This window comes from Methanospirillum lacunae (genome assembly GCF_003173355.1).
Lineage (GTDB): Archaea > Halobacteriota > Methanomicrobia > Methanomicrobiales > Methanospirillaceae > Methanospirillum > Methanospirillum lacunae.
The window spans coordinates 403,700-634,385 of sequence record NZ_QGMY01000002.1; the positions used below are offsets into that span (position 1 = coordinate 403,700).

232 protein-coding genes, 5 tRNA genes, 1 other RNA gene and 1 pseudogene (2 of these 239 cut by a window edge) are annotated in these 230,686 nt (G+C 43.0%); 117 read left to right on the top strand and 122 right to left on the bottom strand.

Going from position 1 to position 230,686, the window contains the following annotated elements; genetic code table 11:
• The 3 genes in view from DK846_RS02245 to DK846_RS02255 are tightly spaced (each overlapping or abutting the next) and all read right to left on the bottom strand, a layout consistent with a single transcriptional unit that may run on beyond the window.
• Window positions 1-707: the 5' portion of an FprA family A-type flavoprotein gene (locus DK846_RS02245; RefSeq protein WP_342769638.1), read on the bottom strand. It extends 601 nt beyond the left edge of the window; only the first 707 of its 1,308 coding nucleotides appear in the window; it begins with the start codon at window positions 705-707; its stop codon lies beyond the left edge, outside the window.
• Window positions 661-1,740: a histone deacetylase family protein gene (locus DK846_RS02250; protein ID WP_109967285.1), complete on the bottom strand. Its 1,080-nt coding sequence runs from the start codon at window positions 1,738-1,740 to the stop codon at window positions 661-663. The genes DK846_RS02245 and DK846_RS02250 overlap by 47 nt, the downstream gene beginning before the upstream one ends.
• A complete protein-coding gene (locus tag DK846_RS02255; RefSeq protein ID WP_109967286.1) occupies window positions 1,737-3,182 on the bottom strand; it encodes a hydantoinase/oxoprolinase family protein in 1,446 nt (481 codons plus the stop codon). Before DK846_RS02255 ends, DK846_RS02250 begins: the two co-directional genes overlap by 4 nt.
• A 138-nt stretch (window positions 3,183-3,320) precedes the next feature.
• Here DK846_RS02255 and DK846_RS02260 point away from each other — a divergent pair, with 138 nt between their 5' ends.
• From DK846_RS02260 to DK846_RS02275, 4 genes are all read left to right on the top strand, one after another.
• Window positions 3,321-4,442: a hypothetical protein gene (locus DK846_RS02260; RefSeq protein WP_109967287.1), complete on the top strand. Its 1,122-nt coding sequence runs from the start codon at window positions 3,321-3,323 to the stop codon at window positions 4,440-4,442.
• Window positions 4,443-4,519: 77 nt separating this feature from the next.
• Window positions 4,520-5,062: a ferredoxin domain-containing protein gene (locus tag DK846_RS02265; protein WP_109967288.1), complete on the top strand. Its 543-nt coding sequence runs from the start codon at window positions 4,520-4,522 to the stop codon at window positions 5,060-5,062.
• Between the two features lie 8 nt (window positions 5,063-5,070).
• Entirely contained in the window at window positions 5,071-6,138 is a 1,068-nt protein-coding gene (locus tag DK846_RS02270; RefSeq protein WP_109967289.1) for a GHMP kinase, read from the top strand.
• An 88-nt stretch (window positions 6,139-6,226) separates the two neighbouring features.
• Window positions 6,227-6,922 (top strand): small multi-drug export protein, encoded by a 696-nt coding sequence (locus DK846_RS02275; RefSeq protein ID WP_109967290.1) that lies wholly within the window; start codon window positions 6,227-6,229, stop codon window positions 6,920-6,922.
• 27 nt (window positions 6,923-6,949) lie between these two features.
• On the opposite strand, the gene DK846_RS02280 is transcribed toward DK846_RS02275, so the two are convergent.
• A complete protein-coding gene (locus tag DK846_RS02280; protein WP_181391577.1) occupies window positions 6,950-7,600 on the bottom strand; it encodes a DedA family protein in 651 nt (216 codons plus the stop codon).
• 121 nt (window positions 7,601-7,721) lie between these two features.
• Between DK846_RS02280 and DK846_RS02285 the strand changes: the two genes are divergently transcribed.
• The 4 genes from DK846_RS02285 (at window position 7,722) to DK846_RS02300 (ending at window position 11,106) form a co-directional block, all read left to right on the top strand.
• Window positions 7,722-8,063 (top strand): hydrogenase maturation nickel metallochaperone HypA/HybF, encoded by a 342-nt coding sequence (locus DK846_RS02285; RefSeq protein WP_109967292.1) that lies wholly within the window; start codon window positions 7,722-7,724, stop codon window positions 8,061-8,063.
• Window positions 8,060-9,055, top strand: coding sequence for a hydrogenase expression/formation protein HypE (hypE, locus tag DK846_RS02290; protein ID WP_109967293.1), 996 nt, complete (start codon window positions 8,060-8,062; stop codon window positions 9,053-9,055). Before DK846_RS02285 ends, hypE begins: the two co-directional genes overlap by 4 nt.
• A gap of 76 nt (window positions 9,056-9,131) precedes the next feature.
• Window positions 9,132-10,694 (top strand): hypothetical protein, encoded by a 1,563-nt coding sequence (locus tag DK846_RS02295; protein ID WP_109967294.1) that lies wholly within the window; start codon window positions 9,132-9,134, stop codon window positions 10,692-10,694.
• 43 nt (window positions 10,695-10,737) lie between these two features.
• A complete protein-coding gene (locus DK846_RS02300) occupies window positions 10,738-11,106 on the top strand; it encodes a hypothetical protein (RefSeq protein WP_109967295.1) in 369 nt (122 codons plus the stop codon).
• Between the two features lie 142 nt (window positions 11,107-11,248).
• Here the strand turns inward: DK846_RS02300 and DK846_RS02305 are convergent.
• Window positions 11,249-11,323: transfer RNA gene (locus DK846_RS02305), tRNA-Glu, on the bottom strand.
• A gap of 106 nt (window positions 11,324-11,429) precedes the next feature.
• On the opposite strand from DK846_RS02305, the gene DK846_RS02310 reads away from it, so the two are divergent.
• Window positions 11,430-12,542: an OBG GTPase family GTP-binding protein gene (locus DK846_RS02310; RefSeq protein ID WP_109967296.1), complete on the top strand. Its 1,113-nt coding sequence runs from the start codon at window positions 11,430-11,432 to the stop codon at window positions 12,540-12,542.
• On the opposite strand, the gene DK846_RS02315 is transcribed toward DK846_RS02310, so the two are convergent.
• Window positions 12,529-13,644, bottom strand: a complete 1,116-nt coding sequence (locus DK846_RS02315) for a tRNA (guanine(10)-N(2))-dimethyltransferase (RefSeq protein WP_109967297.1) — start codon at window positions 13,642-13,644, stop codon at window positions 12,529-12,531. The two genes, DK846_RS02310 and DK846_RS02315, sit on opposite strands and share 14 nt — an antisense overlap.
• Before the next feature lie 60 nt (window positions 13,645-13,704).
• Here DK846_RS02315 and DK846_RS02320 point away from each other — a divergent pair.
• Window positions 13,705-13,779 (top strand) — tRNA-Arg (locus tag DK846_RS02320).
• Window positions 13,780-13,797: 18 nt separating this feature from the next.
• A complete protein-coding gene (locus DK846_RS02325; RefSeq protein ID WP_109967781.1) occupies window positions 13,798-14,643 on the top strand; it encodes a geranylgeranylglycerol-phosphate geranylgeranyltransferase in 846 nt (281 codons plus the stop codon).
• Window positions 14,644-14,650: 7 nt separating this feature from the next.
• Here DK846_RS02325 and DK846_RS02330 read toward each other — a convergent pair whose 3' ends face one another.
• Genes DK846_RS02330 through DK846_RS02345 form a run of 4 tightly spaced genes read right to left on the bottom strand, consistent with a single transcriptional unit; the run spans window position 14,651 to window position 18,181 of the window.
• On the bottom strand, window positions 14,651-15,352 hold the full coding sequence (locus DK846_RS02330) for a DUF116 domain-containing protein (RefSeq protein ID WP_109967298.1): 702 nt from the start codon (window positions 15,350-15,352) through the stop codon (window positions 14,651-14,653).
• Window positions 15,336-16,418 carry an S-methyl-5-thioribose-1-phosphate isomerase gene (gene mtnA / locus DK846_RS02335; protein ID WP_109967299.1) on the bottom strand — a complete coding sequence of 361 codons (1,083 nt, stop codon included), beginning with the start codon at window positions 16,416-16,418 and terminating at the stop codon, window positions 15,336-15,338. Before mtnA ends, DK846_RS02330 begins: the two co-directional genes overlap by 17 nt.
• Window positions 16,405-17,697 (bottom strand): CoB--CoM heterodisulfide reductase iron-sulfur subunit A family protein, encoded by a 1,293-nt coding sequence (locus tag DK846_RS02340; RefSeq protein WP_109967782.1) that lies wholly within the window; start codon window positions 17,695-17,697, stop codon window positions 16,405-16,407. The genes mtnA and DK846_RS02340 overlap by 14 nt, the downstream gene beginning before the upstream one ends.
• Window positions 17,690-18,181 (bottom strand): gamma carbonic anhydrase family protein, encoded by a 492-nt coding sequence (locus tag DK846_RS02345; protein WP_109967300.1) that lies wholly within the window; start codon window positions 18,179-18,181, stop codon window positions 17,690-17,692. Before DK846_RS02345 ends, DK846_RS02340 begins: the two co-directional genes overlap by 8 nt.
• A 196-nt stretch (window positions 18,182-18,377) precedes the next feature.
• Here DK846_RS02345 and DK846_RS02350 point away from each other — a divergent pair, with 196 nt between their 5' ends.
• Window positions 18,378-18,872: a phosphopantetheine adenylyltransferase gene (locus DK846_RS02350; protein WP_109967301.1), complete on the top strand. Its 495-nt coding sequence runs from the start codon at window positions 18,378-18,380 to the stop codon at window positions 18,870-18,872.
• Here DK846_RS02350 and pyrI read toward each other — a convergent pair.
• From pyrI to DK846_RS02380, 6 genes are all read right to left on the bottom strand, one after another.
• Window positions 18,858-19,325, bottom strand: a complete 468-nt coding sequence (gene pyrI / locus DK846_RS02355; protein ID WP_109967302.1) for an aspartate carbamoyltransferase regulatory subunit — start codon at window positions 19,323-19,325, stop codon at window positions 18,858-18,860. The genes DK846_RS02350 and pyrI overlap by 15 nt on opposite strands.
• Window positions 19,322-20,218 (bottom strand): aspartate carbamoyltransferase, encoded by an 897-nt coding sequence (pyrB, locus tag DK846_RS02360; RefSeq protein WP_109967783.1) that lies wholly within the window; start codon window positions 20,216-20,218, stop codon window positions 19,322-19,324. The genes pyrI and pyrB overlap by 4 nt, the downstream gene beginning before the upstream one ends.
• 63 nt (window positions 20,219-20,281) lie before the next feature.
• Complete coding sequence (locus DK846_RS02365; RefSeq protein WP_109967303.1) at window positions 20,282-23,425, bottom strand: HEAT repeat domain-containing protein; 3,144 nt, start codon at window positions 23,423-23,425, stop codon at window positions 20,282-20,284.
• 85 nt (window positions 23,426-23,510) lie between these two features.
• Entirely contained in the window at window positions 23,511-23,699 is a 189-nt protein-coding gene (locus DK846_RS02370) for a hypothetical protein (protein ID WP_109967304.1), read from the bottom strand.
• Window positions 23,700-23,761: 62 nt separating this feature from the next.
• Window positions 23,762-23,834: transfer RNA gene (locus DK846_RS02375), tRNA-Lys, on the bottom strand.
• A gap of 131 nt (window positions 23,835-23,965) precedes the next feature.
• Window positions 23,966-24,038 (bottom strand) — tRNA-Lys (locus DK846_RS02380).
• Between the two features lie 84 nt (window positions 24,039-24,122).
• Here DK846_RS02380 and DK846_RS02385 point away from each other — a divergent pair.
• The 3 genes from DK846_RS02385 to DK846_RS02395 are packed head-to-tail and all read left to right on the top strand — an operon-like array spanning window position 24,123 to window position 27,862.
• Window positions 24,123-25,589 carry a DHH family phosphoesterase gene (locus DK846_RS02385; protein ID WP_109967305.1) on the top strand — a complete coding sequence of 489 codons (1,467 nt, stop codon included), beginning with the start codon at window positions 24,123-24,125 and terminating at the stop codon, window positions 25,587-25,589.
• On the top strand, window positions 25,579-26,205 hold the full coding sequence (locus DK846_RS02390) for a 6-hydroxymethylpterin diphosphokinase MptE-like protein (protein ID WP_109967306.1): 627 nt from the start codon (window positions 25,579-25,581) through the stop codon (window positions 26,203-26,205). The genes DK846_RS02385 and DK846_RS02390 overlap by 11 nt, the downstream gene beginning before the upstream one ends.
• Window positions 26,195-27,862 (top strand): radical SAM protein, encoded by a 1,668-nt coding sequence (locus tag DK846_RS02395; protein ID WP_109967307.1) that lies wholly within the window; start codon window positions 26,195-26,197, stop codon window positions 27,860-27,862. The genes DK846_RS02390 and DK846_RS02395 overlap by 11 nt, the downstream gene beginning before the upstream one ends.
• Here DK846_RS02395 and DK846_RS02400 read toward each other — a convergent pair.
• A complete protein-coding gene (locus DK846_RS02400; protein WP_109967308.1) occupies window positions 27,834-28,967 on the bottom strand; it encodes a CBS domain-containing protein in 1,134 nt (377 codons plus the stop codon). The genes DK846_RS02395 and DK846_RS02400 overlap by 29 nt on opposite strands.
• Before the next feature lie 184 nt (window positions 28,968-29,151).
• Here DK846_RS02400 and DK846_RS02405 point away from each other — a divergent pair, with 184 nt between their 5' ends.
• Window positions 29,152-29,412 (top strand): PRC-barrel domain-containing protein, encoded by a 261-nt coding sequence (locus DK846_RS02405; protein WP_109967309.1) that lies wholly within the window; start codon window positions 29,152-29,154, stop codon window positions 29,410-29,412.
• A gap of 88 nt (window positions 29,413-29,500) precedes the next feature.
• Window positions 29,501-30,229 carry a tRNA(His) guanylyltransferase Thg1 family protein gene (locus tag DK846_RS02410; protein ID WP_109967310.1) on the top strand — a complete coding sequence of 243 codons (729 nt, stop codon included), beginning with the start codon at window positions 29,501-29,503 and terminating at the stop codon, window positions 30,227-30,229.
• 37 nt (window positions 30,230-30,266) lie between these two features.
• Here the strand turns inward: DK846_RS02410 and DK846_RS02415 are convergent, their stop codons facing one another.
• The 4 genes from DK846_RS02415 to DK846_RS02430 are packed head-to-tail and all read right to left on the bottom strand — an operon-like array spanning window position 30,267 to window position 33,512.
• Entirely contained in the window at window positions 30,267-31,451 is a 1,185-nt protein-coding gene (locus DK846_RS02415; protein ID WP_109967311.1) for a M20 family metallopeptidase, read from the bottom strand.
• Window positions 31,448-31,954: a hypothetical protein gene (locus DK846_RS02420; protein WP_109967312.1), complete on the bottom strand. Its 507-nt coding sequence runs from the start codon at window positions 31,952-31,954 to the stop codon at window positions 31,448-31,450. Before DK846_RS02420 ends, DK846_RS02415 begins: the two co-directional genes overlap by 4 nt.
• Window positions 31,955-31,995: 41 nt before the next feature.
• Complete coding sequence (gene moaA / locus DK846_RS02425) at window positions 31,996-32,874, bottom strand: GTP 3',8-cyclase MoaA (RefSeq protein WP_109967313.1); 879 nt, start codon at window positions 32,872-32,874, stop codon at window positions 31,996-31,998.
• Window positions 32,874-33,512, bottom strand: coding sequence for an RlmE family RNA methyltransferase (locus DK846_RS02430; protein ID WP_109967314.1), 639 nt, complete (start codon window positions 33,510-33,512; stop codon window positions 32,874-32,876). Before DK846_RS02430 ends, moaA begins: the two co-directional genes overlap by 1 nt.
• A 93-nt stretch (window positions 33,513-33,605) precedes the next feature.
• Between DK846_RS02430 and DK846_RS02435 the strand changes: the two genes are divergently transcribed.
• The 11 genes from DK846_RS02435 (at window position 33,606) to DK846_RS02485 (ending at window position 40,864) form a co-directional block, all read left to right on the top strand.
• Window positions 33,606-34,349 carry a DNA polymerase sliding clamp gene (locus DK846_RS02435; protein WP_109967315.1) on the top strand — a complete coding sequence of 248 codons (744 nt, stop codon included), beginning with the start codon at window positions 33,606-33,608 and terminating at the stop codon, window positions 34,347-34,349.
• Between the two features lie 3 nt (window positions 34,350-34,352).
• On the top strand, window positions 34,353-35,534 hold the full coding sequence (gene priL / locus DK846_RS02440; protein ID WP_109967316.1) for a DNA primase regulatory subunit PriL: 1,182 nt from the start codon (window positions 34,353-34,355) through the stop codon (window positions 35,532-35,534).
• Between the two features lie 148 nt (window positions 35,535-35,682).
• Window positions 35,683-36,249, top strand: coding sequence for a thiamine-phosphate synthase family protein (locus DK846_RS02445; RefSeq protein ID WP_109967317.1), 567 nt, complete (start codon window positions 35,683-35,685; stop codon window positions 36,247-36,249).
• A gap of 3 nt (window positions 36,250-36,252) precedes the next feature.
• Entirely contained in the window at window positions 36,253-36,444 is a 192-nt protein-coding gene (locus DK846_RS02450) for a 30S ribosomal protein S17e (RefSeq protein WP_109967318.1), read from the top strand.
• Window positions 36,445-36,453: 9 nt separating this feature from the next.
• On the top strand, window positions 36,454-37,329 hold the full coding sequence (gene dapA / locus DK846_RS02455) for a 4-hydroxy-tetrahydrodipicolinate synthase (RefSeq protein WP_109967319.1): 876 nt from the start codon (window positions 36,454-36,456) through the stop codon (window positions 37,327-37,329).
• The gene (dapB, locus tag DK846_RS02460; protein WP_109967320.1) at window positions 37,322-38,083 is read left to right on the top strand and encodes a 4-hydroxy-tetrahydrodipicolinate reductase; all 762 of its coding nucleotides are present in this window, start codon (window positions 37,322-37,324) and stop codon (window positions 38,081-38,083) included. Before dapA ends, dapB begins: the two co-directional genes overlap by 8 nt.
• Window positions 38,084-38,146: 63 nt before the next feature.
• Window positions 38,147-38,320 carry an indolepyruvate ferredoxin oxidoreductase subunit alpha gene (locus DK846_RS02465; RefSeq protein ID WP_109967321.1) on the top strand — a complete coding sequence of 58 codons (174 nt, stop codon included), beginning with the start codon at window positions 38,147-38,149 and terminating at the stop codon, window positions 38,318-38,320.
• A 40-nt stretch (window positions 38,321-38,360) separates the two neighbouring features.
• Window positions 38,361-39,377 carry an aspartate-semialdehyde dehydrogenase gene (gene asd, locus DK846_RS02470; protein ID WP_109967784.1) on the top strand — a complete coding sequence of 339 codons (1,017 nt, stop codon included), beginning with the start codon at window positions 38,361-38,363 and terminating at the stop codon, window positions 39,375-39,377.
• Window positions 39,378-39,393: 16 nt separating this feature from the next.
• A complete protein-coding gene (gene albA, locus DK846_RS02475; RefSeq protein WP_394339593.1) occupies window positions 39,394-39,699 on the top strand; it encodes a DNA-binding protein Alba in 306 nt (101 codons plus the stop codon).
• A 49-nt stretch (window positions 39,700-39,748) separates the two neighbouring features.
• A complete protein-coding gene (locus DK846_RS02480) occupies window positions 39,749-40,192 on the top strand; it encodes a hypothetical protein (protein WP_146201101.1) in 444 nt (147 codons plus the stop codon).
• Between the two features lie 21 nt (window positions 40,193-40,213).
• On the top strand, window positions 40,214-40,864 hold the full coding sequence (locus DK846_RS02485; protein ID WP_109967323.1) for a MarC family protein: 651 nt from the start codon (window positions 40,214-40,216) through the stop codon (window positions 40,862-40,864).
• A gap of 27 nt (window positions 40,865-40,891) precedes the next feature.
• Here DK846_RS02485 and DK846_RS02490 read toward each other — a convergent pair whose 3' ends face one another.
• The 3 genes from DK846_RS02490 to DK846_RS02500 all read right to left on the bottom strand — a co-directional run bounded on the left by DK846_RS02490 (window position 40,892) and on the right by DK846_RS02500 (window position 43,173).
• Entirely contained in the window at window positions 40,892-41,131 is a 240-nt protein-coding gene (locus DK846_RS02490) for a HypC/HybG/HupF family hydrogenase formation chaperone (protein WP_109967324.1), read from the bottom strand.
• Window positions 41,132-41,304: 173 nt separating this feature from the next.
• Window positions 41,305-42,057 carry a hypothetical protein gene (locus DK846_RS02495; protein WP_109967325.1) on the bottom strand — a complete coding sequence of 251 codons (753 nt, stop codon included), beginning with the start codon at window positions 42,055-42,057 and terminating at the stop codon, window positions 41,305-41,307.
• A 72-nt stretch (window positions 42,058-42,129) separates the two neighbouring features.
• Window positions 42,130-43,173: a sugar ABC transporter substrate-binding protein gene (locus tag DK846_RS02500; protein ID WP_109967326.1), complete on the bottom strand. Its 1,044-nt coding sequence runs from the start codon at window positions 43,171-43,173 to the stop codon at window positions 42,130-42,132.
• 356 nt (window positions 43,174-43,529) lie between these two features.
• Here DK846_RS02500 and DK846_RS02505 point away from each other — a divergent pair, with 356 nt between their 5' ends.
• Window positions 43,530-44,036 (top strand): molybdopterin-binding protein, encoded by a 507-nt coding sequence (locus tag DK846_RS02505; protein ID WP_109967327.1) that lies wholly within the window; start codon window positions 43,530-43,532, stop codon window positions 44,034-44,036.
• Between the two features lie 9 nt (window positions 44,037-44,045).
• Here the strand turns inward: DK846_RS02505 and DK846_RS02510 are convergent, their stop codons facing one another.
• The 24 genes from DK846_RS02510 to DK846_RS02625 all read right to left on the bottom strand — a co-directional run bounded on the left by DK846_RS02510 (window position 44,046) and on the right by DK846_RS02625 (window position 72,775).
• A complete protein-coding gene (locus tag DK846_RS02510; RefSeq protein ID WP_109967328.1) occupies window positions 44,046-45,251 on the bottom strand; it encodes a M48 family metallopeptidase in 1,206 nt (401 codons plus the stop codon).
• A gap of 8 nt (window positions 45,252-45,259) precedes the next feature.
• On the bottom strand, window positions 45,260-45,997 hold the full coding sequence (locus tag DK846_RS02515) for a class I SAM-dependent methyltransferase (RefSeq protein ID WP_109967329.1): 738 nt from the start codon (window positions 45,995-45,997) through the stop codon (window positions 45,260-45,262).
• On the bottom strand, window positions 45,994-46,992 hold the full coding sequence (locus tag DK846_RS02520; RefSeq protein ID WP_109967330.1) for an AAA family ATPase: 999 nt from the start codon (window positions 46,990-46,992) through the stop codon (window positions 45,994-45,996). The genes DK846_RS02515 and DK846_RS02520 overlap by 4 nt, the downstream gene beginning before the upstream one ends.
• Window positions 46,976-47,707 carry a 4-phosphopantoate--beta-alanine ligase gene (locus DK846_RS02525; protein ID WP_109967331.1) on the bottom strand — a complete coding sequence of 244 codons (732 nt, stop codon included), beginning with the start codon at window positions 47,705-47,707 and terminating at the stop codon, window positions 46,976-46,978. The genes DK846_RS02520 and DK846_RS02525 overlap by 17 nt, the downstream gene beginning before the upstream one ends.
• The gene (locus tag DK846_RS02530; RefSeq protein WP_109967332.1) at window positions 47,704-48,564 is read right to left on the bottom strand and encodes a pantoate kinase; all 861 of its coding nucleotides are present in this window, start codon (window positions 48,562-48,564) and stop codon (window positions 47,704-47,706) included. Before DK846_RS02530 ends, DK846_RS02525 begins: the two co-directional genes overlap by 4 nt.
• Window positions 48,565-48,567: 3 nt before the next feature.
• Window positions 48,568-49,740 (bottom strand): bifunctional phosphopantothenoylcysteine decarboxylase/phosphopantothenate--cysteine ligase CoaBC, encoded by a 1,173-nt coding sequence (gene coaBC / locus DK846_RS02535; RefSeq protein WP_109967333.1) that lies wholly within the window; start codon window positions 49,738-49,740, stop codon window positions 48,568-48,570.
• The gene (locus DK846_RS02540; protein ID WP_245926433.1) at window positions 49,737-50,606 is read right to left on the bottom strand and encodes a class I SAM-dependent methyltransferase; all 870 of its coding nucleotides are present in this window, start codon (window positions 50,604-50,606) and stop codon (window positions 49,737-49,739) included. Before DK846_RS02540 ends, coaBC begins: the two co-directional genes overlap by 4 nt.
• Complete coding sequence (locus DK846_RS02545; protein WP_109967334.1) at window positions 50,603-51,700, bottom strand: 60S ribosomal export protein NMD3; 1,098 nt, start codon at window positions 51,698-51,700, stop codon at window positions 50,603-50,605. The genes DK846_RS02540 and DK846_RS02545 overlap by 4 nt, the downstream gene beginning before the upstream one ends.
• Window positions 51,658-51,981: a DUF424 domain-containing protein gene (locus DK846_RS02550; RefSeq protein ID WP_109967335.1), complete on the bottom strand. Its 324-nt coding sequence runs from the start codon at window positions 51,979-51,981 to the stop codon at window positions 51,658-51,660. The genes DK846_RS02545 and DK846_RS02550 overlap by 43 nt, the downstream gene beginning before the upstream one ends.
• A 92-nt stretch (window positions 51,982-52,073) precedes the next feature.
• Entirely contained in the window at window positions 52,074-52,901 is an 828-nt protein-coding gene (locus DK846_RS02555; RefSeq protein ID WP_109967336.1) for a TatD family hydrolase, read from the bottom strand.
• On the bottom strand, window positions 52,873-53,226 hold the full coding sequence (locus DK846_RS02560; protein ID WP_109967337.1) for a dihydroneopterin aldolase family protein: 354 nt from the start codon (window positions 53,224-53,226) through the stop codon (window positions 52,873-52,875). Before DK846_RS02560 ends, DK846_RS02555 begins: the two co-directional genes overlap by 29 nt.
• A 156-nt stretch (window positions 53,227-53,382) precedes the next feature.
• Window positions 53,383-55,503, bottom strand: a complete 2,121-nt coding sequence (locus DK846_RS02565) for a minichromosome maintenance protein MCM (protein ID WP_109967338.1) — start codon at window positions 55,501-55,503, stop codon at window positions 53,383-53,385.
• Between the two features lie 90 nt (window positions 55,504-55,593).
• Entirely contained in the window at window positions 55,594-56,898 is a 1,305-nt protein-coding gene (locus DK846_RS02570) for a hybrid sensor histidine kinase/response regulator (protein ID WP_181391578.1), read from the bottom strand.
• A 15-nt stretch (window positions 56,899-56,913) separates the two neighbouring features.
• Window positions 56,914-58,218: a hybrid sensor histidine kinase/response regulator gene (locus DK846_RS02575; RefSeq protein ID WP_109967340.1), complete on the bottom strand. Its 1,305-nt coding sequence runs from the start codon at window positions 58,216-58,218 to the stop codon at window positions 56,914-56,916.
• Between the two features lie 12 nt (window positions 58,219-58,230).
• The gene (cheB, locus tag DK846_RS02580) at window positions 58,231-59,262 is read right to left on the bottom strand and encodes a chemotaxis-specific protein-glutamate methyltransferase CheB (RefSeq protein WP_109967341.1); all 1,032 of its coding nucleotides are present in this window, start codon (window positions 59,260-59,262) and stop codon (window positions 58,231-58,233) included.
• 9 nt (window positions 59,263-59,271) lie between these two features.
• A complete protein-coding gene (locus tag DK846_RS02585) occupies window positions 59,272-61,686 on the bottom strand; it encodes a hybrid sensor histidine kinase/response regulator (RefSeq protein WP_109967342.1) in 2,415 nt (804 codons plus the stop codon).
• Window positions 61,687-61,698: 12 nt separating this feature from the next.
• Window positions 61,699-64,164 carry a methyl-accepting chemotaxis protein gene (locus tag DK846_RS02590; protein WP_109967343.1) on the bottom strand — a complete coding sequence of 822 codons (2,466 nt, stop codon included), beginning with the start codon at window positions 64,162-64,164 and terminating at the stop codon, window positions 61,699-61,701.
• Between the two features lie 40 nt (window positions 64,165-64,204).
• A complete protein-coding gene (locus tag DK846_RS02595) occupies window positions 64,205-64,768 on the bottom strand; it encodes a chemotaxis protein CheW (RefSeq protein ID WP_109967344.1) in 564 nt (187 codons plus the stop codon).
• Window positions 64,765-66,339 carry a CheR family methyltransferase gene (locus tag DK846_RS02600; protein WP_109967345.1) on the bottom strand — a complete coding sequence of 525 codons (1,575 nt, stop codon included), beginning with the start codon at window positions 66,337-66,339 and terminating at the stop codon, window positions 64,765-64,767. The genes DK846_RS02595 and DK846_RS02600 overlap by 4 nt, the downstream gene beginning before the upstream one ends.
• On the bottom strand, window positions 66,339-66,797 hold the full coding sequence (locus DK846_RS02605) for a chemotaxis protein CheW (RefSeq protein WP_181391579.1): 459 nt from the start codon (window positions 66,795-66,797) through the stop codon (window positions 66,339-66,341). Before DK846_RS02605 ends, DK846_RS02600 begins: the two co-directional genes overlap by 1 nt.
• A 58-nt stretch (window positions 66,798-66,855) precedes the next feature.
• Window positions 66,856-67,821 carry a replication factor C small subunit gene (locus DK846_RS02610; protein WP_109967347.1) on the bottom strand — a complete coding sequence of 322 codons (966 nt, stop codon included), beginning with the start codon at window positions 67,819-67,821 and terminating at the stop codon, window positions 66,856-66,858.
• Between the two features lie 21 nt (window positions 67,822-67,842).
• On the bottom strand, window positions 67,843-70,113 hold the full coding sequence (locus DK846_RS02615) for a tetratricopeptide repeat protein (RefSeq protein ID WP_109967348.1): 2,271 nt from the start codon (window positions 70,111-70,113) through the stop codon (window positions 67,843-67,845).
• Between the two features lie 136 nt (window positions 70,114-70,249).
• Complete coding sequence (locus tag DK846_RS02620) at window positions 70,250-72,202, bottom strand: tetratricopeptide repeat protein (protein WP_109967349.1); 1,953 nt, start codon at window positions 72,200-72,202, stop codon at window positions 70,250-70,252.
• A 78-nt stretch (window positions 72,203-72,280) separates the two neighbouring features.
• Window positions 72,281-72,775, bottom strand: coding sequence for a GIY-YIG nuclease family protein (locus tag DK846_RS02625; protein WP_109967350.1), 495 nt, complete (start codon window positions 72,773-72,775; stop codon window positions 72,281-72,283).
• Between the two features lie 286 nt (window positions 72,776-73,061).
• Between DK846_RS02625 and DK846_RS02630 the strand changes: the two genes are divergently transcribed.
• From DK846_RS02630 to purB, 4 genes are all read left to right on the top strand, one after another.
• Window positions 73,062-73,547 (top strand): alpha/beta hydrolase, encoded by a 486-nt coding sequence (locus tag DK846_RS02630; RefSeq protein WP_181391580.1) that lies wholly within the window; start codon window positions 73,062-73,064, stop codon window positions 73,545-73,547.
• A gap of 50 nt (window positions 73,548-73,597) precedes the next feature.
• A complete protein-coding gene (locus DK846_RS02635; protein ID WP_109967351.1) occupies window positions 73,598-74,131 on the top strand; it encodes a hypothetical protein in 534 nt (177 codons plus the stop codon).
• Window positions 74,132-74,431: 300 nt separating this feature from the next.
• Complete coding sequence (locus DK846_RS02640) at window positions 74,432-75,211, top strand: response regulator (protein ID WP_109967352.1); 780 nt, start codon at window positions 74,432-74,434, stop codon at window positions 75,209-75,211.
• A gap of 369 nt (window positions 75,212-75,580) precedes the next feature.
• Window positions 75,581-76,921 carry an adenylosuccinate lyase gene (gene purB / locus DK846_RS02645; protein ID WP_109967353.1) on the top strand — a complete coding sequence of 447 codons (1,341 nt, stop codon included), beginning with the start codon at window positions 75,581-75,583 and terminating at the stop codon, window positions 76,919-76,921.
• A gap of 56 nt (window positions 76,922-76,977) precedes the next feature.
• Here the strand turns inward: purB and DK846_RS02650 are convergent, their stop codons facing one another.
• From DK846_RS02650 to DK846_RS02680, 7 genes are all read right to left on the bottom strand, one after another.
• The gene (locus tag DK846_RS02650) at window positions 76,978-77,508 is read right to left on the bottom strand and encodes an FxLYD domain-containing protein (RefSeq protein ID WP_109967354.1); all 531 of its coding nucleotides are present in this window, start codon (window positions 77,506-77,508) and stop codon (window positions 76,978-76,980) included.
• Window positions 77,509-77,578: 70 nt separating this feature from the next.
• The gene (locus DK846_RS02655; RefSeq protein WP_109967355.1) at window positions 77,579-78,616 is read right to left on the bottom strand and encodes a M42 family metallopeptidase; all 1,038 of its coding nucleotides are present in this window, start codon (window positions 78,614-78,616) and stop codon (window positions 77,579-77,581) included.
• A 4-nt stretch (window positions 78,617-78,620) separates the two neighbouring features.
• Window positions 78,621-79,721, bottom strand: a complete 1,101-nt coding sequence (locus tag DK846_RS02660; RefSeq protein WP_109967356.1) for a pyridoxal phosphate-dependent aminotransferase — start codon at window positions 79,719-79,721, stop codon at window positions 78,621-78,623.
• Between the two features lie 4 nt (window positions 79,722-79,725).
• Window positions 79,726-80,325 carry a 6-phospho-3-hexuloisomerase gene (gene hxlB / locus DK846_RS02665; RefSeq protein ID WP_109967357.1) on the bottom strand — a complete coding sequence of 200 codons (600 nt, stop codon included), beginning with the start codon at window positions 80,323-80,325 and terminating at the stop codon, window positions 79,726-79,728.
• A 91-nt stretch (window positions 80,326-80,416) separates the two neighbouring features.
• Window positions 80,417-81,928 carry an MBL fold metallo-hydrolase gene (locus tag DK846_RS02670; protein ID WP_109967358.1) on the bottom strand — a complete coding sequence of 504 codons (1,512 nt, stop codon included), beginning with the start codon at window positions 81,926-81,928 and terminating at the stop codon, window positions 80,417-80,419.
• An 11-nt stretch (window positions 81,929-81,939) separates the two neighbouring features.
• A complete protein-coding gene (locus DK846_RS02675) occupies window positions 81,940-82,248 on the bottom strand; it encodes a hypothetical protein (protein ID WP_109967359.1) in 309 nt (102 codons plus the stop codon).
• A gap of 2 nt (window positions 82,249-82,250) precedes the next feature.
• Window positions 82,251-83,126, bottom strand: a complete 876-nt coding sequence (locus tag DK846_RS02680; protein ID WP_109967360.1) for an Mrp/NBP35 family ATP-binding protein — start codon at window positions 83,124-83,126, stop codon at window positions 82,251-82,253.
• A 178-nt stretch (window positions 83,127-83,304) separates the two neighbouring features.
• Between DK846_RS02680 and DK846_RS02685 the strand changes: the two genes are divergently transcribed.
• Both DK846_RS02685 and DK846_RS02690 read left to right on the top strand, forming a co-directional pair.
• Window positions 83,305-83,964: a hypothetical protein gene (locus tag DK846_RS02685; protein WP_109967361.1), complete on the top strand. Its 660-nt coding sequence runs from the start codon at window positions 83,305-83,307 to the stop codon at window positions 83,962-83,964.
• 32 nt (window positions 83,965-83,996) lie between these two features.
• Window positions 83,997-85,727, top strand: a complete 1,731-nt coding sequence (locus DK846_RS02690; RefSeq protein WP_109967362.1) for an IPT/TIG domain-containing protein — start codon at window positions 83,997-83,999, stop codon at window positions 85,725-85,727.
• Window positions 85,728-85,841: 114 nt separating this feature from the next.
• Here the strand turns inward: DK846_RS02690 and DK846_RS02695 are convergent, their stop codons facing one another.
• On the bottom strand, window positions 85,842-86,219 hold the full coding sequence (locus DK846_RS02695) for a translation initiation factor IF-5A (RefSeq protein WP_109967363.1): 378 nt from the start codon (window positions 86,217-86,219) through the stop codon (window positions 85,842-85,844).
• Between the two features lie 69 nt (window positions 86,220-86,288).
• Between DK846_RS02695 and DK846_RS02700 the strand changes: the two genes are divergently transcribed.
• From DK846_RS02700 to DK846_RS02720, 5 genes are all read left to right on the top strand, one after another.
• Window positions 86,289-87,080 carry a bifunctional fructose-bisphosphatase/inositol-phosphate phosphatase gene (locus DK846_RS02700; protein ID WP_342769639.1) on the top strand — a complete coding sequence of 264 codons (792 nt, stop codon included), beginning with the start codon at window positions 86,289-86,291 and terminating at the stop codon, window positions 87,078-87,080.
• A 5-nt stretch (window positions 87,081-87,085) separates the two neighbouring features.
• Complete coding sequence (locus DK846_RS02705; RefSeq protein ID WP_109967365.1) at window positions 87,086-87,895, top strand: NAD(+)/NADH kinase; 810 nt, start codon at window positions 87,086-87,088, stop codon at window positions 87,893-87,895.
• Between the two features lie 63 nt (window positions 87,896-87,958).
• On the top strand, window positions 87,959-88,474 hold the full coding sequence (locus tag DK846_RS02710; RefSeq protein WP_109967366.1) for a tetratricopeptide repeat protein: 516 nt from the start codon (window positions 87,959-87,961) through the stop codon (window positions 88,472-88,474).
• An 89-nt stretch (window positions 88,475-88,563) separates the two neighbouring features.
• Window positions 88,564-90,195: a CARDB domain-containing protein gene (locus DK846_RS02715; RefSeq protein WP_109967367.1), complete on the top strand. Its 1,632-nt coding sequence runs from the start codon at window positions 88,564-88,566 to the stop codon at window positions 90,193-90,195.
• 124 nt (window positions 90,196-90,319) lie between these two features.
• Window positions 90,320-90,853: a chemotaxis protein CheW gene (locus DK846_RS02720; protein WP_109967787.1), complete on the top strand. Its 534-nt coding sequence runs from the start codon at window positions 90,320-90,322 to the stop codon at window positions 90,851-90,853.
• A gap of 28 nt (window positions 90,854-90,881) precedes the next feature.
• Here the strand turns inward: DK846_RS02720 and DK846_RS02725 are convergent, their stop codons facing one another.
• Window positions 90,882-91,892, bottom strand: a complete 1,011-nt coding sequence (locus DK846_RS02725; protein ID WP_245926434.1) for a phosphate uptake regulator PhoU — start codon at window positions 91,890-91,892, stop codon at window positions 90,882-90,884.
• A gap of 136 nt (window positions 91,893-92,028) precedes the next feature.
• Between DK846_RS02725 and DK846_RS02730 the strand changes: the two genes are divergently transcribed.
• From DK846_RS02730 to DK846_RS02745, 4 genes are all read left to right on the top strand, one after another.
• Entirely contained in the window at window positions 92,029-92,466 is a 438-nt protein-coding gene (locus tag DK846_RS02730; protein WP_109967368.1) for a GNAT family N-acetyltransferase, read from the top strand.
• A complete protein-coding gene (locus tag DK846_RS02735) occupies window positions 92,456-93,352 on the top strand; it encodes a DUF2156 domain-containing protein (RefSeq protein WP_109967369.1) in 897 nt (298 codons plus the stop codon). The genes DK846_RS02730 and DK846_RS02735 overlap by 11 nt, the downstream gene beginning before the upstream one ends.
• A gap of 219 nt (window positions 93,353-93,571) precedes the next feature.
• Window positions 93,572-94,906 (top strand): hypothetical protein, encoded by a 1,335-nt coding sequence (locus DK846_RS02740; RefSeq protein ID WP_146201102.1) that lies wholly within the window; start codon window positions 93,572-93,574, stop codon window positions 94,904-94,906.
• 141 nt (window positions 94,907-95,047) lie between these two features.
• Complete coding sequence (locus DK846_RS02745; RefSeq protein ID WP_109967371.1) at window positions 95,048-96,292, top strand: BaiN/RdsA family NAD(P)/FAD-dependent oxidoreductase; 1,245 nt, start codon at window positions 95,048-95,050, stop codon at window positions 96,290-96,292.
• Window positions 96,293-96,325: 33 nt separating this feature from the next.
• Here DK846_RS02745 and DK846_RS02750 read toward each other — a convergent pair whose 3' ends face one another.
• The 3 genes from DK846_RS02750 to DK846_RS02760 are packed head-to-tail and all read right to left on the bottom strand — an operon-like array spanning window position 96,326 to window position 98,887.
• Window positions 96,326-96,817: a hypothetical protein gene (locus DK846_RS02750; RefSeq protein WP_109967372.1), complete on the bottom strand. Its 492-nt coding sequence runs from the start codon at window positions 96,815-96,817 to the stop codon at window positions 96,326-96,328.
• Window positions 96,818-96,832: 15 nt separating this feature from the next.
• Window positions 96,833-98,011, bottom strand: coding sequence for a proteasome-activating nucleotidase (locus DK846_RS02755; protein ID WP_109967373.1), 1,179 nt, complete (start codon window positions 98,009-98,011; stop codon window positions 96,833-96,835).
• A gap of 57 nt (window positions 98,012-98,068) precedes the next feature.
• Window positions 98,069-98,887, bottom strand: coding sequence for an ABC transporter ATP-binding protein (locus DK846_RS02760; RefSeq protein WP_109967374.1), 819 nt, complete (start codon window positions 98,885-98,887; stop codon window positions 98,069-98,071).
• A gap of 548 nt (window positions 98,888-99,435) precedes the next feature.
• Here DK846_RS02760 and DK846_RS02765 point away from each other — a divergent pair.
• The 4 genes from DK846_RS02765 to DK846_RS02780 all read left to right on the top strand — a co-directional run bounded on the left by DK846_RS02765 (window position 99,436) and on the right by DK846_RS02780 (window position 103,271).
• Entirely contained in the window at window positions 99,436-100,023 is a 588-nt protein-coding gene (locus DK846_RS02765) for a hypothetical protein (protein ID WP_146201103.1), read from the top strand.
• 72 nt (window positions 100,024-100,095) lie between these two features.
• Window positions 100,096-100,818: a DNA alkylation repair protein gene (locus tag DK846_RS02770; protein ID WP_342769640.1), complete on the top strand. Its 723-nt coding sequence runs from the start codon at window positions 100,096-100,098 to the stop codon at window positions 100,816-100,818.
• A 110-nt stretch (window positions 100,819-100,928) separates the two neighbouring features.
• On the top strand, window positions 100,929-102,524 hold the full coding sequence (locus DK846_RS02775) for a tetratricopeptide repeat protein (RefSeq protein ID WP_109967376.1): 1,596 nt from the start codon (window positions 100,929-100,931) through the stop codon (window positions 102,522-102,524).
• Window positions 102,525-102,542: 18 nt separating this feature from the next.
• On the top strand, window positions 102,543-103,271 hold the full coding sequence (locus DK846_RS02780) for an epoxyqueuosine reductase (protein ID WP_109967377.1): 729 nt from the start codon (window positions 102,543-102,545) through the stop codon (window positions 103,269-103,271).
• A gap of 24 nt (window positions 103,272-103,295) precedes the next feature.
• On the opposite strand, the gene DK846_RS02785 is transcribed toward DK846_RS02780, so the two are convergent.
• On the bottom strand, window positions 103,296-103,661 hold the full coding sequence (locus DK846_RS02785) for a winged helix-turn-helix transcriptional regulator (RefSeq protein WP_109967378.1): 366 nt from the start codon (window positions 103,659-103,661) through the stop codon (window positions 103,296-103,298).
• Between the two features lie 174 nt (window positions 103,662-103,835).
• Between DK846_RS02785 and dmpI the strand changes: the two genes are divergently transcribed.
• From dmpI to rpl12p, 11 genes are all read left to right on the top strand, one after another.
• Complete coding sequence (dmpI, locus tag DK846_RS02790) at window positions 103,836-104,018, top strand: 4-oxalocrotonate tautomerase DmpI (RefSeq protein ID WP_109967379.1); 183 nt, start codon at window positions 103,836-103,838, stop codon at window positions 104,016-104,018.
• Window positions 104,019-104,022: 4 nt separating this feature from the next.
• Complete coding sequence (locus DK846_RS02795) at window positions 104,023-104,589, top strand: flavodoxin family protein (RefSeq protein WP_181391581.1); 567 nt, start codon at window positions 104,023-104,025, stop codon at window positions 104,587-104,589.
• A gap of 31 nt (window positions 104,590-104,620) precedes the next feature.
• Window positions 104,621-105,442, top strand: a complete 822-nt coding sequence (locus DK846_RS02800; protein ID WP_181391582.1) for a nitroreductase family protein — start codon at window positions 104,621-104,623, stop codon at window positions 105,440-105,442.
• A 423-nt stretch (window positions 105,443-105,865) separates the two neighbouring features.
• The gene (locus tag DK846_RS02805) at window positions 105,866-107,167 is read left to right on the top strand and encodes a D-aminoacyl-tRNA deacylase (RefSeq protein ID WP_181391583.1); all 1,302 of its coding nucleotides are present in this window, start codon (window positions 105,866-105,868) and stop codon (window positions 107,165-107,167) included.
• A complete protein-coding gene (gene ftsZ, locus DK846_RS02810) occupies window positions 107,167-108,255 on the top strand; it encodes a cell division protein FtsZ (RefSeq protein WP_109967790.1) in 1,089 nt (362 codons plus the stop codon). The genes DK846_RS02805 and ftsZ overlap by 1 nt, the downstream gene beginning before the upstream one ends.
• A 6-nt stretch (window positions 108,256-108,261) precedes the next feature.
• On the top strand, window positions 108,262-108,453 hold the full coding sequence (locus DK846_RS02815) for a protein translocase SEC61 complex subunit gamma (protein ID WP_109967383.1): 192 nt from the start codon (window positions 108,262-108,264) through the stop codon (window positions 108,451-108,453).
• Window positions 108,454-108,455: 2 nt separating this feature from the next.
• The gene (locus tag DK846_RS02820) at window positions 108,456-108,935 is read left to right on the top strand and encodes a transcription elongation factor Spt5 (protein ID WP_109967384.1); all 480 of its coding nucleotides are present in this window, start codon (window positions 108,456-108,458) and stop codon (window positions 108,933-108,935) included.
• 100 nt (window positions 108,936-109,035) lie between these two features.
• Window positions 109,036-109,512 (top strand): 50S ribosomal protein L11, encoded by a 477-nt coding sequence (locus DK846_RS02825; protein WP_109967385.1) that lies wholly within the window; start codon window positions 109,036-109,038, stop codon window positions 109,510-109,512.
• A gap of 63 nt (window positions 109,513-109,575) precedes the next feature.
• Complete coding sequence (locus DK846_RS02830) at window positions 109,576-110,220, top strand: 50S ribosomal protein L1 (protein WP_109967386.1); 645 nt, start codon at window positions 109,576-109,578, stop codon at window positions 110,218-110,220.
• Between the two features lie 2 nt (window positions 110,221-110,222).
• Window positions 110,223-111,071 (top strand): 50S ribosomal protein L10, encoded by an 849-nt coding sequence (locus tag DK846_RS02835; protein ID WP_109967387.1) that lies wholly within the window; start codon window positions 110,223-110,225, stop codon window positions 111,069-111,071.
• A gap of 45 nt (window positions 111,072-111,116) precedes the next feature.
• The gene (gene rpl12p, locus DK846_RS02840) at window positions 111,117-111,428 is read left to right on the top strand and encodes a 50S ribosomal protein P1 (protein WP_109967388.1); all 312 of its coding nucleotides are present in this window, start codon (window positions 111,117-111,119) and stop codon (window positions 111,426-111,428) included.
• A gap of 132 nt (window positions 111,429-111,560) precedes the next feature.
• Here the strand turns inward: rpl12p and DK846_RS02845 are convergent, their stop codons facing one another.
• Together DK846_RS02845 and DK846_RS02850 are read right to left on the bottom strand one after the other, a co-directional pair.
• Window positions 111,561-113,498 carry a hypothetical protein gene (locus DK846_RS02845; RefSeq protein ID WP_109967389.1) on the bottom strand — a complete coding sequence of 646 codons (1,938 nt, stop codon included), beginning with the start codon at window positions 113,496-113,498 and terminating at the stop codon, window positions 111,561-111,563.
• Between the two features lie 119 nt (window positions 113,499-113,617).
• Entirely contained in the window at window positions 113,618-114,163 is a 546-nt protein-coding gene (locus DK846_RS02850) for an archaemetzincin family Zn-dependent metalloprotease (RefSeq protein ID WP_109967390.1), read from the bottom strand.
• Window positions 114,164-114,180: 17 nt separating this feature from the next.
• On the opposite strand from DK846_RS02850, the gene DK846_RS02855 reads away from it, so the two are divergent.
• Window positions 114,181-114,582 carry a UPF0146 family protein gene (locus DK846_RS02855; RefSeq protein ID WP_109967391.1) on the top strand — a complete coding sequence of 134 codons (402 nt, stop codon included), beginning with the start codon at window positions 114,181-114,183 and terminating at the stop codon, window positions 114,580-114,582.
• Here DK846_RS02855 and DK846_RS02860 read toward each other — a convergent pair.
• Window positions 114,566-116,050, bottom strand: coding sequence for a replication factor C large subunit (locus DK846_RS02860; RefSeq protein ID WP_245926435.1), 1,485 nt, complete (start codon window positions 116,048-116,050; stop codon window positions 114,566-114,568). The two genes, DK846_RS02855 and DK846_RS02860, sit on opposite strands and share 17 nt — an antisense overlap.
• A 151-nt stretch (window positions 116,051-116,201) precedes the next feature.
• Between DK846_RS02860 and DK846_RS02865 the strand changes: the two genes are divergently transcribed.
• The 3 genes from DK846_RS02865 (at window position 116,202) to DK846_RS02875 (ending at window position 118,352) form a co-directional block, all read left to right on the top strand.
• A complete protein-coding gene (locus DK846_RS02865) occupies window positions 116,202-117,218 on the top strand; it encodes a methanogenesis marker 2 protein (protein ID WP_109967392.1) in 1,017 nt (338 codons plus the stop codon).
• Window positions 117,200-117,964: a methanogenesis marker protein Mmp4/MtxX gene (gene mtxX, locus DK846_RS02870; protein ID WP_109967393.1), complete on the top strand. Its 765-nt coding sequence runs from the start codon at window positions 117,200-117,202 to the stop codon at window positions 117,962-117,964. The genes DK846_RS02865 and mtxX overlap by 19 nt, the downstream gene beginning before the upstream one ends.
• Window positions 117,965-118,145: 181 nt before the next feature.
• The gene (locus DK846_RS02875; RefSeq protein WP_109967394.1) at window positions 118,146-118,352 is read left to right on the top strand and encodes a histone family protein; all 207 of its coding nucleotides are present in this window, start codon (window positions 118,146-118,148) and stop codon (window positions 118,350-118,352) included.
• Between the two features lie 152 nt (window positions 118,353-118,504).
• Here DK846_RS02875 and hisB read toward each other — a convergent pair whose 3' ends face one another.
• The 8 genes from hisB to DK846_RS02915 form a co-directional block, all read right to left on the bottom strand.
• Complete coding sequence (gene hisB, locus DK846_RS02880) at window positions 118,505-119,086, bottom strand: imidazoleglycerol-phosphate dehydratase HisB (protein WP_109967395.1); 582 nt, start codon at window positions 119,084-119,086, stop codon at window positions 118,505-118,507.
• The gene (gene hisA, locus DK846_RS02885; RefSeq protein ID WP_109967396.1) at window positions 119,083-119,793 is read right to left on the bottom strand and encodes a 1-(5-phosphoribosyl)-5-[(5-phosphoribosylamino)methylideneamino]imidazole-4-carboxamide isomerase; all 711 of its coding nucleotides are present in this window, start codon (window positions 119,791-119,793) and stop codon (window positions 119,083-119,085) included. Before hisA ends, hisB begins: the two co-directional genes overlap by 4 nt.
• A gap of 2 nt (window positions 119,794-119,795) precedes the next feature.
• A complete protein-coding gene (hisG, locus tag DK846_RS02890; protein WP_109967397.1) occupies window positions 119,796-120,704 on the bottom strand; it encodes an ATP phosphoribosyltransferase in 909 nt (302 codons plus the stop codon).
• Entirely contained in the window at window positions 120,704-121,906 is a 1,203-nt protein-coding gene (locus DK846_RS02895) for a methionine adenosyltransferase (protein WP_109967398.1), read from the bottom strand. The genes hisG and DK846_RS02895 overlap by 1 nt, the downstream gene beginning before the upstream one ends.
• 227 nt (window positions 121,907-122,133) lie before the next feature.
• Window positions 122,134-123,138 carry an ATP-binding protein gene (locus DK846_RS02900; protein WP_109967399.1) on the bottom strand — a complete coding sequence of 335 codons (1,005 nt, stop codon included), beginning with the start codon at window positions 123,136-123,138 and terminating at the stop codon, window positions 122,134-122,136.
• Window positions 123,139-123,213: 75 nt separating this feature from the next.
• Entirely contained in the window at window positions 123,214-123,561 is a 348-nt protein-coding gene (locus DK846_RS02905) for a hypothetical protein (RefSeq protein WP_109967400.1), read from the bottom strand.
• Window positions 123,562-123,610: 49 nt separating this feature from the next.
• Window positions 123,611-124,117 (bottom strand): ferredoxin-thioredoxin reductase catalytic domain-containing protein, encoded by a 507-nt coding sequence (locus tag DK846_RS02910; RefSeq protein ID WP_109967401.1) that lies wholly within the window; start codon window positions 124,115-124,117, stop codon window positions 123,611-123,613.
• The gene (locus tag DK846_RS02915; protein ID WP_245926436.1) at window positions 124,117-124,401 is read right to left on the bottom strand and encodes a glutaredoxin family protein; all 285 of its coding nucleotides are present in this window, start codon (window positions 124,399-124,401) and stop codon (window positions 124,117-124,119) included. Before DK846_RS02915 ends, DK846_RS02910 begins: the two co-directional genes overlap by 1 nt.
• 82 nt (window positions 124,402-124,483) lie before the next feature.
• Between DK846_RS02915 and DK846_RS02920 the strand changes: the two genes are divergently transcribed.
• On the top strand, window positions 124,484-125,158 hold the full coding sequence (locus tag DK846_RS02920; RefSeq protein ID WP_109967402.1) for a 3'-5' exonuclease: 675 nt from the start codon (window positions 124,484-124,486) through the stop codon (window positions 125,156-125,158).
• Window positions 125,159-125,190: 32 nt separating this feature from the next.
• On the opposite strand, the gene DK846_RS02925 is transcribed toward DK846_RS02920, so the two are convergent.
• The gene (locus tag DK846_RS02925) at window positions 125,191-125,412 is read right to left on the bottom strand and encodes a hypothetical protein (protein WP_146201104.1); all 222 of its coding nucleotides are present in this window, start codon (window positions 125,410-125,412) and stop codon (window positions 125,191-125,193) included.
• 108 nt (window positions 125,413-125,520) lie between these two features.
• Here DK846_RS02925 and DK846_RS02930 point away from each other — a divergent pair, with 108 nt between their 5' ends.
• Both DK846_RS02930 and DK846_RS02935 read left to right on the top strand, forming a co-directional pair.
• Window positions 125,521-127,029, top strand: coding sequence for a methanogenesis marker 14 protein (locus tag DK846_RS02930; protein WP_109967404.1), 1,509 nt, complete (start codon window positions 125,521-125,523; stop codon window positions 127,027-127,029).
• A gap of 119 nt (window positions 127,030-127,148) precedes the next feature.
• Window positions 127,149-127,391, top strand: coding sequence for a hypothetical protein (locus DK846_RS02935; RefSeq protein WP_109967405.1), 243 nt, complete (start codon window positions 127,149-127,151; stop codon window positions 127,389-127,391).
• Window positions 127,392-127,456: 65 nt separating this feature from the next.
• Here DK846_RS02935 and DK846_RS02940 read toward each other — a convergent pair whose 3' ends face one another.
• Entirely contained in the window at window positions 127,457-127,954 is a 498-nt protein-coding gene (locus DK846_RS02940) for a hypothetical protein (RefSeq protein ID WP_109967406.1), read from the bottom strand.
• A gap of 83 nt (window positions 127,955-128,037) precedes the next feature.
• On the opposite strand from DK846_RS02940, the gene DK846_RS02945 reads away from it, so the two are divergent.
• The 9 genes from DK846_RS02945 to DK846_RS02990 all read left to right on the top strand — a co-directional run bounded on the left by DK846_RS02945 (window position 128,038) and on the right by DK846_RS02990 (window position 138,840).
• Complete coding sequence (locus tag DK846_RS02945) at window positions 128,038-128,754, top strand: type 1 glutamine amidotransferase (protein ID WP_181391584.1); 717 nt, start codon at window positions 128,038-128,040, stop codon at window positions 128,752-128,754.
• A gap of 175 nt (window positions 128,755-128,929) precedes the next feature.
• Window positions 128,930-130,840 (top strand): HAMP domain-containing sensor histidine kinase, encoded by a 1,911-nt coding sequence (locus tag DK846_RS02950; protein WP_109967408.1) that lies wholly within the window; start codon window positions 128,930-128,932, stop codon window positions 130,838-130,840.
• A gap of 139 nt (window positions 130,841-130,979) precedes the next feature.
• Window positions 130,980-132,605, top strand: coding sequence for a PKD domain-containing protein (locus DK846_RS02955; RefSeq protein ID WP_146201105.1), 1,626 nt, complete (start codon window positions 130,980-130,982; stop codon window positions 132,603-132,605).
• A gap of 2 nt (window positions 132,606-132,607) precedes the next feature.
• A complete protein-coding gene (locus DK846_RS02960) occupies window positions 132,608-133,129 on the top strand; it encodes a hypothetical protein (protein ID WP_109967410.1) in 522 nt (173 codons plus the stop codon).
• 125 nt (window positions 133,130-133,254) lie between these two features.
• The gene (locus DK846_RS02965) at window positions 133,255-134,637 is read left to right on the top strand and encodes a hypothetical protein (protein WP_109967411.1); all 1,383 of its coding nucleotides are present in this window, start codon (window positions 133,255-133,257) and stop codon (window positions 134,635-134,637) included.
• Window positions 134,630-135,289, top strand: coding sequence for a tetratricopeptide repeat protein (locus tag DK846_RS02970; protein WP_181391585.1), 660 nt, complete (start codon window positions 134,630-134,632; stop codon window positions 135,287-135,289). The genes DK846_RS02965 and DK846_RS02970 overlap by 8 nt, the downstream gene beginning before the upstream one ends.
• 8 nt (window positions 135,290-135,297) lie before the next feature.
• Window positions 135,298-136,062 carry a response regulator gene (locus DK846_RS02975; RefSeq protein ID WP_109967413.1) on the top strand — a complete coding sequence of 255 codons (765 nt, stop codon included), beginning with the start codon at window positions 135,298-135,300 and terminating at the stop codon, window positions 136,060-136,062.
• Between the two features lie 431 nt (window positions 136,063-136,493).
• Entirely contained in the window at window positions 136,494-137,510 is a 1,017-nt protein-coding gene (locus DK846_RS02985; RefSeq protein WP_109967415.1) for a YeiH family protein, read from the top strand.
• Between the two features lie 934 nt (window positions 137,511-138,444).
• Window positions 138,445-138,840, top strand: a complete 396-nt coding sequence (locus tag DK846_RS02990) for a hypothetical protein (protein ID WP_109967416.1) — start codon at window positions 138,445-138,447, stop codon at window positions 138,838-138,840.
• 89 nt (window positions 138,841-138,929) lie between these two features.
• Here the strand turns inward: DK846_RS02990 and DK846_RS02995 are convergent, their stop codons facing one another.
• The 5 genes from DK846_RS02995 to DK846_RS03015 all read right to left on the bottom strand — a co-directional run bounded on the left by DK846_RS02995 (window position 138,930) and on the right by DK846_RS03015 (window position 142,206).
• Complete coding sequence (locus DK846_RS02995) at window positions 138,930-140,150, bottom strand: multidrug effflux MFS transporter (RefSeq protein ID WP_109967417.1); 1,221 nt, start codon at window positions 140,148-140,150, stop codon at window positions 138,930-138,932.
• A gap of 164 nt (window positions 140,151-140,314) precedes the next feature.
• Window positions 140,315-140,551 (bottom strand): hypothetical protein, encoded by a 237-nt coding sequence (locus DK846_RS03000; RefSeq protein ID WP_109967418.1) that lies wholly within the window; start codon window positions 140,549-140,551, stop codon window positions 140,315-140,317.
• 192 nt (window positions 140,552-140,743) lie between these two features.
• Window positions 140,744-141,526 carry a GNAT family N-acetyltransferase gene (locus DK846_RS03005; RefSeq protein ID WP_109967419.1) on the bottom strand — a complete coding sequence of 261 codons (783 nt, stop codon included), beginning with the start codon at window positions 141,524-141,526 and terminating at the stop codon, window positions 140,744-140,746.
• 265 nt (window positions 141,527-141,791) lie between these two features.
• A tRNA-Thr gene (locus tag DK846_RS03010) sits at window positions 141,792-141,863 on the bottom strand.
• Between the two features lie 52 nt (window positions 141,864-141,915).
• Entirely contained in the window at window positions 141,916-142,206 is a 291-nt protein-coding gene (locus DK846_RS03015) for a DUF3467 domain-containing protein (protein WP_109967420.1), read from the bottom strand.
• 30 nt (window positions 142,207-142,236) lie between these two features.
• On the opposite strand from DK846_RS03015, the gene DK846_RS03020 reads away from it, so the two are divergent.
• The gene (locus tag DK846_RS03020; RefSeq protein ID WP_109967421.1) at window positions 142,237-142,935 is read left to right on the top strand and encodes a CRISPR-associated protein Cas4; all 699 of its coding nucleotides are present in this window, start codon (window positions 142,237-142,239) and stop codon (window positions 142,933-142,935) included.
• Here the strand turns inward: DK846_RS03020 and DK846_RS03025 are convergent.
• The 4 genes from DK846_RS03025 to DK846_RS03040 form a co-directional block, all read right to left on the bottom strand.
• A complete protein-coding gene (locus DK846_RS03025) occupies window positions 142,912-143,847 on the bottom strand; it encodes a DNA polymerase subunit beta (RefSeq protein WP_109967422.1) in 936 nt (311 codons plus the stop codon). The genes DK846_RS03020 and DK846_RS03025 overlap by 24 nt on opposite strands.
• Window positions 143,844-144,425, bottom strand: coding sequence for an L-threonylcarbamoyladenylate synthase (locus tag DK846_RS03030; protein ID WP_181391586.1), 582 nt, complete (start codon window positions 144,423-144,425; stop codon window positions 143,844-143,846). Before DK846_RS03030 ends, DK846_RS03025 begins: the two co-directional genes overlap by 4 nt.
• Window positions 144,422-145,039: a DUF5612 domain-containing protein gene (locus DK846_RS03035; RefSeq protein WP_245926437.1), complete on the bottom strand. Its 618-nt coding sequence runs from the start codon at window positions 145,037-145,039 to the stop codon at window positions 144,422-144,424. Before DK846_RS03035 ends, DK846_RS03030 begins: the two co-directional genes overlap by 4 nt.
• A gap of 175 nt (window positions 145,040-145,214) precedes the next feature.
• The gene (locus DK846_RS03040) at window positions 145,215-145,871 is read right to left on the bottom strand and encodes a VTT domain-containing protein (protein ID WP_245926438.1); all 657 of its coding nucleotides are present in this window, start codon (window positions 145,869-145,871) and stop codon (window positions 145,215-145,217) included.
• Between the two features lie 200 nt (window positions 145,872-146,071).
• Between DK846_RS03040 and DK846_RS03045 the strand changes: the two genes are divergently transcribed.
• From DK846_RS03045 to DK846_RS03070, 6 genes are all read left to right on the top strand, one after another.
• On the top strand, window positions 146,072-146,518 hold the full coding sequence (locus DK846_RS03045; RefSeq protein ID WP_181391587.1) for a universal stress protein: 447 nt from the start codon (window positions 146,072-146,074) through the stop codon (window positions 146,516-146,518).
• A 72-nt stretch (window positions 146,519-146,590) separates the two neighbouring features.
• The gene (locus tag DK846_RS03050; protein ID WP_109967427.1) at window positions 146,591-147,463 is read left to right on the top strand and encodes a DUF4349 domain-containing protein; all 873 of its coding nucleotides are present in this window, start codon (window positions 146,591-146,593) and stop codon (window positions 147,461-147,463) included.
• A 53-nt stretch (window positions 147,464-147,516) separates the two neighbouring features.
• Window positions 147,517-148,794 (top strand): dihydroorotase, encoded by a 1,278-nt coding sequence (gene pyrC / locus DK846_RS03055; protein WP_109967428.1) that lies wholly within the window; start codon window positions 147,517-147,519, stop codon window positions 148,792-148,794.
• A 187-nt stretch (window positions 148,795-148,981) separates the two neighbouring features.
• Window positions 148,982-149,317, top strand: a complete 336-nt coding sequence (locus DK846_RS03060) for a DUF167 domain-containing protein (RefSeq protein WP_109967429.1) — start codon at window positions 148,982-148,984, stop codon at window positions 149,315-149,317.
• A 105-nt stretch (window positions 149,318-149,422) separates the two neighbouring features.
• On the top strand, window positions 149,423-150,712 hold the full coding sequence (dnaG, locus tag DK846_RS03065) for a DNA primase DnaG (RefSeq protein ID WP_109967793.1): 1,290 nt from the start codon (window positions 149,423-149,425) through the stop codon (window positions 150,710-150,712).
• A 58-nt stretch (window positions 150,713-150,770) separates the two neighbouring features.
• The gene (locus DK846_RS03070; RefSeq protein ID WP_109967430.1) at window positions 150,771-151,055 is read left to right on the top strand and encodes a UPF0058 family protein; all 285 of its coding nucleotides are present in this window, start codon (window positions 150,771-150,773) and stop codon (window positions 151,053-151,055) included.
• Window positions 151,056-151,080: 25 nt separating this feature from the next.
• Here the strand turns inward: DK846_RS03070 and DK846_RS03075 are convergent, their stop codons facing one another.
• Entirely contained in the window at window positions 151,081-151,875 is a 795-nt protein-coding gene (locus DK846_RS03075) for an ATP-grasp domain-containing protein (RefSeq protein WP_109967431.1), read from the bottom strand.
• 11 nt (window positions 151,876-151,886) lie between these two features.
• On the bottom strand, window positions 151,887-153,350 hold the full coding sequence (tes, locus tag DK846_RS03080) for a tetraether lipid synthase Tes (protein WP_109967794.1): 1,464 nt from the start codon (window positions 153,348-153,350) through the stop codon (window positions 151,887-151,889).
• Between the two features lie 144 nt (window positions 153,351-153,494).
• Between tes and DK846_RS03085 the strand changes: the two genes are divergently transcribed.
• The 4 genes from DK846_RS03085 (at window position 153,495) to argF (ending at window position 157,007) form a co-directional block, all read left to right on the top strand.
• Entirely contained in the window at window positions 153,495-153,995 is a 501-nt protein-coding gene (locus tag DK846_RS03085; protein ID WP_109967432.1) for a CDP-2,3-bis-(O-geranylgeranyl)-sn-glycerol synthase, read from the top strand.
• Window positions 153,989-154,507, top strand: a complete 519-nt coding sequence (pyrE, locus tag DK846_RS03090) for an orotate phosphoribosyltransferase (protein WP_109967433.1) — start codon at window positions 153,989-153,991, stop codon at window positions 154,505-154,507. The genes DK846_RS03085 and pyrE overlap by 7 nt, the downstream gene beginning before the upstream one ends.
• Before the next feature lie 272 nt (window positions 154,508-154,779).
• Window positions 154,780-156,102, top strand: coding sequence for a phosphoribosylamine--glycine ligase (gene purD, locus DK846_RS03095; protein ID WP_245926439.1), 1,323 nt, complete (start codon window positions 154,780-154,782; stop codon window positions 156,100-156,102).
• Window positions 156,099-157,007: an ornithine carbamoyltransferase gene (argF, locus tag DK846_RS03100; protein WP_109967434.1), complete on the top strand. Its 909-nt coding sequence runs from the start codon at window positions 156,099-156,101 to the stop codon at window positions 157,005-157,007. The genes purD and argF overlap by 4 nt, the downstream gene beginning before the upstream one ends.
• A gap of 60 nt (window positions 157,008-157,067) precedes the next feature.
• On the opposite strand, the gene DK846_RS03105 is transcribed toward argF, so the two are convergent.
• From DK846_RS03105 to DK846_RS03135, 7 genes are all read right to left on the bottom strand, one after another.
• Window positions 157,068-158,081, bottom strand: coding sequence for a lysylphosphatidylglycerol synthase transmembrane domain-containing protein (locus DK846_RS03105; RefSeq protein ID WP_109967435.1), 1,014 nt, complete (start codon window positions 158,079-158,081; stop codon window positions 157,068-157,070).
• Between the two features lie 89 nt (window positions 158,082-158,170).
• A complete protein-coding gene (locus tag DK846_RS03110; RefSeq protein ID WP_109967436.1) occupies window positions 158,171-158,626 on the bottom strand; it encodes a ribonuclease III domain-containing protein in 456 nt (151 codons plus the stop codon).
• Window positions 158,627-158,629: 3 nt separating this feature from the next.
• A complete protein-coding gene (gltA, locus tag DK846_RS03115; protein ID WP_109967437.1) occupies window positions 158,630-159,973 on the bottom strand; it encodes an NADPH-dependent glutamate synthase in 1,344 nt (447 codons plus the stop codon).
• Window positions 159,974-160,813 (bottom strand): sulfide/dihydroorotate dehydrogenase-like FAD/NAD-binding protein, encoded by an 840-nt coding sequence (locus DK846_RS03120; RefSeq protein ID WP_109967438.1) that lies wholly within the window; start codon window positions 160,811-160,813, stop codon window positions 159,974-159,976.
• Window positions 160,814-160,854: 41 nt separating this feature from the next.
• Window positions 160,855-162,489, bottom strand: coding sequence for an archaeosine synthase subunit alpha (arcS, locus tag DK846_RS03125; protein WP_245926440.1), 1,635 nt, complete (start codon window positions 162,487-162,489; stop codon window positions 160,855-160,857).
• Entirely contained in the window at window positions 162,476-163,933 is a 1,458-nt protein-coding gene (gene tgtA, locus DK846_RS03130) for a tRNA guanosine(15) transglycosylase TgtA (RefSeq protein WP_109967440.1), read from the bottom strand. The genes arcS and tgtA overlap by 14 nt, the downstream gene beginning before the upstream one ends.
• Window positions 163,933-164,499, bottom strand: a complete 567-nt coding sequence (locus tag DK846_RS03135; protein ID WP_109967441.1) for a TIGR00296 family protein — start codon at window positions 164,497-164,499, stop codon at window positions 163,933-163,935. Before DK846_RS03135 ends, tgtA begins: the two co-directional genes overlap by 1 nt.
• A gap of 208 nt (window positions 164,500-164,707) precedes the next feature.
• Here DK846_RS03135 and DK846_RS03140 point away from each other — a divergent pair, with 208 nt between their 5' ends.
• The 3 genes from DK846_RS03140 to DK846_RS03150 all read left to right on the top strand — a co-directional run bounded on the left by DK846_RS03140 (window position 164,708) and on the right by DK846_RS03150 (window position 167,417).
• Window positions 164,708-166,240 (top strand): hypothetical protein, encoded by a 1,533-nt coding sequence (locus DK846_RS03140; protein ID WP_109967442.1) that lies wholly within the window; start codon window positions 164,708-164,710, stop codon window positions 166,238-166,240.
• 61 nt (window positions 166,241-166,301) lie between these two features.
• Window positions 166,302-166,620: RNase P RNA component (rnpB, locus tag DK846_RS03145), an RNA gene on the top strand.
• Between the two features lie 50 nt (window positions 166,621-166,670).
• A complete protein-coding gene (locus DK846_RS03150) occupies window positions 166,671-167,417 on the top strand; it encodes a SagB/ThcOx family dehydrogenase (protein WP_109967443.1) in 747 nt (248 codons plus the stop codon).
• Between the two features lies 1 nt (window position 167,418).
• On the opposite strand, the gene hisF is transcribed toward DK846_RS03150, so the two are convergent.
• Window positions 167,419-168,237, bottom strand: a complete 819-nt coding sequence (hisF, locus tag DK846_RS03155; protein ID WP_109967444.1) for an imidazole glycerol phosphate synthase subunit HisF — start codon at window positions 168,235-168,237, stop codon at window positions 167,419-167,421.
• Between the two features lie 154 nt (window positions 168,238-168,391).
• Between hisF and DK846_RS03160 the strand changes: the two genes are divergently transcribed.
• Window positions 168,392-169,618, top strand: coding sequence for an adenosylhomocysteinase (locus tag DK846_RS03160; RefSeq protein ID WP_109967445.1), 1,227 nt, complete (start codon window positions 168,392-168,394; stop codon window positions 169,616-169,618).
• An 18-nt stretch (window positions 169,619-169,636) separates the two neighbouring features.
• On the opposite strand, the gene DK846_RS03165 is transcribed toward DK846_RS03160, so the two are convergent.
• Both DK846_RS03165 and DK846_RS03170 read right to left on the bottom strand, forming a co-directional pair.
• Window positions 169,637-171,574 (bottom strand): tetratricopeptide repeat protein, encoded by a 1,938-nt coding sequence (locus DK846_RS03165; RefSeq protein WP_109967446.1) that lies wholly within the window; start codon window positions 171,572-171,574, stop codon window positions 169,637-169,639.
• A 68-nt stretch (window positions 171,575-171,642) separates the two neighbouring features.
• On the bottom strand, window positions 171,643-173,295 hold the full coding sequence (locus DK846_RS03170; RefSeq protein WP_109967447.1) for a small ribosomal subunit Rsm22 family protein: 1,653 nt from the start codon (window positions 173,293-173,295) through the stop codon (window positions 171,643-171,645).
• A 1,127-nt stretch (window positions 173,296-174,422) separates the two neighbouring features.
• Here DK846_RS03170 and DK846_RS03175 point away from each other — a divergent pair.
• Both DK846_RS03175 and DK846_RS03180 read left to right on the top strand, forming a co-directional pair.
• Complete coding sequence (locus tag DK846_RS03175) at window positions 174,423-174,806, top strand: response regulator (RefSeq protein ID WP_109967796.1); 384 nt, start codon at window positions 174,423-174,425, stop codon at window positions 174,804-174,806.
• A gap of 19 nt (window positions 174,807-174,825) precedes the next feature.
• On the top strand, window positions 174,826-175,383 hold the full coding sequence (locus tag DK846_RS03180; protein WP_109967448.1) for a chemotaxis protein CheB: 558 nt from the start codon (window positions 174,826-174,828) through the stop codon (window positions 175,381-175,383).
• Here the strand turns inward: DK846_RS03180 and DK846_RS17535 are convergent.
• Complete coding sequence (locus DK846_RS17535; RefSeq protein WP_109967449.1) at window positions 175,378-180,741, bottom strand: methyl-accepting chemotaxis protein; 5,364 nt, start codon at window positions 180,739-180,741, stop codon at window positions 175,378-175,380. The genes DK846_RS03180 and DK846_RS17535 overlap by 6 nt on opposite strands.
• Window positions 180,742-180,970: 229 nt before the next feature.
• Here DK846_RS17535 and DK846_RS17540 point away from each other — a divergent pair, with 229 nt between their 5' ends.
• From DK846_RS17540 to DK846_RS03250, 14 genes are all read left to right on the top strand, one after another.
• Entirely contained in the window at window positions 180,971-181,147 is a 177-nt protein-coding gene (locus DK846_RS17540; protein ID WP_181391589.1) for a hypothetical protein, read from the top strand.
• Between the two features lie 174 nt (window positions 181,148-181,321).
• Entirely contained in the window at window positions 181,322-182,149 is an 828-nt protein-coding gene (gene nifH / locus DK846_RS03190; protein ID WP_109967450.1) for a nitrogenase iron protein, read from the top strand.
• Window positions 182,150-182,169: 20 nt separating this feature from the next.
• A complete protein-coding gene (locus DK846_RS03195) occupies window positions 182,170-182,496 on the top strand; it encodes a P-II family nitrogen regulator (protein ID WP_109967451.1) in 327 nt (108 codons plus the stop codon).
• A 29-nt stretch (window positions 182,497-182,525) separates the two neighbouring features.
• On the top strand, window positions 182,526-182,933 hold the full coding sequence (locus DK846_RS03200) for a P-II family nitrogen regulator (RefSeq protein WP_245926441.1): 408 nt from the start codon (window positions 182,526-182,528) through the stop codon (window positions 182,931-182,933).
• Between the two features lie 47 nt (window positions 182,934-182,980).
• Window positions 182,981-184,555, top strand: a complete 1,575-nt coding sequence (nifD, locus tag DK846_RS03205; RefSeq protein ID WP_245926442.1) for a nitrogenase molybdenum-iron protein alpha chain — start codon at window positions 182,981-182,983, stop codon at window positions 184,553-184,555.
• Window positions 184,556-184,581: 26 nt separating this feature from the next.
• Window positions 184,582-185,940 (top strand): nitrogenase component 1, encoded by a 1,359-nt coding sequence (locus DK846_RS03210; protein ID WP_245926443.1) that lies wholly within the window; start codon window positions 184,582-184,584, stop codon window positions 185,938-185,940.
• A 63-nt stretch (window positions 185,941-186,003) separates the two neighbouring features.
• The gene (nifE, locus tag DK846_RS03215; RefSeq protein WP_109967455.1) at window positions 186,004-187,386 is read left to right on the top strand and encodes a nitrogenase iron-molybdenum cofactor biosynthesis protein NifE; all 1,383 of its coding nucleotides are present in this window, start codon (window positions 186,004-186,006) and stop codon (window positions 187,384-187,386) included.
• A 2-nt stretch (window positions 187,387-187,388) separates the two neighbouring features.
• Entirely contained in the window at window positions 187,389-188,777 is a 1,389-nt protein-coding gene (locus DK846_RS03220) for a nitrogenase component 1 (protein ID WP_109967456.1), read from the top strand.
• A gap of 29 nt (window positions 188,778-188,806) precedes the next feature.
• Complete coding sequence (locus tag DK846_RS03225; RefSeq protein WP_109967457.1) at window positions 188,807-189,115, top strand: 2Fe-2S ferredoxin; 309 nt, start codon at window positions 188,807-188,809, stop codon at window positions 189,113-189,115.
• Window positions 189,116-189,125: 10 nt separating this feature from the next.
• On the top strand, window positions 189,126-189,764 hold the full coding sequence (locus tag DK846_RS03230; protein ID WP_245926444.1) for a Fe-only nitrogenase accessory AnfO family protein: 639 nt from the start codon (window positions 189,126-189,128) through the stop codon (window positions 189,762-189,764).
• A gap of 490 nt (window positions 189,765-190,254) precedes the next feature.
• Complete coding sequence (locus tag DK846_RS03235; protein ID WP_109967797.1) at window positions 190,255-191,007, top strand: class I SAM-dependent methyltransferase; 753 nt, start codon at window positions 190,255-190,257, stop codon at window positions 191,005-191,007.
• Between the two features lie 569 nt (window positions 191,008-191,576).
• Window positions 191,577-193,607 (top strand): beta-propeller domain-containing protein, encoded by a 2,031-nt coding sequence (locus tag DK846_RS03240; protein ID WP_181391590.1) that lies wholly within the window; start codon window positions 191,577-191,579, stop codon window positions 193,605-193,607.
• A 207-nt stretch (window positions 193,608-193,814) separates the two neighbouring features.
• Window positions 193,815-194,726 (top strand): IPT/TIG domain-containing protein, encoded by a 912-nt coding sequence (locus DK846_RS03245; protein WP_109967460.1) that lies wholly within the window; start codon window positions 193,815-193,817, stop codon window positions 194,724-194,726.
• A 261-nt stretch (window positions 194,727-194,987) separates the two neighbouring features.
• On the top strand, window positions 194,988-195,647 hold the full coding sequence (locus DK846_RS03250) for a nitroreductase family protein (protein WP_109967461.1): 660 nt from the start codon (window positions 194,988-194,990) through the stop codon (window positions 195,645-195,647).
• Window positions 195,648-195,699: 52 nt separating this feature from the next.
• Here DK846_RS03250 and DK846_RS03255 read toward each other — a convergent pair whose 3' ends face one another.
• On the bottom strand, window positions 195,700-197,391 hold the full coding sequence (locus DK846_RS03255) for a sensor histidine kinase (protein WP_109967462.1): 1,692 nt from the start codon (window positions 197,389-197,391) through the stop codon (window positions 195,700-195,702).
• A gap of 438 nt (window positions 197,392-197,829) precedes the next feature.
• On the opposite strand from DK846_RS03255, the gene DK846_RS03260 reads away from it, so the two are divergent.
• The gene (locus DK846_RS03260) at window positions 197,830-198,237 is read left to right on the top strand and encodes a hypothetical protein (protein WP_109967463.1); all 408 of its coding nucleotides are present in this window, start codon (window positions 197,830-197,832) and stop codon (window positions 198,235-198,237) included.
• 469 nt (window positions 198,238-198,706) lie between these two features.
• On the opposite strand, the gene DK846_RS03265 is transcribed toward DK846_RS03260, so the two are convergent.
• From DK846_RS03265 to DK846_RS03275, 3 genes are all read right to left on the bottom strand, one after another.
• On the bottom strand, window positions 198,707-199,408 hold the full coding sequence (locus tag DK846_RS03265) for a TetR/AcrR family transcriptional regulator (protein ID WP_109967464.1): 702 nt from the start codon (window positions 199,406-199,408) through the stop codon (window positions 198,707-198,709).
• Window positions 199,409-199,612: 204 nt separating this feature from the next.
• On the bottom strand, window positions 199,613-200,413 hold the full coding sequence (locus tag DK846_RS03270; RefSeq protein WP_109967465.1) for an EFR1 family ferrodoxin: 801 nt from the start codon (window positions 200,411-200,413) through the stop codon (window positions 199,613-199,615).
• Between the two features lie 317 nt (window positions 200,414-200,730).
• Window positions 200,731-201,252 (bottom strand): flavodoxin family protein, encoded by a 522-nt coding sequence (locus tag DK846_RS03275; protein ID WP_109967466.1) that lies wholly within the window; start codon window positions 201,250-201,252, stop codon window positions 200,731-200,733.
• A 173-nt stretch (window positions 201,253-201,425) separates the two neighbouring features.
• Here DK846_RS03275 and DK846_RS03280 point away from each other — a divergent pair, with 173 nt between their 5' ends.
• From DK846_RS03280 to DK846_RS18280, 5 genes are all read left to right on the top strand, one after another.
• A complete protein-coding gene (locus DK846_RS03280) occupies window positions 201,426-204,143 on the top strand; it encodes an ATP-dependent helicase (RefSeq protein WP_109967467.1) in 2,718 nt (905 codons plus the stop codon).
• A 131-nt stretch (window positions 204,144-204,274) separates the two neighbouring features.
• Complete coding sequence (locus DK846_RS03285; RefSeq protein ID WP_109967468.1) at window positions 204,275-204,586, top strand: nucleotidyltransferase family protein; 312 nt, start codon at window positions 204,275-204,277, stop codon at window positions 204,584-204,586.
• A 120-nt stretch (window positions 204,587-204,706) separates the two neighbouring features.
• The gene (locus DK846_RS03290; protein ID WP_281269814.1) at window positions 204,707-206,104 is read left to right on the top strand and encodes a helix-turn-helix domain-containing protein; all 1,398 of its coding nucleotides are present in this window, start codon (window positions 204,707-204,709) and stop codon (window positions 206,102-206,104) included.
• 333 nt (window positions 206,105-206,437) lie between these two features.
• Window positions 206,438-206,755, top strand: coding sequence for a nucleotidyltransferase family protein (locus tag DK846_RS03300; protein ID WP_109967471.1), 318 nt, complete (start codon window positions 206,438-206,440; stop codon window positions 206,753-206,755).
• A gap of 157 nt (window positions 206,756-206,912) precedes the next feature.
• Window positions 206,913-207,107 (top strand): HepT-like ribonuclease domain-containing protein, encoded by a 195-nt coding sequence (locus DK846_RS18280; protein ID WP_109967798.1) that lies wholly within the window; start codon window positions 206,913-206,915, stop codon window positions 207,105-207,107.
• Window positions 207,108-207,292: 185 nt separating this feature from the next.
• Here the strand turns inward: DK846_RS18280 and DK846_RS03310 are convergent, their stop codons facing one another.
• The 7 genes from DK846_RS03310 to DK846_RS03335 form a co-directional block, all read right to left on the bottom strand.
• Window positions 207,293-207,478 (bottom strand): type II toxin-antitoxin system HicA family toxin, encoded by a 186-nt coding sequence (locus DK846_RS03310; RefSeq protein WP_109967472.1) that lies wholly within the window; start codon window positions 207,476-207,478, stop codon window positions 207,293-207,295.
• Window positions 207,479-207,497: 19 nt separating this feature from the next.
• Entirely contained in the window at window positions 207,498-207,710 is a 213-nt protein-coding gene (locus DK846_RS03315; protein WP_109967473.1) for a type II toxin-antitoxin system HicB family antitoxin, read from the bottom strand.
• Window positions 207,711-208,106: 396 nt separating this feature from the next.
• A complete protein-coding gene (locus tag DK846_RS17970; RefSeq protein WP_245926445.1) occupies window positions 208,107-208,589 on the bottom strand; it encodes a Fic family protein in 483 nt (160 codons plus the stop codon).
• Between the two features lie 56 nt (window positions 208,590-208,645).
• Window positions 208,646-209,008 carry a Fic family protein gene (locus DK846_RS17980; RefSeq protein ID WP_245926446.1) on the bottom strand — a complete coding sequence of 121 codons (363 nt, stop codon included), beginning with the start codon at window positions 209,006-209,008 and terminating at the stop codon, window positions 208,646-208,648.
• Window positions 209,009-209,014: 6 nt separating this feature from the next.
• Entirely contained in the window at window positions 209,015-209,215 is a 201-nt protein-coding gene (locus DK846_RS17985) for a Fic/DOC family N-terminal domain-containing protein (protein ID WP_245926447.1), read from the bottom strand.
• 217 nt (window positions 209,216-209,432) lie between these two features.
• Complete coding sequence (locus DK846_RS03325; RefSeq protein ID WP_245926448.1) at window positions 209,433-209,735, bottom strand: nucleotidyltransferase family protein; 303 nt, start codon at window positions 209,733-209,735, stop codon at window positions 209,433-209,435.
• A gap of 415 nt (window positions 209,736-210,150) precedes the next feature.
• Window positions 210,151-210,906, bottom strand: coding sequence for a substrate-binding domain-containing protein (locus DK846_RS03335; RefSeq protein WP_181391591.1), 756 nt, complete (start codon window positions 210,904-210,906; stop codon window positions 210,151-210,153).
• Window positions 210,907-211,480: 574 nt separating this feature from the next.
• Here DK846_RS03335 and DK846_RS03340 point away from each other — a divergent pair.
• Window positions 211,481-212,410 carry a GrpB family protein gene (locus DK846_RS03340; RefSeq protein ID WP_109967475.1) on the top strand — a complete coding sequence of 310 codons (930 nt, stop codon included), beginning with the start codon at window positions 211,481-211,483 and terminating at the stop codon, window positions 212,408-212,410.
• 47 nt (window positions 212,411-212,457) lie between these two features.
• Here the strand turns inward: DK846_RS03340 and DK846_RS03345 are convergent.
• The 5 genes and pseudogenes from DK846_RS03345 to DK846_RS03365 all read right to left on the bottom strand — a co-directional run.
• Window positions 212,458-212,715, bottom strand: a pseudogene (locus DK846_RS03345) (DUF4277 domain-containing protein); the annotation flags it as partial.
• A gap of 144 nt (window positions 212,716-212,859) precedes the next feature.
• Window positions 212,860-214,683 (bottom strand): hypothetical protein, encoded by a 1,824-nt coding sequence (locus DK846_RS03350; protein ID WP_109967477.1) that lies wholly within the window; start codon window positions 214,681-214,683, stop codon window positions 212,860-212,862.
• Complete coding sequence (locus DK846_RS03355; RefSeq protein WP_109967478.1) at window positions 214,680-215,477, bottom strand: hypothetical protein; 798 nt, start codon at window positions 215,475-215,477, stop codon at window positions 214,680-214,682. The genes DK846_RS03350 and DK846_RS03355 overlap by 4 nt, the downstream gene beginning before the upstream one ends.
• Window positions 215,478-215,774: 297 nt before the next feature.
• On the bottom strand, window positions 215,775-216,128 hold the full coding sequence (locus tag DK846_RS03360; protein WP_146201106.1) for a hypothetical protein: 354 nt from the start codon (window positions 216,126-216,128) through the stop codon (window positions 215,775-215,777).
• An 18-nt stretch (window positions 216,129-216,146) separates the two neighbouring features.
• Complete coding sequence (locus DK846_RS03365) at window positions 216,147-216,407, bottom strand: hypothetical protein (protein WP_109967480.1); 261 nt, start codon at window positions 216,405-216,407, stop codon at window positions 216,147-216,149.
• Window positions 216,408-216,885: 478 nt separating this feature from the next.
• On the opposite strand from DK846_RS03365, the gene DK846_RS17545 reads away from it, so the two are divergent.
• Together DK846_RS17545 and DK846_RS03370 are read left to right on the top strand one after the other, a co-directional pair.
• Window positions 216,886-217,026 carry a hypothetical protein gene (locus DK846_RS17545; RefSeq protein ID WP_181391592.1) on the top strand — a complete coding sequence of 47 codons (141 nt, stop codon included), beginning with the start codon at window positions 216,886-216,888 and terminating at the stop codon, window positions 217,024-217,026.
• 357 nt (window positions 217,027-217,383) lie between these two features.
• On the top strand, window positions 217,384-217,905 hold the full coding sequence (locus tag DK846_RS03370) for a hypothetical protein (protein WP_146201107.1): 522 nt from the start codon (window positions 217,384-217,386) through the stop codon (window positions 217,903-217,905).
• Between the two features lie 177 nt (window positions 217,906-218,082).
• Here DK846_RS03370 and DK846_RS03375 read toward each other — a convergent pair whose 3' ends face one another.
• From DK846_RS03375 to DK846_RS03420, 10 genes are all read right to left on the bottom strand, one after another.
• Window positions 218,083-219,249 (bottom strand): TIR domain-containing protein, encoded by a 1,167-nt coding sequence (locus tag DK846_RS03375; protein WP_109967482.1) that lies wholly within the window; start codon window positions 219,247-219,249, stop codon window positions 218,083-218,085.
• Between the two features lie 180 nt (window positions 219,250-219,429).
• Window positions 219,430-219,780 (bottom strand): hypothetical protein, encoded by a 351-nt coding sequence (locus DK846_RS03380; RefSeq protein ID WP_146201108.1) that lies wholly within the window; start codon window positions 219,778-219,780, stop codon window positions 219,430-219,432.
• 18 nt (window positions 219,781-219,798) lie between these two features.
• Window positions 219,799-222,963 (bottom strand): hypothetical protein, encoded by a 3,165-nt coding sequence (locus tag DK846_RS03385; protein WP_245926449.1) that lies wholly within the window; start codon window positions 222,961-222,963, stop codon window positions 219,799-219,801.
• Window positions 222,929-223,111: a hypothetical protein gene (locus DK846_RS03390; RefSeq protein ID WP_109967485.1), complete on the bottom strand. Its 183-nt coding sequence runs from the start codon at window positions 223,109-223,111 to the stop codon at window positions 222,929-222,931. The genes DK846_RS03385 and DK846_RS03390 overlap by 35 nt, the downstream gene beginning before the upstream one ends.
• Window positions 223,098-223,439 carry a hypothetical protein gene (locus tag DK846_RS03395; RefSeq protein WP_109967486.1) on the bottom strand — a complete coding sequence of 114 codons (342 nt, stop codon included), beginning with the start codon at window positions 223,437-223,439 and terminating at the stop codon, window positions 223,098-223,100. Before DK846_RS03395 ends, DK846_RS03390 begins: the two co-directional genes overlap by 14 nt.
• A 249-nt stretch (window positions 223,440-223,688) precedes the next feature.
• Window positions 223,689-223,913, bottom strand: a complete 225-nt coding sequence (locus DK846_RS03400) for a hypothetical protein (RefSeq protein WP_109967487.1) — start codon at window positions 223,911-223,913, stop codon at window positions 223,689-223,691.
• A 186-nt stretch (window positions 223,914-224,099) separates the two neighbouring features.
• Window positions 224,100-224,630 carry a hypothetical protein gene (locus DK846_RS03405; protein ID WP_109967488.1) on the bottom strand — a complete coding sequence of 177 codons (531 nt, stop codon included), beginning with the start codon at window positions 224,628-224,630 and terminating at the stop codon, window positions 224,100-224,102.
• 16 nt (window positions 224,631-224,646) lie between these two features.
• Entirely contained in the window at window positions 224,647-225,150 is a 504-nt protein-coding gene (locus DK846_RS03410; RefSeq protein WP_109967489.1) for a hypothetical protein, read from the bottom strand.
• Between the two features lie 435 nt (window positions 225,151-225,585).
• Window positions 225,586-228,021, bottom strand: a complete 2,436-nt coding sequence (locus DK846_RS03415) for a beta strand repeat-containing protein (RefSeq protein ID WP_181391593.1) — start codon at window positions 228,019-228,021, stop codon at window positions 225,586-225,588.
• A gap of 88 nt (window positions 228,022-228,109) precedes the next feature.
• The gene (locus DK846_RS03420; protein ID WP_109967491.1) at window positions 228,110-228,886 is read right to left on the bottom strand and encodes a tetratricopeptide repeat protein; all 777 of its coding nucleotides are present in this window, start codon (window positions 228,884-228,886) and stop codon (window positions 228,110-228,112) included.
• A gap of 611 nt (window positions 228,887-229,497) precedes the next feature.
• Between DK846_RS03420 and DK846_RS03425 the strand changes: the two genes are divergently transcribed.
• Both DK846_RS03425 and DK846_RS03430 read left to right on the top strand, forming a co-directional pair.
• Window positions 229,498-229,869: a hypothetical protein gene (locus DK846_RS03425; protein WP_109967492.1), complete on the top strand. Its 372-nt coding sequence runs from the start codon at window positions 229,498-229,500 to the stop codon at window positions 229,867-229,869.
• Between the two features lie 264 nt (window positions 229,870-230,133).
• Window positions 230,134-230,686 carry the 5' portion of a hypothetical protein gene (locus tag DK846_RS03430; RefSeq protein WP_109967493.1) on the top strand. It continues 389 nt past the right edge of the window, so the window shows 553 of its 942 coding nt (coding positions 1-553); it begins with the start codon at window positions 230,134-230,136; the stop codon falls past the right edge of the window.

Genomic DNA, 230,686 nt, shown 5'->3' on the forward strand with positions numbered 1-230,686 from the left:
ATCATGATCTCACCATAATACCTCTTTGCCAGGATCTCCTCACGGGCCATGTCCTGCACAAACAGATCTGATGTAGCATAATGAGAGCCAAATAGGTCACATGAGAAGAGGATCTCCTCTTCAGGGCAGTAGGTCATCATCGTCTCTGGCCAGTGAACCCAGGGCGCTGATATGAATGAGAGTGTCCTATCTCCCAGATTGATAGAATCGCCAGAGTTTACAACCTGACATCGTCCTGCTGGGACATCAAGCAGAAGAGCGAGAAGTTCCTGACATTTCTGTGAACAACAGACTTTCGCTCCCGGAAAGAGTTCAAGCAGCATCGGCAGGCATCCTGCATGATCCTGTTCGGCGTGATTGATAACGATGTAATCAAGCCTGTTAATGCCGAGTCTTATTAGGTTTCCAATAAATTCTTCTTGTTTCGACGGATCTGACGTATCAATGAGCGCTGTCTTTTCGCTTCCTTTAACGTAATATGAGTTATATGATGTTCCTTCAGGAAGGGGAACCAGTTCATCAAATATCCGTCGGTTCCAGTCAATGACACCAACTGTATAGATCTGCTCACTTATTTGACGGACAGCCATGGTAATCCTCGGCCAGCATTGCTGGCTAATACATGTCAGATAGGATGGATAACTGGATAAAGGGATAAGATTATCTGAAACAACTCCAATAAGGAGCCAGGATATGCCTGAGTTCATCGGTTGTTTTCATTACATGAGATAGTGCCGTATCTGAAACTGACCGGTGAAGAAGCCCTAGGAACGTATCTGGTTCTCTGATATGAGAGATATCAAGTCCTGCCATGGCAGCGATGATACCAAGGTTAATATACGGAAGCCCTCCTTCAACGCTGTATCCGCCTTCCAGGATCACAACCAGTCGTCCCATACAGATGCTATCAGCAAGGATGCATATCTCCTGCATCATGGTAGCATAACCTCTGGCAGTTAGGGCGAGACCAGTAAGAGGATCAGTGAAATGGTTGTCCTGTCCGGCAGAGATGACGATACAATCAGGCTGAAATTCCTCGGCAAGGGGGATGATGATCTCACGAAGCAGGTAATGGTATACCTGATCTGAACTGCCACCAGGAACTGGCATGTTTACCGTGTACCCTGTTCCCTCTCCCGTTCCGATCTCATCAATCTGGCCGGAACCTGGATAAAACGGAAACTGGTGTATTGAACAGAAGAGAACTGAGGGATCGTCTTCAAAGATATCCTGGGTTCCGTTGCCATGATGAGCATCCCAGTCCAGAATCATAACCCGTCTCATCCCTCTTCGCTGGCACTGTCTTACTGCAATAGCCACATTGTTGAGATAACAAAAGCCACCTCCATGAGAACGCCCGGCATGGTGGCCCGGAGGACGAGAGAGGACAAAAGCATTTCTCACTTCCTGGTTAAGAACAGCGTTTACTGCAGTAACTGCTCCACCGGCTGCGAGCAGTGCATCACTAATAAGGCCCCTAGGGATCAGGGTATCATAATCGATCATACCCCTGGTAATGCTTGCTTCTTCAAGAAATTTCAAATAAATTTCATCATGAACTAAAAGCACCTCACTTCTCGTTGCTTTTCTGGGTTCTATCAGACGGATATCTGAAAGATCAAAGATCCCTTCCTCGGTTAACTGATCTATGGTATAGGCAAGGCGTTCACTTCTTTCCGGATGGGTTGGGCTCTGCTCATGGCGAAGATAGGCCTGGGCAAAGATGATCCCCGTGGTCATAGTGCCTCTGAAGTAATACCGGGTGCTATTCCAATCACAAAATCGGTTATTCTTGCCTGTATTCTTCCTCCCCGTACCACATTATATGCCGAATACTGACTGGTTACCAGTTCATCCAGGTCTTTTTGGGGTGCTCCTTCACTTTTCCCCATGGTCCTGACCAGTTCACCGGTATGGATAAGAAGTTCCTCGTCGCTGATGCCGGGTGGAAGCGGATGATCAATTCCGTTTAAGGTAAGGACACCGCGTTGGGAGTCTGCGTGAGCATGGATTTTTATACTGATTCGTGACACTGCTGCACCGACAGCGTTAGCTGATACGGCATGGTCGGGTACAAAAAATTTAACTCGTGCTTCATTTGCAAGATCTGGTATCATATAGGGGGCAAGAAACCCGGCACCCACGATCATTACGGGGTCCATTTTGTGAATAATGGCTCCAAGAGTCTCAAGATATTTGGTGTATGCATCTTTTGCTTTTATTTGATCCAGACAACATGAACGCGATGTGTCACCGATATCAGCACCGAGTACATTGAGGGCATCTGTCAGAGTTGGTTCAGTACCGCCGAATGCTCTGGCATTGCCGGATCTGAACTGCATCAGATCATCTCTGATGCACGAATCTCCTCCTAATGGAACTGTCTCTGCTGACACTGCCTGAACAAGGGTCCTCTTTCCCTGTACAAATAGTGTCTCCAGCATTGGTTTTCCCTCTTTTATGGGAACAAGATCAGTAGTAGTCCCTCCAATATCAACTACCAGGCAGTTCTTCTTTTGAGAAAGATAACCCGCCCCGATGGCTACTGTTGCAGGACTTGAATGATAAAGAAGGGAAGGATTTTCAATAGCCCGGTCATGACCGCAGAGCCCACCGTCTGATGTTACAAATAGTGAGTCTGGATGCGAAATCCTGATTTTTTTTGAGAGTGCAGCGACTTTGGCTTTTATTCCGGCATTGATCCTGGTGGTTGTGATACGGGCAGGGAAATTGAGACCGCCGAGGGGAGCACTTGTTGCGATCTGTTCATCATCAAAGAACATTCTTGCAATATCCCTGACAATCTCTTCCTGAATAGGATTTCTAACCGAAAATTTACCTGCAATCGCAATCCCTTCTGCGCGACACCCCTTGAGAAGTCTTTCGACCTCTTCTGTATCAACTGGTTCTAATATATTGCCACGTGGGCCAACCGCACCTTTCACTGCGCCCCCGTACACGAGTCCCGGACCAGGGATGGTTATGGTCCTGATTCTTCCGATATTGCCTGTAACCATCGCGTTCAGCGGTTGGGATGTACTTATTGCAAGTCTCCCGTCTTTTCCAGCGGCGTTGAGAGCGAATTCAAGACCTTTTGAATTTGGGACTTTTATTGTCCGGATTTCGCCATCAACCAGTGCAATATCAGTATTTGTCCCGCCAATGTCAATTCCGGTGAACATTGCCCCTCCTAAAACTCCTCTCTGAATAACTTCCCTGACTGTGAATTATTTGAAGATTACCGGGACCGGTTTTGATTCTGAATATATATGTCAGGAACCTGAAATACTTTGATCAATTGGTGTTGGTCTGCTGAAATCATGACGCTTCAGTGTGAGGATGGGGAAAGTGTCCTGAAGAAGACCATCGCAGCGGTGTTCTTCACTCTGAAAGTTCGTCACATCTCCAAGGTGTATGTGACTGATAGACGTATAGTCATCAAAAACCGCAAAAATGAATATATAAAGATTTCGTTTGATCATATACATGAAATAACTGTTGAAGACCAATACCGGCTCTGTATCAGATGCAATACTCCACAACGGTTTTTTACAGAACGTGAAGAATATACGCGTCTTTACTTGCATGGATTAAAGAAAAAAGAAGGAGGTGTTATTGCTCCTCTGGAAGATGCAAAGTGGCCGGATGCATGGAGACGGTACTTAAATTCCCTTGTAAAGAAATACCAGACCGCTGTGGCGAAGAAAAAGCGGGAGATGCAGAATCAAGAGGAGGAACTGCTTTTCATCGAAGGGATACAGCGAAGACCCAACGGGCTTGATCCATTCGCCATTGTAAAAACCAAGGAGAAGGTTCATGTCTGGTTCGATGACAACGAACTCAATGTATGCACCGTGTATGCCACGAGTGATCATCTCCTGGTCAAAATAAAGTCATCTGATTATCTTGTTGTTCCGTATTCTGTGATTTATAATTCCGGCCCTGAAGGAAAAGATCGTTTTTGTATCACCTTCTCCTTTTCACAAGAGATTGAGGGATTTTCATCACCGTTATTAAAGATGTATATTAAGCGTATTCCTGAGCCCGGTGAGGAATACCCTGCAAAAGTACAGGAACGGTGGATGGAAGGATGGCAGGAGTTCTTCAACCAGGTAACATCCGCGTTTAAGGCACATAAAGGGGCGATTAGCCACGATGAAATGCTTGAGATGCTTGTAGAAATGAAACACAGTCCCACCAAGTATTCTCTTAGTAATTATGCCAAACAGGGATGGGATCGTGCCTGTGGGCTTGCCGTGGATAGGTTCGGAGGAATGGATGACCTCTATCTGTTCCAGACATTTTTGCTCAAAGAATATGAGGATATGAAGAACCGAGGGGTTGCTGAACCGGATCCGGCACGCCAGGAGGCCTACATGGGTTCAGAAATGGCGTACAACGCAATTTTGGCTTACATTAACCAGCATACCCGCTCCCGTTAGGTTTAACTCCGGTTTATGTTTCACCTCTTCCCGATACAAATGACAGGATATTTACCTCATGCTCTGCACCAGAGAGTATGGATCCTGAAGAGGAGGCAGTGCGGACCATCGCTAACCTGATGGCCGCAAGCGTCCGTACTGCACCGAAAGGGAAAGGTACTGACACCATCGAGACAAAGGTTCTGTACGGGCAAGATCTTGTGGACCTTGCACGGGAGATGGAGAATGTTGGAACCAGAATTGGATTTCAATTCTTTATGCGTGATGCAAAAAATATCGCCGTTGCATCAGCATGTGTGCTCATCGGGTGTCACGGCGAACAACACCTGGGATTAAACTGCGGTGGGTGTGGGTTTGATACCTGTAAAGAGATGGCAGAAGCATTTGGAAAGAGAAAAGATGGTTCTCTTTATAAGGGCCCAGTCTGTGCCATACGGATGGCAGATCTTGGGATTGCCGTAGGTTCAGCAGTTAAAACTGCCCAGATTCATAACGCTGATAACCGCGTCTTTTTTTCGGCAGGAGTGGCAGCACTATCTCTTGGTCTTCTTCCCGGATGTACAACTGCATATGCGATCCCACTCTCGATAACTGGGAAGAATATTTTCTTTGATCGGTAACCCGGATTATGACAATATTGAAAATTCGTGGAGGAGATCTCGATCTTGTCGAGTATGAGTTCAACTCATTCAAGGCTGGTGAGAACCTGGATACTGCCGGGCTTCAGGGATCATATGAACTGAATATCAGAGATGAGCCAGTCAGCGTCAGAGCACCCGGGCGAATACATCTCACGGTTCTTGATATGAACCGGTTTGCACCAGGTCATCCGGGAGGAGGTGGAATTGGGTTTGCAATACAGGTGTATGCCCATGCAACTGCCAGGGCAATCCCTTCCGGGTACGAGATTACCTATAGCAGACCTGCCATCATCGAGCACTTTCTCATATTATTCTCCCGGGTTGTCGGATACACCGGCGGGTTTGCTGTGGAGGCTCGTGATCATGAGTACAAGCATGTAGGGCTTGGCTCCACCAGTACCATTTTGACAACCATCGCATCTGCAGTGAACAAAGTACTAGGAGAACCTCTGACGCTCGATCAATTGAGGACTCTGATCGGTCATAACTATGTGGAAGAGACTGAGGGAGGACTTGTGGCATTCGGTTTTGAGACCGGTGTAGGTCCTGCTGTCAGCACCTATGGTGGAATGGCTGTTATGGGAGATGACCTGGCCCTGGTTTATCGCCATGAGTTTGCTGCAGATAAACATGTGCATATTGTCATTCCTCCAAGTTCTATCTCTTCGGCTGGAGAGGAAGAGTTTGCTCTCCTTATGAACAAGGCACGAACCCTTGATTACCGGGACAGGGAACAGAAGGCATACTGCACATTAATGGACTTTATCCCAGCACTGGGATGCAGCGATCTCCAGCGGATGGGTGACGTGATGTGGGAGATCGAGTTCAGGGGATCGAAGCGTGCTGAGGTTGAGCACCACTCGTTTGAACTCTATCACTACATGAATCGACTCAGGAAAGCAGGTCTTGAATTTGTCGGGATGAGTTCTGTCGGACCGTCAATTGCTATCATTACTGCATTGTCTGCGGATGAAATCAAACACATCCTCAAGCCCATGGATCTAACTATTGCTATCAGTACTCTGGTTGATAACCACGGGCTTGTTTTTCAGTGAGGGATCAAATCCCGATCTCACCCCTTTGTTCAAAAGGCATAATCTCTGTGAAGGGTAACATGGTGAGAATGATTTTCGGAGCAGGGGAATGAAACCACTGGGATGTACCCTCTCCGGTGGGCTGGTTTTCTTTTCACCGGTAATCAATCGGGTGTTACGGCTCACAATTCCATTCCTCCTGGGAATCGGGATGATTCTGTTCTATTACTCGATATATGATTATAACACATTTCTACAACTAACCAGCCTGGCTTTTCTATATTTTATACCCCCTGCCGGGAAAGAAAGCCTGATTCCTGCTGCCATTGCAATGGGCCTCCCCTGGCTTACCATATGCGCCACACTTACATTCATTGATATTATTTCATGCCTATTTATGCTCTGGAATTTTGAGATCCTTGTATTAATTCCGTTCATTGGCCCCAAACTGATACAGTTCATGCGGAGGGGCAATGATGTTTTAGCAAAACATGCATGGCTTGAACGACTGTATCTTGTCGGTCTTGCACTGTTTGTCTTTCTTCCTCTCCAGGGGACCGGGGCTGTTTCAGGAACCGTGCTTGGGAAGATGGCAGGGATGCCTCCGCTTGAGATCTTTTGTGCAATCAGTATCGGTTCAGCCCTTCACAGTTTGGTCATCGGGTTATCAGCATATGCCCTGAATAAGTATCTTGGTCTCAATCTCTGGTACCTGGTGGTTTTTATCCTTGCGATTATTGTTGTAATATCGGTGGGCTCATATTTCTGGTATCGAAATGTTGAGACAACATGTTCTCAAGAATAAGTTGTTGATGATTGACACTCCAGATCTCTAATTTCTGTGGACGCGGGACTGGATCCAGGAATAGAAAATTAGGGCAAATGATCCAAGAATGCTTAAAAAAAAGAGTATTGAGACTCCGGCAAATATGATGCTTCGGTATGCAGCGAGCCAGGGAACGATAGCACAGAGATATCCAAACCCGCATACCAGTGGCGGCCAGAGAAATGCACCGAGAATATTATATGCGGTAAAATGGTTGGGTTTCATCCTGCTGATTCCGGCAAGAAACGGAATGACTGTCCTGAGGATTGGGATGAAACGTCCGATGGTGATAGCCGTGTTTCCCCATTTGCAGTAAAATTCACCACTGCGCTTCAGATCCTTCTCAGTGACAACTCGTGAGAAATGTCTGGTAACAAAAGGCAGACCAACGTGGTATCCGAGCCGGTAACTGAGTTCATATCCAAAGAATCCTGCGAGAGTATACACGATGAAGAGGTATGATATATCTAAAAACCCTCCTGCAGCTAGCATTCCTGTGAGAAAGAGCAGAGAATCTCCGGGAAGCCATATCATGGGGGGTACACCGTTCTCAAGCAGAATTACCAGGAACAGGATAAGGTAAAATGCAGGACCGGCAGTGTCAGCAGCATTGGTGATATCACCTGTCAAAAGCTGGGACAGAGTTTCGGTTAGCATCAGAGAAGATATATCGTGTTCCCCCATTTCTAGTATGCTGCAACACAGATCCAACGCTTTAACCATTTTAGAGTAGACTTTCCTCTACCTGAGCCGGCAGAACCGGACGGAGTCTCCTCCCATGCATGAATACGGGATAGCTTATGATATTGTTGAGACTGCACGGCGTGCGGCTATCGAGCACCATGCCAGGGCGGTCACGAAAGTCTGCGTGGATGTCGGTGAGATCTCGATGATCAACCCTGATCAGGTTGAGTTTCTCTTCAATACCCTCATTGAAGATGAACCACTCTTTGCCGGTGCCAAGATGGTCTGTTCGGTAATACCGCCTGAAACGCATTGTGAGTGCGGGTATGTGGGCAATGAGATCTATATCTGCCCAAAGTGTGGTGCACTTCCATCTATTGAGAAGGGGAGGGAGATCGTGGTTACTAATATTGAGATAGAGGCTGAAGGGGAATGAAAGTAACACTGATGCACGGAGCCGGCGGCGAAGTGATGGGTGAGGTGATAGACATCGTCTCAAAGATCACCAATAAGAACGCCGGAGGAATCGGTCTTGAATCACTTGATGACGGAGCTGTTATCCCGATAGGAAACTCCCAGGTCGTCTTCACAACAGATTCACACATTGTCCGTCCTCTCTTTTTCCCGGGAGGAGATATCGGCAGGATCTCGGTCTGTGGGACTATCAATGATATCGCTATGATGGGTGGAAAACCGATCGCAATTTCCTGTGGGTTGGTTCTTGAGGAAGGATTTGAGTTTGAGGATATCAACCGGATTGTTGCCTCAATGAATGATGCCCTCAATGAATCCGGTGTAGCCCTCGTTACCGGTGATACCAAGGTAATGGAGAAAGGCAGTCTTGATAAGGTCATGATCAACACTGCTGGTATCGGTGTGGTAGAAACTGTGGTCCGTGACTGTGGCCTGCAGGTCGGTGACGTGATCATTGTTTCCGGTACCCTGGGTGATCATGGGTTTGCGGTCCTTGCGAGCCGTGAGGGATTCGAGTTTGGCGATCAGATAATCTCAGATGTTGCCCCTCTTTCCGGGATGGTGCAGGAAGCAATGAAAGCAGGTTGTATTCATGCAATGAAGGATCCCACCCGTGGGGGATTTGCAAGTGCGATCAATGAGATGGCTCGAAAGTCAGATGTCCAGGTACGGATATCCGAAGAAGCCCTGCCGATCCGGTCTGCAGTGAAGAGTGCCTCAATGCTGCTTGGTATTGATCCACTCGAAGTTGCCAATGAAGGAAAGGTTGTTATGGGAGTTAAGGCTGAAGATGCTGAAAAGATCCTTGATGCCCTTAAGTCTCATAAATATGGAAAAGATGCTGCAATAGTTGGAAGAGTGGTTTCAGGAAAGGGAGTAATCATGGAGACCGCTGCTGGTGGTGAGAGGTTTATTGAGACCCCCCTTGGTGATCCGGTTCCGAGGGTGTGTTAGAACTGATTATTGTATTATTAAAAATAGTGATAATTTTTTGAATATTGATATATGGCATCTTGTCAGGTAATCCATAATGATTAAAAAAAGCATATATGGACATTTTTCTTTCTTTGATACAAAAGAGAAATTATTTCAATTGGGTCTTCTTTTTGCAATAATTATTGGATTTTATTATAAATTATTATCATACTCAAATATTATTTTAGATAGCGATTCTGCCCAATTCGGGCTATATAGTTATTCTATGGCTCACGGAAATATCTTGTTTCATGAAATGTATTTGTCAAGTTCTGGGAAATATTTCCTGGAATTACTAATCTTCCATCTTTTCCCACAATTTTTATCAAATTATGATCCAATAATTCTGAAATTATCATTATTTTTAATATTTGCTTTAACGGTATTCATTTTTTCATTTTTTGTGTATTATATCACAAAAAAAATTACAAGTGCTTTGATTTTTGCAGCCTTGTTTGTTTCCTTAAATTCTTCAGCATTTAGTTCATTTGCTGATATTTCTCATATGTTTTCAGTTTTATTCTGTGGTTTGGCTTTAATTTTCACCTGTTATTTTATATCAAAGAATCATGAACAAAACTATATCTTAAAATCCCTCATTTTGATAATTATCTTTAGTTTCTGCATTTCAATAGCATCCTATTCTGATCCCTATGTAATACTATGCTACACCATGCCAATAATCGGAGCATATCTTTTCTTTTTTAATAATAAAACAAAGATTACAAATTTATTTTTTATTTTTGTTGCAACTTTTTCACTTATTTGTTATTTGTTTGGAGATTGGATCATTCAAACGATAATTCCGGATCCACCACGGATTATTCCATATATGCCTTTAGAAATGCAGCCATTTACTCATATTATTCCCTATATATTGTTCTTTTTAGAAGGATTTTCACGTATACTTAATAACAATCTTTACCAGTTATGGGATGGGTTCACCATCGAAAATATTGGTGTTAGTATTGTAATAATTGCAATTTTTGTTTATCTTCTTTCCATATATCTGGTTCATCGAAATCTGATAATTTTTAAAAATAAGTTTTTTTCAGCCTATCTCATTCTTGCATTTATGGTTTTTTTTATTTTTTATGTTTTTACTAGTATGAGTGCAGAAGGATTATCGCATCAAAAATATTTACTATATCCAATCATTGTAGTTCTTTTGTTGATATCACTCTCTTACTCTTCAAAGAATCAAATATTTACGATACTCATATGCTTATTCATCTGTTTTGGATTAATTGGGAATTTTTATTCCAATCCAAAATTTGAAATTGATTCAAATCAGAATCAAACAGAACTCATAGATTTTCTAAAAAATAATTCATTGTATTATGGCTACAGTGATTATTGGGATTCTAATTTAATCACGTATCTTTCAAAATTTGATGTAACTGTAAGGGCATTAACAATTGATGGAAATGAGAGCGTCCAGACGTATCCGTATAATAATAATGATAATTGGTATAATTATCCAGATGGGGCAGATGTTTTCATTCTTACAAGAAAAGAAAACACATTATTGACTGATGAAAGCCTTGCCCACGTTTTAGATATTGATCCACCGAAAAAAGTGATGCATAGCAATGAATACACAATATATGTGTGGTAAAAATACTTTCTATTTTTATATTTATGTGAATCTTTTATAGAATATGACTCATTCAGATGATCAATCAGGTTATCATAGATCTGAGTGGCGAAAGATATCTCAGGATTTAACCGGCCGGGAAATAGTATATTTCATCTCTGGTTCTCCGGATGGAGTCAGGGAGACAAAGATCAAATCTTTTATGCACGATGTTTTCCGATTTTCATTTAGTGGGTCAATAGAACCGCATCTGGAGAAAATTGAGAAGGATGGCCTCATCTCAAAAGAAACGACCCGAAGTGGCGCCCGGATCTGGCATGCAAACCACGACAAGGTAATTGAGATGGTTACGAATGAACTTGATGAGATGAAATACCGGGAAAAGGAACTTCGTGAGCTCCATGCATTCCTGATTAATACCTATGGTGATTGACAGATAATTTTTATATCTGAATAAATAAGTAAAATTTTTCTGATTTGATAAATTAATCAAATATAGCCTATTATCTGATTGAATTATGAAATCTGGCGTTTCTATTATCTGTGTTTGTAAAAAAGAGACGGAAAATTTCAAATGCTGATATGGGGATTTGAACCCCAGTCGAAGGAGTGAGAGTCCCACATGATTGACCGAACTACACTATATCAGCAGGTGCCTACATATTTCAGTCATTTATCTATATGAACGTGTCTGTATTCAATTGCTCGTGTTCACCACAACTATATCTGGCTATTACTCCTATTAATTAGGAATATATGGCAGGAATTGAGGATCAAATAAAAGAAATAGAGGACGAGATCCAGAAAACTGTCTATAATAAAGCTACTTCCAAGCACATCGGGCGGCTGAAGGCCAAGCTTGCCAAGATGAAAGAGGATGCTGTCAACCGTGCAATGAAAGCCGGTGGCGGTGGCGAGGGATATTCAGTAAAAAAATCCGGAGATGCAACCGTCGTTCTCGTGGGTTTCCCGTCAACTGGTAAGTCCACTCTTTTAAATAAACTGACCGGGACCGAGAGTGAGACTGGCGCATATGCATTTACGACCCTGACAGTAGTACCTGGAGCTCTCGAACATAAGGGGGCAAAGATTCAGCTTCTTGATATTCCCGGTCTTATTGCCGGTGCTGCGATGGGCAAAGGGCGTGGGAAAGAAGTAATTGCTGTTGTCAGAACAGCAGATATGATCGTTATCCTCGTAGACGTTTTCAACGAGAAACACGTGGATGTTCTGATTCGTGAACTATACGATGCAGGGATCAGAATCAATGTGCCAGAGCCTGATATTACTATCAAAAAAACTTCACGCGGCGGTGTCAGGCTCAATGCTGTTGGTACACTTGATCTTGATATCGAGGAAGTACGATCAATTCTTACTGAGAACCGGATTGCAAGTGCTGACATCCTCATCCGTGGCAACGCAACCCAGGATGATCTTATTGATGCCTTGATGGGAAGCAGGGTGTATGTACCTGCTATCGTAGTCGTCAACAAGATCGATCTTATTGACGAAGCAGAACGTACACGGATTGAGGCTGACCTTACTGAACGGTTTGAGATGAGTCCGGTGATGATTTCAGCTGCTGCCGGATATCACATGGAAGAACTCAAGGATGCGATTTACGACAGCCTTGGATTCATGCGTCTGTATCTTAAACCGGTTGCCGGACCAGCTGATCTGGATGAACCCCTGATTATGAGACTCGGGGCAAAAGTGGAAGATGTCTGCCACAAACTTCATCGTGATTTCTACGATAAATTCAGGTATGCAAGGATATGGGGGGATTCAGTCAAGCACGAGGCTCAACGTGTCGGGCTTACCCATACTCTTGCAGATGAGGATATACTCCAGATTATCATTGAGCGGTAAGACAGTCACGAAGTGTTTCAAGAGGGGCATTGGTCTTAATGCAATATCCTGAGTAATGAACTCTTGAGGCAGAATATCCCATATTTTGTAATGATTCAAGGACTCCGGCGATAGGGCCTGGAGATACCCTGTATGCTTTTGCAAGTTTGTGGTAATCGTACGAGAACGAAATCACGGGTTCCTGCATGCAACAGGTCAGGATTTTTCCGAGTTCATCTGGTGAAGAAATCCCACTGCCTGGTAGACGTTCATTCATAACCGATAAAAATTCAGGATCCTGAATTGCTCCGGTCCAGAGCGGCCCGATAGTGTTTAATTGTTTGCCACAATGGGGGCAGACTTTAGGTTCGGGAAAAAAACCAGATCCTTCGGTCCGGTACGGGCATCCCGTACATTGGTATATATATCCCATCTGTGCCAGGGTTTGATCTGCTGCCTGGGTGCCACGGGCAAGTTTGAGGTGAAGCCTGACAAAGTGCTCGTGGGCAAAACAGAACTGTGGTATTATCCCGCGGTCATATCTAGCTGTCATCCGTGCAGCATATCCAAGTAGAATCCGCAAACCGACCTCTGCATGGTAGTCGGTATTCATGGGTCGTGCCATGTATCTCCTGATTCCTGCCTTGAGATGTGCTCCACAGAGAGGAGCTGTATCTGTTGCAGTAATGCCTATCATCCGTACCGAACTTCTGATACCGGCATCAATGAATGGTGCCGGTGTTCCGAAAGGATCAAGATCGACAAAATCGAATGGCTCTTCTGACATAAGCGCATTGGCATCCCGGCAGGTGGCACTGGCGTCAATACCCAGATGATCGATATTTTTTTTAATGAGAGTTGTTGCATCAGGGTCGCGGTCATTTATCGTCACTGTGGTCCCTGTTTCATACCCTACCCGGCAACCTCTGATACCACTAGCTCCCATTGCATCAAGATATGTTCTTGGCTCTGTGCAGGCTGCAACGATCACAGTAGCGTCACGATTCAGTGCCATTCTCGGATTGTAGAAGATAGGAGCGCTGCCTGGAGGAAACGTTGCAGTACTATCATGTATGGGAACCCACAGGGTGGTTTTCCCTTCTTCTATCAATTCCAGTTCCATTCGTTGAAAAAATGGCTGTTCGATAGACTTATACCTTCCCGTATGCCACCTAATAGGGCAGGACGTGTGGCCTAGTCAGGATATGGCGTCAGCCTCCTAAGCTGAATGTCGGGGGTTCAAATCCCTCCACGTCCGTACCTCTTTTGGAATTGTATGAAACCTGCAGCTTTTATCAGGATCATCAGGCCACTCAATGCTGTTATGGCCGGATTTGCTGGCGTTCTCGCCTTTGTCATTGCTACCGGCACGCTGCTACCATCAGTTTTGATCATTTTTTTTATGGTTCTCCTGATAACAGCGGCGGGAAATGTGATTAATGACTATCATGATGCGGCAATTGATGCGATTAACAGGCCGGATAGACCGATTCCCTCTGGTGAGATCAGCCAGAAGACAGCGCTTGTGTATGCGATACTGCTCTTTCTCATTGGGAATGCCATTGGCATCGCATTTGCTCCTCTACCCCTGATCATTATCGCGGTTGTAAATTCTGTATTACTCTGGGGATATGCGTCCCACCTCAAGGTTATGCCTCTACTTGGAAACCTTGCAGTCTCATACCTCTCGGCTAGTATCTTTCTCTTTGGAGGGGCCCTTGAAGGATGGGAAGGTGTGATTGCAAACCTCCCGGTTGCAGGTGCCAGTTTTGGTGTTATCCTGAGTCGTGAACTTATCAAAGATGCAGAAGATATGCAGGGCGATAGAGTTCACGGAGCACGAACACTGCCAATCTTATACGGACTTAAAAGCACTGTTCTGGTGGCAGTCGCATCTGCCACGCTCGGGGTTATCATATCGCTTTTCCTCTATTTCAGGTGGGGAAATTATTACCTGATCGGAATAATTCCTGTAGATATTGTAATCCTTTATGGAGCATTTCGTGCGTTCTGGTGCAGAACATCTGAAGAAATAAAAGAGTCACGTAGTTCATTGTTCATCAAAGTCGGGATGTTTGCCTCGCTGTTGATATTTCTGCTCTCAGCAGTGCTCTTTCGATAAAATAGTGTTAAGAGGAATATTTTTCAAGCTCCTGCGGTACGTCTGCACGACTGACACCAAGAAGAGCAATCTGGTATACCTCATCCCAATTGACAGCAGTTTCAACACATCCATCGCGGGTGGTAACAATTCCCATAGAAATAAGGTTAAGTTGTCCTGCCATCTCGGTTCCTTCTTTGATTTCTATCAGGCACCCAATACCGATGATTGCTTTGGGTTTGTATCGTTTCACCATTCTCTTGATAAATGAAGAACCAGGCACAATGAAGAACTTGTATCCCATTTTTTCAAGAAGGGGTTTTGCAACACCGATCTGACATAATCCACACGAACGACAGTTGAGCCCCTCTTCGTGTAAATGAGCAGGACACGCTCCAGAGCGGAGACATTGTGGAATAAAAACGGCACGCTCAGGAATAGGGATTACCATGAATGCCTTTCTGTTCAGTGTGTTCTGCAGAGTTACCATGATACGCAGAAACTCCTGGTCCTCAACACCAACAAGTTTAAAGAGGCCTCGCATCATGCCTTCGAGGAATATAAGGCCCGCTCGCATGAATCTCGGGAAGAGAAGGTTTCCTGTTCGTATTGCGTAAACTGTTAAAAAGAGAAGGATTAATCCACAAATCAGACAACCAAGGATAAAGAGGACGGTTACCTCGCCTATTAACGTAATCAGATGAGGGTAGAGATCAAAGACTGATGTCATGATCCTGTTGTAAGCTCCTCTTTCTGATTGCTCTGATCTCGGCTAGATCATCAGGCAGAGTGAATATACCATGTTCTGTGATGATCCCCGTTACCAGTGATACTGGTGTTGCATCAAATGCCGGGTTGTATACATTTACTGTATCTGGTATCGTTCTTCTCCCTCCAAAGTATGCGATTTCATCTCGGGATCGTTCTTCTACAATGATGTCTGCTTCAACAGACTCCTCATCAAAGGTTGAAAATGGAGCCGCAACATAGAACGGTATCTCATGGGCATGTGCACAGATGGCATGCATGTAGGTTCCGATCTTGTTAAAGACAGCATCACCCGTAATTCGATCAGCTCCCACAACCACGAGATCAATCATCCCTTTTCTCATGAGTGATGCAGCCATTGAATCGGTGATAACTGTGACATCGATCCCATCCTGTGCAAGTTCCCAGGCTGTCAGTCTGGCACCCTGAAGAAGTGGTCTGGTCTCGCAGGCATATACCTGAACTAATGTACCGGCCTGTACCGCTGACCTGATGACGCCGAGTGCAGTGCCCCATTCACTGCATGCTAATGCTCCTGCATTACAGTGGGTGAGAATCCTGCATGAAAGAGGAAGAACTTTTCGTCCATGTTCTCCAATCGCATGACAGGTTCTGCTGTCTTCATCAGCTACGTTTTCAGCTTCACTGACTGCCCGATCCCGGGCTGATGTTATTGTCTTTTCCTGCTTTACAACAGTGAGGACGCGATTAATCCCGTAAAACAGGTTAACTGCTGTAGGTCGGGTGGACCTGAGCAAATCTGCTGCAGCTGAAACTTCCTGTTGAAAAATTTCTGGATCAGATGTTGTGCTGGTCAGTGTTGCGAGGGCGACCCCATATGCTCCAGCTACTCCGAGCGCTGGTGCTCCCCTGATGTCGAGACATTTTATAGCATCAACCAGACTGTTGACTGTTGCTATAGAATCCACGCGGTATTCTTCTGGAAGTCGTGTCTGTACTATGTACCTGATCGCAGGAATCTCCGGGTGAAAGGTTACGGGTCTTAGTGGGGTATCAGAGGGCTGCATGCTCCCCCTTCATGCATCTGATGACCGCACGCATTGCTGCAGCTCCGCCTTCGGCAACAGTATCTGGTATATCCATCGGTTCCCGGCAGGTTCCTGCGAGGAATATGCCGGGTCTTATTGCTGAAATATGTTCAGATTTTTGATCAACGCTGGCATAGAATCCGGTGTCGTCCAGGCTGATATTTAACCGCTTGGCAATCTCCGCAGCATCGGTCTGGGGTCTGATTCCGACAGAAAGGACTACCAGATCCGCGTCAATTTTTATGATTTCCTGGTTTTCCGTGTTTTCAACATGAACTCTGATGTGAGCATTATTCTGATAAAGATCTCCGGGAAGACCTCTCACAAATCTCACTCCTGCACGAATTGCCCGCTCATAGAATTCTTCGTAACCCTTTCCATATGCCCTGATGTCCATGTAAAGCACGGTTACCTCGGTGTCTGGAGATTTTTCTTTGATGAGCAGGGCATTTTTAATGGCGTACATGCAGCACACGGCTGAACATGAAGGAGATCCGATTGCACAATCACGAGAGCCTACACACTGGATAAAAACAATCTTCTTTGGCTTGGTACCATCTGAACGTTTTTTTAAGGCTCCACTCGTTGGCCCGCTTGCGTTGATCATCCTCTCGAATTCGATACTGCTTATAACATCAGGAATTCTGAGGTAATGATACGCAGGCTTCTTTGTAGCATCAAATACTTCATACCCGGTTGAGACAATAACCGCTGAAGCTTTGATGAAGGCCTGCTCTTCTCCATCCTCATGATCTCTAAGAATTGCCTTCTTTCCACAGACACTATAACAGAGTCCGCAGTTGATACAGTGTTCTGCATCTCGGATTACAATATTTGGAACAACCTGTGGATGGGACTTGTAGATAGCTTTACGGACTCCAAGTCCTGCGTCAAATTTATTGTATACCTCAACAGGACATATCGCAACACAGTCGTCACATCCGGTACATTCAGACTCTTTTATGTAACGGGGATGCCTGGTGACATGTACTGTGAAATCTCCCACATCACCTTCAATACGTGTTACTTCAGTACACGTGTGGAGAGATATCTTTGGATGTCGGGCAGCATCCACCATTTTTGGACTGAGAATACACATGGAACAGTCATTGGTTGGGAAGGTCTTGTCCAGCATTGCCATGTGTCCGCCAATGGTCGGCTCACGCTCGATCAGGTGAACATGGATATTATGATTTGCCAGATCGAGAGCCGCAGTGATACCTGCAATACCGCCACCGATGACAACAACCTCACTCACCCGCATGCTCCCGTGCCAGTTTCACGTACGATGAGGCATTCTGTAATGTGGCAGCAACCTCTTCATCTGTCACCTGCCTTACTACTTTTCCCGGAACACCGAGTACTAATGATCTGGGAGGAATTTCCTTTCCTTCTGAAACCAGGGCCCCAGCTCCGATGATACTCTCCTCACCAACAATTGCACCGTTCAGAACGATGGCCCCCATCCCGACAAGAACTCTATCCTTGACTGTGCATCCATGTAAAATAGCGCCATGTCCAACAGAGACATCTTCACCGATAGAAACTGCATGGCCCGTAGATGTATGTACAACACAATTATCCTGAATATTGGAACGTGCACCGATGGATATCTGATCTTTATCTGCCCGTATCACCGCTCCATACCAGATCCCGATATCAGGGCCTGCAGCGACCTCTCCTATGACGGTAGCATTCGGTGCAACAAATGCAGCCTGTGGAATATGCTGATGGATATTCATACGTTGGTACGGAATTTCCCTACAAACCAGACCTGGCCGGGAATAAATCCGTTCACTCCTGTGTACATATCGGCGAAAGGGCATAAAAGGATCAACCACCGGTTCCGTGGTTCACGAATGAACCCGATGTTCTGAAACCAGATTTGACAATATTATGAATATCCATAAACGTAAGGGAACATAACCATGTTCAGACATGAAGGTGATGGTTGGGGGAACCTTTGACCCTCTGCATGACGGGCACCGGTTTCTTATCAGTCGTGCCTTTGATATTGCCGGTCCGGACGGAAAAGTAATTATTGGTTTGACCAGCGATGCTTTCGCAGATCGTAAATCTCATCCGATTCATCCTTATAAAGATCGGGAAGCAGACCTGCTGGCATTTCTAAAAGAAAAAAACGTACCCCCTATCTGGATGATAGAAGAACTTCATGACAGGTTCGGATCAACCCTCGATGCTGACTTTGATGCCCTTATTGTGAGTGAAGAGACATTTCCTGTAGCTAAAGAGATAAACCAGTTACGTAGGAATAAAAAACGTCCATGTGTTGAGATCCATCAAATCAGATGCGTGCTCGCAGAAGATGGAAAATGGATTTCCAGTACCAGAATCTGGCGTGGAGAGATCGATGTGCATGGCCATGTTATCGATCACCAGTCCCAGGCTTCCACCAAATCAGATGATGTGTGATGATATGTCAGACCCGATAACTGTGTCACAATAATCACAAATAAGTCGTTTTCCCTGAACTGAGAACCTGCTGCTCACCGGCTCATTGGTATTGGTAATACAGCACGGGTTTGGACACCTGAGAACTCCGATAAGGGTGTCCGGAATATCTACACCTTTCTTCTCAACAACCCTTCTTTCTCTGATAATATTGATTGTTGCCTTAGGAGCGATGAGGGCAATCCTGTCTACTTCCTCGTCCTTGAGCTCCCTGTTCTCTATCTTGACAACATCTTTTCTACCAAGAGCGCTACTCACCACATTGGTGGCAACACTGACACATTCATTTGTGCTCCCTGTAATTCCTAGGATCCGAAGAACAATCAGGGCTTCGCCACCAGTAATGTGATCGATCACAGTTCCGTTCTGAATTGCGCTTATCAGCAGCCCTTCCTGGTACTTGTCGCTGTTCATTGCATCACCTCCAGGAGCATTGCCATCCTGACCGGTACACCATTTCGTGCCTGCTGAAAGTACCGTGCATAGGGAAGTGAGTCAACAGCCGGATCTATTTCATCAACCCGGGGAAGGGGATGTAACAAGATCAGGTTGTCCTTCACGCCCTGAAGGAGAGATGGCGTTATCCGGTAGCTTGCCGCCACATCGAAAAATGAGGCAGGGTCAGGGAATCGTTCGCGCTGGAACCTCGTTACGTACAGTACGTCAAGGTCACGGATGATCTCCTCGATTGAATCATGTTCGATGACTTCACACCCTGCTTCTCTGAGATCATGCTTGAGTGACTCTGGCAATCCGAGCCCTTTTGGGGAGATTGCATGTATCTCGGCATTGTACCTGGTTAACGCATACGCAAGAGAATGAGTAGTCCGGCCGTACATCAGATCTCCGACGAGCCCTATCTTTATCCGGTCGAGGGGCATGGACTGGTGAATTGTATACAGATCAATGAGTGTTTGAGATGGGTGCTGACCAGCCCCGTCACCGCCGTTAATGACCGGTACATCTGCAAATTCACTTGCAAGTCTTGCGGCCCCGACTTTTGGATGCCTGAGGACGATTGTATCAGCATACCCGCTGACAACCCTGATAGTATCAGCAAGTGTCTCACCCTTTGCCATCGAACTGACCTCAACACCGCCAAGGTTCATGCATGATCCTCCAAGACGCAGCATTGCGGATTCAAACGACATTCGTGTCCTGGTACTTGGTTCAAAAAAGAGGAGCCCGAGAATTTTTCGTTTGAGCGGCTGTGCATCAGCACCGTAAACAGCGATTCTGGCTGCCCTGTCTATCAGGTGATCAATCTGATTACGATCCAGATCTCTGATTGAAATATAATGTCTCATGTGTGATGCCCTGCCGGTTGTCATAAACCGGTACGGTGGGATCTCACATCAATCTGATCAAGTTCAGACAGTTGGTAGTCTGCTTTTGATCTGTTTCAGGGCTTCACGACAGGCATTGCTCACTTCAGGATCCGGATCCTGAACTCCGCGGGCAAGAATATCCATGCTTGGTGGACCTATCTTGATTAGTGTATCCCAGTCTTCTCGTGCAAAGAGGTAACTCAACCGATCTGTGGTGTACTTTGGCTCCCACCCAAATCCCTGAAGCAGTCGGACAACATCCTGGCGCACTCTTCGATCCGTGTCAGTGAGCGCCTGGATAAGCATGAACATTGCAGGTTCTCCGATCTTTCCTATCCCATTGATAGCCGCCGCCCTGATGTCTCCGTCTTCATCTTTGAGAGCTGTTAGCAGTTGATCAAGAACGGGAAGACCAATATCGCCCATTGATTCAATGGCCGCAACCCTTACTTCACGATCTTCATCCTGCAATGCACTGGTAAGTGGGTCAAGCGCTTCTCGCCCAAACTTTCCAAGTTCATGAACAGCTGCAATCCTGATTCTGCGGTCTGAATCATGAAGTGATTTGAAGATGATAGGGGCAGATGAGGGATCCTTAAGATCCCCGAGGAGGTGAATGAGGGGTATCATTCTAAGATCCCGATCTTGCAGTTGTTCCATTACCTGGTGGACCCTTGTGATCACCTGCGCTTTCATACTTGCAAATGTCTGTAAAACCAGATGTGGTGTCGTCTGTTTGGTCCAGCTTAACAGAGCACTGATAATGGGATCTATTACCGTGGTTCCTTTACTCACCAGAATACCCGTGAGCATCCTTTGCATTTCTGGGTCCTTGAGACTGAAAAGATGGTGCATCTGTGGAGCATCATTCATTGAGATATCCAGGATCATAGACATCAATGAGATTCCGCGCTCACTTCCCTGCTGCCCTGTTGTCTCGAGTGCTTTAAACTCATCAAGCAGACGTGGTAATGCCACTCCTCCCATATTAGCAAATATACTGCTAATCAGCGGAACCATCGTCTTATCTTCGTTAAAGAGATTAAAGAGGGGAGGAATTGCAGGTTCCCCTATTCTGGCAAGTGATAGTCCTGCATAGTTGACGACCTCCTCATCCTGATCATTAAGCAAATCCATCAGAGAGGGAACTGCTGGCTCTCCAATTGATCCAAGTGCTGCGACAGCATAGACTACGAGTTCAGGATCCCTCAAAATCTCAATAAGAGCAGGAACAGCGGCAGGTCCCATTTTTACCAGAAACGAGGTGAGAACCAGTTTCTGTTCCTCATCTTCTTCGTGTTTCAAACTTTCTATCAATGGTTTTATCGCAGATTCTCCAAACTGTCCGAGGAGATCACCTGCAAACTGGACCTGATCAGCGTCACCAGTATTGATCAAATTGATGAGATGGGGAATTACCTGCTCTGGAGAGGACCTGATAATCTCACGTATTGTATCCAGGCTGACTCCTTTTCCCTGTTTCATCATCTGTTCTATGAAAACTCCGGGTTCCTTTTCAAATGATATTGCTAAAAGATCCTTAATTGCCCTGGTAAGATCAGGTCCTGCCGACCCAAGCGCATTGAGTAATTCTGGAACTGCTTTTGCTCCCTGATTTTTGATAATACTGTATGCATGAGTCTGTCCCGGGCTTCCCGGGACAATCATCGGGATGAGGTAGGGCACAGCATCACTCCCGATATCAGAAAGAATCGAACTAATCTTTGCCGGATCTGCTGATAATGCGTCACCAAGTGCGTCTGCCAGGTCAGGTGCTGCATCAGAACCCATCTGTCTGAGTGCTGTATCTGCAAGCATCGCAGCATTCTCATTACCTGAAGAGAGAACATGAATGAACCGGGGCGTCACCATGTCACCCATCTGCATCAATTCATCCATTGCCGCTTCACGAACCCTGTTGTCATGATTAGAGAGGGCTTCAATTAGAGGATCAATGGCCCTTACCGGATCGATCTCCCTCAGCATTCGAATGGCAAATGTGGCAGTCTTTCCTCCACGGGTTGGAATGGCATCTTCCAGGATCGGAAAAGCCAGTCTGCCCATTTCTCTGAACACCCGTGACACCGGACCGGTTGCTTCATCTCCTCTTTCTTCAATCTCCTGAAGTAACCAGGGAGCTGATACCGATCCCAGCCTTGGAAGAATGCCTGAAATTGTCTTGGCAATATCAGCTGAAGGATTGAATAGCGCCTGAGTAAGGTGAGGAATTCCCGGTTCACCGATTCGTATCAGGACTGAACTGATCTGTTCCCGGTCATTCTCTTTGTGAAGTGGAATCTCCCTGATAAGGTGTTCAACAACAGGTTCCCCTATCCTTATCAATGCGTTCTCTGAAACCGCTCTAATCTCCGGATCTTCATCGTATAATCCCCTGATAAGGGGCACGATAGCTGCATCACCGATCTCCATGAAGACCTTGAGTGCCATTGAGGAGGTAACCGGGTTGGGATCTTTTAGTGAATCATACAGAGGTTCAAGAGCAGGTCTGCCAATCTCCTGAATAATATAGAATTTAAGATCGCGGGTTTCATCCCGGTCCTGTGAGCATGAGGAGAGTAGATCAGCAACGACCTGATCACCAAGGAGAATAAGAAGTGCGGCCGAACGCGCCCTGACCTCCTCATCCTGATTATCAAGAGCCTGGATCAGGTATGGGACAGCTTCACGACCGGCTGTCTCGATCATGGCTTCTGCCATCCGTGCAGTACGACGCTCTTCAGAACCCAGGGCACTAACCAGGATTGGAAGAACTGGTTTGCCATAACTAAGAAGAGTATATGAAGCCCGTTCCTCTCCTGCTTCATTCAGGATTGGAGTACATGCCAGGATTTCCTGAACAACCGACGGGCCAAGTCTGAGCAATGTTCTGTGCAGCCAGCGTGTGACTGTTTCATCAGCGCTGTTGTAACTCTCTATCAAAGGGCGGACTGCTGGTTTTCCTATAAACTCAAGCGCTTCTGATGCTGCATCCACGACTCTGGGATCAGGGTCACTGAGAAGTGATATTAATTCAGGAACTGCACGCGGTGTCTGCATCCTCCCAAGAGCAAGTGCAGATTCTACCCTGAGGGGCGTATCAGAAGATGTTCTGACAATTTTTATTAGTCCGTCAAGATCCCCTTTCAGTCGCATCCGTTCAGGATCAGGTCTGAATACTGAGATCATACTTCAATGCCCCCCATTTTACCACCATCTGTTATATGGATTGATTTTTCAGGAAATTATTAATAGATTCTTAATCTGATCACGATCAGTCGTACTTACCACGCAGGCCAGACCATCCTGTGTATCCGCAGTACAGGCATCCAACTCCGTTACAATGTCTGCACATCCGTTCAGGGGATGTTACCTCTACTGTTCCTTTCTTGTCGCAAAAACAGCATCCTTCACCTGCACAGTGCTGGCAGGTGACTCCGATATATTCTGTTGTATCTGCCATACGGACTCAGGGGAAGTATGATCAGATAAAAGCAACGAAATTATAAGAACACTATAAAAGAGCGGGCCTGAAGGGACTCGAACCCCTGACCTACAGATTAAGAGTCTGTCGCTCTACCGACTAAGCTACAAGCCCTTGTGCCTTATCATATAGACTATGTGGGCATATGAATGTTTTGTATTCAGTGTTGTAAAAATATTGAATGGTCATGATGGGATATGATATCATGAGAAAAACTTTCATTCAAAAAAAGAAACATAAAAGAACGGGCCTGAAGGGACTCGAACCCCTGACCTACAGATTAAGAGTCTGTCGCTCTACCGACTAAGCTACAAGCCCTTGTGCCATAACATGTTAGTATATCTAGAATAAAAATATTTCGTGGCCTGGTTTAAACGTATAAACGCTTAATATAATAGTGTTATGCAGGATTATCGCCTCCCGGGAGTTCCCGGCAACAGAACCTATCTGATCTGCGGGTGCGGGAGTGTGGGGTATCTTATTCTGGAGGAGCTCAAAAAGGAGGGCGGAAGACTCCTCTGCATGGATAATAATCCCGAACGGGTTCAGGAGCTAAGAGAACAGAAGATAGAGGCATTCCTGCGTGATATGCTCGATGCCGATATGCTCCATGGTATCGCAGATTTTAATGTGGCTTTTGTTGTCAGCGATAGCCATGAAGCAAACAGTGTGGCCATGCGAACGATCAGGGAGAAGTACCCGCGAGTTCATGTGGTTGCACGTGCGGTAGATCCTATTAGTGAGAAAGATCTCATACAGGAAGGTGCTGACCTGGTCCTTTACCCACAACAGGTTGTCGCATCAGCTGCAATAGATCATCTTCAGAAATTTCAAAAACATCATCTCTCCAAGCAACTGTTTGATATTCTAAGTTCCTGGACCGGGACACTGGGAATCATTACCCATACTAATCCTGATCCTGATGCAATATCAAGTGCCATGGCTTTGGCCGCAATATCAAAAAAGGCTAATCCACAACTTGAAACTCATATCCTGTACGATGGAATCATCGGTCACCAGGAGAACAGAACTCTTGTAAACCTTCTTGATATCAAGATGGAGAAAGTACGACCTGAAACACTTGCAGAGTGCTCGCATCTCGCCCTTGTTGATAGTAAAGGGCCAGGCATCAACAACGGTCTGCTTTCAACAACTCCTGTTGATATCATCATCGATCATCATTATGAACCACAGGCAGGAACTGTCATCCGGGCTCCTTTTGTTGATGTCAGGCAGAGTGCGGGAGCCTGTGCAACGATTCTTACAGAATACCTGATAGAACTGGAGATTGAACCTGACCAGATGGTTGCAACCGCACTGCTTTATGGTATCAGGGCTGATACAAAGCAGTTCAGAAGGAATGTAACTCCCAGGGATCTTGAATACTCGGCATTTCTGCTCAAGTACAGTGATGAAGACCTGCTTGAGAAGATCATGTCACCCCAGTATGCTCATGAGACGATCGATATCATTGGGGATGCAATCAACAACCGCAAGACCAAGAATGGTTATCTCTTCTCAAATGTCGGGTATGTTCGCAACCGTGATGCCCTTCCACAGGCTGCTGATCTGCTCATCAACCTGGAGGGAATAAGCACGGCTCTTGTGTACGGGATTACTGATGATGCGATCATCATGTCTGGCCGCAACCGCGACCTTCGGTTGAACCTCGGGAATGTGATGAGCGAGGCCTTTTCTGATCTTGGTGATGCCGGTGGTCATGCAACAATGGCTGCTGCAAGTATTCCGCTCCATGTTTTCTCATCAGTGCGGGAGAAAAAAGGGCTTCTTGAAATGGTTATAGAGCCGATCCTGCAGAATTTTTACCGGCTCGTCGGGTTGCTGGAGGACGAGACCGGTGAGGTATGAAGACTGGGAACCACTCTACCACGAGATATGTGAGTACTTTTCTTTTGATCCTGATGACGATGAACGGGCAGCGCATGTAGCCGTCGATCTTTCATCATCAGATGCAACCAGTGACCTTGTAAACCTGATATCCGGACATCCGGTTACCGTATGTGGTAATGCCCCCTGTTTAAAGAGCCAGGTACAGGCAGATAACATAACTGGCGTGGTTATTGCTGCAGATGCCGCTGCCAGCGTCCTGCTCTCATGCGGAGTGAGACCAGTTGTCATTGTCACTGATCTCGATGGGATTGATGAGTATGCGATTGATCTCAACAATAAAGGGACGATTATGGTCGTTCATGCACATGGTGACAATATACCCCGGATTAAAACATGGGTCCCTAAATTTACAGGCCCTTTGATCCTTACGACTCAAGGGCGACCTTTTAAGAATATCCACAATTTTGGTGGTTTTTCAGACGGAGATCGAGCGGTATACATGGCCCGCGATTGTGGGGCGTCTGCAATACATCTTCTAGGGTTTGATTGTGATGATCAGTCTGTTACACCAGTAAAAAAGGGAAAATTAATCTGGGCACGCAGACTTCTCTCTGAAATTGGATATGACTGCTGAAGCCTGGATCATTGACGGTTATGTCGACGAACCAGCCTGTCTCGGCGTTCCGCCATATATCTCACCTTATATCAGAACTGTCGCCGGCGTGCTCATATCCCACGGGTTTTCTGTCAGATATTGTACCATTGATCAGGTAAGAGGAGATCATACCTTTCTCACACGGGCTGACAGATCTGATATTGTTGTGATGATTGCAGGAGTTACAGTCCCTGGCAAATACCTTGGTGGAACTCCTGCTGGATATACTGATATCAGGCAGATTGGATCGTCCCTTCGAAATCCGACTACATATCTTGGCGGCCCGGTTCTTTTTGGGTCCTCGCCTGGAGGTGGGATGAAAGCCATGCGCCAGGAGGAATTCGGATTTGATCAATTGTTACAAGGATCTCCTGCCACGGCTCTGGATTCAATCCTGAATGGATCAAACTCAGTTGCTTCCCATTCGTACTCTGTTGAGGATGAATGGGCAATTGCCGGTGCTGGTATTGTCAGAGATCATCCTCTCTTCCCATATGTCCTCTGCGAGCTGGAGACTTCACGCGGCTGTTCACATGCAGAATCCGGAGGATGCTCGTTCTGTACCGAGCCATTTTATGGTAAACCGGTATACCGGGATATTACCGGGATCCAGGCAGAAGTTCAAGCCCTCTCAGATCATGGGGTAAGGCATTTCAGGCTCGGCCGGCAACCGGATCTTCTCACGTATCAGGCTGGTCCTGGAGAGTTTCCAGTCCCAAGGCCTGAAATTCTTGAAGAATTATTTACGGGAATCCGAACTGCTGCACCTGAGATCCAGACCCTGCACATCGATAATATCAACCCGGGAACAATAGCACGACATCCGGATGCCTCAAGAGAGGCGCTTTCTGTTATAGTCAAAGGTCATACTCCCGGCGATGTTGCAGCATTTGGGATGGAGACCGCTGATCCTGCTGTTGTCAAAGCCAACAACCTCAAGGCTGATCCTGATATGGTGATGGAGGCTGTCAGGATTGTCAATGAAGTTGGTGTTTCTCGGGACAACGGAGTTCCTCACCTGCTCCCAGGCCTGAACTTCATTTGTGGACTAGCCGGTGAGACTTCTGACACGTACCGCTTGAACAGGGAGTTTCTAGAAAGAATCATGAGAGAGAACCTTCTTGTCAGAAGAGTAAACATCAGGCAACTGATGCCATTTGAGGGAACCCGTGCATGGTCAGAACATGCTCTTCCGGTAGATGAGCGACTCTTTCGTCAGTTCAAGGAGGATGTACGAAAACGGTTTGATCTTCCGATGCTCAAAATGGTTTACCCGGTAATGACTGTCTTACGAGATGTCATTATTGAAGAATCTGGTGATACCTCGTTTGGAAGACAACTGGGCTCTTATCCCATTCTGGTTGGTATACCTCTGAAGATCCCAGTTAAAGCAATCCTGAACGTAGTCATTGTGGATCATGGGATGCGTTCTGTGACTGGTCTGCCCTGGCCTGTCCCGATCAATGATCTTCCTGCAAAAGTCATCAAATGGATACCCGGGCTCCCCAAATCTGCTCAAGCCCGGATTCTTGCCAAACGTCCTTTCAATACATTGGAGTCACTTGAAAAGGCAACTGGAGTCAGGCTCCAGCCTGACCTTTTTGTATTTACATCTCCCGCAGTTCCATCACTGTGAAGATATCTGATTTTGTGATAATTCCGATAACTGAACCGTTCTCTATCACAGGTATTCTGCCGATGTTGTACTCTGTCATGATCCTGAGTGCATCAAAAACCGGGGCATCGGGCGTCAGGGTGATAACATCACTTGTCATGGTATCCTTCACCTGCATAGCATCACGGTCAATAGACGAGACGCGGGAGAGATCATCCAGGGTTATGATCCCTGCCAGATATCCGCGATCAATAACCGGAAACCCAAGATGTTTTGTCTGATACATCAGGGATATCACTTCTGTGAGTGGCATACCCGGTTGAACTGAAATGACCGGCCTTGACATGATCTCTTTTGTTGTGACATCCCTCAGCAGGAATTTATACCTGGTAACATCGGACTCCTGTCCTGCGCCAATGTAGATGAAGAAGGCAATAAGGATGAGAATTGGGGAGAAGATAACAAGTCCAATGAGACCAAATATGACTGCAAATCCTTTCCCTACTGTGGATGCGATACTGGTTGCCTTATGCAGGGGCATTCTGAGCGCAAGATATGCACGCAGAACTCGTCCCCCATCCATTGGAAAAGCCGGGAGAAGGTTGAAGATAAAGAGGAGGATGTTTAGAATTGCCAGATATCCACATGTATACATAACCATTCCAGCAATTGCCGGATCGTTGAAGAGGAAAGGGGTGGCATAAAGCAGTGCGGCACTAATTAATCCCAGGACCAGACTCATAGCCGGTCCGGCCAGGGCCATCCAGAACTCAACCCGGGGATCGGTTTCGCGATCATCAATTGATGCAACACCCCCGAAAAACAGGAGTGTGATGCTGTTGATTGTGATTCCTGCCCTGCGTGCGATGAGCGAGTGGGCAAGTTCATGGATAAAGACACCCAGAAACAGTCCGCACGCTATCACAAACCCAAGAAGATAGGGGATGTATCCCTGGGTGATCAACTGATCGTCTATCTGAATATGAAAGAGATCAGATACCATAGAGACTGTATACGAGATATCAGTCCCAATAAGCCAGGCAAATATTGGAATTATCAGGAGAAAGGTGAAATGTATCATTACCGGAATTCCAAAGAGCCGTCCGATCCTGAATGATCCATCCATAGTACAGTATTCGTAGAGATCAATAAACAGATGGTGATGGGATGATCCTGTCTACCTTTTTAAAAATCATATTAGGCAACAGTCCTGATATGTAGAGGTAGATACTGATCAGGTCAGTCTAAATCAGTTTGGGCGGAAAAAAATACCTACTTTTTTATGGATATGATATAAATGTCAATGGAGTATGAAGAATCAGATTACTGACCTTATCGGCCTTAAGATATACTCTGAGAACGGAATGTTCATCGGTGAGGTTGAAGACCTTGTTCTTGACATCGATTCAAAAAGAATCGATTCAATAGCGGCAGGAAAACTTAATCCTGAAGTCATTGAGGTCAAGACGCATAAAGGTATCAAGATCCCCTTCAGGCTGGTTAAGAGTATCTCTGATGTGGTCGTGATACGTCATATTCAGAATATGTTCAAAGAGGAAACAGATCTCTGATCTGTTCAATAATCTACAATATTCCATATTCTGAATCTGACTCTCCCGATATGTACAACTTTTCGCCTGGAACTGGGCAGGATTATTTGTGAAAGAACGGGAGATATATACCGGAATTAAGGCCCTTGCACCTGTCATTATCAGATTAGATGGAAGGGCTTTCCATCAGTTTCTTGCGCAACTGTCACTCAAACGCCCTTTTGATGAGGGGTTTTCGAAGGCGATGGTTTCTGTCTGCACTTCACTTCTGACTGAAAGTGGGCTGTCTCCTCTTTTTGCGTACACGTTCTCTGATGAGATCAGTATCTACCTTGATGAACTGCCATTTGAGGGGCGCGTTGAGAAACTTACATCAGTGATCGCTTCAATTGCGTCAAGTTGCCTGACCATGGCACTAAAACCTGCATCACCCATATCGTTTGATGCACGTATCATCCCCGTTGAGAAGAGTATGGTAGCAGACTACCTGAACTGGCGTCAGAAAGAGGCATGGCGTAACCACATCAACGGGTATACTCAGGTACTCCTTCTCCAGGACGGCCTAAACCGGACAGAAGTACAGCGTCAACTAAACGGTGTAGGTGCACGGGAACTTCATGAGATCTGTTTTCAGCATGGAGTCAATCTTGCACAGACTCCTTCCTGGGAACGGCGGGGGATTATGGTGTATCATACTCTAATCACGAAAGAAGGATACAACCCGGTAACTAAAGAAAAGACAATAGCGATCCGGAGAAAGGTGTATGTTGATCGTAACCCTCCAGTTTTTTCAACAGAAGAAGGGAAAAAATTTGTTGAAGAGATAACTGGATCATAATTTAAGAGAACTTTTTTCCAGCTTTTTTCGTAGGCGATTAAACCTGTGATACCCGTTTCAGTATGTACTCATAAACGTGCTGACAGTTCTCAAGCATTGATACCGGAACCCGTTCATTTACTGAATGAAGAAGATTCAGGTCACCTGGTCCATACATTACCACTTCTGCCCCATGAACCCGAAGATACCGGGCATCTGATCCAGCCTGACTCACACCCGGTTCTGCTGGTACATGAAGTACTGATTGTATCCCCTCACAAAGAAGTTTTGTAAGAGTCCCAGGCCTGCTGATTGATGGTTCTGATGACTCCAGGATCTCAATTACCGCATCAGGAGCTGCAGCCTGCATAAGTGGGATCACATCGCTGATTTTACATCCCCATGGGATTCGCATATCCAGCGAAAGATCACAGTGCTGTGCAACTACGTTCATTCTCTCTCCTCCTTCAATAAAACCTGGATTATACATAATTCGGGATAGAATCCGATCAGCATCAACTGCCATCAGACCTGTCAGGGTCTCAAGGGCTCTGCCAGTTGTTTTGATTGCATCTGCTGCCACAGGATCGATTGGCCAATCACGCTCATGTAATGTTTGACAGAAGTTGAGGTAACGGCAGGCCTGCATTATCGCAGAATTGCCCAGAACCGGGTGCATGGCCGCATGCCCTGATTTGCCTGAAAACCGGATACGTGTCCTGAGTACTCCTTTCTCTCCGATTATCGGGGATGCCGGGGGTGTTGGTTCAGCTATGATGGCATTGCATGGTTTTAGTATCCCCTCACCAACAAGTTGTTCCATCCCGAATTCGCCTTTTCCCTCTTCATCAGCGACGAATGCGATGTCAACACCGGGATCACCTTCTGTTTCGATAATATTGCTGAGTGCAACAAGCAGAGCTGCACATCCTCCCTTCATATCAGTTGAGCCACGACCATGAACAAATCCCTCTTTTATCAGACCGGTGTATGGTGGATATGTCCATCCGTCATCAAGAGCAGGAACAACATCAACATGCCCACAGAGGAGAAGTTTTCCTTTAGGTTCAGCAGACAGGAGGTTGTGCCGTCTCCCTCTGGTAACTGTTTGTGTTTTAAGGCCTATTTTATCACAGAATTCCCTGATGTATGCGATAACCTCATCAGTATAACCGGGTGGATTATCTGATCGTATCTGGACCAGATCTGAACATATCTTGGTAACGTCAGTAGTGTTTTTCATCTACAAGACCTGGTAAACTCATCCAGTTTTGTTGCAACAGAAGATTTTTTGTATAAAGCAGAAATGAACGATCGATCAAACATCTCGTCAATCATGATCTGAAGGGTTTCTGGTGGAACCGGTCTTCGTTCATCAGGGTTCAGGATTATCCGAAATGATCTGTACGAGGCAGGATCGGTGGATGAATAGATCTTCTGGACAAACAGAGGGAACTTTTCATAATCCTCCGGATGATTGGCTTCAAGCCAGATCATAAATTTGGGAAACACTCCCATCGGTTCGTCTTTTCCCTGGTCTGTCCGGTGTTTGAGATATTCACGGCTCATCAGGTTGCGGGGAGAGTCTGCATTGAATGCAAGGACTGATATTGAATAGTCAAGATGTGCCATTGCATCAAAATACCAGAAACTGAGAACCGGGTGAAAATCAGAGGGGTCTTCGAGGATAAGAGATTTGTTGTAAAGGGCTTGGAGTACACGGGCGTACTCGTTGACTTCCAGCATACACAAAAGTAGACGGGAGAAGATAAAAAGCGTCTCTGCCGTCAGGAGTTGTACGGTTCTCTGAGGCCTATTGCCTGCTTAAAGAGAGCGTCAAGTTCTTCCCCTTTCTTCCCTCTGATATCCACAAGGTTATCTGACCTGAGAAGGCAGGGTTTCAGTTTTCCGTCAGAAGTAACCCTGAGCCGATTACAATGTTTGCAGAATTCTGAATTGTGAAAAGGCCTGACAAACTCGATCTCTGCCCCGCTGTAACAGTATTTTTTCCTGTGATGCATCCTTCTGGTGATCACCCGTTTTGATGATGCAGCGATATGATCCTCGAGATCTGACAGATCTGCATGGTATGGACAGTCTCCAAGATCCATCAGTTCGATGATCTGCAGAATCATATGGCGATCGTTTGCCACAAGCCTGATGAAATCATCGATCTCATCCTCATTGATCCCTTTCAGGAGCACCATGTTGATCTTTATCGGAACCAGGCCTGCCGCCTTTGCAGCCTCAATTCCTGCCAGGGCATCATCCAGACTGTCAACACCAGTGATCTTTTTGTAGGTCTCATGCCGGAGACTGTCAAGACTGATGTTTACTCTGGAGAGGCCAGCCTTGTAAAGATCCATGGCCATTGGGCCAAGAAGTGTTCCGTTGGTCGTCATCGAAGATTCTATCCCTGCAGGAACACTTCTGAAAATATCAAGGATGTCCTTTCTGAGCAGTGGTTCTCCACCGGTAAATTTTACCGACCTGATACCAAGTCGCTCTGATGCCAGAAGAATTTCCCTGATATCATCGATTGACATCGGATTTTCTGGTTTGCATTCTCCTTCCCGATGACAGTAAATGCATTTAAGATTACACCCCGAATTCAGACTGATCCTGATATTGCTGACAGGACGTTGAAAATTATCCCGAACAGCCATCAATCACCCGAGTCTGTTACTTCTTCCTGAACCTCAGCATCAAAGAGGTCTTCCCTTCCTGCGATGAAGTTGCGGGCAATGATGTAGATCTCAGCACTTCCCTTTCTGCTTGAATGGGTTTTATGCGTAGTTACGCGGAAAAATTCTTCTTTTACTTTCCGGTAGATCCATGGAAAATCTTCACCCTGGAATGTTTTCATCACCAGGTTGCCACCCGGGCAGAGCACCTGTATAGCAAAGTCAAGAGCCATTTTGTTGAGGTCTATTGCTCTTGCCTGGTCGTACGATTTATGCCCTGATAATTTGGGCGAAGCGTCGCAGACCACAAGGTTTACGACCGGTAACAGGTCCAGAACTCTTGCTACTATTGTGGGTTTTGAAAAATCCCCAACCAGAGTTATCACTCCTTCAAGTGGCTGGATTGGATTTAGATCGATCCCAACGATCTGCCCTGATGTATTCTCTTTCAGAATCTGAAGCCAGCTCCCTGGTGCTGCACCAAGATCTACCACATTATCCTGTGGTCGCAGAACTGCGTTTCGTTCTAAAATCTCTTTTAATTTGAATGAAGCTCGGGAACGGTATCCCTGCTTCATTGCCTTCTGGTATACCTTATCCCTACCCCATTGAGAACCCATATGCCGCTCGTATCCACTTTATTTGTAAATATTACTCAGACCAGCACTTATATGTGCGTCAAACTAATATTGTTAGAACAGTAGGGAGCGCAGATGCTGAAAGGAACAATAAACGCCGATACTTTTCGTGATTCTATCGACGCCGTCGCTGCTCTGGTAACCGAGTGCAGAATGCATTTCTCCGAGCAGGAGGTGTGGATCAGATCTGTCGATACCGCAAATGTTGCTATGGTCATTCTCACCCTCCAGCGTGAAGCGTTCAATACATACGAAGCTACACCCGGGGAGCTTGGGCTCGATATCACAAAGATGAAGAATATCTTCACGATGATGGGAAAAGCAAGTGAAGTGAGTCTGGACTATCCAGATGGAGCTAATAAGATTGAAGTCAGGTTTGAAGGGTATCATTATGCCATCACCCTGCTTGATACAAGCACCATCAAAAAGGATCCTAACTCACCAGGCATTGAGCTCCCTGGCGTTGTGACTGTCTCAGGATCAGACCTCTATAATACTATCAAGTCCGCAGCAGTGGTTTCAGACAAAATGTGGCTTGGAATTAATCCTGATAAGAAGGTCTTCTATATTATTGCCGAAGGAGACAGTGACCACATCGAGCGTGAGTTTTCTGCTGATGAGATGATATCCTGTAATTATTCACAGGCCCGCTCCCTCTTCTCAATTGATTACCTCAAGGATATGGGAAAAGTCATGGCACACGCATCAGAGGTAACCATTCACCTGGGAACTGATCACCCGGTTAAATTCTCCTTTGATATTGCTGGCGGAAAAGGACATGTTGAGTACCTGCTCGCCCCACGTATCGAAGCTGACTGATGCATGGTAGCACTTGACCTTCGAGACCTTGCAAAATACCCTTTTTTAAAAGAAGCCCAGTCCTTTATCGCTGCAAATACAGCCTCCCTCGATCAGTATTTTGAATCTTCTGCAGGTCGTCTTGCGGTAAAAGAAGCATACGACACTGTATCAGCTTCAATCAGGTTTAACCCCCGCCAGCCTCCTGAAGATCTGTCTGAAGTTCCCTCCGAGGCGGAAGCCGTCAGAATAATTATTTCCGCATACCCGGCAAGCCGGTTACTGGTCTCCTGTTCTGGTGATAAGATGCTCATTGATCGACTTTGTCGATACCAGTCATGGAGAGTATATCGGTATCTCCAAGATGAGGATCCAAAGAAGAAAGAAGTGATAGCAGCCAGTCTGGGACTATCAGGGAGTTCTACCAAAATTCCGGTGATTCAGTACATAGAGATAGCTTCCAGGCTCACTGATGACAGATGGAGGCTTGTAAACCGGGTTGTGGAGAAAGGGATTGTCAGGATTCATAGTGATGAGATCGATGAGATCCTGAGGGAACGTCTCAGGGTTATCATGAGTCAGAACCTCCCACTTAAAGTTCCTCCATCTCTTTGTATCTCTTTACAGCCGGTAATTGACCGAATCAAAACCACAATACAGGAGCGGATGCTTGAAGAGTTTGGATCTGTGGAAGAGTCTGCTTTCCCCCCCTGCATTCAGGCAATTATCGCAGCTCTCGTGCAGCGGACTCACCTTACCCATATGGGAAGATTTGCAGTGACTGCTTTTATGCATAACATTGGGATGGAGAACACCCGGATTGTCGAGTTGTACGGGCATGTACCTGACTTCGATCTCTCAAAGACCATGTACCAGGTGGATCATATATCAGGTCAGGGAGGAAGTGGAACTGAATACACATCTCCCCAATGTTCCACGATGAAAACTCATGCACTCTGTGTTCATCCTGATGCTCTCTGTAAAAATATTACGCATCCACTCACGTATTACAAACAGAAAAAAAGAATGGTTACTGTTCCCAAAAAGAAAGCCGGGATTGTTGGGTCAGGGGGTAACATTCCTGATAAGGAATCCGCCCCCGCTGATAACAGCGATAAACAGGAAAAGCGCAATAAGGTACGCGGTACTGCCATGGAGGAAGGCAGGAAGAACAATGAGGACCACAAGGAAGATAATCAGGCTTAAGACACCAACCACAGCATCGAGCATCCACCGTTTCATAATCTGACCATACGTTCTGTTTATACGCATAAGTAAATGTCTGAGCAAAAACTCGCAGGAAATATTCTTGGGCGGGATATTTTATGTTAGGGGATGAGTTTCCGGGTGATCTATGAATTATTCTCATGATTGTGAAGAGAAAGAAAGAGAGATCTCAAGTGGTAATCTCGTCCTCATCCGTGAACTGGAGTCAGTGATAGAGTCTCTGGGAGAAATTTCACATTCAGAGATTGCACCTGCTGGAGGGATTGTGATGGCGTATGCCCGGCAGGGCGCCAGGACCATTGATGACGTGTTTGCCGTAATAGACGGTTCTATCATCTCTTCGGAAGATCTCCCTGTTTGCAGGATGGTCCTTACTGCAACCCGGTTTGATCCAGCAATCCGGTGCGTGGCAATTGTAAGATATAATCCAAAGATCATAGAAATCGCTGATGAGATGCTGATGGAGGTTTCTTCATTCAATCGCGCCCAGGAACCTCCAGGAGATTCTTCTCATGATTGGGGGGTTGCTTTCTGCTGTGAGAAGAGCGATGGCGTTCCTGATCTGATCTACGATACCGGATGTGTAGGAAAAGAGCCCTTGATCCGTCTTCTGGGTGAGAATCCGACCCGTGTTTTAGCAAGTATTAATAGGATCTTAACGCGCATTATAACTACAAATTTTACAGAGGAATAATCAATGGGTGTAAAACCAAGTTATATAAAGGGCATCGGTGCAGAACTTCTGGAAAACCACCGCGAAAAGTTTTCTGGCGATTTTGATGAGAATAAAAAAGCCGTAAGTGCAGCAACTGATATTCCCACCAAGAGCGTGCGCAACCGTGTTGCAGGCTATATCACAAGAAAGGTAAATACCGGAAGAACAGCATAAATTACCCTCATGTTTGAGGGCGTTTTCCCTGCGCTCATTACTCCTTTTCAGAGGAACGCCGGGAAAGATCTTGATGTGGATGGACTCAGATCCAACATCACTTTTCTTTTGCAGTCTGGAGTCCACGGGTTGGTGCCATGCGGCTCAACCGGAGAATCTGCTACACTCAGTAGTGCAGAGCACGAGAAGGTAGTGGAAGTAACCCTGGAAGAGGCCGGAGGTAAGGTTCCAGTCCTTGCAGGAACCGGGTCTAACAACACTTCTGAAGCTATCAGATTTACCAAGGCTGCAAAGGATGCCGGAGCAGATGGCGTTCTGGTCATAAGCCCCTATTATAATAAACCCAACCGATCAGGTCTTGTGAAGCATTATACCGCTCTGGCTGATCTGGATATCCCGGTTGTAATCTACAATATTCCGGGAAGGACCGGGCAGAATCTTGCCCCTGAACTGATTGCCGAGCTTGCTAACCATCCCAACATAGTGGGTGTTAAAGAGGCTAGCGGGGATATCAATCAAATATCATCTATCATAGAATTGACCCTGGACAATGATTTCTCTGTGATTTCAGGGGATGATGGTATGACTCTTCCTATCCTGAGTCTCGGTGGCGACGGGGTTATCTCAGTTGCAGCAAACATTGTCCCAAAGCCCATGATAGAGATGTATGATGCAGCAAAGAAGGGCGATTATGAAACTGCACGCAGTATTCATTACAAACTTGCACCTCTCATCAAAGCACTCTTTGTTGAAACTAATCCGGTTCCAATAAAGAAAGCTACTGAAATGAGAGGCATGGCAGCAGGTCCTGTCAGGCTTCCACTGGATGAAGCGAGCCAGACAACAGTTGAAAAATTACAGGAGGTGCTAACTCATTATGATTAAAATAGCAATTTGTGGTGCATTCGGCCGCATGGGTATGACAATCGGTGGAATAGTCACAAAAGATCCCGAAATGCAGTTAGTGGGTGGCGTAGATGTGCAGGAAGGCGAGGTTTTTGGCGTTCCTGTCGTCTCTGCTGGTAAGTTTGCATCCTTTCTGTCTGAAAGTAAACCCGATGTAGTCATTGATTTTACTGTAGCCGCAGCGTCAGCCCAGAACATTCCCGTAGCCGCAGCAGCTGGTTGTGCAATCATTCTTGGAACAACCGGTCTGAATGCAGATCAAAGCAAGAACATCAGAGAAGCAATTGCAAAGGGAGGAGTTCCGGCGGTTATCTCCACGAACTATTCTATTGGAATGAATATTCTCTGGCTTCTTGTACGGGAAGCTGCTCAGCGGCTTAGTGACTATGATATTGAGGTTACCGAAGCTCATCACCGGTACAAGAAGGATGCTCCCAGCGGTACCGCAAAGACTATTCTTGAGATTCTCCAGGAAGAAGTCGGCCCCAGGGAAGAAGTCTATGGGCGTGAGGGTATGACTGAACGGGGCAACGAGATCGGTGTGCATGTTATCAGGGGCGGGGACATCGTCGGTGATCATGCTGTGATGTTTACCAGCAACTTTGAGACAGTCACTCTTTCCCACCGGGCATATGATCGGGGTGTCTTTGCCCAGGGAGCAGTCAAGGCAACCAAGTGGATTGTCGGAAAGAAGCCTGCTGTATATGGCATGAAAGATGTCCTCGGTCTTTGAAGAAAGACAAAATCAGGTCGAAAATTTTTTTATATTCCTAAACAGAGTCATTAAGAGATTTCCATGACTGCGATAATAAACAAAGATACCTGTACCGGTTGTGAGACCTGCGTTGATGAATGCCCGGCTGTAGCGATTTCAATGAAGGATGACAAAGCTGATGTAAACGCAGATCTCTGCGTAGACTGTGGTTCCTGTGTGGATGTATGTCCTGCAGAAGCCATCTCAATGGATTAAATCATCCATTTTTAATAACTATTCTCTCCAATGTATCGGTATGATCAGTGTAGGGGTTCTTGGTGCAACCGGGGCCGTTGGGCAGAGGTTTGTACAACTCCTTGCAGGTCATCCGAATTTTGAACTCTCAGTTCTGACCGCATCCAAACGGAGTGCAGGAAAGAAATATCGTGATGCTGCTTCATGGCGTCTCGAAGTTCCATTTCCTGAGGATGTCGGCGATATCATTGTTTCAGATACCACAGTTGAGAGTCTAAAGAAGGTTGACCTTGTGTTCTCTGCACTTCCTGCAGACCTTGCAGGAGAAGTAGAGATGCAATGTGCCAAGGCAGGGATTGGAGTCTGCAGTAATGCAAGTACATACCGGATGGAACCTGATGTCCCTCTGGTTGTACCGGAAGTCAATGCCGATCATCTTGGGATGATCGATCTTCAGCGTGACAAAGGAACAGATGGATTCATTGTAACTAATCCAAATTGTTCAACCATCATGCTCACCTGTTCATTGGCACCTCTTCGAACGTTTTCGTTCTCTGATATCAAGGTAGCCACAATGCAGGCCATATCTGGAGCTGGGTTTGAAGGCATACCAGGAATGGCTATTTTTGATAACCTGATTCCTTACATTGGCAACGAGGAAGAGAAGATGGAACGCGAGACTCTGAAGATCATGGGTACCTTTGATGGTGCCGAAGTTCAGAATGCTCCATTCTCTGTAAGTGCATGCTGCAACCGTGTTCCGGTTATTGATGGGCATTCCATGTCTGTCTGGATTGATATCAAAGATCAGGTTGAAAAAGTGGAAAAAGCCTTTAGGACATGGAAGTCAACACTCCCTGATCTGCCCACTCTTCCGGAAAAATCGGTCGATTATATTGATCTTCCTGACCGGCCACAGCCACGCCTAGACCGGATGAAAGGAAAGGGAATGACGGTATCTATCGGCAGGGTACGGCCAGGAATCAGGTATCAGGCTATGGGTCATAATACCATCAGAGGAGCGGCAGGAGCCTCAATTCTGAATGCAGAAGTGATCTGTGACCGGGACTACCTGTGATTCTTATTCAGCCACAATGACATACGTGCAGGACGATAACATCATCTTCGTGGGTAATAAGCCGGTCATGAATTATGTTCTGGCCGTCGTTACCCAGTTTACCAATGGTGCCCAGGAAGTATTTGTTAAAGCACGAGGAAAGGCAATTTCACGGGCAGTTGATACGACAGAGATTGCTCTGGGTCGGTTCCTGCAAAATGTAGAGAAACGATCCATAACAACCTCAACAGAACAGGTTGATACTGAAAATGGTAAGACCAATGTCTCATGTATAGAGATTGTTCTGGTATTACGATCAGAAATAGGGCAGGTTTCGCTCTGATTCCAATTTTCCCGAAGGTTTTTAAGCTTCAGAACCGTACCATATGAGAATGATCAGGAACAGGTGGGCGTTCCTCCTTATATTTTTTCTCCTTTTCGGAGCTTCTCATACGCTTGCCGCAGAGCCTGAAACGCATGGATATATCGATATCCACAATGTTACGATCTTCTTGAAACCGGGATATGCTGATGTGCATGTCACGTATACTCTGGATGATGCATTCAGGTTTCTCATCCTCATGTTCGGAGAGAACGACGTGAAGAATCGTCTCTTTTCGATGCTTAACTTTGAAAATGCTACACTTGTCCGGATGGATTATGATTCTGCAGATCTCAAGGTGTATGATACAAAACCTGTGTATGGCGATGGTCTGTACTGGTTCCCTGCTCATCAATTTGGAACAACAATTCCAAACCTGACAATCATATCAAATCAGTCCACCCAGTATTTGCAGAACGTATCAAAAATTCCGAGCGGGATTGTATATTATTAATATTGATCGAAGGGTGGTTTAATGGCAGATGACCTGATCAGTCTCACACTCTTTACCTTATCTTCAATCCTCATTGTGGTTGACCCTATTGGAGCGATGCTTGTTTACCACTCCCTGACAGGTCATATGGAACCACAAAACCGGAAAAAGGTTGCTATTTCTGCATGCCGACTCTCAACGGTGGTTCTCCTTTTCTTCACAATATTTGGATCAAGCCTTCTGGCATTGTTTGGGATTACGATTGAGGCATTTACAATAGCAGGCGGGGTCCTGCTCTTTGGGATAGGAATGGAGATCGTCTACGCAAAAACATCCCGGGCCAGAATGACTGAAGCAGAAAAACATGAGAGTATCGAAGCTGAAGAGATTTCATCCATGCCACTTGCATTCCCCATGATTGCCGGGCCTGGCACTATCACTACAGTTATCGTTCTCTCAAAAAATGTTTCACTGATATCAGAGCCGGTACGTCTTGTGATCATCCTGGGTTCTGTTATAATGACAATGACACTTACCTATCTGTTACTGGTCTCTTCAGAACAATTTACAAGCAGGATTGGACAACGAGAATACAGGGTGGTTAGCAGACTCATGGGAATTTTACTTATGGCTATTGCAGTTCAATTCCTGATTAATGGGATCTCAACGGCCTTCCCATCTCTTATTAAGTAATATCTCGGATATAGTAATCGAAAAAAATTAGGCCGGAAATGCTTCCTGGCCCATCTCTTCATAACACTGCTTAAACAGTTCACGGGTCTCAAGAGCTTCATCACGGTTCAGTTTCTGGATTGCAAAGCCCACATGCACCAGAACAAAGTCTCCAATAATAACATCTACGAGATCAATCCGGATTTCCTGTTTAAGTCCTCCAAAGTCAACAAGTGCAATATTTCCTTCTTTTATCTCAATTATTTCTGCTGGAACGGCTATACACATAGATAAACCTCGGATCAGATCTGCTGGAATATTATTCCAGGTACAGTCTTCAGATTTTTGCTCTGTAACGATATATACCTGATTATCCTGGGTTCAAGTCAAAATTCAATAACCGAATCTTAACAATTTCAGTGTCTCATTTGTATGTGTCTGAAATAACAAAAGAAGGGTTTTTAATCTTTTAGATATTGATCCAGGTCAAAGAGAAGGAAGAGATCGACATCTGCACTCGACCCGACCCCTATCTCAAATGGGTCATCCATATCCTTGATAAGGAAGAAGAGTCCGGTAATCATGGCTGTAATCGCTGCGATAAGGAGTACACTTTCAATCAGCGAATCACTCTTGATAAACAGAAGGATTAGGATTACAAAAGTGATTGCCATTTCAGATATCGCGTACGCAGCTGGAATGAAATCTGTATCTTTGATCTGCTTGATGCGGTTGAATGTCCTGTCAATGGTGGTTAACTCATTACGCATCTTTACAAGAATTGGTGGCGCCACATTTTCCAGAGAAAGTGTAGAAATATCCCGGTTTATTTCTTGAGTCACATCATTTAGTGATGTCAGGTCCCAGGTATTTAATCGAAAGTTTGATACAACTTCTTTGTGGAGGTTTCTTATGTGGGACTTAAACTGGTCAATAACTTCCTGTTTCACGGTAGGAAACATATAAGAATCAAGGTACAGGGATTTGATTGAGGCTGCTAGTTCACTTGGAATCTTCTCACTTTCTTTGTAATCTGTGAGTGTTCCTGTAAATATCACCGCAATAGTGAATATCACTCCTGTTACCAGGGCAGATGTTATGGAATTGATGGTAATTACATCAAGATTGTAATAATCAATGATGACTCTGGCAATGATTAAAATCAAAACGAGGCAGAAGCTTTTGATTAAGAGCTGCCATTTTCTCTTCAGCATCTTCATATCTCAGGTTTCTATTTTTGATAGTATAGGGATATTCCTACATCAGTATTTGAAAAAGGGTAGTGATTATTTAATCTCTTTTTCTGCAACTGATTCGATTGGATCGGTCCAAGTTGACCCGTTCAGGTACGCATCAAGATTGTTGATATCTACAACTGTTGAAGGCGTCTCCAAATACATCGGTACCTGTTCACCATTAAGAATTTTTACTGCCTGTTTGACAACAGTGCTCCCCATCTTGTATGGATACACACCGAGGGTTGCAGTCATAGTGCCGTTTCTTATCATATCTAGCGTTGGGGTATTTCCATCAATGCCTATACAGAGTAGATCTGAATTCACTTTTTTACCACGATCTAAAACTGCCATTGCTGCTCCTATTGCCATCTCATCGTTGTTACCATAAAAGATACTAAGGTCTGGATGATCCTTGAGCGCCTGAAGTGCAATAGTCTTTGCCGTATCACGATCCCATCCTGCTACTTTCTGATCTGCAATGGTTATTCCATGACTTTGGGTAAGTCCGGTAATGAATCCTGCAGTTCGTTGATCAGCATGAAAACCAGGAAGTCCACGAAGGATGAAAACCTTACCCTGGATGGTGTCTGGGGCCTCATTTTTCTTCTCTGCGAGAATCCTGGATGCGTATGATCCAAGTTCGGCTGAGCCTGTATACTGGTTGTACCCAATGTACTCAGAAATATTCATTTTCTGGGCCGGAGTCAGGGTGTTGTAAAGGACTACCGGAATGCCTGCCTCAGTAGCTGCCTTAATCTCCGGGGTAAGAGCAGATGTATTCAGTGTGTTGAGACAAATTATCCTTGCGTTTCTATTGATGAGATCCCACATGGCCAGTTTCTGTGATGTAATATTCTCTTCAGAATCAGGGGGTATTGTTATTACAGTCCAATTATGGTTTGCAGCTTCATCAATGACTCCCTTTATCAGTTCCTGATGGAATGGGCTGGTGTTTCCGGATGGGATGAGTCCAAGAATCGTTTGTTCTGTTGAATTTTGATTAACAGGAGTTTCTCCAGGACAGATAGCCGGTATAATGAGCAGAACAAGGATACATGTAAAAAGTGCGGATATACTATATCTCACTGACATAGATCATGGTTAGCAATTGGAGGGAAATAATTATGTTTATGCCAAAGAACGATGGATTCCATTACAACAAAAAGAATTTTAATAATCATTTATAAGAAGAAACCTCTTCAATTCCCATTTCAAATCTTATTATGCAGATGATACAAATTATATGCACGGCTTCAATGAATGATCTCTTTCTTCTCCGGTTTTCGAAAAACACCCCTGGATTATCAGACTGGTATCTCATCTACCATCCTCTTGGAATTATTCTTGAGTCCAGGATTTGAGAACCTGTTCTAGGATTCCCTGCCTGTAGTATTTATCCTACAATCCGAACGTGAATTGTTCACGAATTATTAAAAAATACGTTATACATGAATACAACAACCTTGACATGGCTCAGCATCTGGGCTGTTTCTATAATTACTCTGTCTGGTATCGGAATTGTCACTGCCGGAAATATTCCCGATAATGAATGGAGTCTCAATCTTTCTGGTAATCATCAGGAATACATTACTCAGGAAGAATACGAACAAAGTATCAACGTTGAACAGACGTCCAATTATTTTTCATCAGTTGTTGATGAGAAAGGGCAGGTCTGGGATGGCATGCCACTCTGGCGACTGACTAACCGGGTGAATGATACTGGTAATCTGGCATACTTGGTAACTGTAACCGGCACTGACGGCTCAACTATTACATTGCCAGGGTCTGAAATAGCAGGCAATGATGCTTTCATCCTGGCAAATACTAAAAATGGCGAGCCTATTGAGCAGGGTGATCCATCATATCCCCTGGTGCTTGCAGGCAGAAATTTACCTGCTGAGGAGATGATATCTGGCGTCTCATCGCTCACTCTGACTCCATCAGATTCTATATAATCACTTTTTTCAGAGCATGAACAGATTGCCATCCCTTTTTAGACGGGACCTGGAATCTTTATATGCTGGAAGCATTTCTTCGACAAGTTTCCAGTATCTGGCTGAATGGTTGGGATGTAAAATATGACAGAGTTCATGGACAACTACGTATTCAATCAGATCTGGAGGTGCCATGGCTAGTCTGATATTCAGAGTAATCCCCCGTGGAGTACAGAGACCCCAGTGTGTCTTTTGTTCCCCATATTTTATTCTTGGCTGCTGAATACTGAGTCTTGATGACCACCTGATTACCATCTCTTGTGAGATCTTTTCGAGTGTTTGTGTAAGGATTTTTTTGTACCCTCGTTTTACAAGTTCACGGGCTGATACAGGAGTAAGACCATCAGGGATTTTTACAATAATTTTTCCATCAATGAACCAGGCATCAGAACTGTCTCCACCGGTAAGAACTGATAGATGTACTTCTTTTCCGAGAAGTGGCAAAAGGTCACCATCTGTATAATCCCTGATTGGAGGCCTAGGTCTGCTGTTATCTGTAATCTTTTTCAAAATCCAGTCAGCTTTCTCTGTGACAAATTTGTGAATGAGGTTTGAATTGGTATTAGGAGGTGCAACTACCTCAACAGAAGCATCAGCAAGGATCTTCAATACGATCCGTTTAGCCCTGTCACTTCTCCTGATATTATAGAGAATTGTTCTGCCTTCCACTGTAATTGAATCATTTGAGTCTGCATTCCTATTGATAAGGTCAGTTCTCCCAATTTTCTCTGCTATCCAGGTCTTACTTGATTCCAGAAATGAAGAAAGATCAGAATGAGAGTATCCGGGAGGAACAATCACTGTTATCTGAAGTACATGATTTATCTTAAGTGTCATCCCCTTTGCACGGGGATTAATTTTAATCCTGTATGGAACTTCTTCATCTCCAATGCGAAGATTCTTACAATCTGTTGCGGTATTTTGGTCAGGTTTTATTGCCGGAATCCTGAATAGTTTCTTCCCGTCGCGTGTAACAATCCTGTGGATTTCGTCTGCAGAAAGTGATGAATGCGCAATAAAAATGAATTCTCCTGCTTCTGATACTTCAGTAGAAAAGCGTGAGATTTCCCGATCATATTTAACAGAATAATGATATGACACTCCGTCAACCTGGAATGAATCTGAAAAGTTATCAGGAAGAGGAGGATGTGAAAAACCAGGAAGGGGAATCTGCATAGATTTATTTACCGTGGTTTCTGTCCGCTAGCGATAAGATTGTATGCAAGATATGGAATCTTTTCTTCGATAAACGGTTCGACCCGCTTGGCTATTGAGAAGAGTGGATCTGCAAAGGTGAAATGCGCAAAAGAGCACCTGTATATTGATATATCTGTAAAACCTGCCGCTTCAAAGAGTTCGTGCATCTCCTGGGCAGTATAATAGTGCTCTATAAAATTTCCGACACCAACCCTGCGGATCTTCATCTTTTCCCCAATTGTGAACAGAGCTGGCAGACTTGATGTAAAAACATTTTTCCCCAGTGTGCAGACTGCCAGTCTTCCACCAGGTTTTAATATTCTTAAACAATCTTCGAGGGTTTTATCCGGTTTTGTCAGGTAAGAAAAGGCGAGAAGACTTGAGATTGAATCAAATGAATTCTCGCTGAATGGGAGGAATTCTGCATTTCCCACCAGGAACTGCTCTGATGGAAAAATCGTGGTTGCACGTTTGATCATTCCTGAACTGATGTCTATACCGGTTACTCTGCCCCCATGTTTCAGAAATCTTCTAATAAAAAGCCCGGTTCCACATCCAATATCAAGGAGTTCTCCCCCGGTACCGATCTGATCCAGTACTCCCTGGGAGATATGATCGTAGTACTGTCTTCCCCTTTCCCGATGATCGTATCGCTGATCATATACATCAGCGATATCATCATAATGGGATTGTACTCTTTGTTCGCTTTGTTCTGCTGATTTCACAAAAAGACCTCTCCGACTATCTTTGCAGCAAGGGCGTTCATTTGCAGGTATTCATTTCCAGCATGAGTGATGATGTAATCGGTATCAGCGATACTCGAGATAATATCTGGGTGATAATATTCACGCCGTACAATCAGCATCAGTTCCTGTAGCACCTCGCGGGCTGAAAGACCGTATTCGATCATCAGACCTTCGAGACGTCGCTGGGCAGTGGCGATATCTTTGGATTGCATTGCAATGAACGCTGCAGCAGCAATTTTTCTGGTTTCTCCCTCGTCAAAAGTCGCAGGTGTGATTTCTGTTCCTGTGCCAACCCGTACCTGAAGATACATGATAGCTTTACGCAGATCTCCCCCGGCAGCAGCAACAAGAATGCCGAGTTCCTCATCATTTACGGTATCAGTGGCGCCCATTGTCTGGAGGATCTCTTTAAGTCTGGCTAGAATCTGCTCCCTGGAAAGGGGTATAAAGAAGAGTGGAAGACATCGTGAACTAATTGGAGGAATTACTGATGATGCCTGTGTTGTGCAGAAGACAAATCTGCATGTCCTGCTATACCGTTCCATAATTCTGCGAAGAGCATGTTGTACATCCTGTGAAAGGGTATGGGCATCTTCAAACCAAAGAACCTTAAATTCTGCGTTTATGGGTCTGATGGATGCGTATGAGTTTATTGCATGTTTCAGATTTGAGAGAAAGGATTCATCAGGTTTATAGAGATGCATGAATCTCTCATCAGTTTCAAGATATGATCTCCCACGCTCCATCAGGTCTGCAGTCTGAAAGATAGTGACATTGTCCAGCCAGGAATCACCGTAGAGTTTCTTCAATGTTGCTTCTACAGCGATACTTTTTCCTGTACCGTGCGGTCCGGTTACAAGCAGGTGAGGAAGCATTTGGCTATCTGCAAACTTTCGGAGGACTTCTATAACCCGCTCCTGACCGATGATCTGGTCAAGATCTATGGGCCTGAATTTTTCAATCCAGAAGGTCATCCAGTCTACTCCGTATTGTCATGATAGCATCCTGAAGGTATCTCTTCCCATCTGGATTCTTGGTCAGTTTTTCGGCTTCCTCCTGATTCATAGTTTTGAAGGCTGACGTTATGGCTGGAACAGCTCTGGTAACCTCGTCGATGATTGGAAGTGTTGCGGTTTTTGCAGTCCGGGATAGTGGATTAAGATCGATTGCTATTACCTTCTTTCCCATTGAAACTAGTGCTTCGGCCCTGTCTCCATCTTCAAGTGGGACAAGAATAAGATCAGCGGCAGCCATGCCGTTTACATGACAGAGGCCCCTGTCATGATCGAGAGAAATAAACCTCTCAACCGGACCATTAAGCACTTGACATCCGGCATCTTCAAGGATTCGGGTGATAGCCGCAACTCTCTCTTCAGTACGATGAAAGAGATTTACCTCGACGATTGCTCCAGAAGCCTTCTGAAGATCAGCAATTGCCTGGGCACACAAAGCTGCTGTGTTACCATTGACCGATATAACCGGATGGCGGGCCGTCTTTAGAAGTGCAGCAGCCACCCGCTCTGCTTCAGCAGCACTGGCACTGGTCTTCTCACCAAGGAGGTAATCAAAAGCTTCACCCCTTCCATGAGCAGTAAGTCCTTCAAGTGCTACAACTCCTGACCGGGCAGCTTCTGCCATTTGTTCACGGGTTACCAGAGAACGATATCGCGGGTGACTTTCCGGTATCATGGCAGTACCTCCATAATCCGGGGCCCGGTATGAGATATTTGCAGGGAATAAGTCTCCCCATACCGATTGAGGAGATCCTTTGCACGTTCTCCAAGTGCAAATATTCCGTTTCCGAGCATTGTCATACTTACCGGGATATTATTGGCATCACAGTCGATTAGGACTTTCTCTATATCGGGAGAGATGAGTCCGGATGCTTCAGCAAAACTTCGTGAACAAGCGAAAAATCCTATGAGAGTGTCAGGGTCTGTTTTTGGAAACGCATCAGTGATCCTGTTCATCATTTCTGGTGATGAAAGGACTGATTCTGTTTTCAAAGGGCTCAAGGTGATTGCATGAATTGTCTGATCATCCTTATATCTGAGTATCTCTGCCATGATCCCCGGTCCTTTCCTTACAACCCATCCGCCTCCCTGACAGGCTGCCACATCGCCAAGTCCGGTACGGAAAGCGACCTCAACCTGATGAGCCTGCATTGCACATTTTTCAGGAGAAAGACCAAGATCAAAAAGCTGGTTAACTGCATGAACTGTTGCAAGTAAGGCAGCAGCAGAAAGGCCATATCCCGAAGAAAGGGGGAGTGTACAAAACGTTTTGATTGATGCGGTAAGCCCAAGATTTTGCATAAGGTGCTTTATTACCGGTGAATTGTCAGATACTACCTGTGATGTATCCCGGCTAGTTTTCAATACCTGGATAGTTGTCTCTTCTGCCCTGGTTGCAACAACGGTAACTCCGGAATTTATGACAATACCGCCGCCACAACTTCCTGATGTTTTTGGATCTCCGGTGATCACCGGTTTAAAATATCCTGATATATGGCCTGGACAAAAGACCGTAACTTGTGACGGACTCATAATTCATGTGGCGTCAGATATCGCCGGAGAAAGGGATATGAGGTGCTTTGAGATAATCTGATTAAAAATTTCGTGTGCCACGTCTTCTTTTGAACCTGAAACACTCATCGTACCTAAACGGTCTACCAGATCATATCTTCCTTCTTTCGACCCCAGGTTCTCTGGCTTGTTTGCAGCAACCAAAGTAATCCCCCTGCTTAAAAGTGACTGAGCATCATGAACACTCTCTTCACCGAGCTTAAAGGCAACTGTAAAACCTGCTTTTATGATTGCTTTGTCAAGGATCTTTGGGAGGGGATGCAGGGTAAGGACAGGATTCCGACCTGAAGGAATCTTTCCCTGGTACTTGACAGGTGCGTAATCAGAAACCGCTGCCGCACTGATAAAGATGTCAGTATGATGAGAGTCCAGCTCCTGCATAACTGCCTGTAACATAGAATCTGCAGAAGAAGTCTGAATATTTCTGAATCCTGGAAGGATATCACGGTGGATTATCGTGACATCTGCTCCGAGTCGATATGCAGCCTTAGCAAGTTCCTGTCCCATGAGCCCGGACGATCTGGTCGTGAGAACTCTTATATCATCGACAGGTTCCTCACATCTCCCGCTTGTGATAACGATGTGTCTTCCAGCTAATGGTTTACCGCAAAGTTCCCGTTCGCATGAGAGTACTATTTCATCAACAGGTGCAATCTTAGCTTTTCCCTCCTCAATTTTTGGACCCACAACCTGAATGCCCCATGACTTGAGTGTTTCAAGGTTTTGCATCACTGCAGTATGGCGGAACATGGCGTGGTGCATGGCAGGAACGATGATGATCGGCATTTTACTTCCAAGTGCAGTTGTTGTACAGGTGGTAACCGGGGTGTCATCTATTCCACATGCAATTTTTGAGATAGAGTTTGCAGTACAGGGGGCGATGAGCAGGAGGTCGGCGACATGTTCGTCCCCGCAATATTTGACATGTTCAACCATTCCGCTAATTCTGACAATGGTTTCATGGTTACAGGCATACGTTAGGGCATCAGGGTGAATGATCTGTGTTGCTGCTCCACTCATTACTGCCTGCACTTCTGCTCCACGACGCCGGAGAGCATGGGCGAGTTTTATTGTTTCTACCGCGGCAATACTTCCGGTCACTGCGAGAAGGATGATCTTTCCCTTGAGTAGGTTCATTCTATCACCACGTCTGCGACCAGATGCCAGGTTCGCGGTCCTGCCTTCTTGACTTTGTGTACGGTAATATTGGCATCCAGCGAAGAATCATGAAGGATATTTTTGATCTCATCTGAACGATCGCCAAGCATGTGCACGTGGAGAATAGTTTCCTTATGGACATGCCTGAGTGCTTGATCCAGAAATGTGACTGCCTCAAAGTGGCCCATGTGGATCCGGTCATACACTCCTGAGAGAAGGTTTCGGCAATCCCCATTATCTGCTCTTATTTTCCCGGTAAGTCCATTCAGTGTCGTGTTCTGTTCTAAATATTTAAATGAAACAGGATTGATCTCCATTGCATGAACCCGGGCTCCTGCTCTTGCCATTCCGAGAGAAAAATAGCCGATTCCTGCAAACATGTCAGCCACGGTTTCTCCGGGGTGAATCATCTTTGATATTCGTGTCTTTTCTTCCCGGTTTCCCTGGGAAAACATGACCTGTTCAATATCTAAACGGTAGATGATTCCTGATTCACGATGGGTAACCTCTCCTCCGGATCCTTCAATCCGTAATATATGAGGTTCCCTGGTAACCCCTTCATGCCCGGAGATCCAAAAGATTCCTCTGGGTTTCTCCAGAGTTTTAACATCATTCACCTCATCAAGGGTCGGATAGGCTCCATGAAAGATCACCACGTCGCCAAGTTTCTGGTATCCTCTTCCTGATCGCCTGCGTGAAGGAAGCATATGGGTAGACGGAAATCCCTCCCTGACTGGGACGTATGCTCCTTCTGCTGTGATAAAAGGTCGTCTGGTCTGGTCTACCCATGATTCTGTCATGAGAACAGCCATATCTGTAAGTGGAACCAGCCTGGTCTGCATCATACTACTATTGTGCGTTCGCTGTCACGCAGAATTCGGACTGAATCACCGACTTCCGGGTGACGCCATGAGACTCTGCTGATCTCTTCAGTCTTTCCTGATTCGGGATCAAGAATGCCTATAATTCCTGAATCCTGATATATGACAGAAAAGACGGCAGCATCTCGAACATTAGCCACAAATCTTGAAGGAGTTGATTCCGGGATTGTTCTGGGGATGCCGGTTTTGAGATCGAGGTACGTGAATGTTTTGTTTTCCTGATGTAGAATCTCGCCGTATGTATTGCGAACGGCAATTACATCTCCACGCTGTAATTTCGGTAATCTGACAGCATAGGTAATCCGGTAGAGTTTCTGTCCGTTCTTCTCTCCGACAAGCGTCGGATGCAGAGAAAATCGACCCCCGAGCCGTTTTGTAATCTCACGTGAGATCTGTTCTCCGATTGCCTGTGAACCGACAACGATATCCAGGCCTTCACGTCCTTCATCAAATCTGGTGATAAATGAAAGGCGTTCACCATCATTTTGCATCTCGGTCTCGACCTGAACGGCAATTCGTTGTGACTCTTCCTGCTCCTCAGTGGTTGCTTTTCTTCCATCTGCCCGAATCTGAACTACTCCTTCGTAGTAGTTCCCATGCTGACGGTTACACCGGTCGCATGATTCGTTCTGCCAGACGATCTCAAGTGAACAGTATCCCTCAAGATTTTCATCATACAGGGTCCCAGAAAGTTCAAGATCTGCATATGTCCGGTTGATGCTGAGATGATCTAACTTAACTGAAATGCTCGGTTTTTTTACATCCTGATGAAATTTTATTGCAGATATTGCAGCGTCCTCTTCCAGATCCTCACGTTCACGTGATGAATCTCCCCATCCTGCACTCGTCTTTATCGAACCGCAGCCTCCACACCTGGTAATGAAAACCCGGGGTTCACAAACATACCAGGGAATCTCTCCTGTTAAACATTTACCGCAGAGGCTTCCATCTTTTGATGGTCCTCCGCATTTGGGACATATTGCGTCGTGTAGATCCATAATTTCAGAAAGAATAATCAGAGTATAATTGCATGGGGAACTCCGGCGATCATCCTGCATGAATCCTCGTCAATAAATCCATGACTGATTGCAAGACTGATGCACCGTTCTCCAAACATATTGATATTTTCACAATCACGTAATGCTGCAAGAATTTCCTCTTCAGTTGCCAGATGACTACCAAAGAATTCAGGACTTATTACCACATTCAGGTCTCCTTCACTCAGTGTTTTGCCCAGCAACTCATGGTCGCAGATCCCTACAACCTCATGACAGCCGGCTGACCGGTGAATCCTGATATACATCTGGTATATATGAACTGGCTGAACACGTAAAATCATTCCCTCAGTAAATAAAAAATGAGTCTTTATACTGATGACAACTTCAATTAAAAAATTGAAATTGGATTATCATGACTGATGTCGTCTACAATTCATATCCTGATCTCAACCCCATATACCTGTTCAGGGGTCTCCTGATGAATCCTGAAGATATCTTCTTCAGTGATTTTTCCAGCCTGAAGAAGACTGGTTGTCTGTCTGGGAACTGATCTGGGTCCCATCACAGCTCCCGGACGTTCATTCTCATCCATATAATCACTCTCCATTGTGAATCGTCTCTTAGCCAAACAGAGTTCGGGTATGCTTTCATGTTTGGCCACAAGAGAAGGCATCAGAGGGGTTTCTGGTGATCCGAAATGTTTTATCACATGCAAAGGATCCATCCCTGCTGATTTTGCCATCTGCACAACATCATCGCACGGACCGGTCTCGGCATGGATCTGGACGGCACATCCTAATTCTCCTCCGAGGGTGAGAGCATGGGAGAGGATTTCGTTGGATGCAACAAGTATCTCCGGTGAAGTCTCGTAATGTGGCCTCCCACTTTTGAGCCCGATGGCCTTTCCTTCTCGTACATATGTTGCAGCGCAGTCAAGACCTTCTTTCATAACCATGGTCGCCTCTCCGAGAGTGAGTCTTGGAGTCAGCACGGTGATCTCGGCGGGATGGACACCGAGAAGAGGAAAGACGACAATGCCCTGTTCTTCTATCTGTTTAGCAATCTCCAGCGTCTCATCAAAGACTGCTGAATATTCTTTTCCAGAAGAAGGGTGAACATCAAGCGACCAGGAAGGTTTAGTTACCAGGCAGATATGAGTCCCTCCTGATCGTTTGAAGTCTTTTATTGCATCAATACCGCGACCATTTCTTGGATCTATATGGATATGATCATCAAGAACTGGAAACTTCGGAGTCTTCATCGATCCACTCGATTCTCATCATTGGATATTCGCCTTCCCGTGAGAGTGATACGTGACAGGTTGCCTGGTTTACTCTGACTGTCATCTCAACGTCCAGCATCAATCCTGCCAGTTCACTGTATCCGAAAGAGTTCGGGACCATCGCTTCGCGATCTAGATCCACACTGATCTCAGTGACATATGGCTGTTGAATATGAGCGTTTTCAATAGCATGCTCCAGAGAGCCGGCTGATTCCCGTGAAACAGGCGTTCCCACCCACTGGTGATACAGAGCTCCCAGTTTGATCCCTGCCTCAAATGCTGCACGTTCTCTGTCAGAGATCATGGTCCCTCTTATTTAAAAGTAAAAACTTGTGATTATCGAAGTTCATAAGCACAACTCCAGATTTTATAGTAGTTTATACGGTTGTATTCCCCGGTATATAAGAAACGATGAATGAATCATACCAGGGAATTAACTCTGGTGAGTTCTGTTCCACTCTTATATTAGTTTAATAACTCCATGCTTGGGTTCCATCGCCTCTCCTGATCTGAGCATTGATCTGATCTGTTTGTCAACCTCATCCTTGTCAAAGCCCTGGGTTCGGACCCGTTCGATAACATCCTCGATATGGGCACGTCCGTTGTCATCAGCAGTATCCCTGATTACCTGCTTGATGGTTCTTATCAGATCGCGCTTCCCTTTGGATACTCCGGTTGCAACCATATCAATATCAAAGGAACCGCTTGAAGGGTCGTACGCAACCTGACGAAGACAGGTATCGATAATTCTTATTGTCCGATCTGAATCGCTCTTTTCTATAATTGGTGAAAGCCTGATTTTTGCACTTGACTCCGCCAGTCTGATGATTGCTTCGAGTTGACGGGCAGTGACCGGGACGGGTTTGTTTGCATCCGCAAGGTCACGCAGTTTCATATAATACTGGATGAGGGCTTCACGTGCCTCGGTTCCAAGACGTGGGAAGCAGTTACGCTTTGCATATGCTACATATTTTCTAAAGATCGTTGGATCTATTTCCGGTGTTACTGGTTTTAACTGCTCGGCGATATATTCGTCAGTAACACCATCTATCGGAGTCCGGCTATGCTGAGCTATCAATTCTCCAACACTGTGTGCCTTGATCATATGCTCTGCAATAGCGAGATCACGCTCATGTTCAGGCTTGTCTGCCAGAACGAAGATCAGATCGAAACGTGAGAGTAGAGATGGGGGCATGTTGATCTGCTCACCGATAGGAGCAAAATCGTCAAATCTTCCGTATTTAGGATTTGCTGCACCAAGCAGGGCACATCGTGATTTGAGGGTGGCTGTAATTCCTGCCTTTGCGATAGAAATGGATTGCTGCTCCATCGCTTCGTGTAATGCAGAGCGATCGTTCTTGTCCATCTTATCCATTTCATCCACGCAGGCAACACCCATATCTGCAAGCACGAGTGCTCCAGCTTCAAGTGTCCATCTGCCATCTCCAAATTCATCCTTGACAGCCGTTGCAGTCAGACCTGCAGCGGTAGATGACTGTCCGGAAGTATAGATTGCTCGCGGAGAGAGTTTGACCACGTACCTGAGCATCTGAGACTTGGCGATACCGGGATCTCCGATAAGGAGCACATGGATATCACCCCTGAGTCTGGATCCGTCAGGCATCTCTTTCGCAATACCACCGAAGAGCTGAAGAGCGATCGCCTCTTTTACATCATCTACTCCGAAGATGGTAGGAGCGATAGAATGAGCGATCTTCCGGTAGATCATCGGGTCCTGAGAGAGTGCAATAATCTCCTTCTCATCCTCTTCGCTGATGTTGACTTCTTCGAACTCTTTTTCTGCTACTTCAATCGAATTACACTCGATGTAGATATCAAAGATGGTGGACTTTGTTCCGTACGAATTACGCTGTATGGACCTCAGTATCCCGTTGATGACAATCCTGTCACCGGCTGTGACGATGCCGGTTATATCATCTATTGCATCCACATCGATGGTCTGTGGCTGCTCTCCACCACGAAGTCCCTCTGGTGATTCCTGGATACGGAGTTTCTGTGAATCGACAAAACGGGAGAATCGGGGGATTAGTTCTAATTTTTTCTGGGTACAACCGTCGGCTGAACATCCATCAGGTTCAATGAATGGACCATATCCCTGTGCTTTTACTGTCCTGTGTCCTGATGGGCATCTAAAAACTGCGAGTGTGATCCTGGGTCTGACTTCAGTTGTTTTTCGCAGAATTCCCTCAACACTTATCATCTGCCCGATATGGTCTGACCTGATCTCTCTGATTGCGATTTTGCGTGGGAGTGAGAGGAATCGTATGTTGATATCGATTGGGTCTTTCTCTTTTTTTACCTTAATGAGCCGATGATTCCGAATAGCATCTCTGATATCCCCTATAACCTTCCCTGGGTTCTCAAGAAGTTCATCAGCCATCTGGGTACCGGTTTTCCCAAAACTCTCAATATCATGGTAATTTATGTAGAGAGAACGCCGAAATGGGTACTCACGTGATATCTCATCAAGTTCTTTTTTATACCGGCTTTTCAGGAATTTGTGCCAGTCTGCATCCCTGTCTGTTATCTCAATCTCGTCACTTGTTGTTTCAGAAGTCATAGTTGATGAAGAGTCCAATAATACTCAGCTCTATGGGCTGATATCTTTCATTAGTAAAGATGAAGATGAGAGAAAATATTGGAAAAAAAATTAGGTTTGTATCAGGCGATATGAATCTGGTGGAATTATCAGTTCAAAGCATACACCCTCTCCTTCAATGCCAATTTCAGATATTGAGATATGGGTAATCGAGAGGATCTCTCTCACAAGAAATAGGCCAAGTCCAGTGTTTTTTCCAAAGCCACGCTTAAAGATTTGTTTTTTTTCTGAATCGGATATTCCTGATCCGTTATCTTTTATAAAAACGTGAAGCGCATTTTCATCGGTTTTTGCAGATATACTGATACAACTTACATTACCACCATGACGAACAGAATTTTCAAACAGATTATAGAAAACCTTTTCAATAAGAGGATCAGCAAATATTTCATACCTGCTTGCTTCAGAGCTAATGGAGAGTTCGATCTCCTGTGATCTTGGAAATGTTATGGATTTTACTATACTCAGAGGTTTCCAGACTGCACCATATGTTCCAAGTTCTTCATAGAGTTTAGTGAACTCTATCTGATTAGCGAGTTTTGAAAAAAGATCTGTTTCCTTTATAAGATATTTTTTAAAGGCAGGATCTTTGCTGTCAAGTTCGGCAAGATCATGGTAACCCAGAATTGCCATAAGTATATTCTTCATGTCATGTCTGGTGATTGAGGAGAGGAGATTCAATTTAGTATTTGCCTGTGATAGTGCTTCTTCGATTCGTTTTCGCTCCGATATTTCATGGTTCAAATCATCATTGGCTTTCTGGAGGATTTCATTGGTTTCGCTTAACTGATCTATCAATGCAGCTAGTCGATCCTTGGTTTCCACTAACTCGCTATTTTTCTGAATCGCGATCTCGTATGTGGAAAGGAGAATATTGAGGATCTGAAGCCGGTTGGATGTGATAAAATGGCGTTTTCCTGCGAAATACACCTCTATCCCAATGTTCATCGTCTCGCTCTGCTGGAGATACCTGTTTGCGATTATGATTTCGATTCGGGAGAGGAGATACTGATTTTCATATGGCTTGATGATAAAATTATCAGCACCACATTCCAGACCCTGGATTACATCCTGGGGGTCATAGAGCTGAGTAACCAGAATTACCGGAATAGAAGATGTATTAGGATCTTTTTTTAGTTTCTTACAAAGTTCATATCCACTAATTCCTGGCATTACGATATCGGTTAAAATAATTGAAGGCCTTTGACTTGCAAGTACTTCAAGTGCCTCTTCACCGCTGTTTGCAACAATTGCAAGATATCCGGCAGATTCCAGTAAATGCTGGAGAATTGATGCTTGGGTTTTACTATCCTCTACGATCAGAATGGATATCTCTGAATGTGGGAGTGATTCCATCAAAAAATCCGTCATTTATGTAATTACAGTTTTAGGGATACGAACCTGAAATGTAGTTCCCATCCCTTTACCTGGGCTTGATACTGTTATACTTCCGCCATAAAACATGACAATCCGCTGAACAATTGAGAGCCCGAGACCATGTGAAGAGTGATCATGTCGTGATGGATCTGCTTTGTAAAACTCTTCAAACACTCTTGATGCTTCGTCCTGTGTAAGTCCGATTCCTGTGTCTGTTATTATTACTGCCCAGAAATCACTTTCATCAAAGACTCTGCAGGTAATTGTCCCTCCCCTGATATTATATTTGATGGCATTGGAAATCAGGTTATCAAAGATGGTGGTGATATGGAATGGAGAGATATGTGCTATGCATCCTGGGGGTATATGATTGTGGACTAGAAGATTGAACTGTTTTATCGAGAACGTATATCCATCAATCACTTCGTTGATAACCCGGGTGATTGAGATATCAGCAGTCTCCATTGAGAATGATTCCTGATTAAGGTGTGAAAGTTTTAAGATCTGTTCAACCAGTCCTTTCAGAACATTTACGTCATTGACTAAGACATCAAGTATCTCTTTAAGTTCAGAATCCTGCTCATGTTTTTGAACGTGAGGAAGAAGTGCAACAAGGGGGGTAAGTGGAGTCTTTAGGTCATGTCCTATCTTAGTGATCAGTTCATTCTTCTGCATGAGCAGATGTTCGACCGTTTCCGTTGTCCGTTGAAGGGCGACAGTTCGATCAACCACTAACTCTTCCAGACTTTCTGTAAGAACATTCAACCGATCTGTAGCCTGTTCCAATTCAACGTTCTTGGAAACTGCTGTGCCATAGATTGAGAGTAAAATATTCAGAATATCATTACGATCAGATTTGACAGAGTATAGATTTCCCTTATATTGTAACCGGAGTATACCGTTTTTTTCTTCAGGTGTCTCTCTTGGTTGAAGTACTGCATCTATTCCTGCAATAAGGCTGGTGGAATCGTATGGTTTTATAATAAAGTTATTGGCACCACAACTGATACCCCGTATTACATCCTCTGGATCGTATAGTTGTGTTACAAGGATTACAGGAACACAAGCTATTGCAGGATCTGATCTTATTATAGTACACAGTTCATACCCATCCATGCCAGGCATCACGATATCGGTAAGAAGAAGGTCGGGTTTGCGTTGTCTGATTGCATCAAGGGCTGCTGTCCCGCTCTCGACAACAGTAGTTTCATACCCGGCCTGGTTGAGAAGGTAACAGAGCATATCTGCCTGAGTTCTGCTATCCTCTGCAATCAGAATATATCTCCTTGTGTTCTTCATCCCTTCTCACCGCTAACCGGCCAGCACTTGAAGTTGCTGAGCAATATCTTCTGGAGAAAGAATAAGTGATGCTGCCCCAATCCGCATCGCTTCACCCGGCATCCCATATACTATAGAACTGGCGCGATCCTGAATAAGAGTTATCGAACCTTTCTTTCGCATATTCAATAGTTCCCGTGATCCATCTGTTCCCATCCCTGTCAGAAGGACTCCTATTGCCGAAGCACCGAGATTTCCAGCTGCAGATCTAAAAAGATATGAAACTGAAGGTCGGAGATTATGTTCTGATGGTTCATCTGAAAGGATAATTTTCAAATCTCCTGATACTCCTGTCTGTACCCCGTCTGGTGCTACATAAAGCACTCCTGGTAGAAGTTTCTCATGTAACCCTGGGATTTTTACATTAAATCCCGTGGATTCCGACAGCCATTCTGCAAATCCCATGATAAATCCCGGGGACATATGTTGAACCAGAACAAGGGGAAGAGGGAACTGGGGATCAAGCATTCGAAGTATCGTTTGAATTACTGGCGGTCCCCCGGTTGATGCCCCTATAACAATCACCCGAGGATGAATACCTTTCGGAATTGTTGTATGCTTCAGTGTCTCAATCTTCGGATTATGGGTTCTGACCCTTTTGATAACCTTAATTTCAACGTAGGTTCTAATGGCATTAATAATTTCAAGTGATTTTACTGGAAAATCTGGACTTGTCGGATGAGGTGGTTTAGGAAGAATTGCAAGAGCACCAGCCTCCATGACTTTGAATGAGGCAGCTATCTCGGCAAGATTATCAACTCCGCTTATAATGATAATTGGTATTGGTGATTCCTCCATTATACGCCTGGCAGCCTCAAACCCGTCCATTCCGGGCATATTAATATCCATTGTAATGATGTCGGGAGAAAGAATATTGGCGAGCCTGACTGCTTCATTACCATCAGATGCTGTTCCGATCACAGAAATATCAGGTTCAGACTCCAGTATGCCTGAAAGAAGATCGCGCGAGACCTTAGAGTCATCAACAACGAGAACGTGAATCATGAATTGCTTTTATAGAATATGTCTGCTGATCACTTCAAGCAAGTTACTTTGATCAAAGCTGCTTTTTACAATATAAGCAGAAGCTCCAACTGTTATTCCATGTTCACGATCTTCCCGTGAATCAAGTGAGGTAACAAGAATGACTGGAATATCCACAAATGCAGGGTCATCCCTGATCTTTTCTGTCAGGACAAATCCATTCATCCGCGGCATGTCGACGTCAGATACCACAAGATCCACTGGTGTTTGTTTTAATTTTATTAATGCATCAACTCCGTCTACAGCAGTTTCTACATGATAACCAGCTCCTTCCAAAATATTTTTGAGAAGCATACGTGATGTAATAGAGTCTTCGACCACCAGAATGCTCCGCTGTCCTGCCGGTTCATCCGGTATCAGGACAGGTTGAGGTAAATGAGGCATCCCAGTTATAGTGGCTGCCAAATCTTCACAACTGATTACTGGAATGACGATTCCATCTCCAGTAACAGAAGCGCCACTGAAATGTCTAACACGCTTCAACTGTGGCCCAAGGTTTTTTACTACAATCTCCTGGGTACCTGCTATCTCATCAACATGCAGGCAAAACCGTATCCCTGCTGCTGATGTGATTAAAAGGTTGAGAGGTTTTTCTCCAGTTAATCCTGAATCCTGTAGTCCGAGAATATGTGCCAGACTCACAACAGCCAGTGGTTCCCCATCTGTCTCTATAACAGTCCTGTTCTCGATGGTTTTAAGATTTTCAGGTTTTATTCTAATAACTCTCTCGATAGAACGGAGTGGTAAGAAGAAAGGATGGTGGGAGATTACAACCTTAATTCCCCTGAATGTTGCCAGAGAGAGTGGTAATGTAAGCACGAAAGTGGTTCCATCAGGACCTGATTCAACTTTTACGCTCCCCCCGATCTGTTCAGTCTTTTCAAGGGCAATGGCTAGACCAAGTCCGCGACCAGAAACATTTGAAATGGTTTTGCTGGTTGAAAGACCTGATCTAAAGATTAGGCGACTGATCTGGTCTGGTAAAAGATCACCAGCCTCTTCTTTTGTTATTATTCCCTTTGAGATAGCATTAGAGAGGATAGTTGCGTGTTCAAGTCCTCTTCCATTATCAGAAATTCGGATCTCTGCCTGATGTCCACGAAGATGAGATACTATTATTTTGATTTCTCCACGTTCCGACTTTCCTTTTTCCTTTCGAATTTCAGGAGATTCAATCCCATGATCGATACTATTTCTTATAATATGGAGAATTGGGTCTTTTAGTTCTTCGAGAATTCTTCGATCAATCTCGATCTCTGCACCTGAAATTGTAATATCAACCAATTTTCCATATTCCCGGGAAAGATCCCGTGCCACACGGGGATAGATCTCAAGAAGCGAAGAGGCTGGAACTAGGATAACCTGTTTTATTTCATCGATAAGTTCTGTAGTTGCTGTATCAAGCAGATAATGATCACGTGCAGCCGCCCTGGATATCGATGTAAGTTTTTTCTCAAGTACCTGGATAAAATCGTGGTTATACTTCAGGAATTCTGTGATATGATCTATCTCTGCCTGATGAAACCCGGCGGCTTCAGCTCCGGTGCGTAAATGTTCAATATCAGTAGTTATCTGTGTCCATGCCCATCGCCATGCAAGGAAATTCTGGAGAAGGTTGTAAATGGATGAAGAACGCTGACTGACTGCAAGACGGGCACCCATCAAATCGTCAGCCCGTGCAAAGAGCGTTTCTAAACGATCTGACGAGATCTTAATTGTTGATACGGACTTGGTGGTTATAGGAGATTGAAGATTTTCTTCCCCAGAAGATGTCAATTTTGATCCGGTGCCATACTCCTTCTGATTCAGATGTTCTGGTTCGGCAATAGAATTTGGATTTTGAGGGGTTTTTTCTTTGGATAGTCCTGAGTACAGATCCTGGCTGGATGGTTTGATAGAATTATTAATTTGTGGGGTTGGGAGTGGGGGAGATCCCGGTTCAGATAAATTAACTAAAGAAGATGGGTGAGTTGGTACGGGTCCTGCTGATGTTTTAGTTATTAATGATTTAAGTCTTTTAATCAGATCTGCAGTTTTAACTCCTTTCTCCTGAATAAGGAGTTGTTCAACTGCATGAATAACTTCATGGAAGAGATCAAATGAATCAGGTGTAAGAATAAGTTTTCCTTTTTTCACTTCAGAAAACACACTTTCCTGCTGCTGGCAAAGCGTCTCAATCTCCCTGAGTCCGACCGCACGGGCAGCACCTTTTAAACTGTGGGTTTCTCTGAATACCTGTTCAATTACCTTCTCGTACTCATCAACCGGGGTTGAATTCTGCTCAAGAACTATCAACCCGGATGCTATCGTTTGCAGATGTTCCTGTGCCTCCCCTTTAAAGGTTTCTAGTAGTTGGGCCAGAAATTCTTCTCCGGTCAGACCCATCCTATACCCTCATTAGAGTTTGAACCGCTCAGTTATTTGTTTGAGAGTAATACCAAGGTCATGAAGATCCTTTGCAGTCTTCTCAACCTGTCTGGTCACTTCAAGGTTATTTTGTGCAGCCAACCGAATACTCTCCATCGCTGATGAGATCTGGTCCATTCCTACAACCTGCTCCTGACTTGAAGCAGTGATCTGTACCGCAGCCTTTGATGCTTCATTTATATTCTGGGCAAGCACGGCAATAGCATCCTTGGCTTCATTACTAAGTTTAAGACCGTTTACTACGGTCTTTGTTCCCTGTTCTGTAGAGATCACAGTCGAACTGATTCCCCGCTGTATATCGGTGAGTATTGTCCTGATGTGAGTCGTTGCAAGTTTGGACTGTTCCGCAAGACTTTTGATCTCCTGGGCGACAACTCCAAATCCTCTTCCATATTCACCTGCTTTTGCAGCTTCTATTGATGCATTCACGGCAAGAAGGTTGGATTGCTCAGCTATATCAGTAACCGTTGCGATGATCTCTCCGATGGCCTGGCTCTGTTCACTGAGTTTGACTACACTCCCGGCAATGGATTCCATCTGTTGCTGGATTTGAGTCATACCTGCAAGTATCTCATTCACCGATTCCTGACCCGTTTTGGCAACCTGGCTCACAGCAATGGATTTATCAGAGACGTTTCTAGCCTTTATATTGGTTATTTCAGTCGTTTTTCTGACCTCTTCTACAGTAGCCGAGGTTTCATTTACTGAAGTTGCTGTCTGAGCGGTACCTGATGATAGTTCAGCGGTGACTGAAAGGATCTCGCTTGAAGCTGCAGAAAGGACATTGACAGATTCAAATAATTCCTCATTGATCATCTTCATCATACGGGAGAGTTCTATTCCGATCTCATTGAGTGCGTTTCTGAACTCAACGAAATCTCCCTTCAAATCAAGACTCTCGTCCATCCTGGCACTGAAATTCCCTGATGCAAATTCCTGAGAAACACGCATCGCTTCATGCAAGGGCTCTACCACTGCATTAAGAGTCGAGTTCATACCCTCAACGATCTTCCGGTAGTCGCCACTATGACGGTTTGGATCGGCTCGTGCCAGAAGTTCTCCTCTACTTGCCATATCGTTAAGAGAACCCATATCATCGAGCAATAAGTTAATTGCATCAATACAGGTATTGAGATTATTCTTAAGTTCATTGAAATCCCCGCTGTATGGATCAGTTATATGTGAAGGAATCTCACCTTTGGCTATTCTATCTATGTATTCTGCTGTAACATTGAGTGGTCCGATGACTGCATCAAGGGTAGAGTTTACACCTTCCACAATTTTTCTGAAGTCACCCCGGTGTTTTGAAGCATCAACCCGAATACTGAGTTCACCCCTTATGGCTGCCTCACTCTGCATGCGTGAATCTTCAATCAGATGATTAACGGCGATTATACACGTGTTCAGGTTATTTTTCAGTTCATTGAAATCTCCGTTGTATGATTCAGTAATGACAGATGGTATGTCCCCTTTAGCTATTCTGTCTACATATTCGGCAGCGATATTGAGTGGCCCAATGACTGCATCCAGAGTTGCATTAACTTCTGATATGATAAGTCCGTAATCTCCTTCATGTAATGATGGATCCGCCCTTATTGATAGATCACCATTTAATGCCGCCCTGGTTAGAGCCCGGGTATCAGTGACCATAGCTGTGATAGATTCTCCCATCTGGTTAAGTGAGGATCCAAGCATTCCAATCTCATCTCTTCTTTTGAAAGAAATCCGTGCAGTACAAGTTCCCTTGCCAATCTTTTCTGCAACAGATACTGCCTCTTCTAAAGGTTTTGTGATACTAAGTGAGAGATAAAGGCCGAATCCAAGTGAACATAGTGCTACGATTAGAGTGATTAAAATAAAGACAATCGCTGAAAAGTTGGATGTAGAATTGCTGTTTTTCCTAAGTTCGTCTGCCTGTTTTACTGAACCATCTATACGAGTATCGATAATTTTGAGGATTTCATTTCGGATGATGATTGGTCTTCCGGTAGCAGAAAGTGCCTTAATTGCTTCATCCTGGTTTCCTGCATCGATCTCATCCATTGTCTGCTGGTAAGTCTGATTAAGTTCATTTATCAGTTCTGATAATCTGTCAATATCAGTATTTGTTGCAGGGTCTGTGCTATGTTCTTTGTAACTACTGACGCTGCTTTTAAGAGATGTAAATGATGAAGAGAGGTTTTCTTTTAAAGTCTCCCGCTCTTCAGGATAAAGAGTATATCTCAAAAGATTTGTTCTGATGGTTCCTATTTGAGCATTAACTTGGTCCAGTGTATGGACAGGGATAAGTGCCTGTTCATACATCACATCGCTGTTCTTGGCAATGTTTTGCATATTCACAATTCCAAAGATAGCGATGATGACCATAATCAGGCAGATTGCCAGAAATCCTCCAACAAGTTTGTATCCTATTTGCGTATCATCAAATAATTTCATTGATTATTCCTCATTTATTCAAAAATTTTTGCATTGTTACTTATTCATCTCCCACGATCATTCCCGGGTTTGAGAGGAGTGCCCTGGCGTCAATTATCATTATCGGACCAGGGAGAACACCTATCAAATATGCGGCTTCTAGTCCGCTGATCGTAGGTGGTGGTCTGCTTATCTGATCAGTGTTTATTGTTCGTGTTCTAACAATAGCATCAGCAAGTATCCCGAATGTCATCACATTATTTGATAGTACTATGATACGGTTAAAATCCGTCAATCCTTTGGGGGGCATGCCAAGAACGATACGAAGATCTACAATTGAGAGTATTGATCCATGAAGACTGATGATACCAAGAATAAACGGTGGGGTTCCCGGAATATACGTTATCTCTTTTAACAAGGCCACTTCTCTGATATATTCCATACCAATTACATATATTTCCCCAGAGAGGAGAAATTCCAGAACTTCAGTTCCTGATTTGTCTTCCTGATATTCAACTCTCGGAGCAGCGAGATCACGTGCTCGTTGCGTTAGGATATCTGTTGATGAGAGATTCGTGAAATCATTTGTAGAGAATGATTGGATTTCATGAAGGCTATCATTCATCTAGATGACACCCCTGCAAGGAGCATCTGTACCATTTCCCTGATACGAATTACTGGCATTCCATCTGTTTCATCCACGGGCATGTCATCAGCCATGGATGAGAGGATATCCAGTGCTATCTGATAATGTCTTCTGGCTTCAGACCCTCTACCCTCTGCTCCCAGGAAACTCCCAAGCATCAGGTGGGCGGGTATGTAATCCGGTTCTGCATACAATGCTTGTCTCAGTGATTGAATTGCAGCAGGGATATCATCCCGATTCTGATGGATTATTGCCTTGAGGTGGTATGCTCCTGCAAAGAGAGGATCTATGGCAAGAATTCGATCGCACCAACCGAGTGCATGATCCAAATCTCCTTTATCTGCATATTTTTTAGCAAGCATCCCCATGATCACTAGAGTTTTCGGGGTTGGGTTTTGATCTTCCTGTAATCGGAATTCAGCTTCGGCAAGTCTACCTTCCTGAATAAGTATTTCTGGACCGATGGATTTTACAATAGTGGTATTAACTGCCTGATTCACTTCATCATGATATAATAATGAGTCGGGGTTTGAGTTAATTGATGATTTGGATCGCTCGGGTAGAAAGAGTTTCGGAATATTTTGAACGGTTTTTTGCAGGCTTGGGTCCTGAAAACCTGAATCCGAAATACTATCCAGAACTATCTCATCTTTAACAGGTATTGGATTATCTTCAAATGTGGTTGGATTTTTCTGTTCTTCTTCAATTCCTTTTCTAAACAAAAAAATAGAGTTCCTTTTCACCTGAATAAAACCCGGGTGTTGTGCATAACTTATTTCCTGGGGACTCACTATGAGCCATCCATTCTCTACGAGTGATGAGTGAAGACGATCAACTACACCTGCCGCAAGTTCTGATGAAAAGTACATGAGAACATTGCGGCAGAAGATGAGGTCCATCTTCATCGTCCCGGTCATCGGAGAGGGATAGTGATCATTGATAAGATTGATCCGACTGAATTTGACCATTTTTTTGATAAGATCTGAAATTTTGAATCTTCCATCTTTAGATGGGATGACATGCCCATTTATAGGAACAGGTGATTCTTCTCTGAAAGACCATCTGGAATATACACCTTTTTCGGCGACATGTAGAGATCCCGGGTTTATGTCTGATGCAAGGATGGTAACATCCCAATCAATGAGATCCGGGAGCAGGTAATTAATGAGAATAGCAAGTGAATATGCCTCTTCGCCTGTACTGCATGCTGCAGACCAGATACGAAGATACTTTCCAGAAATTCTTCGTGTCCTGATAAGATCTGGCAGTAGATGATCGCGAAGATGTAGAAAGAGTTTTTTATCCCTGAAAAAGTATGTCTCCCCAATGGTGAGGTTTTTTACAAGTGCCTCTTCAACAGCAGATGCCTTTGTTGGATCATTGAGAGCCTGCATACAGGAAGCTGGATCGATGAGTCCGAGATCCCGGCAAGCTGTAATAAATCCCCGTTCAAGATCAGACATCCGATCTGGGGCATATGCAAACCCAATCCTTTCATTGACGAACCTGTATACTCGCTGTAAATCTTCTGTTAACAGAGTTTCAGGCATCAGGTTTTACCTTCCTCTTGTATGAGAGCAACAGAGAGTGCTCTTTCCTCATCAGGAAGCAGGAATCTATCAGGATCTGTTATCAGGATCATACCATCCGGCGTCTTTACCACTCCCTGTATCCCGGTCATTCCAGGTAAAACCGCGTCAGATTCAATGAGATCATCCTCTATCGTTTTAACTCCGACCACTTGTTCTGCGATCATGGCCGCCATCCTTCCCGCTCCTGAAGTTATTATTAAAAGATCGGCAGGATCAAGTGGTTTCTCTGGAAGTATGAATCGGGAACGGAGGGAAAAAACGGGAATAATTGACCCGTGATAATTAATAATCCCTGCAACTGCCTGAGTATCGGATGAAATCCGGGTAATTTCAACCATCCTCACGACATGGGCAGCAACCGATACTGGAATGCCGAAAAATTTGCCGGCTACCATGAAGATGAGGAATTCTGCCATTTTTGTATTGGTGTTTATTCCTTCATATATAGAAATATGATACCGGTGAGATGAATCTTCAACTACCTTTTCCACATATCACAAATTTTGCGATCAGAGATTGCATCTGGATATCACTTGATGCTCCTTCGGAAAGTCTGAAATCTGTCTCTCCAAGATGATCAATTAACCGTACTTTCAATCCTTCAGAAAGATCCCGCTTTATGATTGCCCGGTAGAGTTGCCCGATAAGTTCCTGTGGAGCGATTCCCCGGTCATGAAGCAACTGGTCCAGAACCCTTCCAGCTCCTTCGAAATTACCCGCAAGACAGAGAAGGATCAAATCTTCGATCTCATCAGGTCGTGCCGTTGCTGTTATTGCATAGATCATCGCGGGCTCGATCTCCCTGTCAAGGATTGCGGCACCTTGAAGTGCATTAATGGCTTTACGCATATCTCCCTGTGCAACATAGAAGATAGCATCTACCACTTCTGAACTGACTTGTAGGTTTTGATCTATTGAAATCCGTGAGACCATTTCTGTAATTGCTGCTTTAGAAAGTGGTCTGAATCGGTAGATTGCGCATCTGCTCTGGATTGGATCGATTATTTTAGAGGAATAGTTACAGGAGAGGATAAACCTGCACGTTTGTGCATATGTCTCCATGGTTCTGCGTAGTGCAGATTGTGCATCATTTGTTAAGGCATCTGCTTCGTCGAGGAAGAGGATCTTAAATGATGAGTTACCAAAAGGGGAAGTCCTGGCAAACTGTTTGATTTGAGTCCGAACAACATCGATACCACGTTCATCAGATGCATTCAGCTCCCTGAAATTCATCTGCCAGTCATCGCCAAAAAATTCCCTTGCCAGTGAGACTGCTGCAGTTGTTTTCCCAACCCCTGCACTACCTGTGAATAAGAGATGGGGCATCTCGCCTTTACTGACATAAGATCTCAACCTCTCTATGATTTCGGGCTGACCTACAATATCAGCCAGTTTTCGTGGCCGGTATTTTTCTATCCATATTGCATGAGTCTCATCCATATCTGGGATCCTTTGGGTATACTATTCTACGTTCTTCATAATAGAATCATGATTTTTCATGATGATCTGTGGTGCAGTCTCCTCCCCTTTCAGGATTCTCATGCAAGACTCTTTGCTTAAATATGAATCTCCATCTTCAGGATCTAGGTCCATCGCTTTTTCAAAACAACGGATTGCTTCTTCATGATCTCCGGCATCGCGGAGTGTATGACCCCGCATATTCCAGACTTCGGGATTTTCTGGATCTGAATCAAGTGAAAGGGCATAAAATTTATCTGCACGGGAAAAGTCAGTAAGATCTGCCCATGCATTTCCAAGTGCAAAGAGTGCTTTTGGATCGTTTAAACAGAATCTTTCTGATCGCTCAAGACAGGCTTGTGCCTCTTCTTCTCTCTCAATATCCATTAAGACCATCCCTTTGCCATAGAGATCCCAAAAGTTATCACCTTTCAAAGACAGCGCAGCATTATATTCATTGATTGCTGCCTCCCATTCCCCAAGAAAGAGAAGTGCATGGATCTTTCCTTCCCTGGAAGAGTGATCGGAAAAATCCAGTGCTAGTGCTTTATCGTATGCAATACAGGCAGCCTGTCCCTCCCGATCCGAAATAAGGGCATCACCAAGAAGTCTCCAACTTTCGGTATTTTCAGGTTCAATTCCAGATGCACGAGTGAGACTCTTGCATGCATCACGGAATTTGCCACATTCGATCTCAGATCGTCCCCTGATTACCCATGCATCGTAACAGTCTTCTAATAAATCTGTTGCCTGATGAGAGGAAATGAGTGCATCATTCATCTCACCGATTTCAAGTAATATTCTGGCATGTGAAAGCCAAAGTTCAGGTTCATCAGGATTTATTACAAGAGCTGAAGTAACCCGCTCAAGTGCGGTATCCAGTTGGCCTAGTTTTTCGTAGGTCTGCCCTGAAAGATGAAGTATATGTGGATCATCAGGCCGTATCCTGTGAAGGTCTTCAAGGACTTTAACTGCTTCCTGATGTTCCCCCTGATCAATAGAAAGCTTTGCAAGACGGTAAAGACATGACACCCTCTCTTGATTATGAGACAATGCATCTTTTAGAATTGCAATTGACATCTCGATTCTGCCCGTATCAGCAGCTAAATCTGCTATGGCGAGATCAAGATGTTCGTCATCAGGAATCATAGATCTACCTTCTTCAAGCAGATTCATTGCTTCATCTTGTTTTCCTGTATGCCAACCTTTTACTTTAGCTTCAAATTGATACCAAACATAATTTTTAGGGTCCCTAATACGGTACTCTTCGCATATACGACAGAGTTCTTCCCATTCTTCAAGCTGGAAAAGTGCCCTAACCTTTCCCTCAAGTGCATCCAACGAATCAGGTCTTATCTCTAATACCTGGTTAAATGCAGCCAATGCTTCCTGTGGCCGTTCAGCAGATCCAAGTGCCCTTCCTAATTGAAGTATTATGTCTGGTTCTGTTGGTGATATGGTGTGTGCCTTTTCAAGGCAAGGAATTGCTTCTTCATATCTTCCCTGTATTGCCAGAACTAATCCTTTGAGAAGATAGGGCATATGACCTGGGTTATCAAGCCTTGCAGCGATTGAAAAACAGTTAAGTGATTGTCCATAATCTTCATTCAGCATTAGGGCAAGCCCTTTTTTAAGCCATGGGTAAATACTCTCTGGATTGTTTTTGATGAGTTCATCATAACAATTAATTTCAGATGCTCTTTCTCCCATCTGTTCGAGAAGTCGTGCTTTGTGATAAAGTGTTAGTTCTTCTCCCGGAGATATTTCAAGCGCACGATCAAAAGACCTGATAGCTTCTTTTAGATCTCCTTCTCTCTGGGAACACAGACCCAGTTGATCCCATATTTGAGAATTTTCCGGATCAAAAACCGAACCTTGCTGAAGTGCTACCTTTGCTTCTCTGAATCGACCGAGCTTAAACATCGTCGTGCCAAGCTCTAGCCAGGCATCAGAAGAGAACGGATGAATTTTTGTTTCCTGAGAAAAGTAAGAGAGAGCACGGGTGAGTTCATTATTTTCTAATGCTATTAAACCGAGTTGATGATGAGCGCCCGGGGTATGCGGTGATATCTGAATGAGTTTATTAAAAATTACCTGTGCTTTCTCTAAATGCCCTGCCATGCGCAGAGTAAACCCTTTGTTGAATAGAGCTAGTGAATCATCTGGAACCTCTGTTAATATCTGGTCTATACATGCAATCGACTTTTCATATTCTAATTTTTTGGCATGCTCGACAGCCCTTAACATTATCAGGTCTTTTTCATGATCATTCATATATAAACTCGGCAATTTAACCGGTGATTTGCTTTTTTCGGTCTAGACAAAACTCAGATCCCTCATCTATGATCTGATAAAATCCGGTAGATTTAGGTTGGATACAAAAAGAGAAAAAAGGTTAGTTCAAAGAACTTTATGTGCTCTTCTTTGAAGAGCTAGTAAAGTCAGATGTAGCGCGGGTCGGTGTCGCCCCTACACTCTGTGTTATATTCAGTTTTTCGTCTGATGCTGAGTTAAATCTCTCTGAAGGTGTGGTGTTATCTGAACCACCCGTCTTTGTTAAGAGTTGCTCTTTGAGTTTTTGTGCTACTTCGTAGGATGAATCAAGTTCGAGAGCTTTATCAACTGCTGTTATTGCTTCATCATATTTTCCGAGGTTATATAATGCTCCAGCCTTGTTGTACCAGAGGACAGCTAGTGTTTCATCAAGTTTCAGTCCTGCATCGAATGATTCTACTGCTTTATCATCCTGTCCGAGTTTCATCTGGGCCATACCTTTGGACATATAGACACGTGGTTGTGGATCGAGTGCGATTGCCTCATCATATGCCTTAATTGCCTCTTCGGTCTGGTTCATGTTTCTGAGAATAGCTCCTTTGTTGTAGTAGTATTCAGGAACTTTATCTATGGAAATTGCCTGTTCTACTGCGTTGAGTGCTTCATCATACTTTTTAAGGTCATTCAGTGAGATTGCATAAGCATTCCAACCTGGACTGTTGGTTGAATTAAGTGCAACAGTCTGGTTGAAAGATGATGCTGCAGCTTCTGAGTCACCATTCTCGGTGTTAATCATACCAAGAATCCACCATGCATTTGCCTGCATATCTGGAGTGAAAGTTGTAGACGTTAGATTCAGGGCATGCTCAAGTGAGTCCTTAGTTTCATCAAGTTTAAGCAATTGGTATTCGTCAATTCCTTTGAAGTACCAGGCATCGGCGAACTGTGGGCTTATTTCTGTGAGCTTTGTGAATGATGCAACTGCATCCTCAAATGCGCCTGTATCTCCCTGAACTCCTCCAAGGAAATACCATGCATCAGTGAGGTTGCTATCGGTAGAAGTTGCGTTCTTGAGCCCTTCAATTCCAGCCTCATACTGTTTTTCTTTTAGATCCACACGTGCAAGCCAATACTGCGCATTGGCGAAATCACTCTTGAGGGCAAGGGCCTTGTTAAATGAAGTTCTTGCACCTGTGAAATCGTTCTGATCAAACTGAATACGCCCCTTGTAATACAAAGCGTTATGATTGGTTGGATCTAGTTCAATGGCCTTGTCAAAGTCTTTAGATGCCTCTTCGAGGTTGTTGTTATTATATTGAATAACTCCAAGCCGGTAGTAGACTTCTGCATCATTTGCTTCAGCAGATTTGAATGGCTCTGCGTAGTCACCTTTAATGTCTAACAGTTTATTGAATGAGGTTTCTGACTCATTGGATTTTCCCAGGTATCCTTCAACATCACCTTTTGCAAACCATGCATCTTTGTAGTCCGGTTTGATCTCAACAGCCTTGGTATATGCTTCAAGACCCTCTTCTAATTTACCGCTGTCAGACCTGGTAATACCGAGCCAGTACCAGGCACGTTCATTCTTTGGATCAGCCTGGGTAATTTCTTCAAAAATCTTTGTTGCTTCATCAGTGTTGCCTGAAAGCAGATTTGCGATTCCCAAGTTGATCTTGACTCCAACATCATCTTTCAGGGTTGATTGTGCCTTTTCAAGTGCACTAAGAGCGCCTTTTGCATCAGGTGGAATCATTGCATACAGAAGTGTATATCCAACCATTGCCCATGCATCGCCATAGTCTGGATTGATTGTGGTAGCATTCTGATATGAATAATAGGCATCTGAAAAGTTACCGTTTTGAAGGTAAGAGCCTCCCAGTTTAAACCAGGCAGTGGCATCTTTTGGATCAAGTTCTACAACCTGTTTAAATGCAGAGATTGCATCTCCGTATTTCTCCTGTTGCAGAGACAGGTTACCTTTCTCAAACAACTCTGTTGTTGAGGTATTTTCGGCAGCGGAAACTCCTGCAGTGAAACAGAGCAGGAGTGTCAGTGCCATGATCAACGCTATTCCGCGGATCTTCATGCCTTATATTTCACCTGTCCGGTGCAGATATACTTTCTTATTAAAGAGAAAAATGCGGGAAGAAGATGGAATCAGGAGTTATTCAAGGTCCAGATTCCATACAGGAAGGAGGGTTGTAATGATATGATCGCATAGGTCCGGTTCACCATCCTGGATCAGGTAAATCATAACCTTCTGTTTCTTTTTTGATACCTCAAGAATGCGATGATTCACAAGACAATTCTCAGGTTCTGAACCTTCATAACATTTTCTTGGAGAGATAGTTCCATAATGCTGATTCATGCGCTGAACAAGGTTCTGGCACCAACCCACGAAGGTGATTTTTCCGCCTGCCACCAGAATATAAATCCCTGATCGATCTCTAAACCGCCCCGGTATCCTGAACCGACAGAATGGTCCTTCACCCCACTCATGAAGCATTAAACCGTTTTTATTAGGGAATCTCTCCCATGGATTATATTCTGTTATTCCTCCGCGGGAATTCCGGTCAGGATCAATGGTCCAGACGAGTTCCGGATTCTGATGAATTTCACGTGATAGATCCTGAAGCGTTGGTTCCTGTCCTGCCACCATTACATATCCATGGAAGGGGGGTGCTATAGTTGTTTTCCTGAAACCATGGAAATCATGTTATTTTATTCTCCTGACTTTCAGTGCTGACAGGGTTTATCTGGGAACACGGAGAATATTGTGCAAGGAGCGAGATCATGTGTTCTGTCGGCGGCCCAATGGATATAGAGATTGAGGAAAGACTCAATGCTAAAACTTACAAGTGTAAGGATTGTCAGGGAACTTTTAAGGGAATAGGTAAGAATATCATCTGCCCTTCCTGTGGATCTGACAACGTTTCTGAATCTGTATGATTGTTCCTGTTTCAGGCACCAACTATTTGATACAGGCTACAACATCCTTTATTCTCGTTGGCATTGTCAAGGATCCGTTTACACTTTTTATTGAGACCCCAATTGATGAGTACTGCCAGTATCTGAAGGCTGGTGACCTTGTTGTTATTTCTGCTCCTGAAGGAGGAGAAGTAAGGCAGGCATTGATTTTGCTTGAATTAGTCTTGACCTGGCATGTCCCACTACTGGTTCTTCCTTCAGGTCATCCCGGATCATGTAGGCTTAAAATGGTTGTCTCAGCCGGAGACCAGATCGTAATGAATTGTTTGATTCAGCGTGGAACCCATCCTGAACAGACTGTCATCTGTTCTTCAGAGGAACTTGCCGGAATGGAGATTAGATCCCATACAGATGGTATTGAAATATCAAGATTACCTGGGGGGGTAAATCTCTATAAAATAACAAACGATGGTCGTTCTGAATTGATTGAGACAGAAATATAAGATGTGTGTTATGTACAAAATTTACTATCATTTAATTATTGGAGTCTGAAATGGATTGTGAAGTCTATATCCCTATCACCATTATTCTCATTATTTTTACTGGTGCCTTTGTCTCTGCTGACTCTTCCATGAACAATACCATAACGCATATAAACTCATCCCTGTATGTTTCATCTGATTCTTCTTACATTGATAATATTAGTCAGGCAGATGACCTGGTCTCAAATGAGACCACAGTCATTGGAATGAAGACTCCTAAATCGAACCTGATCTTTATGTCCGGGTTAAATTCAACTTTAAATATCACTGATAACTTTACTTCTCCGGATATGGTTTCGAATGAATCAGTTAATCAGAGTTCAGATCTATCTGTAAATACTTCTCCGTCAAAATATGATTCATTGGGAGATATAATCAAAGCAAAAGACTGGAAAGCACTCGGTGAGTATCAGTGCAGAATTAAAACTGATAATAAAGCCCTATTAGATGACTCTAATCTCAACACTGGAGATCAGGAAGCAAAATGGAATGGGTATTTTAATTACCGGGAGCCTGTTGTAATTTCGTATCCCTGTTGCGGGTGATCTCTTTTATAAAAACCTTTTTTTTGTGTTGCCTCACATTTTTATTGGATCTGGCTCATCTAATTGATTGATTCCATAACCCCTGTTTGAACAGGTCTTATTATTACCATAAAGAACTTGTAAGATCAAAATTCTCTGTTACTTGCATAGTTTTCGGTCATAGGTATCAGGTGATATCAAAATTTCATTTCTTTCTACTGTCTTCCTTTTCGAATAAAGTCAGAATATTTACATAACTACGTAACAAGAAACAGATAGTATAAATTGATCATCTTCTGTCGTAATGGTATCTAATAAAAAATGACTCGTGTTCTATACATTGATGATGAGCCTTCTCTTCTCACACTTACTCGGATCTACCTTAAGGAAGAAGCAGACTTGGATGTGGATATTGCAGCATCTGCAGAAGAAGGGTTAGATCTACTTAAAAAAAATGTATACGATGCCATAATCTCGGATTACGATATGCCTGATATTGATGGAATTGATTTTTTAAAACAGGTTCGTAATTATGATGTTACAATCCCCTTTATTATCTTTACTGGGAAAGGACGAGAAGAAGTTGCCATAGAAGCCCTCAATAATGGGGCCGATTTTTATATTCAAAAAGGTGGAGACCCCCGCACAATCTTTACTGAATTGGCGAATGCAATTCGTCATCTGGTTCGGAGAACTCAAGCTGAACGGACAGCTCTCCAGATAGAACAGCATCTGGTTGCATTCCTTAATGCCTTACCCGATATAGCTTATATCAAAGGACCTGATTTAAAGTACTTACTCATCAACAAGGCATATCAGAAGTATCTTGGTCTATCATCTGATCATGATGCAGTGGGAAAAACCGATGATGAACTTCTTTCTCCAATACTAACTTCACTTTCAGGAAAATCTGATGAGATCATTCTGAATAGTAACGAGCCCTATTCAGTTACAGCAAATTCTGATGGCAAAACTTATCATATCCAGAAATTCCCTCTCTCATTCCCATCTGGATTGACCGGTATTGGTGGAATTATTCGCGAGATTGAGGAGCATACTACACGTGAAACCAATCTTTCTGAACCTGAAGATCGATTCTAACTATTAGATATTGTACTATCTCATTTTTTGAAAAAAAAGTGAACTCCTATCGCATTCATATTGTTGTGTGCTCATGTACCACATATGCGCGAATTCATGTTCTTTTTAACATGGATTATCTCCAGTCAGGATTCGTTCAACTCATTAAACTGAGTTTTATCTGATTACCTAATTATTATACCGTGAATTAGAAATTGTAATCCCTTACATCTTATCTAAAAAAAGAATTGTTCGTGTTCACGTTAACATGATTATCCCCTCTAGGTGAATATTTAATCGTTGAATCAGTGGATTAGAAAAAAGTTCCTTTCATTATTTCCGGATCCATCTTCGAATATATTACAAACTCAAGAAAGAGACATATAATCAATGGCAATACATCCGATTGAATTCAGGTATGGGACGCCTGAAATGAAGGCTGTCTGGACCGAGGAACATCGGTTTCGTCGAATAATTGATGCAGAAATTGCACTTGCCCGTGCAGAAGCCAAGGAAGGAATGATTCCAGTGGAAGCTGCAGATGCTATTGCAGCATCAGCATCAGATGCGAGTCTACAACGGGCAAAAGAAATCGAAGATGAGATTCACCATGATATGATGGCCATCGTCAGAGCAGTCTCTGAAGTTTGCGGTGAACCTGGTAGATGGGTACATTATGGTGCTACATCCAATGATATTCTTGATACGGCAACCGGTCTTCAACTAAAAGATTCAACAACTATTCTTAATACAAAACTTCGGAACCTCCTTAAAGCACTCCTTTCCAGGGCTGAAGAGACAAAAAATCTGATTTGTATGGGCAGGACACATGGACAGCATGGTGTCCCCACCACTTATGGTCTCAGGTTTGCAATCTGGGCTAGTGAAATAGGGCGTCACATTGAGCGGCTAGAGCAGATGATTCCCCGTGTATGTGTAGGACAGATGACCGGTGCTGTTGGAACCCAGGCTGCAATGGGAGAGCATGGAATTAATGTTCAGGCTTTTATGATGGAGTTCCTTGATATCGGGAGCGTGGACGTGTCAAATCAGGTGATACAGCGTGATCGGTATGCAGAATATTTTTGTTTCCTTGCAAACGTGGCAACAACCCTTGATAAAATTGGTGTTGAAATTCGTTCAATGCAAAGAACCGAAATTGGCGAGGTAGAAGAAGCGTTTGGTGCCAAACAGGTTGGGTCCTCCACAATGCCGCACAAGAGAAATCCCATCCGCAGTGAGCAGGTATGTGGCCTGGCAAGAATTGTCCGATCTTCAGTTGAGCCTGCGTTTCAGAATAATACTCTCTGGGATGAACGTGATCTTACTAACTCCTCACCTGAAAGAATTCTCTTTCCTGAAGCATCCATCCTGTGTGATCATATAATCAAACTGATGACCACAGTGATCGAAGGGCTCGTGTTGAAACCAGACCGGATACAAAAAAACCTCATGTTCCTGCATGGGATCAATATGGCCGAATCGGTTATGATCGAACTAACGAAACGGGGAATGGCCAGGCAAGAAGCGCATGAAATAATCAGGGTTAAAAGTATGGAGGCACTTGCATCAGAAAAATCACTTTCAAGTCTTCTTGCCCTGACACCAGATGTGACCCGTTTTATTCCTGCCGAAGAAATTGAAACCCTTCTTAATCCTAATAATTATATGGGTACATCAATAAAACAGGTTGATCAAGTAGTAAAAAAATTAATGCCTCTCTGTTCCTGAATATTCTAAAATTTCTCCCCTTTTTTATACCGAAAAGTGTATGAAATTATTGATGACTACCCAAATACACCTACATATATTGAACCATACTGTTCGAACTGGAAATCAGATCGTTCAATTGGATCTGTGACAAATTTCCAGGTTGATTTTGGTGCCAGATAATCTATCGAAGTATATGCATTTCCAATCTGATCTCCATCAGCATTATAGAGATTGAAAGTGATCACAATGAGATCTATGGTCTTTTCATCAAGATTTTTGATTTCACCTTTAATAACTGAAGTCGACTTAGAAATACGTTCAATATCGGTCTTAATGATTGAGAGATTGACCTGGCTAGCCTGAGTACTTTTTATATATCCATATGGGCGCTGGACATACATGGTCATACCAGGGGTAACATCTTCTTTCTCTACAGAAGTCTGTGTCTGGTACTGAGCTGCATCAAAGACAGGAACAGAGTTCTGTGGTGGAATCCCAAACGATGGTAATGGAATATAATCTGCTGTAACTGCTGAAAAAAGCAGTATTGCAATTCCGCATATGGCAGTTATAGAGAGAATCACCGGCAACAGGTGGCCGTTCATAGCATTGAATCAACATCTGATAAGAAAATAATTACGAATCCGGCCTCTCGGACCGGCCCTAAATTTGATATCAAAGTTTAGGTTTTTTCTTCAGTGCTTCTACGAGAAGGTCTATGCTACTATATACATCCTTGAGATCAACCATCTCGACCGGTGAGTGGATATACCGTGCCGGAACTGAGAATGGAATGCTTGGAATGCCATCCCTAACCAGATGGATGATTGTGGCATCTGTGTTACCACCCTCTCCTACCTCTAACTGATATGGTATCTTTGCCTTGTCACCTGCACTTCGCAGCCATGTTGTCAGGCGTCTATCTGCAAGAAGGCCGCGTCCTGCTGCACTTGCTAGAACCAGTACTGGACCTTTCCCCATCTCTGGTGAAGCATCTTTACGGCTGACTCCTGGGTGATCTCCTGGAATTGTAACATCGGTTGCGATAGCAATGTCCGGGTTGAGAGCAAAGGCACTGACCTTTGCTCCCTTGAGACCTACCTCTTCCTGTACTGTAAACACCCCATAAACCGTCATTGGGGTTTTCATCTGTTTGATAACTTCGATAAGTACTGCTACACCAACCCGGTTGTCAAGTGCTTTGCCTGATACCCGGTCTCCTGCAAGATGTGTAAATTGCTGATCTATTGTGACTGGTGTTCCAATCTCAATTCCTAATTCAACTACTTCTTCAGCAGATGTGGCGCCGATATCGATAAAAAGATCATCAATTTTAATTTCTTTCTTTCGATCTTCAGGGGTCATTATGTGTGGGGGTTTTCCGCCGAGGACGCCCGAAACCGGCCCCTTAGTTCCATGAAGAATAACCCTTCTTGTATACATGCTTGGGTTATACCAGCCGCCAATACCCACGAATTTGATGAACCCCTTCTCATCAATATATTGAACCATAAGGCCGATTTCATCCATGTGTGATGCAATCATCACGGAAAAATCAGATCCCTTCTTAACGGCGATAAGGTTTCCTAGGGAATCTTCTCTGAATTCATCTACATATCCGGAAAGTTCCTTTCTGATAATTTCCTTAATGTTATCTTCAAACCCTGATACCCCATGGGCATCAGAGAGTTTTTTGAGTAAATCATAAACCATAAATTCACCTGACTACTTTGCCGATACGGTCGAGCGCAGCAGCAATATTTTCTCGAGATGTTGCATAACTAAACCTGGCATATTCTGAAGCATTCTTTCCGAACGCATCACCAGGAACAACAATAACTCCCTCGTCCAGTATTTTCTTCGTTGTTTCCTCTCCCATGGGAACAAAGGCATAGAACGCACCTTGAGGGATCGGAAACCTGAACCCGAGATCGTGCAAGCCATTGTAGAGCAAATCCCGCCGTACTTTGTATTCATCTCTCATGACTGAGACGCATGTCTGATCACCAGTCAATGCGGCATACGCTGCATATTGGGATATTGAAGCTGCACATGTCTGACAATATTGATGGATCTTCAGACACTGTTGAATATAATCCGGATGACCTGCGAGGTAACCAATCCTCCATCCTGTCATAGCATAGGTTTTACTGGTTGCATTCACGGTCAGAACATCTTCACCAAACCGTGCCGCGCTGGTATGCTTCGTGTCATATATGAAGTGTTCATACACCTCATCAGAAAGAACTGTTACACCTGCATCGTTTGCACTTTCAACAAGCGCACGAATGGTCTCTTCAGACTCAACAGTTCCGGTGGGATTACAGGGGGAATTAAGTATCAGGAGTCTGGCTCCTTTCATCTTCTCTATAGCGGCATCTACATTGATATGGAGATTTTTGTCAAGGGAGAGTGGATCCATCACACCCCCTGCAAGGGTTGTGCAGGCCTCATACGAAACAAACCCTGGGTCTGTAATCAGTACCCTATCACCTGGATCTACAAGAGCCTGAATTGCTATGAACAGAGCTTCTCCTGCCCCTGCAGTTACGATGACCTGATCCGGATGATACCTGAGTCCGTTATCAGATTTTAATTTTTTCGAGATTGACTCCCTGAGTTCTGGAAGTCCTGCATTGAAGGTGTACCCTGTTTTCCCTTCATTGATTGCCTGAATTGCTGCTTTTTTTATATGATTGGGTGTATCAAAGTCTGGCTGACCAAGAGCCATACTTATGGAGTCTGGTTTGGCATTTTGAAAAAATTTCCTGATACCCGACATCTCAATATCGAGTGCCCGCTGGGCGATTTTTTTCATCTTATTACTCGATGTTTGCATGCCGTCCCTTTAGTTCTGCTTCATCTGTACTTGTGATCTCCATGAGTCTGGAGATTACTGCGTCGCAGAATGTCATTGCTGCCGTTTCAAATAATGTTCCTAGTGGGGCAAAAGAACGGTGCTCACCAAGCATCTGTCGGATATCGAATTCAACACTCTCGTCAGGGACCTTGTCGCGGTAGTTTTCGATTACCACGCATGAATCAGCCATATTTCCAATGACCGAGTCCGGGTTTGAGGTAATAAGACAGATCCGTCCTTCAATCTCCTTCGCAGTCTGGACTATTTCTGCAATCGTCCTGGTCTTCCCAGAGCCAGAAAGGACTACGATTACGTCACCCTTCTGTAGCGCTGGTGTAATAGTCTCACCTACCACGTAACTGATCATACCAAGATGCATGAGTCTCATGGCAAATGCTTTAGCCACAAGGCCGGATCTTCCAGCGCCCATTACGTAGATCCGCTTAGCTTCCATAAGTTCTTTGATGAACCGGGAAACCTCTTCGTCTGATAAATGGGAGGCAATGGCGTCAATTCGCGATGCCATGAGACGCATCATCTCCTGCACACGATGCTGATTCATCCAGATACAGGTTACCTTCTATGATACATCAGGATACCGTGTAACTCACTGTAATTATCGAAGTCTGGAAAAAAAGGTTTTTTAATAGTGGTCAGATGTTATGGCGGTATTGTTCGATCGTACCATAGGGGATTAGATCACCATTATTCAGAATCGATACTGGTCCATGCCCGCAACATATTATCAGGCGCTTTCCATCCTTCTGCAATTCTGTATCTAGATCTTGTGCAATTTTCATGAGATCTTTGCGTTCATTCTTAACGAGGTCTGGATTTACATTAACACTCCTGACCAGGTAAACAGCAAACCCATTATACTCACTTCGGTCTGGTGTAAGATGTTTAAGATTAAGAATTGTATCAGAGGTAAAGAGGAGTCCCAACTCACGGCAGAGGAGGTACACCATCCCATGTTGATGACCCCCATATCCTTCTATTATTTCTCCGGCAACTCCATTCTCTTCAAACCGGCAGAGTAATGGAAAGTCGCCGATTTTTTCTCCAGTTGACGAGGGGAAAAGGTTGACCTCTTCTGGTGGATGCATTCTGGCGAAGAGATTGATCATTACGGTGTAAACCTGTTCATACACAAGATCTTCTGAGCATGCTCCATATGCACGATTATTAGTCTTGATAACATTCCATGTACCCTCATGAGTCCAAATCGGGGCCTCAAAGTATCCAGCAGCACCACAGTGATCGGTATCTCCATGGGTCATGATTATTCGGGAGAATCCGGGAGCACCATCCAGATGATAGTGTTTGAACATTTTCATCGCGTCATCATGGTAAATACCATATCCTGTATCGACCATAATACGCCCGGTAGGGGTATCTATTATAAAAATACTCCCGCCACCTGGAAGCTGGAAACAGTATAACCAGATATGTGTAGTAACCTGTATCTTTTGTACATCTGCAAAAAACCCGTCTCCTGTGGTCTCTGCTAGGCGCCTACCATTTTGAAGGATCTGCTCCAGGGTTCCCTCGTATTCTTTTCCATATTCTGTTAATTGTTGGGCAATGTGGCTGAACTGATTAAGTAGATCCAAAAGGTATGGATCAGCAGTTTCACCCAGAATCTCCCTCACTCGTTCGGCATAACGATGGTAGAAGAGACAGCCATCAGACTCGTCATCACCACAGTCATATCCTTCAATTTCTATTTCGTAATGAGCATGAATGGCATCAATTAATATATTGGTCAGGGAGAGATCATGTACCCTTACAGCCACCTGGAGCCGGTCTGGATTTTTACCTCTGTTATCAAATGAGAGTGAAGTAATCTCGGCTTTGTATTCATCGAGGATCATCAGGATTCGATGGAGAGTTCCAGGAATATCTGGTACGATGACGGTAAACCTGACTGTTTTTGGATATCTGATCTCAGACTGTAGATATCCTTTTAGAGATAGAGCCGTCATGGCTTTCTGACATCCCTCCGGTGTTCCCCGTACTGAAAGAAAAGAGGTCTTGGGATCTATCGATCTGTTGAAGTGGCACCGTGTAACAGTAATCCCTGTGTCTGCGATAATCCCTACCGCTTCGTGGATAGAGCCTGTATCAGGGATTCTGATGACAAAAAATTCGTTCCTGCAGTCCATCAGAACACCAGTTATTCAGAAACATAATTTTCGCGTTCAATAAATAATCCGCCAAAAATTGCACGTTCAATCATCTCTGATACATATCTCATCTTCTGTGATTCTTCCAAATCCATATTTCTATGAATCTCAGAGTAGATTTGAACTCTGAGTAGTCCAAACCTGAATTTATCTATGAGTTGTTCATTGAGTGATCCTGCTTCACGAAATATTGGTTCTATTAATTCAGGCAGAAGTGTAATATCCTGAAGGCATAGAACAACTTGATTGTAGAGAGGGATGGCCTCTTCCTTCCCACAAAGAATGCTTAGGTAGTCCATTCTCACCTTTCTACAATGCTTACTAGTTTCTCCATAACGGAGTTGATTGCCTTCCAACTGGGAGTTTCATCTTTGCGCTTAATAATAAATGGACGGCCCTCATCTCCTGCCTTACGCATCTCAGGATCAAGTGGGATACTTCCAAGAAATGGAACATGATGCTCTTCTGCTATTCTCTCGCCGCCACCTTTGCCAAAGAGATCGATTACTTCACCACAGTGTGGACAGGTCAGACCACTCATGTTCTCAACTACTCCGAGAACATCAAGTTTCAGCATCTCGACAAAAGTGATTGCCTTGGTAGAATCAAGGGTCGCAACATCCTGTGGGGTTGTGACGATAACTGCTCCCCTAAGGTTTGGAGCGATCTGGGCGATAGTCAGTGCTTCATCCCCGGTTCCTGGTGGAAGATCAACAACAAGGTAATCAAGGGAGCCCCATTTGGTATCTTCAAGGAATTGTCTGATGGCTCCTGCCTTCATGGCTCCACGCCAGACAACTGGTGCAGATTTTTCAGGGAGAAGGAATGCCATTGAGATAACCTGCAAAGATCCTGTCACTCGTACTGGTATGATCTTATTATTCTCAGAACTAAGTTGGTGCTCTTCCAGCCCGAGCATCTTGGGTACATTTGGTCCGTGGATATCTAGATCAAGAAGGCCAACCTGACGTCCGTGGTTTGATAAAGCATATGCCAGGTTTACTGCAACGGTGGACTTACCTACCCCTCCTTTTCCTGATAATACAAGGATGACATGCTTAACATCAAGATTTGCTTTAGGAGGGAGTTTATTCGCCTGCCCGCAGTCTGAACTCTGTTGACATGCAGAGCAGTTGTTATCACATGATTCCGGTGATTTACTCTCGTTTTCGACCATAGTGGGACCTTATCTTAAATAGGATTTGTATATTATTTGGGGGAATTACAACATAAATCAATGGTATCCATACCTGCCTACTTACTTCAATATGAGAAATTATCTGGGGTATCAGGACAATTCTTTACGATATAAATACCATGCTCACCCAAGTAGATAACAGAGGGGGATATTTGAAATGGAACGTCGGGATATTCTGGTAATAGCCGCAGCATTGATTGTGGTTCTCATTCTAGCGGTCGTGGTAAAACCAATGCTTACTCATCAGGCTCCAAATCTGGGATTACCCCAAACACCTGCGCCACCTGTACCGGTCGAACAGAGTTCGTCAGAACCTGGGGTTATAACAGGACCCACTGAAATAGAACTCACACCTGAACCAACTCCAGTTAAGACTTTGACATCTACAACCAATGAACCAATATCTTCTGGATCGCAGAAAATGCAACCACTTCCAGCTCTAACTCCGGTAAGTTGGCAACCAGACGCAGATAATCCGATGCCTGCTGTACAGATGGTGAATTATGCTGATATTGTCGGAAAGTATACTGGGACTACTGCTCCGTTCAGAATCCCAACTCCATACTGGGAAATCGCATATAATATTACACCGTCAGGATCAACACCTGTCTTTTTACTGGATGTTGTTGAAAAAGGAGTATCTGGGGAGAACAAGACGATCAGAAGTATGGTATATAGGCAGGGAAAACAACCTGATCCTAAAGAGGGGAGATTTTTTGAGGGTGGTCACGATTATTACCTGAATATCACGGCTGATCAGATAGAAAAATATAGGATAATATTATCTATACCCTTAAAATATCTACCTGATCAGTAAACTGGATTTCATACAATTAGGAGGAGGCACAGATGGAAAAACGTGATATAATTATTATTATTGTGGCTATTTTCATCGTGCTTTTCATGGCGATGTATGTCAAGCCATTAGTAACCGGAAAACCAGTTCAACTTATGCCAGATGAATTTTCAAATATGTTGAAAGGTGGAAACCAGTCTGTTATTAATAATACAAGTATAGTGAATTCTTCAGCTAAACATGTGACATCAATTCCAAGAGTAAATTCAATTAATCCTCAAAATATTACTGCAGATGGGAATACAACTAAAGTTGTTATTGAAGGAAAAAATTTCACAGAATCGATGGATTCGGTAACATTTGTGGGTAATGGGGAGAATAAGACATTCTCAACCTCCCTACAGAACGGAACTTTAGTCACTGATAATGTAACTCTTCCTGAAGGTAATTGGATTGTTAAAATTGTAGATAATTATACCAAAGTTACCTATAATACAACCCGATCTGTGGTCGTAAAAGCAACAATTACTCCTGTTCCTACTTGGGATGGGAAACCCATTCCTCTACAAGTAACTGAACAACCTACCGGGACTATATTTAAGAGCAGGCCTTATCCTGAAGATACTGTAAGCAATGCTACTCCAATGAAAACTTATTCTAACTTCAGTGATGTAAAAAGTGCAAAAATAAAATCAATATACATACCCTACGGATACTATGACATAAACTATTCTGTTACTTTCCAAACTCATATTGCAACACCAGCAGATACAGAAAAGAACGTTTTTGAATTTAATCGTGAATACAAAGAACCTTTGGTTGTTTACGAAGTTACGCAGACATATAATAATGAAACAAAACAGTGGGATTACACCTACACAAAAAATGAAAGTGATACTGAATTTAAACCGAGCTCCGATAAAATACTAACAAAAATTCCTAAAGATGAAGGGTGGACTGCTGGATCAGATGAAACGCCTTTTGAAACTGAAACTACAGATTTTTTTGGTCAGCCACTTGTTGAATCTGTAGGTTATACAAAGCCAGATATAACAATAACTGTAAAAAATCTTGATAATCCTTCAGCTATCCCTGTAATAATCAAACCTAATGGTGGTATTGATCCCCTTCAATGGAATGAGGCTAAACATAAAGATGAAGCAGAAAAATTAATGAAGGAGAAAGGAAAACAGGAATATTTTGATTCAGATGAGTACAAAGATGCATGGGATAAAAAATGGAAAACAATAAAGGATCCACGTCCCTGGTCTGAACGAATATATGGGAAGGGTAATTATTCATTAGAAATTGATACACAAAGTATTGATTCATATAATATTCAGATTAAGGTTCCAGAAGTTAGGAATACATCTTATATCCCTAAAATGGATGAGAATTATATTCTAGAACAAAATGCAATCAAAAAACAGCTGAGTGGATTCTTCACCGAATTTAATGAAAACCTGAGTGCCACTTATTTTACAAATATCGTTGATTATCTCGCTACAGATCTGACCACACACGATAAACTTGAGCAGATTTATCAGGGATATGTCCAAACCCGGGCTACAGGAATTAAAGTAACAGATGTAATTATCGATGATATTCTTGTTAGAGGTAATATCGGAAAGGATAACTCTTTGATCCAAGCAGATTCTGCAACAGCAAGAGGGAATCTAAAAGTAGTACTAAATAATGTGGAAAAAATTATTCCATTCGATCTGAGCTTCGTGAATGAACCATCAGGCTGGAAATTTAAAACCCTACCTGATATCAAATACTAATATGTGTGTAAAAAGATCTGGAATTCAGATTGTCGATAAACTAATCAAAAAACCCTTAATTAAACAGAAAAAAAGTGAAACACTGTATGTGTTTCAAATGAATAATATTATTATTTAATCGAACTTCCGCTTATCCATTGACTGAATGTAGGTGATCTCCTTTCCAACCTCGATTTTGTCAGCAATCTCATTGGGAATAGGAAGTTCAAAGTTTTCAAAATCAGCCAGATCCATGAGTTGTGCTATGCTACCGGCAATGGTGATGACCTGAGCGTTTTTTCGTTCAACGATTGGAGCATAAACTTTTGCTGAAACAGGTTGGACGACAGATCTCTTGACCCCGTCAAAAATCCCCATCACGTCAAGACGTGCTTTTGCTGCACCATGCTTTCCAGGCTTTGATATACTGATTGAGAGAATCTTACAAGGCTCATCCTCAACTAGCATGTATTTTCCCTCTTTCAATTTACCGACTTCAGTCTGTTCCTTCATAAAACACCTAATTAAAAGCTGATTATATGTATCGAGCCACCCACACATAAATACACCGTAACGGGACGCTTGGTAGCGATATCCATGGACTTCTTTTCAGCATGTAATTCAATGGCTGTATCAGTCAGAAATGCGATCACTCCTCTCTGCGGGACAGAGGAAGGAGGGCGTGTGATTGGTATTGGGGCTGATGGGACCCCCACCAAATATATCGATAAAGTAGCCGAAGATATTATAATCTCTACTCTCCGGGAATACGGATTATGTAAAACCCTTATTAGTGAGGAAATAGGAAAAATCTCAATTGGTGGAGAAAAGGGAACCATTTTTCTTGATCCTGTTGATGGGACTTATAATGCTACTATGAGCATCCCTTTTTATGCTCTTTCTATTGCTTATGCAGAAGAAGGTCATATCCTCCAAGCCTTTGTTCAAAACCTAGCTACCGGGGAAGTATTCACTGCAAAAAAAGGGGGAGGGGCATTTCTGGATGGACATCTCATATGTGTATCCCAGACATCTGATCTTCAAACCAGTGCCATGAGTATTTATGGAAAACACTTTCAACAGGATCGGATATTCAACTTGATGCAGAAGATTCGAAGGTTCAGGCAGTTTGGAGCCTCTGCACTTGAAATCTCTTATGTGGCAGCAGGAAGAATAGATGGATTTGTAGATCTTCGAAAAACTCTCCGGGTCACTGATGCTGCTGCAGGAGTTTTGATTTGTGAAGAAGCAGGTGGAATTGTCACTGACCTAGATGGGCGCTCGATATCCTTTGCAGATGAGGTAACCATAGGAACTTGTCTCATTGCAACAAATGGGCATTTACACCGGAAAGTTATAGAGTATTTGCGGTGAGGCTCATGGAAATTCTTATTGTTGTCCGGATAGAAGATTCCCGAGTTCGTGAATATGCAAATCAACTGAGCAATCATCTTACAAAATTAGGGCATACAGTGCGACTAGGTCCTGAGAATCTCCATAAGGAACAAAAAAAGTTATTTGATTCATTATCTCCTCCAGACCTCGTGGTAGTGGTTGGGGGTGATGGCACCATTCTGTTGACAACACAACTCATGCCAGTTCAGGTTCCACTTATTGGGGTAAACTGGGGAGAAGTTGGATTTCTTGCTGATCTTGAGCCAGAAGTAGCATTCAGGTTTTTTGATTACTTCTCTCTTCCAATCAAGATTGAACCGCGAATGAGGATTTCACTATCAGTTGATGGGGAATACATCGGTGATGCCTTGAATGAAGCATTGATCGTCACGGATCGACCAGCCAAGATGCTCAAGTTTTTAATCCACATCAACGGAGTAGTTGCTGAACGGTTTAGAGCTGACGGGCTTCTTATTAGTACGCCTACCGGCTCAACAGCATATGCCATGAGTGCAGGTGGTCCTATTGTAGATCCAAGGGTGGAAGGTTTTCTTATGGTCCCGCTAGCACCATTTATGCTTTCTAACCGGCCTCATCTTATTGATTCATCCCGGACAGTAAAAGTAACTCTAGAAGCTGAAAAGCCGGCAAAGTTAGTTATTGACGGGCAGATTATTTGCCACATTGGTGAAATGAGTACAATCGATATCATTCGTTCAACAAAACCTGCACTCTTTGTAGATGCAGGTCAGAACTTCTTTGAAAAGATCAATAGGAAACTTAAGCACCTATAACTACTCCAGGCATTGATGAGGAACATTAACTATGATAACTGACGTACAATTAGGAGTATCAGGATGCAGATGAGATATCAGGCTATTCTTCTGATCATACTCTGCTTCGCTCTGGTGGGATCAGCCTATGCAGAGACCGGAGAAGAGTGGTTTGAGATAGGAAGTGCACATTTCGATAACTCCTCCTTTGTTGAGGCTATTAGTGCGTGGCAAAAGGCAGCCGAAATTGATCCAACCCTTTCGGCAAATGCCTGGTATAATATCGGCCTTGCCTATGCCGGCATGGAGCAATATGAGCAGGCTATCCAGGCGTGGGATAAGACTATCGCACTTGCTCCTGAATCACCAATAGCATATGATAATAAAGGGACGGCTTTAGCCCTCCTGGGTAAAAATGATGAAGCCCTTGCAGCATATGATATTGCTATCAAATTAGATCCCAGTCAGACAAAATTCAAGTCAGATCGTGATATGCTCGTTAATAGCCTGAATAAAGCAAAATCTCCGATATCTCCTGTATCTGTGATTTTTGCAGTGTTGATAGCCGGCATCTTCCTTATACATCGCCGTCGCTATTAAATTCACATATTTTTTGTGTTCAGTAAAACGAAGCATGATGAGGACTATTATCCAGAAGATTTTTGTACCTTTCCAGAGATAGGGTTGTTATGGGAAAGGAAATCCAACACGATTCCTATTTATCTTTGTTTATTTTAATCATTGGGTTCTGTCTTTTTACAAATGTTGTATGTACGATATCATATGCAAATATTATCGGAACCAGAATTGTAATCCCGACAACACTTTTTGCAGGAACACCAGATGAACTACAAGACTTCATTAGAAATGAAGGATCAGAATCAGTAGGCCCATTTGAGATCCAATACTTCCTTTCTTCAGATCAAAATCTCGATGGACGAGTAATAATTGGTGAATGGCATATTGAAGGGCTGAAGGCTGGGGCACAGAAATATGGTAATACAACTTTCACAATACCTTCTGGTACACCAGAAGGTACATATTATCTGGGAAGATGGATAGATCCCACAGGAATATTATCAGCAAAAAATCCGACTAATAATATCCAATGGTCAAAGGTACCTATCCAAGTATTAAATAATATTAGTTCTGGTATAGAAGGGATAGGAACAATAGTACCGTCCACAGTTAGTGTAGGGAGTAATGTACCTGTAACAGTAATCGTCAATCTATCAGGGAAAAATCCCAAAAAATCAGGGTCTGTGAATCTTTTCCTTTCAAAATTGAGCAGAACTGACTCATCATTAATTCCAGCAGGGGGGATTAACTTTCCTGAATTTTCTTCTTTAGGAGAACAGGAAATTACCGGCAATATGGAAATCCCTAATGATATAAAAACTGGGACTTATTATCTATTCACTTCTTTTGTCCCAATAAGCCAGATGAATGGTAAAGGAACTCCATCCACATTCTGGTTAAATGAAGATCCACTTGTAATTACTTCTTCAACAGAAATCACTAAAAAACCTGATATTGTTCAGAATCTGCAGGACTCATACCCTGATGTTCTCACTCTGGACACAGAACAGCCAGATGAGGCTTTTATCGGTGATTCTTTTACTGTTATTGATTCAGTAAAAAATATCGGTGGTACCGAAGCGAATATTGTACGGGTTGAATATTTACTATCGCCGAATACTGATGGAACCAACGGCAAGCATCTTGGATGGCGAACAATAATGAGTCTTCAGCCTGACCAAACCAATATAGAACAGAAACTCCTTGGTGTCCCATCAGATATTAAAGCAGGGTTGAATTACCTGGTAAAAAAGATCACGGTCACTTCGGCAGTTCAGGAGAAGAATACTCAAAATAATAACTGGGTTAGCAATCGTCCTATCAATATCAGATATAATCCTGCATCTCCAATTCCTGATTTGACACATATAAGGACTGTATGGCCAAAAGCCCAAACTGGTGAAACAATTCCAATTACTGATACCATCACCAACATTGGAAAAGGGTGTGCCAAAGATGTTTCAGTTGCATATTATGTATCTCCATATCAGATGTTTGATGTAGCGACTGCAATTTACCTGGGTGTATGGAGATTGGATTCAATTTGCCCACTAGAACAGAAAACGAATACAACATATGTGAATATTCCATCAGATTTGACTAATGGCGAATATTATCTTTATTCAATCATAGATCCTTGTTCATTTGTTTCAGATTGTGATGAGGGCATGCCAGAACTAGATAAATCTAATAATATTAATATTGGAATCTTGAGGCTCGGTCCATGTGTCTTATGCAACTGATGGATTTTCCTTTTTTCCGATTGCTATTCATCTATAGTCCAACTACTACCCCGGATGCTTTTTTATCCTTACTGAGTAATTTGTAAATATGGATGATAATACCCTAAGTCCTGGATCATCATATATGAAAGATACATCCAACTCCAGTCCCATATCAATTCCGTCACTCAATAATAGACAAACTGAAACAATTGAAGAATCTTTTCAGGTGGTTGAATTCTTACTTGGAGAGGATCAATTTGCCATAAATCTCTTTGATGTTAAAGAAGTCGTAGAATACTCACGAATAACCCGTCTTCCTAATAGTCCTCCGTATGTCAAAGGAATAATTGATCTCAGAGGTGAGATTACTACCATCATCGACCTTAAACAACAACTTGCAATAACTGCTAGATCCTCTACTAGTGAGGAAGACTCTAGAATTATTGTCCTTGATGATCGGCTGACTAATTCTAAGATCGGGATTATGGTCGATGATGTGCTAACCGTTTCCACATATACTCCTGATTCTGTTGATGAGACAGCAACCTCTGGAGATGAAGGATCACATATCATGGGTATCATCAAAAAGAAGAGCAAGGATAAAGAAAAAGAACTGACTCGATTGATAATATGGATCGACATTAAAAATCTGCTCAGAGATATGGAACAGATTTAAAAAATATATATAAATTTTAAGTTAGGATTTAGGTGTCTTCTATCATCATTTCGTAATTAATAACATTCTCAGCGATATCTGCTGAATATTCACCCGTTCGACGGATACTATCTGTTATATTACGGATAGGTACCGCAACAGTGGCAGGAAGAGAAAGGATCTCAGAATTAATGAGATTATAATTTTCTTCAAGTTGGTGAATAGATTCGATCATCCGGTTAGCTTTTTTGAGATCGTGAGTAAAAAAGGCCTCGACACTCTTTTCAAAAGCCTGTATTGCAGCATCTGATGCTTTCTGTATATGTGTAGAAATATCTGGACCTACATCACTGGATGATATTTTCCTGGTATTATGCGCAATACGAACTCCATGATCCCCTACCCTCTCCATAATCCTCCCTACCTGAAAGTGAGGTAACATTCGTACAATTGTGGTATTCATCTTTCTGGATAGGTGAATATTTTGCATGATCATATTGGTTTGCCTTGCTATCAGCCAGAAGAGTCGATCAACATCGTTATCCCTGTCCATTACATCTTCTGCAAGTGCAGGATCATCTTTTAGCAGCGCCTCAATAGCATCGTGATGCATTCCTTTTACAATTACAAACATCCGTTTAAGAGAATTCTCAAATGGCATCTCAAGGGGATTGAGAAGATCTTTAAGAAGAATGGATTGATCAGTCTCTTCGACGCACTCCGGGCCAATCACCATACTAGAAAACTCACGAAGTTTGACTCTTATTTGGCCCGGTATCCGGTCTTTTGTGGTTATCTTGATGGTGCTGTATCCTGCAATATAGGTACCAATTAAAAGACGAAGAAAAAAATCAGGTTCTGTTTGTTGATCAACTGTAATCTCCTTAACACGCTGTATCTGATCTCCATTTATATTTCTGGTGACCATCAGGGTTCCATCTGGCTGAATAAGGACACCGAGGGGATCATTCTTTTTGATATGCAGTGATTCAACCCAATTTTTGGGAAGGGTAATTACATAGGAGGAACCTCCAGTCATCTGCACGCGTCGGATTTCCATATTTCTGATCCTTTACGTATAGTTTCCTTTGAAACCATATAGAGAATCCGAAATATGTGTGATCTATTGTATCTGGATAGTGAGATATCAAAAAGAACCTAAACATTGTATTAGGTAAGTATTGCCAAATAGGTTTATGGCAACAGAACCTGTTTTGTTTCGGGTTGTCAGGGCATGGAACAAAGATGAAATAATTGCCCTCTACCAGTCTGCAGGATGGTGGAGAAATTATTATGATCCTAAAGGTATTGCCCCCCTTATCAAAGGCAGTTTTATCTTTGCCCTTGGGATTGATTCAAGAACCGGTAAGGCTGTTGCAATGGGAAGAGTCCTTTCAGATCAAATTATCACCGGATATATCCATGATCTCTGTGTTCTTACTGATAAGCGCGGGTTGGGTATTGGAATGGGCATTCTTGATTTTATAATTCAGGAGGCGAAATATGCGGGATTATCTTCTCTTTTTTTAGTGGCAGAACCTGATACCACTGTATTCTATAAAAAATCAGGTTTTATCTGCAATAAGGGCCTGATCTTCTTATCATATAATCCGGATGGTCAGTATGAGACTTGACGATGATGATTTCCACCCACTCACGCTTGAAGATAAAAAAATCTTTGATGATTTTTACTCACGATATCCTATAGAACATTCTGAAAATACCTTTGGTACTCTGTATTGCTGGCGAAAGTATGGTAATTATGAGATCGCCGTGGTAGAAGAGTGTCTTATTATTAGAGGGAGTACTGATTCTTACACCTCACTCCGCTGTCCCATAGGGCCAAAAAATCCGGATCTCCTGAACGCTGTTATTGATCTCGCTCTCTCCACTGGTAAACAGGCACCATTTCTCGTCCTTGAACCTTGGCAGTTTGAATGGGTACAACAGATCAGGCCAGATCTGCAGTTCAAGGCTGATCGGGATTTTTTTGATTATGTTTATGAAACTTCAGATCTTGCAACCCTTGAAGGAAAGCAATACCTGATGATTAGAAAACAACTCCATAAATTTAGAAAGAAATGCCCATCAACGGTGGAAAGAATAACCCAAGAAAACTTTGACGAGGTGAAGGAATTTCTCAAGCGGTGGTGTCAGTGGAAGGAATGTGACAAGTACACTATCCTTAAACATGAGAAAGAAGCACTTTGGGAATCACTAGAAGTATTTGATCAGCTAGGGTTTGAAGGGCTAGCAGTAAAGCCTCACGGTGAAATAGGTGGTATTGCTATTTATGAAGAACTTAATCCCCGGACAGCAGTTGTTCATTATGAAAAAGGCATGCCTGATTGCGAAGGAGTATATAAGGAAATTAATTATCAGACGGCATCTCTTCTCAAGGATCGATACCAATATATTAATCGCGAGAGTGATATGGGTTTACCTGGTCTAAAGGAAGCTAAAGAACGATATCATCCGCATCATATGGCAGAACTTCATTATCTTGATGTTAGTTCGTAACATCAAGGGAGGCCGTATTTATTCCAAAACCGCTGATAGTCATGATAATTATCAAAAATTCCCTTAAGGAAATTTATCACATTTATTTTATAGTTTTATATCAATACTAAAAATGCGATAATGCTTCGCCCTTTGATATCTCGGGCAATACTGTTTTTATTCATAATACTGGTAAGTGGATTTCTTTTTTGTGTATCACCTGTTGTTTCTGAAGTATCTGTGACTACACTCATAGATACAGTCGGGATGACACATGATAGTTCAACTATAACACAAGGATATGGGAATCCATATGTGAATGGATCATCGCAGTTATTTCGAGACTCAACAATGACCAATGGTGGAGCTCTTACCCTCTCTAAGGCTGTCTCTGCCGGGGGTAAGAACTATGAGAATGGGTTGGTAGATACTCAAAAAATACTCAGTTATGATGCAGCAACAACCGGCAGTCATCTCACAGCCAGTGAATATACTATAACTACAACAGCCCGTGGTTCGAGTGACAATTCAACACCACTCTGTACCCTGGCATCTGGAGATTCTGCAAGTTCGAGTTCTAATAGATCTTTCTCTGCATCAGCTTCACTTGATGTCATCACCGCGAACACCCTCCAACTTGCATCCAGAACCCGCATTTCACCTGAAGATCTCCAGTACTCAGTGAGTGCCAATACCTCTAGCCCTGCAGGTAATTATTCTAGTCCTGCTATTGTTGCTACTTCGTTTAATTACGGCTCAGGGACCGCAAGTGATATGAATATGGCTTCTGATAGGTCAAAGGTTTCAGGGCTCTTTGATCTATTCAATCGTGTTTACCATGGAGGAACTAGCGCCACAATTCAGGCACAGACTGGTGGCTCTGGCATGGTGAATTCACGGACAATTGCAGAACACACGTATGACAGCAGGAATACAACAGGTCAGACTGAATGGACTGGGACAGCAGTGTACACCTCGACTCTTCTTACCAACGGAGGAAATCTTGAGGAGACACGCTCTATAACAGCAGATAAGACAACATCTTCACAGCGACTGATAAGTTATAATGCAAATGGTTCTACCTCAATGCAGACTGATGAAAGGATGGTTGCTGTGAAACAGGTCAGAGATGGAGTTAATACATCCACTGATCCAAGTTGTGTATTTGGCGGAAGTACTGCAACAGTTAATGGAACAACTGCCTCATATCAGTCAGTGAGTGCATCATCACAGGTGATGGGTGTTGACTCGGCAGAGATTGAATCATTTGGACATATGGATATTGGTAGTGGAAATAACGGAACAGCACCTGTAATTGTTCATTACAAAGCTGATATCACATCACCGGTAGAGTTTGATGCTTCGATCCTTCAGAAAATGACAGATCCCAATAATGATGGAAAATATGAGGATCTTAATGGGAATGGAAAGCTCGATATGCAGGATTTGGTCCTCCTCTTTAGAAATTTTGACTGGCTTTCCAAGGGTAATATATCTTCACGGTTTGATTATAACAACAATGGCAGGGTTGATTTTGCAGATCTGACTCTTGCCTTCAGAGATATTCAAAAGTGATGAAATTGTTACCAGGAAATATATATAATTTCGATATGAGTAAAATGATTCATTTGGAAGAGCATAAGAAGAGTCAATAGTAAAAAAAAAAATTTCAATACAAATGGATAAACCGTTTCAGGTGAGAGAAGTACCTGTTTCATGTCAGTGGATATTTCGCTTATTATCGTCGGAGGAGGGCCTGCAGGACTTTTTTGCGCATTACAGGCAGCGAGTGAAAATATAGATGTTTTAGTGCTTGAAAAAAAGCGTTCATGCGGAAATAAACTCCTGATAAGTGGATCTGGTCAATGCAATATCACTCATGATGGTGAAATTCAGCAATTTCTATTGCACTATGGTGATAATGGATCCTTTCTCAAACCCTCTCTTATGAATTTTGGAAATCAGGATCTTATCAGTTTTTTCAATGAAAGAGGGGTTCCATTGGAGATTGAACCTGGTGGAAAGGTGTTCCCAATCTCCCACAAAGCATCTGATATCCTTGATTTTCTTATTCATGATTGTCAGAAATACGGAGTTAGGATTAAAAATTCCAGCCCTGTAACTGATGTCACGTACACTGATGGCAGGTTTCAGGTAACAACTGATGAAGATATTGTTACCTCAAATTACCTGGTGATTGCCACAGGGGGAGAAACATATCCAGCGACGGGATCTACCGGTGATGGTTTTACATTTGCATCTCGTCTGGGCCATACAGTGACTGAAACTGGATCTGCACTTACTGGAATACAGGTAAAAGATTACCGTTTCTCCGATCTTTCAGGGATTTCTTTTGCTGACCTGAATATAACTCTTTTTAGAGATGGGAAAAAGATAAAAACCCACATTGGTGATATCCTTTTTACTCATTCAGGTCTTTCAGGACCTGGTATTCTTGATTTCTCCAGATATATCCGTCCGGGGGATACTCTCAAAGTCTCTTTTACACCAGGGATTGATACCCGGGAGATGAACGAGAAATTAATTAAACGGATTTCAGAATCTGGTAGTAAGCAGCTCCGGACAGTTCTAAATGGATTCAGACTCCCTGAAAGAGTTGTCAGGAGGCTACTCGAACTTGCGAATGTTGATCCAGATCTCACCGGTCCTCACCTAACAAAAAAGGATCGCACAAATCTTGTTGATTTGATTACCGCTTGTCCTTTTGAGGTTAGCAAACTCGGTGGTCATGAAGAGGCTATGGCTACCCGGGGAGGAGTAAATCTGTCAGAAGTTAATCCAAAAACCATGGAATCACGTATCATTTCAGGCCTCTTCTTTGTTGGAGAGGTTCTTGACATAGATGGTGATACTGGGGGATATAATCTTCAGGCTGCATTTTCAACAGCAAAATTAGCTGGACAGCGAATACATGTTCTTTCTGAAGACGAAAAACATTAAGGATTGTTGAGGATTTTAATAATTTGATCAAATTTAAACGATCTCAAATTCTGGTTTTGTACACCAGACTTCGAGAAGGTATCCTCCTGGCAGTTCTTGATCATCATACATCGGATTGTCCTTTATCCCCCCGGCTTCTGAAGTCAGATATAATATCTCTTCACTGTTCCAGTCTTCTTTTTTCACTCGGATTACTCTGCCAAGGTTCTCGACCCAGTAAACCAACTTGAATGGCCAGTCTTCTGACACATCATCACTCCGTGTCAGGTATCTGCTCCTCGTCAGAGCTGCTGTATAATAGACCCCAGGTTTAATTTGAAAGAGATGATCAGTAGTATATTTTTTGAGAAAATACTTGAGGTCAGAGGCCAGTGATATGGCTCCTGCCAGGGTAGAAACCGGGATGTATACGCCAATAGAAAGACTAACAGGCCCGTAAAACCGGATCGCATCCCATGCAGTTTCAGACTCCCTGAGAGATCGAAGGAGTGGAATTCCGGGTCTACTGATTAGGAGAAGATTCATTGGAAAAAAGAAGGTTCAGATGTACATCCTGGAGTCTGAACGGGGTTCATCACGCCTGACCTTTATTATTGCTTCATGGATATCATCGCCGGTGACAGCCCATGCATCCCTCCTGACAGCAAACATCCCTGCTTCCCGACAGATCGCCTGTAATTGGGCTCCAGTGAAACTTTCAGTTTCATTAGCGAAATTGTTCAGATTAACACTCTCATCTAATGTCATCCTGCGGGTGTGAATTTTCAGGATTTCAAGTCTGGCTTTTTCATCTGGAAGTGGCACCTGGATTACTCTGTCAAATCGGCCAGGTCTTAACAGAGCAGCATCCAGCATATCAACCCTGTTTGTTGCAGCCATTATTCTGACATCACCCCGATTATCAAAACCATCCATCTCTGCAAGTAGTTGCATCAAGGTCCGCTGTACCTCTGCACTTCCTGAAGTTCCGTCGTTAGTCCTCGTTGTTCCGATAGCATCAATTTCATCGATAAATACAATCGATGGGGCACGATCACGGGCTAATGTGAACAGTTCACGAACCATCTGTGCTCCTTCTCCGATAAACTTGTGAACAAGTTCACTCCCTGACATCCTTATGAATGTTGCCTTTGCATTATGAGCTACAGCCTTTGCAACGAGAGTTTTTCCAGTTCCAGGAGGCCCGAAAAGGAGGATACCCTTAGGTGGTTCAACACCAATACGTTCAAACACTTCAGGTTTGGTTAGAGGGTATTCAACTGCCTCCCGGACCTCTTCAATCTCTGAGCTTAATCCTCCCACAAGTTCGAATGTTACATCTGGTGATTCTTCAAGTTCCATTACCCGGACCCTCGAGTCATATGTTTCCTCAAGAACTTTAACAATGGAGAGTGCGTTATTGACCGCAACCTTACATCCGGGTTTGATATCTGGCTGAAGTTCTTCAGAGATAGTAGTAATATATTCCTGATTATTGCCCATCTGACGGAGGTAGATCTCACCTGACGGAAAAATATCTACTACCACTGCAACAAATAGTGGCATTCGTTTTAGCTGACTGTTCTCACGCTTCAGAACAACATTCTCTTTGAATAGTTCCTCTGTGCGGATAGAGAGTTCGAGGTTTTGGGCCTCGAGTTCCTGTAGCCGTATTTGGTAGGCCAGGGACTGATCCCGTATCACGTTGTCCCGTGGCAGGGAAGAGTCGGGATAATCCATAATACTCATAAGTGGGGAGGATATGGTTTAATAGTTCTCTTTGGGGATAATTTGGAATTAGTATCCTGAAGCATAATAATACCCATTTTCTTCCTTAACAGTAATAGGTATATCAAAGAGCTGACTGATATTTGTACTAGTCAAAAGCGAATCCTTACAGCCATCAGAAAATAAATTTCCATTTTTCATCATTATTATTCGGTTGATTTCTGGTATTATGTCATGAATTTGATGAGTAACCAGAATGATTGTAACACCGCTTATGGCAATCTTACGAAGGTATTTACGCAGAGTATGGAGAGCATGGAGGTCAAGACTGCTTGTTGGTTCATCAAGAATAAGTACCTGTGGTTGATGAACCAGAGCACGTCCAATGATCAGCCGTCTTGCTTCACCTGATGAAAGATCAGAAATGCATCTTGTTAAATGCGATTCAATATTTAAAAATCGGGCTACTTCGTATACTTTCTTTTCCATCTCACTGGTTACTTTATGGTTGAAGAGACCAATGCTGCTAAAGAATCCAGATAACATGACCTCCTTTCCTGTGATCGATCGGGTGAATGTGAATTGAAGGTCATTTGATACAATTCCAAAATGTGCTCGCAGGTCAAAGACATGCCACTGTTCCTTTCCAAATACTTTACAACAATGGTATTTCTCATCCTGAACAGGATAGATTTCCTTCATGAGAACTTTGATAAGAGTGGATTTTCCTGATCCATTTGGCCCCAGAATTGCAACATGCTCCCCATTAGGGATTACCAGGTTAAGTGAATCAAGAACTTTCGTTCCACCCCTACAGATAGAGATGTTGGTGCATTCAAACAAGGGTGGTGGACATGTGGATAAATATTCTGTTTTGTTCTGGGACATCTGGATCAGTACCTGAACTTTTCTATTGGTTCTTCTACCATCTTTTGATTTCGGAAATAATCAGGCCGTGAAGCAAATTATTTCTGATTTAACTGTAATCATTATATTTGTGGTTTTTTAACTTCAAAACTCATTATTTATTATGTTATAGAAATGAAAATGTCATTATGCTCAAATTCTAAAATTAGTTAGTATTTAATTAGTTTTCAAGTGTTTATATTAAAAATTAATTATTGCGGACTCCTTTTTTTCCGATATTAAATAGGGTCATAGCGATATGTGTATGCTCACATGTACCGCAAATCCAGGATAAATCGGCGGTCACTTGGGGGCCGAAGTATCACTTCGCTCGGATTATAAAAATCCTCAATAACCACTGATGGATGAAACCACACACTCTGGCGGTTATTTCCTCCTCGAAATTACCGTCTTTTCTTTAAGAAATTTTTTTCATATCTACTGCTGGATTTTCTTCTTCAAATAAGCATTTCAATTATCAATGTACACATAGTTCTCTATACTTATTTACGAGGGTGTCTATGAAATTCATGAAAAATCTGTTCATATCATTTAGCAGGACGTGTCTGCTGATTACCATACTAAGCATTTTCTTTACAAATTGTATTGTGGTTGCAGACTCCTATGACCCCTTTCATCCACCACTGAATTCTGATAACTACCCACTCCCAGCAAGTTTTACGGCAATTGGATCTTCGACCTCGTTTACCAGTACTCCTTCTACTTCTACTAGCCAGGAACCAATAGTTCTTACCGAGACAAGGGCTTCAGTTCAAAGGAATCAGTCTGCAGTCCAGATGATCACATATAAAAATGAGGGGACACTAAAAGCAGAATGTCTATCTGGTAATGGATTTGAACTCTATTCATTGAAGAACGACAAATTCCCTGATAATACAACGTTTAGATCAGATTATGGGAAGTCCTCTATGGTGACTCTTACTTCTCCGGTTACTCTTAACATATCTGCAGGAACATGGTACTTTACGATATTTCCTATCGGTGATGGCTGCTCGTATGATATAACTGCCATACAGAAGGGAGGTTCTAGTACGGGATCAAGTTCAGCAAGTTCATTTTCATCATCAATGGGAGTAAGTTCTATTTCTCTGAGTTGATTTCAATCTTTTTTCTCCAGTAACTATACTCTTCCCATTTGTTTCCACAGAACATATCATTCTCCCCCTCCTATGTTTTCTGTGGACCCGATTATTAAGAAAGTCCGACGTGACCTTATAGAAAATGGTCATGAAGAGATACGAAAAGGATCTAAAAGATTTTTTAAGGAGGACATTCTGTGTTATGGGGTTAAAACAGCCACCGTGGGGAAAATCGCCAAGAAATATTGGGGAGAAATAAAAAATAGGGAAAAACAAGAGATTTTTACTCTTTGTCAAGAATTATATTCGTCTGGTTATATGGAGGATGCTTTTGTAGTTTCAAATTGGATGGCAAATATGTCCGTTCAACTTACTCCTGCGGATATGCCGACTATCAGATCTTGGGTTTCTACATATATAACCAACTGGGCTATGTGTGATAGTTTCTGTAATCATGCCGTAGGAGACCTGGTTGATGCATATCCTGAATGTATTTCAGAATTAATCGCATGGACTGCATCAGATAATCGTTGGATGAGAAGGGCCGCTGCGGTATCACTTATTATTCCAGCAAAACACGGAAAATTTCTGGAAGAGTCGATGAGGATTGCAGATCTGTTACTTACTGATGAAGATGATATGGTCCAAAAAGGCTATGGGTGGCTCCTAAAGGAGGCCAGTCGGAAGCACCAGCAGATTATATTTGAGTATGTCATGAGGAATAAGCAGAAGATGCCACGGACCTCGCTTAGGTATGCGATTGAATTGATGCCTGGAGATCTTCGAAAACTTGCAATGCTAAAAGACTGGTAACGGAAATAAATTTATTCATACATTAATTAGTATAATGATGGTCATGATTATTGCTATCAGCGATATGATAATCATTGATGAATCTAATCAACATATACAACTGAACTGAAATGAGTGCATTCCAGGAAGGTATTAGATTATATAAAGAAGGACGGTATGCTGAAGCAGTTGAGAAATTGCATGCAGTTACTAGTGTAGAGCACACCAACCATAAAGCCTGGAATGCTCTTGGTGTAGCTTTGTCTAAAACGGGAGATATTGACCAGTCTGTGATCTGTTTTGAGAATGCTCTTCAGTTAGATGGTGCTAATAAAACGTATCTAAAAAACCTTGATCGAGCAAAGGTTAAGCGGTTTGAGGGAATCAGGATACATCCTTTGGTTGAGGACAAATCAGGAGGCTCAAAAGAAATTATTGGGTTTTCTTCTCAAACCATATTAGATAAGGGGCAGATACAGACAATTGAATCTGTACCATCAATAATGCAGACGCCAAATCCTATATCTTCAAGTTCTGTGTTTTCTAATTTAAGTAATAACGAAGATCAGGCAAAAGAATTCATGGATAGAGCCCTTTCTCTCTTTGGACAGGCATCATATCATGAGATGCCTGATATGATGCAGGAAACCTTATCCTATGTTGAAAAGGCAATATCAATCAAACCTGATTATTATGACGCTTGGCAATTGAAAGTCTCCATTTTGATTTCTACTGGATTGAATCATGTAGAGGATCTGGTTGATGCACTTGATGCATGTGAACATGCTCTTGCTATAAAACCAGATCAGGCAGCTATGTGGTATAACAAGGCCGGGATACTTGAAAGTCTTGGGCGGTATGATGAAGCAATTTCAGCATATGACAAGTCATATTTGAACTCTTCAGATGAACCCTTGAGACTCGGCCTTATATTGATGAAGAAAGGTGCCATACTTGAGGCCACAGATCAGAGTGCTCAAGCAGTAGAGGTATATGAGCAGGTCCCTGTTCATGATCGCTTTTTTGGGGACGCAATGGAAAAGAAGGCTGAGTTCCTTATGAATTCAGGCGAGAATGATTTGGCACTTTCAACTTTGAGAACTGCAGGTATGAGCTACCTGAAAGTACATCAATATGAAAAAGCGATTCATGTCTTTGATTACCTTCTTACTATCAACCAAAATGATGCCGAAATATCATATAATAAAGGTATAACTCTGCTTGCTCTTAATGAAAGGAATCAATCTAAAGATTTACTTGAGGATGCACTTCGTTATTTTGATATTGCAGTTCAGGCCCAACCCGATAATATGAGTTACCTTATCCAGAAAGGTCGTTGTCTTCTGGATCTTGGAAGGTTTGAGGAAGGTCTACAGTACCTTGACCGTGCCTTGTGGATAAACCCTGATGATGGGATTACTCTTATGAATAAGGGGATTGCCCTCTACCAGTTATCTCGTCATGAAGAGGCATTAAGGTACTTTGATTTAGTCTGTTCGCATTATCCTGAACATTCGGCAGCATGGATCATGAAATCACGAATTCATCTTGACTGGAAACAATATGAAACTGCTCTTATGGATATTGAAGAAGCAATAAGGCGGTCAGAGGATGAACCCCGTACTTTTGCTCAAAGAGCGATTATTCTTCGTGCTCTTGGTAGAGAAACGGAGGCTGAAGAGGATGAGAAAAAAGCGCAGAGTCTATTAGAGATGACTCCTGAATAAGTTCAAGGATGACATTACATGACATCTTCGAACATTAGCAGTAAAAGTTCTGATATTATTACATCTGAATTATCTTCTCTCCTTATTTCTGAAGGAGCATCTATTATAGGTATTGCAGATATTCAGGGAATTAATGAAAATCCATTCCCTGATTTACCTGTTGCAGTATCTATCGGTTGTCAACTAACCCCTACTGTCATCTCGATGATAAACCATGGTCCAACTGAAGCATATATCCAAGAATATAATCGTGTTAATCAGAAATTATTGAATTTCGCAGATATTTGTATAAGGTATATCAAAAAAGAAGGATTCAGGGCTGTAACTGTTGAACCAACCCCTTCGCAGGTCTATCTGAACCATCTATATGATACATTTTCACATAAGACTGCGGCAACTCGTGCTGGTATTGGATGGATAGGGAAGTGTGCACTACTTGTAACCCGAACGTGGGGGTCAGCCATCAGACTTACTACTGTCTTTTCGGATGCTCCATTAAAGATCGGACAACCAGTTGTTCAATCAGAATGTGGGGAATGCACTATTTGTACTAATTTATGTCCCGCATCGGCCCCATCTGGTAAAAACTGGAATCCTGGATTAATCCGTGATGAGTTCTGGGATGCCAATGCCTGTTTTCTTCAGTGTGAGAAAACACAGAAGAATCGTCAGATGAGTGCACAGGTATGTGGGATATGTATCTCTATATGTCCTTATACACAACGTTTTATTAAGGATTCTTCCTGAAGATCTTGCTCAAATGATACAGGTTTAGGGCTCTGGTTTTTTACAGGTTTTCTTTTGTATAGGGCAACCATGGCTTGTCAGATACTCAGCACCCCATACACAGAGTGAGTCTAGAACCGGCACAACTGATTTTCCGAGAGGTGCCAATGCATATTCAACGCGTGGAGGGACTTCAGGATATACGGTTCTCGTAATCACAGCGTCCTCTTCAAGTTCACGCAGTTGTTTAGTCATCATCCTGGGGGTGACCATGGGAAGACGGTCCATTAACTCTGTAAACCGCAGAGTTCCGGATTTAAGCTGCCAAATGATAAGTGCTTTCCATTTTCCACCAATAACCACAAGTGCAGCCTCAACCGGGCAGTGATATCCGTTTAATTTCTGGTTCATAATGTAAGTAGAGTTACTTACTATACATTCTGTATCTATAATTTATTAATATAGTCACTATTCTAGATATAGTGTTAGATCTATGAATGGAAAAACTGGTTTAGAAAAAAATAAAGGCTTTGTCTTCTTTGCGTCGACAGGAATTTTGAATTCATTACATATGGGAGTACCGGTATGCCTGTGATATCTGTTGAGATTGGTCCTCTTACTTCTGAAGTGAAAGAAGAACTCATAAAAACACTTACAAAAACCGCTTCCTCAATAACAAAGATTCCTGAAAGTAGTTTTATTGTTCTTGTGAAAGAATACCCCGCAGATGCTATTGGGGTTGGAGGGATTCCACTCTCTAAACGGTGATGAAATGGTATCTGTTCCTATTTTTGTTGGAAGTCCACGAAAGGGGAATACTCTCATCCTTGCATTAGAAGCCGAAAAAGCACTTCGCAGTAAGGGAATCTCAACTGAAATAATTATGCTCAATGATCTCTCTATTATGGGGTGTCAGGCCTGCTATTCATGTAAACAGAAGGGTAATTATTCCTGTTTACTTCAGGATGATATGCAAAGAATTTATAATCTCATCGAAAATGCTGATGGTGCCATCCTGGCGACACCAATATACTTTGGTGGTGTTACAGCTCAAACAAAACTCTGGCTTGATCGTCTTTTTCCATACTTAAGTATGGATCTTGGGAGTCTTCTTCCAAGGAAGATTCCATTGGCATGTATCTACACTCAAAATCAACCAGACCCCTCCTATTTTACCGGTGCTATGAAATCCTTTGAATTTGCTCTGGGACTTATTGGGTTTTCATTAAAGAACCGGGTTATTGGTTATGATCTTGATACTGGAATTAAACCAATGGCAACCGAGTACCCTGAACTTATGAAAAAAGCCTGGCAAGCAGGCAACGATCTTATCTCATGATTTTGCGTGTTAAATTTTACAGATGATGAATGTGACTGACATTAGAATTAATACAAATTTCTGTAACGGGTGTGCGATATGTGCCGGTGTATGCGCATATGGTATTCTTGATCTTGGATCTGAAAAAAAGGCAATGGTTAAGCCAGGGGCTGAAAAATTCTGTAGTAACTGCGGTCTGTGTGAAGCGATCTGTCCTAAAGGGGCAATACAGGTAAACTACGAGAATGCAGGACGAGTACCTGATTTTTCCACCGAGAGGTGTCCAACTACTAGAGAGATGGGATTACTCATAACCACTCGCAGGTCTGTTCGGGACTATAAAAAAATGTCAGTTCCTAAGGAAATATTTGAAGAAATCTTTGACATTATCAGGTATGCTCCGACCGGGATGAATGGTCAATCAGTTCACTGGATAGTGATATCTGAACCTGATGAAGTTGCTGCTCTGGTTTCAAGAGTTATAGATTGGGCTCGAATGGTTATCAAAACACAGCCTGAATCAGTGATTGCCCCTATTCTTCCGGTATTTGTCAGTGCCTATGATCAGGGAATTGACAAGATTTGCCATGGGGCCCCTCATGTGGTAATAGCCCATAGCCCTGCTGAAAACCCAGTAGGATTTGTTGACGCCATAATTGCAATGACTCATCTGGATCTTATAGCCCCATCATTTGGATTAGGAACCTGTTGGGCTGGAATCGTTCAGGGAGCCCTAGCAACATCACCTACAATTAGGGAGAGCATAGGAATCCCGGAGAATCATGCACCCCACTATGCAATGATGATTGGGTACCCAAAGTACACCTTCAAGAGAGCACCAAAGCGCAACTCTCCAAAGATTACCTGGAAATAACATATTTTCAATCATCCCACCAGAATATAATATTAAAAAAAACTGCTAATTCTGGAATAATATTCTTCCCTTTTTAATAACCCTTTAGTTTTTTATTCAATCAAAACAGTTTTCAGGTAAGCAGCATTGCCTCAAATGGTGAATAAATTTCATTCATCTCTTGTTGAGGAAATTACTACAAACCTTTCTCCAGTATATTTATCCTTGGAATTGACGTCTGTAATCAATAAGTGGATAGACGATAGAATGGGATTATTACCCAAATTACTGGAAGAAATTTGCCATGTATAAAGAATCTGGTCTATCAAGATATATATCACGCCATTCTACTCATTGTTCATGTGTATAACCTGCGTATATTTGGTGAAGAAAATTGTTGCATTCTAACATCAAGGGATTGGTACGCTCATGAAGAATGGGAAAATGAATGATAAGATTCTGTTAGTTAGTTCTCTTGTCGATCCGGCAGGCAGTCTGATTCACGAGGAGATCCGACGCATCCTATATGAGAATCCTGTACTTCAAGAACAATATCAACACAGACAATTTGATGAACGACTGATTTACATTGAACCATCTTCGCTCACAACCGATGCAGATCTCATCATCTTTCTCTCTCGTCATGCGAGTAAGGAGCCGCGATCAGTTCTTACGGTTCATGTTACTGGAAATTTCGGGAATGCTGTTTTCGGAGGAAATCCTGGAACTCTTACTCCTGCGGCAACAGACATGATGCATGCGATATTGAATCGTCTTGCGAAAGAAGTACCGGAGGGATATGAAGTTACCTACGAGGCGACTCATCATGGTCCGACATCTCTTTCGATACCTTCCTGTTTTGTAGAGATGGGAAGCACAGAGAGGGAATGGAAGGATCGAAATGCTGCAACAGCTATAGCCCGTGCTGTTATCGAAGCTGAACCTGAAGGTGTAATTTCTCTCGTTGGGTTTGGAGGAACTCATTATGCTCAGCGCCAAACCGAGATTACTCTCACTACAAGGGGTGGATTTGGGCATATCATGCCAACCAGAGATCTTGTTTATCTCAACCAAGCCATGTTTGATGAGATGGTCTCATCGTCTGGGGCAGAAGCAATCTACATAGATCGAAAATCTGTAACACGCGATGATATAGAACGAATTGAAGAGTATGCTTCAAAACGGGATATATTGATTGTGGGGCAGTCAGATCTGCAGAATATGATATACATTTCCCTTTCAGATTACCGGCACATAAAGAGGCTTACTGAAGAGAGCCTAGCCGGTTCTGGGATTACAATACATGGAAAGATCCAGGGATCTGATCTAACTCCAATAACAATACCTTCGGATCTCCTTTTTGAAGCAACAAAAACAGACCCCGAGGAATTTACGGCTGGAATAAAATCGCTTCCAATAATCCATCTATCAGGGAAAGGTATTGCTTTTTATCCCACATTCATTACCAATCAGGAAAATGCCCTCCGGATTACGAATGAATTAATACATCTCTGCGTATCAATCTTACATAGAAACTGTATCTGCAGATTTGATGGGGACTGTCTAATCATCACCAAAGAAAAGTTTGATCCAGGAAAGGCAGCATCTCTTGGCATTCCGCCCGGCCCATTGTTTGGAAGACTCATGGCCGGCGAGGTGGTGTTGCACGAGGGCAGGGAAATAACTCCTTCGATGGTGAAGAGGATGACAGAAAAGAAGATCTGCATTCCGGGATGGGGCACATGATGAGATCTATTGTCGAAGAGGCATTAAACAGGGCGAAAACAGAGAGCCAGCCACCGCAGAATAACAGCGATCTGGATGCTGTTCTCAAGTCCATGATGACAAAAATAGCTGTCATCGGATGTGGGGGGGGAGGATCCAATACCATAAGCAGGATGCACGACGAAGGGATTACTGGAACCACTCTCTATGCAGTAAATACTGATGCCATGCATCTTGCAACTGTCCGTGCGGATCACCGGATTCTCATTGGAAGACAACGAACCCGTGGTCTTGGAGCAGGATCCTATCCTCAAGTGGGTGAGGAGGCAGCATTAGAGAGTGAGCATGAGATCCACCGAGCTGTTGATAATGCAGACATGGTTTTCATCACGGCAGGGCTTGGAGGGGGAACCGGCACCGGTTGTGCACCTGTTGTTGCCAAGGCAGCACATGAAGAAGGAGCCCTGACCATTGCGGTTGTAACCCTTCCATTCACAGCTGAAGGAGCTATTAGATCAGAGAATGCGGAATCCGGCCTTGAACGTCTCCGTGAAGTAGCGGACACTGTGATTGTGGTGCCAAATGATCGGCTCATAGAGGTGGTGCCGAAATTACCACTATCAGCAGCATTTAAGGTTGCAGACGAAGTCCTGATGCGTGCAGTGAAAGGTATAACCGAGTTAATCACTGTCCCGGGACTTGTAAACCTTGACTTTGCTGATATCAGGGCAGTCATGGAAAAGGGAGGGGTTGCCATGATTGGAATGGGTGAGAGTGATGCCACAGATAAGGCAGCAGATTCTGTGCGCAAGGCCATCAGATCCCCTCTCCTGGACATAGATATATCTGGCGCGACGTCTGCTCTTGTAAATGTTACCGGGGGTCCAGACATGACAATGGCAGAGGCAGAAGGGGTTGTTGAAGAGGTGTATAACCTGATTGACCCAGATGCACGTATCATCTGGGGAGCTCAGATCGATCCGACTATGCAGGGTTCAATCCGTACCCTCCTGATTTTAACAGGTGTTCGGTCGCCACAAATATATGGAAGAAATGAGAAAAGTAACCCGAAATTTCAGAGACACTTTGAGATAGACTTTCTGAAGTGATATCATATGGAAACCCCTAAGATCAATCTAAACCTGAATGAAGAACTCTTTCGCAAATATTGGCGGGTTCTTAAACTGGCACGCTTCCCAAAGCGTGATGAATATACAAAAATTGCCCTCGTGGCAGCAGCCGGTGTGCTGATTGTCGGAATGATCGGTTTCATTGTATACCTGCTCTTTGTATACCTTCCGAAGTGATCATGGAGACTGAACCCCGCCTCACCCGAATCTACGCTGTCAAAACGACAAACCGGGCTGAGCGTAGCGTAGCAGACAACATCGACAAGGCAGTCCGGGATGTCCACAATACGATTAAAGTTATGTCAGTCATCGCACCAGATGAATTGAAAGGATATGTCCTTGTCGAAACTACTGAACCTCTTGCGCGTGTTCAGGAACTGATGGAACAGGTTCCAAGTGCGCGTACCGTCCTGCCAGGAGCAACTTCTCTGGAAGAGGTTGGACATTATCTCACACCAAAACCGGCAGTCAGCGGAATTGATGAAGGCACTATCGTTGAACTTATCGCAGGCCCGTTCAAGGGCGAAAAAGCGGTTGTTAAACGTGTTGACGCTTCAAAAGAGGAAATTACTGTTGAGCTGTACGAGAGTGTTCTTCCAATTCCAATCACGGTCAGAGGCGATCACGTCAGAATAATTGACCGTGGCGAGGATGATTAACGTCATCCATTTTTTCTGAAACTCGCAAAGTATTTTTATTCTTATCCTTCGACCTTTATGAACCCAAAAGGGCATACCATGCCCCATCAGGGTGATAACAATGGCAGATGTGGTCGAGGTACTAGTACCCGGTGGAAAAGCTACTGCAGGTCCGCCACTCGGACCGGCACTAGGTCCCCTCGGTATCAATGTCAAAGCTGTTGTTGACGAGATCAACAAGAAAACTGCAACCTTCAATGGGATGCAGGTTCCTGTCCGTGTAGAGGTGGATGCGAAGAAGAACTTCACCATCTCAGTCGGTATCCCGCCAACAACCGCCCTCATTATGAAAGAGGCAGGCATTGAGAAGGGTTCAGGAGAACCCAATACCAAAATTGTGGGGAATATTCCACTGGAGGCCGCTGTCACGATTGCCAACATGAAACTCGAATCCATGCTTTCATATGATCTCAAGAACGCCGTAAAGGAAGTTGTTGGGACCTGTGTTAGTCTTGGTGTCACAGTTTCAGGCAAAAAGCCCAAAGATGTCATAGCTGAGATCAACACGGGCGTTCATGACGCGGTTCTCAAGGGATAGGTTCGCTATTAGCCATAGAAGATCGTGCTAAAATTCACGGTCGCAGAACTATGGAGGAACGTAATGGTAGAGAAGAGCGTCATAATTGACGCGATACAGAAGGCTAAGGAGTCGGCTCCTGAACGGAAGTTCACTGAGAGTGTCGATATTACTATCAACCTGAAGAATATCGATATGTCTCAACCGAAAAACCGTATTGACGAGACAATTCTCCTTCCTCATGGAAATGGCAGCAGAGCCAAGATCTCTGTCCTTGGTAGCGGTGATATCGTTACCCAGGCAAGAGATGCAGGTGCAGAGCTGATCATGGGCCCTGACGAGATCGAAAGACTCGGTGGAGAGCCCCGTGAGGCAAGAAAGGTTGCATCTGACTATCGGTTCTTCCTTGCAGAGACAAAGGTAATGGCCCTTGTCGGTCGCTGGCTCGGTCCACGGCTCGGTCCAAGGGGTAAAATGCCACAGCCAGTTCCGGACGGAGTAGATATCCGCCCGATTGTCGAGCGTCTACGCAACTCTGTACGGGTTCGTACAAAAGACAAGATGGCTTTCTCACTGAAGGTCGGAACAACGGCAATGTCTGACGAACAGATTAGCGAAAATATCGATGCGGTACTCAAACGTGTTCTGGATAAACTTGAATCAGGTGAATTCCAGGTACGCTCGGTCTATGTCAAGACTACAATGGGTCCGGCAGTTAAGGTGATGTAAGAATGCCACTGTATACTGCCCACCTTCCCAAATGGAAGAAAGACGAGATCTCCGAGATCAAAAGACTCTCGGAAGAGTACAAGCTTATGGGCCTCGTCGATATGTATGGTATTCCAGCACGTCAGGTGCAGGATATCAGACGCAATCTGAAGGGCAAGGCAGAACTTCGGATGACGAGAAACACCCTGATCGAACACGCCCTTGGAGAAATCGGCGGGGAGATCAAGGATCTCGGTGGCAAACTTGACGGACACTCTGCACTCATCTTCACAAATGAGAATCCTTTCAAGCTTTACAGTATGCTTGAAAAGACCAAGACGAAGATGGCAGCACGTCCCGGTGAGCTTGCACCAACCGATATCGTTGTCGAGAAAGGACCAACCAGTTTCAAGCCAGGTCCGATCGTAGGAGAACTCCAGCAGGCAGGTATCCCTGCAGCCATAGAGGCAGGCAAGGTTACTATCCGAGAGACCAAGACGGTCGTCAAGGAAGGCCAGGAGATATCAAAGAAACTTGCAGACGCTCTTGCCAAGCTGGATGTCAAACCGATGGATGTCGGTCTGCTTCTGCAGGCAGCCTTCTTTGAAGGTACAGTCTACGAGTCTGATGTCCTCGCGATCGACGAGGTTGCGTTCTACAACAACATCATTACCGCTGCGAAACAGGCATTCAATCTTTCACTCAATGCTGCGATCCCGACAAAGGATACTGCATCTGACCTGCTTACCAAGGCAGTACGTGAGGCACGCAATGTTGTAGTTGAAGCTGCTGTCGTCAGCAGTGATGTTATGGATGCAATCATCGGAAAGGCACAGTCACAGGCAATGGCACTACAATCTGTGGTTGAATGAAACTGAGTAAAAACGTCATACGCAAATAATTATAGGTGAACATAAATGGAGTATATCTACGCTGCACTCCTCCTGCACAAGGCAGGTAAGGAAGTCAACGAATCCGCAGTTCAGGCAGTTCTCTCTGCCGCTGGTATCGCAGTTAACGAATCCCGTGTAAAGGCACTGGTTGCAGCCCTTGATGGCGTCGACATCGAGGATGCTATCAGCAAGGCAGCAGTTGCACCGGTTGCAGTTGCAGCAGCAGCAGCTCCTGCAGCAGGCGCAGCCCCCGCTGCAGCAGCAGAAGAACCAAAAGAAGATAAGAAGGCAGAGGAAGAGAGCGGTATGGCAGGGCTTGGTGCCCTGTTCGGGTAATCCCCTCTCCTTTTCCTGATACGTATCAATTCTGTTTTCAAGTTTTATTTCTAGTAAGTAGTTTCTGCTTTGAAGATTCTGTTTAAGCAGTTAATCGCATGTCGATAATTATGTTTAAAAAAAGGTTAGTTATTATGCACTTGCCGGTTTTGTAAGTTTTTCTCTGAGTTCTGATCCAAACAACGGGCTTTGAAGTTCAGGTCTTGCCATCATAGTTTTAATGTATTCTTCTTTCGCAGATTCAAACTGTGCATCGCTCATACCTGCTTTTTTCTGGTTCATGCAATTTCGCAGATCATAGAATGCATAACGACCGTCACTACTTATCAATGGCTTTGTTCCGGTGAGAGTAGTTATGGAATTTTCAGTTTTTGCTCCTCCGTCTGCATATCCGTATCCATCAACAAGAAGGCCAGTAAAGCCGGTGGCATAAAGATGACCCATCATATCTTCTGGGTTTGAAGCACAAACCGCAGTTTGCCAGTTGTCCCAGAATCTCCCTTTCATCGTTGGATAACTCCATTTCAGGGTATGTGTGTGGAGATAGGGTTTGAGACTGTCTAGTCCTTTGATCTTTCCCGGAGGATTGGAGTTTGGAAATCCACCGATATCAGGGAGAATAAAAATTGATGACCCTGCTGGCATTTCTGCTTCTATCTGGGCAAAGTAGTCTGCCTGCATCTGAAACTCCTTCTCGCGGTCAGATCCGGGAGTAAGGGCGTATCCTGCAGGTACCTGATCAAATATTCCAAATGTCAGAAGAACAAGAAGCAGGATAAGAAAAATCGGACAGAAAAGTGGTTTTGTCCTGTATTGTTCAAACAGAAGTTGGAGGAATAATAATACTGTCAGAATTGCAAAGAAGGCTATATAGAGGCTGATGCGGTTATATGAGTGTATATCAGGGAAGACCTGGGCTATAATTGCAGATATTCCACCGATAGTTCCGATGAGTATCGATGCGAAGGTAAGCAGAGAAAGATGATCCATAAGAGGAGATCTCTTATCAAGACGTGCCTGGATGTAAGGGAATCCTCTGATAAAGATCCAGCCAAGCAGAATAATAAGACCGATACTACCTATTATTCCAAGTGAGGCACTGACATTTTCATTTACAAGAGGTCTGTATAGCGTATATTTCTGTGCGATATCGGCAAGGAAGGGTATCCGGTTCCCCTGGGCCGGAAGCAATAATTGAATCAGTTTCAATCCCCATGTTTCAGATTCAAATGCATAACGGTATGACATCACGAAAGATGGTCCGTTGAAAAGTCCGTATATGAGGGATGGAAGTTTATTGAGAAGGATACCAGCAATAAGAATGATGCCCGCTATTGCCCCATTGAAAAAGTCAGATCTCTGAAAAGTTCTTGAGTATGCCCAGAGGACAGCAACGGCGAGAAGTAGCAAGCCAAAGTATCCATAATATGAATGGGTTGAAGTGATGAGAAGAATTACTGCTGCGATAAGACCCTTATGGGTAAGAGTAAATCCTGACAATAACCTGGAATTCCCCTTACGGTAGAACAGGGATTCATTCTGACATATCCAGAGAATTACCAGCACCATCAGAGGCACCATGTAATAAGAAACCAGGTTGTAGTGAATGATTCTAAAGAAGTGATAATAAAGGAATGAAAAAATCAGACCCCCAAAAACCGCGATAGGATATGCAATTTTGAGTTGTCTGAAAACATACAGTGAACACAATGCAGTCAGGAAAAAACCTAAAATGTAATATACATTCATTACCACGGCATAATTGCCTGAAAAGAGACTGATGATCTTCATGATCAGGAGATCGAGGTTGCTCCCAATTGCATAATCATACATCTCTAAGGTGCCTGGTGCCCCGGTCATTGGATTTTCAAGCCACCAGCCATTCTCGATTGTGGTTTTTACGAGAAGATTGTACTCAAGACCATCACCATCATATGTGTACGGAACATCTAGTCGTGCTCCATTTAGCAATCCAAGAGTCCAAATGAGGTAAATTGCACATAGAATGATCAGGATTGCTGACCAGATAACCTGCGTGCGTGTAATAGAAGACAGGGGATTATTTTTCACGTGTTTCCCACCGTATTAAAAGAATTGTTAGCCGTAGGCTTTCATATAGCCTTTGATCTGGCTAGATAACTCCTAAAATGATATCATCTGTTCTCTGATTAATAAATATTTGATAGATATTATCTGATACAGACAGGATGTAGGGTTTTCAATCTCATTTTACAGTCATCACAGAGCCAGGTTTTTTTGTGATCGAGGTCGTCAAGACATTCGGGGTTTGCCATTACACATCGCTCATCCTGGCAGTGCTCCAGACCGAGAAGGTGTCCTATTTCATGGGCCCCTTCAGTAATAATCCGGTTACCTAAGGCTTTCTCATCTGATGGAAGGTCCCAGAATTCATTTCTTAACCGAGCTGCAGATACTACTGCTGATCCAGTTCTGGGACGTGCTAGTCCGAAGATATACAGTGATGCCGGCTTGAAGATGTCATCGCTGATTACGAGCAGCAATGGCGATTCAATATTATTCCTTCGCTTATAGGTATCAATACAGGAAAGGATAGCGGTTGCATCAAACTGATGTCTGTTGATAGAAAATCCATTATATAATAGAGGATTGGTAAATACCTGCACTGGAATATCCAGAACCTGAGATATAGTGCGTGATACCGGGATCTCAAGACCCTGTGGTGCTCCCCGATCCCAGAATATTTGGATATCCATTCCCAATACTCTGAGTAATGAGTGGGTATAAACATATTGAGACGCTTATTGCCCGGTATATTGCTGGAAGATACCACTCTGTGCTGGAGATTGGGACAGGACACAATACCCATGCTGCTGAATTAATCCAGCGTTCAGGGATATCAGTAACCTGTAGTGATCTTTCAATTCCCCAGGGATTACTTTTAGTTCCCTACGTAATTTTTGATGTAGGTTCACCTGATAACAAAATCTTTTTTGTCGAATGTATACTTGCTATCAGGCCAATTGAAGAGATGATGTCATCACTTATTTTATATGCACAGCGATGTGGTGCTGATCTTCTGGTGTATCATCTTGGGTTTGAAGGGTATTCACACCCTCACCAGATTATCAACTGCGGAGTTTCACTCTGCCAGTATGTCACCCGCCAAAATTGAATAGAGTTGACTGTGACCGATTCTTCTCTGCTTTGCTACTTTTTTCATCTGGATTTATTTCTGTCTCTTGTTTTTCCTGGTGATCTGCGGTTGGTGAATCGGTTTTTACTTCTTTAGAAGGAGCGGGAAGGGATCTTTGCTTTTCTGCAACTTTTCTGGATTTTTGTGCTGCTTTAGCCTCTTCTTTTTCCCGCTTTTTGAGCTCCTTTTCTATCTCTTTCTTGCGATCTTCTATCTTCTTAATAATTGATTTAGCGATATCAGAATCCTGAATCAGAAGATCAAGTTGATCTGTATCAAGTGAGAACTCTTCGGCATATTCTTCTGCATTGTGCTCCGCGAGAAGAGAGATTGGCATCAAGTACCCGCTTCGTACTGTACCTGCAGCCATATGCATAGTCCTCCCAAGCCGGGAAAGAAGTTGTTCACGCGCTGACTTCTGTCTTTTTGCCGTGGACATTCTTCTCCAGCGGTCTGGTGGCATGATCTTCATGAAACCGCCGGTTCCAAAAGCTGCATCATTCACCCCAAGAAGCATTGTAGCCGTAGCATACCGCCAGAGAGTATAATACTGGGTTTTATAGGTTCTACCCAAGTACTCATCTGCCCTCGATACTGCCTGGTACGCTTTGCATATTGCGCCCTGATCCTTCATGAGTCCGATATTCCCTTCAATCCATTGTAGTTCTGTGTCTGGTGTTTCGTCTACTTCAAATGCAATATCAGTCAGAGGGCGAGTGGGGTTTTTATGAAGAGTAGCAGCGACCAGATCAAATATTGTGGATCTGTTGTCTTTGCGTGATGTCGATAGGTCATCAGACAGGAGCTCTGATCGGCCTATGGTTGCTGCATAGAGCATGGTGACTGCAGACCTGATGTCACCTCCTGATCTGCCTGAAATATCATCCAATGCTGAAATATCGCAGGTAATACCTTCTTCTATACAGATCTCTTTCAGCCTGGGTGTAATAGTCCTTGCCTGAGCAGCCCTGAATTGGACTTTCATGCATAAAGTTCTGATAGCGGCATCAAGGCCATAGAGGTCGTTGGCGATAAGAACAATCGGCTGACTGGCTTTTTTGATGACATCAACAATAGCTCGTGCCCCTCCCCGGTCTGCGTTTCCCTGCAGGTTATCAGCCTCGTCAAGAAGGATTAGTTTTCGACCTGAACCCAGCAGGGATCCAGTACTTGCACTTGTTCCTGCAACACGTTCAATAACCGATTTTGTCCGCTGATCACTCGCGTTCAGCTCTACGACATCCCAGTTCATGTCAGTGGCAAGTGCATTTGCAGCTGATGTTTTTCCTATTCCTGGTTTCCCATACAGGAGCAGAGGTTCAGAGTCTGTGGTCCAGTTCTGCGCCCAGGTGAGCATCTGTCGTATCGATTCCTTATTTCCTACCAGGTCAGTTAGATGCCTAGGACGATATTTCTCTGCCCAGTCCATTCCTGATCCATTCAGCATGGCACCAGATAAACCGCTCCTCACTGTGTTTGATATCTTGAATAATTGTCTGGTTTCATAATTGCATTATCAACCATTTCTTGAAGAAACATGCTAGTATCAGACAGTTTATGTCAGATGAGACAGAAACGGGAAAGAGAGCTTAGATGCCATGGGAGAGCACACCTGTTCCACCGAACTGATTGCTAAAGCGGTTAGGGAGTATGAAGGCGTCAGACGGAAGAGTGAGATCGGGGCGATAGTAAACGATCTGAAACTTGACTGTCCTGGAGTAATTGCTTCATTTGGAGAAGATGCCGCAGTAATTCAAAATAATGGGGATGCCCTTCTCCTGGCTGCAGACGGTATCTGGAGTAAGCTTATGGACGCGGATCCATATTGGGCTGGCTATTGTGCCGTTCTAGTAAATATTCATGATATCGCTGCAATGGGTGGTCGTCCCCTGGCAATGGTAGATGTCTTTTCAATATCATCAGGATCAATTCGTGATGCAGTAATTGCCGGAATGCGTGATGCATCAGCCCAGTTTGGTGTTCCGATAGTTGGAGGTCATCTTCATCCTGAAACACCATATAGTGTAATCGATATTGCTATTCTTGGAGTGGCACCGATAAATGGTATCATCTATAGCAGTACTGCACAGGCAGGAGACCTGATTGTTGTAGCAATCGATCTGGAAGGAAGAGTTCACCCCTCTTGTGCTTTGAACTGGGATAGTGCCACACTCAGAACAGCTGAAGAGGTAAGAGCACAGATCCATGTACTTGAGGAACTTGGAACAAGACAACTCGTGACTGCAGGAAAGGATATCTCAAACCCTGGTATCATCGGAACACTTGGAATGCTTCTTGAAGTATCAGGAATGGGAGGAAGAGTAGATCTTTCTGCAATTCCTCGTCCTGATGACTGTCACAATATCCCATTTGAACAGTGGGTTCGAATGTATCCTGGGATGGGCTTTGTGCTAACATTGAGGGAAAAGCATCGTGAGGAGGTTTGTGGTCTCTTTTCTGCTGTCGGGATGACCGCACAGGTTATTGGTAAAGTGAATGATTCAAAAGATCTCCGAATTGTATATAATGATGAGGATACCAGCGTGTTTGATTTTAGCAGTGATATTGGTATTACTAATCTGGGTGCTGAGGAGCGATGCCCCAGGATCTCATAGGTATCGGTGTTTCTGCTGATCCGGAACGGGTTATTCGAAGTATTATAAATTGTAATTTTTCAGACAGGATTGTATGTTATACTGATCCTGATATTGCGGTGCAATTTTCTTTTCCTTGCCTGGTAAGAACATCCGACCAGCCTGGAGAAAAAATGGTATCTGATCTTGTAACTGATCAGATTTCTGCTGCAGTCAGAGGTACCCTTCCTGCCACTCAAACGTTGTCAGCTCTTAAACTTGCATATGGTGTCCGGGAACTTGAAAGGATTGTGCTCCTTGAATCTGCACAATCAAAACGATTTTTCCTTGCCCCGGTTGGTATAGATGAAGGATGGACAATCAGCCAGAAGATCTCACTCATCAACAAAGGGAATAAGATAGCTATTGGAGCTGGCCTCTCAGAAAAGGTAGGTGTTCTATCTGGTGGCCGGTTTGGTGATGCTGGAAGACATCCTGCTGTTGATCGGAGTATGGCAGACGCGGAACTTGTTTCACGATTAACCGGGGCTCGGCATTATGAGATCCTTATCGAAGATGCGATCGCAGAATGTGGACTCATAATAGCTCCTGATGGGATAACGGGAAATTTAATCTTCAGAACGTTGCTCTTTGTCGGGAACGGTGTTTCACATGGGGCACCTGTTGTAAATATCGGTGGTATCTTCGTAGATACTTCGCGCGTCAACCCAGATTACTCGAATGCCCTGAATCTGGCGGCATCTATGTATTATATGCAATTCTCCTGAAAACCTAATGATTAAGGATATTTATAGAAATTTAATTTTATTCGTCTGATTCGCAATCATCAGGTAAGATGGTGAGGAAAATTAAAAAACTTCTGATTATAGAGCCGAAACGCAAAAAAATCAATGCAATCTCGAAATGTTTAAATAGCTATCAAGATACCTTTTTTTGAGGTAGAGGACTATGGCAGACTTACCTATTGCAGCAGTTGTAAGAATTGCAAAGAAGAATGGTGCTGAACGTGTGGGAAGCGACGCAGCTACAGCACTGGTTGAAAAAGCTGAAGAGTACATTGCAACCCTTACCAAAGAAGCCAATCGACTTGCACTACATGCAGGAAGAAAAACAATAAAAGAAGAAGACGTTAAGATGGCAGTAGAGAATGCCTAAGACATCCTCTCTCTTTTAATTGTTTGATTACTGTCCTGACTTCTGCTTAAATGTCAGGCATGGATGGGGATTTCACGGAATTTCCGTGTTTTGTATAATATTATTCAGACTTTTTTCTGCTTTGGATTTTTTTCCGAATAATTAGGAAAAAATTAGAGTATTCCTTTTGTACTTGGTATGTTACCATTTGGATCAATGATCCGGGTAGCTTCGTGAAGAGTCACACCACATGCTTTGAAGAACGCTTCACAGAGATGATGATCAGATCTACCAGAACCTTCCAGATGCAATGTAATGTGTGCTGATGATGTAAGAGTAGTAAAGAAGTGTTCTATCAGGTATGGTTCCAGCACACCTTCTATTGGACCACTAAATACTCCTGAAAAAACGCAGTATGGTCTGCCACTGATATCAGTTGTAACCATCACCCGTGCTTCATCCATTGGGATAATAGCATGGGAGAACCGTCTGATACCTCTGCCATCTCCAATTGCTTCCCGTAACGCTGATCCAAGAACTATGGCTATGTCTTCTATTGTGTGATGTGGTCCGACATTTAGGTCTCCATCTGCCCTGATTGTAAGATCAAACCTTCCATGCCGGCCAAATGATTCGAGCATGTGATCAAAAAATGGTATTCCAGTTTCTATCTGGCAAATCCCGTTGCCATCAAGGTTGAGATCAACTTTTATCTTTGTCTCCCTGGTCTCTCGTGAAATTGATCCAGTCCTCATGATGATGCTCTTAGTGCCTCTTCAAGTGTAATCTTTCCTGAGTAGAGTCCAGAACCAAGAACTATGCCTGCTGCATCACATTGCCTTAATGTGCTGACATCTGAAGGATTAGTAATCCCTCCAGCGACAATAACCGGGACTGTCACTCTACTGGTAAGCAATCTTACTGGTTCTACTTCTATTCCCTTACAGAGCCCTTCCACATTTACATTGGTATAGAGGAGTGATCCTGCCCCTTTTGCAATGAAGAGTTCAGCCCATTTAAGATAATCTCCAGCAGGCCGTTCCCAACCGTTTACAACGATCTGCCCTTGTCTGGCGTCTACTCCAGCCATAATTCGGTTAGATCCATACTCATCAGAAAGAATGGTGAGGCAGTCAGGATCATTCACTGCAAAGGTGCTAATGATTATTCTATCGATTCCGGTGTCGAGCCAGGATCGGGCATCTTCGAGTGAACGGATTCCGCCGCCAAGTTGTATTTCGACCCCTGTTTCTTTGATTACTGTTTTGATCTTTTCTGCATTAATTTCCGAAGAGCCAAATGCCCCATCCAGATTTACAATATGAATAGCTTCTGCTCCTTTAGAGATCCAAGATTGTGCAAAAGTGAGTGGATCTCCATATATGGTTGCAGAATCCTTCTTACCCTGGATTAACTGTACACAGTTCCCTCCAAGGATATCTACTGCTGGAAATACCTTCATGGTTAATGGATTAGTCGCTCTATTGACATGACAAGGATATCTCTGGCACCAGCTTGTTTGACCTTATTGATTAGTTGGTATACTTTTTCTGCATCCACTACAACATGGACTGCTACCATATCCGGACGTGATGCGACTTCCATCACTGTCGGACCACTTAAACCTGGTATGATATCCTTGATCTGATCAAGACCCGATCTCTCCACATTCATCATCAGATAACATTTGCCTCTTGCATTGATGACGCTTTCAAGAGCAAGATGTACCTCATCGATTTTTTCTTTTTTGGATAAGCAGGATTGTTTGTTTCCAATTAGGAATGTACTGGTTTCAAGTACCTTATCGATAACTTCGAGACGGTTCTGCCTAAGTGTGGTTCCTGAACTTGAGAGATCAACGATAGCATCAGATATACCAAGATGGGGTGTTGCTTCACAAGCGCCCCCCACAGGCACTATGATCGGTTTAACTCCATTTTTTTTAAAATATTTTCTGGTAATCGCAGGAAATTCTGTTGATACGCGTTTTCCTTCAAGATCAGTCACAGTTTTGTATGTAGACTTTTCAGGAACTGCAAGAACCACTGTGGCTCTCCCAAAGCCCAGGTTCAGCAGTTCTATTATTTCGGAGCCACGTTCGACAACCATATCATGACCGGTGATTCCAAGATCAGCTACTCCGGTTGCCACATATTCAGGAATGTCGATTGGTCTTGCGTATAGTATCTCAACGTGTGGATCCCTGGTCTTGACAATGAGTGAGCGGTCACTGTTTTCTACGATACCTAGACCCGATTTTTCGATAAGATCCCGGATAGGCTCAGCTATCCGCCCTTTATTAGGTATGGCTAGACGAATAGCATGACTTAGTATCTGAGTATCCTTGTCGTTTGACACGTGGGTTGTATCCATTAGAATGTCTTTAATTCGCCCTTGATCACACGTTCAGTGATTGAGGTGATGTTTTCAAGACCATAGTCGATGATCTCGTACACGTCCTTCTCAATGTCTTTAAGGGTAACCCCTGACTCCGAGATGATCTGCACACTTGCGATAAGAGGCTGGTCAATTGGCATTCCAATCTGGGAGAGAAGCCTGACCTGAATTTCTGATAAACCATCGACCTTTTTTACACATTCGTGAGCGAGATCACTTGAGAGAAGATTATAAATCTTTCCGATATGGTTGATTGGATTCTTTCCAGATGTTGCTTCCATGCTCATCGGTCGGTGTGGGGTAATAAGTCCGTTGGCTCTGTTTCCACGACCTACAGATCCGTCATCACCCATCTCTGCAGATGTCCCGGTTACTGTCAGGAATAAACTACATTCCTTGTCACAGTCTGCGGCATTTATCGAGACCTCAACAGACCTTTTTGTACACTGTTTAGCAATTCTTGTGGCTTCTTCCTGGAGTCTTGACCGGTAGTCGACATATTCTGAAAGTGAAGAGATATATCGGTCCACCATTGCACAACAGAGAGTGAGTTTTATTGCATCACCCTGACGTAGGCCCATGATTTTAATATCCTGACCATATGCCGGGTACTTTGGCCTAAGGGTGTTGTCAATATATGAAGAGATCTCACGTACACAGGTTTCGATCTCTGAAAATGGCGCAAAAGAGACTCCAAATGAGGTATCATTTGCTCTTGGAATAGTCCCTTCTTCGGGTTTGAACACATCACGAAGATCGGTAGACCCGGTTCCCAGACGGACATCCATAGTCACATCCCGGTCAAAATCAAGTTCTGGAAGAATTGTGCGCAGGTAATCCTTTGCTGCCTTAAGTGCAATGGGTTCTGCAGGAATCTTCTCACCATTGAACTCTTTTGTTGCACGACCGTCCAGAAGGATGAAGATCGGTTTTAATATTTTACCGCCACCAAAAGCAGGGAGTGATTCGCCGGCAACGACTTCTCCCTGGTCAGTATTGTGGTGGAGAACACCACCTACCTGATCGATATAGTTCCTGCAGAGAGCCTGACTTATCGATTCAGCAATCCCGTCTGCAATACTATCCGGATGGCCAAGGCATTTCCGTTCTACCAGTTCGATCTGTTGTTGTTCAAGAGGGGTCTGATTTAATATGTCTATGGCGATGTTTCGTTTCATGTCAAACCTCTGATTTTGTAAACGTTATGACCGCTTACCAGTACAGAATAGAGTACTCATTCGTGTTCAGGGAAATAATAGGTTCACCCCAGGCAATGAAGGGAGAACTCAAGTTTTCGGATCTTTGTAAAAAAGGCGCGAAGAACTAAGTTAAGATCATTTTAGAGTATTTATTAAAAATCCGGATTAGTAATTGGATCCTTAATTCCCAAAAATTGTGAATATTATTAAAATTTGAGTATTTCTGCAGGAACTGCAAGTTCAAATCGTGAACACTTTCCCGGAATACCTGTTTCAGATATTCCTATTCCAAATACTCCGAGTTCTTGTTCTGCAAGAAACAAGCCGAAACCATCTCCAGAGCCAAATCCAAGTTCAAAAATTCTCTTCTTCTGTTCTGTAGGAATTCCAATTCCATCATCTTCAATGATTATTATGCCACCAGTTTCGGTTTTTAAAAAAGAGAGTTGAATTTCTGTTGCATTTGTTGCATGGTTTGGTATATTTTCAAGGATTTTTATCAAGGCCTGTTTGAATGTCTTGTCAATGAAGATTTTTAGGTTTTGTTGAATCGTATTCTGAACCGGGAGTCTGCTACACCCGGCTTCACCTATGGCTTCAGTTAAGAGATGGGTTAGTTTAGTCCATTCGAATTCCAACTGCCCAATTTTCTGATATTCTCTGGTGAAAATGAGTTTTTCTCTTATCCTTTCTGCTGCGTTCTGTTCTTTTCCAAAAAAATCCTCTAACATTGGATCTGTTATAAGATCCTGTGATAACTCAAGGTATCCGAGAATCGCAGTCAACTGGTTGAGCATGTCATGACGGATCTTGGAACTTACCATATTCCAGGCATTTGCTCCCTTTCCTAAAAGTCTCCACTCAAGAGGAAGTGTAGATGTCCACAGCAGGCTTCCCGCTGACTCTACTGAACCATTCGGATTATATGTCAGACAGCATTGATCTTCTATCCACTGCACTCCTGCTGGATGATGGATTCGGTACCGCATAGTCACTTCATCTCGCTTCTGCATTACTGCAGCACCCAGTTTCCGTGTGATGAGATCCTTATCTTCTTCCTGGATTACTGTGATGAGATCAAATTCACCATGTGAAGGAATTCCATATTTTTCAGCATTTTCTGAAGTTGAGGTAATTCTCCAGAGATCTGCAGGATTACGGAGTAAAGCTATGACCGGCCCTTTTTGATATAGGTCATCAATAGTATTCATTCTCACTCCGATTCATATTATAGTGGTATAGTTGACTCATCCTATCTATGTTCCTGATTGTTTCAGGGTTAGCCTTTACATCGAAGAAATAGATTCTCTTATGGCATCCCCGATTTGTGGCAAAGATATTCGGCCAATCGGAAATAATCTCTTGTTGATAAGAATCATTGGAATTGCAGGGTGTTCAGCCTCGTAGATTTCCCTGATATAATCAGGTACATTATCATCAAGGAGGGTAATTTGCACAGTAATGTCAAAATCTGGAAAATCTTCTTTTAACTTTGCGCGTAATGCTTCAGTTGCTGGAATCAGTCCATTAGAAGGTTTGCATGCAGAAAGCCCACAACTCCGTTCTTCATCACATGGAAAGGGTGAGCATTCGGAGTCACGGTATCCCACGACCTCAACAGTTACAGATTTCACAGAAATATATAGATCAAAAAGAGAGATAAGTCATGCCGATCTGAATCGGCTAAGAGATGAATATTTCAAAACGATCTTTCTTAGCTTTGCATATAGGACATACTTCGGGTGGGGCATCTCTGGCAGCGAGATACCCACACACTTTGCACCGCCATACCGGGTATGGAAGAGTTTTTTCTTGTCCTGATCCTGGCATCTGTTTTGCCTTTCGTTCACTCCGGGATGGCCTGCGTTCAGGTATTGCAGGAGCACCGGTTCCATCTGCAATTTTCTCACCGGTCAGATACAATCCACAATAACAGGCACCAAACTCTGAGAGATCAGGATCACGATAATCACAAGGGCATATAACGTCCCTGTCATCTTCAATAGTTCCGAATGCAAGGCGGCAAGGGCATGCTTCATATCCATATCTTTCTTTATTGATTAGTAGACCCTCAATGAGACCTTTGGTCATGGAAAGATCAGGGTTCAGGTGATAACCCCCTCGTTCAGCATCCCTGTTTAGTTCCTGATATCTGCGCTCAACATCGGGAATGATCTCAGACCCTGTCATCAGGCGAGTGCCTCCCTAATTTCATCTTCTCTGGCTCCGATAATTGTGTGTGAACCATTAATAACAATCGTTGGAAAAGATCCACGTGGATTGAATTTTTCTACCTCTCTTAAGACGGTATCCATTTCTTCACGGGACAGTTGATCTACATAAAGATAATCGTATGAAACTCCTAATTCATTGAGAAGTTCCCGTGTTCTTCTACAATGACCACAGGTGCTAAGAGCATACAGCATGACCTTTCCTTTGTCTTTTCCTTCAATGTGTATAGGTGTGATGACCATCGGGTTCCCTCATAGCAGTATCATGGCACCATATATTTACTGGTTGGGTCTCTTTGGACCTGATTGCTAATCTGGTTGGTTTATGAATAAAAATTTGATCAGAACCAGGGACCAGAAAACAGATAAAAAACCTTCATTATTAATCTTCTTCGATACTGAAACAACCGGTCTTCCCTCACGTGACCGGAAAGTGAGATCAAACCCGCTTACATGGCCCAGGTTGGTGGAACTGGGTTGGATACTTATGACTGTTGATGGGACTATCCTTGAGGAATTGAGTTTTTTGGTACGGCCTGACGGGTTTGAGATTCCATCAGCTGCCATCAATATTCACGGTATTTCAAATAGTGATGCAGAAATGATGGGATTGCCTGTATCAGATGTTATCAATCGGTTTTATGCATCCGCGCGAAGGGCAGATCTACTTGTCGCTCATAACCTCTCATACGATATTAGAATTATTCTAACTGAACTTATCAGGATGAATAAACGTGACCTCTTCTCTACAATTGAAGGAATCTGTACAATGAAGTCTTCTGCCCGGTTTTGTGGTATCCCTGGAAGGTACGGAAAGGGATTTAAATGGCCTTCGTTAGCAGGTTTATATCATAAATTGTATGACAAGGAACCAGAATCAGCTCACCGTGCTCTTGATGATGCAAGAACTTGTGCAGATTGTTTTTTTGAATTAAAGAAAAGAGGGGTGAAGATGCAGACTGAAGATCTCACAGGCGTGTTTTTCTCAAATAAACTTTGATCTATGAGCGAGATATCCAGTTCTGAACTCAGTTACCAGTATCCGATCTTCTTTTCTTTCCATTCCCCGCATTTCCAGCTTCCTTCGACTCTGGGCCGGACGAAAGATGTTCGTGGCTTTCCTTCTGAATCTGAACCGGCATATAGTGGAACCGGGGGAAATCTCCAGCATTCGAGTCTCAAAATCTCTTTATTCTTCCCAAGTATCGGAAGGCAGAACTGACAATTCTGACAGAAGTGAGGATCTGCTGGCATATAATCAGTTTTAAACGCGATTTCTATTAAGTATTTCAATTTGAAGATCGAAAGTTCTGCAAAATTGATATCGAAACATATATCGGTCTCATCAGATGACAAGTTCTTATGAATCCCGGTATCCTGGGCAGACTGTTTCATTCTTCTCCAAAACCACATATCGTAGAAAGCCCGCCACCACCGCGTATTGTTCGTGGGCCAGGCATGGAATGCCGGGAATTTGATGAAAAGCCCTATTTTATCGTGGCTTCTGTTGAGATGGGTAATACCACTACCAAGTGTATTCTGACAGGTGTAAGCCTTGAAACCGGCATGAGTTATGTCATAAACAAAACCGTCAGTATGAGCCGTGATGTCAGACCGCCAAAACACGGTGAAGAGGTTTTTGGGAAAACTCTTGATGGAACGGAACTGACCCGGGAATCTGTCACTGAATTGGTTCGCGATACACTAATTAAGTGCCATAAGGATGCAAAACTCGATATCAAAAAAGATCTTGACTTCGTGGTAAGGAGTACCGGTGTTGTAGCAGCGATGGATTCTCCTGATCAGGTCGGAGACTTTATTATCGCGCTTGCAAATGGGTGCCTTGAAGCCGGAGTCCCTCCAAAGAAGATGACCCCCCCCATGTCTAAAGCGAACCAGTCAGCAAAACTTCAACCATTCTCTTTTGCAGATCGTGTAAACTTTTCAGGTGCGGTAGCTGGAGTGGTTCCACCTCAGGGAACAACCGGCGTTGAAATGGTGGCAAATGAGATGGAAGGAGAACTTGCAATGGCAGGTATTAAAGAAGGGGCTAAATGGACTCCTGTTGACTTTCGAAATCCCTGCATTTCTATCGACTTTGGAACAACTCTTGATGGACGGGTCACAAGTGATGTAGATCCAACAAGCACGAATCCCTTCTCCCGAACGATAGGTAACTTCTGTGGTCTTGCAGGAGCAATTCCAGATTCCATTGTAAGAGGAACAGGTCTTGTTAAAGAGCGGACTGGTACAGCATTGGATATCTTTGGAGACAAGACCAGCCTGACTGGCGCATTCTCGCTCCGTAAGGAATCAGATGTTGTAAAAGAATATGTGAAAAGATGCAATGACCTGATTTCTGTTGAGGTCGTTCCTGAAAACCGGACCCGCTACGGGATGGTGCCTGTCTATGCAAAAGTTGCAAAGGAATCAGGTGTAGCGCTCATTGGAGTTGACGCAGGAATGAATGGGGGCGCTCTTCCTGATCTCGGTCGCATCGGGAAGGAGATTATCACTAATCATAGTGTCCCGGTTTTACACGAGGTAATTGACAGGGTTTGTTCAGATATGGCTCTTCGAATGATCGACGTATCTAAGTCAATGGGACTAATCTTTCCAAATACCTCAATTGGTTTTACTGGCAGGGCAGCAATATCAGGGAAGAAACCGGATTATATCCTTGAGGGCATCATCGATAGAAAACTATTCTCAGATCCGGTAAATCATGTTGTATTTGTCGACGATGGATTAGCTCGTGGAGCTGCCTTAATGGGTAGATGCATGAATTCCCTTGGAAAACCAAATAACCCAATTGGTGGAATTAGAGAGGGCAAATGCATTATGTCCCGGCGAATTGCAATTGGTAGGTAAAAGGTACCCAATTTATACAACTCATCCTATTATTTCCGGGTTGGAATGTTTTTTTTAAAAAAAGATCATCTTTGAAATAAATAACAATACTCATGTGTTCTGAAATAGTACAGTACCCTATGGCAGAGCAGGATTCACCGCAACTATACGATCTTATATTTCCTCCTGGGACTCCCAGATCAATAATTCGCGATATTATCAATCAATTTGATGTTGAACTTATTGATTCTCCCGAGAAGTTACAGTTTGCAAATATGGAAGGGGATGTAAGAAATCTGATAGCGGCCAGAGGCAAAAAGGATATTATGATCCAGGTTGAGGCATTCTTTAAAGAGAAGATGAAGGAGTTTGTGGATAATTAATTTTTTATCAAATCTGACAATATTTCTGAATCCAAAACCTTGAATCTGAATATAAATTCCAAGTTTTAGGAATTAGTCAGGTTCTGTTCCGATGCATTATTCCCTGTTTTCTGAGATGCCGTATCCTCCTGATTCGGAGAGGAAGAGGCATTCATTGATACAATGGAATGAGGCGTGTCCGGTTTATTCTTCTCTATAAGAGTAATAATTGAAGTCTCAATGAAGTCCTTTCCGATAACTTCAGCTCTGACCATATACTGATCAGGACTCCATCCCGCTGAACTCATGTTAGCAGACCAGAAAAATGTTCCAGTTTCATCTTTAACTACAGGGACAACGGTTGAATTTCCGCCTGACATTGTAGGATCATACTTCTTAGTTGGACCGAATGATGCTGGATATACCTCAACAAGAACCTTGTTATCTGTATTAAAGTTGGTTTCACCACTGATGGTGATCTGATCACCAATGGTATATGGCCCTCCGATGTTTAGTGAATCAGCATTCATGGGTAAAACAAGTGCAAGAATAACCAGTACTACTGATGTGAGAACCTTATTCATGATGTATGGATTGATCAGCCCTACGAATGAGTTTTGTGATCGTTCAGTTTTTACAAATTACTTCCCATATTTCTCCAACTAACATGATTCAGATTTTTTCTCTAGAGCATGCTCCACACGAAGATCCAGTTTATATTACTCAATGGCTGCATGAAAAACAGATCAATCTTCAACCTGTGCGGTTGTATGAGGGTGATCATTTTCCCGATGTCGCAGAAGTGGGTATTCTGCTTATCATGGGTGGCTTTATGAACATCTATGAGGAAAAGGAGTTTCCCTGGCTAGTCGAAGAAAAGAAATTTATTCGGAAGGTAATAGATGCAGGAAAGCCAGTGCTTGGTATATGTCTTGGTGGCCAGCTTATTGCCGATATACTAGGCGAAAAAGTGACTAAAGCACTTCATCCTGAATATGGCTGGCACACAATCAACCGGGTAACTCCTCTGTTAGAATCGTCCTATGTTTATCCAGAAAGACTATTCGCTCTCTTTCCTGAAAAGGTTCAAGCATTTGAATGGCATCAGGATACATTTGCTATACCTGAAGGCGCAGTCCGTATATATGCATCAAAACTCTGTGAAAATCAGGCATACTTATATCATGATCGAGTGATAGGGCTTCAGTTTCATCCTGAAATGGATGAACTCACAATCCGTGAATTTCTTCATTACTCCTCGTCTGAAATCAAAGAGAAGGGACTTGAAGATGTTAAGTTAGATATACTTGAAAGAATTTCTCTTACTTCTTCAGGAAACCTGTTTGTTGCAGGTCTTATGGAATATCTTCTTGAATTAGCATAATAATCACTTTATCAGTATATTTTCCACTTATGAGTTATGAAAAAAATCTGTAATTGTGATCAAATTAACGTTTTAAAATTTATCTAAAGTAGTAAGATCATTAACAATCCTGAAAAAATGTAGAGGTTTACACCAATAATTGTTAATGGGAGATGTATACTAGTAGATATATTAGATGCTCCGCCCCATCCGTTCATATTCTTTGAGCAATGTGCTGATGATTATCTTCTCTCTGATCTTTATCTGCATTATTGGCATGCTGTCTCTTATTCAGTATAATTCGGTGGCATCAGACCTCCAGGGGCAGTTTTCTGATGAGATCTCAAAGACAGACCTCATACTCAATCATTCAGTGTCAGTTCTTTTTGAAGCATTAAACCTCTATGATTCCCGATATGATTACGAGATGGAGATGGTTCTAAGTCGCTTATCTGACAATTATGTTAAATCTGGGAATGACATTGAACAGATTAATCTAACCGGTTTTAAAGAAGAGATATCTCCCATTTTTCCAGGAGATGTAGATCTTTATGTTATCAACTCAGATAACATCATTGAGAAGACAACATATGATCCTGATATATATTTAAATTTTAATGAATATCCTGAATTTTCCAAATCACTTAATAATATTAGAAATAACTCCAGGTTTGTAGCAGATCAGTGGGTTGACTCAATAAATACTCCCGGATATTATCGAAAGTATGCCTATTTTCCCACTCCTGATCATCGGTATATCCTGGAGATTGGTGTTCATTCAGATGAGTTTTGGCAGGCACGACGCGATGTATTCTCATATGAAAAACTTGGAAGCAGTATTCTTGAGATCAATCCGGATCTTTTGTCCATTTCCTTTTTCAACAAAAAATTAGATCCCATTAGTGAGTTGCCATCTCAAGATCACCCTTCTATCAATTCCTCATTAACCCATTACATAACCATAGAAGATTTGAACTCAACACTTATCTCAGTATTTACTCACAAAGAAGGTCAAATACATGACACAGGATCATATCTGATAGACTTTCAGTATTTCACGATCCGTCGTAATATTACTCCATCTTCATCTGAAATGAGTGTTGCGTCAGTTCTGGTGTATTCACGAGATAATCTGAATCGGTCACTCTCGACCTATCTAATAATTCACATGAGTATTACTCTATTTGCAGTAATCCTCGCTATTTTATTCGCTATATACATATCCGGGCACATTTCCCGTCCGTTAGAGCAGGTAATTGAAGATATAGAGCAGATAGCCCGGGGCGACTATCACCATGGTATAAGGAAGACCGGAGGAACTGATATCGACCGGTTAGGACACAGTGTTGAACTAATGGTCCAGAAGATCCTCTTTGATATCGAAATGATTCAGCGTGGGCACGAGGAAATAGCAGCAGAATTGGTAAGAAGGAAAGAGGCTGAAGAAGCTCTTATAATTGTAAATAATAAACTGAATAATCTGTCCAGTATAACCAGACATGACATTCTTAACCAGGTAACCTGTATCAGAGGATATGCATTCCTTGCTGAAAATAGCACAGATACAGAAGAGAGTGTTATTCATGCCAGACATATTCAACGTATATCATGTCTGATAGAAGAGATGATTGCATTTTCTCGTGATTATCAAACGATTGGGATTTCAGGGTCATCATGGCAAAATCTTGGTCACGTAATCCATAGAGCAATATCTGTTCCCTTTTCGGATCGGATATCACTGGATGTTTCTGGAACAAATATTTTAATTCTTGCTGATCCGCTTTTACAAAAGGTGTTCTATAATCTTGCTGATAATTCCCTTACGCATGGGGGCCCTGGAGGAGAGAGGGTCCACATTTCATTTGAAAAAACTGAAACCTGTGGAATAATAATCTATGAAGATCAGGGGATGGGGATTTCAGACTCAGATAAGGAACTTATTTTTGAGCGTGGATATGGCACAGGGACCGGCCTAGGTCTTTTTTTAATCAGAGAAATCCTCGCAATTACTGGAATGACAATTAAAGAAAACGGGCTACGTGGTTCTGGAGTGAGGTTCGAGATCCATGTTCCTCCAACACAATGGAAGGAAGATTCTAATAATTAATCTTATAGCATCCCTATCCAAAAAGATGGATTATATGGCTATGCATTCATCATGCCCTTTTGTTTTTTACGTATCTCTTACCGGAACCTTTATTCGTTTACCATTATTATAATCAAATGAATATATCGGGGGACTGATTTTGGTACGTACAAAAAGACGAGTGGAGGTTCTGGCTGTTTTAATACTGCTCTGTTTTATTCCACTCATAGGGGTTGCAGATAGAGGTTTCTCTTCCCAGATGGATGCTCCAAAAATTCTATTCCAGTCTGATACAACGGCTGTGTCTACATCTGCTCATTCAGCAATGATTGCTCATCCTTCATTGGATCAACGAAAGCAATGGAATTCAGAGTACCTGAATGCTCCTTTGGCATCAGTGAAAAACAGTGATCTCAAAAAAGATCTTTCCGACTCGTCCACGATGAGCCTTTTAAGTTACATAACATACAATGCAACTGAACGGGATCAACAAAATTGTGGAAATGGCTGGGTATGGGTGGGAACCAGTGCTCTGGAAGTTGCGCATTCTACACAGAACGGTGTAAATGACAGGTTGTCTGTCCAATATCTCAACTCTAAGTATCATAATGGAGGGAAATCTCCGTACTCCTCATCTGATTGTGCATGCAACGGAGGAAATCCTGGAAATTTTGTAGATTTCTATATGTTGAGTGGTAAGTATGGTGGCAATAAAACTGTTATTCCCTGGAACAATACAAATGCTGCATTTTTCGATGGAAATGTTACGTCTACAGGGCATTCGAATATTGACTCCAGTCTTATTAATCTGACTCCTTCATACAAACTTACAAGTCTTGATGTTTCACGTGTTGAAACATTAAATATCCCGCAGGATTCTGCAATAAAAAATATCAAAAGATTGCTGGAAAATGGAAAACCAGTAATGCTTACTTTCTATCTTCCTGACCAGAATGCCTGGAATGAATTCGATCGGTTCTGGGATTATGGGCTACAGGATGCGTCATACTTTGATATTGACACCTATGCAGGAAGTACCTATACCTCAACCGGAGGGAGTCATATGGTTCTGGTTACCGGGTATACTGACAATGGAACAGCAGGATATTGGCAATGCCTGAACAGCTGGGGGACTTCTGCATACAGGCCGAATGGTACATTCTACATAAATGAGTACATGGATTATTCTGCAACATATTTGGATTATGGGGAAAGCCTCCCAGTGACTCAATGGGAGACACTTGATACAGTATATAATACGACAGTACAGAATATCACACCAATTGACAATCCAAACTTGATTGCTGATTTTATTGTCTCTCCTGAAAGTGGATATCCTCCACTTAATGTTCATTTTGCTGATAATTCAAGTGGAGGACCAGACTCCTGGAAATGGAACTTTGGAGATGGAGGTGGCTCTATCATCTCAAGTCCGAACCATACCTATACCCAGCCCGGGCATTATTCTATATCATTGTCTATAGGAAAGTCCGGATATTCTGCAGGGACAATTAAGGAAAATGCTGTAACTGTTAAATTCCCGTATGTCACGGTAAGTCCGTTTCCAAAACCTGATGGAGGAAATTATTCTGTACCAACTGATCCTGATGGAGATGGAAGATACGAGGATATTAATGGGAATGGATGGCTGGAGAATGATGATCCAATAGTATACCTAAAAAATCTTCAGTTTGCACAGAAGAATGAACCAGTTACCCAGTTTGACTTTGACGGGAGTGGTTTCATTGGGTATGGGGATATTGTGATGCTGAAAAAGATGGTGTGATCATGGTGAAATTAGCACATTTTTTAGAACTTATTGCAGTATTTTTCTTTATCAGTATATTTTCCACTCCAGCCCTAGCTCTATCGCAGCCTGTTCTCTTCTTTTCTCCGGATTTGGTGGAAAGCAATACAGGTGACAATGTTCAGGTTCACCTTCTGATGGACGGTGCTTCACGTGGATTATCCGGATATGGACTAATCATTTCACTAGATACTCCTGACATTGTTGATATCATCGGCATAGATCTACCAAAATGGACAGGACTTCAGGATATTGAAAAGCAATCTGATTCTTCTTACCTGATACAGGGAGTTGATTCCAATGATAACCAGCATCCAGGGGCACCGAAAATTGATCTGGCAACAGTAAAGGTACATGCCAAAGCTCCCGGTTATGCGACAATTAGGGCAACCCCGGTAATGATCGATGATGATCAAAAAGGCAGGTACGAAACCAGTCCTGTTGCAATGACAATTGTTATAACTGGAGCTGGTCCGGTTCCTTTAGTTCCAATGAGTACCTGATATTCTTTTTTCTTTAACTGACGATCAAGTCAGGTCTATGGACATACCAGGCACTACTTTTTATTCATGTGAACAATTGAAAACGATAGATATAGTTTATCTCAAACCGAAATAGTACATATTCTATGAGGGACTGGAGTTTACTGACCCGGATTGTTCCTTGTGCTCTCATTCTGCTTTTTGCAGTACATGTATCAGCCATCCCACCTATGCCCACTGAATTTTATGGTAGTGTAGTTATCGATGGTAAACCTGCTCCATCTGGCACAAATATAACTGCCATGATTAATGGAGATGAAAAGGGAAGCATCAAGACTGTAGTAGATGGGTTTTATGGTGGTCCTGGTATTTTCGATGATAGATTGAAGGTATCTGTTCCAGAAGAAGAGTACAAGCCAGGTATGCTTAAAATTTCTTTCAAGATCGGTGATAAGCAGGCTGTCCAGACTGTTGATTATGAACCGGGTGTATCTAAACAACTTGATCTTGCGGTAGGAACAGGCTCTACAACAATGGCATCTCCTGCTACATACATGACTCCGGTTGACAATATAACTTCTATTTCTACTAATAATGCAGTTGTAAATTCGGATTCCGGGCCCTATTCGTCATCCACATCGGGAAGTACATCATCCGGGTCTGGAACCACGATAAGTTATGGTCTTGATCAGGATCGTATATTCAAAGCTGAGGATGGTCTTGCCGAGTTACAGTTTGGAAAGGCAACCATGCTCTTCTCTCCTGAAGGGCAGTTTTTGAGTGCTGTTGGTATACGACCAAAAAGTGTCTCTGATCTTCCACCACTCTCAACAAATAAGAGTCTGAAGTTTACTGGATATGCATATGAAATCATTCCATCAGAGACATACTTTAATCCAAAAGGTATACTGGTACTCAAACTCCCTCCTGAACGAGCCTATGATATCATCAGTGCTGGTCCTTCACTGTATGAATACATCTCCCAGACTGCCTCTTGGGAACCCGTCCATACAACATCAAGTGCTTTTACAAATGAAATAACAGGAGATATCTACGAAGCCGCGATATATGCCCTATATATTCCATCAGAGTCTCATCAGATAAATCAAAGTGTTCAGAATTCTGTAAATAATCAGACTCAAGGTTCTTCAATATCTTCAGGTGGTGTTAGTTATCAGCCATCAATTCCAATCGATGCACCAGTAACTCCCATAACCACAATTCCAGCGAATACTCCTGAGGTTACTACTCCAGTACCAACTCCGGGAGAACAAGGTAGCAATCCTCAGACACCTGTTATCACCCCTCTGCCATCAGTTACCCCGGCAGTACAGACTAAAACAATTACTAATTCCAGTTCACAGAAAAATCCAGGTCCAGTATCGTTAACACCGCTGACATCCATAACGAATAAAGTTCCCAAGTCAGTTCTTTCAATAATTGGAATAGTGTGCCTGATTATTATAATCAATGCTGCTGTTTATGCTGTATATCGGTATTGGTGGCAGAAGCGGAAGCAGAATGGGTAAACGGGCAGATACTGTTCTTGCGGCTACTATTATCCGTGAGATACAGAGGGGAAACCCGGAGAAGGCTCTTACCTCTATTGATCGGTTTCTTGAAAAGAAACCAGGAGAACCTGCTCTCCTAAATCTGAAAGGAGTGTCCCTTGATATGCTCGGGAAGCATACCGAGTCCCTCTCCTGTTATGAACAGGCTCTTTTAGCAGATCCGTCACCAGCAATATACTGGAATAACAAAGGGCTTGCCCTTCAGAACCTTGGCAGATATAATGATGCAGAACTTGCTTACAGAGAGGCTCTTTCAAGGGATTCTGAGTCTCTTGAAGCGTCTTACAACCTGGCAAATACACTTCAGTCTCTCGGGAGATTTGATGAAGCACTTGTTCTTTATGACCTGGCTCTGGATATCAGGCCAGATCATCTCCTTGCACTTCTCAATAAAGGAAATGCCCTGGCATCATTGAAACGGTTTGAAGATGCCATAGCATGTTACTTAGAAGTATTGGATATCAGACCTGACTATCCTGATGCTGCATATAATATTGCTCACACATATGAAGAAATGGGAAAAGTGAAGGATGCAAGGGACTGGTATTCGAAAACCTTAATCATTGATCCCGACTACCATCATGCTACAGAGCAGTTGAAATCTCTGTGAGGTGGGGTATGATTCGGATTCTTGTCGTTGATGATTTAAAGGCACTTCTTGATGTGGTAAAATATATTCTGGAGTCTAATCCAGATTTTGAAGTTGATACTGCCCCTTCAGTTGCCGAGGCTCTAGTCTTACTTGAAGAACATAAATACGACATCATCATCTCTGATTATTATATGCCTGAAGAGAATGGACTTGACTTTTTAAAACAGGTCCGTGCGATGAACCTGAGTATCCCTTTTGTCATTCAAACCGGTCACGGAGATGAAATTACAGCACTTGAAGCCCTGCAGGGAGGAGCAGATTTTTTCCTGGAGAAAGGATCAGAAGGTCCTCTTCAATATCTCGCATTCACTCAGATCATCAATCTCTTAGTATCACAAAATAAAATGGAAATAAAACTACAGAAGCAGACTCATGCCCTACGTGATCTCAGTGATATCAATCATGACGGTTTGGTATATGTTGATACTAATGGATGCATCCAAAATGTCAACCTTGCCTTCCAGAAGATAACAGGATGTCTGGAGGATACGGTAAAAGGGGTTTCTTTCTTAAATTTGATTCCTGACGAGTGGAAAGAAGGAACTTCCCTTTCTCTGAAAAGTATTGATGACTCTGATAATTTGTCGGAAGAGTACAAGCGTGAGTACATCCGGTGTACAGGGGACAGAATTCCTGTTTCTATTCGAGCTCATGTTGTGCATAATGATAACGGCGATCCTGAAGGGATGTGGCTTATAGTCCACGATTTATCTGATACAGGCCAAACTTAAGATATTTAATATTATCCAGTTGGTTTTCATTTATGGTCCGAAGACCTCATGGGATGATATGTAGCGGTGATGAAGAACCTTAAATAGTTCCCCTTTTTTACTAGGATTTCTTTACCTCTATTTTTAGTATTTAACTTGATCTTTTTCGTAGACATTATCAGGGCTGCAGAAGAATCTGATGATGAAGCACTCTTTATGGTTAGTATGGGAATTTTGTTATATGATTCGTTACCATGAATACTGAAACTAACGATTAAATCAGGACTCATATGGTTCTGATATCCGTGAAGGGTCAATTAAAGGAATCAACAATTTTTTTTGGAAGAGATTACAAGATTTGTAGTGATGAATCTTTTTTTGATGCAATCAGCCTGCTGTATATAAAAAGACGAATTTAAAAGATATTATAGATATTTTCGTTTGGCGTAATCATGGATTTAATTAAATCTCTCGGTAATTTTTATCATATAATTCTGGGTCTTATTCCTCCAGTTATTATTGGAATTATTGCCTGGGAAGTTGGACTGGTAGTTCCTATTCTTGGTGGACCGGTAGTAGCCATTCTTATTGGTTTATTCACCGGTCAGGTTTTCGGTCTGCGAAATGAATGGATATCAGGAGTAACTTTCGCTTCAAAGAAAATTCTTCAGGCATCTATCGTGTTACTGGGCGCCGGAATGTCACTTAGTCAGGTGGCAGAGATCGGTGGTTCGGGATTGCCAATCATGATTGGAACTCTCGCGGTCTGTCTGGTCGCTGGCCTAATTATCGGGCGGTTTTTAAAGATTGAAGATCAAACCCGGACTCTTGTCACGTATGGGACTGCGATATGCGGAGCTTCTGCCATTGCAACGATGAGTGTTGTGATTGGAGCATCAGGCCCAGCAATTGCTGTTTCAATAACGGTAATTGTTATTTACAATGTTCTGGGTGCTATACTCTTTCCAGCTATTGGACATATTCTGGGAATGTCACAGGATACTTTTGGAATGTGGGCCGGTACAGCTATAAATGATACATCCTCAGTGGTTGCTGCTGCAACAGTCTATGGTGCCATTGCTGCAACGTATGCAGTAGTGGTCAAGCTTACCCGAACACTTGCAATAATTCCTTTAGCACTGTTTGAGAGCTGGCGACATAATAACCAGTTGCCTCCTGATCAAAGACAGACCACTGTCTGGTATCGACTGATACCTCCGTTTCTTATCTGGTTCTTAATTGCCGTTCTTGTTCATACTGGTGGATTTATCCCTGATCTTTTAAATGATCCCATAAATTTCATGGCACATTTCGGGACTACTGTGGCGATGGCCGCTGTTGGGATGAGTAGTTCATTTTCTGCAATAAAAGAAGCCGGATGGCGTCCGGTTGCACTTGGTGGGATTCTCTGGTTCCTTGTTGCAACAAGTAGTCTTGGTCTTCAGTGGCTAAGTGGACCTCTCTCTTAACTTCTTAAGCCGTCAATCTAGGTCATATATGAAGAAATGAGTCTATAGATGATACAATAATCTCAAAACAAAAACTCTTTTTGTTAGCAGAGGATATTACCACCTATGATTCCGCCTGAAGAAGAAAGACGGATTAGGTCATGTGAAGAATGTAGTCGTTATAACCCGGATAAGGAAGGAGCTGATCGATGTTCAAAGTGGATGATTGGCCCGAAGAATTTGTGCTCAAGCGTTTTAATGCGAGATGCATTACGGTTGTATGATCTAATTCACTGGCCATGTTCATTCCATATTACTCACGAAGAATTTCGTGAATGTTCTCTAATTGAAGGGTTTATGTCCTGTATAACACCGGGGCATGGTGAATATAAGATTTAATTCCCTTTTATTTTCCTCTAGTTCGAGTATAACCCCTTGATCGGTTTATGATGATATGGGGTAATTTCATACTATCTTTGACAATTGGTGAGTTTATTATAGATAATGAAATTTTTCAAATTACTCAATTCAGAATTCTACTAGAATTGTGACGATTTTGGTATAGTTATCCGTTTCAAAAAAGCATGCCTTTGTTGATTATCATCTCAAAGATCGTACCAAATGTCTCAAATAGGGCCCTAATTTTGCTGCCCCACTTCCCTATGGAGAACGGATATATATGAATTTATTTTTTCTCATAAATAAATACAAATTTATAAGAATTTACTACCGAGTGTTCGATGATAGTAATTCTATGTTCTCTTTTCCGCTTTGTTCATGCAGACGAATCTGACAAAATTTCTCATCAGGATTCTCCATGGACCGGGGCATAGGGTGATGTAATTATACATTATACCTCTATTAGAATGGCTCTGTAATAGATTGAATAACCACGGTACCTAATCCGGTTGTGGCTGATCCGTTCTAATTATCAGGGAAACTCTCAAAAGATACCATGGATTTTTACGGTACCGGAACCGTAAATGTTGTGGTTAATATTGGTGAATCTTACTCGTACACATTTAATGCAACCAGAAATGGAACTGTTATCCCTGATCAGGATTGGACCGGTATCTTGGCCAGTAAATGGAATATTATAATTTTAATTCATAATGGTTCCACTATAATCAGAGATTATTACGCCCTGTCTTCAACACAATTCTGCGTTTATGTTGAAGGAAATATTTCAATAAACGGAAAAATTCTCTTTATGATCTGGATATCACCAGTACAGGATACTTATTCTCTATCGGATGATGGTCAGTATATGATAGATGGAGAACGTACAGATGAAAAATTAAGTGTAAATGGGGATTTTTTTAGTCTGACCAAAAAAGAATATACACTTTGAACATACCCTCTTACTTTTTTTGATATTATTCATTGTATGAATATCTCAATAATTCTGGCCCATTCCAATTTCGGGTAACATTGATTGGTTTATTCCTGGATATCTGCCACCTTTAGTTTTTTCACTATTAGCCATCCAACGAGACAGACAAATCCAACAACGATATTCAAGGTTCCTAAAAGGAATGTTCCCGTCATATCAAAGGAGATGAGAAACATTCCGATTGTTCCAAAAATGAGACTAAAAGAATTTACTAATGCAACTGCGGAACCAGTATCCTTTTTTTGTTGTTCGAGGGTTAAGAATGTCCCGGGTATCTTGACGCAACTTGTCATCACTGATGCAGGAAGGAGGGCGAAAGAGAATACAAGCGGTCCCAAATTCCCGATTATACAAACCAGAACACCTCCGATGATGGTGATTATAAAACTAAAAACGATAATCTGTGATCTTGTGAAATGGCGAAAAAGCCATAGATATATAAATGGTCCAAGGATGAGTCCGAGAGCATTCAGGGCAAAAAATAAACTAAATACTTGTTCAGACACACCGAATCCTCGTTCAAAGATGAATGAAGATGCAGCTACAAATGACAGGGGGGTGATTGTAGTCAATGAAAAAATGATAAGAAGAGAGGAAAAACTACGGTTGCTTAAAACAACTCCCAGTTTCTTCATCGATTGCATAACCGTCCCGTTAAATCTGGATGGTATAGATTCACTAAAAAGAAGAGCACCGCAAAGAGAGATGAGACCTATAAGAGTTAAAGTCCAGAATATGCCTCTCCATGATGTATAGGGTAGCATGAATGCACCCAGAACAGGGGCTACCGCCGGGGCTATAAATATCATGGACTGTACAACTGCAAGGACAGATTCCTGTTTTTTTCCTGAATATGAATCCCTGACAATGGCTGTGGCAACAGTAATTGCACCACTTCCTCCAATTGCCTGAAAAACCCTGAATACGATCAGGTACCAGATGTTCAATGAAATTGCGCATCCAAAACTAGAAATGATATAGAGAACGAGACAGGTTATTAAAATAGGTCTGCGTCCGTATTTATCTGATAGTGGCCCCCATACAAACATCCCGAGACTAAAAAATATAAAAAAGAGGATGAGAGTAAGGTTTGCAAGATCGCCGGTGACATGAAAATAATCACTCATACCGGGAAGAGCAGGTAGATAGAGATCGGTAGAAATTGGGGCAAAAGCTGATAAAAGAGCGATAAACACTATAAGCCCTTTATCACCCAGATATTTCTGTCTGGATGAAATCGGTTTGGATTCCTGATATATGGCAGTCATATTAACATTTAGAAGTTATTTCGGGGGTTGTTATTGTAATCAAAACTAAATATAATTGAGTTCTTTGTGAAATATTGCAATCTGATATCTTGGGAAAAAGTACCTGAATCAAAAAGAATTCAGCTGATTTAGGTAGACATAATATTGTGGAAAAAAAGACTGCTTTAAGTAGTTACACCTGACCCAGTGCAACAGGCAGGATTATTGAACATTTCTCCATATGTACATGTTTCGGCCCCACCGATGAATGCGTCACTGTTCAGGTCAATAGCCATTGGTTTCTCATAATCCATCTTTTCCATTTTTACCACAAGACATTCTTTTGTTCTACTTGTATATGAGTTTGTTTGAGTTACAACAAGGATAGTGATAGTATGATGGAAAATTCGGACTATCTGCACACTATTATAAATTTAGCCAGAAATTCCCATCAGGGTTTGAAGGAACTTTTCGATCGATAAAAAACGTGGAAGTTTCTACTTACGCAATTGATCCGGATATAATATCTTCATCTTTGAATTTTTAATATACTGTATTTGTAGATTCAGATCTCAATATTCTCTTAGCATATGTTAAATTCAATATTCTGGTTTCTAGTTAGCCATTATCTTTTTCATGATATTTTCAAATCTTGTATTACTGATCGGATGATGACTGATGACTTTTCCGTTGTAAATAATGCAGAAGGTCCCAAATGCGCAGGGTGTTTGCCTTATTTTTTGTGGACTTTCTAGATCTATCAGGACGGGAGTCTGGTGATATTTTTCTTTCGCAGTTTTCATAATTGCCTCAACGTTTTTTTCAGAATATGGACACTGGGCAGATCTTATTATAGTCAGGCCAGAGGGATAATCTGCAGCCCGTGATGAAATATCATTAGAAAATCGGGGCATTTTATTGTCAATATGAAACGACAATGTAAGGAGATCAAAGTCAGGCTGTACAGAATCGGTGATGGTAAAACCAAGATTGATGAAAATATCTTTCTTTGCCATGAATGCTCCAGAGCGGGTGACTACTGCGACACCTTTAAAGTCCCCCTCTTTCGCCTCTCTGATACATTCCCTGATTAATTTTTTTCCATATCCTCTTCCTTTGTATTCTTTATTAAAACCAGTAAATAAGCATTGAATAAAAAGATATCCGTCTGCCTCAACCGGTCGGTGAGCGATTTCTCCTGGCATATATTCAATCATACCCTGATATCCTGCTGATTCTGAAAAAAGGATTTTCATCCTGAGTCCCTTGGGATAGTATTCTTTAAACCAGTTGATCTTCTTCCTGAGTTCTAGGTGTTTTTCCATATTTTTGTACCCACAGACTCCATATTGGGCAATGTTTTCAGGAATTATATTAATAATTTCAAGATCGTGCATACAGAATCCGATTAAATTGATATCTCAAAAAGGAATATATAATTTCTGAAAACACATTCTAATTATTTTGAGGCTATCCAATGGAAGTTTTTAGATTGGACAGCCTTATTAGGGCTGTCAGTATTTCCTGGATGATGGTTCAAGATCTGATGGAGTAGATATCACCGTCATTGAATGAAAAGGATTATTCGTTATGTATTGTTTGAAAACAAATATTTCCTGAAATAATACATACAAAAAAAGTCTTTAGGAATTAATAGTTCAAAGCCGCTGGAGGGACTTGAACCCTCGACCTGCTGATTACGAATCAGCCGCTATACCGCTAAGCCACAACGGCGTGCCTATATATGTCGATCTCCTGACATAAAAAAAAATCGTTAAAATATATTTTACGAGTATCCGGTCATTGACGTAACATTCTGTGCTTTTTCCTTTGATGCTTCAAGTGGCCGGAACTTTTGTTCATATTCTCCAACTGTTCTCTGAAGTACCTCTAACAGATTCTTTGCATGGGTTGGTGAGATGCTGACTACTGCCTTGCCCCGGGCCTGGTTGATTCCCGGAATCTGGTGAAGGAACATAAACGTAAACTCATCCTCTTTATAAGCGATCTGGATCATATTACTGTATACGGGCTCCAGGTTTGGGGGAATAGTCACCTGAATCTCATTTGAGGTCATACCTACATCTTATATGGGATCTGCATTAAATTGACCGAATCAAACAATAAAACCGGGGATACTATTTCGATATCTTCAATTATTCAGGCATACCGGTGTCCACGACGATACTACTTTTCAAGACATGACCCGGTGATATCCTCTGGAAAGTATACCATCTGCAAGCAGGTGTCTCTCTGTAAGGATCAGACACCTGATGAAGATCAACTCTGGGAAGAAATATGTTTGATCGATCCTACCGTGAAGCCAGACCTGCGGGAATATCTTTCCCGGTGCCTGGAGATTATGGCCCACACACCGGTTGTTAAGTATACTGACAGTGATATTCAGGTTCATTCTGTTCGGTACGGGATCTATGGACTTGTTGACAAACTTGACTCTTCTTCAAACACGATCTCAATAATCAGAAGTTCGGGAGCTCCTGCATACGGGTGCTGGTCTGATGACCGGGTTCGGTTAGCTGCCTGTATTCTTTGTCTCAAAGAATCTACTGGCATTGATATAGTTGGGGGAAATATCGAGTACATTCCTGATGGAATTGTCAGGTACTGTGAACCGCAACCACGGGACCGGCGAAGACTATTGCAGGCATTGCACATGGCGCAAAAAGTGATGAATGGCAATCTTCTGGATAAACCGGTGAATGCCCCATGTAAAAAATGTCTGTATGTGAATCAGTGTAATCCTGACAAACCAAAAACACTCTCAAGCATTCTCTTCAAGAAGTGAAAGTGATCTGATAAACTCACCTTTCGCCTCCCGGGTAGTTCCGACAATGAGCCACTTTTGATCACCGTGTTTTTCTACAATACCCTGTGCCTCTATCGTCTCACCTTTCTTTGCCTGTCCGGTATAGGTATGGGTAAATGATAAAACCCGGTTGATTTCAGGATGAGAAATCTCAAAGATTGACGGACTGTCAAAGGCGAATGTATCATCTATAACAGATGCTTCGATGGTCCGGGTTCCAAGTACCTCTCCTTTATGCATCACAAAACCGGGCAGGTCTTCATACCCCCGGGAATAGAGGAGATCAAAATAGGTACCGTCTATCTGCCCGCGATTCCACTTTCGTTGCTCATGAAGGATAAACTCCTCGTACCCAAGATCCGGATTGCGTTTTTTATATACGGTCTTCCAGAGACTATCATCAAGATCTTCGATATCACCGGATACAATTCCCTCTTTCAGTCGTTCCTGGGCACGGGAAAACCAGTTCCCATACACGACCCCGTCGATATCTGATCCAGAATCCGCAATTTCGCAAAGTCGGGATCCGGTAACACCAAATGTTCCTTCCGGAAGATTGAATATTTCCTTGAACCGGTTAACCGCTGAATCTCGATCAGCAATAACCGACAATTTTTCATCTGGCTTGAGTATCTCTACAATATCTGAAAGAGGAATCCTGTGAACAAGGCCTGAGTACTCGGGCTTCTTCTTCTGGATCAGGGCATATGCTTCTTCAAAGTCTACCTTTCGATATCTGATTCCCTTTGGATCAACACGTTCACCAGATGGATCAGGGATATACCGGAGAACACAACCAACACCCCCATTCGTATCGTATGCAGCTACTGCATAAAGCCAGTTATCAGCATCCCTGATAAAGTCGCGGATTCTGATTGGACGAGTATTCATTCTATCCACTCTGCAAGCATGGCTGCTATCCGTTCAATATCTGCTCCCGGACGAATAATCTCCCTGTTCACCAGATCTACAACCGTTGATGGCGTGCCTTTGAGTGCCCCAACATCAATGGCAAAATCATGTGGGACCAGGGCATCATTAATCGTTATCGGGGAGGGAGCTCCTGAAAGATTGGCACTGGTTGCAGTTATCGGGCTGTCAAACCTGTTTATTATCTCAAGTGCTACATCCTGTGCCGGATACCTGATACCAATAAGATTGGTTCCAGAAGTCAGAAGGGAAGGAAGTACTGACCGTGCCTTAAGAACCAGTGTTACCGGTCCTGGCAGAAATTCGTTGAGAAACGCTTCTGCAATCTCATCAACATAGGCAACGGCTGATATCATCTCTACATCACAAACTGCAATAGAAAGTGGTTTGTGATATTCGCGACCTTTCGCCTCATAGACTTTATGAATCGCCTCTTCTGAGAGGGCATCAGCCCCCAGACCGTATAGAGTATCAGTCGGATATACGATAAGTCCGTCTTTATTCAGGACATCAACTGCTTTTTTAATCTGCTCTTTCAAAATTTTCTCCCCTGTACCCGGTATAAATCAAAAACTGCTATCGATGAAACATGCATGACTGCGAATACACCTGCTTGTATTGGATCGGTTACGACAAGATCGGCATGATCAACAACCGTACCTGCCATGTTTAGTGCAATTACCGGAATTCCCGAAGCCCTCACCCTGTCGACTGCTCTAGATACCTCTCCTCCCATCAGAGATCCGGCAAGGACAAGCATGGATGCCCTCGGCAGTCTTGCTACGGCATCAACAGCTTGGGTAAGAGTCTTTTCACCAACGAGCGGGATTGTATCAACTGAAATTCTCTCTCCCCTGATATTATGCCGGTCTGCCTCGTTAACTGCTCCAAGGGCTACCTGAGCAACCTGTGCACCGCCACCGATGATGATAACCCTCTTTCCATAAATATCGCCGAAGGAGCGATGGATAATGACTTCACTGACTCCAGGAAGATTCTGAAGACTGGTGATGAGATGATCTTCAATGATCTCTCCTTCAAATTCAACATAAAGTTCTTCGTATGTCTCATCACACTGTCCTTCACAGGCTTCTAGGTGTATCATGACAATGTTTGCCTTATGTTCTGCAAACACTGTTGCAATATCTTTCAAAACTCCTGACTTGTTTCTTGCTATGATACAGACTGCCTTGAGTCCTTCTTCAGATCCCGTTCTGAATCAACTCCTATCCATCATCAATAATAATCAGAATTTTTCTTGTTCTGGTTTCCAAAGTAGAGTTGACGTTACCAAAGATACAATTTTTCTCGATCCTGTAAAAAAACAGTTATGGATCACGTCGGTGCATGATCCCCTGAAGAAGCATCTTGATAACCATGCCGACTGCAAAGAGGCAGAGTAGAAGAACAAACCACATGAGCACTCCGACATTGTGCTGAACTACCGGAACATTTCCGATTATATTACCTCCAAGAACAAGTCCCCCGGCCCAGAGAAGACCGCCGGCTATGTTATATATCAGGAACCAACGATAGTGCATATTTCCAATTCCCGCGAGGAAGGGGGCAAAAGTTCTGATATATGGAACAAATCGTGCAACAACAATGGTGGCACCGCCCCATCTGGCGTAAAATTCCCTGGTAAATTGGATCCATTCCCCTTTTACAAACCCTGAAAGTCTCCCGGTCATCATCCTTTCTCCAGCATAACGACCGATCCAGAAGTTTGCAGTGTCACCAAGAATGGCGGCAGATGCTACAACAACAAGTAGGAGCGGAAGGTCCAGAACTCCGGATCCTGCTAGTGCTCCGGCAATAAAGAGCAGTGAATCGCCCGGAAGAAATGGTGTTATTACAAAACCGGTTTCGCAAAAGATGATGATAAAAAGAACAAGGTAGATGAGCAGACCAAGTTCACCGGCCATTTGGGATAACGATTGATCAAGGTTGAGGAAGAGATCGAGAGGATTGACGGACATGCTCATAGGAGATTGTTCGTGCCTCCTCATGAGGTTTCCCGCAAAAAATGATTTTCACTCTCATTTATTCAGGGTACTTGCTTCTGATAACAAGTCCTGATAAGGAAATATCTTTGCCTGGACGTCATGGAAGAATGAGAATAACCCGTTCTCACCTGAAAGAATCAGACAGGCTAATATCGCGGGAAGACCAATGGAGATCATCCATGAAAAGGAAAGTCCTTACTGCAGTTGACGGATCACCTGAGGCAGATACAGCCCTTCTGAAGGTAATTGAGTATTTTAATACAGAGGAGATTGAACTTCATGCGATTTATGTCATTTCGCCTTCAAAATATGCCACTATAGAGGGAGCTGCTGGATATGAAGGAATATCCACACTTCATGAAATCAGGGACCGTATCATAGCAGAGGAAAAAGAAGCGGTTACTGAGAGAGTGAAGAATATCGCCCATGATCACGGTCTTGAGATCTCGTTAATTGTAAGGCTTGGAGATCCACGAAGTGAGATCCTGAAAGCAGCAGACGAGATCAATGCAGACATTATCGCTGTTGGTTCAACAGGGAAAGGTCTTGGTCAGCGGATTCTACTTGGTAGTGTGAGTACTTACATTGTCACTCATTCCAAGATTTCAACGATTGTTATCAGATAATCGGTACATGGCTGAACACCTCCGGTAACTTCCCGACAATTACCTTTTATTCTATGATGCAGAGAATTGGCTATGCTGCCTCATACTCTTCTCTCTCTGCTGCTGTGTCTATTTATCCTGGTATCAGGGTGTACGGCACTTGATAAACCAGTGGACTTCGTAAATCCGGGTTTACAAGTTTCTGATACATATGGTGCTACAGAGAACGCTGCCCCGGCCCCACTTGCTGAAAAAAGAGCAGCCGGTGGTACTAACCTCGTGACACAATCATTAGAACCACTTACGCAATCAGACCAGAAGATCATAAACACGGCAGATCTTTCGCTGCAGGTTTCTGATGTCAGAAAGACAGCCGACTCAATTAAAGAAATTGTGACGAAAAGTGAAGGTGTTGTTCAGTCATCATCAGTATCAGCAGGACGTGAGGACAAATACACCGGTGTCGTGACTGTTCGTGTTCCTTCATCAAAGTTTGATAAAACTCTTAATGAAATTCAGATTCTTGGAAAAGTTACGACGAGTAGCGTTACAGCCCAGGATGTTACTGAAGAATACGTTGATTTGGATGCTCAAAAGAATGCTCTTACCAATCAACTCTCGCAGTATAACCGGATACTCGGACAGGCTGTTAATGTCTCTGAAATTCTTGAGGTTCAGCGTGAGATCGAACGGATTCAGGTTGAACTCGACCGGATAACCGGGAAGATGAAATATCTTGATAACCGGATAACTTTCTCAACCATCACTGTTCGTCTGTCAGAACCTGCATCTGTTGTTCCTTCTCCCGGCTATTCTATCACTTCAGTGATCAGTCAGGCAATTGGAGGATTCGCAGATACCGTTGTCTGGCTCGTGATCATGATTATGACCTTACTTCCTGTCATCATCATTGCCGCAATTGGAGTTATCATCTATTCCAGGTGGAAAGTACGGCGATCGAACTGAATTTTTTATTTTTTTGCACGTGAATCTATGACCTGTAAGGTCAAACCTCCTGTATGAATCTGGAGGAGGAAGTTCTGGTGCTCCGGGATGTTCTGATACCCGGAGGGAGGGTCTGTGATATTACCCTTTCAGACGGCAGGGTTTCCCATCTTGGCGCATCAGGAAAGGCTGATACGATATACAAATGTAACGATCAGATCGTCCTTCCTGCAGGCATTGATATGCATGTGCATATGCGAGACGGAATCCAGGCTCAAAAAGAAGACTGGGAGTCTGGAACTAAAAGTGCTCTTGCCGGAGGAGTGACTGTTGTTGTTGACCAGCCGAACACTATACCTCCTATAACAACCGGGAAGATTCTTCAGGATCGTGCGCACCTTGCAGAGGAGCAGGCATACTGCAACTTTGCCATAAATGCGGGTGTTACAACTGATGCTGATCTGGAAGGCATGGCACGGGCCGGTGCAATGGCATTTGGAGAAACGTTTGCCGGTCCTTCTAGTTATGGAGAGGCTCTCACGCGTGACGATCTTGAGTCTGCTATTCATACCATCAAAAACCTCGACGGACTTGTGACACTCCATGCTGAAGTTGTGCAAGAGGGTCAGGACAACACACTTGCTACACATGATACGCTGCGATCCATCGCTGGAGAAAAACAGGCAGTTCAAATAATCCAGGAAATTGCTACACCAGGATCCCGGATACATTTCTGTCACATTTCATGTGCCGACACGATATCGACTATAAAAAGTAAAGATATTGGGACTATCGAGGTGACCCCTCATCACCTCTTTCTTTCACATGATTCCTGTACTCCTGATGATACACATGCCAAGGTTAACCCTCCTCTGCGGACAGAACATGAACGTAAGCGGTTATGGGAATGCTGGAACAAGATAGATGTCATTGCTTCTGATCACGCTCCCCATACACTACAGGAAAAATCAGTACCCTTCTCTGATGCTCCTTCCGGAATTCCTGGAGTTGAAACCATGATTCCTCTTCTTATGGCTGAAGTACATAATGGAAGAATTTCACGTATCGATGTTATAGAAAAGACTTCAACGAACCCTGCCCGGATCCTCGGGATTGAGCCTGCCGGGTACCAGCCGGGAATGCGTGCTGATTTCGCTCTCTATCCAAAAGTCTGTACCTCAATTCAGGCAGAAAATCTCTTCTCCAAAGCAGGATGGACTCCATATGAAGGGATGGAAGGTGTATTTCCTGATACGGTAATCATGGCAGGACAAGTGGCATATGATCAGAAGGCCTGCATTAAAACGAATCCTACCTGGATAAAGGGAAGAGGATATATCCCGGTGAAGTAAATAGTGTGGTGTGCCTTCCTCATTTCCATAGGTCCCCGGGAGATCTAATGAAGACTCAAGAGATGATCCATGGGACAACCCGGAAATGGTACATATTACGGCACCGCCCGGCAGAGGGCGTTTAATGGGTGAAGGACGGCAAAAGCCACTGATGATAACCATTTGTTAATGCCGGGTGACAACTCTTATGACAACTCCTGATGAGATCAGGGCTTCTCTTGTTGCCACTGATGGCGGTACTATTTTCACTATAGAAGTTTCAGCAAACAGCCGTGTCGAACGGTTTCCCACTGGCTATAATAGATGGCGTCAGGCAATTGGCATTCAGGTCAGGGCTCCTGCAGTAGAGGGAAAAGCCAACAAGGCAATCATGGGCCTTATCGCTGAAACCCTGAATGTTCCAAAGACTAATGTCCATATAATCAGCGGACAGACTTCATCGGTAAAGAGAATTAAGATAGATCAAGTCTCTGATGAAGACCTTGCACAAAAACTGACTGCTCTCATATCAGCATCATCGTAGTTTTTTTGTTGTTCCTCTTGGGAATCATCGTATTGTTTAAATACTTTGTGAGAGACTGTCTTCCCATAATTATGGTAATTATTGTTGTTTGTGGAGGTAGTGGGATTGTATGAGCAGGAGACTACGAAATACCGGATACACCTTACCGTTCAGGCAGAAGGGGTGGTTGACCGGTCGGACGTAGTCGGTGCTATATTTGGACAGGTTGAAGGTCTCCTAGGCTCTGAACTCGAATTACGTGAATTGCAACGTCAGGGTAGACTTGGCAGGATTGATGTCCGGGTCGTAAGCAAACAGGGTCGGTCTTCTGGTGAGATCCTTGTTTCTACTTCACTGGATCGTGCAGAGACTGCAATCCTTGCCGCATCCATGGAGACTATCAGCCGTGTAGGTCCATGCGCTGCTCAGGTTCAGGTTCAGAACATTGAAGATATCAGGGTCACGAAGCGAAACCAGATCATAGAACGAGCTAAAGCACTTCTTCTTGAGTTTGAGGAACCGGGTATTGATCCCGAATCACTTATTGATGCAGTCAGGGAAAGCCAGCGTATTGAGAAGATTGAGACAATAGGCCCAGATAATGTTCCTGCTGGTCCGAATGTCCTTCAGTCAGATGCGATCATTGTCGTTGAAGGCAGGGCAGATGTGATCAATCTGCTGAGAGCTGGTATTAAAAATGCAATTGCTGTTGAGGGAACCAGTGTTCCAGGTACGATCATCAGTATGTGTCATAAGAAAACTGCAACTGCTTTTCTGGATGGAGATCGCGGTGGTGATCTTATTCTTCGTGAACTTCTCGAAGTGACTGACATTGATTTTGTTGCATTTCCTCCCAGGGGAGAATCAGTAGAGGATCTCTCGCGTAAAGAGATCATCAAATCCCTGCGTAATAAAGTTCCAATAGAGTATGTACTCGAGGACCGCGTAGCAGAATACTTATCGAACCGTGACAAAGAGGGAAAAACAGTCCAGAAGAATGAAGAGCCTGAAGAAGAAGTATCATCTCCACAGGAACCTGAAGAGATGCCTGAATCTTCTGTTTCTGAACCTGTAGAACCAGATCAGGCATCTCCTGAATCACCTATAGACGAAGAAGTATCAGAGCCCCCTTACAAGCCACGCTCAGTCTTTACTCATATCAGTGAAGTCCGGGAACGGGGAGTTATCAGGATGTTGTCAGGAGAAGGAGATGTGGTTCTTGAGATGCCGGTGTCACAGATTGAGGATTCTCCTATTCCAGATGACCAGACATTTCAGGGAGTTGTCATTGACCAGGATGTAAATCAGCAGCTTCTTGATCAACTATCACTCCTTGGCATTAAATTCCTGGCTGCACCTTCATTTACCGGAATTGTCAGGCGTCCTGCATCTGTTCGTCTTATTCCTTTTAGATAAGCCAACTGGCTCATTATTTTATATTTTTTAAGTTAATGTATACATGAGGAGTGATAGTGTGCATAAAGAGGAATTAATCTCACTCCATCAGATGCTCATCGATGTGAAGGATTACCTTCAGGAAAATAATCCTGATTCTGACTTTAGTGAGTATGAGTCACTGAAGATAACTCCTACACAGATTCACAGGAGCAAAGTGGAGCACAAATATGCAATATTTGTGTTGGGTAATGCTATTGCAAAGGCAATGAAAAATATTGAGAATCCTTCAACCGCTCATATGTCATCCCGTATGCAGGAGATGGCAGAAAAAGCCTTGAAAGAGATTGAGTGTGGATCCTGATAAGATCCACCAAATGTTGTTTTGTTTACTGTTTTTCTATCTTTCTTTGTTCAACCAGATACTCGGCAAGAAGTCTGGGGATTGGTGCTTCCATGCAGTGCCAGTTCGGAGTCCCGTTGACTTCGAGAACAGTATATGTATCTCCATGAATCAGGAGATCAACTCCTCCATAATCAACCCCGGCACTTTTAGTTGCCCGTGATGCAATATCATTGATCTCCGGGGTAATGGGTACTGCACTACCACAACCACCCTGGTGAATATTGTGCGTCAGACTGTCAGATACCCGCATAATTGCGCCGACAGCTTCACCATCTATCACGAAGACTCTGAAGTCTCGATCGTTTGGAATATATTCCTGCAGATAGTATGGAGGCTCACCAAGTTGCTCTTCTGATTCAACGAGAACTATCCCAACACCATCAAATCCATACACCGGTTTTGATACCGCTTTCCCGTGTTTTTTGATAAACTCTCCGGCAAGATAACGTGACTCGGTGAAAAAGGTCTCCGGAGTTGGAACATCATCTTTCATAAGAAGGGCTGAGGTCTTCACCTTGCTTGCACAGGTGACTATTCCTTCTGGTGGGTTGATAACCCTGTTATGGAGTGCCAGAGCAGAGAGAGTTTCGAAGTTATGTCCATTTTGTCTTATACCACAGGCCCAGATGGTCTCCCGCTCCAGCCCGCATGAGAATGGGTCTATGGCTTCAAGGAATAATGCCTGATAGCGCTCCCCCATCCGGTCGAGTTCATCCATTACCATGCGGGTAGAGTTATCTGATGGTATATCGGTTGGTTTTGGGATTATGGTTATCATACTAAAAAAAGTTATTCTGACTGTTGACTGTATTTCTTCCAGACCTGTTCCCGGTATACAGGGCCACTGTTATAGGTACAGAAAGGAATCAGTTTACCATCAGGCGTAGCGTAGTGAATGCAGCACCTGTTCACCCGGTCGATATCATAGTTGTAATTATCCATGAAGTGCATCGTACCGATGAAGAGTGCATTCCAGTGAAATGACCTGAGGGAATCAAAGTTATGGGTGATAAGGGTCTTCCCAAGGATCTTCCAGACATCAAGCCCCTTATTCTTCTCATCACCCTTGAACTGGTTATAAAACTCCCTGAGGCCGTTGATGGCAACCATCTTCTTTGAAAGTGTGCCACTCTTCTCAAGTTTCCGTGATAACTGTTCAATTGAGTTGAAGAATGCATCCACATCAACTATCCTGTTGATTGGAACAATTCCCTCTTCTCTGACAAAGACATAGGTTGCCGCACCACAATGCTGATGCGCAGTAAATTTGATCTGTGATTTTCCGGTATATGCTTCAACAAAGTCTGAAACCGGAACAACACAGGGCACTGGATAAAAGTCATTTTTTAAAATGGCTCCATCTGTCTGTGACTCTATTCTGTCTAAAAGTTCAGGAATTGTAATTCGTTCACGGTTTAAATCTTCCTGGTTTGCTGCACCTGTAAAAGAGACCGGCTGGAAGTTGACACCCCTGATGACTGAAATGTTCTCGGTGGCAAACCTGATGATTCCACCAATTTCATGGTCGTTCTTTGTCTTGATGATCGTTGGCACCAGGACAATACCAAGGCCGACCTTCTTGCAGTTTTCTACCGCTTTCAGATCATGGTTTATTTTGAAATTGGTTTCTTTTGTAACTCCATCAAAATGCAGGTATACAGTCTGAAGACCTGCATCTTTGAGTTGTCGAGCATAATCGGGATCTGAAGCTAGTTTTATTCCGTTTGTTGCGAGTTGAACCTGAAGAAATCCCAGTTCTTTAGCTAACCGGAGAATATCCGGAAGATCATCCCGCATAGTGGGTTCCCCACCAGCAAACTGGACTGCAGGGGCTGCATTTGGTTTTTCAGAACGAAGAACCTGAAGCATACCTCTGATCTGTTCAAACGTTGGCTCATACACATACCCGCATGCTCTTGCATTTGCAAAACAAAACTCACAGTTCAGGTTACACCGGTTTGTCAGGTCAATATTTGCAAGTAGTGTTGTAGAGTGGTGGTGATTACAGATTCCGCAGTCATTTGGACAGGAACTGATGTCAGTAGTTATTTGTGGGTTATCAAGACCATTTCCTGTAATATTATATTCATCATATCTTTTGTACAGTTCAGCATCATCCCAGTACAGAAACGAAAACGGACCATGTTCCGGGCATGTGCGATCGATATATATCCGCCCCTCCCGTTCGTAGATTTCAGCATCGAGAACTTTTTTGCATACAGGGCAGAGACTTTTTGTCTTTTTCAGAAGGATAATATCACCCACCACAGGTTTGAAGATATCTGGTTCGAAACGCTTGTATCTGTTATTTATGCAGATTAGACGCTTATATTTATTCAGGAGTGAGCATCTATAATCTTCTATCTCTTTCTTACAATAGCATCGGCCTTCTGGGTGATGCTCCCTGCATATGTTCCAAATTCAGCAGCTGCAGCTGTCGGCGGAGGGATTCCCATAGACGGTGGTCATACCTGGTATGATGGAAAAAGGATTCTTGGCGATGGAAAAACCATTCGAGGATTTTTTGGCGGGGTAGCCTGTGGTTGCATCATAGGCATTCTACAGATAATGGCGCAGGGACAGCCGGTCTTCTCAATGCTTCCTAAGTTAAACATCTTTTCTGTCTTGCTTCTTGCAACCGGCGCTCTTGTTGGTGACATGGTAAAAAGTTTCTTCAAGCGCCGGGCAGGAATTGAACGGGGAGGAAAATGGCCTCTTGTTGACCAGTATGATTTCGTGGCTGGTGCATTCCTGTTTCTCTTTGTTGGAAATCCGGCATTTGCATTCTCAGTCCTGACTGTCCCGGTAATCATCGCTATTCTGATTATCACGCCAGTATTACACCGGGTTGTTAATATTATTGGATACAAAATGGGAGTGAAAGACGTTCCATGGTAGAAAAAAGTCTTAAGGATCAGTTAATTCAGATTGGTGCAATTCGATTTGGTAATTTTACACTGGCATCTGGAAAGAAGAGTGATGTATATATTGACATTAAAATGGCTATGACTCACCCTGAAATCCTGAAATCCATTGCAGTTTCTGTCATGGATCAGAAACTGGAATGGGATGTGGTTGCCGGGGTAGCAGTTGGCGGTGTTCCTCTGGCTGTTGCATCATCTCTTGAGAGTGGAAGGCCTTATGTAATCATACGAAAAGAGCAGAAAACACATGGTCTCTCCTCCCTTATCATCGGTGATGTGAAAGGGAAACGAGTCGTCATGATAGAAGATGTTACTACATCTGGAGGGTCTGCTCTCTTTGGTGTTGATCAGATCAGACAGGCAGGCGGCGTTATAACTGACATAATATCAGTTGTAGATAGGGGTGAGGGAGCAGAAGAGACACTTTCCAATGCAGGGATAAAACTGACTTCTCTGGTTTCCAAAAGCGATCTTGTTCAGAAATAGGTATTAACATAATCTAGCCCATCTTTTTATGATGTTATATGAGTGGTTTGATACACTCTTTCTGATGAATGCCTTACGTTCGGTTAATTGTAAGATCGTCAGAGTAATTACGCATGGCTGACAAATAGTCACAGGACAGAGAATCAGGCAGGCAACCGTGTCATTTTATTGATTTGGTAGCAGCCGTAATTGTGTTTCTCTATACAATAGATGCTCTGTATATCCGGGTATTGCTGTTCCCGGTAAATATCAAAAAATCCAGAAGATAGCGCATGAATACAAACACTCATCAGGAAAGCAGGCAGCAGATGAAGGTTCTCGTTGTCGGGAGCGGAGGCAGAGAGCATGCTATAGCACAGGCTCTCTCAAAAGGCCAGGATATTGTTGTCTACGCAGCAATGACACGCATCAATCCGGGCATCGCTGCCCTGTCACAGGAGTATATTATCACAAGGGAGACAGCTTCCCGGGAGATTACAGACTTCTGTACCAGAAACCAGATTGGGTATGCGTTTATCGGTCCAGAAGTTCCTCTAGAGGCCGGGGTTGTCGACTCCTTAATTTCAGCAGGAGTACTCTGTGTTGGTCCGAAAAAGATGGCAGCACAGATAGAGACAGATAAAGCCTTCTGCAGGAACCTGATGAAACAATATAACATTCCGGGTTTACCTGGATATCATATATTTCAAGGTCCCGATGAAGCGATAACCTTCCTGAAGACCACATCATCTGATTTTGCAATTAAACCGATCGGACTTACCGGAGGAAAAGGAGTCAGGATCATGGGTGAGCATGTTGATCAGGATGGCGCTTGTGAGTACATTCGTGAAATAAATGGCGGCGTAGTTATTGAGGAACGTCTGATCGGTGAGGAGTTCACTCTTCAGGCATTTGTAGATGGGAAAAACCTGGTCCCTATGCCTCTGGTTCAGGATCATAAGAGAGCCTTCGAAGGTGATACCGGACCAAATACCGGCGGTATGGGATCATATACTCTTCCAGATCACCGGATGCCATTCATCACCGATGATGAATATGATCAGGCCCTAGCGATCATGAAAAAGGTTGTAGCTGCCCTTGAAACTGAGGGATATCCGTATGTTGGAATCCTCTATGGTCAGTTTATGAATACTGCCCGTGGTCCGATGGTTATCGAGTTTAATGCAAGATTTGGAGACCCTGAAGCAATGAATGTCCTTAGCCTTTTAAGTTCAGACATCGGAGATGTGATCCGGGGAGTTACAACAGGGACCCTTGATAAGATCAGAATTTCCTTTGAAAACAAGGCCACGGTTTGCAAATATATTGTTCCTGACGGGTACCCTGATAATCCTCATGCCGGCAATCTCATAATACCCGGGGATGGAGGACCTGCACTGCTGTATTATGCATCAGTTGTCAGGGAAGGAGATCACCTGATTACGCAGTCATCACGAACCATGGCGTATGTTGGTATTGGTGATACCCTGGAAGAGGCTGAGAAGATAGCAGAAGCCGCAGCAGCATCGGTCCAGGGACCTGTTCGTCACCGCCGTGATGTGGGAACCATGGATGTCCTTAAAAAGAGGATAGATCACATGCAGGAGATTAGATGAAAAAAGATTTTGTCTCGATTCTTGATATTTCACGTGACGAACTTGGCGAATTGATCGCAACGTCCCGCAGACTCAAAGAAGAGAGACGGGTCGGGGTTTTTCCTCCTCATCTTTCACAGAAGACTCTTGGCATGATCTTTGAAAAATCATCAACCAGAACAAGGATCTCGTTTGAAGTGGGCATGTATGAGCTGGGTGGTCATGCCCTGTTCCTTAATCCCAAGGATATGCAACTGGGAAGAGGAGAAGCAATTCGTGATACTGCACGGGTTATGTCTCGGTTTGTTTCAGCCATCATGATCAGGGCAAACTCACACCAGAGTGTAACCGAACTTGCAGTTCATGCTGATATCCCGGTGATAAATGGTCTCTCTGATTGTGAACATCCCTGCCAGATTCTTGCAGATATTATGACCATTGTAGAGCACCTGCACAGGATAGAAAAAGTAACAGTTGCCTGGGTTGGAGATGGAAATAATGTATGTAACTCACTTATTCTGAGCACTATCCTCACCGGTATGGAGGTCAGAATTGCATGTCCTCCTCAGTATAAACCATCACTTGAATATATTGAACAGGCCAGGAGTGAAGGGGCGATAATAGAACTGGGAGAAGATCCCATTGCAGCAGTTCAAAATGCTGATGTGGTTATGACCGATACCTGGGTATCTATGGGTCACGAGGAAGAAACAAAGGAACGTGAGAAGATATTTGCTCCCTACCAGGTGAATATGGATCTCCTGAGCCATGCCAAACCAGGAGCAATTGTCATGCACTGTCTACCCGCACATCGTGGCAGTGAGATCACCGATGAAGTGATTGACAGCAGCAGAAGTGTCGTATGGGACCAGGCAGAAAACCGGCTCCATGTTCAGAAGGCCCTTCTCCTCCGTTTGTTGGCGTAAGTACTGTAATTATATATAATCAATTTTCTTTTTTATTCCTGAAATTTTAATAAAAAAGGGTTATTCTGTTATTTCGCGTTTGAAGATAAACATCGTTGAGATAAATCCGAAGACGATGTTGAGATAGAACATAATGAGTCGCCAGAGAAGGATAAAGATCCCAAGTGCTGCTGTCGGGACAAAGAGAGCATAGAGCGAAGCTGCAGATAGCTCTGCAACACCTGACGCACCCGGTGTAATCGGGATCATACTTACGAGGGCGATAATGATCTGGGCAAGCATGGATTCAGAAACCGAGGGTGGAAGACCAAGCCCCATTAGAATTACAGATGCCACCACAAACTCTGAGAACCAGAATAGGATGGTACAGACAGACCCCCAGACAAAACCGGATTTTCCATGTTTTGCAAAGGCGTTGATTCCACAACAGAAATTATCAAATTCAACATCTGTCCGTGTAATAATCTTCTGAAATGATGGTTTCTTCATCTTAACTTCTATCCAGTGAAGAAACCGCATAACCAGCCGTTTTGCAGGGTCTGGATACCGTACTGCATACACAAGCAGGAGAACAAAAAAGATCAAAAGAAACAGGGAAAAGAAGATCACAAAGATGATTCCACTGTTAAGAGACCAGATAACACTACCCATAATGAAGATACTGCATATACTGAGTCCTACCAGCATGATCGCATCAAGAACCCGCTCCATTATAACTACGGCAGTTGCGTCACCAACCGACATCTTTGCCTTGTAGAGCTCGTGAATCCTGACCGGTTCTCCTCCTGCCTGACCAGGGGTGAGGGCACCTGCAAGAAGATTTGCAACAACCATGTTGTAACAGTGAGCAAATGGTACATGGTATCCAAGAGAGAGAGACATCTTCTGGATACGAAGTGCCCAGAGAGCAAAGGAAATAAATCTGAGTGATAATGCTAGCATCAGGAAAAAGATGTTGATGTGTGCCAGGTAGGTGAGAGTTTCTTCGTTGAAAGTAGAACCTACCATCACAGCCAGAATGATAACGCTGATTCCGATTGAAATATATATCCATTTCTTCTGGCTTTTTTCCATTCTTTCTCCTAATTCTTGAATTTAAACTGAACTAATTGGATCTGACCCATATATCCGTCTTATGAATTAAATCTTGGATTCCAACCTACCTATGCAGGAAAAAGCCCAATAGTTTCCATAACCTGCCCGGCTCCATATAACCCACCATCGAGGTAAACAGCACCTATTAATGCTTCAATACATTCTGCAATAACGCGACCTGATGACCAGATATGCATACGCATCTCACCATTTCCCCAGTGAATATACTCATGAAGATGAATTGTTTCTCCTGCCCTGCGAAGGATGGACATGTTGACGAGATCCATTTTTTTTACTGATATCTCGCCCTTATCACAGCCACCCGTTTCAACAAGGCGGGTGAGAATATGTAGTTCAATCACTGCATCGCCCAGGGTTGCCAGAGCATCCATGTGGTTGGTTTCAGGATATCCCTGTTCCTGACAGTATGCCTTTCTGCTGAGTGCCCTCTCAAGAATATCAGGGTCAGCAAAGGTATACCCGATGATATCCTCGAGATTTGGTTTATCAGCAGAATAATGCATGTTTTATTTTGAAGTGAGATAGGAACAGATACTCTGTGCTGCTTTCTTGGCTCCACCCATTGCGAGGATTACTGTTGCTGCTCCGGTTGTAACATCTCCGGCAGCAAAGATCTTTGGATGTGACGTTTTTCCATCACCGTCTGCTATTACGTTGCCAGCCCGTCCACGTTCAATACCCTCTATCTCACGGACCAGTACCGGATTTGGTCCCTGTCCGATTGCCTGGATGACAACATCGCAATCGAGCGTGAATGTATCGCCATCGATGGGCTTTGCTGCCGGTCTTCCGCTGGCATCAAGTTCGCACATCTGCATCCTGACACATTCAACTCCCGTCACTACCTGCTCACCTAATATCCGGGTCGGGTTTGCACAGGTAATGAACTCAATTCCTTCTTCTTCTGCATGATGGATCTCAGCAAGTCGTGCAGGGAGATCTTCTGAGCGGCGTCGGTAGACGAGAGTTACTTTTGCTCCCATTCTTCGTGCTGTCCTTGCCGCATCCATTGCAACATTTCCTCCTCCTACAACAACTACCCGGCTGGCCTTTGCTATTGGTGTGTCGAATCTTGGAAACTGGTCTGCATGCATCAGGTTTACCCTGGTGAGAAACTCATTGGCTGAGTAGACGCCGTTCAGATGTTCACCAGGAATGTTCATGAAGTATGGAAGGCCTGCACCGGTTCCAAGCATCACAGCATCATATGTGAGAAGTTCAGAAAGCGAAACACTTTTCCCGACAAAATGGTTGAGTTTTACCTCAACTCCAAGTTTGAGCACCTGATCAAGTTCTGCATTTACAACATCTTTGGGAAGCCTGAATGCAGGAATTCCGTATGTCAGCACACCACCGGGGAGATGGAGAGACTCGTACATGACTACGCTGTGCCCTTCACGAGCCAGTTCTCCGGCAGCTGTGATCCCTGCCGGACCTGATCCAATCACTGCCACTCTCTTTCCGGTTGAAGGTTTTTTATCCTGGGGTTTGATACCTGTCCGGCGTTCTTCATCTGCAGCGAATCTTTCGAGCTGACCAATCCGGATTGGTTTATCCTTATTACCAAGGATACAGAGTATTTCACACTGTGTTTCCTGAGGACATACTCGTCCACAGATGGCTGGAAGCATGTTCTGGGTCTTTATTGAAACTGCTGCATTCGCAAAATTTCCTTCTGCAATTTCAGCGATAAATACAGGGATATTGATATTGACAGGACAGCCATCAACACATGCTGGTTTTTTACACTGTAGGCATCGGTTCGCTTCTGCAATTGCCTCTTCAGGAGAAAACCCGGTATCAACTTCCAGAAAGTCATGAATTCTGACTTCTGCAGGGCGGTCTCCCATTTATTTCCCCTCCGCACAGGAACATCCATGTTGATTCCAGAGTGCGATAGCCTCTTTTTCCTGCTCCATGTAATACCGCTGCCTCTGCATAAGCAGATCAAAGTCAACCTCATGGGCATCAAACTCCGGCCCATCCACACAGGCAAAGACTGTCTTTCCTGCTACCTGGCACCGGCATGATCCACACATACCTGTGCCATCTACCATGATGGGGTTCAGGGAAACAAAGGTCTTGATACCTTTATCCCGGGTCGCCATGGAGGTGATTTTCATCATAATAGCCGGTCCGATGATCCAGACTGCATCAATCTTCTGATCTGCGACAGTCTCCTTCAGGACATCTGCTGCAAAACCATGTCTTCCCTTTGAGCCGTCATCGGTTGTGACGTGGAGTTCATCACAGATCTCTCTCATTTCATCTTCAAAGATGAGCATCCCGGCATTCCTGGCCCCGATGATCCCGATGACTTTATTTCCTGCTTTTTTCAATGCCTCTGCAATACAGGGTGTTGAAGATATTCCAGCTCCACCACCAACAATTACACAGGTTCCCCATGATTTTACTTCACTTGGGTGACCAAGAGGTCCGACAATATCTGCAATATTGCCACCGGGTTTAATAGCTGCAAGGGCGTGGGTGGTCTTCCCGACTGCCATAAAAACGATTCTGACCAGATCTCCTCTAGCGCGGGAGATAGTAAGGGGTATCCGCTCTCCGGTCTCATCGATTCGGATGATTACAAACTGCCCTGCCTGTGCGTTTCGAGCAACATGTGGTGCATCAACCCAGATTTCAAATATCTTATCTGCTATCTCGTTTGATTTCTCTATTGTATACAAAAAAATGTCACATCCGGAAAGCTGGTCGTGTGCCTTATTTATTACCCGTTCAACTTCTTTACCTTACGCACGCGAACCGCAACCCCGCGGTGTGACCTTATCATCTCATCTGCTGACATCACAGCACGACCTGTTGCCATGGCATTCTCCCCAATGACTAGGATCTCATCGCCTTCCCTGACTGCAGGATCAGCCTCAACAACTCCCGGAGCAAGAATATCCCCCTGGGGAACAAAGTCGTCGATATAGACCCGGTACCCGGTGTCAATCATGCTCCATCCGTCAAAGGTCGGTCTGAGCATACCGGTTGAGGGTTCGAGAGAGAAGATCTGCTGACGCCCTTTCTTCACGATAACTTCAGGGTATGATCCTTTAACTTCAAGCCCAGGAACCCTGAGGTCATATCCGAACTGCATTGAGACCAAACCCCTGAGAAGATGATTCTTCACTTTCTTCTCGCCTGACAGTGCCTCGCTCAGTTGCCTGAGAGCTACGGGATCGGTTGGATGAGTAGAACAGGTAGACTCTAAGGTTATACCTGCCTGATCTGCAGCATCTGTTGCGATAAGAAGAGCATCACCATCAAGGTGTGCAATGACCCGGCGGTACTGGTGTTTCATGAGATACTTAGCAAGCGTGTCAGCGATCTGGAATCGTTCTTCGTGATCCCAATACCCGGTTACTGGGACATCATAGTGTGCTGCAGGATACACAAGCTCAACATCACGAGGGACAAGACCGAGTGGAGATGTGAGAATGAGTTCATGTGCACGCCTGCTGATAGCCTGGGTGAACTTGTGATGACTCTGAGAGAGTGAATATGGTTTTCTTGCTGAACAGGGAAGCAGAACAGCCACATCTGTAAGAGGTGGGATATATCTGGTGAGAAGGCGCTCTGCAAATCTCTTCACTTCAGGGCGGTGAATGCTGTCTCCAGTTGCTGCAATAAAGGGCGTGGATCTGGTCACCGGTGTGTGGTTCTCCATCAGGGCACTGCGATCCAGATGACGCATAATAGATACATACGGTGGCCTTGTTCGTACACGACCTTCAAGAAATTCCCTGAATGTTCCTGCTTTAATACGTGTCCTTATTAGGGCAAGTTCCTGTTTGAGGGCGTTTCGGTTATGTTCCCTGAGATCACCTGCTTTGCATCCCGGACACTGACAGAGACCTTCTGCCATGACTGTTTCAGGATAATCTCCATCAGGAAGGCAGAATCTGCCTTGGACAGCCTTGAGATCCACACCGGTAAAATCAAAGAGATCAAATCCGGCATGAACCAGAATGGCGGCGTTCTCTGGGAGCACTCCTCCCGGGAAATACCAGCAGGTGTCTGGAGGAATTCTTTCTTTTAGAATCTGCAGATGCCTGACAAAATCCCTGGGCTGCTGAATAAGAGTGTGCCAGTTCGGGGTTATGACTGCATCCCCGCTTGTTACCTCTTCAGGATGGTGGATATGCAACCGGATCGGTTGTTTTCCATCTGATGTGAAGAATTTCTTCACGAACTCTGGATCATCAGAGGGGAAAAAGGCATCAAGTTTCCTCTCTGTAAGGGCTGGAAAGAGTGAAGGTACATCTCCAGCCCACGGGAGGAGATATTCACTATCATCAATCCGGAGCCTTCCTGCTCTGCCGGTTCCATCACGTGCAGTAAATTCACAAGTCTTCAAGATCCACCTCCACGCTCGGGGCATTGCTTTCGATAATATTTTTCCAGATCGAACGACACCTGACAATTATTTTAGTATCCGGATTTGCTTTTGCAAGCCGCTCGATCCCAATGCAACCGGATTTGACCATCTCGTTGTCCCAGTCTGGTATCTCACTCTGACCTATTGGAAATGTTTCTGATAATTCCGGAGGATATGGGCCGAATGGTGGTTTAAAGAAGAAGACAGCATCATAACCACTGTGTACTTTCTGGTCAAACGTTACCAGTGCTCTTTTTCCAACCTCAAATCTCTCGACCATATCGTGATACCTGAGAACCTCTGTTCTCAGACAACTTTCAGTGCCCCTATAGAAAAACCGCCGTTTAGAGACCCGGTCCTGTTGTTTCAGTTCTTCTCCAAATGTGAGAAGTTCCCTATACCCGCGGAGCAGTTGCGGATGACCACGACACCGTTCATCTACAAGTTCCCAAAGAACTCCGTCTTTGATGGCTTGTCTGATTCTGTTTATCTCTGCAAGAGTCACGTGAAGATTATGCAATGCAAGAAGTCGCTCTTTATCCGGTGATTTCTGGAGTGATTCTGCCGTATGTGTACTACATACCTGACAGGCACATGGAAGGTACGAGAGTTCATGGAGATGATAACTTCCGTGTGTTGTCATGTAACGCCCGGCTTTTGCGTATAGGGCATATGCCGCAGAATCAAAGAGGTCACATCCCATTGCAACTGCAAGGGCAAACATGGATGGATGGCCGGCACCAAAGAGATGGACACATATCCCTGGTTTCAGGCCTCGCTTGGCAGCCATGACAACCCGTACAAGATCCTTGTACCGGTATGTTTCCATGAGTGGTACGACTGCACCAAGCGGGCAGAACTTGAGGCCCATTTCTGATATTTCCCTGCCTGCAAACTCTCTGAGATCCTCAAAAAGGCCACCCTGAACCGGACCTGCCAGGGTGTGATTTGCATGATTGGCAAATCCATTTGCTTCTTTCAGGCGGGACAGGGTTATTGCAAGTTCTTCTTCTACCTGCTCGCGTCCGGTGTCCGGATGAGTTGGAATATCAAGAGGAACGATAATGTCAGATCCAATCGCCTGCTGGAATTCAATGGTCTGCTGATTGGATATCTCCACTTCTCCGTATACGGAGAGCTGAAAAGATCCTGAATCGGTCATTATCACGCCATCGAAATCAAGCATTGCGTGAAGTCCCTCAGCAAGAGCCCGCTCCCTGAATTCAGTACTACGGGAGATGATGTATGCATTTGTTATCAGGGCCTGCACTCCCATATCCTGCATCTCCCTTGGGGTGATAATGGGCAGATGTGGGTTTATTACAGGAAGAAGAGCAGGTGTTTTTACTGTCTTTTTACCGTCGGAGAGCCGGCCGATCCTGCCAGCGATATCCTTTTCAAGAATCTCAAATGAAAGCGCCATTAATCGTGTTTCTCGCTAAATATCTGTCCTTCAAAGGTAAATACCTGCACAGAAGATTCAAGCCAGGACTTTGCAGGCAGTCCCGCCTTGTTGCATGTATGGTCCAAAAATTCACGTGTATTCCATCCCCATTCAACCGGAACCTGGGGAAGCAGAAGTCCTGATCTTCCAAACCCTTTCACAATGAGTCCATGTCTTCCAACCTCTATGGCACTGGTCCGCATATCCGGAGCAACCTCGAGAAGTTGCGGTTCTGTCAGAATGGTCACTTCCACTGATATGTGTGATAGCTCTTCGGCTTTTACCGGAGGGAAACGTGGATCTTCTGTTGAAGCACTGCATGCTGCGTCATGAATCGCCTCTTTAAGCGGAAGCACCGGATACGGATACCCAATACATCCTCGAAGTTCTCCATGAATTGTGAGTGTTACAAAGACCCCGCGTTTTTTGGAAAAGATTGCGGGCCAGGACGGCTCATCGTATGGTGTCCCGGCAATATGCTCATGCATTACACTCCGTGCATATGAGAGAGCAAGTCTACCCTCATCAGCAGTGAGCAGTTCCATGCCGAGTAATGAGGTTCGTATGAGGATATATATACCGGCGGAGAATTCTGGATACTATATGTCCTGAATACTCTGACCCATTTACTCTTTTGAATGAGTACTGCCTTTCGATCTCCTACATGGAGCGGGATTTTGTTGATCCTTTATAGTATATGAGACACTACACTCTATTCAGATCTGCATTCAGTATCTGGAGTGATGGTTGATCATGCGATTCTATTCAAATTTAATATTCATTCTTGTTCTTCTCTGTATTTGTACAATCACACCTATTGTCGCACTTGCTGACGGTAATTTGTCATCATCTGCATCTGTATCAGGCAAAGCTGAAATTTTCAGTGGTTCTATACCCTCCGGTGAGGGTGTTGTCTCGATAAAAGCGGTATCTGGAAAATTGTATCAGGTTCCTGCGATGTCCCCTCTTGGTATAATTCAGGCTCTTGCCGGTACTGACAGTATTGAGAGTTACAAGGTTGGAGACGAACTGATAACGAAGCGTGGTATTCTGACTCTGGACGGAGTGAACGGGTATGTTAATTCTGGCGAAAACAGTTGGTTTGTTCTTGTAAATGATAAACAACTTCAGGATTATCTGCTGCCAACAGAGGATGGCCTGAATGTATTTCCATTGAAAACCGGAGACAAGGTTGTATTTGTGTTTGGAAATCCGACCAAGTCACCTCAGGATGCCACAGCGACTATCAGAGTCAGCATCGGTGCTCTGTCTGATCAGGCAAGCCAGATTAAAACAGTGGCCCAGATATCACCCCAGACAACTTCAGTACAAGCTACCCCGACAGGTACAGGAACTCTGACACCTGTTATTACTCCTACGATAACACCATCACCAACTATAACAACACCATCAGTTGTGGAAACGAAGGCTCCATCAACTGAACCGACACAAAAATCCACAATATCTGGGAAAGATCCAAATCTACCAGTATATGGGGATGATGAAGAGAAATCAAGCGTAACGACAGAATCTCCGTCTTCATCTCGTACAAGTGATCCAAATCAGCCGGTATATGAGGATAAAGAAGGGAAGTCTGTAGTTACATCTGAATCAACCACATCCTCACCCTCAAATTCCATGGATCTTAACAAGCCAGTGTATGAAGATTCAGAAACTAAAACTAATACTACTACAAAGACGACTTCCTCATCTAAAATAAAAGATCCAAATCAGCCGGTGTATGGTGACGAAGAAATATCATCTGATAGTACTCCTGAACCTACTGAAACACCCACTCTTTCAGAAAATAGTTCCTCATCTTCATCCGGACGCACAAATGATACCTCTAATGAAACTGAAGTTTCGAAGTCAAATACTAGTCATTCAGGAAAGAATGTGCTTTATGATGGATCATTGAAACTTCCTTCAGGTTTCGTAAATGTGACTGCACAATCAGGGGAAGATTATGAAGTCGGAGCAGATACACCGCTTGGACTTCTTCAGTACCTGGCAAATGAAAAGAAGATATCAGGCATGAATGTAAATGATCGCGGGATGAGAAAAGGAAATATCCTGGCTATTGACAGCATCGGTGATTTCCAGTATGGCGATGAAAACTGGTTTTGTCAGGTCAATGATGTAACACTTCAGCACTTTACGAATCCAGGCACTGACGGACTAAATACCAGGAAGGTAAAGTCCGGTGATAAAATTACATTTTTCTATGGTAAACAGGATCAGGATGCGGCATCTGCAAAAGCTATAATCTATCTTACCATTGATTAATCCATTTCACAGATCTTTTTTTGGTCAGCTTCTTCATCAAGTACTGATAAACCCATAAGGTGAGAGGGAGAGTGCGGCTGACGGTAGCCGGTTTGATTATATCTGATCGGCAGCTGAGGAAAGTCCCTCCACCTACCGGGTACGCAGCCTCGTTCATTCGGGGATGGCGAGAGTCATGGCTATGGCACAGAAACGACACGGCCTGATCTGAGCTATGATGCAGATCCAAACTGCAGAGCATCGAAGTTCAGGAGTCGATGGAACGGTGAATCCCTGCGGGTGCAAGCCGGAACAGGGCATACAGGCAGCCCGGTGTCTGCCCGGGTTCGGCGCTAAGCTGAATGCCGCAATGAACAGAAGGGGGCTTACTCCTCCCACTCAAAACTTTTACTCAGAACGATTCAAGTAGCTGGTGTTGCTATTGCTATATATGGAGACACCAGACTGGCATACTGGACGCTCTTTTCTTAAGCAGACTCATCTACAGGAGCCGAGTCCATCAACAGGAACCGAAACCGGAAATCCTAAAGTATGTGGTACATGTGAACCATCCCAGGTTCTGATAGCACTTCCTCAGGTTTCAGATATTCCGATGGATCCGATGTTACTCAGCGATATAATGGAGATGCGTCGGACTGTCCGTGAATATTCTGATGAGCCTCTTATGAAATGGGAACTTTCCCTGATGCTTCATTATACTCAAGGAGTGAGTGAAACCGGAGGTGCACCACATCTGCGTAATGCCCCGTCTGCTGGTGCGTTGCACCCATTTGAAACATATATCGTTGTAAACCGGGTTGAAGGTCTTGAACCTGGTATTTATCGATACCTCCCGCTCGATCATGCCCTGGTAAAAGAGACATGTCATGTTGGTGGAGGGGAGGCTGTTGCTGCAGCTTGCAGAAGGCCAAATATAATCCTGAGAGCTGCAGTTGCTTTCCTGTGGATCGCTGTTCCTGACCGGATTCTCTGGAAGTTTGGATCCAGAGGTTGGAGGTATTTATTTATCGAATCCGGACATGTCTGTCAGAACCTGTATCTTATTGCAACAGCCCTTGGTTGTGGAACATGTGCCATCGGTTCATATCGTGATGATGAGATGAATTGTGCTCTTGGATTGGATGGAGAAGAGCAGTTCTGCATTTATCTTGCAGCAGTAGGGAAAAGAAAAGATTAATTTATCGTCTCATAGGAGGACGGATTGGTAGTCCTCTCTCTATAAGATAATCTTTCACTTCTGAAACAGTCATCTCCCCATAGTGAAAGACGCTCGCTGCTAATGCTGCGTCAGCCTTACCGTATACAAACCCATCGTAAAAATGTTCAAGGTTTCCTACACCTCCTGATGCGATGACCGGAATTCCAACTGCATCTGATATTCGGGAGGTAATTGGGATGTCAAATCCATCTTTAGTTCCGTCTGTCTCCATTGACGTAAGCAAAATTTCTCCTGCACCCCGCTCTTCTGCTTCCTGCGCCCACTTTATTGCATCAATTCCGGTAGGTTTAGATCCCCCGTATGTTACAACCTCGTACCAGCACGTGGTACCATCTTTGAGAGAGACCTGCGTAGCTTCAGGATTATCACTCATATTTCGCCTGACATCAATGGCTACCACGATACACTGAGTACCAAATGCCCGGGCACCCTGTTCTATTAATGAGGGATCTTCAACAGCACTCGTATTCATGCTGACTTTATCGGCTCCCGCACGTAGGGTACGTTTGATATCATCCAGGGATCTGATACCCCCACCAACAGTCAGGGGAAGGAAGAGCCGGTCTGCAGCACGACTGATTACATCGATGATCATACCCCGGTTCTCTTTTGATGCGGTGATATCAAGAAATACCACTTCATCTGCTCCCTGTTCATTATATCGCTCGGCGAGTTCCACAGGATCGCCGGCATCTCGCAGTCCAATGAAGTTCGTCCCTTTTACTACACGACCGTCTTTGATATCCAGACATGGGATGATGCGACGGGTAAGTACCATGCCTGAGATCTCCTCCGCCTTCCCTGATGAGGGTTATGATTCAGTATCTGATTCATTTAATATTTCAGCCGTCCTTATTATACCGAAGATTCAAAATCCTGTCTGACGCGGACTATCCGGATGTTGGATAGGAAAAATTTTTGGAAGATTATACATGGACTCAGGGGATCTTAAGATAGAATGGGCACGGCAATATATGCCGGTGCTTGGCACTATTGCCGACCGGTTTAGAAAAGATAAACCATTTGAGGGCATGACCATCGGCATGGCTCTTCATGTTGAAGCAAAAACCGCCAACCTTGTTAAAACTCTTGCAGCAGGTGGAGCTCAGGTTTTCATCACCGGGTGCAATCCACTTTCAACCCAGGATGATGTTGCTCAGGCATTAGACAGAGTTGATGGCGTTACGTGTTATGCAAAACGCGGATGCTCAGTTGATGAGTATTACTCGGCCATGGATGCCGTTCTTGATGCAAAGCCGGATATTACCATCGATGATGGAATGGACCTGATCCACCGGATGCACACGTCCAGGCGGGATGTGCTAACGAAGATCATCGGTGGATGTGAAGAGACAACAACCGGTATCCACCGCCTTCGTGCAATGGCTGAAGAAGGAAAGTTAGAGTTCCCGGTCATTGCTGTCAACGATACCCCTATGAAGAGGTTCTTTGATAATGTGCATGGAACCGGAGAAAGTGCCCTGACTGCTATCATGGCAACTACAAATAACCTGATAGCCGGAAAATGGCTGGTTGTCGCTGGATTTGGATATTGCGGAAGAGGAATCGCACGGAAAGCTTCCGGGCTTGGTGCAAAGGTTATCGTTACTGAAGTTGATCCACGTCGGGCCCTTGAGGCATACATGGAAGGATACCATGTCATGCCGATGAACAAAGCTGCAGAGATCGGTGACATCTTTATCACCACAACTGGTAACAAAGACATCATCAATGAACAGCATTTCAAATTATTGAAAGACGGGGCAATTCTCTCCAATGCCGGTCATTTCAATGTTGAGATTGATGGTGCATGGCTAAACAAAAATGCCGAGCAGATAATTGAACGTGATGGCATTCAGAGTTACCTGATCAATGGTCGTACCATCCACCTGCTAGCAGAAGGCAGACTCGTTAACCTGGCTGTACCAAAAGGAATGGGTCACCCGATAGAGGTAATGGATCTCTCGTTTGCTCTGCAGGCCCTTGGAACCCGGTTCATTGCAGAACATCATACCGAGCTTAAGCCCGGAGTTCATGCAGTACCTGACAGCATCGATCGTGAGGTAGCATCAATAAAACTCGCGTCACTGGGTCTTGGAATTGATACCCTGAGTGCTGATCAGGAACATTATATGTGTAGCTGGGATGTAGGAACGTAAATCCCATTTTTTTTAAAATTAGTGGGCGAATTTGCCCTTTACCTTCATCGAAGTTGCAACTTTTGGATCGAGAGATGTTGCTTTCTGAAAACAAGCAAAAGCTTCACGTTTAGCTCCGAGATCATCGAGTATGATCCCTTTGTAAAGAAGTGCACCGACATGTCTGGGGTCAAGCCTTAAAGTCCTGTCATAACACTGGATAGCTTCTTTTTGCCTGACAAGATCTGAATAGATAAGGCCCATATGAAACCAGGCTGATGCAAACTGTGGATCAATATTTGTTGCCTGGGTAAAAGCCTGCAGAGCCTCGTAGTACTGCTCAAGAGCGCGATGGATTTTTCCTTTGTTAAAATAGGCTTTTACGTTGAATCTGTCAAGGTTGATGACTTTTTCGTAGGAATTCAAAGCTTCTTCATATTTCTTGGACTTATGAAGTATCAGCCCGCGGTTGAACCATGCCTCAATATTGTTGGGATTGTCTTCTATGGCAACTTCGTAGTATTGCAGAGCATCTACATGGCGTTTTAATTTATGGAAGCAGGATGCCCGGTTTCTCATTGCTTCGGCATGTCGAGGATTTAGTTTCAGGGCGTTTTCATAACAAGGGAGAGCCTGTTCATATCGCTTTAGTTTATGAAAACACAGGCCCCTGAGATTCCAGGCATCTGCACTCCACTTATCAACGACCAGGGCTTTTTTGGTAGCATCCAGAGCTTCTTCTATTTTATTTAATTTAAGGAGGATGTCTGCCCGTGAGAGCCAGGCACTTATCTCGCGTGGGGATATCTCAATAAGCTTTGTAGAACTTTGCAAAGCTTCCTGATATCTGTTCATCTTGATAAATGACCGGATCTTAAAGAGCCAGGCAGATAAATTCCTCTTATCAAGTTCAAGAACTTTGTCAAAAGACGAGAGGGCATCTGGGTGCTGGTCTAACTCAAAAAGGCATATTCCTTTATGGAGCCATCCTGCCATCTCTTTGGGATTATGTTCAGTTACAGCATTAAAGGCAGAAGCAGCCTCCCTGAATTGTTTCAGATTCTGAAGGCAGTATCCTTTAAAAAGCCAGGCCCGGGCATGACGCCGATCCTGAGATAGTACCAGATCAAATGCAGAGAGAGCATCCTGATCTCTGTGAAGATTAAATAGGCAGTATCCTTTGAAGAGAGCTGCTTTGGTTTGGGACTCATCAAGAGAAAGTGCTTTTTCAAAACAGACGAGTGCCTCATTATATGATTTTCGGTTATGGAGGATACTTCCACGATAGAGCCAGGCTTGTGACTGATGAGGATCAATCTCGATGGATTTTTCAAGGAATGGAAGAGCTTTATCATACTCACCTGCATGGATGAGGTTTACTGCTGTTACATAACAGACATTACTCAGATCCTGACCAGATAGAAAAACACCAGGGATAGAAGATGGCTCACCTGTTGTAACCTCATCTTCTGTCTCTTCTATGATCTCCAGTTCGTTGATCTGTTCTTCCAGAATCCGGTTCTCATCTACTATTCCTGCTGAGAGTGTGGCATCAGTAAGATATTGACTTTCGGGAATCTGATTTTCATGTTTAGGTGTTGTAGTACCATCAGCCTGTATACCATTTTCTGATGATAGGCCTGGATGAAAGCCTTCATCCGTAATAGGATCATCACCGATAGGCTCATCAGATTCATAATCTAATTCATCCTGAATCCCACATGATGTTTGGATATTTGTATTGTCACCAGATTCAGAACTTTGTGTATCAGGTGTTATATTATCAACAGCTTCACTCGATCCCGGATTTTGTGAAAGTTCCTGATCATCTTCAATAGAGGTTTTTATTATGGGGTTTTTTTGTATTGATGTTACATCTTCTAAAAGATACGAGAGCATCTCCTCATATTGTGAGGTGGTAATCTCTCCTTTAGCATACCGAACTTTTAATATTTTTATTGGATCCTCGTCAGACATCCCCCACCCCACGTGTAAAGAAAATTAGGTGCATAACACATTAATACTATTTTCATTTCCTCTTCTGATCATTGCCCTGACTTTTTATTTCTTGATCTTTTCGATTTAGTTTCTTTTCCAACGCCACGATCTACAGAACTAACTGTCCGGTTAGTAATAATCTCTACTGGATGGAAATTATCATCTGAATTGTTGGTATGGGAATTGGAAGGAGAAAAATGATCCTCATGATCTGTATATGTATCTGGTTCAGAAGTGTTCGCTCTTGGAATCATTCCCCCGGTATCTGGTCGTTCTATACGAGAATCCTGATTGATAACCAAGTTCCATGCCTTATGTTGTTTATGGCGACGAACCTGGACTCCAGTAATTGTCAGAGGATCTCCATATTTTGCTGAAAAAAGAGCTCCATGCCCTGGTCTCCTGTTTCTGGCTGATAAAACTAAATAGGCCGGTTCTCTGCAGGTTCCATCACAGAATTTAAATATATGCATCCCCTTTGTCCCAATATCCTCTGACATCCGAAGACCTGCCACAGAGATAGATCGCCCTTCATTCTTCTCCATATGGGAAAGGCGTACCATGCGGGTCTTTCTTGGAATACGGTATGCACATGCATTAATCTGCTTTTTTGTCAGAATGGCATATGCATATTTTCTGTCTGTGTTGATAAACCGGTATGCTTCTTCTTCACCTGCAAGGAGTGTCATGAGTGATGTAGCCTGAATTGGTGGTTCTTCTTTGAAGGTCCAGCATGATGATGGATCGCAGCCACTTCCCCAGAGATATGCACATGGACTATATATATTCAGACCATTTTTAATCAATTCATTTTGGAGCAATCGCAGACTGGTGGCATGCCTCATCTCAGCAGGTTCAACAATAATAAGAAGTCCGTCATCAGTAAGACGCTTGGTAAATGAACAGACAATTGCAGCCCTTGTAGGGATACTCAAGTGTTCCAGTTCTGCCAGTACATTTTGAAATGTGATAAGATTCACATGTTCGGGCAATTGTGCAAGACTAGCATCAGAAATCTTTGTTAGATCATCATGAATAACATCATGAATCCTGATATCTGGTTTATCTTTGGTATATTCTCTGGTGAGGTAATTGTATGCTTCAATATGTTCTACAGACCGTTCGATCGCATAGATATCTAAATATCCTTTTTTCAGATCTTTCCAGATATCGATAATTGCCAGAGGAACAACGCCGGGACCTGTTCCGATATCAAGAGCGACAACGTCGTGAGGGAGTATGGATTCCGGTTTTAAATTCTGTAACAGAGATCTGAATTGAGTGAAGTAAACAGGAACCTGATATGCCAGATAGGCAAGTATATCATATCCCCTCCCATATTTCACAGATTTTCCTGGTTTTTCTCTCCAATATGCGGCTTTTTGTGCCACGATTGCCTGACGTAAGCGATCCAGGAATATCTGATCCTGATATGGTTTTCCGGTTTTTTCTGTTATAAATTGAGAGATGAGATCTTCAAGGACGGAAGGAAATTTTGGCCCAACAGGTTCGTATGGCTTATTTTTGTGAGATCTGTTCTGGGTGTTTCTGGGTTTCCCTGATTTTTTATTTATCTTTGTATCTTGTTTCCTTCGAGAATCTGATCCTGAAATATTCTTTCCTGAACTATCTTTATTATAAGATTTTTTACCTTGAATGCTCTTAACTTCACTTTTATCTGAAGGTCTTTTTTGTTTCATATAATGCCCGAAAGAACTGTTGATCTGAATCCTCGTATCTCACTCAGAATTGAATCTTATATTCTTGTACCATACGAGTTATTATTACTCATCTTATAGGGAGTGAAAAGGAGACTATCGTGTCCCATCTAACTGGTTGTTCGGCCAGGTCAATATAGTCGGTTTGGTAGATGTTGAGCAGGAAGTATCTGATGAAAAAGAAAGGTAAAATTCATGGTAAAATTCCGTTTTTTTCCTCATCTTTTATTTACTATGATGGTATCTCTCATTTTTATTATAGTAGTATCAGTCGCATCTTACTCTGAACCCTGTCGAAATCTTGGAATAAATTGAGACTGACATTGAATACTCTACAGCATCTCATTGATTCTATTCACCAGGTTTCAGATGGATTTCAACTGTTTGAACTTGTATATGATCCTGTTTGATACAGATATTCGTCTCATTCTAGAAGCACATATTAAGTCAGAACAAAACCTCATGGAAATTAACTTAGAAAACTAAATAAAAAGATTTCATCAGAGTATTTATTCAAAAAATCTCTCATTAAAAACCTTAAAGAGAAAGAGAATGGGCTGTTCTCAGGTGAACAACGGTATCGTTCACTCGTTGAGATTCAGACTGATCTTATAATACAGTTTCACAAGTCAGGAGTTATCAGGAACGTATATCCCGTATTTTAATTCCCATGCACCTTATCTTCAAACTGCCGGAGTCACTTTCATACATGACTTATCATCAGACCTCATTTCAGGTGTTGAATGAATTCTGTTTCATGAACTAATCGAGAATCTGGTATCAAGCAGAAAAAAGTATATCCAGCGTAAGGACGGAAAGATACATATTTCAGTATATACATCAGGAGAATTGATAGAGATCCACGTACCTGATAATGGTCAGAGTTTACATGCAGATGAGACTGAAAAGGTATTTGATGTGTTTACAAGTCAGATCGTTCGCAGCATGACAAAACTTCAACCGGTTTAAAGCGTGCAATCTGTAGAAAGATCGGAGAAAACCATGGTGGTAGTATTCGAACAGAGAGTCCTTATCCTGACAGAGGAGCCATCTTTATCATTCTGCTACCTGTAATGGAACAACAAAAAAATGGATGGAGAGATGATCTTATGAATGAAACCGTTGAGAAAGGAATACTGGTTGTAGATGATGATGAAGATATTCTCTTTACTGTCAAATCGATCTTTAAACGTCATACAGTACCGATTTATGCTGCCAAAAGCGGGGCTGAATGTCTTGAAATTCTTGATAAGGGATTCAAAGGCGTCGTCCTTATGGATATCATGATGCCCGGCATGGATGGCTGGGATACCATCAGAGAGATTGTTGATCGTGGCTATGCAGATAATTTAATTATATCGATGTTCACTGCCAAAGATATACCAGATACAAAAATGGAATATTTGAAAGAGTACGTGATAGATTATATCACAAAACCATTTGAACCACAGGATCTTATTGAGACTGTAAATGAGTACTTAGAGCTTCTCTGATATTCTCATTCAACTATATATGAAATTTATATTGATCGGATCCTCGACTGGTGGACCGAGAATATTGTTTGATCTGTTTGCTGATCTTCCAACATTATCGGCGGCAATAATTCTCATTCAGCATATGCCCGTTTCTACTGCAAACAGGCTGGCTAAACGCCTTAGCCAGTTAACATCCAATACCATATACATAGCGGAAGACCAGCAGGCTATCACACCCGGGTCTGTCTTCATTGCCCCAGGCGATCAGCATCTTATCCTGGAGAATTATGAACACATACATCTCACCAGTGAAGAAAAAGTAAACTTTGTCCGCCCGTCTATCGATGTTACAATGTTACATCTAAAACGGGATCTCAGGCACCAGGTTCTTGGAATAATCTTATCCGGGATGGGTTCAGATGGAGCAGAAGGACTCGCTCATATAAAAAAAATTGGTGGAATAACTGCTGTACAGGATCCTGTTAGCTGTACAATCAAAAGTATGCCTGAAGCAGCATTAAAAACAGAACAGGTAGATCAAACACTAGCACCAGAAGAACTAAAAAAACTTATGATTGATTTTTCTAAATCATGAATTCCGTAAGGTAAATACTCCCATCTCTTTATTCATATTGGCTACTGCATCATTAATTAAATCAATTATTTCTGTTATTTGAGAGACTACTGCAAGGGCTTCTTCACTTGTAGCTGATGAATGGGTCGCATCATCAGCGGTTTTCTTTACAAGAACGCTCATCTCGTTTGCACTGGCAGTAATCTCTTCGAATGATGCTGCCTGTTGTTCTGTTGCCCGAGCTATTGTCAGCATCTTCTGGTTTATAGTATCAACTGAAGATGTCAGTTGGGTAAATACGTTTAATGTGTCGTTCAAAGCACGGTTACCATCTTGTACGGCTTTTCCTGCTGCTTCTATAGCGATGGCTGCATTGTCTGATTTGCGTTCCAGACCCTGAATCATATCTGCAATTGATTCGGCTGATGTTCTTGATTCCTGGGCCAGAGATTTTACTTCAGATGCGACTACTGCAAATCCCCTTCCTGCTTCTCCAGCACGTGCAGCCTCAATGGCTGCATTAAGAGCAAGAAGGTTTGTCTGGTTAGCGAGATCAGTTATTATATTGACAATCTTTCTGATCTGATTCATTTCACTTCTAATCTCTGTGATTATTGATTCAACTTCGGATGATGAACGGGTGATACTTTCCATTCCTTTATCTGCGTTTTCAGCATGTTCAGTTCCTTTCTTTGCAAGATTGTTTGCATCTTCACTTAACCGTGCAACTGAATCAGCATTCCCGGAAATATCACTAACCATAACCGTAAGATCTGACATGGCCTGAAGAACCTGATAAATTCCGTCTTCGGATTTTGCTGCATTAGCAGAGGTCTCTTCAGCGTTTTGTGAGATCTCTTTAGCTCCTCTGCTGACATCTTCAACACCGAACTGGGCTGTTGATGCATGATGAGAGAGATTTTCCACTTCTTTAATCAGCGTGGCAACTGTTTTTGATATCTCAATTCCAATATGGTCCAGTGATTGTTTGAACAGTGAGAAATCCCCTTCTGCACGGATTGAATTATCAAAGATTTCAGCAAAGTTGCATTTAGCATAGTTATCTGAAACTCTCATAGCCTCCTTGAGTGGGTTTACTACCGCCTCGAAGGTCTGGTTCATTCCAGTTACAACACGGGCATAGTCACCCAGATGTCTCAGAGGATCAGCTCGTACCTCAAGTTCTCCTTGTACGGCTGCTTGTGAGAGGAGATTTGCATCATCAATGAGTAGGTGTATAGCACTGATACATTGGTTGAGGTTATTTTTTATTTCGTTGAAGTCTCCCCTGTATTCATCAGTAATAATAGGTGGAAGGTCTCCTTTGCTGATTCTGTCAATATATTCTGCTGCCAGATTTAATGGGGAGATATATGCATCAAGCATATGATTGATACCCTCAATCATCTTTCCGTTTTCTCCCGGATATTTCGCTGAATCAGCTCTGACATCAAGTTTTCCCTCCATTGCAGCCTGGATAAGCATCTCTATGTCCTGATTTCTCATATGGACAACATCCATGAGAGCATTGAGATTATTCTTAATCTCGTTGAAATCTCCATGGTATTCTTCTGTAATCCTTGGTGGTATATCCCCTTTGCTAATTCTGTCAATATATTCAGCAGAAACGTTAATCGGTCCGATATATGCATCAAGCATATGATTGATACCCTCAATCATCTTTCCGTTTTCGCCCGGATATTTCGCTGAATCAGCTCTGACATCAAGTTTCCCATCAATAGCAGCCTGGATGAGCATTTCAATGTCATTATTTCTCATATGGACAACGTCCATGAGAGCATTGAGATTATTCTTAATCTCGTTGAAGTCCCCGTGGTATTCTTCAGTAATCCTGGGTGGCATATCTCCTTTGCTGATCCTGTCAATATATTCTGCAGATACGTTAATCGGTCCGATATATGCATCGAGCATATGATTGATGCCCTCAATCATCTTTCCGTTTTCGCCTGGATATTTCGAAGAATCAGCCCTGACATCAAGTTTCCCATCAATAGCTGCATCAATGAGATTTTTAATATCTGCGTTTCGCATGTGGATTACATCCATGAGAGCATTGAGATTATTCTTAATCTCGTTGAAGTCCCCGTGGTATTCTTCAGTAATCCTGGGTGGCATATCCCCTTTGCTGATCCTGTCAATATATTCAGCAGAAACGTTGATTGGACCGATATATGCATCAAGCATATGATTGATGCCCTCAATCATTTTTCCGTTTTCGCCCGGATATTTCGAAGAATCAGCCCTGACATCAAGTTTCCCATCAATACCAGCATCGATGAGCATTTCAATGTCATTATTTCTCATATGGACAACGTCCATAAGAGCATTGAGATTATTCTTAATCTCATTAAAGTCCCCATGGTATTCTTCAGTAATCCTGGGTGGCATGTCTCCTTTGCTTATCCTGTCGATATATTCTGCAGATACGTTAATCGGTCCGATGTAGGCATCGAGCATGTGATTAATGCCCTCAATCATCTTCCCGTTTTCGCCCGGATATTTCGAAGAATCCGCTCTGACATCAAGTTTACCATTAATAGCAGCTTCAATGAGGTTTTTGATGTCTGCATTTCTCATATGAACGACTTCAATGAGAGCATTGAGATTATTCTTAATTTCATTGAAGTCCCCATGATATTCTTCAGTAATCCTTGGCGGTATATCGCCCTTGCTAATTCTGTCAATATATTCTGCAGAGACATTAATCGGTCCGATGTAGGCATCAAGCATGTGATTGATGCCCTCAATCATCTTCCCGTTTTCGCCCGGATATTTCGAAGAATCAGCCCTGACATCCAGTTTCCCATCAATGGCAGCATCTATGAGCATCTTAATGTCATTATTTCTCATGTGGACAACGTCCATGAGAGCATTAAGATTATTTTTAATCTCATTGAAGTCTCCGTGATATTCTTCAGTAATCCTGGGTGGCATGTCTCCTTTGCTAATCCTGTCAATATATTCAGCAGATACATTAATCGGTCCGATATAGGCATCAAGCATGTGATTAATGCCCTCAATCATCTTCCCGTTTTCGCCCGGATACTTTGAAGAATCCGCTCTGACATCCAGTTTCCCATTAATAGCAGCATCAATGAGATTTTTAATATCTGCGTTTCTCATGTGGACAACGTCCATGAGAGCATTAAGATTATTTTTAATCTCGTTGAAGTCTCCGTGGTATTCTTCAGTAATCCTGGGTGGCATGTCTCCTTTACTTATCCTGTCAATATATTCAGCAGATACATTAATCGGTCCGATATAGGCATCGAGCATGTGATTGATACCCTCAATCATCTTCCCATTTTCGCCGGGATATTTCGAAGAATCAGCCCTGACATCCAGTTTCCCATCAATGGCAGCATCTATAAGCATCTTAATGTCATTATTTCTCATGTGGACAACGTCCATGAGAGCATTAAGATTATTTTTAATCTCATTGAAGTCTCCGTGATATTCTTCAGTAATCCTGGGTGGCATGTCTCCTTTGCTAATCCTGTCAATATATTCAGCAGATACATTGATCGGTCCGATATAGGCATCAAGCATCTGATTGATACCCTCAATCATCTTCCCGTTTTCGCCGGGATATTTCGAAGAATCGGCCCTGACATCCAGTTTCCCATCAATAGCTGAATCTATGAGCATCTTGATATCAGCGTTTCTCATATGAACGACATCAATGAGAGCATTAAGATTATTTTTAATCTCATTGAAATCGCCCCTGTAATCGTCGGAGATTTTCGGAGGAATATCTCCCTTACTGACCCGATCTATATACTCAGCTGATACATTGATAGGCCCAAGATATGCGTCCAGTATTTTATTGATCCTATTGATAAGGCCACCATGGTACCCCGTGTATTTTGAAGTATCCGCTCTGACATCAAGCCTACCTTCTTCTGCTGCTGATGAAAGAAGCGAAATATCGTCATTTCGGAGGTGGATTACATCGATTAGCGTATTGAGATTATTTTTAATCTCATTGAAGTCTCCTTTATATTCTTCTGTTATTTTAATTGGGAGATCTCCTTTGCTGATTCTATCGATATATTCTGCAGAGACGTTGAATGGTCCAATATACGCATCAAGCATTTGATTGATGCCTTCAATCATTTTTCCGTTCTCTCCCGAATATTTCCTGGGATCTGCCCTTACATCCAGGTTTCCTGATTTTGCAGCATCTATAAGGGACTTGATATCATCATTTCTGAGCTGAATAACATCGATAAGATTATTGAGATTATTTTTAATTTCGTTGAAGTCTCCCCTGTAAGCTTCAGTAATCCGTGGTGGAAGATCCCCTTTACTAATCCTGTCAATATATTCTGCAGATACGTTAATTGGAGCAATGTAGGCATCTAGCATCTGATTGATGCCTTCAATCATTTTTCCGTTTTCGCCCGGATATTTTTTTGAATCAGCTCGAACATCCAGGCGTCCATCTATACCTGAATTAATGAGCATTTTGATGTCTTCATTTCGCATGTGAACAACATCAATGAGGGCATTGAGGTTATTTTTGATCTCATTGAAGTCTCCCCTATATGCTTCAGTAATCCGCGGAGGGAGATTTCCCTTACTTATTCTGTCTATATATTCTGCAGATACGTTAATTGGTCCGATGTAGGCATCCAGTATCTTATTGAGCCCCTCAAGAATTTTTCCATGATATCCTGGATATTTTGTAGGATCTGCCCGTGCATCGAGTTTTCCCTCAACTGCTGCACTAATGAGCATATTTATGTCTTTACCCCGCATCACTGAGACCTCAATGACCCGGTTCAAATCTTTAAGTATTTTTCCGAGTTCACCGGAATATTTGTCAGTAGGGATGAGATCAGGTACTTTGCCTTCTGCAAAGTCTGAAAAAGCACTAGCTGCTATCCTGACTGGGGTACTAATACTATTAATTGCTAAGTCCAGGGAATCTATCATGTTCCTGAACCCTCCCTGGTACCTGGCCGGTTCTATCCGGGCTGAAAGTTCACCAGAACTGCATGATTCTGAAAACCTAGTAAAATCGGTTTGCATGAGCGAAAGATTTTCACAAATTTTATTGAGTTTCTCAGTTACAATATTCCGGTTACCGGGGAGCCGTGGAATATCTGGATGAAATGACCCCTCCAATATTGAACCTATTGCATCTGATATACCCTTTTCTTCCTGTACAAACAAATCAGTCAGTTGATTAACAAGATTGAGGATGCTTAACTCGTTCCCTGAAAAACGAGTTATGTCAATCCTAGCATCTGAAAGTCCCGATTTTTGAAATTCAAGTAACTTCGAAATCTCTTCATATATACGACCAGTTATCTGGCCATCAAATTCTGAAATTGTATCCTGTGGCCCCATCATTTCCCTCTGATACAGACAGCACGTTTACAAATCCAACGTGAGTGTGTCAGCATTATGTTATCTCATATATTTATAATGAAGTGATGTTAATCTCCGTAAATTTCCTTTGAAATGTAATATTTTTGAGATTCATATAATAAAGTATAAGTATGGTAGAAAGAAGTGAGTTTCCATAATTTATTTATATTAAAGATACCAACATATGATCAACTACCTTGGAGGTAGATCGATGAAGTATGGAATGAAGAACGAGGGACGAGGTGGATCGATCAGATCACAGATGCCTGCTTATTCCGGGGTCCGGTCTGGCAGAGTTTCTGGTCAGAATCGTGTCACCCATTACAGGTATACTTCCTGCCTACTTCCGGGCGGAAAGACCACGGCAACTGTCCGTGCATTCAGGTAATTCTGAACAACCGGATATAATCACGCCTGATCGGAAATCTGAAGGTTTTGATCAGAGCCAGCGGTCCTGAACCGGGAGTTGGGTGAAGGAGGAGGGGGCAACAGATATTGGCAACCCCTCTGTCGTATTGAATAGCGAATAGCATTGGTAAATTTCATAAATCGAGGAATAAACATGAGACAAGTCGCAATTTACGGAAAAGGTGGAATTGGAAAATCCACAACAACACAGAACACAGTCGCAGCACTTGCAGTTGCTGGAAAGAAGATCATGGTAGTTGGCTGCGACCCGAAAGCAGATTCTACAAGGCTTCTGCTACACGGTCTTTGTCAGAAGACTGTCATGGCAACCCTGCGTGATGAGGGAGATGACCTTGAACTTGATGATATCCTGAAACCAGGATTCATGGATGTAAAATGTGTGGAATCCGGAGGTCCTGAGCCTGGTGTTGGGTGTGCAGGCCGTGGTATCATCACATCAATCAATCTGCTCGAATCGATGGGTGCATATACACCGGATCTTGATTACGTCTTCTATGATGTGCTCGGTGATGTGGTCTGCGGAGGATTTGCAATGCCAATTCGTGAAGGAAAGGCAGAAGAGATCTACATCGTCGCTTCCGGAGAACTGATGGCGTTGTATGCAGCAAACAACATTGCCAAAGGTATCCAGAAGTACGCAGACACCGGAAAAGTCAGACTTGGTGGAATCATCTGTAACAGCCGTAAGGTAGACAACGAATATGCTCTGCTCAAAGCCTTTGCAGAAGAACTTGGCTCACAGCTGATCCACTTTGTCCCACGTGACAACCTCGTTCAGCGGGCAGAGATCAACAAGAAGACCGTAATTGACTTTGAACCCGACTCAGAGCAGGCTCAAGAGTACAAAAAACTTGCAAACGCCATCGACACAAACAAGTTGTTTGTTAAACCAAAACCAATGGAACAGGACAGACTTGAAGAACTGATGATGCAGCACGGATTCCTGGATGCATTGTTATAAGGTGGCAGGAGGAAGGAAACATGTTACTCATCAGAGCTATCGTCAGACCTGAAAAGAAAGACGAAGTACTAGCAGCCCTTTCCAAAGCAGGGTTTCCGGCAGCAACCGTCGTTGATGTAGTCGGTCGTGGAAAGCAGAAGGGTATCAAGATGGGTGGAATGCTCTATGATGAGATTCCAAAAATCCTCATCATGGTAGCCATTCATGACGAAGAGCGTGAGAATATCATCGATGTTGTCCTTAAGACCGCACGAACCGGTGAGGACGGAACATTTGGTGATGGTAAGATCTTCATCACTCCGCTCGAAGAGGTTTATACAATCTCCCGGGGCGGACGAGGCCTCTAATTCGGGAGGCATTGTCCATGAAGGAGATTATGGCAGTCGTCAGGATGAATAAGACGAATGCTACCAAAAAAGCACTGATCGAAGCCGGAGTGGCAGGATTTACTGCCATAAAGGTTCTTGGCAGGGGAAAACCTGTCGAAGATGAGGCTGTGATACAGGAGCGGAAAAATAAGCTTCTGGAGATGGCAGTACACGAGAGCATAGATGCTGAAGAAGCAGAACGGCAGGTAGTCAGTTTCCTTGACGGGTCACGACTATTTCCCCGCAGGCTTTTTACCATCCTTGCTCATGACGACGATGTACCACGGATCATTGAAGCCATCACCAAAGCCAATAAGACTGAGAATAACGTCGGAGACGGAACAATCTTCGTCATGCCGATAGCCGATGCTGTAAGGGTCCGGACTGGAGAAGCCGGGGAAGCAGCAATCTGGTAATACAGGATTTGATTGAAATGTCAATGAGCGAAGAAATGATGGGGGATATGCTGGAGAAATATCCGGAAAAGGTTCTCAAAAACCGGAAAAAGCATATCACTATCGTAGATACAAATCAGGCCTGTCAGCAGATAGAGGCGAATACCCGGACTATTCCGGGTATTATTACCCAGCGTGGCTGTGCATATGCAGGATGTAAAGGTGTGGTCGTCGGCCCTATCAAGGATATGGTCCACATCGTTCACGGTCCGATTGGATGTGCATTCTATGCCTGGGGTACCAGGAGAAACAAGGCACGAGCCGATGACAACACTCCACCGGAAAAGATGTTCTCAACCCTGTGTGTCTCAACTGACATGCAGGAGAGTGACATCGTCTTTGGTGGTGAAAAGAAGCTTGCCAAGATGATTGACGAGGTTGTGGAGATGTTCCATCCCCGTGCAGTCTCAATCTGTGCAACCTGCCCGGTTGGACTTATTGGAGATGATCTTGGAGCAGTTGCAAAAGCAGCCCAGGAACGACATGGCATTCAGGTACTCTCCTTTAATTGTGAAGGATACAAGGGTGTCAGCCAGTCTGCAGGTCACCACATCGCCAACAACAACCTGATGGAGAATGTCATTGGAACCGGTCCTGAACGGGACCCTAATGACAAGTATGTCATCAACATCCTTGGTGAATACAACATCGGTGGTGATGGCTGGGAGATGGAACGGATACTGGGAGATATCGGATACAAGGTAAACTGTGTCCTTACGGGAGACACAAGTTACCTTGAGATCAAGAATCTTCACCAGGCACATCTGAACCTTGTCCAGTGTCACCGGTCGATCAACTACATCGCTGAGATGATGGAGACCAAGTATGGAACTCCATGGCTCAAGGTGAACTTCATCGGCGTCGAAGCGACCAAGAAGAGCCTTCGTGAAATGGCACTCTGCTTTGGTGATGAGGAACTCATCAGGAAAACAGAAGAAGTCATTGCACGCGAAGAAGCGAGAATCATGCCGGTCATCGAGCACTACCGCAAGATCTGCCAGGGCAAGACTGCCTTTGCATTTGTTGGTGGTTCACGAAGTCACCACTACATGCACCTCCTCCGGGACCTGGGCATGGAAGTGGTAGTAGCCGGATATGAGTTCGCACACCGTGATGATTACGAAGGTCGTCAGGTAATTCCGACACTCAAGATTGATGCAGATTCAAAAAATATTCCCGAACTGCACCTGAGCCCGGACCCTGAGAAGTTCAAGGATGCACATGTTCATCTGAACATGTCAAAAGAGAAGTTCGATGAGCTGAACAAGAAAGTTCCGCTCAACTACTATGAAGGTATGCAGCCTGACATGAAAGATGGCGAGATAATGATTGATGACTGCAATCACCACGAACTCGAAAAGATGGTTCGTGCATTAAAGCCAGATCTCGTATTCGCCGGTGTCAGAGACAAATATTACGTGCAGAAACTCGGAGTGCCTGCAAAACAGATGCACTCATACGACTACAGCGGACCATATGCCGGATACAACGGAGCATTAAACTTTGCCCGTGATGTTGCCAACGCAATCACAACTCCGGCATGGAAACTGGTCACTGCCCCCTGGGAGAAACAGACCCAATAACAGGAGTGATAAGAATGCTCGAATGTATGCCAGAAGGCGAGGTAGTTCACACGGCCGGAAAGATTAATCCGGTCAAAACCTGCCAGCCTATCGGTGCAATGTATGCGGCACTCGGAATCCACCGGTGCCTTCCCCACAGCCACGGATCACAAGGCTGTTGTGCGTATCACCGTATGCATCTGACCCGTCACTTCCGTGACCCGGTCCTTGCATCGACCAGCTCGTTCACCGAAGGAGCATCGGTGTTCGGTGGTGCAGCAAACCTGAAGACCGCAATCAAGAATGTGTTTGAGATCTACAAGCCAGATATCATCGCTGTCCACACCACCTGCCTCAGTGAGACCATCGGTGATGACCTGCCAACGATCATCAAACAGTCAGAGGTTCCGGAAGGAAAGGTTGTCATCCATGCAAACACCCCGTCATACCAGGGTTCCCACATCACCGGGTTCTCAAACATGGTCAAAGCCATGGTCACGTACCTGGCTGCACGGGATGAGGAGACAATCCGAAAGAAACGTGTCAATATCATACCGGGATTTGTAAACCCCTCTGATATGAGGGAGATCAAACGGATCACCTCAAGTCTTGGTGTTGATATGATCATGTTCCCTGACACCACAAATGTGCTTGACTCTCCGCTCACTGCAAAATATGATATGTACCCGGAGGGTGGGACAACTGTGGAAGAGATCAGGGACACCGGGAATTCCCGTCTGACCCTGGCACTTGGAGCCTGGTCATCAAACGCTGCCGGTGCAGCCCTCATGGAGAAATGCGGAGTACCCTGCGTTCCTCTGAAGGTTCCAATCGGTCTCAAGGCGACTGATGATCTGATCATGACCCTGAAAGAGAAGTTCGATGCAGTAGTTCCTGATGACCTGACTCTTGAACGTGGTCAGGTCGTTGATACCCTCATCGATACACACTTCCACTACCAGGGAAAGAAGGTCGCCATCTACGGGGATCCCGATATCGTGGTTCCACTGGTTGAATTCGTGCTGACGATGGGAATGATTCCCAAGTATGTCATAACAGGCACTCCCGGAAAGGCATTCGAAGAACAAGTCGGAGCCATGATCGAGGAAGCCGGAATAGAAGACTACATCGTCAAGGCTGAAGGGGATCTTTTCGACCTCCACCAGTGGATCAAGGAAGAGTCAGTCGACCTTCTGATCGGAAATACGTACGGGAAGTATATCGCAAGAACTGAGGATATTCCACTTGTCAGAGTCGGATTCCCCATTCTTGACCGGGCCGTTCACCCCCTCATGCCCATAACCGGGTACAAAGGATGCCTCCGGCTCATAGAAATGATAAGCAACGCCCTCCTGGAACGCCGGGACCGCGATTGCCTGGACGAAGATTACGAACTGGTACTCTAAGGTTCCAAGATAGCATCATTGGATCCTTAAAATACCTTATATCAAAATAAACCGGTGAATGTCATGGAGCATGATTGTTCGCTTGCGTCCGGCTCCTCCGGATGCATTAGCGAACGCCAAAACTCCATCATAACCACAGGGAAGAACAAAAGCCGCATTCATTGCGCAGATGACAGTCTGGCCGGGGCGGTCAGTCAGCGAGCCTGCGTGTTCTGCGGAGCACGGGTGGTACTCAATCCGATTACGGATGCAATCCACCTGGTCCACGGTCCAATCGGCTGTGCCACGTACACCTGGGATATCAGGGGAAGCCTTTCCAGTGATTCCGAGATGTACAGGCATAGTTTTTCCACCGACTTGAAAGAGAAGGACGTGGTTTTTGGTGGCGAACCAAAACTGGCTGCCTGTCTGGACGAAGTCATATCAAAGTACCATCCCCCGGCAGTGTTTGTGTACTCAACCTGCGTAGTCGGGATGATCGGCGATGACATCATTGCAGTCTGCAAAGATGCATCAGAAAGACATGGAATAGACGTTATTCCGGTGGAGTCATCAGGATTCCTCTCAGGAAATAAGATCGTCGGATACCGGGCTGCAGCAGAAGCAATAATGAAACTTATCCGGCCAAAACCCGGAGAAGTAATCGAGAAAACCAGAAAACTCAACTTCCTGGGTGAATATAACCTGGGAGGAGAGAAGTGGCTGATTGAACGGTACCTGAATGAGATCGGAATTGAAGTGAATGTTGCATTCACCGGAGATTCAACCGTAGCAGCACTGAAACAGGCTCCCGGATCCTGTCTGAACATCGTGCAGTGTACCGGATCGATGCACTGGGTGGCAAACAACCTCGAGAAGGAGTATGGAATTCCGTATATGGATGTCAACTTCTTCGGAGCAGAGAATACTGCAGATAGTCTGCGGCGAATTGCTGCTTTCTATGGTGATCCAGAGATCATCAGAAAGGCAGAAGTTCTCATCGAACGTGAACTGGCACGAATCACCCCGATCATCGCCGGATACCGGAAAAAACTGACAGGAAAGCGAGCTGCGATTTACGTAGGCGGTGCGTTTAAGGCTGTCGCCCTGATCAGGCAGATGAAGGACCTCGGAATGGAGGTCGTGGTGACCGGAACCCAGACCGGAAAGCAGGAAGAGTACGAGACCATCAGCGGCCTTCTGAGTGAAGGAACCATCGTTGTCGACGATGCCAATCCAGCAGAGATCGAAAAGTTCCTTCTGGACATGAAGGTTGACGTGATGGCTGGCGGAGTCAAGGAACGGGTTCTGGCTTACAAACTTGGAATCGGGTTTGTGGATCATAACCATGATCGCAAGGAATGTCTGGCCGGATTTGACGGTGCAGTGACGTTTGCACGGGAAGTGTACATCACGACCTGTTCGCCGGTCTGGAAACATCTGAAAGAGAGTATAGGAGGTGTGTAATCATGGCGAACCATACGGCAATCAATACCCTTCGGGTTAAAGAAGTCAACGAGAATCAATGCCACATGTGTATGCCACTCGGAGGCGTTATTGCATTCAAAGGAATTGAGGGTGCAATGGTACTCGTACATGGTTCGCAGGGCTGCAGCACGTATATGCGTCTTGCAAATGTGGAGCATTTCCACGAACCTGTAGATGTCGCCTCCTCTTCGCTGAATGAGAAACAGACCATCCTCGGCGGAGAGAAAAACCTGAACAAGGCACTTGATAATGTGCTGCGGGTGTATCAGCCTACGATGCTTGGTATCCTTACGACATGTCTAGCTGAGACGATGGGTGAGGATATGGACCGGATGATCAAGTCATACATGCAGAGTCATCCAAGCATTGGTGTTGATATCATTCCGGTAGCAACTCCCAGTTATGGTGGCACTCATTCGGAAGGATTCTGGGCCACTACCCGGGCAGTTATTGCACATTATGCAAAACCCTGTGAGAGTCACAACCGGATCAATGTGATTGTTCCCAACATCAGTCCAGCTGATATCAGGGAGATCAAACGGATTCTGGGATTCTTCGGAATGGAATACACTCTGATTCCTGATATCTCGATGACCCTTGACAGGCCATACGGTGGCAGGTATCAGAAGATTCCAACCGGAGGGACAAGTCCTGCCGATATCTCACGGATGCCAGGTGCACCAGTTACGATACAGTTTGGAAAGACCTGTCCGGACGCACTGTCCCCGGGATTATTCCTGGAGCAGCAGTTTGGTGTCAGGCTGGTCAATCTGCCACTCCCTATCGGTGTAGATAACGTAGACCAGTTCGTTGCAGCATTGTCATCAATAAGTGGACAACCTGTTCCAGAGCAGCTGACACTTGAACGTGGCTGGCTTCTTGATGGAATGGCAGATGCACACAAGTACAATGCAGAAGGAAGGCCGGTTATCTATGGCGAGCCTGAGATGGTCTATGCCCTGACCGGGATCTGTATCGAGAATGGTGCAGAACCGGTTGTTATTGCAAGCGGTTCACCACACAGCAAACTGAAAGATCTCGTCGGACCGATGATATCAGATCTGGCTGAACAGCCGGTTCTGATAGAGGAGGCTGACTTTGCGTCCATCGAGCATGCAGCAGTTTCGGCTGGTGCAACGATCGGTGTCGGCCATACTGGAGGAAAATTCCTGACAGAGAGACATGGAATTCCTGTAACCAGGATCGGGTATCCGATACATGATCGGATTGGCGGTCAGCGGATCTTCTCAGCAGGGTATGCCGGAACTCTGGCATTCCTTGACCGGTTTACGAACACACTTCTAGAAAAGAAGTACAGTTCATACCGGGAAAAGAAGAAGGAAGAGATGTTTAACCATATCCGGGGATAAACCCGGCAAATTTATTTCGGAGATGTACTATGCAGAAACCAAGCAAACATATCTTTATCTGTACCAGCTCACGCCCAACAGGTCAGCAGAAAGGATTCTGTCACACCAAGGAAGGCGTTGATGTAATGGCAAAGTTCATGGAAGAGGTTGAAGAACGCGATCTGGGCGGTGACGTATTCATCACCAACACCGGATGTTTCGGGATTTGTGAGAAAGGACCGATAGTTGTGGTCTATCCCGACAATGTCTGGTATGGATCGGTAGGCCTTGATGATGTGGAAGAGATCATGGAATCACACATCGAAGGCGGCACAGTCGTGGACCGGCTGGTTATCTAAAGGAGGCATTATGATCCCCGAGATTGCAGCAATGCTCGATCAGGAGGGGTGTACTACAACCCTGACCGGCCCCGGAGAAGTCGTTATATACTCCAAGGATTTGTCTTCCTGGGAACCAGTCAGGAGGATGCCATTTGCCCTTGATACAAGTCAGGGTCTTGTACAGCTCAGGCAAAAGATGTCTGAACTCATTGCGTTCCTTGGTGACTGCAGGATTTTTGTTGCCAAGGCAGCGAGTGGGGCGATATTCTTTGAGCTGGAAAAAGCCAGATGCGGAGTCTGGGAGATCTCAGGCAAACCTGAAGAGTTCCTTGCCCAGGTCTGGAAAGAAGAAGAAGATCAGGAGTCTGAAGTCCCAACAGGTGCTATAGATATTCCTGTTCCGGTTGAGATTTCTCCTGGCAAATACTACCTGTCCATTAAGGACATCCAGGGAAAAAGACCTGAAGTGAGCAGTAAACAGGTACTTCAGAAGTTTATCAAAACCGGGGCATATCAAGAGCTTGAGGTTATCTGTGATCATATTCCGCCATGGATAGCACTCGAGTCAACATGCTGCGGGTTTACGATGCAGAGCGAACGATTAGGACCAAGTGAGGTGAAATTAGTACTGACAAAGAACCCGGCTGACAGCTGTGGATGTACATAAAAAAGTTCTATACCACTCGATAACTCAAGGAAATACCATACACCAAATCACACCTTTTCTGGGAGAGCGTCATGCTCTCTCATTTCCTCCACATGATATCACCATAGAGATATCATGAATATCTATTCAATCTAGGCATAATCATCTTGAGAAACTGACTGTAATGTACAGATCTTCTCCTGAAAATAATAGAACAATTATCTATATCAGTCGCATTTCCCGGAATCCGTTTTCATTTCTGTTTCTATTTCTGTTTCCAGATCCAAATCTGATGTAATTCCGATTTTATCTCGAAATCTTAAATTTTAACTCCTGATCACGAATTGATCTGGTCTTTCTTTAATTATATCACCTTTCAGTGTCATTTTTTTATTTTTCTGTTAATCCTCATTGATATTAAAATACCTCAATGGAGAGCCTAACGAGTGAACAACTGGAAATGTGCCGAAATGAGGGCAAATCATATATGGCTATAACAAATAACATAAATATGGAAACTAATCCTGTTTTTAAGATTTTTGATTATCTTCCCAGGCAGGGGGCCGGGGATGATGAGCATACTAAAAAGGCATTTTTGCTCACCGTAGATCAATATAACGGAGATGTGGATATCCTCGATGTTGGGTGCGGGAAGGGTGTACAGACAATGGCCCTTGCCCGCTTGTGTCCATCCAGCAGGATAATTGCAGCAGATATATACCAGCCTTTCCTCGATGCATTGGATAAAAAAATCGTCGCAGAAGGTTATTTCGATAGAGTCAAAACGCTTTGTGCATCTATGGATGATCTGCCCTTTGAAGAGGAATCTTTCGATATTATATGGGCTGAAGGATGCTCATCCATCATAGGTATCGAAAATGCCATTTTGTACTGGAAAAAATTCCTGAAACAGGGCGGATACATTATGATATCAGATATTTTTTGGTTTACAGAAAAACCATCTGATGAGGCCCGTGAATTCTTCGCTGAATTTCATCCTGCAATGATGATAGAAGAGAAAGGATGTGAGATCATCAGAAATGCAGGTCTTAATCTGGTTGGATCCTTCAGGCTCCCAACTAATGTATGGGAAGAGAGTTTTTACGGTAAATTGAGGGAGAAGTTTGGAACACTTGAAGAAGAATTTGCTGATGATGAGACTGCCATGATGGTAATTGATGGACTCAAAAAACAGACCAGAATCTTTGAGAAACACCCTGATGAGTTTGGGAATACCTATTTTATAATGAGAAAACCCTTGTGAAGAATAGAAGTAAATAATTTTTTTTATATAAGCAATATGTACATAACAATATTTCGATCTCAATTTTTTAATAATTATAAATTTTTTAAAAGAATCCGGACTTTTTGGAGTTTATATAGGGCAGGGATGAAGAAACATACGGTATAGAGCCTGGTTTTAGAGAAATTCCTCTAAGTCCAGAATACCTCAATAACAATCTCAATAACAAACTAAAAAATATCCCAACATTCTTGATTCCCAGATCTATCGATATCCACATACTGCATAAACCTGAATACAAGAGATCTGTTTCAGAAGCTTAGGATTTCAGACTGGAATCTCTTTTTCTTTCAGTATATTTCTGTTTTCAAAACTATCCAGTGTGTCCTCCCCGGGGGATATGAGAAGGAAATTATAGTTGAACACTAACCCCGGAAACATATTGCTCTCTGGGGTGAGAAGTAGTAAAAGTTATTCTGAGTCTCAGAACACAGGAACATAATATGACTCAAAAGAATCTAAAAATAAAGTTAGGGCTCTTATTGCTCTTGGTTATTATCTGTAGTGTCTCTGCAGATCGTCTACCCAATATGGAGCCTGAAGTACAGTATTTCTCTCCAGATGGAATTGTAAATGCATCGAGGACTTCAGGTTCACATGTGAACAGTACGGAAACTGCTGTCCCTCACATCACGGCAAGTTATGATTCCTCCGTAATTTCAAAAATACTCGGAGTTGTCCCTTTTTTAGGTGATAATGAAGATAATCCTTTGGCTTTAAGAAAGATTAGTTCTGCTGAAGGTCTGGAACTGTATTTCTTAAACCAGACCCGGGCGAATGAAGAAAAAATTGCTAAAGATAAGGCGTTAAACTCAGAAAGAAAAAATTTTGATTTTACGTCTACGGAATCGGGTAAAGGCCTGTATAATGTCGAATCTCAAAAAGTATCCGCACCCCTTACAAACGGAGGGTCACACCTTCCTGCAATGATGCCAGAAAACCAGGTATTCTCATTGGATACAGCTACTGGCTATTCCCAGTCCAGATCAGGAACAGATGTAGCATCAACATTCTCAACAACAAATATCCAGGTAACCGGAGTAGATGAACCGGATTTTGTTAAGAATGATGGAAAATATATCTATATCATCAGTAACAAAAACCTGACGATTGTTGACGCATTTCCTCCTCAAAACGCCAAAATTGATTCACAGATCCCAGTAGAAGGCGATGTATCTGATATTTTCCTGAACGGAGATCGTCTGGTTATCTTTACCGGGAAGAATGGTCAGGGCTGGATTAAACCAGCAGGATCAGTTGCTCCGGTTCCAAGTTCCGAATATCAGACCCATGCACTTGTTTATTCGATATCTAATCGTGCTCATCCGCAGTTACAGCGTGACATTAGTATTCCGGGAAAATATCAGAACGCACGGATGATTGATGGTGATATCTACGTGCTGAATCAGGAGAGCCGGAACAGTGGAGATTACCATATGCCTGTTATCTATGATGGGAAAAGGGAGATTCCAATCAGAAATATCCGGGCTCCTCAGGTTCCACCGGATAATTATGTATTTTACTCACTTACATCCTTTAATATTCATAATGATGCCCAGCCTACAGCTGAATCATTTCTTCTTGGCCGGGATAGTACGCTCTATGTTTCAACAGGAAATATATATATTGCCTACAAGAATCAGGCAAACAATCCCGGCTCATTGCCCACCTATAAGGATTCTGTCGTACACCGATTTGGTATCAAGGATGGAAAGATATCGTATAAATCCACGGGGACATTCCCTGGATACCTTCTCAACCAGTTTTCTCTCGATGAATATGAGGGAAACCTTCGGGTCGCAACCACGATAGACGAACCGGCCGCTACTGGTGGGCGTTCGAATGGAGTGTATGTTCTTGATCCAGATATGGTCATGATCGGCAGTCTTGATCACCTGGCTTCAGGAGAGAAGATATATTCGGCACGGTTTATGGGTGATCTGTTATACCTGGTCACGTTCAAAACGATGGACCCGCTCTTTGTAATAGATCTCTCAAATCCGAAAAACCCGGGAATTTTAGGAGAGTTAAAGATTCCGGGATACTCTGATTACCTTCACCCGTATGATAAAACCCATCTGATAGGAATCGGAAAAGATACCGCTCCGAGTCCGTTCGGATTCTCTACAACCGGATTAAAAATTGCATTATTCGATGTATCGAACCTTACAGACCCTATTGAAGTGGATCACGTCGTTATCGGAGAGAAAGGTTCTGATTCAGAAGTATTGAATGATCATCGGGCGTTCCTCTTGGATCAGAGCAAAAATGTGATGGCGATCCCCGTACAGGAGGTAATAATTGGGAATTATGGCAGAAGTCCAGAATTTCCCCAGGTCTGGAAGGGGACGTATGTATTTGGAATAGATCCAAAAGCCGGGTTTATTGAGAAAGGAAGAATAGCACAGGATAATAATAGCTGGATTTATAATTATGACCAGGGTTCTGCAGTGAAACGATCCCTTCTCATGGATTCAATCCTGTATACAATCTCTCATCAGAATATTATGGCAACTGATATCAATGATCTTTCACAGCCGTTAGCAAATATTACCCTATAATGGGAAAGATGGTTTTATTCCGGAATATTCGGAATACCATCCACATTCTCTTGTAACGGGTACAAGATACGTTTATGTTTCACCGGTTTTTCCAATTTTTAAAAAAGGTGAATGAATATTTTCTATTATCAATTAAATATATTAAATTTAATATCCTTACTATGATTTTTATATGATGACATTCTTTTAATGAATTGTGGTTGAACCATGATCGAAAGGCATGACTTTCCGATGTGGGCGGGAATTATTTTAGTAATACTATTAACTTTAACTGCCCTCGTTGCATATGCATACCGTTTTCTTAGTTTTGAGAACGCGGGAGGGGCTGAATTCTATCTTTCGATCCTTCTGGTCCTCAGTGTAATCTTACTTCTTGTATTTCTCACGTTTACGACAGTTATTTTCAAATATCTTGGTTTGTCTGATCCCTCACAATCTCTCGGCCTCCCTGAAGGCAGTATCCGGGCAGTAATTGCATTAAGTCTTATTCTTATTTTTATGACCAGTTCTATCCTCCTGTATGAGGAAGTTGAAAAACACAGTGGCCCTCCAATTTACAATAGCACAAATATTACACAAAGTCAATTAGACAGTATTCCAAAAGATGAGATCGTATATATTCAGCGATCGATAGAACTGAATAATGGGACTCTTTTTAATGTAGGGCGAAAAACTGAAAAGAGTAGAGCTGGTGAAGATATTGCAAAACAGATAATTACCACGGTAAGTACTTTAGTTGTTGCGGTAGCAGGTTTCTATTTTGGCAGTAAGGCTGTTGGCGTTGTGGGAAGTGGTTTATCAGCAGTTCCCCTCATTCGGAGTATTAATCCAACAGAAGGAAAACGTGGAACTGATATTGAATTAAAGGTGTTTGGAAAGAATTTTGAGTTAGTGAGAGATGTTACACTGGTTTGTGATTCTATAGAAATTCCATGCACTGATGTGACTTCTAATTCTACTTTGATCGTATGTAAACTACATATTCCTGATGATTCTGTTGGATATCCCGGAGGGTCTGAAAAGAAATGGGCCGTTGTGGTGAAAAGCTCGGATATTGGTGAAGATACGCTGGGTGGAGTCTTTACTATCATTAAAGAGGCTGATACACCTGCAAGTTAGATCTGATATTCCCTTTTTTTGCATGCTCTTGAAATAAATCCCCCGATTTTGTATTTTTTATAATACATAGAGAATACTATGGTTGTACCTTACCTGTTCTGGATGATCCTCACCATGGGTCTCTCGAACATCCATTAAAAATTGGTTCTTTTCACCACCCTCTATGGGAGGGTGATATGTATTCTCACAATCATTGGATCAGGCGGATTTAGTAACCAGGGAAAATAACTTCCAGTCTGATGTCTAGGTATATGTCAGAATATGTGCTCAGTTGATAATACCCTGAAGAACCAGATGTTGGATGAGATAATCGCAGAACGCAGGAGTTATCGTGCATTTACAGATGAAATGATATCTGATGAGGCTACTCTGGGTATCATATCAGCCGGACTACATGCTCCCTATGCCGGTGCCGCTGTATCAGGTGATGAATACAGAAAATTCTTTGTTATCAGGAAAAATTCAGAGACGATGAAGACTATTCAGCCACTCTTGTTTAACGAACTAAAAGGTATGTCTGAAAACCTGGAGAAAGCTGCAACTCGTGATCCTGAAATTTCCAAACAGGCTGCAGGTTTTATCAAGCGTCTTTCCATGATCAAAAAGATGGGAACAATCCCAGGTGTAGGGACAGCACCGGTATTTATTATAATATCAGAGAAAAAGGGATTTCCTCCTGTTGAGCAGGCATCTTTGGCTCATTGTCTTGAGAATATGTGGCTCAAGGCAACTGCTCTGGGTTTGGGATTTCAACTCGTATCTCTTGTGTCACAGATGGATAATGTCGATGAATTCAGCCAGATATTTCATCTTCAACCCGGGGAATGGGCATTTATGGGATGTGCAATCGGATATCCAGCTGAAAAATTGCCAGCATCCATAAGGCCACATGCACGTGATGTGACCACCTGGCTCCCGTGAAAATGATGGTAAATCAGAACATGTTTTAATTATCCTGATCGACGTCACAGTATTACTGAGAAGGATTTGTATGTGCGTTTCGATATTTCCCTTCTGGGACTCTGATCTCAAATTTCACCCCGATACCGGGAACTCCGGTTTCATGAATTGATATTCCGGTTATTGAGAGGATCTCCCGAATCAGGAATAATCCAAGACCGGTATTCTTTCCATATCCCTTCTCGAACGATTTTTCTTTCTCGTCAAGTGGGATACCTCCCCCGTTATCTTTGTACCAGATAAGCAGGTCTTTATTCTCGGTATGGGAAGAAAGAGAGATCTGTGTTACCTTATTTCCATGCCGATGTGAATTTTCAACAAGATTATACACTACTTTTCTGAGCATAAGATCTGCGTATATTTCAAGGGTACCAAGATCTGACTGAAAGGAAATATCTGACATGAATTTCTGAATTTCCGGGCTTGAAAATAGTTTTTCAAGATTTTGCCATTCAGGAGCAGATGATCCTAGTTCCTGATATTCTCCGGTAAATTCTATGATGGTTCGAATCTCGGCAGTTGACTGAACAATAGCATTAATCTCTTTCTGATAGGAGTCTCCGGGGAGGTTTTCTATAAGTTCCTGTCCGTAAAACTGGATTACCATTGTCCTGTTGAGAATATCGTGCCTGGTTATACTGGAAAGAAGATTGAGCTTCCGATTTGCCTGTATTAATGCCTGTTCAGTATGTTTCAGTTCAGTTATATCACTGACGCTCGAGAGAATACATTGTTCAGAGTTAATGGTTACGATATCAGCAGAAAATAGACCCGATATAATTTTTCCTGATTTTGCTCTGATTTCTACCTGAACACCCCGTACTTTCCCTTTAGTAATATCTGTTACTAGGAGAGATCTGTCTCTAGGCTTTTCCCATATCGATAATTCCACAGTGGTTTTTCCCAGGACCTCTTCCGGTTGATATCCGGTAATTGCAGTAAAACCGTCATTAATCTCGAATATCCCACCATCAGATACTCTCGTGATAATGATCGCGTAGGGAGAAGAGTGAAATGCTGTATTGAATTTTTCTTCCTGTGCTCTGATCTCTTCAAGAAGCCTGCTGGTTACCATCATGATGAAAGCTATGATTACCAGAATTCCCATAAGGAGGTACGTTGTGGGAATAATTTCCCCTATCATGCCGGAAAAGAAGAACTTGTTTCCTTTAAACGGGAATAGGAATTCGAGAACTAACAGAATGATACTAAATACAAGGTGAATGCCCATGACATGAGCAATAATCTGTGTTGTCTTCTTTATACTGCCAGATATTTTTCCAAATAACAGGTAGCAGAGCTGCAAATCGATGAGAACGATTAAAAATTCCATCACGTTCTCACGAAGAGAGAGATTTGGTTGAATGTACAGGAAGTACGTTTCACTGATAAAGAAGATGGCAAGAAGAATAAAATTCTGAATCTGTGGTCCTGGCTTTCCGGTAAAGCGTTCAAGGCCGATCAGAAGGAAAACCCATCCGATAAGCATCATCCCGTTTCCGAGGACAATACTGAAAAAATCAGGTATTGTCCCATTAAAGAGTACCAGGCCGATTCCTCCAGCCTCCATAATCATGGATGCCAGCAGGCAGGTCAGTCCGGAAAACCGTCTTTTATACTGTTGCCATATTATAAAAGCCACGAAGACATTTACGAAATTTACTAAAAAGTTGATGAGTATCAGGGTTTTGATATCAAAAACCATTAGTCATACATTGAGTTATTTCTTTAAATAACATGTATGATTTTTAAATACACCAAAAGACATTCTCATCTTTTTGTAATTTAAATGACCCGTTAAAATATCGGAAATGGCAAAGCGTTCGGAAACAATCCAGAGCGTTTGTTCGATTCTATTAATGGTTTATCAATAAGAAATTTAGAATTAATCTCTCTTTCTTTATGATTGTTTCAAATTCTATATCTATACTATGGATATCTGGTTATTATTCTGGTATTTTATTCTAATATTTTATTTTGGTATTATATTTTCAAGAAAGAAGAGAGAACCGGTCAATTTCTAATGACTGGAGATATAAATATGCAATTGATTTTTCCGGGAATAGATTATACATTCACATCATTTTGTCTCTTATGTCAGTTAAAGAGAAATAATTATCTCCTTTGTGAATAACAATACCGTATGAAAGGGTATTTCGTTGTATTGTTACTCTGCTTTTTTGTAAGTATGATGGGTATTGCAACTGCTGATATTCCTCATCTTATCGGGAACTGGACTGGCCCTTATGTCGAATATAATGCCAGTGAGGGTTTCTCTGAAAATGAGGGAGGATTTTTCTTCATAAATATTACAGAGCAGAAGGACCGGATTTTTGTTGGAAATTCTTCGTATATTAAAGCGGATGGCACTCCTGTCATGATGAAGATGGCAGGTGTAATCAGTGCAGATGGAACTGAACTGTCTGTTGTAGAACAGAATAACGGGTATTCACATGGTAAAATTCTTGGGTCAGATGCATTTGAATTGACATATCTCTCAGATAATGATCCAATTTCAGTGGCCGTTGATCAGTTTATCCGGACATCGTGATGGTATAATGGTAATTATTCAGGTTGATGATACACATAGAAGGGTATCATCTTTACCTGAATCGTTACCGTTGATTTCCTATTAATCCAACAAAAAATAAGAGAATTGGTGAGATAGAGAGAACACTCAGATACCACTATGGTGACTGAAAAGGTCCGGGATCGATGAATTTAATCTGCCTTCATTGGATGAACTATTTCTGAAATCATAATGGAACTGTATATGGCCGGTTCATACGTATTTGCTCCGCTGCTATTATTCCTTAGTATATACGTGAAAAACCAGTATTCTCATGATCAAAGATACAGCCAGATCCAGCCCTGAAGGATTTATTGTACAAACGTTCTGTATATTCACGATTCCTGGAGATTTCATATAAATCATGCATGGAGTACTAATTCCAATACGAGAAGGTTACAATCCTTTCTCAAAAACTCTATTGCAGTTTGAGTAAAAATTAAGGTATTTTTTAGATCGTTATATTATCTGATAAATTGAACCCGTATTTAGCAAAATCCCTGATATCCAGGCTGGCAGCTTTTTCTTTAGAGATTATCGAGGGTATGATAAACCGGAAGACTTCACTGGCGTATTGATTGAAACTGAATCCCTCTGCTTCTATCACCAATTTCCATTTTGCCTCCATTGAAAGGTTATTCATGAACGAGATCATGAGGTACATGGAAGTGAGGAATGGATCGAGATCTGATCTGATGGATCCGTCATCAATGCCCAACTGAACTGCATCACGGAGGATCAAACGACATATCCCATATCCTTTCCCAATATCTGCGTTGCATGGATTCTCCTTTGAAAAGCGTTCAGATCCATAAAAATGTATCATCCGGAGATATTCCGGATATTCCTGTGAGAACTGAAAATAGGCCTGTCCCATCAGGGCTACTTTGACAATTCCCGGGGCGTCCGTGTCCATGCAGTGTTTATATTTTGCTTTCAGGATCTCGATACCCTGGAGAACTATGGTTGCATAGATGTCTTCTTTGTTTTTAAAATAGAGATAGAGGGTTGCTTTATTCAGTTCAACTTCCTTGGCAATCTCATCCATGGAGACTTCTTCAAAGGTCCGGGAGAAGAAGAGCCGCTGTGCAGCTTCGAGAATATCTGCTCTTCTTTTTTCCTTTTCCCGCTTTTTTCGTTCTGCAATTCCCATCAGTTCACGTGTCCTTATCTATATAGTTCATACGCCTGCAGGCAATGAGTGAGTAATAATACAGTCAAAGCAGACATACGATCGAATATCATTGGTATGACAAATATCAAATCTATACGATTAATGATATAGGTGAGCCTTTCCTTATTCTGTTCTGTACCTAAAAGATTTAAGAGGTTCTCAGTGAACCCTCTATTGTACTGATTACAGATAATTTTCCGGCATTTTGGGGTCGCTGTACAAAGTAAAGAGTCGTACCGACGCCTCCTGTACGAGACCGGGTTTCATTGATCTGGCATGCACCGGACAATTTTTGATACATGCACAACAGGTAATACATTTTTCAGTGTCAATTTTTGAACTGTTTTGTGGGTCGATGGCTCCTGAAGGGCATATTTCAACGCAATGACCACAATCTGTGCAATCATCATTCACTGCTATGAAATCTACAATCCATAATTTTGAATCACTCCGATATGGGAATTCCCCTGGAAGTTCAATTTCAGAGATCATTGATCCTGAAGAGAGGGACTGCAGTTTATCTTTTATTTTTCTTCCAAATTCTTCTGCATGATGCAGATCATGTGTATCTGGTCGTCCTACTGCAATCGGCGTATCATCTTTTGAGAATGAGTGTTCTCCGATGTATGCTCCTCCGGCAATGGGAATCCCGCCGCATTTCTTCACAATATTTTTCAGTTCAAGTAATGCATCTTCGTATATCCGGTTTCCATATACAACAACACATACAGTTGGTGTCTGGTGAGCACGGATTTCATTGAGCCAATCGACTATGAGGGCCGGTATCCGTCCCATGTATACCGGAACACCAATAATGAGCAACTCGTCTTCTGAAGTTTCTACTGATTGCTCTCTTCCTTTCGGTGTGGTAATATCGATCTGTTCGGTTTTATCTGGGTTCAGGCCACGAGCGATTGCTGACAGGACTGTTTTTGTAGTTCCTGTTGGTGAGAAATATAGTAATTTCGTTGATTTGATCTCCATTTTTCACTCCATTTCAATTTGTCATATAGTTCGGATTCTTTTTTCAAGGATGAGTAGCCCAAGGAAGGAACTCATCCAATTCTGTTGAGATTATCTGGATCATAATCTATCTCTTTGTTATATTATAACTATCGGTTATTGTGTAACTTATAGTAAATGACAAAAAAGTACAACTTTCGATTCAAGTCAGAAAAAAGTGGATGCCAATGAAAGAGATAGTCAGCGATTATGAGAAAATGTGACGTTATACGTTTGGATATCTTTTCATCAGGCATTCAATGGAAAAAATGTGTGATCTCAGTAAAAATGGTTGGCATCTATTCTATCGGTGTACGTGGGTTTTGAGTAGCAGGCTCTAACACTTTTTCTTTCATTCGGTGTGCAAAAGCCTCTGCATCTTTCAGGTCCTGTTCATTTGGTCTTCCTTTATTCATACCTCCGAGATATTTCAAAAAACTATTCGTATTGAACCCTTTGCAGCTGAAATCTCCTATTATGAAATATCCTTTTGATTCAAGTTTTTCACGAAGTGAACGATGATCATTCCTGGTTTTTGACTCACCGGTTAATGCCGCTGTAGAGAACAGAAATGCCGGTTTATTCTCACCCGGTGGGAGTTTATCTGCCAGAGATAACAGGGATTCATGATGTTTTGCTGAATATATCCCTGACCCAAATCCAATGAGGGTATAGTCAGATAGACTATCAAGGTTAATTTCAAGAGGAGTTTTTATTTCTGCATTGAGAATCTCTGATATTTTCCGGGCAATCTTGAGAGTATTATTATGGTGATATGAGTAGACGATCAGGAGAGGGTTAAGATCAGGTACTATTTCCATGAACGATATATTATGGATGAATATTCATCAACATTCCTGTCTTTATACAACAAACTTTCAAAGTGAAGGGATTTTTAGTAATGTATCTTCGGATGTTTCCCAAAAAAGAGAAATTTTCAGAAATTTAATCAGGATATAATCGTAATATTAATCCAACTCTGCCAGAATAATCGATGATGAATAAATATCTCACGTATATTCTCAATGATCCTCACCCTCTTTCAGATTCACAGAAAGAAGCCGTCCTTGCAGATAGCCAATATGTCCGCCTCATAGCCGGAGCCGGGGCAGGAAAAACAGAGACCCTGACCCGGAGAATCCTCTACCTGCTCTTTGAGAAACACTTCTCTCCCGGATCCATCGTCGCATTCACGTTCACTGAAAAAGCAGCCGCCTCGATGAAGAACAGGATCTTCAAACGAGTATTGGGTCTTGGAGCCGTGGAGATCTACAATACACTCGGTGACATGTATATCGGGACCATCCACGGGTTCTGTAACCGGATCCTGGAAGAGAAGTTTGGATACGGGTCATGGGAGGTCCTGGATGAGAATCAGGAGATGGCTCTTTTAATCAATATCAGTGATCGGATCGGTCTTACAAACGGGAGAAACACCACCGACAAGGCATCCATATTCAAGCAGAGCCTCTCTGTGATGTATAACGATCTCCTCTCCCGGGATGAGATCGAAAAACAGGCTCCTGAGTTTTTTGCTTCGGTCAGGGCCTACGAAGCGTATCTTGACCGGTTCCACCTGCTCACGTTCGACCGGATGATAACGCTTGCTCTCACTCATCTTCAGGAACATCCGGATGTGACCCGGAGTATCAGGCATCTGATCGTGGATGAGTACCAGGATATCAATCCGGCACAGGAGGCGTTGATCAAGACCATCGGCCTGAATGATATCTTTGTTGTCGGTGATCCACGGCAGACCATCTTCCAGTGGAGAGGATCTGATGAAGGGTGTTTCCAGCGGTTTGCAACCTTCTACCCGGATGTCTATGATATTGTGCTGCCTGAAAACCGGAGAAGCGGAAAACAGATAGTAACCGTTGCAAATACGCTTGCCTCTCATTTCAGAACCGGACCGTACGAACCGATGACTGCAACACGGCCTGATGCCGGGGCTGTGTACCGGATCGATTATCCGACGGCCGGGGATGAGGCTGAAGGAGTTGCTGATCAGATCCTCACTCTGGTGAACTCCGGGTCATGCAGGTACCAGGATATTGGAATTCTGCTTCGGAGTGTGAACAACAGTGCAACGCCATTTATCCAGGCACTCCGCAGGTATCATATTCCGTTTATCCTGTCAGGTCAGGTCGGTCTGTTCAAGAGACAGGAGATCCTGGCACTTGCTAAGATCTTCTGCTGGCTCTCCCCGAAGGGGTTCTTCCCGGCATCCATCAAAGACCGGAAGAACACGGTTTCCGGGGATCTTCTCCTTGATTCAGCGATTGATGACTGGTTTTCAGTGGTGTCACCGGTCTATACAAAAGAGGTTGTCAGAAAGACGCTCGGGTACTGGAAGCTGGCAGTTCTTGAGAATAAAGCGTACCGGAACTTCACAACAGCATACTACAATCTTCTTTCAATCCTTGGGTTTCACGCCTTATCACCGGATAATGCTGAAGATGCGGTAGTGATGGGCAACATCGCCAGTTTTGGAAGGGTGCTTGCCGACTTTGAGTCTTCCCACCATTACGGGGGAAAGACCGGTGATATCGCTCAATTTCTCCGGGATCTCCACTGGTATCTGTTTCTGTATGCATACTGGCGATACGAGGAGTCTGCCGGTGAGCAGGATAGTGCTGTAGATGCAGTCCGCCTTTCCACTGTTCACCAGGCAAAAGGGCTTGAATGGCCGGTTGTGTTCGTTCCTGCCCTGATTGACGGGAAGTTTCCCTCATCCCGGGTTGGAGAGAGGAAGAACTGGCTTATTCCCCGTGAACTCTTCCCTGCTCTCCGGTACGAGGGCAACACCGAGGCTGAACGTCAGTTATTTTACGTCGCCTTAACCCGGGCCCGGGATCTGGTATGCCTGAGCTGGTACGAGGAGGAGGGCGATTCAGGCATGCAACCGACACAGTTTATCGAAGATGAGATAGGTAGGGAACCGGTCATTCCTCATCCATATACCCGGCCTGTTCCAGGAGTGGCTTGTCAGGCCCCGGAGCCTGATGCCGAACTCCATTCATTTTCTGCAAAAGATCTCATCCTCTTTCAGCAATGTCCATACCGGTACCGTCTGAATAAGGAATGGGGGTTCCTTCCCGGGCTCTCTCCTGATCTCGGGTTTGGAAATGCTCTTCACTTCTGTCTAGGTGAGATCTCAAACCTGCTCAAACAGGGTGTTCCTGTAGAGCAGGCAGTGGACCAGTCTATAGAGTCCGGGTTCTTTCTGCCATATGCAGACCGGAGCCGGTTTCTTGGTATGAAACGGGTGGCTCATCAGCGGCTTTTGTCGTATGCAACCAAGAGAAAGGAGGATCTTCTCCGGGTTTATGCATCTGAATTCAGGATTGAGTTCCCGGTCCGGAACGGAACGATCATCGGCAAGATTGATGTGATGCTCGATTCAACCGAAGGGATTGAGATACAGGATTACAAAACCTCTGATGAAGTGATTGCTCCCGAAGCAGGAGCAATGCAGGTGAAGATATATGCCTACGGGCTCCGGCTTCTTGGTAAACCGGTCTCATCGGCAGGGGTTGCATATATCGAAGAAGCACGGGTTGATCCGGTTCCGGTCCGGGATACTGAGATCGATGGAGTCCGGGAGATTGTTGAGGGGCTGATTGATCAGATCCAGGAGAAGAGGTTTCCGGGAAAACCAGGGAAACAGTGTGGTTCGTGCGATTATTTCCAGATATGCAGGTTTCGGTAAAGAATACAGATAGAAAAGGACTAAAGGATAAGAATTGTATAGAGTTTGTAATCTGAATACTCTACAGAACCAACAAGAACTACATCTACAATACGAGTAGATTCAAGGAATAATTCACAGGAGCCAGATATATGATGAAAATTAAAGATCTCCCATCAGAAGTACGATCTAATATTATTCCTCATTTTCAGATCTCTTCGATGTGGATCTTTGGTTCAGCAATTCGTGATGATTATTCAGAAGATAGCGATATCGATCTGGTTGTTGAGTTTATGCCGGATGCACGAATTACACTTCTTACACTTGCTTCACTACAGACCGATCTGGAGAGGATATTTGGAAGAAAGGTTGATCTCATCACCCGGAAAGCTATCGATGATTTCATGAATCCGATTATGAGACAAGAAATTCTCTCAACTATGGTGAGAATATATGGATCGTGATCTCTCTCTTCTGGAAGATATCAGAGAGATGTGCTCATATGTTATTAACCAATCAGAGATTGATTTCCCCATAAAAAGAATAAACGGAGGAGAGTAATCATCTTTTGTCCATCTGATCTAATCTCTCAACCGGAGGGAAAGACACTCGAATTTAAGCGGGACCTTTCATCACCCAAAAATATTCTCAAAACAATCGTAGCCTTCGCTAATACTGCAGGTGGCCGAATTATTATAGGAGTTGAAGATTCTTCCCGGACGATAACCGGCGTTACTGATCCTCTCGACGAAGAAGAACGACTCTGTAGTCTCATCGCTGATTTGATTGCACCCAGGCTCGTCCCTGATGTGGATCTGATATCTGTAGGAGAGAAGACGCTTCTCTCGGTTCAGGTCTATCCAAGCGGCCAAAGGCCCCATTTTCTAAAAAAGGAAGGTCCAATAGAGGGAGTATATGTCCGGCTCGGGTCAACCAACCGGAAGGCAGATCAAGAACTTATTGCGGAATTATCGCGTTCCTGTTCAGGGACATCGTTTGATGAAATGCCGGTACCTGATCTTACGATTGAGGATCTTGATCTTAATGCAGCAAAGAGATGGTTTACAGGAGTTCGTGAACTGCATGATAAAGAACTGGTGACACTCCGTTTTCTCACGTCAATCCAGGGAAAGTTCGTTCCGACGTGTGGTGGAGTACTTCTCTTTGGAAAGAGACGTGATGATTATTTCCCTGATGCCTGGGTTCAGTGTGGACGCTTTATTGGGACTGATAAAGCGGAAATATTTGATCATATTGAGATTCATGAGCATCTTCCAGATGCAGTAGAAAGTATCATCCTTTTTCTCAAAAAGCATGCAATGAGAGGGGCAGATTTTTCGGAGATTCGACGAAAGGATCTCTGGAGTATTCCCCTCATTATGCTCCGGGAGGCAGTGATAAATGCTATCGTTCACGCTGATTATTCCCAGAAAGGAGCACCTATAAGGGTTGCATTTTTTGATAACCGCATTGAGATAGAGAATCCCGGTATACTTCTGCCTGGTATGACTATTGAGGATGTAAAGCAGGGTGTCTCGAAGATCAGGAACCGGGTGATTGCCCGGGTATTCAGAGAACTAGATCTGATTGAGCAATGGGGTTCAGGATTTCGAAGGATTCTTCGAGAGGCTGAGGAACTTGGGCTAACAGATCCGGTTATTGAAGAGATTGGGATGCGAGTCAGGGTGACGATATTCCTCGCAGAGACTCATCAGATACAAGTAACCGAACAAGTAACCGAACAAGTAACCGAACAAGTAACCCGATTGATAAATTGCCTAAATAATAAAGATATGAGCCTGAGAGAGATGATGTCCAGTGTGGGATTGAATCATCGTCCAACATTTATGTATGATTACCTGAAACCTGCTATGGACAGAGGTTTTGTTGAAATGACACATCCGGATTCACCGAAAAGCCCTAAACAGAGATACCGGCTTACCAGGCGGGGAAAAGCGGTGCTCTCTGAAAAGGGTGGATAAAATTGTGATGAAAATTGGCACCATCATCTAACCGTGAGATGATTTCATTAAGGACAACCCCCCGGATAGATATTATTAAAGAGATGATAGTTCATTTACCGTGAATGGTTTTAATGTGCAGATATCTGGTCATGAGGATACGTATTGTGCATTTCAAGATTACACTAAATTCATCAAAATTCATCTTTTCCTATCTGATTCTCTATTGTTTGCAGAAAGAGTATGCTCCAGAATGAACCATGTATTAAATATCTCTGATCTGGTCATTCAGAATCAGACCCTGAATGGAAAAACAAAATATTCGTCCCTCTGATAATCTGATGGTATCTCATTATGCAGAGACTCACTGAGAAAAACAGGGTTACTGTTATCAGGGATCTAACAGAAGTAGTTCCGAATCTAAAAACCTCGTTCGGAGTTATCAGGATCGGCCTTTTCGGTTCTGTTATCAGGGGTGAGCAGACAAATAAGAGTGATATTGATATCCTCGTTGAATTCAAAGACGAATATAAAACCCTGAAAAATTACGTTGCGTTAGTTGATTATCTTGAGTCTTTCTTTGACAGTAAGGTAGATCTTGTTACACTTGAGAGTCTTGAGCCCTATATTCAGCAATATATTCTGAATGAGGTGGTCTGGACTCCAGAATAACCGGATATACCTGAAGCATATTCTTGATGAAATTCAATATCTAGGACGAATATCGGACCAGAAAATATACGATGATATCATTCATGGTGATTGCTTTTCTCATGTGGTACGAAATACCCTTGTAGTTATCGGATAAGCATCAAAGGATGTATCAGATATTGTAAAAGAAAAACATCAGGAGATAGCCTGGCGTGAGATAGCAGTACTTCGTGACCGTGTCATTCATGGAGACTTTTCTATCGATTATTCTATCGTCTGGAATGTCATCACAAACGACATTCCTGAAATAAAACCAAAGATCTTCAGTCTGGTTAAAGAACTGGGTAAGCAAAACCAGGATTCGGAGCCGTGAATCCCTTTTGCTTCTTTACCAGAAATGTGGTGGTTGTGATTATTTTCAGATATACAAATTTGGTATAGAATCCGGTGGAAAAAGGGTAAGCGGATAGGTGTAGTAAAGTTGTATTTGTATGTCTATTCTTATAACGTGACGAAGAAGGAAAAATATTCACTGCAAATACCTTGCTACAGATATACTTAAAACTCTTCGAGTGTGATTCCTGCTAGTTTTAATGCAAATCGGAGAGTTCCTATAGCTAATTCATCATGCATGGGAATAACAGTCCCAACTTTTCCTTCAGAAGTACTTTTTGAAAGGCGTACATGACTACCCTTTCTGCCAGATATCTCAAACCCGAAATTCTTACAGAGAATTTTTATCACCTCTGCTCCGAAAACGGGTTTATTGGGTTACAACAGATGCTACCTCAAATGTGGTAATCAGACTCCTGGATATAGGGGAAAGAGGAAACTCCTCCAGGTACAGTTCGGTTGCTTCTTTGAGATTTTCAATTGCTTCCTCAATAGTATTCCCCTGGCTAACCGTTCCGGTTTCAGAGCAGAATGAGAGGAATAATTCTCCCTCACTATGAATTATTGCTGTTAAGGTGTTCATTGTTCACCTCTCTGAATAATAATGAAAGATCCCATATACCGTTCTTAGATCCCTAGACCCATAATATTCATGTCTTCTATTCAAGGTTGTGAATTCGTATCCAGGCCATTTTTATCCATGATACGACCCCGAGCTCCCGTAAGAAAGTATCTTATCGGTTTATTCCCTTATTCCGTATAATGGCAATCATTTCAGCCTGATATAATGGAAACACAATTTGCATAGTGTAATTATTTACTTTACCCCCTCCATGCGAATAGAAGCCAGATGGGTGAGAGGACAGAGTTAGTATAGAATTACGTAAAAAAACCCGGCCTAGGTCTCTTCGGTCCAGTTCATATCCCGGTCTTTGATATTCTGGTGCTGGTTATCATTTCCAGGTGAGCCTGTCCATTTTCATGTGGAGATCTCATTCTCAACTATCTGAACCATTTTTGTGAATTGATAGATATTGGGATTTCTTCCCTTTCCTTCCCTGATTATATCAAGTATGCCTGCATCACGAAGTTTTTGTAGAATCCTCTTTCCGGATTCGGGAGGGATTTGTGATATTTCCATAAAATCGGTAGAGGATACTATAGGTCTTTGAAAGAGTGTATCCATTACAGCGATTGAGTATTGAGACCTGATTACCTGTGGAATTATACCCTTCATCGAATCATAGAGGGATACAATGTCTGAAGCACGGGTGATATTGAGGAGTGCCTGGGTACGGATGGCATTCAGAAAATAGGCGATCCATCCGTTGAGGTCTCCTGATTGTGAGATCTGCCGTAACCTCGTATAGTATTCTTCTCTAGTCCGGTCAAAATATGCACTGATATAGAATGCAGGATATGAGAGAAGGTTTTTTTCCATGAGAAAGAGGGGTACAATCATTCTGCCGATTCTTCCGTTTCCGTCACAAAATGGGTGTATGATCTCAAACTGACCTTTCAGAACTGCAAGCTGGACAAGGGCATCCTTTTCAGAGTCGATGAGTACTCTTCCCAGTTATGAATCATCTCTGGAAGTAACTCCGGAGGGGGAGGGATATAGGTTGCCTGCTCAATGGGTGCCCCGATTGGGCCGATATAACTGCGAATATTCCGAACACTTCCACCATATGGACTCCCTCTTACCCCATCCAGAAGAATAGTATGCAGGGAAAGAATGAGATCCCAAGAGAGATGCCCGGTTTTCATTCTCTCCTGTGCATGACTGAGAGCTCTCTGATAATTCATGACCTCTCTGATATCCTGCCGTTTTTCATCAGTTTCTGCTGATTTTCCTGCTTCAAGTAGAAACAGGTCTCTCATGGTTGCCTATGTTCCTTCTATCCGGGAAGATATGACTGCCTCCTGAGTGATAAGAGGGGTGAGGAGGAGATCCGGATTCTGTATGCTTTGGAGCAGACCGTCAAACCTGGCTAACGCTGCGTTTGCAGCACCAATAAGAGGGATATGACTGATCCAGTCTATATCTGATGGTGGCAGGGGTTCTGGTATGAACGGTTCAGGTTTCATGGATGAACAGGTATTTGTGGGTCACCAGATACCAGCTAATTTGTTAGTGGATCATCTGGGCACGATCTGATACCTACAATTAAGTAGGGTATTTTATAGTATGATGATATGAGGGACTCGGTAAAGAACTCATCGATGTTTCTGGAATGGATCAGGGGAATGATATTTCTCACATAGAGTCGAGTAGATCTTTAAAAAAAACTGCCCATCATGAGGTTCAGAGATATATGACCTCTGATAGAATCCGGGTCTTCAGCCTTGGTTTTATTCCTTCAACATCTACGAGGTCTACACGTGCTTGAAGAGTATCGGACAGAAATGCTTCAATCTCCATGAATCTAAACAATCCAGGAGGATCAGAGAACTCCACAAGGATATCAACGTCGCTTTCATCTGTCTGGGTGCCTTTGGTTACAGATCCGAATACTCCGATACGGGTTATATGATACCGTTCAGAGAGCCGGGGTTTTAGTGATTGAAGAATAGATGTTATGGAATTCAATCTTGTTTTGTTATTCACGTGATACCATCCGGTTACGTATTCTGATTCTATGTTCAATATCTCTGATTTGATAATAAGGTCATCGACTGCATTCAATAGATCCTAACGTTAGTTAAGATTTATCATCAGTGAAAGAGCGGTTCTGTTGTAGGTATTATTGATTATTTCCTGAAAGGAGGACCAATTGAGTTTTTTGATCACCGAATTAAAATAGAGAATCCAGGTATACTTCTTCCAGGGATGATACTATTCGGAAGAAAGGTTGATCGTATCAACCGGAAAGCTATCGCTGTTTCATGAATCCGACTTATTGCTTCTTGTCGCACTTAACCGGTACCAGATGAAATATTCTTATTAAAGAGTGTTGTATTCGGTCAATAACCGGGTATTTGAGTGTGAAACTAAATATGAAAAAAAGGGAATGATTCTTCAATTACTTAATATATCCACAATCAGGGTATGGAGGAAATCCATCCTTCTCAAAAATTTCTTTTGAAGCAGATGAATTTAAGAAGTTCACAAAATCCTGGGCAGTATCGGGATCTTTGGTATAGGTAGTACGTCCGGCTGCAATAACCATTACTTTGTTTTTGTCAATCGGTATGTCTATAATATCCAGATCTTTAGTAGTAATAAGTTCACGTGCGATGATGGTTGCATCCATACCATTTTTCATGGCATCAATCAGTTCCTCTACTGTTCCTGGCCGCATCTGGACATTTTTATTTACATCATCTAAAATCCCTAGATTTGAGAAGATAAGGTTGCTCGCCCTTGCAGTAGCAGATTTACTTGGATCAGCGAGAACCACATTGATACCCGGGTCAGCAAAATCTTCAAGTGTGGTAATATTTTTGGGATTACCTTTTTGGACAAGTATTACTGGAATACGGTATGCAATTAGTGCAGGAGAAGGATTAACCAGACCTTGTTTTGATGCATTTGCATATTCGGCGGTTCCTCCAGATACATAAACATCACCGGTATGATTCGTACTCATCTCGTAAATCTGTGATATTGAACCAAGGATATTTAGATCTATCTTTGTTCCGGTCTGATTCTCATAGAGCCAGCATACTTCCTTCATAGGTTCAGTCTGACCTGATCCACTCGATACTAACAGGGTCTTTCCTGAACTATTTGTCTGAAAATCTTGTTCATCCGCATAAACTAAAGTTAGGGTGAACATAGTGAAAAATAGTAGCATAATGGTTAATGTAAGAAATCTCATGAAAATGCCTCTTTTTAATAGAAGATCTGCTTTTCGGCAGATGAGAGTAGTTTAATTCAGCATTTATTAAATCTAACTATACAAACATGTGCCAAATCTGAATGTAAATTTAATTTTTCCAAGTAACGATTGTGAGTACCATTTGGCCTTCATGGATCTTTTCTAACTGCCTAGAATATAACATAATTACAGATCTGTCATTTTTCTGCATTGAGGATAGATACTCTGAATTTTTGAAACTGTCATTAATCCCTCTTCACTTCAAAAATGCCCGGATATTTTTATTTCGTTTCGGTATTCTGATATCTCGCTCTTCGAGGTTTTTATCGAAAGGAATCATGTATTCATAAATAAAATGCATATGTCATCGGGTAAGGCAAGGTGTATCACGAGTAAAACCTCAAAAAATCAGCATACTATCAAAAAATTCATTAAACATCAACCTCCTTATTTTTTATGAGTGGCAAAGAGAAAACAAAATAATTACTATCAATTCGATACCTTGCTGCTAACAATTCCCGTGAGTTTTTTTATGAAGATTATTGGAATATGGGACATTTTTGAGTCCGGTGCAGATCCGTATGAAAAATGTATTGAGTCCCATAGTGCTTTTTATTCCTACTTACCCAGACCTGATCTTCCGGAATCAGGAGTCCGGGTTATTCGATACGATATAAAAAATGGTCCCATTCTAGCCGGAATAGCGTTCGGTGCTGATGCAGACTTCTACATTCCTGATTGGGAGAACGTAGACACTCTTCTCATATCTCCGGATTTGATAGAAGTAACATCTTTTCATGGTACAAAGTCAGTGTTCCCGGTTCATGATGCAACATGTACTGAATCTGATACTCTTCTGTTACAATGCAATCTGGAACAAGAGCATTTGAAACTATATCTTGGGTCACTATCCTGGTATTTTCCGGATAATGCATCTGCTGATGAAGTACACCTCATTCCATACGATCCGTCATGGCCTGCTATGGCATCTGCATTCGTTGATACTTTTTATAACGAATTTGGTGCTGATATTATCACGAAGATGGAGCATTATGGGAGTACATCCATTCCCGGGATGCCTGCAAAACCTATTTTAGACTTTTTAGTTGAGGTCTCTTCATTACAAGAAGCCATTGCACGAATCGTACGGCTGACTGATACAAAAAACTGGGAATACTGGTGGTATGGTGATCATATTACTCTCATTAAACGGGACGAAAAAACCAGAGTACGAACACATCATATTCACATAACCTCTTGTAATCATAAAATCTGGAACAATCTGGTATTTAGAGACCGGTTACAATCCAATCCGGTATTAGCCAACGAGTATGCTGATCTAAAATATAGATTAACTGCAGAGTTCAAAGGAGATCGGGAAGCGTATACCAGAGCAAAGGGAGATTTCATCAGAAAAGTGATGCGTATTGATTCCGGTGTTTCAGGTCATAGTGGGAAATAGCCCCTCCGAATAGTCTCTCAAATCCGGCAGGGGTCTGGTATGAACGGTTCAGCTTTTACTCCAGGACCGAGAAGTCTCTCGGTTGCAATATCTTCGAAGAATTCGGGAAGGATGTACAGACGACGTTCAGTAAACTCGAGACAATTTAAAAGAAGTGCTTTTACTGCTAATCTGTGATTGATATGATGAGGAATGGTTTTAAGAATATAAGTATCTATGCACTCAGAGATTCGGAGTTGATCTATGAGCCCCGAAATCAAACCAAGATGTGAGATTGTGACATTTGAACCCTCAATTATCTCCATATGATGAATGTAGGTCAATCTTCTTATTTTTAACTTTTGGAAAAAAAATTTGATTTTAGTACTCAATATGCCGGGAGTCGGTTCTAAACCGCTCAAAAAGAGAATCCTGTAATGATTGTGAAAAATTAGAGATTTTATTTGACTCTACTTGAATATATTATAATCAAATTTGAGTCTTATTGCCCTATTTGGATGTAATATAGAATAATTTATGGTAGTTTTTATCAATATTTTCATAGATAGTTCATCTGCTTCGTTTTTTGTTATTTCAACACATAATCGATTATTATTCAATATCGGTTTGTACATCCATAATCCTGCAGACTTGTCTAAAATTATAATGTTTTCATATTCGTATTTGGGTATTGATTTTATAATATTTAGACTCAAATTCTCCTCTAAATTTAAAGAAAAGGATCCTCCAATTTTTTCTTCTACAAATCGTTTAATCCATGAAGAAGGCATAAATATGATTGAAGGATTGAGTCCATTTTCTTTTAATTTAATAGATTCCGATTTTATTAAATGATAAATATTATGTGGTAAAAAATTGTTAATTAAAATTTCTTGGATATTTGGTTCAATATTAAGGGTTTTATAAACATGTTGTATCTCTCTATTTACAATTTCATTAGAATACGAAGAAAAAAAGTGATTTGGATGAGAGAAATTTTCTTTAAAAAACCACTCTTTTTTAAGATTTGGAATATTCAATGCAATACTGTTAAATTCTAATGGATTGTTTGAATCATAAGTATATGGTTTAACATCTGTTAATTCATTTAGCAAACTATTCTTTCCATATTCATCAAGTACTAATTTTGAAAAATATTCAATCTTTTGAGGATCAACATCCATTTTTGCTTTTATTTTTATTAATTGTTCATTAAATTTTGAAATTGTGTCATTTATCCATTTTTTTGTACCTTTTAGTGCTTCTTTAGATTTATTTTTAAATAATATTTCCCAATTATCGCTATTCTCTATCAGAAAGTCACAATGGTCATTGAATTTGCAAGATTCATTAATAAATAGATTAACAAAAAGGAATATTTCTTTTAGATAATATTGTTGATTAGTATTGGTTAGATTGATGTTATCAATATCTGGAAATATTGTTGAATTATTAGATTGAATACAACGAGTAATCATTAAAATATAATATTGATATAAATAATTTTCAGATCCATGGTAATCATTATAACCTAGACCTAATTCAAATGCTGAGTTACTCCACAATTCATCATTTCTTCCCCCGAATAATTGAATGTAGGTAATCCATAATAGATCAAATTGGACAGGGGTTTTATTTTGAATAAATCTATTTGCATCTTCTGGGTTAGTATGATCCCATAATTCTTTAAGGTAAATTGCTGGATTAATATTTTTTTCTTTTCCTAAAAAAAGAATTAAAGCTCCTACTCGATAAAATGTAAAATAGGTTTTTACACTATAATTGAGCTGTTTTAATAGGATATTTATGCCAGAAACTTCATCTTCATTTATCTTCTGGCAATTTGTTAGAGAAAAATTAATATTTTCAATAATATTTATTGGTTCTAATCCATATTTACTTGAAAGTTCTTTTATAATGTTTGGTGATAATAGTCTATTTAAATATTCGATGAGGTAGTTTTGGTAATTCTGATTGATTAGAGTTAATATTGGTATTATTGAAAAATTCTTTAAAGCAGTATAATTCAACAAGAAATTAAAACATTTTATCTCTCGATTAATTTTTTCATTTTCTTTTTGATCTGATAAAAAATAAGGAGATTTTATCTGATGATCGAGATTATTAGAAATAGACATTTGAATTTCTCTTGGATTTAGAAGAGATGATAAGGAAAAATCATCAATTATTTTTTTAAACTGAGAAAAATCATTTTTTTCTAAAGTACTCTTAATAAAATTATAAAGATAGTCGGATAAGATTAGATCAGTGTTTCTTTTGTGTGTATGTTTCATTGGTTTATCTCCAATTCTACAATTTCAAAAAATAAATACCAAATATCCTCTTTTAATTCATTATTTTCTTTTATAAGTTTGATATATTCGAGAAAAATTTGATTTAAAAAGATATCTTTAAAATTTATTTTAATATTTGGGGATAAATTAGAGATACAAACATCATTATAAATGTCTAACAATATACTGATATACTTCAAGGAGATTCCTTTATCGTTATTCGAAGCGGTTTTTTGAATAATATCCATTATTGAAGTAATAATGTCTTTAAAATCATCCAAATTTTCATTTTTAATAATTTTTTTACTTTCTATTAGCAACAGATCTGCAATCTTATATGGGTTTATAATTTCGACCATTTTATAGTAATATTTACCAAATAATATAATATTTAATGTGAATAATATAAAAATTATTGTATTTAAATATATATTACTTATATTTAATAAAGAAAAAAATAATGAAATTAAAATTGTAAATACTCCAATAAATAACAAAATTTTAGTCCAATAATTTTCTTTAAAAAATTTTAAAAGTTTATACGAATAATCCTTGGTGCCTTTTTCAATTACAAATAATGATATTGAAAATACTATAGCAATGATAGCTGCTAATGATTGAGTTACTGTATCAAAGATTCCTTCATTAGTAGGATCTGAATTCGTGAATAATGGGGTAAGGGTGAAAAAGCAAATTTGAATTCCATTTATAGTATAAAGAGTTAATAAATGGCTGATATCCGGGTATATTAATAAGATGTATATTAAAGATGGAGAAAAAGGGATATAATACATAAAATAATTCCTTATTTTACCATTGTTTTAATTTTTATTATATCTGCTTATATTCTTTTAATTGGTACTTTTCTTAATGAAAAAAATGTTGATGTAAAAAAACTGCGCTATTTCTCCTATTGTAAAAATATATATAATTTTATCGTTTTTATTATTATTTCCGATTTTAAGTTCCTAAACCTTTGATAAGAATAATATCCAAATTCTATGAGAAAGTACTTTATGGTATCTTAATTAACCAAAAAATTTGAGCCTTTTTTACTAGATAATAATATTATTTAAAACCAATTCGCTAAATTATCTTTCACCCCCCACTTCCTCAAACAACGCTGCCTTTTTCCGGGGCCACTTCTCCAGCATATTCCACACCTGCATCGCCACCGCTATAAACAGATCTCTCTCCTCTCCCGGAATCTCAAACACAACCCCGTGACCGGACGGCGACAACCCAACCGTTCCCCCGGGCTCGACTGCTATCCCTTCCACCCGGTTGATCACATCCCGGGCATCCTGCTTTGAGATCCTCCCAATCTCACCTGGACCGTCGATGATGATCCTCACCATATCTGTTTGGGCATCAGGCTTCAGCCTGCCAATCTTCCAGAGTGCAGTACAACCGAAGATGAACCAGAAGAGATGAGGCAGATTCATCCTGAAATGGGCCATCACTTACGATCCCTCCCTGAGAATACTGGATCTGCACGAGTCACAGATTGCAGTATGGCTCTCCGGGTCATGCCAGGTAGCCCTGAATGTATCACAGACCTGGCATCGTCCAAGATCTGAGGTCACCTTCACCAGAGAGACCGGGTCGATCACCTGGGGAAGAGCCCGGAACGATGCAGCCTCGTCACGTTTTGCCTTCTCATAACATGACCTGCAGATCTTCCGGTTCAACCGTGCCGGAGCAGACATCCGCTCCCGGGTCATCCATTCCTTGAAATGAACCCACTCTGACCCGCAGCAGTCACACGGCCCCTCACCAAACCCCCGGTCAATCTAACAGAACTCAGATGGTCTTACTTTGAATGGTAAACCCGGGGCATCGGTACATGTGAAATGTGTTGCAGTTTTGTGCAAAAGATTTCATCCTCTATTAACTATGCCTGTACCTGTACCGCCTGAATATGGAATGGGGCTCTATCTAGATTTTGAGTTTGGAAATGTTCTTCATTACTGTTTGGATGAGATCTCAATCAGGGTGTTCAATATAATCAACGGTCGATCGAGTCCGGGTTTTTTCTGCCATATGCAGACTGAAGCCAGTTTGGGGATATGAAACGAGCTCTTTACAGTGACTTTGTCTTATGCAACCAAGAGAAAGGAGGATCTACTTCAGGTTCATCCATCCGAGTTCTGAATAGAGTTTCCGATCCGGAATGGGAATATCATCGGTAGGATCGATGTAATGCTCGACTCACCGGAAGGACTTGAGATCCAGGATTACAAGACCTTGGATGAGGTGATTGCTCCTGAAGCTTCAGCAATGCAGGTGAAGATTTATGTATACAGACTACGCCTTCTTGGAACGAGCGTATCATCCGACTAGGTTGCATATATAGAAAATGCGAGAGTTAATTTATCAGATCCAGGTGAAGAAGGTCCCGGGAAAAACCGGGAAATAATGTGGTGGGTATGATTATTTCCAGATATGCAGGTTAAGGTAAAGAATACAGATAGGAAATGGTAAGGAATAGGGATGATATATGATTAAGTATCTTTATAGACTTTAGATCAGATTATAAATGATAATATTAATAATGATATTATAGAAAAATGCTTAAAATTTATTTTTTTCGCAACAGAGTTTATACTAGGTTTTAATTCGAATTTTTTTATGAGAGCGGTTTTTTGTTGTAATCATAAAATTAATTGGTTAGAATATTCAATATTTAATATGTATTTTATGGATTATGTGTATACTGGAGTTACTTTTTTTCTTGGGATCATATTCTCCTTCGTTATCGTTTGGTATTATGAATGGAGAAAAAAGAAAAATGAAATAAAATATGCTGCAAGTATAATTTATGAAGATATACTTTCACAAATAAAAGCTCAAAAGGAATTAATAAGAGTTTTAAAAAATCCAAGTGACTTTAATGCATTATGGAAATTACGAGAAAAAGAAATTTTCAATAAAAATATTTTTATAAATTTATTACCCGAGATTATTAAACTTAAATTAATATATTTTGAAATAACAAATTTTTACTCATTCGGGGAACCAATTAATAACCGAAAAGACATGATAATTACTTCTTATGAAAAAATAAGAAATATTTTTAATAACCCAGATAGTAAAGAAGAATTAATGAAGAGATATGGATTAGATGAAGATTTAGATGATTTTTGTAGATATGTTCAATTTAATATTGAATATGGAGATAAAATCCTTAAAAAAATTAAAGCAGAATATTCAATAAAATGAATATAAGCAAGAGATTAGATAAAATGTCGAAAATCGGAATAAATTTTGATAATATCAAAAATCCATACTTTTTACATGTGACTATCTAATGAAGAAAATAAACGCCATATTGAAACACAATTGAACAGTTACGAATGATAATTATATCTGCAAAATCCCTAATTAGAAACCAATTATCTATCTCTTGTTTTGCATTTTATTAGAAATTTCCCAAAACCAATCGTTTCTAGAACCACATTTTTGAATTTCACCTTTATGTTCCAGTTTTTTTAATATTTTGTTAATTTCTTCAGGTTTAATTTTTATATTCTTGTAGATATTTCGCGTTTTTATTTTTGGTGTACTGCTGATGAGATCAAAGATTTTATCTTCAAAAATATCTATCAAAATCTCCTTTGCATCATCAGAACTAGGTTTAATTTTCAACTTTTTATCAAAATAACTTTCTTCAAAATCATAAGTATATTCAAATTTACTTACTGGCATATTGTAAGCAAATCCTTCTTCAGCTTTTCCCCAATCTCCTAAAAATGCAAAATGTGATCTGGCGACATTAATTTTATCATCATATCCTAAAAAATTAGAAGCCTGGTCTGAATAAACAAAAATAGCAATAGCTTCAGGTTTATCTTTATTAAAAATATGAGTTGTGCAGTATTTTATGTTATAAATTACCTCGTCCTTACTTAAACCGTCTGGAATATTTAATCGAATTACTCTTCGAATGATGGTTGAGTATTTTGTCTCTTTATCTTCAATAATTGAATATAATGGCTCAAAATTCTCTTTTGGATAATCAATATTGTCAAGTGGTGTTCTTTGTCGACTATCTTTTATCAATTGAACAGATTTGTCAACAGTTCCTCTTGAATCATCAATTTTTTTCTTGGCTTTTTGATATGCACTATCTCTATAAATGTCATTATCTGATTCGTATTTAATTAATTTTTTAATTGCAATTGATGCAATTTCAATATAGTTTCCAGAAAATGGTAGATATATTATTTTTGAAGGAAGTCCAAGAATCTTTACATTATCCAATTTTATTGGGATAAAGCGATTTTCATCATTTTGTTGATTAATTATATCCAATTCAAAGCGAGTCCAATCCTTTCTTTTATAGTTTTCTGAAAATAAAACAATGATCTGTTTTGAGTTTTTAAACAACTCTTCAAAAAAAATCTCTCCATCTTTACCAACAAGTGTATCTTGCTCGTCCGCTGCTAAAAAGACTGAATAATTACCATATCTTTCTATTATTGCTTTCTTAATGCCCTCCGCAATTTTTAGGTCTTCTCCAGCATATGAAATTGCAAAATCATATTCAAAATAATTATGTGTCATTAAATCACGATATAATTTCAGATATTTCTATCTAATAAATAATGTTTTTCATAGCTTGACTATTTAGCGGAGTGTTTACCTAGATAAATTTGGTTATCTCTTCAAATATCCATATCTTGTTGAATAAACTTCTTTAATGTTCTTATCTGTATGACCTATACATTGTCCATTTAATTTTTCTCACCCTCCCCCCACCTCCTCAAACAACGCTGCCTTCTTCCGGGGCCAGTACTCCAGCATATTCCACACCTGCATCGCTACCGCTATAAACTGAGTTCTCTCCTCTCCCGGAATCTTAAACACAACCCCGTGACCGGATGTCGATAACCCAACCGTTCCCCCGGGCTCGATTCCGATCCCTTCCACCCGGTTGATCACATCCCGGGCATCCTGCTTTGAGATCCTCCCGATCTCACCCGGACCGTCGATGATGATCCTGACCATATCTGTTTCGGGATCAGGTTTCAGTCTGCCAATCTTCCAGAGTGCCCCACAGCAGAAGATAAACCAGAAGAGATGAGGCAGATTCATCCTGAAAAGCCTCATCACTTACGATCCCTCCCTGAGAATCCTGGACCTGCATGAGTCACAGATTGCAGTATGAGTCTCTGGATCATGCCAGGTAGCCTTGAACGTATCACAGACCTGGCATCGTCCAAGATCACAAGTCACTTTCACAAGAGAGACCGGGTCAATCACCTGGGGAAGTGACCGGAACGATGCAGCCTCATCACGTTTTGCCTTCTCATAACATGACCTGCAGATCTTCCGGTTCATCCGTACCGGAGCAGACATCCGCTCCCGGGTCATCCGTTCCTGGAAATGAACCCACTCTGACCCACAGCAGTCACACGGCCCCTCACCAAACCCCCGGTCAATCTCACAGAAGTCAGATGGTCTCACCTTGAAGGGTTTTTCCGGATTCCCGTCCTTCGCGGAAGGTGCTCCAGTTTCCTGCCCATTCCGGGCATTCGTGGAATTGTCGCGGAAAACGGGGCGAGTACCGCAAGGCCCGGATTCACAATCTGAAGATACATCAGCCCCGGTACCCTGCTCATGATCACTCCTCGCGGAAATCTCAGGGTCACAAGCACACGAACATGGTACCGTGGTATCAGAAACTACCTCTCCTGTATTTTCAGATTTTCCGCGAAGAGTACCTGAAGTACAATAATTATTATTATTTTTACTCTTTACCCCTGAATTCTCATCCCGATTCTTCGCGGAATCATCCGCGACAATGCTGCAACGTTCCGCGATTCCGCAAGATGGATCATCGGGCTCACTGGTATGACCGTCCTTCTTATCGTTACTCGCAGGATCATCATGTGTTGAATCATCAGGGTCCAGCCAGCATCCTCCCTCAAACCGCCAATTCTGGTACACCCGTTCATCCCAGGAGTACGCCTTTGATCTCCGGTATGCAGCAGTCGTCCCGCTCTCATCAACCACAAGAGTCCGGTCACAGACTGAAATCGCCGGACACTTCTCCAGAAGTCCCGAGTATTCATGCCCATGGCTCGAAGACCCATGGATGATCTTGTAGATCACCGAGTTTGACAGGTCAGTGATATGCTGAAGCTCGGCAATCGTTATCTCTCCGGTTCCGTGAGACCTGATTGCATCGACGAGGAACGACTCTCTCCGTGTCAGTTTCGACTCCTGACCCCCGGATGTACTGTTCAGGGCAGTATAAAGCCGAGTTGCAGCATTGAAATCCACCTCTGTTGCGAGAATCTGATTCATCCCGTTTGTATCAACATGCACACGCTGGCACTGCATCAGGATCGCATGAGCCCTCACCAGATCAAGGATCATATCAGGATTTCTCCGGTTGATCGTTGAAGAGAACCTGATCCGGTTCGCAAACGGGATCACAACCCAGGCAGCCTCAAGCTGCCTCCAGATCTCCTGGCATACCAGGGACTCAACCCGGACATCATACTTCTCCTGCCTGAGTCCGGCTGCCTCATTCAGGGTCATGGTGATCACCGCTGCATCCTGCTCTTCTGAATCATCGATCCAGCAGGTTAGCATGCGATTCCAGACTTGATCGTCACCGGTCCCGTCGACTTTAGCGATCCACCAGACACACCGTTCAGGAATCACACAGGTCTCACCGACCCGGTCTTTACTAACGGTCCGGTAGATGAACGGACGACGAAACGAGGTCGTGACACCCTTGAGAATCTCCTGCATCTGGTCAGAAAGAGAGACATCATCGAGCGTGATTACGCTTCCGGGCTGCATCCCTTTGATGTAAAAGAGAGCCTTCTCACTCATCCGGCCTTCAAGCCTGAACTCCGGGGGAATCTGGCTCATCATCGTCTCAAATGCATGAGACTTCCCTTTTCCCGACTCACCGGTCACAGAGACATGCAGACCCCGGGCATTGATCACCTTCCGGGATGCAAGTGACATCACCAGGCACTCGGCTACTACCGGATCTCCGATATGATCCAGGGCAAATGTCTCAAGCATACACGAGAGGGGATCACCGGTCCTGAGGATGGCTGTCGCTTTCGTTTCGATATCTCCTGATGAACCGGGATCATCAGGCGATCCGGTAACCTGAATTCTCACGGGTTTACCACCAGAACTGATAACAGTGGCAGGAGGTTTCTGATCTCTCTTCTTCTTCGCCTGTCCTGGTCCAGTCCCACTGGATGAACCGCCATCCAACATAGCACGGAGTTCAGGCCACCGCTGCCGTCCCCCTCCACATGAATCATGATGACAGCCCGCAAATATGGCCCCGTTCGGGAACTGAATCGCGTATGCACCGTCGGTATGATCTTGTGAAAACGGACATGCATCAAGAACAAAGAGTTCTCCATGAGCGTATGGCCTCTTCCGGTATCCGATTGAGTGATGATCGAGCCACAGTCCAAGGTCAAGAGGACTCTTACTCCTGCTCTCCTGACCCTTGGCTGGCGGTAATGGTTCAGCCTCTTGTGGAAACATCCCGGCAAGGGCGGTCAGGAACGCTTCAGAAACAATCTCCGGTTCAGTAATGTCAGAGAGGATCTGTGCCTTCCGGTGGGGCCTTGCTGCGATGTTGTCCCCTTTCCTGCTCGTTGTTCCATAAAGTTTCCAGATCCGTGCAGCATTGAAGACCGAGGTGTCGATCGTGGAACATGCATCAGAGAAGAGAAGATCCAGTGTCTCAAGCACACTTCTCACAAGATCCCGGGATACATCATCGTTCGGCAGATCAATCCGGTAGAGAAGATGGGCACCGTTTCCTGAATCTGCCATAACCGGGGCCGGCCATCCAAGACCGGTAAAATATGCTGCTATCCTGGCTGCCTTCTCTATCGCTGAAGTATGCTCTGCATCAGACGACGACACACCTGATGGCCTGACCGGATCGATATCAATCGCAAGCCATCTCCGCTTGAGGATATCCTTGTCTCCTGCTGACTTCTCGTCTTTTCCAAGCCGTGTCTCTATTCTGTTTGCCCGGCGGGCAAGAAGATCAGGATTCACCGGGTTCAGGGTCACATAAATCCCAGAATACTCACCCCGGTTATCAAACGAGACAGCATCTGCACTCAGTCTGTCAAAGTTATCATAATACCCTGAAGCAGTTCCTCTCTTGCCGATGAGTCTGACCTCAACGGTCTGGCCCTGTTCAAACAGTATGGAGCAGGCAGAACGAGTGGGATAGTGAGCCGGATCAGATCCAGGCATCATCCACCTCCACAGAGTCATACAACTCCCGGTCGATAAGCAGACAGATCATAAACCGGTCTTCTCCGGTGATAACAGACCTGCAGGCTGTGCATCTCTTCCCGAGACAGGTGACAAGGGCCGTGCCTGATGAGATAAACGGACAGATGCGGTCTTCAGAACGACTCATGGATCCCTCCCCTGATACGAAGTGCTCCGCCTGGCAGGATCTCATATATCAGCCACGACTTAGAGGTAAAGATCCAGAACTGCACCATCCCGGGAAGGTGATTCTCGTTAAGGAATGAGGCTAGTTCCTGGACATCATCTGAAAACAGGGAGATGTCACCTTTCCGTATCCGCTTTACCGTGACAAAAATGATCCTCTGCCTGCTCCAGGCAACAAAATCAAAAAGTCGTCCTGAACCTGCAATCCTGAGGAAATGGTACCCGGCACGGTTGAGTTCTGCACCGGCATGGTACAGAGTACTCCTGGCGGTCAGGCTTGTTCCTGTCATTCTGCACTCCTTCTTGTAGATCTGAACGTGTGATTGCAGGTGCGATATACAGTGAATAATGCTGTAGCGTGGATGTTCAATTTGAGTATCAGTCTATTGATTTTTTCCCGGTGATTTATATGATACAACCCGGATGACAGAAAGGTACAAACGCTCAAAAGATTATACAGGTAGTTTATCCCCGCCAATCTTCCCGTCCAGGCAAGAAGGTGAAGTGTTGTGCGGGGTGTTTCAATTTTTAGTATACTATCATCTCCATGTCATCTGATCTGATGCCATACTGCTCCGTCTCCTCTTGAACCGGATCAGGCATATTGTCCATGAATTCAGCCCGAGGATCTCCTGATTCGAAATGTCCGGGTCCTCAGATAACAGCAGGATCACTGAAATTCTCCTTATGAGGAACGCTGATCTGAATACTGCGATACCGGGGAATTTTCGTGATTTATCTGGCCTGAAGAGGTGCTGAGTCATGGTCAGATTGTGTATGACACATGGTGATTCAGCACCCTGGTATCTAAAGATTAGGTAAACGGTGCGAAAGTGAACTGGGGGATCTGGATGTTCATCGATTCATCCCCGGATCTCTGAATCCAGTTCACTGGTGTGAGATTTCACTTTCAAAGGATCGAATGATCCTATAAAACCATATCGATTTGATCACAGTCTGACAGTATCATGGACTGTCATATTTCCTGATACAAAGCCTTCTGATTCTGATGTGGTATTTCCTTCACTTCTTGACTCCAGGAGTATGAACCCGCTCCCGTTGATCAGGCTCTCTCCAAGGAGATTCGGTTCTGATTCACGGCTCATGGTATAGGCTCCGCGTTCAAGGATACCTGATGCAGACATGTATGAACGATGTTCTGAACTGTCTCTGTCAACGAGAAAGACACAGGCCAGTGGAGTCGGAGTTACCCGGTCTTTTGTAGTATAATCAGAGAAGAGCACCGGACCTGTTCCATGAACTGACATCAGGGTTCCTGAATCTTCACCGGTAATTATCCGGGAGAGTTCGGAAGACCCTACGGTCATAACCCGGGATACAAACGACCCGTTGGCATCCTCACCAGATCCAAACAGGTGGACTGTTCCGTCAGTGTTGATGGTTGTGCCAAGATACTCTGCTCCGGTGAGAGAGGCAAGGATCAGAAGAACTGATCCGGTTGCCAGATAATTCCATTGCATTCTTCTCTCCTGGAGATTATGCCAGGAGAGCAACGGTATCTGCCCAGGTTTCTATTCCTGTGAGAATGCTGTCTGCTTCGTATCCTGATACCACAACGCTGTCACGTTTGAATGTGACAGAGAAGATCTCTCCATTTGAGTTGTGGCATTTGAGAGCACAGCTGAAGGAGTCTTCAGAACTGTCATGTGACGGTGTTCCCCCCATTGCGGTGTTTATTGCTGTTGCAGCAACTATCGTGCTGATATCGGTGTTGAAAGCTGCAGAAGTTGGAGCCCTGACTGATATCTGCCCTACTGTCTTTGCTTCTGCATTCTCATACACGATCTTTCCGGTGTAGTGTTCAGATCCCCTGACAACCCCGGCAACTGTCTGGTTGTTTGAGGTGTACGATGTGCATCCCCAGGGGTTGTTCTCGATCACGTCCTGGACAAGTGCCAGGAAGTTTGCTACCGTGTCGATGGGTGAGCTGAGTTTTCTCTCAGCTGACTTGGTGACACTCTTGGTTGTAAAGTCTGCCATTGTTCGATTCCCTGCCGCATTTCACGGCTATGTATAATGTCAACGTGTAGATAAAAATAGATTCAAAAGAGTTGGGAAAGGGGATAGAATTAATGGAGGATTGGTGATCCGGGTGAATTAAAGAATTTTTTTTGTGCAATGAATAATTCATGAAGAAGTGGAGATAGTACGTAAATGCCTGAATAATGATCAATCTCTTTTTATTCGGTGGTCATTTTATTAAATATTTAGAATTACCAATAATCACTGGTGAAGGTGGAGAGTATTACTCATCATCTTTAGAATGAGAAAGGATTTAAAACTATAATCTCATCCCTAATTTGAAAAATACCACTAATTTCTGGTAGTATGATGTTCTGGTAGTACTCAGGAAAAGATTGATTAAATCTGAAATATTCAATTCTATGTATTTGAGTACATTACTATTATTCAGATTTAGGATCCCAATGTGCAGTTCACAGTTCCATCTGGATTCACCGTTACAATAAAAGTTACCAGTCCTCCTGCATTCATAAGAACCTCATTTCCGGAAGGATCGGTTGTAATCATCTCTGGCTGAAAGGTATAGGTGTAAGTGCCGGGAGATGAAGGGATCTGAACTCCAAAATTGATGAGATACTTTCCGCTATCGTATGAGGCAGGGAGTACCCCAATTGGTATTGCTGGATCATTTATCGGAACAAGCACAATCCGGGCTGATGGAGATAATGTTACCGTACCGATATTCTCTAGATCCAGAGTGATAGTAGCCTGATTTCCCTCGACAGAAAAGGAAAGATCTGCAGAATTGGGAACGATATTGATGAGAGATCGTGATGATGGATCTGATGGTTGGTTTGGATGAGATGGGGGATAATCCGGGTTTGGATCAGGAGAAGGAGGAGAACTTCTGGTTTTGACCAGCGGGGCGTTATCATACATGGATCCACCGACATTATATCTCTCTGTGGTGTATCCTGTAGTTGTAGGAGTATGAGTATCTGACCAGCCTGTTCCCGTTGGGTCGCTCCAGTAATTACCCGCAATATTTGGCCCGCCGACAACATTAGAACCCGGAGAGGGAGCCTGGTTCCAGGTATATCCGGATGGATTACTTACCCCTCCGACGTTGTTGGTATTAGCAAATTTGTTATTATAGACAGAACCAGAACCTCCGCCCAGAACTAATCCTGAATTTGTATTCTCGGCAACAGTATTTCCCTTTATTGTGACAGATTCACCATCAGAATAGATACCATTATTATTATTACTATTCGCTGTATTGTCATTGATGGCTGCAGAGTCGCCATAAGACACGATGCCAATAGTATTCCTATTCGCTGTATTACTACTGATAGCAGCATCAGAACCTGCAGAATAGATGCCATAATTATTATTACTGACAGTATTTCCACTAATTGTGGCAGAAGTCTGTTCCGAATCGATACCTGTTTGGGTGTTTCCATCTGCAGTATTTGTACCGATAAAAGCGTTAGGAGCTGCTGAATAGATGCCTGATTTACCATTATTATTTACTTCGTTACCAATAATGACGTCAGAAACGCCAATTGAATCGACTCCATTATTATTATTATTGCTTGCAATATTTCCACTAATCTGGGCATAATTGCCATCTGAATCGATCCCATTACAATCGCTTCCTGCAATACCATTACTATTCACGGTATTACTGCGGATGGTGGCTGATTCACCGTCAGAATTAATGCCATTATTATTGTTATTTTCCGCAGTATTGCTACTGATGGTTGCTGTAGGACCTGTTGACTCGATACCTTCATCATTACTATTTGCCGTGTTACCACTGATAACGGCTGAAACACCATCTGATTTGATACCGGCAAAACCATTATCATTTGCTGTGTTGCCGCTTATGGTGGCTGAATCACCTGTAGATACAATACCATAATTATTCTCAGATGCTGTGTTACCGAAGATAGTTGTGGAATCACCCTGAGAATTGATACCATTATTAAAATAGTTTATTCCGCCAAAATTTCGCACTGTAACAGAATCAGTCCCGGAAATAACAGATACACCCGCTGACCCCCCGGAACCGGTAATTGTCTGATAATTTCCATCAAGGATAACATTACTTGCCTGTATTCTGATAGCAAAATCAGTACTTGTCGTGGAAAATCCGCTTTGCAGTACATAGGTGTTACCTGCCCCGGTTATGTCATATGATGATGTTGTTGAATCATATGTATACCCGGTTCCCCCGCTTGGTGTTAAATCGATGATACTCTGAACAGTTACCGTTCCGAGCGTTACCGTTTCAGGACTCTTTTCATCATTATCAGAATGTGGAGTAATAATCACCGTTTGGGAAGTTGTTGTTCCATCATCCTGGTTGAGTACAGTCTGGTCTCCAGATGCAGTATTTAGAGAAGAACCAACCTTTTTAGACACATCTCCGGTTGTATGCTCTGTTGTTGATGGGTTTTGCCCGGTCGTAGTATCTCCTGTCGTGGATGCATCAGCAGATCTGGTTTCGGTTGTTGATGAAGAGGTTTCAGAAGAAGAACCAGTTTCAGACAAACCATCAGTGCTTTGTTGCGTTGTAGATGTAATCTCTCCAGTTTGAGTTTGTCCCGGTGTGGATGAATCAGCAGATCCGGTTTCGGTTGTTGATGAAGAGGTTTCAGAAGAAGAACCAGTTTCAGACAAACCGTCAGTACTTTGTTGTGTTGTAGATGTAATCTCTCCAGTTTGAGTTTGCCCTGTCGAGGATGAATCAGCAGATCCGGTATCTGTTGTTGATGTAGTTTCATGAGAGGAGTCAGTCCCACCTGTACTATCACCTGAAGGAGATACTACATCTGTTTTAGAGAGAGCATTGGTTGTGGGAGGAATATCCGGTGATGTTCCCATGCTTTGTTCATTATCAGCAATACCGAATCCCACTATAAAGCATACGAACACAACAATGGTAAAAATATACCCGTAAATCGGTTTCATTTTATGAAGTAGAGTTCGTATGTTCAGGCTTCATCTGATCAAGCTTTTTCAGGAACTCTGAAGCTTGTGATATTGCCGAGTGATCATTACTTATTGCAGTTTTAAACAATTTTCTGGCACCATCATAATCCCCCTGGGTTACTCTGAGAACACCAAGATTGGTATATGCCAGAACTGCTCCTGATGGATCTGCATCAATCGCTTTTAGAAAATTGCGTTCAGCCACATCGGATTTTTTTTGCATAAAAGCAATTGCACCAATTCCGGTATAGATATCAGCAGCAGTACTGCCGGTTGCATATTGCTCACCTTGCATAAACGTCGTTTCTGCTTCGGCAAGTTTCCCCAGCTCTGTTAAGAGGGTCCCCTTTTTTACCATAGCATCGGCATACACCATGGGATCAGCAGTGGTTACTTTCTCAAAACTATCAAGAGCGGCATCCTTATCTCCGAGTTTCTCTTGTAATACCCCGAGATTGATCCAGCCCTTTCCATATGCCGGATCGGCTGATACTGCATTTTGATAATATTCTTTTGCTTTATTCAGATCCCCAAGACCCATGTAACTAGTGCCAATATTGTTTAATATTGAAGCCCGGTCTGCTTCTTTGGCACCTGCAAGATCTGAGGTAAATTTCTCAACTGCCCCGGAATAATCTCCTGCTAAATACAATTCCTGTCCATTTGCAGCCTGGGCAGCGGGAATTCCCAAACACATGCAGACAATAAAAACAAAAATACAGGGATAGAAACCATTCTCATGTACATTAAAATTCATATTAAAATCTTTCCAACCTATAAGATGCCGTTCAAGAACTATTATTCAATATTTGAATAAATTTAGAACAACACCCAGTATTAAATTGCGTGAGTGATATTGAGTATCTCTTATTAGGCAATAATTTTTTGCCACACTAATGACACTTTGGCTCTTTGGGTATCATCAGACTGTTCTCAGTCGTGCTATCCTTTTCGTCACTAATCACAAGGTAACGTTGATTCCAATACGCTGAAGAAGAGATTAACCGGGGTGATATGCCTTTATTGGCCTCTCCAGGCTGAAGTGTAATTATGATCTCATTACATCGATCCCATCTGAAAATCTCTTAGAAAAAGGCATCGTGGTATTAACTGACGATACAATAACTGCACGGGAATTCTCAGGTTTCCGCCAATTTTTTTTGCATGAAAAAAACCACATGCGATGGATGGATCTAACTCTATATAATAAACTGGAAAACAAAGTTCTCAATTAATTGATTTTTGTTTCATATTTTGTAACTACAGGGTAGAGATATACCCCTAATTGGATAATTACATCTATCAGATTCATGAGGCATATTACCTCTCTGTGGTTTCTTTTGTTTAATTGAAGAGAAAAAAAATATTATGATCAACCAAATAAAAGGTGGAGCAACTATCGTAGTTGATGATGCCCATATGGTTCCGAATCCCGGATCAAATAATCAAAAATCCGTGGATCAAAAAACTGGTTCTGATGATCTTAAAAATATACCCCATAATATGGATAGTACGGTTACCTCGTCTGTTTCTAACAAGAAACTCATTTGCCCTCAATGTGGGAAACCAACATTGTATGTAGAATTCCCGGATCAATATGAAGCCTGGACAAAATGTTCGTCCTGTAACTTCTTTATGGGAATGGGTAAGGATGACTGGCATCGTATGGAAAATAGTCCTAATATTGATGAAAAAATTAGAAAAATGGCAATTAAAAAGGGATTAAAGGTGTTGCCTTAATAAAAATCCTATTCAGAAAAATACTATTCAGACTTCTATCTGGTAAAAAAATCTCATTAATAGGTGAGTTAAAACCGGCTAACTATCTGATTTATTGATCCGATCGACCAATTCAACTACTTAACGTGATATTGTTCAATTTCATTAGATACTGTAGAAGAAATTTAGACATATCATGAGAGTTCGTATGAAAATAAGACGAAATTGGGAGTATCTTCTAATTTGAGTTTACATATTTCCATTTTCGGAAGTGAAGGTGTACATATGAAAAAAAATTCACATATAACAAATGATTCAGATGATCAGAATTTGGAGATACTCAATGAAGATGCTATTGAAAATCAGATGATTGTAATTGATCACTCCTCCTTTACCGGTGAAATAAATAATTGTTTCAACGATCCTGTAAGTTTCGATTCTAACGATTGTTCTGCTCCGTTGATTCATATTATTACTGAACCTGGTGGTTCGATCATGAGCAGGTATCCTAAAAATCTACCTGTTGATATACCCACTTCTCATCAGAATGATGAAATAGGTAAGATCAATAGGAATCGTGCACCGTTGAAATCTTTTGGATTACCGATTTTTAGTAATCCAAAATTGATAGTATCAGAAAGAAAATCTATTGAAGAGGTAAAAATGAGATGTTTGATCGATGAGATAATGCACGTTGCCAAAGAAATTCAAAATGGTAATCACTCAATACGGACAGATTTAACATCATTTGAAGGAGATGATCTGGTGATTCTTCAACAGATTAATAACATCCTTGATAATATCGTTGTCCCATCCATTACATCATCCTTTCTTGATA

Excerpts from the sequence above, each read along its gene's own strand:
- DK846_RS02250 (WP_109967285.1), bottom strand. The coding sequence starts at position 1,740 with ATGACCACGGGGATCATCTTTGCCCAGGCCTATCTTCGCCATGAGCAG.
- DK846_RS02255 (WP_109967286.1), bottom strand. The coding sequence starts at position 3,182 with ATGTTCACCGGAATTGACATTGGCGGGACAAATACTGATATTGCACTG.
- DK846_RS02260 (WP_109967287.1), top strand. The coding sequence starts at position 3,321 with ATGACGCTTCAGTGTGAGGATGGGGAAAGTGTCCTGAAGAAGACCATC.
- DK846_RS02265 (WP_109967288.1), top strand. The coding sequence starts at position 4,520 with ATGGATCCTGAAGAGGAGGCAGTGCGGACCATCGCTAACCTGATGGCC.
- DK846_RS02270 (WP_109967289.1), top strand. The coding sequence starts at position 5,071 with ATGACAATATTGAAAATTCGTGGAGGAGATCTCGATCTTGTCGAGTAT.
- DK846_RS02275 (WP_109967290.1), top strand. The coding sequence starts at position 6,227 with ATGAAACCACTGGGATGTACCCTCTCCGGTGGGCTGGTTTTCTTTTCA.
- DK846_RS02280 (WP_181391577.1), bottom strand. The coding sequence starts at position 7,600 with ATGCTAACCGAAACTCTGTCCCAGCTTTTGACAGGTGATATCACCAAT.
- DK846_RS02285 (WP_109967292.1), top strand. The coding sequence starts at position 7,722 with ATGCATGAATACGGGATAGCTTATGATATTGTTGAGACTGCACGGCGT.
- hypE (WP_109967293.1), top strand. The coding sequence starts at position 8,060 with ATGAAAGTAACACTGATGCACGGAGCCGGCGGCGAAGTGATGGGTGAG.
- DK846_RS02295 (WP_109967294.1), top strand. The coding sequence starts at position 9,132 with ATGATTAAAAAAAGCATATATGGACATTTTTCTTTCTTTGATACAAAA.
- DK846_RS02300 (WP_109967295.1), top strand. The coding sequence starts at position 10,738 with ATGACTCATTCAGATGATCAATCAGGTTATCATAGATCTGAGTGGCGA.
- DK846_RS02310 (WP_109967296.1), top strand. The coding sequence starts at position 11,430 with ATGGCAGGAATTGAGGATCAAATAAAAGAAATAGAGGACGAGATCCAG.
- DK846_RS02315 (WP_109967297.1), bottom strand. The coding sequence starts at position 13,644 with ATGGAACTGGAATTGATAGAAGAAGGGAAAACCACCCTGTGGGTTCCC.
- DK846_RS02325 (WP_109967781.1), top strand. The coding sequence starts at position 13,798 with ATGAAACCTGCAGCTTTTATCAGGATCATCAGGCCACTCAATGCTGTT.
- DK846_RS02330 (WP_109967298.1), bottom strand. The coding sequence starts at position 15,352 with ATGACATCAGTCTTTGATCTCTACCCTCATCTGATTACGTTAATAGGC.
- mtnA (WP_109967299.1), bottom strand. The coding sequence starts at position 16,418 with ATGCAGCCCTCTGATACCCCACTAAGACCCGTAACCTTTCACCCGGAG.
- DK846_RS02345 (WP_109967300.1), bottom strand. The coding sequence starts at position 18,181 with ATGAATATCCATCAGCATATTCCACAGGCTGCATTTGTTGCACCGAAT.
- DK846_RS02350 (WP_109967301.1), top strand. The coding sequence starts at position 18,378 with ATGAAGGTGATGGTTGGGGGAACCTTTGACCCTCTGCATGACGGGCAC.
- pyrI (WP_109967302.1), bottom strand. The coding sequence starts at position 19,325 with ATGAACAGCGACAAGTACCAGGAAGGGCTGCTGATAAGCGCAATTCAG.
- pyrB (WP_109967783.1), bottom strand. The coding sequence starts at position 20,218 with ATGAGACATTATATTTCAATCAGAGATCTGGATCGTAATCAGATTGAT.
- DK846_RS02365 (WP_109967303.1), bottom strand. The coding sequence starts at position 23,425 with ATGATCTCAGTATTCAGACCTGATCCTGAACGGATGCGACTGAAAGGG.
- DK846_RS02370 (WP_109967304.1), bottom strand. The coding sequence starts at position 23,699 with ATGGCAGATACAACAGAATATATCGGAGTCACCTGCCAGCACTGTGCA.
- DK846_RS02385 (WP_109967305.1), top strand. The coding sequence starts at position 24,123 with ATGCAGGATTATCGCCTCCCGGGAGTTCCCGGCAACAGAACCTATCTG.
- DK846_RS02395 (WP_109967307.1), top strand. The coding sequence starts at position 26,195 with ATGACTGCTGAAGCCTGGATCATTGACGGTTATGTCGACGAACCAGCC.
- DK846_RS02400 (WP_109967308.1), bottom strand. The coding sequence starts at position 28,967 with ATGGATGGATCATTCAGGATCGGACGGCTCTTTGGAATTCCGGTAATG.
- DK846_RS02405 (WP_109967309.1), top strand. The coding sequence starts at position 29,152 with ATGAAGAATCAGATTACTGACCTTATCGGCCTTAAGATATACTCTGAG.
- DK846_RS02415 (WP_109967311.1), bottom strand. The coding sequence starts at position 31,451 with ATGAAAAACACTACTGACGTTACCAAGATATGTTCAGATCTGGTCCAG.
- DK846_RS02420 (WP_109967312.1), bottom strand. The coding sequence starts at position 31,954 with ATGCTGGAAGTCAACGAGTACGCCCGTGTACTCCAAGCCCTTTACAAC.
- moaA (WP_109967313.1), bottom strand. The coding sequence starts at position 32,874 with ATGGCTGTTCGGGATAATTTTCAACGTCCTGTCAGCAATATCAGGATC.
- DK846_RS02430 (WP_109967314.1), bottom strand. The coding sequence starts at position 33,512 with ATGGGTTCTCAATGGGGTAGGGATAAGGTATACCAGAAGGCAATGAAG.
- DK846_RS02435 (WP_109967315.1), top strand. The coding sequence starts at position 33,606 with ATGCTGAAAGGAACAATAAACGCCGATACTTTTCGTGATTCTATCGAC.
- priL (WP_109967316.1), top strand. The coding sequence starts at position 34,353 with ATGGTAGCACTTGACCTTCGAGACCTTGCAAAATACCCTTTTTTAAAA.
- DK846_RS02445 (WP_109967317.1), top strand. The coding sequence starts at position 35,683 with ATGAATTATTCTCATGATTGTGAAGAGAAAGAAAGAGAGATCTCAAGT.
- DK846_RS02450 (WP_109967318.1), top strand. The coding sequence starts at position 36,253 with ATGGGTGTAAAACCAAGTTATATAAAGGGCATCGGTGCAGAACTTCTG.
- dapA (WP_109967319.1), top strand. The coding sequence starts at position 36,454 with ATGTTTGAGGGCGTTTTCCCTGCGCTCATTACTCCTTTTCAGAGGAAC.
- dapB (WP_109967320.1), top strand. The coding sequence starts at position 37,322 with ATGATTAAAATAGCAATTTGTGGTGCATTCGGCCGCATGGGTATGACA.
- DK846_RS02465 (WP_109967321.1), top strand. The coding sequence starts at position 38,147 with ATGACTGCGATAATAAACAAAGATACCTGTACCGGTTGTGAGACCTGC.
- asd (WP_109967784.1), top strand. The coding sequence starts at position 38,361 with ATGATCAGTGTAGGGGTTCTTGGTGCAACCGGGGCCGTTGGGCAGAGG.
- albA (WP_394339593.1), top strand. The coding sequence starts at position 39,394 with ATGACATACGTGCAGGACGATAACATCATCTTCGTGGGTAATAAGCCG.
- DK846_RS02480 (WP_146201101.1), top strand. The coding sequence starts at position 39,749 with ATGATCAGGAACAGGTGGGCGTTCCTCCTTATATTTTTTCTCCTTTTC.
- DK846_RS02485 (WP_109967323.1), top strand. The coding sequence starts at position 40,214 with ATGGCAGATGACCTGATCAGTCTCACACTCTTTACCTTATCTTCAATC.
- DK846_RS02490 (WP_109967324.1), bottom strand. The coding sequence starts at position 41,131 with ATGTGTATAGCCGTTCCAGCAGAAATAATTGAGATAAAAGAAGGAAAT.
- DK846_RS02495 (WP_109967325.1), bottom strand. The coding sequence starts at position 42,057 with ATGCTGAAGAGAAAATGGCAGCTCTTAATCAAAAGCTTCTGCCTCGTT.
- DK846_RS02500 (WP_109967326.1), bottom strand. The coding sequence starts at position 43,173 with ATGTCAGTGAGATATAGTATATCCGCACTTTTTACATGTATCCTTGTT.
- DK846_RS02505 (WP_109967327.1), top strand. The coding sequence starts at position 43,530 with ATGAATACAACAACCTTGACATGGCTCAGCATCTGGGCTGTTTCTATA.
- DK846_RS02510 (WP_109967328.1), bottom strand. The coding sequence starts at position 45,251 with ATGCAGATTCCCCTTCCTGGTTTTTCACATCCTCCTCTTCCTGATAAC.
- DK846_RS02520 (WP_109967330.1), bottom strand. The coding sequence starts at position 46,992 with ATGACCTTCTGGATTGAAAAATTCAGGCCCATAGATCTTGACCAGATC.
- DK846_RS02525 (WP_109967331.1), bottom strand. The coding sequence starts at position 47,707 with ATGATACCGGAAAGTCACCCGCGATATCGTTCTCTGGTAACCCGTGAA.
- DK846_RS02530 (WP_109967332.1), bottom strand. The coding sequence starts at position 48,564 with ATGAGTCCGTCACAAGTTACGGTCTTTTGTCCAGGCCATATATCAGGA.
- coaBC (WP_109967333.1), bottom strand. The coding sequence starts at position 49,740 with ATGAACCTACTCAAGGGAAAGATCATCCTTCTCGCAGTGACCGGAAGT.
- DK846_RS02540 (WP_245926433.1), bottom strand. The coding sequence starts at position 50,606 with ATGATGCAGACCAGGCTGGTTCCACTTACAGATATGGCTGTTCTCATG.
- DK846_RS02545 (WP_109967334.1), bottom strand. The coding sequence starts at position 51,700 with ATGCAGGATGATCGCCGGAGTTCCCCATGCAATTATACTCTGATTATT.
- DK846_RS02550 (WP_109967335.1), bottom strand. The coding sequence starts at position 51,981 with ATGATTTTACGTGTTCAGCCAGTTCATATATACCAGATGTATATCAGG.
- DK846_RS02555 (WP_109967336.1), bottom strand. The coding sequence starts at position 52,901 with ATGAAGACTCCGAAGTTTCCAGTTCTTGATGATCATATCCATATAGAT.
- DK846_RS02560 (WP_109967337.1), bottom strand. The coding sequence starts at position 53,226 with ATGATCTCTGACAGAGAACGTGCAGCATTTGAGGCAGGGATCAAACTG.
- DK846_RS02565 (WP_109967338.1), bottom strand. The coding sequence starts at position 55,503 with ATGACTTCTGAAACAACAAGTGACGAGATTGAGATAACAGACAGGGAT.
- DK846_RS02570 (WP_181391578.1), bottom strand. The coding sequence starts at position 56,898 with ATGGAATCACTCCCACATTCAGAGATATCCATTCTGATCGTAGAGGAT.
- DK846_RS02575 (WP_109967340.1), bottom strand. The coding sequence starts at position 58,218 with ATGAAGAACACAAGGAGATATATTCTGATTGCAGAGGATAGCAGAACT.
- cheB (WP_109967341.1), bottom strand. The coding sequence starts at position 59,262 with ATGATTCACGTTCTCGTTGTTGATGACTCTAAGGTCTCGCGCGATCTT.
- DK846_RS02585 (WP_109967342.1), bottom strand. The coding sequence starts at position 61,686 with ATGGGTCTGACCGGAGAAGAATTTCTGGCCCAACTACTAGAAACCTTT.
- DK846_RS02590 (WP_109967343.1), bottom strand. The coding sequence starts at position 64,164 with ATGAAATTATTTGATGATACGCAAATAGGATACAAACTTGTTGGAGGA.
- DK846_RS02595 (WP_109967344.1), bottom strand. The coding sequence starts at position 64,768 with ATGAATGATAGCCTTCATGAAATCCAATCATTCTCTACAAATGATTTC.
- DK846_RS02600 (WP_109967345.1), bottom strand. The coding sequence starts at position 66,339 with ATGCCTGAAACTCTGTTAACAGAAGATTTACAGCGAGTATACAGGTTC.
- DK846_RS02605 (WP_181391579.1), bottom strand. The coding sequence starts at position 66,797 with ATGGCAGAATTCCTCATCTTCATGGTAGCCGGCAAATTTTTCGGCATT.
- DK846_RS02610 (WP_109967347.1), bottom strand. The coding sequence starts at position 67,821 with ATGGATGAGACTCATGCAATATGGATAGAAAAATACCGGCCACGAAAA.
- DK846_RS02615 (WP_109967348.1), bottom strand. The coding sequence starts at position 70,113 with ATGAATGATCATGAAAAAGACCTGATAATGTTAAGGGCTGTCGAGCAT.
- DK846_RS02620 (WP_109967349.1), bottom strand. The coding sequence starts at position 72,202 with ATGAAGATCCGCGGAATAGCGTTGATCATGGCACTGACACTCCTGCTC.
- DK846_RS02625 (WP_109967350.1), bottom strand. The coding sequence starts at position 72,775 with ATGGTGGCAGGACAGGAACCAACGCTTCAGGATCTATCACGTGAAATT.
- DK846_RS02630 (WP_181391580.1), top strand. The coding sequence starts at position 73,062 with ATGATTGTTCCTGTTTCAGGCACCAACTATTTGATACAGGCTACAACA.
- DK846_RS02635 (WP_109967351.1), top strand. The coding sequence starts at position 73,598 with ATGGATTGTGAAGTCTATATCCCTATCACCATTATTCTCATTATTTTT.
- DK846_RS02640 (WP_109967352.1), top strand. The coding sequence starts at position 74,432 with ATGACTCGTGTTCTATACATTGATGATGAGCCTTCTCTTCTCACACTT.
- purB (WP_109967353.1), top strand. The coding sequence starts at position 75,581 with ATGGCAATACATCCGATTGAATTCAGGTATGGGACGCCTGAAATGAAG.
- DK846_RS02650 (WP_109967354.1), bottom strand. The coding sequence starts at position 77,508 with ATGAACGGCCACCTGTTGCCGGTGATTCTCTCTATAACTGCCATATGC.
- DK846_RS02655 (WP_109967355.1), bottom strand. The coding sequence starts at position 78,616 with ATGGTTTATGATTTACTCAAAAAACTCTCTGATGCCCATGGGGTATCA.
- DK846_RS02660 (WP_109967356.1), bottom strand. The coding sequence starts at position 79,721 with ATGAAAAAAATCGCCCAGCGGGCACTCGATATTGAGATGTCGGGTATC.
- hxlB (WP_109967357.1), bottom strand. The coding sequence starts at position 80,325 with ATGAATCAGCATCGTGTGCAGGAGATGATGCGTCTCATGGCATCGCGA.
- DK846_RS02670 (WP_109967358.1), bottom strand. The coding sequence starts at position 81,928 with ATGGACTGCAGGAACGAATTTTTTGTCATCAGAATCCCTGATACAGGC.
- DK846_RS02675 (WP_109967359.1), bottom strand. The coding sequence starts at position 82,248 with ATGGACTACCTAAGCATTCTTTGTGGGAAGGAAGAGGCCATCCCTCTC.
- DK846_RS02680 (WP_109967360.1), bottom strand. The coding sequence starts at position 83,126 with ATGGTCGAAAACGAGAGTAAATCACCGGAATCATGTGATAACAACTGC.
- DK846_RS02685 (WP_109967361.1), top strand. The coding sequence starts at position 83,305 with ATGGAACGTCGGGATATTCTGGTAATAGCCGCAGCATTGATTGTGGTT.
- DK846_RS02690 (WP_109967362.1), top strand. The coding sequence starts at position 83,997 with ATGGAAAAACGTGATATAATTATTATTATTGTGGCTATTTTCATCGTG.
- DK846_RS02695 (WP_109967363.1), bottom strand. The coding sequence starts at position 86,219 with ATGAAGGAACAGACTGAAGTCGGTAAATTGAAAGAGGGAAAATACATG.
- DK846_RS02705 (WP_109967365.1), top strand. The coding sequence starts at position 87,086 with ATGGAAATTCTTATTGTTGTCCGGATAGAAGATTCCCGAGTTCGTGAA.
- DK846_RS02710 (WP_109967366.1), top strand. The coding sequence starts at position 87,959 with ATGCAGATGAGATATCAGGCTATTCTTCTGATCATACTCTGCTTCGCT.
- DK846_RS02715 (WP_109967367.1), top strand. The coding sequence starts at position 88,564 with ATGGGAAAGGAAATCCAACACGATTCCTATTTATCTTTGTTTATTTTA.
- DK846_RS02720 (WP_109967787.1), top strand. The coding sequence starts at position 90,320 with ATGAAAGATACATCCAACTCCAGTCCCATATCAATTCCGTCACTCAAT.
- DK846_RS02725 (WP_245926434.1), bottom strand. The coding sequence starts at position 91,892 with ATGGAAATCCGACGCGTGCAGATGACTGGAGGTTCCTCCTATGTAATT.
- DK846_RS02730 (WP_109967368.1), top strand. The coding sequence starts at position 92,029 with ATGGCAACAGAACCTGTTTTGTTTCGGGTTGTCAGGGCATGGAACAAA.
- DK846_RS02735 (WP_109967369.1), top strand. The coding sequence starts at position 92,456 with ATGAGACTTGACGATGATGATTTCCACCCACTCACGCTTGAAGATAAA.
- DK846_RS02745 (WP_109967371.1), top strand. The coding sequence starts at position 95,048 with ATGTCAGTGGATATTTCGCTTATTATCGTCGGAGGAGGGCCTGCAGGA.
- DK846_RS02750 (WP_109967372.1), bottom strand. The coding sequence starts at position 96,817 with ATGAATCTTCTCCTAATCAGTAGACCCGGAATTCCACTCCTTCGATCT.
- DK846_RS02755 (WP_109967373.1), bottom strand. The coding sequence starts at position 98,011 with ATGGATTATCCCGACTCTTCCCTGCCACGGGACAACGTGATACGGGAT.
- DK846_RS02760 (WP_109967374.1), bottom strand. The coding sequence starts at position 98,887 with ATGTCCCAGAACAAAACAGAATATTTATCCACATGTCCACCACCCTTG.
- DK846_RS02765 (WP_146201103.1), top strand. The coding sequence starts at position 99,436 with ATGAAAAATCTGTTCATATCATTTAGCAGGACGTGTCTGCTGATTACC.
- DK846_RS02770 (WP_342769640.1), top strand. The coding sequence starts at position 100,096 with ATGTTTTCTGTGGACCCGATTATTAAGAAAGTCCGACGTGACCTTATA.
- DK846_RS02775 (WP_109967376.1), top strand. The coding sequence starts at position 100,929 with ATGAGTGCATTCCAGGAAGGTATTAGATTATATAAAGAAGGACGGTAT.
- DK846_RS02780 (WP_109967377.1), top strand. The coding sequence starts at position 102,543 with ATGACATCTTCGAACATTAGCAGTAAAAGTTCTGATATTATTACATCT.
- DK846_RS02785 (WP_109967378.1), bottom strand. The coding sequence starts at position 103,661 with ATGAACCAGAAATTAAACGGATATCACTGCCCGGTTGAGGCTGCACTT.
- dmpI (WP_109967379.1), top strand. The coding sequence starts at position 103,836 with ATGCCTGTGATATCTGTTGAGATTGGTCCTCTTACTTCTGAAGTGAAA.
- DK846_RS02795 (WP_181391581.1), top strand. The coding sequence starts at position 104,023 with ATGGTATCTGTTCCTATTTTTGTTGGAAGTCCACGAAAGGGGAATACT.
- DK846_RS02805 (WP_181391583.1), top strand. The coding sequence starts at position 105,866 with ATGAATGATAAGATTCTGTTAGTTAGTTCTCTTGTCGATCCGGCAGGC.
- ftsZ (WP_109967790.1), top strand. The coding sequence starts at position 107,167 with ATGAGATCTATTGTCGAAGAGGCATTAAACAGGGCGAAAACAGAGAGC.
- DK846_RS02815 (WP_109967383.1), top strand. The coding sequence starts at position 108,262 with ATGGAAACCCCTAAGATCAATCTAAACCTGAATGAAGAACTCTTTCGC.
- DK846_RS02820 (WP_109967384.1), top strand. The coding sequence starts at position 108,456 with ATGGAGACTGAACCCCGCCTCACCCGAATCTACGCTGTCAAAACGACA.
- DK846_RS02825 (WP_109967385.1), top strand. The coding sequence starts at position 109,036 with ATGGCAGATGTGGTCGAGGTACTAGTACCCGGTGGAAAAGCTACTGCA.
- DK846_RS02830 (WP_109967386.1), top strand. The coding sequence starts at position 109,576 with ATGGTAGAGAAGAGCGTCATAATTGACGCGATACAGAAGGCTAAGGAG.
- DK846_RS02835 (WP_109967387.1), top strand. The coding sequence starts at position 110,223 with ATGCCACTGTATACTGCCCACCTTCCCAAATGGAAGAAAGACGAGATC.
- rpl12p (WP_109967388.1), top strand. The coding sequence starts at position 111,117 with ATGGAGTATATCTACGCTGCACTCCTCCTGCACAAGGCAGGTAAGGAA.
- DK846_RS02850 (WP_109967390.1), bottom strand. The coding sequence starts at position 114,163 with ATGGATATCCAAATATTCTGGGATCGGGGAGCACCACAGGGTCTTGAG.
- DK846_RS02855 (WP_109967391.1), top strand. The coding sequence starts at position 114,181 with ATGAGTGGGTATAAACATATTGAGACGCTTATTGCCCGGTATATTGCT.
- DK846_RS02860 (WP_245926435.1), bottom strand. The coding sequence starts at position 116,050 with ATGCTGAATGGATCAGGAATGGACTGGGCAGAGAAATATCGTCCTAGG.
- DK846_RS02865 (WP_109967392.1), top strand. The coding sequence starts at position 116,202 with ATGGGAGAGCACACCTGTTCCACCGAACTGATTGCTAAAGCGGTTAGG.
- mtxX (WP_109967393.1), top strand. The coding sequence starts at position 117,200 with ATGCCCCAGGATCTCATAGGTATCGGTGTTTCTGCTGATCCGGAACGG.
- DK846_RS02875 (WP_109967394.1), top strand. The coding sequence starts at position 118,146 with ATGGCAGACTTACCTATTGCAGCAGTTGTAAGAATTGCAAAGAAGAAT.
- hisB (WP_109967395.1), bottom strand. The coding sequence starts at position 119,086 with ATGAGGACTGGATCAATTTCACGAGAGACCAGGGAGACAAAGATAAAA.
- hisA (WP_109967396.1), bottom strand. The coding sequence starts at position 119,793 with ATGAAGGTATTTCCAGCAGTAGATATCCTTGGAGGGAACTGTGTACAG.
- hisG (WP_109967397.1), bottom strand. The coding sequence starts at position 120,704 with ATGGATACAACCCACGTGTCAAACGACAAGGATACTCAGATACTAAGT.
- DK846_RS02895 (WP_109967398.1), bottom strand. The coding sequence starts at position 121,906 with ATGAAACGAAACATCGCCATAGACATATTAAATCAGACCCCTCTTGAA.
- DK846_RS02900 (WP_109967399.1), bottom strand. The coding sequence starts at position 123,138 with ATGAATACTATTGATGACCTATATCAAAAAGGGCCGGTCATAGCTTTA.
- DK846_RS02910 (WP_109967401.1), bottom strand. The coding sequence starts at position 124,117 with ATGACAGGGTCTGAGATCATTCCCGATGTTGAGCGCAGATATCAGGAA.
- DK846_RS02915 (WP_245926436.1), bottom strand. The coding sequence starts at position 124,401 with ATGGTCATCACACCTATACACATTGAAGGAAAAGACAAAGGAAAGGTC.
- DK846_RS02920 (WP_109967402.1), top strand. The coding sequence starts at position 124,484 with ATGAATAAAAATTTGATCAGAACCAGGGACCAGAAAACAGATAAAAAA.
- DK846_RS02925 (WP_146201104.1), bottom strand. The coding sequence starts at position 125,412 with ATGCCAGCAGATCCTCACTTCTGTCAGAATTGTCAGTTCTGCCTTCCG.
- DK846_RS02930 (WP_109967404.1), top strand. The coding sequence starts at position 125,521 with ATGAATCCCGGTATCCTGGGCAGACTGTTTCATTCTTCTCCAAAACCA.
- DK846_RS02935 (WP_109967405.1), top strand. The coding sequence starts at position 127,149 with ATGGCAGAGCAGGATTCACCGCAACTATACGATCTTATATTTCCTCCT.
- DK846_RS02940 (WP_109967406.1), bottom strand. The coding sequence starts at position 127,954 with ATGAATAAGGTTCTCACATCAGTAGTACTGGTTATTCTTGCACTTGTT.
- DK846_RS02945 (WP_181391584.1), top strand. The coding sequence starts at position 128,038 with ATGATTCAGATTTTTTCTCTAGAGCATGCTCCACACGAAGATCCAGTT.
- DK846_RS02950 (WP_109967408.1), top strand. The coding sequence starts at position 128,930 with ATGCTCCGCCCCATCCGTTCATATTCTTTGAGCAATGTGCTGATGATT.
- DK846_RS02960 (WP_109967410.1), top strand. The coding sequence starts at position 132,608 with ATGGTGAAATTAGCACATTTTTTAGAACTTATTGCAGTATTTTTCTTT.
- DK846_RS02965 (WP_109967411.1), top strand. The coding sequence starts at position 133,255 with ATGAGGGACTGGAGTTTACTGACCCGGATTGTTCCTTGTGCTCTCATT.
- DK846_RS02970 (WP_181391585.1), top strand. The coding sequence starts at position 134,630 with ATGGGTAAACGGGCAGATACTGTTCTTGCGGCTACTATTATCCGTGAG.
- DK846_RS02975 (WP_109967413.1), top strand. The coding sequence starts at position 135,298 with ATGATTCGGATTCTTGTCGTTGATGATTTAAAGGCACTTCTTGATGTG.
- DK846_RS02985 (WP_109967415.1), top strand. The coding sequence starts at position 136,494 with ATGGATTTAATTAAATCTCTCGGTAATTTTTATCATATAATTCTGGGT.
- DK846_RS02990 (WP_109967416.1), top strand. The coding sequence starts at position 138,445 with ATGGATTTTTACGGTACCGGAACCGTAAATGTTGTGGTTAATATTGGT.
- DK846_RS02995 (WP_109967417.1), bottom strand. The coding sequence starts at position 140,150 with ATGACTGCCATATATCAGGAATCCAAACCGATTTCATCCAGACAGAAA.
- DK846_RS03005 (WP_109967419.1), bottom strand. The coding sequence starts at position 141,526 with ATGCACGATCTTGAAATTATTAATATAATTCCTGAAAACATTGCCCAA.
- DK846_RS03015 (WP_109967420.1), bottom strand. The coding sequence starts at position 142,206 with ATGACCTCAAATGAGATTCAGGTGACTATTCCCCCAAACCTGGAGCCC.
- DK846_RS03025 (WP_109967422.1), bottom strand. The coding sequence starts at position 143,847 with ATGAATACTCGTCCAATCAGAATCCGCGACTTTATCAGGGATGCTGAT.
- DK846_RS03040 (WP_245926438.1), bottom strand. The coding sequence starts at position 145,871 with ATGAGCATGTCCGTCAATCCTCTCGATCTCTTCCTCAACCTTGATCAA.
- DK846_RS03045 (WP_181391587.1), top strand. The coding sequence starts at position 146,072 with ATGAAAAGGAAAGTCCTTACTGCAGTTGACGGATCACCTGAGGCAGAT.
- DK846_RS03050 (WP_109967427.1), top strand. The coding sequence starts at position 146,591 with ATGCTGCCTCATACTCTTCTCTCTCTGCTGCTGTGTCTATTTATCCTG.
- pyrC (WP_109967428.1), top strand. The coding sequence starts at position 147,517 with ATGAATCTGGAGGAGGAAGTTCTGGTGCTCCGGGATGTTCTGATACCC.
- DK846_RS03060 (WP_109967429.1), top strand. The coding sequence starts at position 148,982 with ATGACAACTCCTGATGAGATCAGGGCTTCTCTTGTTGCCACTGATGGC.
- DK846_RS03075 (WP_109967431.1), bottom strand. The coding sequence starts at position 151,875 with ATGATAACCATAATCCCAAAACCAACCGATATACCATCAGATAACTCT.
- DK846_RS03085 (WP_109967432.1), top strand. The coding sequence starts at position 153,495 with ATGCTCCCTGCATATGTTCCAAATTCAGCAGCTGCAGCTGTCGGCGGA.
- pyrE (WP_109967433.1), top strand. The coding sequence starts at position 153,989 with ATGGTAGAAAAAAGTCTTAAGGATCAGTTAATTCAGATTGGTGCAATT.
- purD (WP_245926439.1), top strand. The coding sequence starts at position 154,780 with ATGAATACAAACACTCATCAGGAAAGCAGGCAGCAGATGAAGGTTCTC.
- argF (WP_109967434.1), top strand. The coding sequence starts at position 156,099 with ATGAAAAAAGATTTTGTCTCGATTCTTGATATTTCACGTGACGAACTT.
- DK846_RS03105 (WP_109967435.1), bottom strand. The coding sequence starts at position 158,081 with ATGGAAAAAAGCCAGAAGAAATGGATATATATTTCAATCGGAATCAGC.
- DK846_RS03110 (WP_109967436.1), bottom strand. The coding sequence starts at position 158,626 with ATGCATTATTCTGCTGATAAACCAAATCTCGAGGATATCATCGGGTAT.
- gltA (WP_109967437.1), bottom strand. The coding sequence starts at position 159,973 with ATGGGAGACCGCCCTGCAGAAGTCAGAATTCATGACTTTCTGGAAGTT.
- tgtA (WP_109967440.1), bottom strand. The coding sequence starts at position 163,933 with ATGGCGCTTTCATTTGAGATTCTTGAAAAGGATATCGCTGGCAGGATC.
- DK846_RS03135 (WP_109967441.1), bottom strand. The coding sequence starts at position 164,499 with ATGGAACTGCTCACTGCTGATGAGGGTAGACTTGCTCTCTCATATGCA.
- DK846_RS03140 (WP_109967442.1), top strand. The coding sequence starts at position 164,708 with ATGCGATTCTATTCAAATTTAATATTCATTCTTGTTCTTCTCTGTATT.
- DK846_RS03150 (WP_109967443.1), top strand. The coding sequence starts at position 166,671 with ATGGAGACACCAGACTGGCATACTGGACGCTCTTTTCTTAAGCAGACT.
- hisF (WP_109967444.1), bottom strand. The coding sequence starts at position 168,237 with ATGGTACTTACCCGTCGCATCATCCCATGTCTGGATATCAAAGACGGT.
- DK846_RS03160 (WP_109967445.1), top strand. The coding sequence starts at position 168,392 with ATGGACTCAGGGGATCTTAAGATAGAATGGGCACGGCAATATATGCCG.
- DK846_RS03165 (WP_109967446.1), bottom strand. The coding sequence starts at position 171,574 with ATGTCTGACGAGGATCCAATAAAAATATTAAAAGTTCGGTATGCTAAA.
- DK846_RS03170 (WP_109967447.1), bottom strand. The coding sequence starts at position 173,295 with ATGAAACAAAAAAGACCTTCAGATAAAAGTGAAGTTAAGAGCATTCAA.
- DK846_RS03175 (WP_109967796.1), top strand. The coding sequence starts at position 174,423 with ATGAATGAAACCGTTGAGAAAGGAATACTGGTTGTAGATGATGATGAA.
- DK846_RS03180 (WP_109967448.1), top strand. The coding sequence starts at position 174,826 with ATGAAATTTATATTGATCGGATCCTCGACTGGTGGACCGAGAATATTG.
- DK846_RS17535 (WP_109967449.1), bottom strand. The coding sequence starts at position 180,741 with ATGATGGGGCCACAGGATACAATTTCAGAATTTGATGGCCAGATAACT.
- DK846_RS17540 (WP_181391589.1), top strand. The coding sequence starts at position 180,971 with ATGAAGTATGGAATGAAGAACGAGGGACGAGGTGGATCGATCAGATCA.
- nifH (WP_109967450.1), top strand. The coding sequence starts at position 181,322 with ATGAGACAAGTCGCAATTTACGGAAAAGGTGGAATTGGAAAATCCACA.
- DK846_RS03195 (WP_109967451.1), top strand. The coding sequence starts at position 182,170 with ATGTTACTCATCAGAGCTATCGTCAGACCTGAAAAGAAAGACGAAGTA.
- DK846_RS03200 (WP_245926441.1), top strand. The coding sequence starts at position 182,526 with ATGGCAGTCGTCAGGATGAATAAGACGAATGCTACCAAAAAAGCACTG.
- nifD (WP_245926442.1), top strand. The coding sequence starts at position 182,981 with ATGCTGGAGAAATATCCGGAAAAGGTTCTCAAAAACCGGAAAAAGCAT.
- DK846_RS03210 (WP_245926443.1), top strand. The coding sequence starts at position 184,582 with ATGCCAGAAGGCGAGGTAGTTCACACGGCCGGAAAGATTAATCCGGTC.
- nifE (WP_109967455.1), top strand. The coding sequence starts at position 186,004 with ATGGAGCATGATTGTTCGCTTGCGTCCGGCTCCTCCGGATGCATTAGC.
- DK846_RS03220 (WP_109967456.1), top strand. The coding sequence starts at position 187,389 with ATGGCGAACCATACGGCAATCAATACCCTTCGGGTTAAAGAAGTCAAC.
- DK846_RS03225 (WP_109967457.1), top strand. The coding sequence starts at position 188,807 with ATGCAGAAACCAAGCAAACATATCTTTATCTGTACCAGCTCACGCCCA.
- DK846_RS03230 (WP_245926444.1), top strand. The coding sequence starts at position 189,126 with ATGATCCCCGAGATTGCAGCAATGCTCGATCAGGAGGGGTGTACTACA.
- DK846_RS03235 (WP_109967797.1), top strand. The coding sequence starts at position 190,255 with ATGGAAACTAATCCTGTTTTTAAGATTTTTGATTATCTTCCCAGGCAG.
- DK846_RS03240 (WP_181391590.1), top strand. The coding sequence starts at position 191,577 with ATGGAGCCTGAAGTACAGTATTTCTCTCCAGATGGAATTGTAAATGCA.
- DK846_RS03245 (WP_109967460.1), top strand. The coding sequence starts at position 193,815 with ATGATCGAAAGGCATGACTTTCCGATGTGGGCGGGAATTATTTTAGTA.
- DK846_RS03250 (WP_109967461.1), top strand. The coding sequence starts at position 194,988 with ATGTGCTCAGTTGATAATACCCTGAAGAACCAGATGTTGGATGAGATA.
- DK846_RS03255 (WP_109967462.1), bottom strand. The coding sequence starts at position 197,391 with ATGGTTTTTGATATCAAAACCCTGATACTCATCAACTTTTTAGTAAAT.
- DK846_RS03260 (WP_109967463.1), top strand. The coding sequence starts at position 197,830 with ATGAAAGGGTATTTCGTTGTATTGTTACTCTGCTTTTTTGTAAGTATG.
- DK846_RS03265 (WP_109967464.1), bottom strand. The coding sequence starts at position 199,408 with ATGGGAATTGCAGAACGAAAAAAGCGGGAAAAGGAAAAAAGAAGAGCA.
- DK846_RS03270 (WP_109967465.1), bottom strand. The coding sequence starts at position 200,413 with ATGGAGATCAAATCAACGAAATTACTATATTTCTCACCAACAGGAACT.
- DK846_RS03275 (WP_109967466.1), bottom strand. The coding sequence starts at position 201,252 with ATGGAAATAGTACCTGATCTTAACCCTCTCCTGATCGTCTACTCATAT.
- DK846_RS03280 (WP_109967467.1), top strand. The coding sequence starts at position 201,426 with ATGATGAATAAATATCTCACGTATATTCTCAATGATCCTCACCCTCTT.
- DK846_RS03285 (WP_109967468.1), top strand. The coding sequence starts at position 204,275 with ATGATGAAAATTAAAGATCTCCCATCAGAAGTACGATCTAATATTATT.
- DK846_RS03300 (WP_109967471.1), top strand. The coding sequence starts at position 206,438 with ATGCAGAGACTCACTGAGAAAAACAGGGTTACTGTTATCAGGGATCTA.
- DK846_RS03315 (WP_109967473.1), bottom strand. The coding sequence starts at position 207,710 with ATGAACACCTTAACAGCAATAATTCATAGTGAGGGAGAATTATTCCTC.
- DK846_RS17970 (WP_245926445.1), bottom strand. The coding sequence starts at position 208,589 with ATGATTGTACCCCTCTTTCTCATGGAAAAAAACCTTCTCTCATATCCT.
- DK846_RS17980 (WP_245926446.1), bottom strand. The coding sequence starts at position 209,008 with ATGAGAGACCTGTTTCTACTTGAAGCAGGAAAATCAGCAGAAACTGAT.
- DK846_RS17985 (WP_245926447.1), bottom strand. The coding sequence starts at position 209,215 with ATGAAACCTGAACCGTTCATACCAGAACCCCTGCCACCATCAGATATA.
- DK846_RS03335 (WP_181391591.1), bottom strand. The coding sequence starts at position 210,906 with ATGTTCACCCTAACTTTAGTTTATGCGGATGAACAAGATTTTCAGACA.
- DK846_RS03340 (WP_109967475.1), top strand. The coding sequence starts at position 211,481 with ATGAAGATTATTGGAATATGGGACATTTTTGAGTCCGGTGCAGATCCG.
- DK846_RS03350 (WP_109967477.1), bottom strand. The coding sequence starts at position 214,683 with ATGAAACATACACACAAAAGAAACACTGATCTAATCTTATCCGACTAT.
- DK846_RS03355 (WP_109967478.1), bottom strand. The coding sequence starts at position 215,477 with ATGTATTATATCCCTTTTTCTCCATCTTTAATATACATCTTATTAATA.
- DK846_RS03360 (WP_146201106.1), bottom strand. The coding sequence starts at position 216,128 with ATGAATCTGCCTCATCTCTTCTGGTTCATCTTCGGTTGTACTGCACTC.
- DK846_RS03365 (WP_109967480.1), bottom strand. The coding sequence starts at position 216,407 with ATGACCCGGGAGCGGATGTCTGCTCCGGCACGGTTGAACCGGAAGATC.
- DK846_RS17545 (WP_181391592.1), top strand. The coding sequence starts at position 216,886 with ATGCTCGACTCACCGGAAGGACTTGAGATCCAGGATTACAAGACCTTG.
- DK846_RS03370 (WP_146201107.1), top strand. The coding sequence starts at position 217,384 with ATGGATTATGTGTATACTGGAGTTACTTTTTTTCTTGGGATCATATTC.
- DK846_RS03375 (WP_109967482.1), bottom strand. The coding sequence starts at position 219,249 with ATGACACATAATTATTTTGAATATGATTTTGCAATTTCATATGCTGGA.
- DK846_RS03380 (WP_146201108.1), bottom strand. The coding sequence starts at position 219,780 with ATGAATCTGCCTCATCTCTTCTGGTTTATCTTCTGCTGTGGGGCACTC.
- DK846_RS03385 (WP_245926449.1), bottom strand. The coding sequence starts at position 222,963 with ATGACTCTGTGGAGGTGGATGATGCCTGGATCTGATCCGGCTCACTAT.
- DK846_RS03390 (WP_109967485.1), bottom strand. The coding sequence starts at position 223,111 with ATGAGTCGTTCTGAAGACCGCATCTGTCCGTTTATCTCATCAGGCACG.
- DK846_RS03395 (WP_109967486.1), bottom strand. The coding sequence starts at position 223,439 with ATGACAGGAACAAGCCTGACCGCCAGGAGTACTCTGTACCATGCCGGT.
- DK846_RS03400 (WP_109967487.1), bottom strand. The coding sequence starts at position 223,913 with ATGACTCAGCACCTCTTCAGGCCAGATAAATCACGAAAATTCCCCGGT.
- DK846_RS03405 (WP_109967488.1), bottom strand. The coding sequence starts at position 224,630 with ATGCAATGGAATTATCTGGCAACCGGATCAGTTCTTCTGATCCTTGCC.
- DK846_RS03410 (WP_109967489.1), bottom strand. The coding sequence starts at position 225,150 with ATGGCAGACTTTACAACCAAGAGTGTCACCAAGTCAGCTGAGAGAAAA.
- DK846_RS03415 (WP_181391593.1), bottom strand. The coding sequence starts at position 228,021 with ATGGGAACATCACCGGATATTCCTCCCACAACCAATGCTCTCTCTAAA.
- DK846_RS03420 (WP_109967491.1), bottom strand. The coding sequence starts at position 228,886 with ATGAATTTTAATGTACATGAGAATGGTTTCTATCCCTGTATTTTTGTT.
- DK846_RS03425 (WP_109967492.1), top strand. The coding sequence starts at position 229,498 with ATGATCAACCAAATAAAAGGTGGAGCAACTATCGTAGTTGATGATGCC.